Source organism: Herbaspirillum sp. NPDC087042, assembly GCF_044745245.1.
Taxonomy (GTDB): Bacteria; Pseudomonadota; Gammaproteobacteria; order Burkholderiales; family Burkholderiaceae_D; genus Herbaspirillum.
In genome coordinates, this window is record NZ_JBIUZW010000005.1 from 80,380 (window position 1) to 301,193 (window position 220,814).

The 220,814-nt window shown below is 62.9% G+C and carries 184 protein-coding genes, 1 tRNA gene and 3 pseudogenes (1 of these 188 running past the window's edge); 109 read left to right on the forward strand and 79 right to left on the reverse strand.

Annotation, left to right across the window (positions count from 1 at the left end):
- The 3 genes from ACIPHN_RS08990 to aroQ form a co-directional block, all read right to left on the reverse strand.
- Positions 1-224 carry the start of a Dps family protein gene (locus ACIPHN_RS08990; protein ID WP_400435368.1) on the reverse strand. The gene continues 271 nt to the left of window position 1, outside the view, so only the first 224 of its 495 coding nucleotides appear in the window; it begins with the start codon at positions 222-224; the stop codon falls past the left edge of the window.
- Between the two features lie 209 nt (positions 225-433).
- On the reverse strand, positions 434-1,657 hold the full coding sequence (locus ACIPHN_RS08995; protein ID WP_400435369.1) for an MFS transporter: 1,224 nt from the start codon (positions 1,655-1,657) through the stop codon (positions 434-436).
- A gap of 190 nt (positions 1,658-1,847) precedes the next feature.
- Positions 1,848-2,399: a gamma subclass chorismate mutase AroQ gene (gene aroQ, locus ACIPHN_RS09000; protein WP_400435371.1), complete on the reverse strand. Its 552-nt coding sequence runs from the start codon at positions 2,397-2,399 to the stop codon at positions 1,848-1,850.
- A gap of 119 nt (positions 2,400-2,518) precedes the next feature.
- On the opposite strand from aroQ, the gene ACIPHN_RS09005 reads away from it, so the two are divergent.
- Positions 2,519-4,798 carry a UvrD-helicase domain-containing protein gene (locus tag ACIPHN_RS09005; RefSeq protein WP_400435373.1) on the forward strand — a complete coding sequence of 760 codons (2,280 nt, stop codon included), beginning with the start codon at positions 2,519-2,521 and terminating at the stop codon, positions 4,796-4,798.
- Between the two features lie 9 nt (positions 4,799-4,807).
- Here the strand turns inward: ACIPHN_RS09005 and ACIPHN_RS09010 are convergent, their stop codons facing one another.
- A complete protein-coding gene (locus ACIPHN_RS09010; RefSeq protein WP_400435375.1) occupies positions 4,808-5,941 on the reverse strand; it encodes a J domain-containing protein in 1,134 nt (377 codons plus the stop codon).
- 57 nt (positions 5,942-5,998) lie between these two features.
- Positions 5,999-6,874 (reverse strand): LysR family transcriptional regulator, encoded by an 876-nt coding sequence (locus ACIPHN_RS09015; protein ID WP_400435377.1) that lies wholly within the window; start codon positions 6,872-6,874, stop codon positions 5,999-6,001.
- A gap of 103 nt (positions 6,875-6,977) precedes the next feature.
- On the opposite strand from ACIPHN_RS09015, the gene ACIPHN_RS09020 reads away from it, so the two are divergent.
- The 4 genes from ACIPHN_RS09020 to ACIPHN_RS09035 all read left to right on the forward strand — a co-directional run bounded on the left by ACIPHN_RS09020 (position 6,978) and on the right by ACIPHN_RS09035 (position 9,474).
- Positions 6,978-7,910 carry an NADP-dependent oxidoreductase gene (locus ACIPHN_RS09020; protein ID WP_400435379.1) on the forward strand — a complete coding sequence of 311 codons (933 nt, stop codon included), beginning with the start codon at positions 6,978-6,980 and terminating at the stop codon, positions 7,908-7,910.
- Between the two features lie 113 nt (positions 7,911-8,023).
- Positions 8,024-8,617: a TetR/AcrR family transcriptional regulator gene (locus tag ACIPHN_RS09025; protein WP_400435381.1), complete on the forward strand. Its 594-nt coding sequence runs from the start codon at positions 8,024-8,026 to the stop codon at positions 8,615-8,617.
- 142 nt (positions 8,618-8,759) lie between these two features.
- Entirely contained in the window at positions 8,760-9,260 is a 501-nt protein-coding gene (locus tag ACIPHN_RS09030; protein ID WP_400435383.1) for a hypothetical protein, read from the forward strand.
- Positions 9,261-9,270: 10 nt separating this feature from the next.
- Entirely contained in the window at positions 9,271-9,474 is a 204-nt protein-coding gene (locus ACIPHN_RS09035) for a hypothetical protein (RefSeq protein WP_400435385.1), read from the forward strand.
- A gap of 14 nt (positions 9,475-9,488) precedes the next feature.
- On the opposite strand, the gene ACIPHN_RS09040 is transcribed toward ACIPHN_RS09035, so the two are convergent.
- On the reverse strand, positions 9,489-10,394 hold the full coding sequence (locus tag ACIPHN_RS09040) for a carbohydrate kinase (protein ID WP_400435387.1): 906 nt from the start codon (positions 10,392-10,394) through the stop codon (positions 9,489-9,491).
- 51 nt (positions 10,395-10,445) lie between these two features.
- Complete coding sequence (locus ACIPHN_RS09045; protein ID WP_400435389.1) at positions 10,446-11,408, reverse strand: sugar-binding transcriptional regulator; 963 nt, start codon at positions 11,406-11,408, stop codon at positions 10,446-10,448.
- A gap of 314 nt (positions 11,409-11,722) precedes the next feature.
- On the opposite strand from ACIPHN_RS09045, the gene ACIPHN_RS09050 reads away from it, so the two are divergent.
- The 7 genes and pseudogenes from ACIPHN_RS09050 to xylB all read left to right on the forward strand — a co-directional run bounded on the left by ACIPHN_RS09050 (position 11,723) and on the right by xylB (position 19,955).
- Positions 11,723-13,078, forward strand: coding sequence for an ABC transporter substrate-binding protein (locus ACIPHN_RS09050; RefSeq protein ID WP_400435391.1), 1,356 nt, complete (start codon positions 11,723-11,725; stop codon positions 13,076-13,078).
- A gap of 178 nt (positions 13,079-13,256) precedes the next feature.
- Positions 13,257-14,195 (forward strand): carbohydrate ABC transporter permease, encoded by a 939-nt coding sequence (locus ACIPHN_RS09055; protein WP_400435697.1) that lies wholly within the window; start codon positions 13,257-13,259, stop codon positions 14,193-14,195.
- Between the two features lie 50 nt (positions 14,196-14,245).
- Positions 14,246-15,007 (forward strand): annotated as a pseudogene (locus ACIPHN_RS09060) (carbohydrate ABC transporter permease); the annotation flags it as partial.
- Complete coding sequence (locus ACIPHN_RS09065) at positions 15,007-15,735, forward strand: HAD family hydrolase (RefSeq protein WP_400435393.1); 729 nt, start codon at positions 15,007-15,009, stop codon at positions 15,733-15,735. The pseudogene ACIPHN_RS09060 and the gene ACIPHN_RS09065, both read left to right, overlap by 1 nt.
- A 72-nt stretch (positions 15,736-15,807) precedes the next feature.
- Positions 15,808-16,932, forward strand: a complete 1,125-nt coding sequence (locus ACIPHN_RS09070) for an ABC transporter ATP-binding protein (RefSeq protein ID WP_400435395.1) — start codon at positions 15,808-15,810, stop codon at positions 16,930-16,932.
- Between the two features lie 43 nt (positions 16,933-16,975).
- Complete coding sequence (gene dalD, locus ACIPHN_RS09075) at positions 16,976-18,409, forward strand: D-arabinitol 4-dehydrogenase (protein WP_400435397.1); 1,434 nt, start codon at positions 16,976-16,978, stop codon at positions 18,407-18,409.
- A 64-nt stretch (positions 18,410-18,473) separates the two neighbouring features.
- The gene (gene xylB, locus ACIPHN_RS09080) at positions 18,474-19,955 is read left to right on the forward strand and encodes a xylulokinase (RefSeq protein WP_400435399.1); all 1,482 of its coding nucleotides are present in this window, start codon (positions 18,474-18,476) and stop codon (positions 19,953-19,955) included.
- Between the two features lie 19 nt (positions 19,956-19,974).
- Here the strand turns inward: xylB and ACIPHN_RS09085 are convergent, their stop codons facing one another.
- From ACIPHN_RS09085 to ACIPHN_RS09105, 5 genes are all read right to left on the reverse strand, one after another.
- Entirely contained in the window at positions 19,975-21,537 is a 1,563-nt protein-coding gene (locus ACIPHN_RS09085; RefSeq protein WP_400435401.1) for a methyl-accepting chemotaxis protein, read from the reverse strand.
- A 138-nt stretch (positions 21,538-21,675) separates the two neighbouring features.
- On the reverse strand, positions 21,676-22,479 hold the full coding sequence (locus ACIPHN_RS09090; RefSeq protein WP_400435403.1) for a BPSS1780 family membrane protein: 804 nt from the start codon (positions 22,477-22,479) through the stop codon (positions 21,676-21,678).
- A gap of 11 nt (positions 22,480-22,490) precedes the next feature.
- Positions 22,491-23,444, reverse strand: coding sequence for a homoserine kinase (locus ACIPHN_RS09095; RefSeq protein ID WP_400435405.1), 954 nt, complete (start codon positions 23,442-23,444; stop codon positions 22,491-22,493).
- 165 nt (positions 23,445-23,609) lie between these two features.
- Positions 23,610-24,041: a hypothetical protein gene (locus ACIPHN_RS09100; RefSeq protein WP_400435407.1), complete on the reverse strand. Its 432-nt coding sequence runs from the start codon at positions 24,039-24,041 to the stop codon at positions 23,610-23,612.
- 165 nt (positions 24,042-24,206) lie between these two features.
- Positions 24,207-24,956, reverse strand: a complete 750-nt coding sequence (locus ACIPHN_RS09105) for a TIGR00730 family Rossman fold protein (RefSeq protein WP_400435409.1) — start codon at positions 24,954-24,956, stop codon at positions 24,207-24,209.
- On the opposite strand from ACIPHN_RS09105, the gene polA reads away from it, so the two are divergent.
- The 16 genes from polA to ACIPHN_RS09185 all read left to right on the forward strand — a co-directional run bounded on the left by polA (position 24,957) and on the right by ACIPHN_RS09185 (position 42,886).
- On the forward strand, positions 24,957-27,728 hold the full coding sequence (gene polA, locus ACIPHN_RS09110; RefSeq protein WP_400435411.1) for a DNA polymerase I: 2,772 nt from the start codon (positions 24,957-24,959) through the stop codon (positions 27,726-27,728).
- 372 nt (positions 27,729-28,100) lie between these two features.
- On the forward strand, positions 28,101-29,780 hold the full coding sequence (locus tag ACIPHN_RS09115) for a methyl-accepting chemotaxis protein (protein WP_400435413.1): 1,680 nt from the start codon (positions 28,101-28,103) through the stop codon (positions 29,778-29,780).
- Between the two features lie 185 nt (positions 29,781-29,965).
- Positions 29,966-30,850, forward strand: a complete 885-nt coding sequence (locus ACIPHN_RS09120; RefSeq protein WP_400435415.1) for a dienelactone hydrolase family protein — start codon at positions 29,966-29,968, stop codon at positions 30,848-30,850.
- Positions 30,851-31,237: 387 nt separating this feature from the next.
- Entirely contained in the window at positions 31,238-32,251 is a 1,014-nt protein-coding gene (locus tag ACIPHN_RS09125) for a PDR/VanB family oxidoreductase (RefSeq protein WP_400435417.1), read from the forward strand.
- Positions 32,252-32,304: 53 nt separating this feature from the next.
- The gene (locus ACIPHN_RS09130) at positions 32,305-33,306 is read left to right on the forward strand and encodes an ABC transporter substrate-binding protein (RefSeq protein WP_400435419.1); all 1,002 of its coding nucleotides are present in this window, start codon (positions 32,305-32,307) and stop codon (positions 33,304-33,306) included.
- A gap of 96 nt (positions 33,307-33,402) precedes the next feature.
- Positions 33,403-34,434: a Rieske 2Fe-2S domain-containing protein gene (locus ACIPHN_RS09135; protein ID WP_400435421.1), complete on the forward strand. Its 1,032-nt coding sequence runs from the start codon at positions 33,403-33,405 to the stop codon at positions 34,432-34,434.
- 17 nt (positions 34,435-34,451) lie between these two features.
- The gene (locus tag ACIPHN_RS09140; protein WP_400435423.1) at positions 34,452-35,315 is read left to right on the forward strand and encodes an ABC transporter ATP-binding protein; all 864 of its coding nucleotides are present in this window, start codon (positions 34,452-34,454) and stop codon (positions 35,313-35,315) included.
- The gene (locus ACIPHN_RS09145) at positions 35,299-36,102 is read left to right on the forward strand and encodes an ABC transporter permease (protein ID WP_400435425.1); all 804 of its coding nucleotides are present in this window, start codon (positions 35,299-35,301) and stop codon (positions 36,100-36,102) included. Before ACIPHN_RS09140 ends, ACIPHN_RS09145 begins: the two co-directional genes overlap by 17 nt.
- A gap of 28 nt (positions 36,103-36,130) precedes the next feature.
- Positions 36,131-37,546, forward strand: a complete 1,416-nt coding sequence (locus tag ACIPHN_RS09150; protein WP_400435427.1) for an amidohydrolase family protein — start codon at positions 36,131-36,133, stop codon at positions 37,544-37,546.
- Between the two features lie 96 nt (positions 37,547-37,642).
- The gene (locus tag ACIPHN_RS09155; RefSeq protein ID WP_400435429.1) at positions 37,643-38,404 is read left to right on the forward strand and encodes a YqgE/AlgH family protein; all 762 of its coding nucleotides are present in this window, start codon (positions 37,643-37,645) and stop codon (positions 38,402-38,404) included.
- 8 nt (positions 38,405-38,412) lie between these two features.
- Positions 38,413-38,799, forward strand: a complete 387-nt coding sequence (gene ruvX, locus ACIPHN_RS09160; protein WP_400435431.1) for a Holliday junction resolvase RuvX — start codon at positions 38,413-38,415, stop codon at positions 38,797-38,799.
- A complete protein-coding gene (gene pyrR / locus ACIPHN_RS09165; protein ID WP_400435433.1) occupies positions 38,796-39,308 on the forward strand; it encodes a bifunctional pyr operon transcriptional regulator/uracil phosphoribosyltransferase PyrR in 513 nt (170 codons plus the stop codon). Before ruvX ends, pyrR begins: the two co-directional genes overlap by 4 nt.
- A complete protein-coding gene (locus ACIPHN_RS09170; protein WP_400435435.1) occupies positions 39,301-40,260 on the forward strand; it encodes an aspartate carbamoyltransferase catalytic subunit in 960 nt (319 codons plus the stop codon). Before pyrR ends, ACIPHN_RS09170 begins: the two co-directional genes overlap by 8 nt.
- 174 nt (positions 40,261-40,434) lie before the next feature.
- Positions 40,435-40,719, forward strand: coding sequence for a GIY-YIG nuclease family protein (locus ACIPHN_RS09175; protein WP_400435437.1), 285 nt, complete (start codon positions 40,435-40,437; stop codon positions 40,717-40,719).
- Complete coding sequence (locus ACIPHN_RS09180; RefSeq protein ID WP_400435439.1) at positions 40,719-42,005, forward strand: dihydroorotase; 1,287 nt, start codon at positions 40,719-40,721, stop codon at positions 42,003-42,005. The genes ACIPHN_RS09175 and ACIPHN_RS09180 overlap by 1 nt, the downstream gene beginning before the upstream one ends.
- A gap of 80 nt (positions 42,006-42,085) precedes the next feature.
- Positions 42,086-42,886: a lysophospholipid acyltransferase family protein gene (locus tag ACIPHN_RS09185; protein WP_400435441.1), complete on the forward strand. Its 801-nt coding sequence runs from the start codon at positions 42,086-42,088 to the stop codon at positions 42,884-42,886.
- Here ACIPHN_RS09185 and ACIPHN_RS09190 read toward each other — a convergent pair.
- From ACIPHN_RS09190 to ACIPHN_RS09205, 4 genes are read right to left on the reverse strand one after another with little or no spacing between them, the layout of a single operon-like run.
- Positions 42,816-43,649 carry a symmetrical bis(5'-nucleosyl)-tetraphosphatase gene (locus ACIPHN_RS09190; RefSeq protein WP_400435444.1) on the reverse strand — a complete coding sequence of 278 codons (834 nt, stop codon included), beginning with the start codon at positions 43,647-43,649 and terminating at the stop codon, positions 42,816-42,818. The two genes, ACIPHN_RS09185 and ACIPHN_RS09190, sit on opposite strands and share 71 nt — an antisense overlap.
- A 10-nt stretch (positions 43,650-43,659) precedes the next feature.
- A complete protein-coding gene (rfbA, locus tag ACIPHN_RS09195; protein ID WP_400435447.1) occupies positions 43,660-44,535 on the reverse strand; it encodes a glucose-1-phosphate thymidylyltransferase RfbA in 876 nt (291 codons plus the stop codon).
- A 2-nt stretch (positions 44,536-44,537) separates the two neighbouring features.
- Positions 44,538-45,596, reverse strand: coding sequence for a dTDP-glucose 4,6-dehydratase (rfbB, locus tag ACIPHN_RS09200; protein WP_400435450.1), 1,059 nt, complete (start codon positions 45,594-45,596; stop codon positions 44,538-44,540).
- A 55-nt stretch (positions 45,597-45,651) separates the two neighbouring features.
- On the reverse strand, positions 45,652-46,419 hold the full coding sequence (locus ACIPHN_RS09205; RefSeq protein WP_400435453.1) for a glycosyltransferase family 2 protein: 768 nt from the start codon (positions 46,417-46,419) through the stop codon (positions 45,652-45,654).
- A gap of 599 nt (positions 46,420-47,018) precedes the next feature.
- Here ACIPHN_RS09205 and ACIPHN_RS09210 point away from each other — a divergent pair.
- The 6 genes from ACIPHN_RS09210 to ACIPHN_RS09235 all read left to right on the forward strand — a co-directional run bounded on the left by ACIPHN_RS09210 (position 47,019) and on the right by ACIPHN_RS09235 (position 55,681).
- Positions 47,019-48,014 carry a glycosyltransferase gene (locus ACIPHN_RS09210; RefSeq protein WP_400435699.1) on the forward strand — a complete coding sequence of 332 codons (996 nt, stop codon included), beginning with the start codon at positions 47,019-47,021 and terminating at the stop codon, positions 48,012-48,014.
- Positions 48,015-48,036: 22 nt separating this feature from the next.
- On the forward strand, positions 48,037-49,413 hold the full coding sequence (locus tag ACIPHN_RS09215; RefSeq protein WP_400435456.1) for a phosphomannomutase/phosphoglucomutase: 1,377 nt from the start codon (positions 48,037-48,039) through the stop codon (positions 49,411-49,413).
- Between the two features lie 57 nt (positions 49,414-49,470).
- Complete coding sequence (gene waaC / locus ACIPHN_RS09220) at positions 49,471-50,448, forward strand: lipopolysaccharide heptosyltransferase I (protein ID WP_400435459.1); 978 nt, start codon at positions 49,471-49,473, stop codon at positions 50,446-50,448.
- 159 nt (positions 50,449-50,607) lie between these two features.
- A complete protein-coding gene (locus ACIPHN_RS09225) occupies positions 50,608-51,477 on the forward strand; it encodes a Kdo hydroxylase family protein (RefSeq protein ID WP_400435462.1) in 870 nt (289 codons plus the stop codon).
- 1 nt (position 51,478) lies between these two features.
- Positions 51,479-52,759, forward strand: coding sequence for a lipid IV(A) 3-deoxy-D-manno-octulosonic acid transferase (gene waaA, locus ACIPHN_RS09230; RefSeq protein WP_400435465.1), 1,281 nt, complete (start codon positions 51,479-51,481; stop codon positions 52,757-52,759).
- 81 nt (positions 52,760-52,840) lie between these two features.
- Positions 52,841-55,681, forward strand: a complete 2,841-nt coding sequence (locus ACIPHN_RS09235; RefSeq protein ID WP_400435468.1) for a DUF3857 domain-containing protein — start codon at positions 52,841-52,843, stop codon at positions 55,679-55,681.
- Between the two features lie 93 nt (positions 55,682-55,774).
- On the opposite strand, the gene ACIPHN_RS09240 is transcribed toward ACIPHN_RS09235, so the two are convergent.
- Genes ACIPHN_RS09240 through ACIPHN_RS09250 form a run of 3 tightly spaced genes read right to left on the reverse strand, consistent with a single transcriptional unit; the run spans position 55,775 to position 61,591 of the window.
- Complete coding sequence (locus ACIPHN_RS09240; protein ID WP_400435471.1) at positions 55,775-57,223, reverse strand: efflux transporter outer membrane subunit; 1,449 nt, start codon at positions 57,221-57,223, stop codon at positions 55,775-55,777.
- Positions 57,216-60,371, reverse strand: coding sequence for an efflux RND transporter permease subunit (locus ACIPHN_RS09245; protein WP_400435474.1), 3,156 nt, complete (start codon positions 60,369-60,371; stop codon positions 57,216-57,218). Before ACIPHN_RS09245 ends, ACIPHN_RS09240 begins: the two co-directional genes overlap by 8 nt.
- Positions 60,372-60,382: 11 nt before the next feature.
- Positions 60,383-61,591: an efflux RND transporter periplasmic adaptor subunit gene (locus ACIPHN_RS09250; protein ID WP_400435477.1), complete on the reverse strand. Its 1,209-nt coding sequence runs from the start codon at positions 61,589-61,591 to the stop codon at positions 60,383-60,385.
- Positions 61,592-62,200: 609 nt separating this feature from the next.
- Between ACIPHN_RS09250 and ACIPHN_RS09255 the strand changes: the two genes are divergently transcribed.
- Positions 62,201-62,848 carry a TetR family transcriptional regulator gene (locus ACIPHN_RS09255; protein WP_400435480.1) on the forward strand — a complete coding sequence of 216 codons (648 nt, stop codon included), beginning with the start codon at positions 62,201-62,203 and terminating at the stop codon, positions 62,846-62,848.
- 89 nt (positions 62,849-62,937) lie between these two features.
- Here the strand turns inward: ACIPHN_RS09255 and ACIPHN_RS09260 are convergent, their stop codons facing one another.
- The 3 genes from ACIPHN_RS09260 to ACIPHN_RS09270 all read right to left on the reverse strand — a co-directional run bounded on the left by ACIPHN_RS09260 (position 62,938) and on the right by ACIPHN_RS09270 (position 64,731).
- Positions 62,938-63,261, reverse strand: coding sequence for a rhodanese-like domain-containing protein (locus tag ACIPHN_RS09260; RefSeq protein WP_400435482.1), 324 nt, complete (start codon positions 63,259-63,261; stop codon positions 62,938-62,940).
- Between the two features lie 17 nt (positions 63,262-63,278).
- Positions 63,279-63,944 carry a protein-L-isoaspartate O-methyltransferase gene (locus ACIPHN_RS09265; protein ID WP_400435484.1) on the reverse strand — a complete coding sequence of 222 codons (666 nt, stop codon included), beginning with the start codon at positions 63,942-63,944 and terminating at the stop codon, positions 63,279-63,281.
- A gap of 157 nt (positions 63,945-64,101) precedes the next feature.
- A complete protein-coding gene (locus ACIPHN_RS09270) occupies positions 64,102-64,731 on the reverse strand; it encodes a TetR/AcrR family transcriptional regulator (protein ID WP_400435487.1) in 630 nt (209 codons plus the stop codon).
- 138 nt (positions 64,732-64,869) lie between these two features.
- Between ACIPHN_RS09270 and ACIPHN_RS09275 the strand changes: the two genes are divergently transcribed.
- Positions 64,870-65,133: a YkgJ family cysteine cluster protein gene (locus tag ACIPHN_RS09275; RefSeq protein ID WP_400435490.1), complete on the forward strand. Its 264-nt coding sequence runs from the start codon at positions 64,870-64,872 to the stop codon at positions 65,131-65,133.
- A gap of 15 nt (positions 65,134-65,148) precedes the next feature.
- On the opposite strand, the gene arsC is transcribed toward ACIPHN_RS09275, so the two are convergent.
- A complete protein-coding gene (gene arsC / locus ACIPHN_RS09280) occupies positions 65,149-65,502 on the reverse strand; it encodes an arsenate reductase (glutaredoxin) (RefSeq protein ID WP_400435493.1) in 354 nt (117 codons plus the stop codon).
- A gap of 194 nt (positions 65,503-65,696) precedes the next feature.
- On the opposite strand from arsC, the gene ACIPHN_RS09285 reads away from it, so the two are divergent.
- The 28 genes and pseudogenes from ACIPHN_RS09285 (at position 65,697) to ACIPHN_RS09420 (ending at position 94,795) form a co-directional block, all read left to right on the forward strand.
- Positions 65,697-66,551, forward strand: coding sequence for an undecaprenyl-diphosphate phosphatase (locus ACIPHN_RS09285; RefSeq protein ID WP_400435494.1), 855 nt, complete (start codon positions 65,697-65,699; stop codon positions 66,549-66,551).
- Positions 66,552-66,667: 116 nt separating this feature from the next.
- The gene (locus ACIPHN_RS09290; protein ID WP_400435495.1) at positions 66,668-67,540 is read left to right on the forward strand and encodes an undecaprenyl-diphosphate phosphatase; all 873 of its coding nucleotides are present in this window, start codon (positions 66,668-66,670) and stop codon (positions 67,538-67,540) included.
- Positions 67,541-67,583: 43 nt separating this feature from the next.
- Complete coding sequence (recQ, locus tag ACIPHN_RS09295) at positions 67,584-69,437, forward strand: DNA helicase RecQ (RefSeq protein ID WP_400435496.1); 1,854 nt, start codon at positions 67,584-67,586, stop codon at positions 69,435-69,437.
- 227 nt (positions 69,438-69,664) lie between these two features.
- Positions 69,665-71,233, forward strand: coding sequence for a methyl-accepting chemotaxis protein (locus ACIPHN_RS09300; protein WP_400435497.1), 1,569 nt, complete (start codon positions 69,665-69,667; stop codon positions 71,231-71,233).
- A 322-nt stretch (positions 71,234-71,555) separates the two neighbouring features.
- Positions 71,556-71,909, forward strand: a complete 354-nt coding sequence (locus ACIPHN_RS09305) for a MarR family EPS-associated transcriptional regulator (RefSeq protein WP_400435498.1) — start codon at positions 71,556-71,558, stop codon at positions 71,907-71,909.
- On the forward strand, positions 71,906-72,892 hold the full coding sequence (locus ACIPHN_RS09310) for a GDP-L-fucose synthase family protein (RefSeq protein WP_400435500.1): 987 nt from the start codon (positions 71,906-71,908) through the stop codon (positions 72,890-72,892). Before ACIPHN_RS09305 ends, ACIPHN_RS09310 begins: the two co-directional genes overlap by 4 nt.
- 29 nt (positions 72,893-72,921) lie before the next feature.
- Positions 72,922-74,016, forward strand: a complete 1,095-nt coding sequence (gmd, locus tag ACIPHN_RS09315; protein WP_400435502.1) for a GDP-mannose 4,6-dehydratase — start codon at positions 72,922-72,924, stop codon at positions 74,014-74,016.
- 3 nt (positions 74,017-74,019) lie between these two features.
- The gene (locus ACIPHN_RS09320; protein ID WP_400435504.1) at positions 74,020-74,403 is read left to right on the forward strand and encodes a sugar 3,4-ketoisomerase; all 384 of its coding nucleotides are present in this window, start codon (positions 74,020-74,022) and stop codon (positions 74,401-74,403) included.
- On the forward strand, positions 74,396-75,484 hold the full coding sequence (locus tag ACIPHN_RS09325; RefSeq protein WP_400435506.1) for a DegT/DnrJ/EryC1/StrS family aminotransferase: 1,089 nt from the start codon (positions 74,396-74,398) through the stop codon (positions 75,482-75,484). The genes ACIPHN_RS09320 and ACIPHN_RS09325 overlap by 8 nt, the downstream gene beginning before the upstream one ends.
- A gap of 4 nt (positions 75,485-75,488) precedes the next feature.
- Entirely contained in the window at positions 75,489-76,487 is a 999-nt protein-coding gene (gene pseB, locus ACIPHN_RS09330) for a UDP-N-acetylglucosamine 4,6-dehydratase (inverting) (protein ID WP_400435508.1), read from the forward strand.
- An 18-nt stretch (positions 76,488-76,505) separates the two neighbouring features.
- Entirely contained in the window at positions 76,506-77,672 is a 1,167-nt protein-coding gene (gene pseC, locus ACIPHN_RS09335) for a UDP-4-amino-4,6-dideoxy-N-acetyl-beta-L-altrosamine transaminase (protein ID WP_400435701.1), read from the forward strand.
- Entirely contained in the window at positions 77,669-78,367 is a 699-nt protein-coding gene (gene pseF, locus ACIPHN_RS09340) for a pseudaminic acid cytidylyltransferase (RefSeq protein ID WP_400435510.1), read from the forward strand. Before pseC ends, pseF begins: the two co-directional genes overlap by 4 nt.
- Positions 78,367-79,482, forward strand: a complete 1,116-nt coding sequence (pseG, locus tag ACIPHN_RS09345; protein ID WP_400435512.1) for a UDP-2,4-diacetamido-2,4,6-trideoxy-beta-L-altropyranose hydrolase — start codon at positions 78,367-78,369, stop codon at positions 79,480-79,482. Before pseF ends, pseG begins: the two co-directional genes overlap by 1 nt.
- The gene (gene pseH / locus ACIPHN_RS09350) at positions 79,479-80,009 is read left to right on the forward strand and encodes a UDP-4-amino-4,6-dideoxy-N-acetyl-beta-L-altrosamine N-acetyltransferase (RefSeq protein ID WP_400435514.1); all 531 of its coding nucleotides are present in this window, start codon (positions 79,479-79,481) and stop codon (positions 80,007-80,009) included. The genes pseG and pseH overlap by 4 nt, the downstream gene beginning before the upstream one ends.
- On the forward strand, positions 80,006-81,058 hold the full coding sequence (gene pseI, locus ACIPHN_RS09355) for a pseudaminic acid synthase (protein ID WP_400435516.1): 1,053 nt from the start codon (positions 80,006-80,008) through the stop codon (positions 81,056-81,058). The genes pseH and pseI overlap by 4 nt, the downstream gene beginning before the upstream one ends.
- A 48-nt stretch (positions 81,059-81,106) precedes the next feature.
- On the forward strand, positions 81,107-82,249 hold the full coding sequence (locus tag ACIPHN_RS09360; protein WP_400435518.1) for an N-acetyl sugar amidotransferase: 1,143 nt from the start codon (positions 81,107-81,109) through the stop codon (positions 82,247-82,249).
- Complete coding sequence (gene hisH / locus ACIPHN_RS09365; RefSeq protein WP_400435520.1) at positions 82,246-82,869, forward strand: imidazole glycerol phosphate synthase subunit HisH; 624 nt, start codon at positions 82,246-82,248, stop codon at positions 82,867-82,869. Before ACIPHN_RS09360 ends, hisH begins: the two co-directional genes overlap by 4 nt.
- The gene (gene hisF / locus ACIPHN_RS09370; protein WP_400435522.1) at positions 82,862-83,620 is read left to right on the forward strand and encodes an imidazole glycerol phosphate synthase subunit HisF; all 759 of its coding nucleotides are present in this window, start codon (positions 82,862-82,864) and stop codon (positions 83,618-83,620) included. The genes hisH and hisF overlap by 8 nt, the downstream gene beginning before the upstream one ends.
- Before the next feature lie 8 nt (positions 83,621-83,628).
- Positions 83,629-83,814 (forward strand): annotated as a pseudogene (locus tag ACIPHN_RS09375) (acyltransferase family protein); the annotation flags it as partial.
- A gap of 198 nt (positions 83,815-84,012) precedes the next feature.
- The gene (locus ACIPHN_RS09380) at positions 84,013-84,927 is read left to right on the forward strand and encodes a hypothetical protein (RefSeq protein WP_400435524.1); all 915 of its coding nucleotides are present in this window, start codon (positions 84,013-84,015) and stop codon (positions 84,925-84,927) included.
- Position 84,928: 1 nt separating this feature from the next.
- Positions 84,929-85,735, forward strand: a complete 807-nt coding sequence (locus ACIPHN_RS09385; RefSeq protein WP_400435525.1) for a hypothetical protein — start codon at positions 84,929-84,931, stop codon at positions 85,733-85,735.
- 134 nt (positions 85,736-85,869) lie between these two features.
- Positions 85,870-87,675, forward strand: coding sequence for a hypothetical protein (locus ACIPHN_RS09390; RefSeq protein WP_400435527.1), 1,806 nt, complete (start codon positions 85,870-85,872; stop codon positions 87,673-87,675).
- Positions 87,676-89,124, forward strand: coding sequence for a hypothetical protein (locus ACIPHN_RS09395; protein WP_400435529.1), 1,449 nt, complete (start codon positions 87,676-87,678; stop codon positions 89,122-89,124).
- Positions 89,121-90,935 (forward strand): ABC transporter ATP-binding protein, encoded by a 1,815-nt coding sequence (locus tag ACIPHN_RS09400; protein ID WP_400435531.1) that lies wholly within the window; start codon positions 89,121-89,123, stop codon positions 90,933-90,935. The genes ACIPHN_RS09395 and ACIPHN_RS09400 overlap by 4 nt, the downstream gene beginning before the upstream one ends.
- 106 nt (positions 90,936-91,041) lie before the next feature.
- The gene (locus ACIPHN_RS09405) at positions 91,042-91,890 is read left to right on the forward strand and encodes a glycosyltransferase family 2 protein (RefSeq protein WP_400435533.1); all 849 of its coding nucleotides are present in this window, start codon (positions 91,042-91,044) and stop codon (positions 91,888-91,890) included.
- Positions 91,887-93,020, forward strand: a complete 1,134-nt coding sequence (locus ACIPHN_RS09410; RefSeq protein ID WP_400435534.1) for a glycosyltransferase — start codon at positions 91,887-91,889, stop codon at positions 93,018-93,020. The genes ACIPHN_RS09405 and ACIPHN_RS09410 overlap by 4 nt, the downstream gene beginning before the upstream one ends.
- 2 nt (positions 93,021-93,022) lie before the next feature.
- A complete protein-coding gene (locus ACIPHN_RS09415; protein ID WP_400435535.1) occupies positions 93,023-93,817 on the forward strand; it encodes a class I SAM-dependent methyltransferase in 795 nt (264 codons plus the stop codon).
- Between the two features lie 3 nt (positions 93,818-93,820).
- Positions 93,821-94,795 carry a hypothetical protein gene (locus ACIPHN_RS09420; protein WP_400435537.1) on the forward strand — a complete coding sequence of 325 codons (975 nt, stop codon included), beginning with the start codon at positions 93,821-93,823 and terminating at the stop codon, positions 94,793-94,795.
- Positions 94,796-94,844: 49 nt separating this feature from the next.
- Here ACIPHN_RS09420 and trmB read toward each other — a convergent pair whose 3' ends face one another.
- The 5 genes from trmB to ACIPHN_RS09445 all read right to left on the reverse strand — a co-directional run bounded on the left by trmB (position 94,845) and on the right by ACIPHN_RS09445 (position 99,586).
- Complete coding sequence (gene trmB, locus ACIPHN_RS09425; protein ID WP_400435539.1) at positions 94,845-95,561, reverse strand: tRNA (guanosine(46)-N7)-methyltransferase TrmB; 717 nt, start codon at positions 95,559-95,561, stop codon at positions 94,845-94,847.
- A gap of 77 nt (positions 95,562-95,638) precedes the next feature.
- Positions 95,639-95,712, reverse strand: a tRNA-Gly gene (locus ACIPHN_RS09430).
- A gap of 136 nt (positions 95,713-95,848) precedes the next feature.
- Positions 95,849-96,016 (reverse strand): hypothetical protein, encoded by a 168-nt coding sequence (locus ACIPHN_RS09435; RefSeq protein ID WP_400435541.1) that lies wholly within the window; start codon positions 96,014-96,016, stop codon positions 95,849-95,851.
- Positions 96,017-96,227: 211 nt separating this feature from the next.
- On the reverse strand, positions 96,228-96,638 hold the full coding sequence (gene arfB, locus ACIPHN_RS09440) for an alternative ribosome rescue aminoacyl-tRNA hydrolase ArfB (protein WP_400435703.1): 411 nt from the start codon (positions 96,636-96,638) through the stop codon (positions 96,228-96,230).
- A gap of 32 nt (positions 96,639-96,670) precedes the next feature.
- Positions 96,671-99,586, reverse strand: a complete 2,916-nt coding sequence (locus ACIPHN_RS09445) for an HD domain-containing phosphohydrolase (protein WP_400435542.1) — start codon at positions 99,584-99,586, stop codon at positions 96,671-96,673.
- A gap of 470 nt (positions 99,587-100,056) precedes the next feature.
- On the opposite strand from ACIPHN_RS09445, the gene ACIPHN_RS09450 reads away from it, so the two are divergent.
- Positions 100,057-100,269: a cold-shock protein gene (locus ACIPHN_RS09450; RefSeq protein WP_400435544.1), complete on the forward strand. Its 213-nt coding sequence runs from the start codon at positions 100,057-100,059 to the stop codon at positions 100,267-100,269.
- A gap of 531 nt (positions 100,270-100,800) precedes the next feature.
- On the opposite strand, the gene tkt is transcribed toward ACIPHN_RS09450, so the two are convergent.
- Positions 100,801-102,819: a transketolase gene (gene tkt / locus ACIPHN_RS09455; RefSeq protein WP_400435546.1), complete on the reverse strand. Its 2,019-nt coding sequence runs from the start codon at positions 102,817-102,819 to the stop codon at positions 100,801-100,803.
- A 108-nt stretch (positions 102,820-102,927) separates the two neighbouring features.
- Positions 102,928-103,812, reverse strand: a complete 885-nt coding sequence (locus tag ACIPHN_RS09460; RefSeq protein WP_400435547.1) for a LysR substrate-binding domain-containing protein — start codon at positions 103,810-103,812, stop codon at positions 102,928-102,930.
- Positions 103,813-104,080: 268 nt separating this feature from the next.
- On the opposite strand from ACIPHN_RS09460, the gene ACIPHN_RS09465 reads away from it, so the two are divergent.
- Positions 104,081-104,830, forward strand: a complete 750-nt coding sequence (locus ACIPHN_RS09465; RefSeq protein WP_400435548.1) for an SDR family NAD(P)-dependent oxidoreductase — start codon at positions 104,081-104,083, stop codon at positions 104,828-104,830.
- Positions 104,831-104,902: 72 nt separating this feature from the next.
- A complete protein-coding gene (locus ACIPHN_RS09470) occupies positions 104,903-105,958 on the forward strand; it encodes a TRAP transporter substrate-binding protein (protein ID WP_400435550.1) in 1,056 nt (351 codons plus the stop codon).
- Between the two features lie 89 nt (positions 105,959-106,047).
- Here ACIPHN_RS09470 and ACIPHN_RS09475 read toward each other — a convergent pair whose 3' ends face one another.
- The 5 genes from ACIPHN_RS09475 to ACIPHN_RS09495 all read right to left on the reverse strand — a co-directional run bounded on the left by ACIPHN_RS09475 (position 106,048) and on the right by ACIPHN_RS09495 (position 109,963).
- Positions 106,048-106,200, reverse strand: a complete 153-nt coding sequence (locus ACIPHN_RS09475) for a hypothetical protein (RefSeq protein WP_400435551.1) — start codon at positions 106,198-106,200, stop codon at positions 106,048-106,050.
- 115 nt (positions 106,201-106,315) lie between these two features.
- Positions 106,316-106,942, reverse strand: a complete 627-nt coding sequence (locus tag ACIPHN_RS09480; protein ID WP_400435553.1) for a trimeric intracellular cation channel family protein — start codon at positions 106,940-106,942, stop codon at positions 106,316-106,318.
- Positions 106,943-107,070: 128 nt separating this feature from the next.
- Positions 107,071-107,280 (reverse strand): protamine P1 domain containing protein, encoded by a 210-nt coding sequence (locus ACIPHN_RS09485; RefSeq protein ID WP_198983876.1) that lies wholly within the window; start codon positions 107,278-107,280, stop codon positions 107,071-107,073.
- A gap of 164 nt (positions 107,281-107,444) precedes the next feature.
- On the reverse strand, positions 107,445-109,091 hold the full coding sequence (locus tag ACIPHN_RS09490) for a methyl-accepting chemotaxis protein (RefSeq protein ID WP_400435555.1): 1,647 nt from the start codon (positions 109,089-109,091) through the stop codon (positions 107,445-107,447).
- A 290-nt stretch (positions 109,092-109,381) separates the two neighbouring features.
- A complete protein-coding gene (locus ACIPHN_RS09495) occupies positions 109,382-109,963 on the reverse strand; it encodes an attG domain containing protein (protein WP_400435556.1) in 582 nt (193 codons plus the stop codon).
- Positions 109,964-110,136: 173 nt separating this feature from the next.
- Between ACIPHN_RS09495 and ACIPHN_RS09500 the strand changes: the two genes are divergently transcribed.
- From ACIPHN_RS09500 to ACIPHN_RS09510, 3 genes are all read left to right on the forward strand, one after another.
- Positions 110,137-110,541, forward strand: a complete 405-nt coding sequence (locus tag ACIPHN_RS09500; protein WP_400435558.1) for a nucleotide pyrophosphohydrolase — start codon at positions 110,137-110,139, stop codon at positions 110,539-110,541.
- A 39-nt stretch (positions 110,542-110,580) separates the two neighbouring features.
- Complete coding sequence (locus ACIPHN_RS09505) at positions 110,581-112,149, forward strand: class I SAM-dependent methyltransferase (RefSeq protein WP_400435559.1); 1,569 nt, start codon at positions 110,581-110,583, stop codon at positions 112,147-112,149.
- A 180-nt stretch (positions 112,150-112,329) separates the two neighbouring features.
- Positions 112,330-113,172 carry a diguanylate cyclase gene (locus tag ACIPHN_RS09510; protein ID WP_400435560.1) on the forward strand — a complete coding sequence of 281 codons (843 nt, stop codon included), beginning with the start codon at positions 112,330-112,332 and terminating at the stop codon, positions 113,170-113,172.
- A gap of 112 nt (positions 113,173-113,284) precedes the next feature.
- Here the strand turns inward: ACIPHN_RS09510 and ACIPHN_RS09515 are convergent, their stop codons facing one another.
- The 5 genes from ACIPHN_RS09515 to ACIPHN_RS09535 all read right to left on the reverse strand — a co-directional run bounded on the left by ACIPHN_RS09515 (position 113,285) and on the right by ACIPHN_RS09535 (position 116,792).
- Positions 113,285-113,797: a hypothetical protein gene (locus ACIPHN_RS09515; RefSeq protein WP_400435562.1), complete on the reverse strand. Its 513-nt coding sequence runs from the start codon at positions 113,795-113,797 to the stop codon at positions 113,285-113,287.
- A 135-nt stretch (positions 113,798-113,932) separates the two neighbouring features.
- The gene (locus tag ACIPHN_RS09520; RefSeq protein WP_400435564.1) at positions 113,933-114,355 is read right to left on the reverse strand and encodes a DUF2325 domain-containing protein; all 423 of its coding nucleotides are present in this window, start codon (positions 114,353-114,355) and stop codon (positions 113,933-113,935) included.
- Between the two features lie 101 nt (positions 114,356-114,456).
- Complete coding sequence (locus ACIPHN_RS09525) at positions 114,457-115,167, reverse strand: helix-turn-helix transcriptional regulator (protein WP_400435565.1); 711 nt, start codon at positions 115,165-115,167, stop codon at positions 114,457-114,459.
- Between the two features lie 113 nt (positions 115,168-115,280).
- Positions 115,281-115,652, reverse strand: a complete 372-nt coding sequence (locus tag ACIPHN_RS09530) for a VOC family protein (protein ID WP_400435567.1) — start codon at positions 115,650-115,652, stop codon at positions 115,281-115,283.
- Positions 115,653-115,781: 129 nt separating this feature from the next.
- Complete coding sequence (locus ACIPHN_RS09535) at positions 115,782-116,792, reverse strand: bile acid:sodium symporter family protein (protein WP_400435569.1); 1,011 nt, start codon at positions 116,790-116,792, stop codon at positions 115,782-115,784.
- A 124-nt stretch (positions 116,793-116,916) separates the two neighbouring features.
- Here ACIPHN_RS09535 and ACIPHN_RS09540 point away from each other — a divergent pair, with 124 nt between their 5' ends.
- Positions 116,917-117,765 (forward strand): LysR family transcriptional regulator, encoded by an 849-nt coding sequence (locus tag ACIPHN_RS09540; RefSeq protein WP_400435571.1) that lies wholly within the window; start codon positions 116,917-116,919, stop codon positions 117,763-117,765.
- A 10-nt stretch (positions 117,766-117,775) separates the two neighbouring features.
- On the opposite strand, the gene ACIPHN_RS09545 is transcribed toward ACIPHN_RS09540, so the two are convergent.
- A complete protein-coding gene (locus tag ACIPHN_RS09545; protein WP_400435573.1) occupies positions 117,776-118,174 on the reverse strand; it encodes a hypothetical protein in 399 nt (132 codons plus the stop codon).
- Positions 118,175-118,252: 78 nt separating this feature from the next.
- Positions 118,253-119,890, reverse strand: coding sequence for a DUF342 domain-containing protein (locus ACIPHN_RS09550; protein ID WP_400435575.1), 1,638 nt, complete (start codon positions 119,888-119,890; stop codon positions 118,253-118,255).
- A gap of 287 nt (positions 119,891-120,177) precedes the next feature.
- Here ACIPHN_RS09550 and ACIPHN_RS09555 point away from each other — a divergent pair, with 287 nt between their 5' ends.
- The 3 genes from ACIPHN_RS09555 to mntP all read left to right on the forward strand — a co-directional run bounded on the left by ACIPHN_RS09555 (position 120,178) and on the right by mntP (position 123,676).
- Complete coding sequence (locus ACIPHN_RS09555) at positions 120,178-121,089, forward strand: cation diffusion facilitator family transporter (protein WP_400435577.1); 912 nt, start codon at positions 120,178-120,180, stop codon at positions 121,087-121,089.
- 103 nt (positions 121,090-121,192) lie between these two features.
- Positions 121,193-122,803 carry a hypothetical protein gene (locus ACIPHN_RS09560; RefSeq protein WP_400435579.1) on the forward strand — a complete coding sequence of 537 codons (1,611 nt, stop codon included), beginning with the start codon at positions 121,193-121,195 and terminating at the stop codon, positions 122,801-122,803.
- 297 nt (positions 122,804-123,100) lie between these two features.
- On the forward strand, positions 123,101-123,676 hold the full coding sequence (mntP, locus tag ACIPHN_RS09565; protein WP_400435581.1) for a manganese efflux pump MntP: 576 nt from the start codon (positions 123,101-123,103) through the stop codon (positions 123,674-123,676).
- Between the two features lies 1 nt (position 123,677).
- Here mntP and ACIPHN_RS09570 read toward each other — a convergent pair whose 3' ends face one another.
- Both ACIPHN_RS09570 and ACIPHN_RS09575 read right to left on the reverse strand, forming a co-directional pair.
- A complete protein-coding gene (locus tag ACIPHN_RS09570) occupies positions 123,678-124,586 on the reverse strand; it encodes a LysR family transcriptional regulator (protein ID WP_400435582.1) in 909 nt (302 codons plus the stop codon).
- A 69-nt stretch (positions 124,587-124,655) separates the two neighbouring features.
- Entirely contained in the window at positions 124,656-125,609 is a 954-nt protein-coding gene (locus ACIPHN_RS09575; protein WP_400435584.1) for a 2-hydroxyacid dehydrogenase, read from the reverse strand.
- Between the two features lie 272 nt (positions 125,610-125,881).
- Between ACIPHN_RS09575 and ACIPHN_RS09580 the strand changes: the two genes are divergently transcribed.
- Together ACIPHN_RS09580 and ilvD are read left to right on the forward strand one after the other, a co-directional pair.
- Positions 125,882-127,324 carry an MFS transporter gene (locus ACIPHN_RS09580; RefSeq protein WP_400435586.1) on the forward strand — a complete coding sequence of 481 codons (1,443 nt, stop codon included), beginning with the start codon at positions 125,882-125,884 and terminating at the stop codon, positions 127,322-127,324.
- A gap of 196 nt (positions 127,325-127,520) precedes the next feature.
- Complete coding sequence (gene ilvD / locus ACIPHN_RS09585; RefSeq protein ID WP_400435587.1) at positions 127,521-129,383, forward strand: dihydroxy-acid dehydratase; 1,863 nt, start codon at positions 127,521-127,523, stop codon at positions 129,381-129,383.
- A 91-nt stretch (positions 129,384-129,474) separates the two neighbouring features.
- Here ilvD and ACIPHN_RS09590 read toward each other — a convergent pair whose 3' ends face one another.
- Entirely contained in the window at positions 129,475-130,377 is a 903-nt protein-coding gene (locus ACIPHN_RS09590; RefSeq protein ID WP_400435705.1) for a LysR substrate-binding domain-containing protein, read from the reverse strand.
- A gap of 124 nt (positions 130,378-130,501) precedes the next feature.
- On the opposite strand from ACIPHN_RS09590, the gene ACIPHN_RS09595 reads away from it, so the two are divergent.
- A complete protein-coding gene (locus ACIPHN_RS09595) occupies positions 130,502-131,134 on the forward strand; it encodes a LysE family translocator (RefSeq protein WP_400435589.1) in 633 nt (210 codons plus the stop codon).
- A 9-nt stretch (positions 131,135-131,143) separates the two neighbouring features.
- Here ACIPHN_RS09595 and ACIPHN_RS09600 read toward each other — a convergent pair whose 3' ends face one another.
- Positions 131,144-133,027: an AI-2E family transporter gene (locus ACIPHN_RS09600; RefSeq protein ID WP_400435591.1), complete on the reverse strand. Its 1,884-nt coding sequence runs from the start codon at positions 133,025-133,027 to the stop codon at positions 131,144-131,146.
- Positions 133,028-133,277: 250 nt separating this feature from the next.
- Between ACIPHN_RS09600 and ACIPHN_RS09605 the strand changes: the two genes are divergently transcribed.
- A complete protein-coding gene (locus tag ACIPHN_RS09605; protein ID WP_400435593.1) occupies positions 133,278-135,452 on the forward strand; it encodes a TonB-dependent receptor in 2,175 nt (724 codons plus the stop codon).
- A gap of 163 nt (positions 135,453-135,615) precedes the next feature.
- On the opposite strand, the gene ACIPHN_RS09610 is transcribed toward ACIPHN_RS09605, so the two are convergent.
- Both ACIPHN_RS09610 and ACIPHN_RS09615 read right to left on the reverse strand, forming a co-directional pair.
- Positions 135,616-136,035, reverse strand: coding sequence for a VOC family protein (locus ACIPHN_RS09610; RefSeq protein ID WP_400435594.1), 420 nt, complete (start codon positions 136,033-136,035; stop codon positions 135,616-135,618).
- A gap of 54 nt (positions 136,036-136,089) precedes the next feature.
- On the reverse strand, positions 136,090-137,013 hold the full coding sequence (locus tag ACIPHN_RS09615; RefSeq protein WP_400435596.1) for a LysR family transcriptional regulator: 924 nt from the start codon (positions 137,011-137,013) through the stop codon (positions 136,090-136,092).
- 164 nt (positions 137,014-137,177) lie between these two features.
- Between ACIPHN_RS09615 and ACIPHN_RS09620 the strand changes: the two genes are divergently transcribed.
- Both ACIPHN_RS09620 and ACIPHN_RS09625 read left to right on the forward strand, forming a co-directional pair.
- Positions 137,178-138,632, forward strand: coding sequence for an MFS transporter (locus tag ACIPHN_RS09620; RefSeq protein ID WP_400435598.1), 1,455 nt, complete (start codon positions 137,178-137,180; stop codon positions 138,630-138,632).
- A 178-nt stretch (positions 138,633-138,810) separates the two neighbouring features.
- Positions 138,811-140,361 (forward strand): methyl-accepting chemotaxis protein, encoded by a 1,551-nt coding sequence (locus ACIPHN_RS09625; RefSeq protein ID WP_400435600.1) that lies wholly within the window; start codon positions 138,811-138,813, stop codon positions 140,359-140,361.
- A 74-nt stretch (positions 140,362-140,435) separates the two neighbouring features.
- Here the strand turns inward: ACIPHN_RS09625 and ACIPHN_RS09630 are convergent, their stop codons facing one another.
- The 6 genes from ACIPHN_RS09630 to ACIPHN_RS09655 all read right to left on the reverse strand — a co-directional run bounded on the left by ACIPHN_RS09630 (position 140,436) and on the right by ACIPHN_RS09655 (position 148,245).
- A complete protein-coding gene (locus tag ACIPHN_RS09630; protein ID WP_400435602.1) occupies positions 140,436-141,779 on the reverse strand; it encodes a nitrate/sulfonate/bicarbonate ABC transporter ATP-binding protein in 1,344 nt (447 codons plus the stop codon).
- 30 nt (positions 141,780-141,809) lie between these two features.
- Positions 141,810-143,555 carry an ABC transporter permease gene (locus ACIPHN_RS09635; RefSeq protein ID WP_400435603.1) on the reverse strand — a complete coding sequence of 582 codons (1,746 nt, stop codon included), beginning with the start codon at positions 143,553-143,555 and terminating at the stop codon, positions 141,810-141,812.
- 258 nt (positions 143,556-143,813) lie between these two features.
- Complete coding sequence (locus ACIPHN_RS09640; protein WP_400435605.1) at positions 143,814-145,169, reverse strand: MFS transporter; 1,356 nt, start codon at positions 145,167-145,169, stop codon at positions 143,814-143,816.
- Positions 145,170-145,241: 72 nt separating this feature from the next.
- Positions 145,242-145,457, reverse strand: a complete 216-nt coding sequence (locus ACIPHN_RS09645; RefSeq protein ID WP_400435606.1) for a DUF2783 domain-containing protein — start codon at positions 145,455-145,457, stop codon at positions 145,242-145,244.
- Between the two features lie 44 nt (positions 145,458-145,501).
- A complete protein-coding gene (locus tag ACIPHN_RS09650; protein WP_400435607.1) occupies positions 145,502-147,250 on the reverse strand; it encodes an FAD-dependent oxidoreductase in 1,749 nt (582 codons plus the stop codon).
- A gap of 35 nt (positions 147,251-147,285) precedes the next feature.
- Positions 147,286-148,245 (reverse strand): MBL fold metallo-hydrolase, encoded by a 960-nt coding sequence (locus tag ACIPHN_RS09655; protein ID WP_400435609.1) that lies wholly within the window; start codon positions 148,243-148,245, stop codon positions 147,286-147,288.
- Between the two features lie 286 nt (positions 148,246-148,531).
- Here ACIPHN_RS09655 and ACIPHN_RS09660 point away from each other — a divergent pair, with 286 nt between their 5' ends.
- The 3 genes from ACIPHN_RS09660 to ACIPHN_RS09670 all read left to right on the forward strand — a co-directional run bounded on the left by ACIPHN_RS09660 (position 148,532) and on the right by ACIPHN_RS09670 (position 152,291).
- Positions 148,532-149,302 (forward strand): IclR family transcriptional regulator, encoded by a 771-nt coding sequence (locus tag ACIPHN_RS09660; protein WP_400435611.1) that lies wholly within the window; start codon positions 148,532-148,534, stop codon positions 149,300-149,302.
- The gene (locus ACIPHN_RS09665; protein WP_400435613.1) at positions 149,302-150,153 is read left to right on the forward strand and encodes an IclR family transcriptional regulator; all 852 of its coding nucleotides are present in this window, start codon (positions 149,302-149,304) and stop codon (positions 150,151-150,153) included. Before ACIPHN_RS09660 ends, ACIPHN_RS09665 begins: the two co-directional genes overlap by 1 nt.
- A 203-nt stretch (positions 150,154-150,356) precedes the next feature.
- Positions 150,357-152,291: a putative bifunctional diguanylate cyclase/phosphodiesterase gene (locus ACIPHN_RS09670; RefSeq protein WP_400435614.1), complete on the forward strand. Its 1,935-nt coding sequence runs from the start codon at positions 150,357-150,359 to the stop codon at positions 152,289-152,291.
- 132 nt (positions 152,292-152,423) lie between these two features.
- On the opposite strand, the gene ACIPHN_RS09675 is transcribed toward ACIPHN_RS09670, so the two are convergent.
- Together ACIPHN_RS09675 and ACIPHN_RS09680 are read right to left on the reverse strand one after the other, a co-directional pair.
- Entirely contained in the window at positions 152,424-152,624 is a 201-nt protein-coding gene (locus tag ACIPHN_RS09675) for a hypothetical protein (protein ID WP_400435615.1), read from the reverse strand.
- 24 nt (positions 152,625-152,648) lie between these two features.
- Positions 152,649-153,053, reverse strand: a complete 405-nt coding sequence (locus ACIPHN_RS09680) for a response regulator (RefSeq protein WP_400435616.1) — start codon at positions 153,051-153,053, stop codon at positions 152,649-152,651.
- 927 nt (positions 153,054-153,980) lie between these two features.
- Between ACIPHN_RS09680 and ACIPHN_RS09685 the strand changes: the two genes are divergently transcribed.
- Together ACIPHN_RS09685 and ACIPHN_RS09690 are read left to right on the forward strand one after the other, a co-directional pair.
- Complete coding sequence (locus ACIPHN_RS09685; RefSeq protein WP_400435618.1) at positions 153,981-161,570, forward strand: SdrD B-like domain-containing protein; 7,590 nt, start codon at positions 153,981-153,983, stop codon at positions 161,568-161,570.
- The gene (locus ACIPHN_RS09690) at positions 161,567-166,117 is read left to right on the forward strand and encodes an OmpA family protein (protein ID WP_400435619.1); all 4,551 of its coding nucleotides are present in this window, start codon (positions 161,567-161,569) and stop codon (positions 166,115-166,117) included. The genes ACIPHN_RS09685 and ACIPHN_RS09690 overlap by 4 nt, the downstream gene beginning before the upstream one ends.
- An 83-nt stretch (positions 166,118-166,200) precedes the next feature.
- Here ACIPHN_RS09690 and ACIPHN_RS09695 read toward each other — a convergent pair whose 3' ends face one another.
- A complete protein-coding gene (locus ACIPHN_RS09695) occupies positions 166,201-166,866 on the reverse strand; it encodes a response regulator transcription factor (RefSeq protein WP_400435621.1) in 666 nt (221 codons plus the stop codon).
- A 321-nt stretch (positions 166,867-167,187) separates the two neighbouring features.
- Between ACIPHN_RS09695 and ACIPHN_RS09700 the strand changes: the two genes are divergently transcribed.
- Complete coding sequence (locus tag ACIPHN_RS09700; RefSeq protein WP_400435622.1) at positions 167,188-167,898, forward strand: response regulator transcription factor; 711 nt, start codon at positions 167,188-167,190, stop codon at positions 167,896-167,898.
- A gap of 12 nt (positions 167,899-167,910) precedes the next feature.
- Here ACIPHN_RS09700 and ACIPHN_RS09705 read toward each other — a convergent pair whose 3' ends face one another.
- The gene (locus ACIPHN_RS09705) at positions 167,911-170,190 is read right to left on the reverse strand and encodes a CHASE2 domain-containing protein (RefSeq protein ID WP_400435624.1); all 2,280 of its coding nucleotides are present in this window, start codon (positions 170,188-170,190) and stop codon (positions 167,911-167,913) included.
- Entirely contained in the window at positions 170,180-171,871 is a 1,692-nt protein-coding gene (locus ACIPHN_RS09710) for a FecR domain-containing protein (RefSeq protein WP_400435626.1), read from the reverse strand. Before ACIPHN_RS09710 ends, ACIPHN_RS09705 begins: the two co-directional genes overlap by 11 nt.
- Positions 171,872-172,229: 358 nt before the next feature.
- Here ACIPHN_RS09710 and ACIPHN_RS09715 point away from each other — a divergent pair, with 358 nt between their 5' ends.
- A complete protein-coding gene (locus tag ACIPHN_RS09715; protein WP_400435627.1) occupies positions 172,230-172,976 on the forward strand; it encodes a DUF2076 domain-containing protein in 747 nt (248 codons plus the stop codon).
- A 35-nt stretch (positions 172,977-173,011) separates the two neighbouring features.
- Here the strand turns inward: ACIPHN_RS09715 and ACIPHN_RS09720 are convergent, their stop codons facing one another.
- On the reverse strand, positions 173,012-173,365 hold the full coding sequence (locus ACIPHN_RS09720) for a VOC family protein (protein WP_400435629.1): 354 nt from the start codon (positions 173,363-173,365) through the stop codon (positions 173,012-173,014).
- Positions 173,366-173,619: 254 nt separating this feature from the next.
- On the opposite strand from ACIPHN_RS09720, the gene ACIPHN_RS09725 reads away from it, so the two are divergent.
- The 7 genes from ACIPHN_RS09725 (at position 173,620) to ACIPHN_RS09755 (ending at position 182,075) form a co-directional block, all read left to right on the forward strand.
- Positions 173,620-174,333 (forward strand): GntR family transcriptional regulator, encoded by a 714-nt coding sequence (locus ACIPHN_RS09725; RefSeq protein ID WP_400435631.1) that lies wholly within the window; start codon positions 173,620-173,622, stop codon positions 174,331-174,333.
- Between the two features lie 316 nt (positions 174,334-174,649).
- The gene (locus tag ACIPHN_RS09730) at positions 174,650-175,969 is read left to right on the forward strand and encodes an NAD(P)/FAD-dependent oxidoreductase (protein ID WP_400435633.1); all 1,320 of its coding nucleotides are present in this window, start codon (positions 174,650-174,652) and stop codon (positions 175,967-175,969) included.
- A gap of 152 nt (positions 175,970-176,121) precedes the next feature.
- The gene (locus tag ACIPHN_RS09735) at positions 176,122-177,453 is read left to right on the forward strand and encodes an MFS transporter (RefSeq protein WP_400435635.1); all 1,332 of its coding nucleotides are present in this window, start codon (positions 176,122-176,124) and stop codon (positions 177,451-177,453) included.
- Positions 177,454-177,528: 75 nt separating this feature from the next.
- Positions 177,529-178,440: a dihydrodipicolinate synthase family protein gene (locus ACIPHN_RS09740; protein WP_400435637.1), complete on the forward strand. Its 912-nt coding sequence runs from the start codon at positions 177,529-177,531 to the stop codon at positions 178,438-178,440.
- Positions 178,440-179,942, forward strand: coding sequence for an aldehyde dehydrogenase (locus ACIPHN_RS09745; protein ID WP_400435638.1), 1,503 nt, complete (start codon positions 178,440-178,442; stop codon positions 179,940-179,942). Before ACIPHN_RS09740 ends, ACIPHN_RS09745 begins: the two co-directional genes overlap by 1 nt.
- Positions 179,943-180,067: 125 nt before the next feature.
- Positions 180,068-180,991, forward strand: a complete 924-nt coding sequence (gene yddG / locus ACIPHN_RS09750; protein WP_400435640.1) for an aromatic amino acid DMT transporter YddG — start codon at positions 180,068-180,070, stop codon at positions 180,989-180,991.
- A 97-nt stretch (positions 180,992-181,088) separates the two neighbouring features.
- Complete coding sequence (locus tag ACIPHN_RS09755) at positions 181,089-182,075, forward strand: porin (RefSeq protein ID WP_400435641.1); 987 nt, start codon at positions 181,089-181,091, stop codon at positions 182,073-182,075.
- A 30-nt stretch (positions 182,076-182,105) separates the two neighbouring features.
- On the opposite strand, the gene ACIPHN_RS09760 is transcribed toward ACIPHN_RS09755, so the two are convergent.
- The 10 genes and pseudogenes from ACIPHN_RS09760 to ACIPHN_RS09805 all read right to left on the reverse strand — a co-directional run bounded on the left by ACIPHN_RS09760 (position 182,106) and on the right by ACIPHN_RS09805 (position 195,377).
- Complete coding sequence (locus tag ACIPHN_RS09760; protein ID WP_400435643.1) at positions 182,106-182,750, reverse strand: LysE family translocator; 645 nt, start codon at positions 182,748-182,750, stop codon at positions 182,106-182,108.
- A 29-nt stretch (positions 182,751-182,779) separates the two neighbouring features.
- Positions 182,780-184,333: an FAD-dependent monooxygenase gene (locus ACIPHN_RS09765; protein WP_400435644.1), complete on the reverse strand. Its 1,554-nt coding sequence runs from the start codon at positions 184,331-184,333 to the stop codon at positions 182,780-182,782.
- Positions 184,334-184,586: 253 nt separating this feature from the next.
- Positions 184,587-185,174 carry a glycerol-3-phosphate responsive antiterminator gene (locus ACIPHN_RS09770; protein WP_400435646.1) on the reverse strand — a complete coding sequence of 196 codons (588 nt, stop codon included), beginning with the start codon at positions 185,172-185,174 and terminating at the stop codon, positions 184,587-184,589.
- 5 nt (positions 185,175-185,179) lie between these two features.
- Positions 185,180-186,730: an FAD-binding oxidoreductase gene (locus ACIPHN_RS09775; protein WP_400435647.1), complete on the reverse strand. Its 1,551-nt coding sequence runs from the start codon at positions 186,728-186,730 to the stop codon at positions 185,180-185,182.
- The gene (locus ACIPHN_RS09780) at positions 186,727-188,406 is read right to left on the reverse strand and encodes an FAD-dependent oxidoreductase (protein WP_400435648.1); all 1,680 of its coding nucleotides are present in this window, start codon (positions 188,404-188,406) and stop codon (positions 186,727-186,729) included. The genes ACIPHN_RS09775 and ACIPHN_RS09780 overlap by 4 nt, the downstream gene beginning before the upstream one ends.
- Positions 188,407-188,424: 18 nt before the next feature.
- Positions 188,425-189,945 (reverse strand): FGGY family carbohydrate kinase, encoded by a 1,521-nt coding sequence (locus ACIPHN_RS09785; RefSeq protein WP_400435650.1) that lies wholly within the window; start codon positions 189,943-189,945, stop codon positions 188,425-188,427.
- A pseudogene (locus tag ACIPHN_RS09790) lies at positions 189,942-191,405 on the reverse strand (nitrate/nitrite transporter). Before ACIPHN_RS09790 ends, ACIPHN_RS09785 begins: the two are co-directional and overlap by 4 nt.
- 167 nt (positions 191,406-191,572) lie before the next feature.
- Positions 191,573-192,682 (reverse strand): branched-chain amino acid aminotransferase, encoded by a 1,110-nt coding sequence (locus ACIPHN_RS09795; protein ID WP_400435652.1) that lies wholly within the window; start codon positions 192,680-192,682, stop codon positions 191,573-191,575.
- A gap of 154 nt (positions 192,683-192,836) precedes the next feature.
- Positions 192,837-194,000: an acetylornithine deacetylase gene (argE, locus tag ACIPHN_RS09800; protein ID WP_400435706.1), complete on the reverse strand. Its 1,164-nt coding sequence runs from the start codon at positions 193,998-194,000 to the stop codon at positions 192,837-192,839.
- Positions 194,001-194,066: 66 nt separating this feature from the next.
- Positions 194,067-195,377 (reverse strand): MFS transporter, encoded by a 1,311-nt coding sequence (locus ACIPHN_RS09805; RefSeq protein WP_400435654.1) that lies wholly within the window; start codon positions 195,375-195,377, stop codon positions 194,067-194,069.
- Between the two features lie 308 nt (positions 195,378-195,685).
- Here ACIPHN_RS09805 and ACIPHN_RS09810 point away from each other — a divergent pair, with 308 nt between their 5' ends.
- Both ACIPHN_RS09810 and ACIPHN_RS09815 read left to right on the forward strand, forming a co-directional pair.
- Positions 195,686-196,573, forward strand: a complete 888-nt coding sequence (locus ACIPHN_RS09810) for a LysR family transcriptional regulator (RefSeq protein WP_400435656.1) — start codon at positions 195,686-195,688, stop codon at positions 196,571-196,573.
- 247 nt (positions 196,574-196,820) lie between these two features.
- On the forward strand, positions 196,821-197,321 hold the full coding sequence (locus tag ACIPHN_RS09815; protein WP_400435658.1) for a spore coat U domain-containing protein: 501 nt from the start codon (positions 196,821-196,823) through the stop codon (positions 197,319-197,321).
- Positions 197,322-197,410: 89 nt separating this feature from the next.
- Here the strand turns inward: ACIPHN_RS09815 and ACIPHN_RS09820 are convergent, their stop codons facing one another.
- Positions 197,411-198,007, reverse strand: coding sequence for a TetR/AcrR family transcriptional regulator (locus tag ACIPHN_RS09820; protein ID WP_400435659.1), 597 nt, complete (start codon positions 198,005-198,007; stop codon positions 197,411-197,413).
- Between the two features lie 171 nt (positions 198,008-198,178).
- Between ACIPHN_RS09820 and ACIPHN_RS09825 the strand changes: the two genes are divergently transcribed.
- The 10 genes from ACIPHN_RS09825 (at position 198,179) to ACIPHN_RS09870 (ending at position 210,020) form a co-directional block, all read left to right on the forward strand.
- The gene (locus ACIPHN_RS09825; protein ID WP_400435660.1) at positions 198,179-199,249 is read left to right on the forward strand and encodes an amidohydrolase family protein; all 1,071 of its coding nucleotides are present in this window, start codon (positions 198,179-198,181) and stop codon (positions 199,247-199,249) included.
- 184 nt (positions 199,250-199,433) lie between these two features.
- On the forward strand, positions 199,434-200,855 hold the full coding sequence (locus tag ACIPHN_RS09830) for an OmpP1/FadL family transporter (RefSeq protein ID WP_400435662.1): 1,422 nt from the start codon (positions 199,434-199,436) through the stop codon (positions 200,853-200,855).
- 30 nt (positions 200,856-200,885) lie between these two features.
- Positions 200,886-201,773, forward strand: a complete 888-nt coding sequence (locus ACIPHN_RS09835) for an alpha/beta fold hydrolase (protein WP_400435664.1) — start codon at positions 200,886-200,888, stop codon at positions 201,771-201,773.
- Positions 201,763-202,803 (forward strand): VOC family protein, encoded by a 1,041-nt coding sequence (locus ACIPHN_RS09840; protein WP_400435666.1) that lies wholly within the window; start codon positions 201,763-201,765, stop codon positions 202,801-202,803. The genes ACIPHN_RS09835 and ACIPHN_RS09840 overlap by 11 nt, the downstream gene beginning before the upstream one ends.
- Entirely contained in the window at positions 202,790-204,535 is a 1,746-nt protein-coding gene (locus ACIPHN_RS09845; protein WP_400435667.1) for a bifunctional 3-(3-hydroxy-phenyl)propionate/3-hydroxycinnamic acid hydroxylase, read from the forward strand. Before ACIPHN_RS09840 ends, ACIPHN_RS09845 begins: the two co-directional genes overlap by 14 nt.
- Positions 204,532-205,329 carry a 2-keto-4-pentenoate hydratase gene (locus ACIPHN_RS09850; RefSeq protein ID WP_400435669.1) on the forward strand — a complete coding sequence of 266 codons (798 nt, stop codon included), beginning with the start codon at positions 204,532-204,534 and terminating at the stop codon, positions 205,327-205,329. The genes ACIPHN_RS09845 and ACIPHN_RS09850 overlap by 4 nt, the downstream gene beginning before the upstream one ends.
- Before the next feature lie 298 nt (positions 205,330-205,627).
- Positions 205,628-206,572, forward strand: a complete 945-nt coding sequence (locus ACIPHN_RS09855) for an acetaldehyde dehydrogenase (acetylating) (RefSeq protein WP_400435670.1) — start codon at positions 205,628-205,630, stop codon at positions 206,570-206,572.
- Positions 206,573-206,583: 11 nt separating this feature from the next.
- Positions 206,584-207,594 (forward strand): 4-hydroxy-2-oxovalerate aldolase, encoded by a 1,011-nt coding sequence (gene dmpG / locus ACIPHN_RS09860; RefSeq protein ID WP_400435672.1) that lies wholly within the window; start codon positions 206,584-206,586, stop codon positions 207,592-207,594.
- 96 nt (positions 207,595-207,690) lie between these two features.
- Positions 207,691-209,088 carry a GntP family permease gene (locus ACIPHN_RS09865; protein WP_400435674.1) on the forward strand — a complete coding sequence of 466 codons (1,398 nt, stop codon included), beginning with the start codon at positions 207,691-207,693 and terminating at the stop codon, positions 209,086-209,088.
- A gap of 113 nt (positions 209,089-209,201) precedes the next feature.
- A complete protein-coding gene (locus ACIPHN_RS09870) occupies positions 209,202-210,020 on the forward strand; it encodes an IclR family transcriptional regulator (RefSeq protein WP_400435676.1) in 819 nt (272 codons plus the stop codon).
- 50 nt (positions 210,021-210,070) lie between these two features.
- Here the strand turns inward: ACIPHN_RS09870 and ACIPHN_RS09875 are convergent, their stop codons facing one another.
- From ACIPHN_RS09875 to ACIPHN_RS09895, 5 genes are all read right to left on the reverse strand, one after another.
- A complete protein-coding gene (locus ACIPHN_RS09875; protein WP_400435678.1) occupies positions 210,071-210,934 on the reverse strand; it encodes an alpha/beta fold hydrolase in 864 nt (287 codons plus the stop codon).
- 13 nt (positions 210,935-210,947) lie between these two features.
- Positions 210,948-212,201, reverse strand: a complete 1,254-nt coding sequence (gene mhpT / locus ACIPHN_RS09880) for a 3-(3-hydroxy-phenyl)propionate transporter MhpT (RefSeq protein WP_400435680.1) — start codon at positions 212,199-212,201, stop codon at positions 210,948-210,950.
- Positions 212,202-212,433: 232 nt separating this feature from the next.
- A complete protein-coding gene (mhpD, locus tag ACIPHN_RS09885) occupies positions 212,434-213,222 on the reverse strand; it encodes a 2-keto-4-pentenoate hydratase (protein WP_400435681.1) in 789 nt (262 codons plus the stop codon).
- A 10-nt stretch (positions 213,223-213,232) separates the two neighbouring features.
- On the reverse strand, positions 213,233-214,177 hold the full coding sequence (locus ACIPHN_RS09890) for a 3-carboxyethylcatechol 2,3-dioxygenase (RefSeq protein ID WP_400435683.1): 945 nt from the start codon (positions 214,175-214,177) through the stop codon (positions 213,233-213,235).
- Positions 214,178-216,022 (reverse strand): bifunctional 3-(3-hydroxy-phenyl)propionate/3-hydroxycinnamic acid hydroxylase, encoded by a 1,845-nt coding sequence (locus ACIPHN_RS09895; protein ID WP_400435685.1) that lies wholly within the window; start codon positions 216,020-216,022, stop codon positions 214,178-214,180.
- A 136-nt stretch (positions 216,023-216,158) separates the two neighbouring features.
- On the opposite strand from ACIPHN_RS09895, the gene ACIPHN_RS09900 reads away from it, so the two are divergent.
- Positions 216,159-216,953: a DNA-binding transcriptional regulator gene (locus tag ACIPHN_RS09900; protein ID WP_400435687.1), complete on the forward strand. Its 795-nt coding sequence runs from the start codon at positions 216,159-216,161 to the stop codon at positions 216,951-216,953.
- Between the two features lie 63 nt (positions 216,954-217,016).
- Here ACIPHN_RS09900 and ACIPHN_RS09905 read toward each other — a convergent pair whose 3' ends face one another.
- From ACIPHN_RS09905 to ACIPHN_RS09915, 3 genes are read right to left on the reverse strand one after another with little or no spacing between them, the layout of a single operon-like run.
- Complete coding sequence (locus ACIPHN_RS09905) at positions 217,017-217,403, reverse strand: cupredoxin domain-containing protein (protein WP_400435689.1); 387 nt, start codon at positions 217,401-217,403, stop codon at positions 217,017-217,019.
- Positions 217,400-218,293, reverse strand: a complete 894-nt coding sequence (locus tag ACIPHN_RS09910) for a metallophosphoesterase (RefSeq protein ID WP_400435690.1) — start codon at positions 218,291-218,293, stop codon at positions 217,400-217,402. Before ACIPHN_RS09910 ends, ACIPHN_RS09905 begins: the two co-directional genes overlap by 4 nt.
- A 34-nt stretch (positions 218,294-218,327) precedes the next feature.
- Positions 218,328-218,756, reverse strand: coding sequence for a c-type cytochrome (locus tag ACIPHN_RS09915; protein WP_400435691.1), 429 nt, complete (start codon positions 218,754-218,756; stop codon positions 218,328-218,330).
- A gap of 176 nt (positions 218,757-218,932) precedes the next feature.
- Here ACIPHN_RS09915 and ACIPHN_RS09920 point away from each other — a divergent pair, with 176 nt between their 5' ends.
- Complete coding sequence (locus ACIPHN_RS09920; RefSeq protein ID WP_400435692.1) at positions 218,933-219,496, forward strand: sigma-70 family RNA polymerase sigma factor; 564 nt, start codon at positions 218,933-218,935, stop codon at positions 219,494-219,496.
- Complete coding sequence (locus ACIPHN_RS09925) at positions 219,486-220,298, forward strand: anti-sigma factor family protein (protein ID WP_400435693.1); 813 nt, start codon at positions 219,486-219,488, stop codon at positions 220,296-220,298. The genes ACIPHN_RS09920 and ACIPHN_RS09925 overlap by 11 nt, the downstream gene beginning before the upstream one ends.
- Positions 220,299-220,814 lie beyond the last annotated feature (516 nt).

The window sequence follows — 220,814 nt, forward strand, 5'->3', positions numbered from 1 at the left end:
GCGATCAGGTCCACCGCCAGCGAGAGCTCGGTGTACTGGCCTTCGAACATCAGGTGCAGGGTGTTGAACATCGGACCGGTCACGTTCCAGTGGAAGTTGTGGGTCTTCAGGTACAGCGTGTAGGTATCGGCCAGCAGTTTGGACAGGCCATCAGCGATCTTCTTGCGATCCTTGTCGTTGATGCCGATGTTGATCGAGGGGGCTGCAACGTTCTTCTTTGCCATCTTTCGCTCCTTTAGCTGTTCGGTTTTTCGTAAGCGGGTGAACACAACATGGCGATTCTATTGCAAATCACCAACGATGGTATGGATATGAGAGTGGGGCCGGTGTTCCGCAATTCAACCGGTTTTTTCGATAAAGGATATCCGCCAAAGCAAAGAGGCCGACAGGAAGATCCTGTCGGCCTCTTGCTCAGGCTAGCCCGCAGCGTCGTTCAATGCGAGCGGCGTTGCAGCGCGCTGCGATACAGTGACAGCGACAGGGCGACCGCGCCGATGGCCGCAATGGCCGCGAAGAGGAAGACCTGCGGATAACCCAGCTGGCCAGCAATCGCTCCCGCCACCGGACCGGTGATGCCCAGTGCCAGGTCGAGGAAGACGGAATACGCCGCCAGCGCCGCGCCGCGATTGGCGGGCGACACCAGGTTGACGGCTTCCACGCCCAGCGAAGGGAACACCAGCGCAAAACCGAAGCCGGCCAGGCCCGCACCCAGCAAGGCCAGTTCCGGCGTGGCAGCGCTCCACAGTAGCAGCAGGCCGACCGATTCGGTCAGGAAGCTCACCACCGCCACGCGATAGCCGCCGAAGCGGGTGATCGAATTGGCGAACAGCAGGCGCGCACCGACGAAGGCGCTGGAGAAGGCCGTCAGCGCGAAGGCTGCGCCGCTCCAATGCTGGTCGGCGTAGTACAGGGTGATGAAGGTGGCAATCGAGCCAAAGCCGATGGTGCCGAAGGCCAGGCCCATGCCATAGGCAAACACCTTGCGCAGCACCAGCTTGAAGGACAGTTGTTCACCCTGCACCACCGGGGTGACCGGGCCGCCGCGTGCCAGCACGTAGCCCAGCACCGTCAGCAGCATGCCGGCCAGGCCGATCACGGCAAAGCCCAGCGAGCGGTCCAGCACCACGCCCAACGGCGCGCCGATGGCCAGCGCCGCATAGGTGGCGATGCCATTCCAGGAAATCATCTTGGCCGTGTTCTCGGACCCCACGCGACCCACGCCCCACATGATGGCGCCAGTACCGACCAGGCTCTCGCCCAGGCCCAGCAAGGCGCGGCTGCAGAACAGCAGGACCAGCGAGAGGAACGGCAGCGGCTGCGCCAGTGCCGACAGCAGCAGCAGCGCGCCGCTGCCCGAGCACAGCAGCATGCCGCGCATGACGGTCTGCTTGGGACCGACGGTGTCGATCATGCGGCCGGCATTGGCGCGGCTGACGAAGGTGGCGAAATACTGGACGCTGATACCCAGGCCGGCGATCACCGAGCTATAGCCCAGGTCCAGGTGGATGTAACCCGGCAAGACCGCCATCGGGATGCCGATGGCCAGGTACACCAGGAAGGTAAAGAAAGCGGTGGCAATGATCTGCCGGGTGACCTTGACCGGCGCGAGCGGACGCGCCGGCGCGGAAGGACTGGGACTACATGAATCGTCGGACATGGCGGGGGAGTTCGGAATGAGGGACTGCACGCGCGGATGTGCGCGTGAACAGCAATCCGAATTCTACTCCTGACCTCAAAATGCTGCAGGACAGCAAAGAAATTTGCCTCCAGAATCAGAGAGTTAGTCGCATTTGCGCGACGTTATCTTTTTGGCAAACCAGGCTTGCCCGCCTGGTTTGCTCGCCTGTTCATTGCTGGCAGTGCAAGGCCTCGGTGGCTTGTTCGCGCACGCTGGGCGCATAGTCGGCACCCAGGATCTCGGGCTCCAGTTCGGCCAGTGCGCGTTGCACGCCCGGCTCACACCAGTGGCCCTGCAGGCGCACCAGCACGGTCAGCAGATCGGGGGTGAGGCGATCCAGTACCGGGCGTACCTGCCGCGCCAGATCGGGCGGATCGGCGAAGGGTGGTCGCTGCTTGGCGCGCCACTGGCGGTGCAGGTCGCGCTGGACGATCTTGCCGGCATCGAACTGGTCCTGGAAGAAACGGACTGTCCATTGGGGATCGAGCTTGAGCAACTGCGCGCGTGCCGCCACGTCATCGAGGATGAGCGCCTCGCGCGCCGGATCATCGATGGGCGCGTGCGAATTCCACTTGCTGCGGGCCACCGGCGCGGCCACATCCAGGCGCGTCTTCTGCAGGGTCAGCAATTGTTCGACATCGATGCGCGAGGCCGGCGGGGTGGGGCTGGCGCAGGCCGATAGCAGCAGGGCAACGACAAGGGCGGGGATCAGGCGAAGCATGGCGGGCAGGAGGGCAGATGTTGGTCGGGAGGCAAGGCACAACGCAAGGAGGTGGGCGGCAGTATAGCGCGCTCACCGCTGCCTGCCCCGCCCATGCCCGCGCCCTTTATAATCGCGGGATGCAAAATCTTCTCCACAACCTCAACGAGGAGCAGCTCGCCGCCGTGACGCTGCCGGCGCAATCGGCGCTGATCCTGGCCGGCGCCGGTTCCGGCAAGACCCGCGTGCTGACCACCCGCATCGCCTGGCTGATCCAGACCGGGCAGGTCTCGCCCAACGGCATCCTGGCCGTGACCTTTACCAACAAGGCCGCCAAGGAAATGACGGCGCGCCTGTCGGCCATGCTGCCCATCAATATCCGGGGCATGTGGATCGGTACCTTCCACGGGTTGTGCAACCGCCTGCTGCGCGCCCACCACAAGGATGCCGGCCTGCCGCAGACCTTCCAGATCCTCGATACGCAAGACCAGCTCTCGGCCATCAAGCGTCTCTTGAAGCAGATGAACGTGGACGACGAGAAGTATCCGCCGCGCAACCTGATGTACTTCATCAACAGCGCCAAGGACCAGGGCCTGCGCGCCAAGGACGTGGATGCCTACGACGACTACAACCGCAAGCTGGTCGAGCTCTACGAACTGTACGACCAGCAATGCCAGCGCGAGGGCGTGGTCGATTTCGCCGAACTGCTCTTGCGCACCTATGAATTGCTCTCGCGCAACCAGCCGCTGCGCGAGCACTACCAGGGCCGCTTCCGCCACATCCTGGTGGACGAGTTCCAGGACACCAACGACCTGCAATACAAGTGGCTCAAGCTCATGGCCGGTTCCCACAACGCGGTCTTCGCGGTGGGCGACGATGACCAGAGCATCTACGCCTTCCGCGGCGCCAACGTGGGCAATATGTCGGCCTTCGAGCAGGAATTCCGTGTGGAAAACCTGATCAAGCTGGAGCAGAACTACCGCTCCCACGGCCACATCCTGGATGCCGCCAACGAACTGATCGCCAACAACAGCAAGCGCCTGGGCAAGAACCTGCGCACCGACGCCGGCCATGGCGAGCAGGTGCGGGTCTATGAAGCCACCAGCGACCTGCAGGAAGCGCAGTGGATCATCGAGCAGGTCAAGGACCTGATCGCCGAAGGCTGGTCGCGCAGCGAGATCGCCATCCTCTACCGCTCCAATGCGCAATCGCGGGTGCTGGAGCATGCACTGTTCAGCTCGGCCATCCCCTATCGCGTCTATGGCGGCCAGCGCTTCTTCGAACGTGCCGAAATCAAGCACGCCATCGCCTACCTGCAGTTGATGGACAACCTGCACAACGATTCGGCCTTCCTGCGCGTGGTCAACTTCCCCACGCGCGGCATCGGCGCCAAGGCCATGGAGTCGTTGCAGGATGCGGCACGCCAGTATGGCTGTTCGCTCTACGCCGCCGTGCCCTATGTGGCCGGCAAGGCGGGGTCCTCGCTGAACGCCTTCGTCAAGCTCATCGAAGGCGCGCGCTTCGAGACCCAGCACCTGCCCCTGCCGGAGACGGTCAAGGTAGTGCTGGACCTCTCCGGCCTCATCACGCATTACCGCAACGAGAAGGAAGGCGCCGACCGCATCGAGAACCTGGAGCAGCTGGTCAGTGCGGCCACGCTGTTCGTCTCGGAAGAAGGCTATGGCCTGGATGCCCCGGCCTTCCTCGGCCCGCAGGCGCAAGCCACGGCCGGCACCGCCATCACCATCGCCGATGGTGTGGAAGTGATCGACGCCGATGCACCACTGGTGACCATCATGTCGCCGCTGTCGGCCTTCCTCTCGCATGCCTCGCTGGAAGCCGGCGACAACCAGGCGCAAGCCGGCCAGGATGCGCTGCAGCTGATGACGGTGCACTCGGCCAAGGGCCTGGAGTTCGACGCCGTCTTCATCACCGGCATGGAAGAGGGTTTGTTCCCGCACGAGAACAGCGCCAAGGAAGAAGGCGGCGTGGAAGAAGAGCGCCGCCTGATGTACGTGGCCATCACCCGTGCCCGCAAGCGTCTGTTCATGACTTTCTCGCAGACCCGCATGCTGCACGGCCAGACGCGCTACAACACGCGTTCACGCTTCTTCGATGAACTGCCCGAGCAGGCCATCAAGTGGCTTTCGCCCAAGATCGCCCAGCAGCACTGGTTCGCCAATCCCAAGTCGGCCTGGGACGATGTGCCGGAAGCGGGCAACAACAAGATTGCCCAGAGCTTCTCGCGCCAGACCGATTCCGGCTGGCGCATCGGCCAGAACGTCTCGCATGCCAAGTTCGGCGAAGGCGTCATCGTCAACATCGAAGGTGGTGGCGGCGCGGCGCGTGCACACATCAACTTCGGCAAGTTCGGCATGAAACTGCTGGACCTGTCGGTGGCCAAGCTGGAGAAGGTCTGAGGCCTGGCCTCAATCGGCTCCGTCCGCGTCCTCGCTCCATCCCTGCGCGCGCTGCCGTTTAGCGTGCTTTAGCCAGGCCTTGACCTGGTCGATATCGCCAAACGCCGCCAGCGCGACGCGCAGGTCCTGGCCTTCCTGGCGTAGTGCGCTCAGGGCCCGGTTGAGGTAGCGCATGACCTTGTCTGGCGCCAGCCGGGCATGGGGCGCCAGGCCGTAGGAATAGCGGAACTGGCGTTCCACGTGCAGGATTTCCTGGTCCAGTTCACCCAGCTGTTCCTGCAGGATCTGGTTGTAGTGCGCCAGGCGCGCTTCGCTCAGGTCGTTCAGGGAGTGCTGGTCGATGTGTTCCAGTTCCAGCTGCAACTCCAGCAGCTTGAGCAGGTCGTTCTTTTCATAGGCCTGGTTGACCTGCTGCATCAGCACGGTCTTGCGGGCGCGCTCTGTGTCGTCTGGCTCGCGGTCGGGATGCAGGGCGCTGGCCAGCCGGCGGTAGACCGCACGGATAGACTGGCTCAGCTCGGTGCGCTGCGCCTCCCGTTGCGCTTCGGCAGCGCGCTGCCTGGGCGGCTTCTTGCGGCTGGCGCGCTGTGCCTCGCGCGCGCGGGACGCTGCCATGCGCTCCTGTTCCTGCTTCTCCAGCATGGCTTCCATGCGCTGCATGATTTCTTCGGGCGTACCGCTGGTGAAGTCGTCCTCCGCCACGTCGTCGCTGGCAGCAGGCGCTGACGGCCGGCGGTCCTCATCGGTGGTGCCGGTATCCGGCTCCTCATCCTGTTCGCCGTGCTGGTTGTAGATCTGCGTCAGTTCCGCATCGTCGCCCCGCTGCAGCAGTGCCTGCGCCATGTCGGCGATGATGGCCGAGAGGGTGATGCGCTCGCCCTTGCCCAGTTCCTTGTGCGGCCAGGCGGCATGCAGGCGATGCACGGCCTGGCGTTTCAGGTCGAGCAGCTCGCGCTCCAGCGGCACATACTGCGCGACATATTTCTTCTGGAACTCGTCGCTGGCTGCCTCCCATTCCTGCAGGCGCGCGCGGCGCGTGCCGATCTCCTGGATCAGCGCGTTGAAGCTCTGCTGCGCGGGGGACAGACGGGTAGCGGACTGGCCATCGACGATGCTGACGGCTTGCTGGGATGACTTCTTCATGGACGGGATAGGCGTGATGGGTGCTGGATTCTACGTCAATCAGGCGGCTGCCCGGCGTTACACGATGAAACGTCCATCCGGATACTGCGCGCAGAGGAAGTCAACGAAGGCCCTGACCTTGGGGCTTTGCAGGCGCCGCGAGGTATGCAGCACCCACAGCTCCACCTCGTCGCCCAGCTTGCCCCAGCTCTTCAGTTGCCCGGATCCGACCAGCGCACCCGCCAGCGACCACGGCAGCAGGCCGGCGCCGGCACCGGCACAGAGGGCATCCCTGACCATCATCAACGAGGACAGGCGCAGCACCGGCTGTGGTGCGATGAGCAGGCGGCCCTCGCGCAGCGACCACAGGTCGCCGTCGCGGTAGGTCGGCATTACCACGGCCGGGACCGCATGCGTCTTGCCGGCGCGCGCGCGTGGCGGCGCCAAGGTGGGTGCCGCCACCAGCGCCAGGCTGTCGCGGGCGAAGCAGCGGCCGACCAGGTTGCTGTCGTCGTCGGGGTTGATACGGATACACAGGTCGAAATGCTCCTGCACCGGATCCACCATCCTGTCCTCGGCCACGACTTCCACCTCGACTTGCGGATACTGCAGCCGGAACAGCGCCACCAGCCGGCCCAGCGCCAGTTGCGAAAACACCAGCGGTGCGGCAATGCGCAGGCGGCCACGCGGGGCGGCGCTGCCTTCGCGGGCCTGGGTCATGGCTTCCTCGATCTCGCGCAGCGGTCCCTCGCTACGCTGCAGCAACAAGCGGCCCGCGTCGGTGAGCGCCAGCTTCTGCGCGCCGCGCTCGACCAGGCGTACGCCCAGCTCTTCTTCCAGGTCGGCCACGCGACGCGACAGGGTGGCCTTCGCACGTCCGCTCTCGCGGCTGGCGCGGCCGAAGCTGCCATGGGCGGCCACCAGGTGGAAATCCATCAGGGCATTGATATCCATGCTGTCTCAATAATGATCCGGTGTATCTCGATTTTATGGTCTGTGTTCCGAAGATGGAACCCATTATCGTTCGTTACATCAACCACCCGAAAGGAGTTTCATCATGAAGTCGATTCGTTCCCTGCAACTGATGCAATACGGCGGCCCGGAATCGGTCCGCATCGCGTCCATCGCAGCGCCCGAGGCCGGTCCAGGCCAGGTGCTGGTGCGCGTACATGCGGCCGGTATCAACGGCCTGGACTGGAAGTTGCGCGAAGGCTACGTCAGGGATGCCTTCCCCCTGGCCTTGCCCGCCGTGCTCGGCATCGAGCTGGCCGGCGTGGTGGAGGAGGTGGGGGCCGGTGTCACGCACCTGGTCAAGGGCGACCGCGTGATGGGAGCGCTGGGTGGCCTGGGTGCCTATGCCGATCTGGTGGCGGTCGATGCCGGCAAGCTGGCCACCGTACCGGCGGCCATGAGCATGGTGCAGGCGGCGGCCTTGCCGGTGGCAGCGGTGTCGGCATGGCAGAGCCTGCACCTGGCTGGACCGATTCGTCCCGGCCAGCGCATCCTGGTCCACGGCGCGGCCGGTGGCCTGGGGGGCTTTGCGGTGCAGTTCGCCCATCAGGCTGGCGCGCAGGTGTTCGCGACGGCCCGGCATGCACACTTCGATTACCTGCACGGACTGGGCGCCGACCATGTGATCGACTACGAGAACGGCCAGTTCGAGGCGGTGGTCAAGGAGATCGACCTGGTGCTGGACTATGTCGGCGGCGACACGCTGGCGCGCTCCTGGTCCGTCCTGGCGGCCGATGGTGCCATCGTCGGCACGTCCTCGCCGGCGATCCTGGAGGCCACCCCGCCGGGCCGGCGCGGCTTGTGGTTCATGAACCAGCCGGATGCCGAGCGCTTGCGCATCATCGCCGAGGCAGTAGCACAGGGGCGTCTGCAGTCGCAGGTCACTGCGGTGCTGCCCTTCGCGGAGCTGCCGGCGGCCATCGAGCGCAACCGGACGCAGTCGCAGGTGGGCAAGACGGTGGTGGATTTCAGCCGCTGATGGAGGACGGGCATGCCCGCCACCATGATTGCCTGCCGGCAAATGTCGTGCCATGAAACAACGGTGGCGGTAGGGGACTTGATTGGCTACCTACTAAAAGGTAGACTGCCGGCATGACGACCGCCACCACCGCCACCACCACCACCACCTCCGAGAAAATCCTCCAGTGCGCCCAGACGCTGATCGTCGCGGGCGGCTACAACGGGTTCAGCTATGCCGACATCGCCAAGGTCGTCGGTATCCGCAATGCCAGCATCCACCATCATTTCCCCAGCAAGGCGCAGCTGGTGCAGACGCTGGTGCAGCAGTATCGCGCGGCGGCGCAGAACGGGATCGCCGAGATGGAACGCAATATCGCCGACCCGGTCCGCAAGCTCCAGGCCTATGCCGGCTATTGGGAAGGCTGTCTGGTCAATCCGGATTCCTCGTTCTGCGTCTGTGCCATGCTGGCCGCGGAAATGCCGCTGTTGCCCGAGGAAATCGCGGTGGAGGTGCGGGCGCATTTCATGATGTTCGCCAACTGGTTGACGTCGGTGCTTGAAGACGGCAGCAAGCAGGGGCGCATCCGCCTCACCCAGGCGCCGCGTCGCGAGGCCGAGCTGATCCTGGCGACGGTACATGGCGCCATGCTATCGGCCCGCGCCTATGGCGATGCGAAGATGTTCGCTGTCATCATCAGGCCGGTACTGGATCGCCTGGCGGCGTAAGGGCCGGGAAGGAAAGGGCGTGCATCTTGCGCGCCCCTTTTTTTGATCGTGTTGACTACCTACTAGTAGGTATTTTTTGTGCCAGGCTCCCCGTCGGACCGATGGGGGCCCGATTTCGTTACTCTTGATAAAGGAAATGGTCATGTTCGGTATCTCTCCCCTGGGCTGGATTCACACGCTGGGCAGCCTGCCGGCGATTCCGCTGGCGCTCTACATGCTGGCCCGTCATGGGCGCATCCGTCCGCGTTCCCTGCCGGGGCGCTTCTATCTCGCCAGCATGCTGGTGGGGGCCTTTACGGTCTTCCTGGTGGCGCATCAGCCCATCAGCAAGGGCATTGCCGTGGTGACGCTGGCTTGCCTGGCGCTGGGCTATGCCGCCGGGCGCATTCCCGGCCTGGGGCGCGTGGCGGTTTACCTGGAGACGCTCTGCCTGTCCGTGTCGGTGTTCCTGCTGATGGTGCCGACCGTGTCGGAAACCCTGCGTCGTGTGCCGGACGGCAAGCCCTTCGTGACCGACCTGAAATCCCCGCTCCTGCTGGGCGCCCAGGGCTTCTTGCTGGCCCTGCTGGTGGTAGGCGTGGCGGCGCAGCTGATCTATCTGCGCAAGCGCGCCCGGGCCGGTGCGGGCGTATCGCCGGCGTAAGGAGACCGTCATGGCGACACGGGTGGTGACGCCGGTCAGGCCGGTCGATCCGGTGGGGGCGGTGCGGCGGGTGGAGCGCGGGTCGATCTACTTTCGCCATCTTGACTTGTGGCGGCTCCAGTCCAGTCTGCAGGCCGCCGAGCGACGCCGCCAGGCTGCCTCTGAGGGCACGGACACGAGTTTTGCGCGGCTGCTGCCGAAGCAGGGCCGCTAGCTTGTCCCGGGCAATCAGCCGCGCTTGATCATGGCCTGTACTTCGTCCCAGGTGGCGGCATAGGCGCCGGCCTTGGAGGCGGCAATCGCCGCACCGGCGGCGGCGCATTGCAGGTGTGTCTGGGGCGGTGCGTCCGGCTGGCGCAACTGGCTGGCGATCCAGCCCCCCATGGAGGCGTCGCCGCAGCCGACCGTATCGACCACTTCCACGCGGTAAGCGGCTTGTTCGATGACTTGCTCGCCCCTGATCCAGCGCATGCCCTGGGCGCCCAGCGTGTAGAGGATCTCGGCCTGCGGGGCCAGCGCCTGCAGGGTGGCCAGGGCATTGCCGTCGCCGGGGAAGAGGCGTTCCAGGTCTTCGTCCGACACCTTGACGTAGTGCGACAGCGCCAGCAACTGTTTCAACAGGATGCGGTAGGAGGGGCTGTCCATGAGCTTGCGCCAGTTCGGATCGAAGGCGATTTTCTTGTTGCGCAGGGCCGCTTCCTGCGCGACCTGCAGCAGCCGTGAGGCCAGCGGTTCGCGCGCCAGGCTGATGCAGCCGAAGTGCAGGATACGGGCTTCCTCCATCCAGCCGGCGGGCAGGCGCTGCACATCGAAATGCAGGTCGGCGCTGTCATCGCCGATGAAGAAGTAGTCGGGTGGCGTGGTCGACGTGACCATGGCCAGCAGCGGCGCCTTGGCGTGCTGCTGGGTGAAGCGCATGTCCAGTCCGGCCTCCTGTGCCAGCCGGTAGAGCTCGTCGCCGAAGAGGTCGGTGCTGACGCTGCCGGCATAGCCGGTGGCCACGCCCAGGCGGGCAGCGGCGCGCGCCACGTTCCAGCAGGCGCCGCCGGCGATGGCGCGCCATTGGCCATCGGGTTGGCGGATGAAGTCGGTCAGGGCTTCGCCAAAGACGACGAAGGCGGCGGGCTGGTTCATGCGGGTCTCCATGGGGGATGTCTTGTATTGGCGGATGCGGGAAGGGGCGGGCTAGTCTTGCAAGGCGTGGCGGGCGCAGACTTCGTCAGTCACCAGGCCGGTCAGCCAGCCGCCGCGCAAGGCGGCGCGCACCGCGTGGGCCTTCTTGCTGCCACCGGAGAAGGCAATCACCGGGCGCGCCGGCTGGGGCGTCAGGGGTGGCGTGGTCACGCGGGGCGACAGCGAGGACTGCAGCATCGCGCCACGGGCATCGAAGGCATGGCAGATCATCTCGCCCACCGCGCCCAGTCGCTGCAGTTCGGCCACTTCGGCATCGTCGATGAAACCGTCTTCGTGCATCGCTCCCTGCAGGGCGATGGTGCCGATGCCCAGGAAGGTGATGTCGGCGCGCTCGGCCAGGCCTGTCACGATCTTGTAGGCGCGGTGGTTACACCATTGGCGCCGGTCCTGTTCGTTCTCGGCCACGCGCGGCGCGGGCAGCAGGTAGAAGCGGGCACTCAGCTTCTCGGCAGCCTGCAGGGCCACGTCATAGCGGTTGGCCGAACCGTCCGAGGCGAAGGCGCCGATCATCGAGACGATCTGGTGCTGCGGCCTTTCCATTTCACTGATGCGCTCGATGGCGGCCTTGAGCGTACGGCCCGAGCCGACGTTGACCACCAGCGGCTGTTCGGAACTCAGATATTGCTCCATCAGCTCGGCACCGGCCACGGCCAGCATCTGCTGCACCTCCTGCGATTCATTGGGATTGGCCGCGCCGCCGGCGCCCGGCACCACGCGGCAGACCTCCAGGCCGTAACGTTCCTGCAGTCCCTGCGCCAGCTCCAGGCAAGACGAGACCGGGTGGGTGATCTGCACCTTCACCAGATTGGCGTCGGCGGCATAGGCCACCATGCGCTGCGCCATCTGGCGCGAGATGCCGAGCCGCTCGGCGATTTCATTCTGGGTATTGCCGGCCACGTAGTACATCCAGGCGGCGCGTGCCGCCAGGTCCAGTTTGGATGCGCTGCTAGACATGTTCTCCTCGCCAGCGGCCTGCGGAGCGCCTCCGCGAGCCGGCTTGTGTTGTATCTGTGATTGCTGTTGTGATGGATTGCGCTTCAGGGACGCCATTTTACGGCGTGTTGCTTCCTGCATTATTCATAAATCCGGGCATTTGCTCAATCGAATTGCAAATGCTTGACAAGAATTCGGCAATCGCTGATTATTTGCTCACAAAAACAATATTTGCTCAAAAAACCGGCCCAACCGGCACGTGCAAAAACGGCCTCGCCCAGGCGTGGTCGTCGAGGGGGAACGTGCATGGCGGCACATAACATTCGGAGACAAGCATGCCCACATTCGCGCCCACCAGTGCGTCCAGCTTCACGCGCGTCCGTATCACCCTGGCCGCTGCGGCCGTATCTGCCCTGTTCCTGTCCAGCCTGGCGCACGCCGAGCAGGTCACGCTCAATATCGCGTCCATCAACAATCCCGACATGATCGAACTGCAGAAGCTGGCACCGCAGTTCGAGAAGGCCAATCCCGACATCAAGCTGCGCTGGGTCACGATGGAAGAGAGCGTGCTGCGCCAGCGCCTGACCACCGATATCGCCACCAACAGCGGCCAGTTCGACCTGATGACCATCGGTGCGTATGAAGCGCCGATCTGGGCCAAGAAGGGCTGGCTGGCACCGATGAGCGGCCTGCCGGCCGACTACGACGAAGCCGACCTGATCAAGCCGGTGCGCGAAGGACTGACGGTGGAGGGCAAGCTCTATGCGCTGCCGTTCTACGCCGAAAGCTCGATGACCTATTACCGCAAGGACCTGTTCGAGCAGAAGAAGCTCACCATGCCCGAGCGCCCGACCTGGGACGAGATCGCCAAGCTGGCCGCGCAACTGCATGACCCGGCCAAGGGCGTCTATGGCATCTGCCTGCGCGGTCGCGCCGGCTGGGGCGAGAACATGGCCATCATCACCACCATGGCCAATGCCTGGGGTGGCCGCTGGTTCGACGAGCAATGGCAGCCGCAGCTGTCCTCGCCGGAGTGGAAGAAGTCGGTCGCCTTCTATGTCGACCTGATGCGCAAGTACGGCCCGCCGGGCGCCAGCTCCAATGGCTTCAATGAAAACCTGGTGCTGTTCTCCAGCGGCAAGTGCGGCATGTGGGTCGATGCCACGGTGGCCGCCGGCATGCTCTACCACGGCAAGGATTCCAAGGTCGCCGACAAGACCGCCTTCGCGCCGTCGCCGATGCAGGCCACTGACAAGGGTTCGCACTGGTTGTGGATCTGGTCGCTGGCGGTGCCGAAGTCCTCCAAGTCGCCGGAAGCGGCCAAGAAGTTCGCCGCCTGGGCCACCTCCAAGGAGTACATCAACCTGGTCGCCAAGGATTCCGGCTGGGCGCTGGTGCCGCCGGGTACCCGCAGCTCCACCTATGCCTCGGCCGACTACAAGAAGGTCTCGCCCTTCTCTGACTTCGTGCTCGATGCCATCCAGACGGCAGACGCCAACAAGCCCACTGTGAAGCCGGTGCCTTATACCGGTGTGCAGTTCGCCACCATTCCCGAGTTCCAGTCCATCGGCACCGTGACCGGCCAGGCCATCGCCGGTGCACTGGCCGGCAAGACCAGCTCGGACGCGGCCCTGGATGCGGCTCAGGCACAGGCGGTGCGCATGATGCGTCAAGGTCGCTACATCAAGTAAGACCGTCATTGCAGGACTGCGCGGCGAACGAGTTCCGGTTCGCCCGCGCAGCTTCACGTCATCCTGTTGTCGTGTTTTCCGACGACCTCGGCGCCTTGGCGCCCGAGGCCGTCACCCCTGAATTGCCGAGGCTGTCATGTCCACGACCCACTCCACCCATCCGCCTAGCCCGCCGACCATGATGCACAGTTCCTCTTCTTCCGGTGCGCGCCCGCAAGACGGTGCCCAGCCCCGGCCAGCGCCGCAGCGCTTCAATCCCATCCGGCTGATGCAGGCGCCGTCGGTGCTGATCCTGCTGGCCTGGATGATCGTGCCGCTGGCGATGACGATCTATTTCTCCGTCAACCGCTACAACCTGATGGCGCCCGACCAGACCGGTTTCGTCGGCCTGGAAAACTATGAATTCCTGCTGCAGGATCCGGCCTTCTGGCCCTCCATCGGCAATACAGCGCTGTTGATCGGCTCGGTGCTGGCCATCAGCGTCATCGGCGGCACCCTCCTGGCGGTGCTGTTCGACCAGCCCTTCCGTGGCCGCGGCATCGCGCGCCTGCTGGTCATCGGCCCCTTCTTCGTGATGCCCACGGTGGCCGCGCTGATCTGGAAGAACATGATCATGCATCCGGTCTACGGCATGCTGGCCTTCGTCATGCGTCACCTGGGGCTGGAACCGATCGACTGGCTGGCCGAGTATCCGATGCTGTCGGTGATCATCATCGTGGCCTGGCAGTGGATTCCCTTCGCCTTCCTGATCCTGTTGACCGCGCTGCAGTCGCTGGACAGCGACCAGAAGGAAGCCGCGCAGCTCGATGGCGCCGGCCCGGTACGCATCTTCTTCTACATCGTGCTGCCGCACCTGAAGCGTGCCATCACGGTGGTCATCATGATCGAGACCATTTTCCTGCTCTCGGTGTTTGCCGAGATCTTCACCACCACCGCCGGCGGCCCCGGTACGGCCACTACCAACCTGACCTTCCTAGTCTACGCCATCGGCCTGCAGCAGTTCGATATCGGCATCGCCTCGGCTGGCGGCATCTTCGCCGTGGTGCTGGCCAATATCGTGTCCTTCTTCCTGGTGCGTATGCTGGCCCGGAACCTCAAGGGAGCCAACGAAAAATGAACGACCACAAGAAAAGCCCCCTGTGGGTGGCGCTGCTGGGCTGGACCTGCGCCATCATCCTGTTCTTCCCCATCTTCTGGGTCGCGGTCACGGCCTTCAAGACCGAGCAGCAGGCCTATGTGCCTTCGCTGGTGTTCCTGCCCACGCTGGATACCTTCCGCGAGGTCTTCAGCCGCAGCAACTACCTGGCCTATGTGCAGAATTCGCTGATCGTCTCGCTCGGCTCAACCCTGCTGAGCCTGGTGCTGGCGGTGCCGGCGGCCTATTCGATGGCCTTCTTCCCCACCGGCCGTACGCAAAAGCTCCTGCTGTGGATGCTCTCCACCAAGATGATGCCGGCCGTGGGCGTGCTGGTGCCGATCTACCTGCTGGCCAAGAACACCGGCATGCTCGATACGGTCACGGGCCTGACCATCATCTACACATTGATCAACCTGCCCATCGCGGTGTGGATGGCCTTCACCTACTTCAATGACGTTCCCAAGGAAATCCTGGAAGCGGCCCGCATCGATGGTGCCAATGCCTGGCAGGAAATGATTTACCTGCTCCTGCCCACCGCCATGCCGGGGCTGGCCTCGACCGCCTTGCTGCTGGTCATCCTGTCCTGGAACGAGGCCTTCTGGAGCCTGAACCTGACCAGCGTCAACGCGGCGCCGCTGACGGTCTTCATCGCCTCCTATTCCAATCCGGAAGGGCTGTTCTGGGCCAAGCTGTCGGCCGCCTCGCTGCTGGCCATCGCACCCATCATGGCACTGGGCTGGCTGGCGCAGAAACAGCTGGTGCGCGGCCTGACCTTCGGCGCGGTGAAGTGATGATGACCCGTCAGGCGATCACCCACCTGGTCTGCGATTGCGACGGCGTGCTGCTCGACAGCGAGAGCATCGCGCTGGCGGTACTGCATCGCGAACTGCTGCCGCTGTTGCCGGCCTGGCCCGATGCCGACGAGGCGCCGCATGTGCTGGAACAGCGCAGCCAGGTGTTGCACGACGCCATCGCCAACCGCCTGGGCATGTACACCGACGTACTGCTCTCGGAGGTGGACATGGAGTTCGAACTGGGCATGGAAGCCACACAGATGGAGCGCATCCATGCCACGGTCGCGCTGGCCTGCAGCGAGCAGGCGCAACCGGTGCCGGGCATCGTTGATGCCTTGCAGGCTATCCGTCTGCCGCGCGCGGTGGCCAGCAACAGCGATGCCCCGCGCATCGAGGCTGGCCTGCGTCGCTGCGGCTTGTATCCACAGTTTGCCGGGCGCATTTACAGCGCCCATGCCGTGGCCAGGCCCAAGCCCGCCCCCGATGTCTACCTGGCGGCGGCGGCCGGTTTCGGCGTCGATCCGGCGCGCTGCGTGGCGGTCGATGACAGCGTCACCGGCGTGCGCGCGGCGGCAGCAGCAGGCATGCACGTGCTGGGATTTACCGGTGTGGCGCATGACCGCAAGGCGATGGCGCGGCGCCTGCGCGAAGCCGGCGCGCATCAGGTATTCGAGGACATGAAGCAGTTCCCGCAACTGATCAGCGAATTGATCTGGCTGCGCTAGCGAGGACTGCGCTGCACACCGGCGCAGTACCTACACCACGCCACACCACAACAAGACCCCTAGGAGACAGACATGGCAGCAGTGAGCATCAGGAACCTGGCCAAGCGCTACGACGACAACGAAGTCATGCGCAACATCAACCTGGAGATCGAGGACGGCGAGTTCGTCGTCTTCGTCGGCCCGTCGGGCTGCGGCAAGTCGACCCTGCTGCGCATGATCGCGGGCCTGGAAGAGATCAGCGATGGCGACCTCGACATCGGCACCCGTCGCATGAACGAGGTGCCTGCCTCCAAGCGTGGCGTGGCCATGGTGTTCCAGTCCTACGCGCTGTATCCACACATGAGCCTGTACGACAACATGGCCTTTGGCCTGAAGATCGCCGGCAAGTCCAAGGCCGAGATCGACGCCGCCGTGCAGCACGCCGCCAAGATCCTGCACATCGACCATCTGCTGGACCGCAAGCCGCGCGCGCTCTCCGGCGGCCAGCGCCAGCGCGTGGCCATCGGTCGCGCCATCACGCGGCAGCCCAGCGTGTTCCTCTTCGATGAACCGCTCTCCAACCTCGATGCCGCCCTGCGCGTGAAGATGCGCCTGGAGTTCGCCAAGCTGCATGACGACCTCAAGACCACCATGATCTACGTGACCCACGACCAGATCGAGGCCATGACCCTGGCCGACAAGATCGTGGTGCTCTCGGAAGGCCGCATCGAACAGGTCGGTTCGCCCCAGACCCTGTATCACCATCCGGCCAACCGCTTCGTGGCCGGCTTCATCGGTTCGCCCAAGATGAACTTCATCGATGGCAGCGTGGTGGCGGTACAGGCCGATGGCGTGCAGGTGCAATTGCACGGTGGCGGCACCCAATGGGCGGCGGTGGATGGCAGCACCCTGCAGCCCGGCCAGAAGGTGACGCTGGGCGTGCGCCCCGAGCACCTCAACATCGCCCAGGGCCAGGCGGCCTTGCAGGCGCGCTGCTCGGCGCTGGAGTTGCTGGGCGATTTCTCCTACCTCTATGCCGCCTACGAAGGTGCCGACGATGCCCTCATCCTGCGCGTGCCCGACAGCCTCGACGCGCCGCATGGAACGGTGATCGGCCTGGCCGCGGATCCGGCGCGCTGCCATCTGTTCGACCAGGAGGGACGGGCTTTGCCGCGCCTGGCATCGAGCGTGGCCGCACCCGGTGGCCGTCAGCATTGAGCCCTGGCTCCACAGAATTCAACGTCATCGACAAGGACACGGCATGACCCGCATTGCCTCCCCCCAAGACCAGGACGTCGCCGATAGCCTGACCTGGCTGCACATCGGCGCCGGCTCTTTCCACCGCGCCCACCAGGCGGTCTATCTGAATGCCCTGCGCGAGAGTGGCGCCGACCGCCGCTGGCAACTGGCGCTGGCCAACATCCGCGCCGACATGAGCCCGCTGCTCGATGCCCTGGCGCGCCAGCAGGGCCAGTACACGCTGGAGACCGTCACGCCCGAAGGCCAGCGCAGCTACCAGCGCATCGGCGCCATCGGCCGCATCCTGCCCTGGGACGAACAGCTCACGCAGCTGATCGCCGCCGGTGCCGAGGAGCGCACCCGCATCATCTCCTTCACGGTCACCGAGGGCGGCTACTACCTGGACCACCAGTACCAGCTCGATACCGCCAATGCCGACCTGGCCGGCGACCTGCGCTGCGCGCTCGATGGCAGCGGTGCGCCGCGCACCATCTACGGCGCCATCGCCGCCATCCTGCAGGCGCGCAGCCAGGCGCATTCGCAGGCGGCGCTGACGCTGCTGAACTGCGACAACCTGCGTCACAACGGCGAGCGCTTCCGCGATGGCCTGCGCCAGTTCCTGGTGCTGCGCGGCGAGACGGCGCTGGTGGCCTGGATGGAGGCCTATACCACCAGCCCCAATGCCATGGTCGACCGCATCACGCCGCGCCCCACGCCCGCTGTGGCCGAGCGCGTGAAGCAGGCCACCGGCGTCGACGATCCCTGCGCGCTGATGGGCGAGTCCTTCATCCAGTGGGTGATCGAGGATGACTTCAAGGCCGGTCGTCCGCGCCTGGAAGCCGCCGGCGTGGAAATGGTGGCCTCGGTGTTGCCCTACGAAGAGGCCAAGATCCGCATCCTCAATGCCAGCCATAGCTGCATCGCCTGGGCCGGTACGCTGGCCGGCCTGCAATACATCCACGAGGGCACGTTGCGCGCAGACATCCGCCAGATGGCGTACGACTACGTCACCCAGGATGTCATCGCCTGCCTCACGCCCAGTCCGATCGACCTGGCGGCCTATCGCGATACCACGCTGGCGCGCTTCTCCAACCCGGCCATCCAGGATACCAACCAGCGCGTGGCCGCCGATGGCTATTCCAAGATTCCAGGTTTCATCCGCCCGACCCTGCAGGAGAGTCTCGCGGCCGGGCGCATGCCACATGCGACGGCGATGCTGCCGGCGCTGTTCCTGGTGTTCCTGCAGCGCTGGAACGAAGGCCGCTTGCCCTACGAATACCAGGATGGCATCTTCGATCCTGCCGCGGTGCGCACCATGCTTGCAGCGGCCGATCCGGTGCAGGCCTACTGCGAGGACGCGGTGCTGTGGGGCGAGCTGGCCGGCGACCCGCGCCTGGTGGAGCTCATCCGTACGGCGCTGCAGAAGCTGCATCAATGGCTGGGCCAGGCCCGCTAAAGCCGCCCGTGGTGAGGCAAGGCGGCATAGAATGGCCGTTCAAAAACGATAAACGAGGAGCACCATGTATCTTGGGATAGACCTGGGTACGTCGGAAGTCAAGGCGGTGGTGATCGGCAGCGATGGCACGCTGCTGGCATTGGCTGGGACCACGCTCAATGTGTCGCGGCCGCATCCGCGCTGGTCGGAGCAGGCGCCGTCCGACTGGTGGCAGGCCGCCTGCGAGACGGTGGATAAATTGCGCGCCCAGCTGGGCGCCGAGCGTTTCCGGACCATCCGCGCCATCGGCCTGTCGGGCCAGATGCATGGTGCCGTGCTGCTCGATGCCGAGGACGCGGTGCTGCGCCCGGCCATCCTGTGGAGCGATTCGCGCAGCGCGCCGGAATGCGCCGAGCTCAGCCGTCGCGCCCCGCGCCTGCATGGCATCGCCGGCAACCTGGCCATGCCGGGCTTTACCGCGCCCAAGCTCCTGTGGGTGGCGCGGCATGAACCGCAACTGTTTGCACGCATCGCGACCGTCCTGCTGCCCAAGGACTGGTTGCGACTGAAGATGACCGGGCAGAAGGTCTCCGATCCCTCGGATGCTGCCGGTACCCTGTGGCTGGATGTGGAGGGCCGCAACTGGTCCGATGAATTGCTGGCGGCCAGCGGCATGCGGCGTGAGCAGATGCCGGCGCTGGTCGATGGCAGTGCCGTCTCGGGCCGGCTGTTGCCCGAGGTGGCGCAGGCCTGGGGCCTGGGTGCCGACGTGCTCGTGGCCGGTGGTGCCGGTGACGGCGCGGCCAGTGCCGTGGGCATCGGTGCGGTCAGGCCGGGCGATGGTTTCCTCTCGCTGGGCACCTCGGGGGTGCTGTTCGTGGTCAATGACCGCTTCCGCCCCAATCCGGGACGCGCCATCCACGCCTTCTGTCATACCCTGCCGCAGCGCTGGCACCAGATGAGCGTGATGCTGTCGGCCGCCAGTTGCCTGCGCTGGTTCTGTCGCCTGTGTTCGGTGGACGAGAAGAGCCTGCTGGCCGAGATCGAGCAGCTCGACGACGAGGCACGCGACAATGCACCGCTGTTCCTGCCCTACCTGTCGGGCGAGCGCACGCCGCATAACGATCCCTATGCCACCGGCGTCTTCCATGGATTGACACCGGAGCACCAGCGCGCCGCTTTGGGCTACGCGGTGCTCGAAGGCGTGGCCTTCGGCATGGTCGACGGGCTCGATGCCTTGCGAGCAGCCGGCACTGACGTGGCCGAGTTGTCGCTGGTCGGTGGTGGTGCGCGCAGTAGCTATTGGGCGCAGTTGATGGCCGATGCGCTGGATGTGCGTATTGTCACGCATGTGGGCAGCGAAGCCGGTGGCGCACTCGGTGCAGCGCGCCTGGCCTGGCTGGCCGACGGCGGCCACGAGGAGGAAGTCTGTCGCAAGCCGGCGCAACAGGCCCTGTACCTGCCGGATGCGGCACGCCATCGCGCGCTGCAACTGCGCCTGAAACGCTATCGCGATATCTATGCGCCGTTCCCGCCCCTGCAGGAGGACGGCGCAACGGCAAGCTAGGCCTGCCGTTGCTGCGGGCTTACCTGCGCTTGAACTTGAAGACCGAGATGGCCTGCAGCAATCGCATGGTCTGTTCTTCCAGGCTGGTGGCAGCGGCAGCTGCTTCTTCCACCAGCGAGGCATTCTGCTGGGTGCTGGCATCCATCTGCGTGATGGCTTCGTGAACCTGGTTGATGCCGGCGCTCTGTTGCAGCGTGGCTTCGCTGATCTCACCCATGATGCCCGAGACACGTTGCACCGAAGCCACGATGTCGCGCATGGTGCTGCTGGCCTGTTCCACCTGGCGATTGCCGACGTCGACCTTTTCCACCGAGTCATCGATGAGCTGCTTGATCTCCTTGGCCGCTGCGGCCGAGCGTTGCGCCAGCGAGCGCACCTCGGAGGCCACCACGGCAAAGCCGCGTCCCTGTTCGCCGGCACGGGCCGCTTCCACCGCGGCGTTGAGCGCCAGGATGTTGGTCTGGAAGGCGATGCTGTCGATCAGGCCGATGATGTCCACGATCTTCTTGGACGATTCGCTGATCTCGTTCATGGTGGTGCCGGTGCTGGCCACCGCGTCGCCGCCCTTCATGGCGATGGACGAGGCGGTACCCGCCAGTTCGTTGGCCTGCACGGCGTGATCGGCATTCTGGCGCACCGTCGAGGACAGTTGCTGCATGCTGGAGGCGGTCTCTTCCAGGTTGGCCGCCTGTGCCTCAGTGCGGCGCGACAGGTCGATGTTGCCGGTGGCGATCTCGCGCGTGGCCAGCGTGATGCTCTCCACATTGGAGCGCACGTCGCCGATGATGGCGGTGAGGTTGACCGTCATCTGCCGCAGCGATGCCAGGAGGCGTCCCAGTTCGTCGTGGCGGCCGGGTTCGATGCGTACCGAGAGGTCACCACCGGTGATGGCGTGGGTGATGTCCAGGGCCTGGTGCAGCGGCTTGATGAGGGCGTGGCGCAGGGCGATCCATTGCACGATCGAGAGTACCGCTGAGGCGGCTGCCAGCGCGCTGATCCACCACTGGTGCAGCGTGGCGATGCCGGCGAACACCACCGACAACTGGATGGCCAGCATGATGCCCATGGACAGGTTCAGACGGGTATTCAACTGCATGCGCGAGAGCTTGCCCAGCCAGCCCGCCAGGCCGGTACGCACCACTTCGCCGCGATGCAGGGCGATGCCCTTGGCCTGGCCGCGGCGGATGGTGGCATACAGTGTCTCGGCAGCCTTGACCGCATCGCGCTCGGGGCAGGTGCGCACCGACATGTAGCCGACTACCTGGCCATTCTCGCGGATCGGGGTGACATTGGCGCGTACCCAGTAGTGGTCGCCATTCTTGCTGCGGTTCTTGACCAGGCCGGTCCAGGGCGTGCCGCCCTTGATGGTGGCCCACATGTCGGCGAAGGCTTCGCCGGGCATGTCCGGATGGCGGATCAGGTTCTGCGGCGCGCCCAGCAATTCCTGTTCGTCGAAACCGCTGATCTCGATGAAGTAAGGATTGACGTAGGTGATGTTGCCCTTGAGATCGGTCTTGGAAACAATGGCCTTGCCATCGACCAGCGGGCGTTCCACGCCCGTGACCGGCATATTCATGCGCATCTTGTACCCCGTATAAAGTTGCCTTGGTGTGATGGAAAGCGGCCCAGGCTGGCGGGCGCAGATGCGCACTGTGCGGCGTGTCCCCCTCTCCCGTGGGGAACGCGCGCTACGACAGCCGGCTGGCAGGCGCCGTCGTTGTCAGACGAGTTTGTCTCCGCTCTGCGACGGGCTGGCTAAGCCTCTGGGGGGCTTTCCGAAGACCGTAGTGTAAGTCGGATAAAAGGAACAGTACATGACCACCGTCAAGAGGATGGAGATCGGCAGCAGCACGAAGAAGACGGCGCTGAGGCTGCCGGTGGCCAGGGTGATGGCCATGCTGATGATGGTGGGCACCACGATGGCGATCACGATCCAGGCCAGGCCGTAGACCAGGAAGGCGCCACCGGCGCGGCGCACGCTGAAGAAGCTGTAGAACAGTGCCTTGCCCAGCGACATCTGTTGCCACATGATCAGCGGTGCGGCATACCAGAAGGCCATGGCCGCCGGCACATAGAGGGCTGCGGCGACGAGCATGGCGATGCGCATGCTGCCGGCCGCGCTTTCGAGTTCCTTGGTGGAGAGGCCACCGCCCATCATGGCTTTCCAGAACACGCCGCCATCGGCCAGCGCCGAGGCCGCCACCACGATGGTAGCCACCAGCAGGTACAGCAGACCCAGCTTGAAGAGAGTGTTGCGCACCGGGCTGCGGAAGGCCAGCAGCAAGAGGTTGGGATAGACCCGTTCGCCCTTCTCGACCTGGGCGCAGGCCTGCATGAAGGACATCGAGAACAGCGGGATGAGGATCAGCGGCAGCATCTGGCCGAGCACCGGGATGATGCCCAGTATCAGCATCAGGAACATGTAGGCCAGGAATAGCGTGGACATCTCGGCCGGCTGCTTGCGGAACAGCGCAAAGCCTTGCTTGACCCAGGACCAGCCGGTATGTGCGGGGATCTTTTCCATAAGTCCAGTCGTTACAGCGCCGGCGGCGTTTCCTTGATGCGCAGGCGCAGGATGCGTTCGAAATGGGTGGGATCATGCGGCGTGAGCATCTCGGCCTCGCGCGGCAGGTAGAAATCATACAGGCGCGAGAGCCAGAAGCGCAGCGCGGCGGCGCGCAGCATCGGCTGCCAGGCAATGCGCTCGGCCTCCGAGAACGGACGCACGGCGCGGTAGGCCGCCAGCATGGCGTCGGCACGGGCGATATCGAGCACGCCCGTGTCCAGCTCCACGCACCAGTCGTTGACGGTCACGGCCAGGTCGAAGAGCCAGGTGTCGCAACCGGCGAAGTAGAAATCGAAGATGCCCGACAGCTTCTCGCCCACGAACATGGCGTTGTTGCGGAACAGGTCGGCATGCACCGGGCCGCGCGGCAGGGCGCGGTAGTCGGCGGTGGCGGCGAATTCCTTCTGGAATTGCACTTCGTCGGCCAGCAGGCTGCCCAGCTCGGCCGGCAGGAAGGGCAGCACCGCCGGCGTGGTTTCCAGCCACCAGGCCAGGCCGCGCAGGTTGGGCTGCATGATCTTGAAGTCCTTGGCCGCCAGGTGCATGCGCGCCAGCATGTCGCCCAGCGCGGCGCAATGGACCGGCTGCGGGTCGAGCTGGGATTCGCCTTCGAGCTTACTGACGATGGCCGCCGGCTTGTCGTTGAGCAGATTGACGATGGCGCCCTTGTCATTGGGTACCGGCGCCGGCACCGGGATGCCGCGTTGCGCCAGGTGGCGCATGAGCTCCAGGTAGAAGGGCAATTGTTCGATGTGCAGTTTCTCGAACAGGGTCAGCACGTATTCGCCGCTGTCGGTACCGATGAAGAAATTGCTGTTCTCGATGCCAGAGGAAATGCCCTTGATCGAGGTGGCGCGGCCCAGCGGGAATTGTTGGATCCAGTCGGAGAGTTGGTCCAGACTGACCGGTGTAAAGACTGCCATGACGAAATTGAAAGAGTGGTACGTGATGATGCGTGCACATGCCGACGGGATCGGCAGGCAAGCGGAAAGGCGGCTGCTGCGCGCGCTTTCCGGTCCCGGAACCGGCTGCACTGTGCAGCCGGGGTGATGCCCGCCGGCCTCAGCCAGGCGGGGCAACGGTAGCGCTTACTTCTTGCTGTCGGTGTCGCCGTCCTGTTGCGGCTTCTTGACGCCCCAGTCGAACTCGCCCACCTTCCATTGAGGATTGGTGCCCGGTGCGCTGGGCGCATCGCCCGGCGTGGCGGTACCCACGCTCTGCGGACGCAGGTAGTAGGTGCTGGGGCCGGACTTGACCTCGATTTCCTTGACCTGGCCGTGATCGCGGCGCTCGGTGATGGTATTGCCCTGGGTACGTGCATCCTCGCCCGGCTTACGGATGGTCACGGCCGGCGGTTCGCCTTCTTCCAGCTTTTCCAGCTCGGGCGGCGGCGGTGCGGGCTGGGCAGCCAGGCCTGGCGCGGCGGTTTGCGCTACCGCCAGCGGCGCGGCCAGGCCAGCCGATGCGCACAGCAGCACGGCTGCCAGGGACTCTTTGAACCAGACGTTGGATGGTTTCATGATGTTTGCAGGGAAATGGTGGGTGTTGTTTTGTTCATTGTAGCAAACCATTGTGATGGGGCTCCTGCGTTTCTTGGCGGAATGATCAGGAAGGCAACATCGTTGCGGGCAGGAAAAAGCCCGTGGCTTTCGCCACGGGCCCCGGTTTGCAATGCTTCGCAAGGATCAGAGGAACATCCCGCTCTGCCGTTCCGACTCGATCTGGGTTTCCTCGGCCGGGGTGGTCTTCTCGGCATGGAATTTCTGGATCGCCGCCAGCACCTCGGCCGGGTCGTCGATGACCTGCAGCAGGTCGACGTCCTTGGCCGAGATCATGCCGTCGTCCACCAGGCGGGTCTTGATCCAGTCCACCAGGCCGGCCCAGAACTCGCTGCCCACCAGGATCACCGGCATCATGCGCGACTTGCCGGTCTGCATCAGGGTCAGTGCCTCGGTGAGTTCGTCGAGCGTGCCGAAGCCGCCCGGCAGCACCACATAGGCATCGGCATACTTGACGAAGGCTACCTTGCGGGCGAAGAAATGGCGGAACGACAGCGAGATGTCCTGCCAGGGATTGCCATGCTGCTCGTGCGGCAGCTGGATGTTCAGGCCCACTGAGGGCGAGGCGCCGTCATAGGCGCCACGGTTGGCGGCCTCCATGATGCCCGGGCCGCCACCGGAGATGACGGCATAGCCAGCATCGGAGATGCGGCGGGCGATGTCCACGCACAGCGTGTAATAGGGATTGTCGGGCTTGATGCGGGCAGAGCCGAAGATGGAAACCGCGGGACGCAGCTCCGACAGACGTTCGGTCGATTCGATGAATTCTGCCATAATCGTGAGTACATGCCACGACTCGCGCGCTTTCTTTGCGGTAGCGCGTTCGATGTCTCCCACTTCCCGCAGGCGCGGGACATTCTTTCCTCTCTGTTCCATATGCAAAAAACCTTGTTGTTAGTTGATGGGTCCAGTTACCTGTATCGCGCATTCCATGCCCTGCCCGATATGCGTAACGCTGAGGGCGCGCCCACCGGTGCGCTGTACGGCATCATCAATATGCTGCGCCGCCTGCGCAACGATTATCCCGCAAGTTACGTTGCCTGTGTATTCGACGCCAAGGGCAAGACCTTCCGCGACGATCTCTATCCCGACTACAAGGCCACCCGCAAGTCCATGCCGGAAGACCTGGCCCTGCAGATCGAACCCATCCACGCCGCCGTGCGCGCGCTGGGCTGGCCCATCCTGATGGTCGAGGGCATCGAGGCCGATGACGTCATCGGCACCCTGTCGGTGCAGGCCACCGCGGCGGGCCTGGAGACCATCATCTCCACCGGCGACAAGGACATGGCCCAGCTGGTCGACGAACACGTTACCTTGGTCAACACCATGAGCAATGAAGTTCTCGACATTGCCGGCGTGACTGCAAAATTCGGCGTGCCGCCCACGCGCATCGTGGACTATCTCAGCCTCATCGGCGACACCGTCGACAACGTGCCGGGCGTGGAGAAGTGCGGTCCCAAGACCGCCGTCAAGTGGCTCACCGCCTATGATTCGCTCGATGGCGTCATGGCCAATGCCGACAAGATCAGCGGTGTGGTCGGCGAGAACCTGCGTCGCGCGCTGGACTGGCTGCCGCAAGGCCGCGTGCTGGTGACGGTGAAGACCGATTGCGACCTGTCGGCGCACATGGTCGGCATCCTCGAATCGCTGACCATGCAGCCGCAGGACAATGAGACCCTGAAGGATCTCTTCACGCGCAACAATTTCCGCACCTGGCTGCGCGAGGTCAGCGATGGCGCAGCATCGGCACCGGCGTCTGCGCCGGCAGCAGGAACGGCCAAGGGGGGAGCGTCTGCCGAAGCGGAGGCGCCGGCACAGGGCGGCCTGTTTGCCCCGGCCACGGCCGTCGAGTACGAGACCGTGCTGACCGATGCGCAGCTGGACCAGTGGATCGCGACCATCGATGCCGCCGAGCTGACGGCGGTGGACACCGAGACCACCTCGCTGGAAGCCATGCAGGCCGAGCTGGTCGGCATTTCGCTGTGCTGCACGCCAGGACGTGCGGCCTACATCCCGGTGGCGCACAACTACCAGGATGCGCCGCCGCAACTGGCGCGCGAGCACGTGCTGGCGCGCCTGAAACCCTGGCTGGAAGATGCCACCAAGGCCAAGCTGGGCCAGCACCTGAAGTACGACAGCCACATCTTTGCCAACTACGGCATCGCCCTGGCCGGCGTGAAGCACGACACGCTGCTGGAATCCTATGTCTTCGAGTCGCACCGCACCCACGACATGGACAGCCTGGCCGCGCGCCACCTGGAACGCAAGACCATTACCTATGCCGAGGTCTGCGGCAAGGGCGCCTCGCAGATCGGCTTCAATGAAGTCGCCATCGAGCGCGCCACCGAATACGCCGCCGAGGATGCCGAGGTCACGCTGGCCCTGCACCACGCCATGTGGCCGCAGATCGAGCACGACGACAAGCTGCGCTTCATCTATGAAAAGATCGAGGTCCCGACCTCGGTGGTGTTGCAGAAGATCGAGCGCAACGGCGTGCTGATCAATAGCGAGATCCTGGGCCAGCAATCGCACGACCTGGGCCGGCGCATGCTGGAGATCGAGCAGCAGGCCTATGAACTGGCGGGCCAGCCCTTCAACCTGAATTCGCCCAAGCAACTGGGCGAGATCCTGTTCGGCAAGCTGGAGCTGCCGGTGGTGAAGAAGACCGCCTCGGGCGCGCCCTCCACCGACGAAGAGGTGCTGCAGAAACTGGCCGAGGACTACCCGCTGCCCAAGGTGCTGCTGGACTATCGCGGCCTCTCCAAGCTCAAGTCCACCTATACCGACAAGCTGCCCAAGATGATCAATCCGGTCACCGGGCGCGTCCACACCAATTACGCGCAGGCGGTGGCCGTGACCGGTCGCCTGGCCTCCAACGATCCCAACCTGCAGAACATCCCCATCCGTACCGCCGAGGGACGCCGCATCCGCGAAGCCTTCGTCGCCCCCGAAGGCAGCGTGATCGTCTCGGCCGACTATTCGCAGATCGAGCTGCGCATCATGGCCCATATCTCCGAAGACGAGAACATGCTCAAGGCCTTTGCCAACAACGAGGATATCCACCGCGCCACCGCCGCCGAGATCTTCGGCATCGCGCCCGAGCAGGTCGAGTCCGAGCAGCGTCGCTACGCCAAGGTGATCAACTTCGGCCTGATCTATGGCATGAGCGCCTTCGGCCTGGCCGGCAACCTGGGCATCGAGCGCTCGGCCGCGCAGATGTACATCGACAAGTACTTCCAGCGCTTCGCCGGCGTGAAGCGCTATATGGACGAGACCCGCCTGCAAGCCAAGGCGCGCGGCTATGTGGAAACCGTGTTCGGTCGTCGCCTGTGGCTGCCCGAGATCAATTCGCCCAATGGTCCGCGCCGTCAGGGGGCCGAGCGTGCGGCGATCAACGCGCCCATGCAGGGCACCGCCGCCGACCTGATCAAGCTGGCCATGATCGCCGTGCAGGGCTGGCTGGAAACGGCTGGCCTGAAGACGCGCATGATCATGCAGGTCCACGATGAACTGGTGTTGGAAGTTCCACAACAGGAACTGGCGCTGGTGCGTGAAAAGCTGCCCGAACTGATGAAAAATGTTGCGGAGCTGAAAGTTCCCTTGCTTGCCGAGGTCGGAATCGGTAAGAATTGGGACGAGGCACACTAAATCGGCAAGCCGGCACAACTGTGCCGGCACGCTGGATGACATGTGGTCATCCAGGCAACATCACCGCCACACCTGAGGTGTGGCGGTGTCGCTTCGCTGATGTACCTTGCAAGTTAATTAACTATCAAGCTGGCAAACTAATAAGCCCGCGCATCGAGAATTAGAAAAACGGCAGGCTGGCGTCGCAACCGCAGGCATGACAAGACGGGACGACACACTGAGCCGGACCAGGCCTGGTCCGGCCCGACGCAGGCCAGGGCAGGGAAGCGAGCAGGGGACAAGAACATCACGGCATCGGCACGCGCCATGGGCGCGGCGCACGCCCCCTCGTCTTTCCGTCCGGTCTGCGATGACCAACGAGGAGGAGACGAGATGAAATCTGGGATCAAAATGGGGACGCGCCTGGGGCTCGGGTTTGCGTGGGTGGTGCTGTTGCTGGTGATCGTCACCGCGTTCGGCATCTTCAACATGCACCAGGTGCAGGGACGCTTCACCCATGTGGTCGAGGTCAAGAATCCCGAGAGCGCCCTGGTCAAGGACATGATGGAGACCGTGGGCGAGCGTTCCATCTCGCTGCGCAACCTGATGCTGCCGGCGGCGCCCGAGGACGTCGATATCGAGGCGCAGTACATCGAGGCCCAGACGCTCAAGTACAAGATGGCGGCGCAGAAACTGCAGCAGCTCTTTGCCGGATCGCCGGACACCACCGACGAGGAAAAGGCCGCCCTGCCCAAGATCCAGGCCCAGGCCACCAATGCCGAGAAGCTGATCAACGAGGCGGTGGAATTCGGCAAGCGCCGCGAAGCCTATGAACTGGCGCAATTCCTGAAGGAACAATACCTGCCCGTGCAGAAGTCCTGGCAGGTCGAGCTCAAGGCCCTGGCCGCCCTCGAAGACAAGGTCAACAAGGAGGCCGCCGAGGCCAGCGCCGCGGCCTATGCACGGGCGCGCCTGCTGATGCTCATCATCAGCGCCGTAGGCGTGATCACCGCCATCCTGGCCGCCGTGTGGCTGACCCGTCACCTGCTGCGCAAGCTGGGCGGTGAACCCGACTACGCGGTACAGATCGCCGGCCAGATCGCCGAGGGCGACCTGGCCGTGGTCATCCACACCCGCAGCGGCGACAACGACAGCCTGATGGCCGCCATGCGCGTGATGCGCGACAAGCTGGCCGCCATCGTGGCCGAGGTGCGCAAGGGTTCCGAGACCATCACCACCGCCTCCGCCGAGATCGCGCGCGGCAACCTCGACCTGTCCTCGCGCACCGAGCAGCAGGCCGGCGCCCTGGAAGAGACCGCCTCCTCGATGGAGCAATTGAATTCCACCGTCAAGCAGAACGCCGAGAACGCCCACCAGGCCAACGACCTGGCGCTGGCCGCCTCCGACGTGGCGGTGCAGGGCGGCAGCATCGTCTCGCAGGTGGTGCAGACCATGCAATCGATCAACGACTCGTCGCAGAAGGTGGCCGATATCGTCAGCGTCATCGATGGCATCGCCTTCCAGACCAATATCCTGGCCCTGAACGCCGCCGTCGAGGCAGCGCGCGCCGGCGAGCAGGGGCGCGGCTTCGCCGTGGTGGCGTCCGAGGTGCGCTCGCTGGCGCAGCGTTCGGCCTCGGCTGCCAAGGAAATCAAGGTGCTCATCGGCGACTCCGTGGGCAAGGTGGAAAACGGCAGCAAGCTGGTCGAGCAGGCCGGCAGCACCATGAATGACATCGTCACCAGCATCAAGCGCGTGACTGACGTGATGACCGAGATCACCCACGCCAACCGCGAGCAGAGCGGCGGCATCGAACAGGTCAATGAAGCGATCATCCAGATCGACGACATGACCCAGCAGAATGCGGCGCTGGTGGAGCAGGCCGCGGCGGCGGCGCGCTCCCTGCAGGAACAGGCCTCCGGCCTGCAGCAGCTGGTCAGCGTCTTCCGCCTGGATGCCGCGCAGGCCCATGCAGCGCCCTCCTATGCACAGCCGGTGGCCGAGCGCATCATCGATGTCACCCCCGGGGCACCGGAACTGCCGGGCGGCAGCACGTTGGCGGCGCATGCTTGAACGGGGCAGTCGATTTACGGTTAGTATCCGGCTAGGATGCGCCGGTCGTGCCAGAGAACAAGCGGGCGCGATCACGAGAAAGCGACCTGCGGCGGCCTGCATGCAGGCCGCTTTTTCATGGATCCTGAGTCACTTCCCCTCTCATAGATACGGCGCGGCCAAGCGCCACCACGACGGAGAACCTGATGAACGAGCTTCGCAACGATTTCGACAGCCTGGTGGGCCAGAGCAGCCTGCCCGCCACCGCTGACCGCCGCACCTTCCTCAAGACCGCGCTGGGCACCGGCTTTGCCGCGGCCGTCATGCCGGTCTGCGCGCAGACCATGATCAAGACCGATACCCAGGGCCTGACTGCCGGTGAGGTGGCCATCGACGTCGGCGGCCAGCGCGTGCCGGCCTATCGCGCCCAGCCCGAGGGCAAGACCGGCTTGCCGGTGATCATCGTGGTCTCGGAAATCTTTGGCGTGCATGAACACATCGCCGATATCGCCCGGCGCTTCGCCAAGCTGGGCTACCTGGCCATCGCACCGGACTTCTTCGTGCGCCAGGGCAATCCCATGGCCTATACCTCCATTGCCGAGCTGCAGAAGGACATCATTTCCAAGGTGTCCGATGCGCAGGTCATGGGCGATATCGACGCCTATGTGAAATGGGCCGGCGAGAACGGTGGCGACCTCAGTCGCCTGGGCATCAACGGTTTCTGCTGGGGTGGCCGCATCGTCTGGCTCTACAGCGCCCACAATCCCAAGGTCCGGGCCGGTGCGGCCTGGTATGGCCGCCTGGTGGGCGAGAACACGGCGCTGTTCCCGCAGCAGCCCATCGATATCGCTGCCTCGCTCAAGACCCCGGTCATCGGCCTGTACGGTGGCAAGGATCCCGGTATTTCGGTGGCCAGCGTGGAACAGATGAAGGAGGCCCTGCAGAAGGCCGGCAACAAGTCGGAATTCCACGTCTACGCCAATTCCGGCCATGCCTTCAATGCCGACTACCGGCCCAGCTATGTCGAGGCCGATGCCAAGGATGCCTGGGTCAAGGTGGTGGCCTGGTTCAAGAGTCACGGGGTGGCGTGAGTGCGGCATCCTGATGGTGCGCATTTGATGTGACGCAAGGCGGGATGCACCAATTTGTGCATCCGGCTTGCACCGAAGGACGGCACATGCCGTCCTTTTTTCATTGCAGCGGCGGCGATACGTGGACGGATGGGGGACGCTGGCGGGGCAGCGCATTGGCACGCGCCTTGCTATATCCCTCAGTGAGTAGAAGCGGCTAGCAGTCGGTTCCAAATCGGCTTGCGGGGCATTGCTCGTGACGCCATCGGATCTTTCCGATGGTCCTGGATATTCCATAGGACACGAGATCATGCCCATCGCCCACGCTCCGCCATTTTTCTTCCTGCCGCGTCCGTCGGCGTCTTTCCTTCTGCACTTTTACGTCACCCGCTCCCGCCGAGGTGGACGATGAACGCCCTCGTCGATGTCCTGGTCGATGCCCATGACGCCACCGTGCTGCCCTTGCGTGTCGCGGCGGTGTGCGAGCTGGCAGCCGATATCCGCCTGTTCGAACTGGTCCATGAGCATGGCCAGGCCTTGCCGCAGTGGAGCGCGGGCGCGCACCTGCGCCTGCACCTGGCGCCGGGACTGACGCGCGCCTATTCCCTGTGCAATACGCCGCAGCAGCGTGATCGCTACGTCATCGCCGTCAAGCGGGAACCCGCCTCGCGTGGCGGTTCGGCCTGGATGCATGAGCAGGTGGAGCCGGGCTGCCTGATGACGGCATCGGCGCCGTCCAATGCCTTCCCGCTGGTGGCTGACGCGCGCGCGCCCCTGCTGCTGGGGGCCGGCATCGGCATCACGCCACTCTATGCGATGGCGGCCGAGCTGGCGCAGGACGGCCGTCGGCATCGCTTGCATTACTTTGCCCGCAGCCTGGCGCATGCGGCCTTCTTCCATGAGCTCGCTGGCATCACCCACGGCCTGTCGCTGCATCTCGGCCTGGATGGTCCCGAGACCGAGGCCGCGATTGCCGCAGCGCTGGCGGCGTCGCCACGCTCTACGCCGCTCTATGTCTGCGGCCCCGCCCCCTTCATCGATGCAGCGCGTCGTCATGCGCGGCAGTCGGGCTGGCGCGAGGACGACATCCATATCGAATTGTTTTCGGCCCCCATTTCGCCAGTCGCGGCACCACCCGATGCAGCGGTTGTGGACACCGCCTTCGAGCTGGTGCTGCAACGTTCTGGCGTGCGCTGCATCGTGGCGCGCGGGCAGAGCATCGTGGCCGCTGCCGCACAGGCAGGGGTGGAGATCGGCACCTCCTGCGGCGAGGGTTTCTGTGGCAGTTGCGAGAGCACCGTGCTGGAGGGCCAGCCCCTGCATCGCGACAGCGTGCTCGGTGTCGCGGCACGCGCCAGCGGGCGCACGCTGATGCCGTGCGTGTCGCGCTGCGCAGGGGCGAGGCTGATACTGGATCGATGACAGGCATGACCGTAGGCAAGGCAAGTTCAACCCACCTGGAGAGGAAGGCGAAGATGAAGACGATGATGTGCAAGCGCGCGTTCATGCGCGGTATGGCAGGGCTGTTGCTGGGCGTGGCGGCATGGCCGATGGCGGGCGTGGCCCATGCCGAGGACAAGGTCACGCTGCTGTCGAACTGGTATGCACAGGCTGAACATGGCGGCTTCTACCAGGCCGTGGCCAAGGGCATCTACAAGAAGTACGGCATGGACGTGACCATCAAGATGGGCGGCCCGCAGGTCAACAACATGCAGTTGCTGGTGGCCGGGCAGGCCGACTTCAGCATGGGCTACGACTTCACCGTCATGAAGGGCATCGAGCAGGGCTTGCCGCTGGTGACAGTGGGGACCTCCTTCCAGTCCGACCTGCAGGGCATGATGACCCATGACGACGTCAGCGGCCTGGGCGGCCTGAAGAACAAGACCATCCTGGTGGCAGGTTCTGGCCAGGCGAGCTGGTGGCCCTGGCTCAAGTCCAAGTATGGCTATAACGATGCGCAGTCGAGGGCCTATACCTTCAACCTGCAGCCCTTCTTTGCCGACCCCGCTATCGCGCAGCAGGCCTATCCCTCGTCGGAGCTGTTCCAGGCCGACAAGGCGGGAGTGAAGAGCCGGTTCTTCCTCTTTGCCAGCGAAGGCTATCCGCCCTATGGCACCACCATCGTCACGCTGCAGAAGACGGTCGCCACCAAACCTGATCTGGTGCAGCGTTTCGTCAAGGCCACCGCCGAGGGCTGGAAGAGTTACCTGGAAGATCCCGCCCCGGCCAATGCCCTCATCAAGCAAGACAACAAGAACATGAGCGACGAGCAACTGGCCTATGCACTGGGCAAGCTCAAGGAACTCAAGGTGGTCACCGGCGGCGACGCGGCCAAGTCCGGCATCGGCGTCATGACCGACGAGCGCTGGAAGCAGACCTATGACGTGATGGTCGCCACCGGTCTGCTCAAGGCCGGCACCGACTACCACAAGGCCTATACCACCCAGTTCGTCAAGGACATGAAGGTCATGCCCTGACGAGCAGCATTGTTCCGGCGAAGGCGACCGTATTGGCGCGCCGGCCGGCGCTGTGGATAACACAAGTCCACAGCCCCAAGCAGAAGGAGTACCACCATGCTGGTCACCCAACAGAAAGTCTTGCGCAGGTTCTGGTATGCGCTCATGCCGATAGCGCAATTGAAGCAAGGTCCGCAGCCGTTCACGCTGCTGGGCGAGAAGCTGGTCGTGTGGCTCAAGGAAGACGGCAGCCCGGCGGCGCTGCAGGATCGCTGCTGTCATCGCACGGCCAGGCTCTCCAAGGGGTTTGTGGAGAATGGCAACATCGTCTGCGGCTATCACGGCTGGACCTTCAATGGCGAGGGGGCCTGCGTGCGCGTGCCGCAAAGCGTCGATGGCAGCGTGCCATCGGGGGCCTGCGTGAAGTCCTATCACTGCAAGGAGCGCTACGGCTACGTGTGGGTGGCGCTGGAAGATCCGCTGCGCGATATCCCGGAGTTTCCCGAGGATGGCGCACCGGGCTACCGGCGCATCTTCCAGTTCTATGAACGCTGGGAGACCAGCGCACTGCGCATGATGGAGAATTCCTTCGACAATTCCCACTTCAGCTACGTGCATCGGGCCACCTTCGGCCTGTACGACCAACCCAAGCCGGAGAAGTACGAGATCGAGGAAACCGACTACGGCTTCGAGGCCGAGACGCGGGTGCCGATCAAGAACGTGGCGGCCAGTCACCGCGTCACCGGCAGCACCGCCGATACCACGGTGCGTCACATGTTCAACCGCTGGTACCTGCCCTTCGTGCGACGCTTCGGTTGTACCTATCCCGAGAGTGGCCGGCATCACATCATCTACAACTGCGCCACGCCCATCGACGACGGTTCCATCATGCTGGCGCAATGGCTGTATCGCAACGATACCGAGGAGCAGTGTTCCGAGGCCGAGCTGATCGCCTGGGATGCGCCCATCCTGGTGGAAGACCGCGAGATCCTGGAAGCCACCGATCCCGATGCCTGCATCGATGTGCGGCGCCGCCAGGAATTCCATATGGCGTCCGACCGTCCGGGCCTGATCATGCGCCGCATGTTGCTGGAGCTGCTGGAAGCACACGGCGAGCGCGAAGTGTTCCGCATTCATCCCTCGGCATGAGCCGGCAAGGAGCCAAGATGGACAGAGACGATCACGCCATGTCGCAGGCCGCGGCATGGGAGCAGGAGGGGGCAGCCGTCGAGCCTGCAGCGGCCCCGGTGCTGTCGGCGCAGCGGGTGGAGAAGACCTACCGCAACGGCACCCGGGCACTGGACGAAGTCAGGCTCGATATCGGGCGGGGCGAGTTCGTCTCGCTGCTGGGCCCGTCCGGCTGCGGCAAGAGTACCCTGCTGAAGATGTTCGCCGGGCTGGAAGAACCCTCGCACGGCCATCTGCGCTGGTGGGGCGGCAACCTGGCCACCGTCGGTATGCCCGAGCGCACGCTGGCCATGGTGTTCCAGGAAGCCACGCTGATGCCCTGGGCCACGGTGGCGCAGAATGCGCGCCTGCCGCTGGACCTGCGTCATGTCCCGCGCGCGCAAGCCGAGGCGCGGGTGACGGCCGCCCTGAAGCTGGTGGGGCTGGAAAAATTCCACCACGTGCTGCCAAGGGAGTTGTCCGGCGGCATGCAGATGCGCGCCTCCATCGCCCGGGCATTGGCGACCTCGCCCAACCTGCTGCTCATGGATGAGCCCTTCGGCGCGCTCGATGAATTCACCCGCAACCGGCTCGATGCCGACCTGCGTGATATCTGGAGCCGGCAAGACCTGACGGTGGTGTTCGTGACCCACAGCATCTACGAGGCGGTGTTCCTGTCGTCGCGGGTGATCGTGATGGCCGCGCGCCCCGGGCGTGTCATCGCCGATGTGGCCATCGATGTACCAGGGCCGCGCGATGAGGCTTTCCGCATCTCGGCGCCGTTCCTGCAGTATTGCAAGACCCTGTCGGACTACCTGACGCTGGCCAACCAGCAGGGAGGTGATCATGAAGCCCAACACTGAACCGCTGGTCAACCGTCCCGGCTTCTGGCGCGTGGTCGCGCCCCTGTCCATCGGCACGGCCTTGCTGCTGCTGTGGCAGACCGTGTGTACGCTGCTGGAGGTGCCGCCCTACCTGGTGCCGTCGCCCGTGGTGATCGCTCGTACCCTGGTGGCGGATTGGGGCATGCTGCTGGACGCGTTGCTGGTGACGCTGAAGATCACCTTCCTCGCCTTCGCGCTGGCGGTGACGCTGGGCGTGGCGCTGGCCTTCGTGTTCGTGCAGAGCCGCTTCATCGAGATCAGCCTGTTTCCTTATGCGATCATCCTGCAGGTCACGCCCATTGCGGCGATCGCGCCGCTGATCATCATCTGGGTCAAGGACACCACGGCCGCGTTGACCGTCTGTGCGACCATCATGGCGCTGTTTCCGATCATCTCCAACACCACGCTGGGACTGCGCAGTGTCAATCCGGGCTTGTTGAACCTGTTCAGGCTCAACCGCGCCACGCGCTGGCAGACGCTCTGGCGCCTGCGTATTCCCAGTGCCTTGCCGTATTTCTTCGCCGGCCTGCGCATCTCCAGCGGGCTGGCGCTGATCGGTGCGGTGGTGGCCGAGTTCGTGGCCGGCACCGGTGGCACCGGCTCGGGACTGGCCTACCAGATCCTGCAGGCGGGCTTCCAGTTGAACATCCCGCGCCTGTTTGCGGCGCTGCTGTTGATTACCCTGACCGGCATCCTGCTGTTCTGGCTCATGAGTGCGCTCTCGCGCGCCATGCTGGCCGGCTGGCATGAAAGCGAGATGGGTTGAACATGTCACCTCACGGAGTCGATTGACCATGACCACTTTCCTGATCAGGAACCTGCAAGCCATCATGACCGGCCTGCCCGGCGCCGCCGCGCGTCATGCCGGGCCGGACATCCGGGTGCGCGATGGCGTCATCGCCGCCATCGGCAAGCTCGATGCGCTGCCCGGTGAAGAGGTGCTGGAGGCCGGCGATTGCGTGGCCTACCCGGCCTGGGTCAATACCCATCACCACCTGTTCCAGTCGCTGTTGAAGGGTGATCCGCTGGGCATCAATGCCACGCTCACGCCCTGGCTGGCGGCCACACCCTATCGTTACCGGGCGCGCTTCGATGCCGACCTGTTCCGGCTGGCCGCACGCATCGGCATGGTAGAGCTGCTGCGCTCGGGCTGCGGCACCATTGCCGACCACAACTACCTGTACTACCCGGGCATGCCCTTCGATACCTCGGAGATCCTCTTCGACGAAGCCGGGCGGCTGGGCCTGCGTTTCGTGCTATGCCGTGGCACCGCCACCCGCACCCGCCAGCTGGAGGCAGAATTGCCCAGCGCCTTGCGGCCGGAGACGCTGGAGGGCTTCCTCGCCGACATGGGCCGGCTGGCCAGGCGCTTCCATGATCCCTCGCCAGCGGCGATGCGACGGGTGGTGATGGCGCCGACCACGCCGCTGTACTCGGCCGCCCCCGAGGAGTTGCGCGAGATCGCCCTGGCCGCGCGCGCGATGGGCCTGCGCCTGCACAGCCATCTTTCGGAGACGGTCGGCTACCAGGACAGCGCGCATGCCATGCACGGCTGCACGCCGGTGGAGTTCTGCGAGCGCATCGGCTGGCTGGGGCCGGATGTGTGGTTCGCGCATCTGGTCAAGCTCGATGAGGCCGAGATCGCCCTGCTGGGCCGCACTGGCACCGGCATCGCCCATTGCCCGCAGAGCAATGGCCGGCTGGGCAGCGGCATTGCGCCCATCCGCGCCCTGGAGGCCGCGGGCGTGCCGGTGTCCATCGGCGTGGATGGGGCAGCCTCCAATGAAGCCGCCGACATGATCTCGGAAACCCATGCCGCCTGGCTGATGCAGCGCGCCCGCCGCGGCCAGGAAGCCACCCCCTCCTGGCGTGGCGGCCACTTCGAGGGCGGCGCCGACGAGGCCACGGTGGAAGATGTGGTGCGCTGGGGCAGTAGCGGCGGCGCCCGCGTGCTGGGGCTGGGGGCGCTGGATGGCCTGCAGGTGGGGCAGCAGGCGGACATCGCCCTGTATCGCCTGGATGATCCGCGCTACTTCGGCCTGCACGACCCGGCCATCGGCCCGGTGGCCTCGGGTGGACGGCCTTTCCTGAAGGCATTGTGGGTCGCTGGCCGGGCCGTGGTACGGGACGACGCCATCCCCGGTCTGGACCTGGCCGAGCTGGGCGCCCAGGCGCGCCAGGCCGTGGCGCAGATGCTGGCCGGAAACTGAGCATCGCCATTGCCGGCAGGCCTCTTTCTTGCTGGCAATGGCGGCGCTGCCCCTTTGTTCACATGGGGAGGCGGCCAAAACTGCTAAAATGTCGGGATGATCAAGAGACGTAATTCTCCCTTCAGTTTTTCAGCCGAGGATTTCGACGAATCCTCGGAATCCTTTGGTGCTTTCGATCCCTTCCTTTCCGACGCTCTCACCCACCAGGCTGGCGCGGCCGCATCCGGCCAGCACCCCGAGGGCGAGGACGATGCCGGCGAGGAAACCCGGCCCCCGCTGGAGCTGGACCTGACCAACCACTTCCTCATCGCCATGCCGTCCATGCTGGACCCGATCTTCGGCGGCACGGTGGTCTACCTGTGCGAGCACAACCATAACGGCGCCCTGGGCGTGGTCATCAACAAGCCCACCGACATGACCATGGATGTGCTGTTCGACCGCATCAACCTCAAGCTCGAGATCCAGCCCGATACGCCCGAGGCCCTGCCGGAGCTGTACCGCCGGCCGGTGATGTTCGGCGGCCCGGTGCAGGTGGAGCGCGGCTTCGTGCTGCATTCGAGCTCGGAAAAGTATTCCTCCACCCTGCAGGTGACCGATGATGTCGCCCTGACCACCTCCAAGGATGTGCTGGAGGCGGTGGCCCATGGCAATGGACCGGAGCGCGTGCTGGTGACCCTGGGTTGCTCGGGCTGGAGCCCGGGCCAGCTGGAGGGCGAGATCGGTCGCAACGGCTGGCTGACGGTCAAGGCCGATCCGGCCATCATCTTCGAGCTGCCGGTGGAAGAACGTTTCACGGCGGCGCTGGCCCTGCTGGGCATCGACCCGGTGATGCTCTCCGGCGACGCCGGACGGGCATAAGGACAAGCTTGGATACCGTACTGGCCTTCGACTTCGGCTTGAAGCGCATCGGCGTGGCCGTGGGCAATACCGGCCTGAAGCAGGCGCAGCCGCTGACGGTGATCAGCGAGCCGACCAATGACGGCAAGTTTGCCGCCATCGCGCGCCTGATCGCCGAATGGCAGCCGGCGCGCTGCGTGGTCGGCCTGCCGCTGCACCCCGACGGCGCCGAGCACGAGATGAGCGTGCGCTGCCGCCGTTTCGCCAACCAGCTGCACGGCCGCCATGGCGTGGCAGTGACGCTGGTGGACGAGCGCTACAGTTCGGCAGTGATCGAACACCAGCGCGGCGAGCAGATCGACGACCAGGCCGCCGCCATCATTTTGCAGCAATACTTTGACGACGCACATTCATGAGCACAACACCTTCCCAGCTTGATGCAGAAGCGCTGTACCAGGACCTGGTGCAGCAGATCAAGGCCGGCCTGCAAGGCGCAACCGAGCTTGCGCTGGTGGGCATCCATTCGGGCGGCGCCTGGCTGGCCGAGCGGCTGGCGGCTGAACTGGGCCTGGCCGCGCGGCTGGGCTTCGTGGACGTTTCCTTCTATCGCGACGACTTTTCCGAAAAGGGCTTGCGCGCCGATGTGAAACCCAGCCAGATCCCCTTCGATGTCGAGGGCGCCACCATCCTGCTCATCGACGACGTGCTCTATACCGGACGCACCACCCGTGCGGCCATCAACGAACTGTTCGACTACGGCCGCCCGGCACGCGTGCTGCTGGCGGCCCTGGTGGACCGCGGTGGTCGCGAGTTGCCGATCACGGCGGACTTCCTGGCGACCTCGGTTGCGCTGTCCAAACAAGAAAACCTGCAATTGCAACGCGCCGACGACGGCCGCTTCACTCTCACGGTGGTCCATGCTTAATCCACAACTGAACAAAAACGGCGAACTGCAACACCTGTTGACCATCGAGGGCCTGCCTCGCGCCATCCTGACCCACATCCTCGATACGGCCTCGTCCTTCGTCAGCATCGGCGATCGCGAAGTCAAGAAGGTGCCGCTGATGCGCGGCAAGAGCGTCTTCAACCTGTTCTTCGAAAACTCCACGCGCACCCGCACCACCTTCGAGATCGCCTCCAAGCGTCTCTCGGCGGACGTGATCAACCTGAACATCCAGGCCTCCAGCACCAGCAAGGGCGAGTCGCTGCTGGACACCATCGACAACCTGGCGGCCATGCACGCCGACATGTTCGTGGTGCGCCACGCGCAGTCGGGCGCACCCTTCCTGATCGCCAAGCACCTGATCGACACCAAGCAGTCGCATGTCCACGTGGTCAACGCCGGTGACGGCCGTCACGCGCACCCGACCCAGGGTCTGCTGGACATGTACACCATCCGTCACTACAAGAAGGACTTCAGCAACCTGCGCGTGGCCATCGTGGGTGACATCCTGCACAGCCGCGTGGCGCGTTCCGACATCCATGCACTGACCACGCTGGGCGTACCCGAAGTGCGCGCCATCGGCCCGCGTACGCTGTTGCCCAGCGGCCTGGAGCAGATGGGCGTGCGCGTCTTCCACAACATGGAAGAGGGCTTGAAGGACGTCGACGTGATCATCATGCTGCGCCTGCAGAACGAGCGTATGAGCGGCGCCCTGCTGCCCTCGGCGCAGGAGTTCTTCAAGAGCTACGGCCTGACCCCGGAGCGCCTGGCGCTGGCCAAGCCGGACGCCATCGTGATGCACCCGGGCCCGATGAACCGCGGCGTGGAGATCGACTCGGCCGTGGCCGATGGCGCCCAGGCCGTGATCCTGCCGCAGGTGACCTTCGGCATCGCGGTGCGCATGGCGGTCATGAGTATCGTGGCCGGTAATTGAATTGAGTAAGGTGTCCTGAATCTGCCCTTCGATACGCCGCTACGCGGCTACTCAGGGCGAACGGAGTCAATGTTTGAGCGTCCCCGCTCCACCTAAGCCCGTTCGGGCTGAGTAGGACCGCAGGGCCGTATCGAAGCCAGCGCACGGTGTGCGTGACCAGTGGCTGAGGTGAACATGGCGTTTTATGTTTATCTTTTACGCTGTTCGGATGGAAGCTACTACGTAGGCCATACGGACAATATCGAGACGCGGATGGCGCAGCATCAATCTGCTGCAATGACGTGCTACACGTCGACTCGTTTGCCGGTCGAGCTGTTGAAGTCGGAGAGCTTTGGAACAAGAGAAGAAGCACTGGCAGCTGAGCAGCAACTGAAGGGCTGGACGCGCAGGAAGAAAGAAGCCTGGCTTGCAGGAAATTTTGAAGAATTAAGACGACTCGCTAAAAAGACATTCAACTGATGAAACTGCATATCAAGAACGGCCGCCTGATCGACCCGGCCAACGGCATCGACGCCCAGCAGGATCTGTACGTGGCCGCCGGCAAGATCGTCGGTGTCGGCCAGGCACCGGCTGACTTCGTGGCCAACAAGACCATCGACGCCACCGGACTGGTGGTGGCCCCCGGCCTGGTGGACCTGTCGGCGCGCCTGCGCGAGCCCGGCTATGAATACAAGGCCACGCTGGAGTCCGAGATGCAGGCTGCCATCCAGGGTGGCGTGACCAGCCTGGTATGTCCGCCCGATACCGATCCGGTGCTGGACGAGCCGGGCCTGGTGGAAATGCTGAAGCACCGTGCCAAGTCGCTCAACCAGGCGCACGTCTACCCGCTGGGCGCGCTCACCGCCGGCCTGAAGGGCAAGGCCCTGACCGAAATGGCCGAGCTGACCGACGCCGGCTGTATCGGCTTTTCGCAGGCCGAAGAGCCGATCACCGATACCACCGTGCTGCTGTCGGCGCTGCAATACGCCAAGACCTTCAACTACACCGTCTGGCTGCGCCCGCAGGATCCGCACCTGGGCCGCACCGGCATCGCCCACAGCGGCCCGGCAGCCTCGCGCCTGGGTCTGTCGGGCGTGCCGGTGATGTCGGAGACGATTGCGCTCTACACCCTGTTCGAACTGATGCGCGCCACCGGCGCACGCGTACACCTGTGCCGCATGTCCTCGGCGGCCGGACTCGAACTGGTGCGCCAGGCCAAGAGCGAAGGCCTGCCGGTGACCTGCGACGTGGGCGTGCACCACATCCACCTGTGCGACCTGGATATCGGCTACTTCGATTCCAACGCCCGCCTGACCCCGCCGCTGCGTTCGCAGCGTGACCGCGAAGCGATCCGCGCGGCGCTGCTCGATGGCACCATCGACGCCGTCTGTTCCGACCACACCCCGGTCGATGACGACGAGAAGCTGCTGCCCTTCGGCGAAGCCTCACCTGGCGCGACCGGCCTGGAACTGCTGCTGTCGCTGTCCTTGAAGTGGGCACTGGAAACCGAAGGCGAGGGCAAGGAAGTGCTCTCCAAGGCAGTCTCCAAGATCACCCACCGTGCCGCCAAGGTGGCGGGCCTGAAGGCCGGCAACCTGGCCGTGGGCAGCGTGGCCGACCTGTGCCTGTTCGATCCCAATGCCATGTGGAAGGTGCAGGGCACGGCGCTGGCCAGCCAGGGCAAGCACACGCCTTTCCTGGGTTATGAGCTGCCGGGCGTGGTCAAGGCCACCATCGTGTCGGGACACATCGCCTTCGAACGTTGATTTCCGCTGACGCGGTTTTTGACTTTTCGTAATTTTTGGTCAATCAGTTTTCAGCCCATCGCCAGCGAGCCGGCCACGTCATGTTCGTTTTCCGTCTGTTGCGCCTGATTGCGCATTTGTTCAAGGGCATGGCGGTCTGTGCCTTCCTGTTCCCGTTCACCTCGGAGAAGGGCCGGGAGGCCCATATCCGGCGCTGGTCGCGCAAGTTGCTGCGTATCTGCGGCATTCAGGTGAAGGTCGACAGTCCCCTGCCGATCCCGCGTTCGCTGCTGGTGTCCAACCATGTCAGCTGGCTGGATATCTTCGTGGTCAACACCTTGCAGCCTTGCCGTTTCGTGGCCAAGTCGGAGATCCGGCACTGGCCGCTGATCGGCTGGCTGTGCGCCAAGACCGGCACCATCTTCATCTCGCGCGGCAAGGCCAGCGACGTGCGTCGCATCTTCAAGGGACTGGTGGAAAGCATCGAGAAGGGCGAGCACGTCGCCTTCTTCCCTGAAGGCACGACGGCCGCGCAAGGCACGCTGCTGCCTTTCCACGCCAACCTGTTCGAAGCCGCCATCGACGCCCGCGCGCCGGTGCAGCCCTATGCGCTGCGCTACGTGGATGGGGAGGGGAAACTGCATGGCGCGGCCGATTTCATCGGCGACATGTCCATTGCCGAGAGCATCATGACGATCCTCAAGGCACGCGGCATGACCGCCGAGCTGACGCAGCTACCGCTGATCAGCACCGATGGCGCGCATCGACGCGACCTGGCACGCAAGGCCAGGGAAGTCATTGCAGGGGGGCTGGGGTATACGGCCGAGCAGCTCAGCCAGGCCGGCGTGCCTGCGGACACTGCACCTGGAACAGCGCCCGATCCGATAAGCGCACCGCACTGAGCTTGCCGCCCCAGACACAGCCGGTGTCCAGGGCGATGAGGTTATCGCGCATCATCAATCCCAGCGTGGACCAGTGACCGAAGACCACGGTCACGTCCGTGCTGCGGCGACCTGGTACCTCGAACCAGGGCATCAATCCTTCCGGCGCCGCATCGGCGCCTTCCTTGACTGAAAAATCCATGGTGCCATCGGCCTGGCAGAAGCGCAGGCGCGTGAAGGCGTTGATGACGCAGCGCAGGCGATCATAGCCGGCCAGGTCATCGTGCCAGCGATCGGGCTGGTTGCCATACATGTGGCGCAGGAAGGCTATCCACTGGTCGCTCTGCAGCATGGCCTCGACTTCGCCCGCCAGCGCCAGCGCCTGCTGTACATCCCACTGAGGTAATACCCCCGCATGCACGATCAGGTGGCCCTGCTCGAAGATGGCCAGGGGGCGGTGCCGCAGCCAGTGGATCAGCGCCTCGCGATCGGGGGCGTTGAGGATCTCGTCGAGCGTGTCGTCGCGGTGTGCGGGACGGATGCCGCAGGCCACTGCCAGCAGGTGCAGGTCGTGGTTGCCCAGCACGGTGCGCGCCCGCTCGCCCATGGCCATGACGCTGCGCAGGGTTTGCAGGGATTGGGGGCCGCGGTTGATGAGGTCGCCGGCGAAGATCAGTGCATGGCCGTCATCGGCCGGCAGGCTTTGCCGAAGGCGTTGCAGGGGCGAATCGCATCCTTGCAGGTCGCCGATGACGTAACAGTCCTGGCTGGCAGATGAGGTCATGGTGAAGGGCTCACTTGATCAGGCGCAGCAGGTAGCGGCCATAGTCGGTCTTGGCCAGGGGCGCGGCGAGCTTCTGGATATGTTCCGGATCGATCCAGCGATTCATGAACGCAATCTCCTCCGGACAACAGACCATCAGGCCCTGGCGCTGCTGCACCGAGGCCACGAAGTTGGCCGCATCCAGCATGCTGCTGTGGGTGCCGGTATCGAGCCAGGCGTAGCCACGGCCGAGGATCTCGACGTCCAGCAGCTGGTGTTCGAGATAGAACTTGTTGACGTCGGTGATTTCCAGTTCGCCACGCGCCGAAGGGCGGATGGACGCGGCGACATCACACACCTGCTTGTCGTAGAAGTACAGCCCGGTCACGGCATAGTTGCTCTTGGGCTCAAGCGGCTTTTCCTCGATGCTCAGGGCGCGCTGCTGGTCGTCGAACTCCACCACGCCATAGCGTTGCGGGTCATGCACATGATAGGCGAAGACGCTGGCACGCTCGCTGCGGTCGCGTGCGCTCTTGAGCAGCTGGGTCAGCTCATTGCCAAAGAAGATGTTGTCACCCAGGATCAGGGTGCAGGGGTCACCGTTGATGAAGTCCTTGCCGATCAGGAAGGCCTGGGCCAGTCCGTCCGGTGAGGGTTGCACGGCGTACTGCAGGTTCATGCCCCATTGGCTGCCGTCGCCCAGCAGGTCCTCGAAGCGCGGCGTGTCCTGGGGCGTGGAGATGATCAGCACGTCGCGGATGCCGGCCAGCATCAGGGTGCTGAGCGGGTAGTAGATCATGGGCTTGTCGTACACCGGCATGAGCTGCTTGGAGACCGACTTGGTCATGGGATAGAGGCGCGTGCCGCTGCCACCGGCAAGAATGATGCCTTTTCGTACTCGTGTCATGTTCAGTCTCCGTAGTGTTGGCCGATCCAGTCGCGGTAGGCGCCACTGGTGACATTATCGACCCATGCCTGGTGTTGGAGGTACCAGCGCACCGTCTTGGCGATGCCGGTCTCGAACGTCTCGGCGGGGCGCCAGCCCAGTTCGCGTTCCAGCTTGCTGGCGTCGATGGCATAGCGGCGGTCATGGCCGGGACGGTCCGCCACGAAGGTGATCTGCTGCGCATAGGACTGGCCGTCCGCGCGCGGTTGCAGTTCGTCCAGCGCGGTGCACAGCGTGCGGACCACATCAAGGTTGGCCTTCTCGTTCCAGCCGCCCACGTTGTAGGTCTGGCCGACGGTGCCGGCTTCCAGCACGCGGCGGATCGCGCTGCAGTGATCACTCACATAAAGCCAGTCGCGGATCTGCTGGCCATCGCCGTAGATGGGCAGGGGCTTGCCCGTAAGCGCATTGTGGATGCACAACGGGATGAGCTTCTCGGGGAAATGGTAAGGGCCGTAGTTGTTGGAACAGTTCGTTGTCAGCGTCGGCAGGCCATAGGTGTGGTGGTAGGCACGCACCAGATGGTCGCTGGCAGCCTTGCTGGCCGAATAGGGGCTGTTGGGCTCGTAGGGATGGGTCTCGCTGAAGGCCGGCGCATCCTTTTCCAGCGAGCCGTAGACCTCATCGGTGGAGACATGCAGGAAGCGGAACGCAGCGGCAGCCTCCGCATTCATGCCCTTCCAGTATTTGCGGACCGCTTCCAGCAAGCGCAGGCTGCCCACCACATTGGTTTGCACGAAGGCTTCCGGGCCATGGATGCTGCGGTCCACGTGGGATTCGGCGGCGAAGTGGATGACCGCACGCGGCTGGTGCTGGGCCAGCAGCTTGTCCAGCAGGTCGGCATTGGCGATATCGCCATGCACGAAGGTATGCCGGGAATCGTCCTTGAGCGAGGCCAGGTTGGCCGGATTGCCGGCATAGGTGAGCAGGTCCAGGTTGACGACGGGCTCGTCGCCAGTGGCGAGCCAGTCCAGTACGAAATTGCTGCCGATGAAGCCGGCGCCGCCGGTGACTAGGATCATGGTGTTCTTGTATGGATGAAAAGGAATGGGGGAGAGGCAGATCTCTGCCGCCGGCTCAATGGCTGACCAGTTCGAGCAGCTTGAGTGGATACTTGGAGAGGATCTTCAGCATGTTGGTGCGCAATCCATTTTCGCGACAGGCGCGCAGGACTTCGCGGTTGAGCCGGATCTTGGACTTGAGGCCATCGGTGCTGGCGCCGCCGGTCTGCATGCGCACATACACCTTGGGCAGATGGCGATAGCGCAGGTTGGCGCCATGGAAGGCGCGCACGATGAATTCGAAGTCGCCGGCGATACGGTAACTGGTCTTGAACTGTCCGACGCGTTCGATGACGTTGCGTCGCAGGAACAGCGCCGGGTGGGCTGGTTGCCAGCCCCAGGCCAGTCGATCCGGATGGAAGCGGTTGGAACGATAGCGTCGCACGGTACGCGCAGGTTCGCCGGCGTGAAAAAAGGCCACGTCGCCCAGCAAGGCCTCAAGGCGATGCTCCTGCATCTGCTGTGCGACATCGGCCAGCGCGCCGTTCCAGGCGTAGTGGTCATCGGCATTGAGGAAGCAGATGATATCCCCGCTGGCCAGTGCCAGGCCCTTGTTCATCGCGTCGTAGATACCGTGGTCGCGTTCGCTGACGACCTTGGCCAGGTGAGGACGGAATTGCTCGATGATCTCCAGCGTACCATCGGTTGAGGCGCCATCAATGACGATGTGTTCGATGTGGGGCCAGCTTTGGTCGGCCACCGATTGCAGGGCGGCACCGAGGGTGGCCGCACTGTTGTAGCAGACGGTGATGACGGAAATCCTGAGGGGGGTAGGCTCGCTCATGTATCAATAGGGCATCAGTAGCGGATGAATTTGCGTGCAAGGTCTTCAGGCGGCAAAGACCTGCACATGGTCACAATGATTGGATATGTCGCGCAGAGCGGTCAGTGCCTAAGCCGCGCCCTGAGTTCTTGAGGCTCAGATGCCTGCGTCCGGATGCGGTAGCGGATTAAGACACTGACGTCGAGCCGTCGATCTCTCTATCTCGGTATTGGTGGTCATTGAGATCGTTTTCCGCGCCAATAGCCGCGCATTGTAAACCATCCACCTGAGGCCTTATTAAATCCCGTAAAATGAGAAATAGAGAATTTTAGAAATTTATCTCGATACTGATGTCGAACAGGACGTTGGGTGTTTGAGCATGCGACAATGCCGGCACCAGACTCTGCTGCACGAGAATCGGTGGGTGATATCGTTGCATGTTCGAGGTTTTCTGGCGCATTTATACCCAAAAAGGGCGGAAGCCCGTCCCGTAGGCAACTCAATACATGTCTTCTTTTTTAATTAGTTTTGTCATTTCAGCCGTTTTCACTTTGTTGGTCATTCGACATGCCCACGTCCATGAAGCGGGTCTGGATGTAGACCTGGATGGGGTGCAAAAGGTGCATGTCCATGCGGTTCCCCGTATCGGCGGTCTCTGCATTTTTGCCACCGTCGCCATCAATTGCTGTATTTCCTCCTTTCGTACCCGGGATCTGGCCATCCAGATCGGCATGTTGCTGCTATGTTCGTCGGTAGCCTTCGCTGGCGGCCTGGTCGAGGATTTCACCCGCAAGGTCAGTCCGACCCGCCGTCTGGGCCTGACTTTCGTGGCGGCCCTGATGGGCTTCGTGCTCATGGACGCGCGCATCAGCCATATCGATCTGGGCTTCATGACCTGGCAGATCACCTCGGTCTGGATCGCGTTGCCATTGACCATGCTCGCCGTGGCCGGGGTGGCGCACGCGGTCAACATCATCGATGGCTTCAACGGCCTGGCCGGCGTGGTGACGATCTGCATGCTGATGTCGCTGGGTTATGTGGCCTTCCAGGTCAATGACACCTTCGTCTTGGTGTCGGCGCTCATCGTGGCCGGTGCCATTGCCGGCTTCTTCATCTGGAACTTCCCGGCCGGGATGATCTTCCTAGGGGATGGCGGGGCCTATTTCCTAGGCTTCGTCCTGGGCGAGCTTTCCATCCTGCTGGTCATGCGCAATCCGGCAGTGTCGTCCTGGTATGCCTTGCTGCTGCTGATCTACCCGGTATTTGAAACACTGTTCTCGGCCTATCGTCGCGTATTCGTGCGCGGCATGCCTGCCGGCATGCCCGACGGCATCCATCTGCACAGCCTCATCTTCCGTCGTCTGGTGCGCTGGGCCGTAGGTCGCGAGGATGCGCGCTCGCTGATCCGGGGCAATTCCATGACATCGCCCTACCTGTGGCTGCTGTCGTCGCTGGCCGTGGTGCCGGCGACCTTGTTCTGGCGCAATACCTGGTTGCTGATGGCTTGTGCATTTGCCTTTATCGTGGCCTATCTTTGGTTATATTCTCGTATCGTCCGCTTCAGGTCTCCGCGCTGGATGATGTTGAGAAGAAAAAAAAGATGCGTCCCTCATTGATCGTCACCTTCTATTGCCTCTCATGAACGCACTCGCTCATTCCATCTTCAAGGCCTACGACATCCGCGGCATCATCGGCAAGACCCTGGACGGCCAGGTCGCCTACCAGATCGGCCAGGCCTTCGGCGCTGCCGCACTTGCCAAGGGGCAAACCACGGTCGTGATCGGTCGCGACGGCCGTCTGTCCGGCCCCGAGCTGGCGGCGCAGCTGGCCCGTGGCCTGCAGGCCGTCGGCGTGGATGTGATCGACCTGGGCATGGTCGCCACGCCCATGGTGTATTTCGGCACCCATGTGCTTGCTACCCAGTCGGGCATCATGGTCACCGGCAGCCACAATCCGCCGGACTACAACGGTTTCAAGATGGTGCTGGCCGGCGAGGCCATCCATGGCGAGACCATCCAGGCGCTGTACCACGCCATCGTCAAGGGCGACTTCCCGCAGGGCGCCGGTGGCTACAGCACCCATGACATCAAGGATGCCTATCTCCAGCGCATGATCTCGGACGTCAAGCTGGCCCGTCCGATGAAGATCGCCGTGGATTGCGGCAATGGTGTGGCAGGCGCCTTTGCGGCCGAGCTCTACCGCGCGCTGGGTTGCGAGGTGACCGAGCTGTTCTGTGAGGTCGATGGCAACTTCCCCAACCACCATCCCGATCCGGCCCACCCGGAAAATCTGCAGGACCTGATCCACTGCCTGCAGGAAACCGACAACGAGCTCGGCCTGGCCTTCGACGGCGATGGCGACCGCCTGGGCCTGGTGACCAAGGATGGCCAGATCATCTATCCGGACCGCCAGCTGATGCTCTTTGCCGAGGACGTGCTCACGCGCAATCCGGGCAAGCAGATCCTCTACGACGTCAAATGCACGCGCCATCTGGCGCCCTGGATCAGCGCGCGCGGCGGTCAGCCGCTGATGTGGAAGACCGGGCATTCGCTGGTCAAGGCCAAGCTGCGCGAGACCGGCGCCCCGCTGGGCGGTGAAATGAGCGGTCATATCTTCTTCAAGGACCGCTGGTTCGGCTTCGACGATGGCCTCTATGCCGGCGTGCGCATGCTGGAACTGATGGCGCGCCAGGACGACCCGTCGGCCGTGCTCAACGCGCTGCCGCAGTCGGTCAGCACCCCGGAACTGCAATTGCAGCTGCAGGAAGGCGAGAACGTGGCACTGATCGGCAAGCTGCAAAGCGACGCCCGCTTCGAGGGCGCCCGGGACATCATCACCATCGATGGCCTGCGGGTCGAATACGCCGACGGCTTCGGCCTGGCACGTTCCTCCAATACCACGCCGGTGGTGGTGCTGCGCTTCGAAGCCGAGACGCCGGAGGCCCTGGCGCGCATCCAGGCCGAGTTCCGCAAGGTGATCCTGGCCGCCCGTCCCGACGTGACTCTGCCGTTCTGAGGCGCCGATGAGGTAAGATGCTGGCCCACAGTTACGTTCAGCCAGAGTGGGCCAGCCTTGAAAATCCTTATTGTCCGCGTCTCGTCGCTAGGCGACGTCGTCCACAACATGCCGATGGTCGCGGACATCCATCGCCATTTCCCCGGCGCCCAGATCGACTGGGTGGTGGAAGAAGCCTATACCAGCCTGGTCCGCCTGAACCCGCTGGTGCGCAATATCATCCCCATTGCCCTGCGCCGCTGGCGCAAGTCCCTGTTCTCGGCGACCACCCGTGCCGAGATCGGCGCTTTCCGGCGGCAACTGCGCGCCGAGCGCTATGACGTCGTCTTCGATACCCAGGGCCTGCTCAAGACCAGCGTGGTCATGCGCATGGCGCGCCTGGCCGGCGACGGGCGCCGTATTGGCCTTGCCAATGCCACCGAAGGCTCGGGTTACGAGCCGGTCTCGCGCATCTTCCATCACCAGAGCATTCCGGTAGACCGCCACACCCACGCGGTGACGCGCGCACGCCTGGTGGCCGCTTGCGCGCTGGGCTATCAGCTGGAAGGCCCGCCCGACTTCGCCATGCAGGCGCCGCCGCAGCAACGCTGGCCGTGGATGCCCCAGCAGCCTTATGTGGTCTTCTTCCATGGCACCGCGCGCGCCGCCAAGCAATGGCCGCAGGCTCAGTGGATCAAGCTGGGGCAGGCCCTGGCCGCGCGCGGCTTGCCGGTATTGCTGCCCTGGGGCAGCAGCCGGGAGCAGCAGGCCGCCCAGGTGCTGGCCGCCGGCATTCCAGGCGCCACCGTGCTGCCGGCCCTGCCGCTGATGCAGGCGGTCGCGCTGGTGCAGCAGGCGCGTCTGGTGATCGGGCTCGATACCGGGCTGACCCATATCGCGGCCGCCTATGGCCAGCCGACCGTCGAGTTGTATTGCGATTCGCCGCGCTGGAAAACCGAAGGCAACTGGTCGCCCCGCATCATCAACCTGGGTGACCTGGGCAGCCCGCCGACCGAAGACCAGGTCTTGAAGGCCGCGCTGGATTTGCTGGAATGACAAGGCAGACGCCCGCCAGCGGCATGCGTTGAAGCAGATCAAACGAGGCGCGCAAACTCACCGGAAGCTGCTGGCAGGTGCTTGTGGCGGGCGTTCTGGCTGGCCTTTACACGTTCCGGCAGATACACGACCCCTGCGCTTGCGGGCATAATACGCGCCATGGAATCGCAAATCATCGAGATCGGCCTGACCGAATGGCAGGTCGACAATCCCAACCAGGACTGGATTGCCGCGCTGGAAGCCGGCAAGGTACTGTATTTCCCGCAGCTGGCCTTCCAGTTGCTGGAGTCCGAGCGCAAGCTGCTCGACCCGGCCGTGCGCGACCCCAAGGTCCGCAATATCAGCCTGGATGCCCGTGGGCACATCAAGGGCGCCGCCGGCGGTGCCGAACAGCAGCTGGCACTGGCCGCCATGGTCGGTCGCTTCCGCGAGCAGGCGCTGTCGCTGGTGCATACGCTCCTGCCCAAGTACCGTGATGCGCTGCGCGTGGCACCCACCAGCTACCGTCCGATGCAGGTCGAGACACGTGCGCAGTCCTGGCGCGCCGATGACCGTCGCATGCATGTGGATGCCTTCCCGTCCCGTCCCAACTATGGCGAGCGCATCCTGCGCGTGTTCACCAACGTCAATCCGGATGGCGTGCCGCGTGTCTGGCGCGTGGGCGAGCCCTTCGAAACCGTGGCGCGGCGCTTCCTGCCGCGCGCCAAGCCCTACGTGCGCTGGCAGGCCAGCGTGCTCAAGGCGCTGCACGTGACCAAGACCTTCCGCAGCGAATACGACCATCTGATGCTGCAATTGCATGACGGCATGAAGGGCGACATGCAATACCAGCAGGACGCCCAGCAGGTCACCATGCCTTTCGCTGCCGGCTCGGTCTGGATCTGCTTCTCCGACCAGGCATCGCACGCCGTCATGTCGGGGCAGTACATGATGGAGCAGACCCTGCACCTGGCACCGGAGCGCCAGTACGATCAGCAATCCAGCCCCTTGGCCATCCTCACGCGCCTGGCCGGCCATCCGCTGGTCTGAGATGCGGTGGTTGTATAGCGCATTGTGGTGGGTCGGCATGCCGCTGGTGCTGTTGCGCCTGTGGCGTCGTGGCCGCCAGGAGCCCGGTTACCGCGCCCATGTGGCCGAACGGCTGGGATTCTATCCGCGCCTGCCCGAACCGCAGGCTCCTTTGCTATGGGTCCACGCGGTGTCGGTGGGCGAGACGCGTGCGGCTGAGCCGCTCATTGATGCCCTCCTGCAGGCCTATCCCGGTCACCGGGTACTGCTGACCTGCATGACTGCCACCGGTCGTGAAACCGGCGCGCAGGTCTTTGCGCGGCATGGCGGGCGCGTGCTGCAGAGCTTCCTGCCTTATGACACCGGCTGGATGTGCGCGCGTTTCCTGCGCCATTTCCGTCCGGCGGTGTGCATCCTGATGGAAACCGAGGTCTGGCCCAATCTCATCGAGCAATGCCGTCGCCACAAGGTGCCGGTGATGCTGGCCAATGCGCGCCTGTCGGCGCGGTCATTGCGTCGCGGCCAGCGCTTTGGCGCATTGCTGCGGCCCGCGGCCGAGGCCATCAATGTCGTCGGTGCGCAGTCCGAGGCCGACGCGCAGCGCCTGTCGGCCTTCGGGGCCAGGCAGGTGGCTGTCACGGGCAGCCTCAAGTTCGACGTCCAGCCGCCGGCCGAGGTCGTCGAGCGCGGCCGGGCGTGGAAGCGCGCCATCGGAGCGCGCAAGGTCCTGCTCTGTGCCAGCACCCGCGAGGGCGAGGAGCCGCTGATCCTGGATGCGCTGGCCAAGCTGGGCCAGACCGACTGGTTGACCATCATCGTGCCGCGTCATCCGCAACGCTTCGATGAGGTGGCGCAGATGATCGCTGCGCGCGGCTTGCGCCTGCGCCGCCGTTCCGAACTGGAGCAGGATTTCCGCGTGGAGGAGGTGGATGTCGTACTGGGTGATTCGATGGGTGAGATGTTTGCCTACTATGCCGTGTGCGACGTCGCCTTCATCGGTGGCAGCCTCCTGCCCCTGGGCGGACAGAACCTGATCGAAGCCTTTGCGCTGGGCAAGCCGGTGCTGATCGGGCCGCATACCTTCAATTTCCAGGTCATCACCGAAGATGCCCTGCGCGATGGTGCGGCCATGCGGGTGGACGATGCCGTCACGCTGCTGCGCCAATGGTCGTCCCTGATCGCCGATGCCGACGCCACGGCCCGGATGGCGCAAGCCGCCACCCGCTTTGCACGCCAGCACCAGGGCGCGACCGGACGCACGCTGGCGCTGCTGCTGCCCTTGGTACAAGACAGCCGGCACTGATCGCAGCGTACAATCCATGTCCTTACACCTATAAACAGCGCCTGCGGGACGCGGGCGCAGTCTCTATCCAGGGGGATGTCAATGCGCTTAACGTCGGCAAGAACGGTACTGGCTGTCGTACTGAGCTGTTTCTCCATCGCGGTACTGGCCCAGTCGCAAGACGACAAGGCCGCCGCGCCCGAGATCCCGGTACGGGAAATCCAGGTCGCAGCGGAGTCCTTTACGCGCGGCGATCCGGTGCCAGCCTGGGTGGAACGCGCCGACATCCCCACCACCAGCCGCACCGATCCAGCTGTCTTGCGCCTGTGGGATAGCCAGTTCCGCGCCGGCAGCACACCTTCCTATTTCGTCAGCCGCGCCATCCAGGTCAACGACAGCAACCTGCTGGCGGCCGTCGGCCAGGTGAGCCTGGAGTTCGTGCCGCAGTACCAGAAGCTGCATCTGCATAGCCTGCGCGTGTTGCGCGGTCGCGAGGTACTGGACCAGACCGCTCGGGTACAGGTGCGCTTCCTGCAGCGCGAACTGGGCCTGGAGAATGGCGTCTACAGCGGCACCGTCGCCGCAGTCCTGCTGGTGGCCGATCTGCGTGTGGGCGACACGGTCCAGTATGCCTATTCCATCGATGGCGCCAATCCGGTGTTCGGCAGCACTTATGCGCAGGATGCCGGCTGGGACTGGAACATGCCGGTGGAACTGCGCCGCGTGATCCTGAACCATCCGCTTGCGGAACCCGTGCAGTGGAAGATGGTGGGCGACGTCAACGGCCCCGAGATCCGTCCCGAGATCAGCGAAGCCGCCGGCTGGCGCAAGCTGCGCTTCACGCAACGCGGCTACAAGCCGGAAGATGTCGACCGCTGGGTCCCCAAGGATTTCATGCCCTATCGCGGCCTGCAGTTCTCCACCTGGGATAACTGGAACAACGTGGCGCGCTGGGCCAATGACCTGTTCCCGCCGGCCGCGGTGCCTGGCGAACTGCAGGCACGCGTAGCGCAGTGGAAGAGCTTGCCCACCGCCGAGCAGCGGGCCGTGGCGGCGCTGCAGTGGGTGCAGGACGAGATCCGCTATTTCTCGGTCTCCATCGGCGAAAGCTCGCACCGTCCTCATCCCCCTGCCGACGTCGTACGCGACCGCTACGGCGATTGCAAGGACAAGACCTATCTGCTGGTCACGCTGTTGCGCGCCATGGACCTGGAGGCCACACCGGTGCTGACCTCGCTGTCCGGTCCCCGGATCGTGCCGCGCTACCTGCCCAGTCCGAGCGTCTTCGACCACATCCTGGTGCGCTTGCGCCTGGACGGCGTCGACTACTATCTTGACCCCACCATGAAGGGCCAGTCCGCCAGCCTCGCCAGGAGCGGAACCGGCATCGAGGGGGCGGCCATCCTGCCGGTGGCGCCGGAGACGCGCCAGCTGGACCGCATGCACTGGCCCGATGAACTGGCGCGCAATACGATGACGCTGGAAGAGGTACTGGAAGTCCCCGCCTTCGACAGCGATGCCACGCTCAGCGCCAACTGGACCTGGATGGGCGTGGATGCCGAGATCATGCGCGTGAACACGCGCAGCATTTCCGAAGAGCGACTGCGCAAGTTCGCCCTGTCCAGCTACGAGCGCCGCTACCCCGGCATCGACCTGGCCGGCAAGCCGGTGCTGGAGGATGATCCGGTCGCCAACCGCGTGACGATGACGGTGCGCTTCAAGTTGCCCAAGCCGGCCAAGGAGTATCCGGAGGGCTGGCTGGTCAAGTACGGCGCCAGCAACATGAACGGCGTGTATGACCTGCCCCAGAACATCAAGCGCAGCTTCCCCGCCGTGGTCACGCGCGCACCGTATCGCATGCGCTACAAGATGCGCATCGTCTGGCCCGCCAACGTGGCGGTGATGCGTGATCCTGTCATCCGCCATGTCAGGAATGCCTTCTTCGAGTATGGGATCAATCGCAGCTTCCGTGGCAACGTCCTGCAGACCGAGATGACGCTCGATACCCTGAAGGAATCGGTCACGCCGTCCGAACTGGAGATGCTGGCGGCCAGCCTGCAGCAGCTCAACGGCGTGACCCCGCAAGGGGAGCTTGTCGAGCGCGAGGCCATCAAGCGCAGCGGCTTCCTGGGGCTGGATCTGGGCGCACCATCGCTGTCGCAGACCCTGCGCCGCCGTCTGCAGCAGGAGCTGGAAGCCTATGACCGTGCCATCGCCGGTGGCCGTCTCAAGGGCAGCGACATGGTCGAGGCCTTGTGCCGGCGCGCCGAAGTGCGCGCCGAAGTGCGCGCCGAAATGGACCAGGCGCCACTGGGCCTGGCCGATGCCGAACAGGCCGTGCGCCTGGCGCCGGCCGTGCCGCGTGCCTGGGAATGCCGGGGGCATGTGTTGCGTGATTCTCGCGAATTCGCGCGCAGTATCCCCGATTACACCCGCGCGCTGGCGCTGGGCGGCGAGGAAGCGTCGTTGCTGCAGTCGCGTGGCATCTCGCGCTTCTTCCTGGGCAAGTATGACGAGGCCCTGGCCGATTTCGGCCAGTCGGTCGCGGCCGGCCAGACCGATTCCGAGGTGCGCCACTATCCGATGTTGTGGCAGGGACTGACGGCGCGGCGCCTGGGGCAACCCGTCAGCGCCGAGTTGCTGGCAGCGGCCAAGGGCGTGGGCATCAACAGCAACTGGCCCAGCCCCTTGCTCGGCCTGGTGGCCGGTACCTTGAACGAGGACGACGTCCTGCAGGCGGCACGGCGCAAGAAGGGCGACGACCAGGACATGGCGCTCACGGAGGCCTGGTTCTTCGTCGGCCAGGCGCGACTGGCCAAGGCCGATGCCAAGGGCGCGCAAGACGCCTTCGAGCAGGCGCGCAAGCTGGGTGTGACCGTCTATCTGGAGTACCAGGCCGCCGGCTGGGAGCTGGAACGCATGGGCAAGCCGGCCGCCCGCTAATGCCGAGGCGCGAAAAAAAAGAGCAGGCCAGCTGGCCTGCTCTTTTTCATTGTGCCCTCCCTTGCGGGATGGGGAGGGCGACTACCTGGCCTGTTATTTGGCCGCCACGCTCACCGAGTTCTCGTTGAGCCCGCCACCCAATGCCTTGTACAGATCGATGGCATTGTTTAGACGCAGTTGTCGCGCCTGGATCAGCGCCTGCTGCGCCGAGAACAGGTCACGCTGGGCATCGAGCTGGTCCAGCGAGGAGGCGATACCGTTCTTGAAGCGCAGGTCGGTCAGCTTCAGACGTTCCTGCTGGGCCAGCAGGAAGGCTTCCTGGGCCTTGACCTGGTCGTCCAGGCTGCCGCGTGCCACCAAGGCATCGGCGACTTCGCGGAAGGCGGTCTGGATGGTCTTCTCGTAGGTCACCACGGCCTTGTTCTTGCGGACTTCAGCCAGGTCCAGGTTGGCGCTGTTGCGGCCGAAATCGAAGATCGGCAGCGACAGCGAGGGGCCGAAGCTCCAGGCACCCGAACCGGATTCGAACAGCCCACCCAGCGTGCTGCTGGCGCTGCCGAAGCTGCCGGTCAGCGAGATGCGCGGGAAGAATGCCGCACGCGCCGCGCCGATGTTGGCGTTGGCCGCCAGCAGGCTCTGCTCGGCCGAGCGGATGTCCGGACGGTTGGTCAGCAGTTCCGAGGGCAGGCCGGCCGGGATGTCGGTGACGATCTTTTCATCCGACAGCAATTGCGCCGCCGGCAGGTCACCGACCCGCTTGCCCACCAGCAGCGTCAGGGCGTTCTCCGCCTGGGCGCGTTGGCGTTCCAGCTGGGCCTTGGCCACGCGGGCCGACTCCACCAGGGTTTGCGTCAGGCGGAAGTCCAGCGCCGTGCTGGCGCCCACATCCAGGCGCTTCTGCGCCAGCTGCAGGTTGGACTCACGCGACTTGAGCGTGTCGTCGGCCAGTTGCAACTGCTCGGCATAGGAACGCTCGGACAGGTAGGCCTGGGCGACCTGGGCCACCAGGCTGATCTGGGCCGACTTCTGCGCCTCTTCGGTGGACAGATAGGAAGCCAGTGCAGCGTCCTTGAGGTTGCGCACACGACCGAAGAAGTCCAGTTCGTAGGCCGGTACCGCCAGGCCCACCTGGTAGCTGTTGCTGATGTAGGGCTGGCCGGTCAGCGACTGGCTGGCCGCGGTGCGGCTACGCGCGGCGCTGCCGGTGGCGTTCAGGCTGGGCAGCAGGTCGGCACGGGCGATCTGGTACTGCGCACGGGCTTCCTCGATGTTCAGGACAGCGGTACGCAGGTCACGGTTGTTTTCCAGGGCGGCTGCAATCAGTTGCTGCAGGCGCTGGTCCGGGAAGAACTGGCGCCAGCCCAGATTGACCGCCTGCAGCTCCGCACGGCCGGCGGTATCGGCCGGGTAGGCCGTTTCCACCGGCGCCTGCGGGCGCTCATAGGTGGGGGCCAGCGAGCAGCCCCCCAGTACGCCGGCCACGGCCAGCGCTGCGCACAGTTGCAGCAGGCGGGGTGTGCGCGGCATCGACAGATTAGCCATTGTTATTCTCCACATTGATCTTGGGCGAGTGCTCGGCGTCAAACTTGCGCTGACGCTCGCTGCCCTTGAAAATCTTGCGCACGACCACGAAGAAGATCGGCACCAGGAACACCGCCAACACGGTGGCCGTGATCATGCCGCCCATCACGCCGGTACCGATGGCACGCTGGCTGGCCGAACCGGCGCCAGAGGCAATGGCCAGCGGCAGCACGCCGAGGATGAAGGCCAGCGAGGTCATGATGATCGGGCGGAAACGCAGGTGCACCGCTTCCAGCGTGGCCTCGATCAGGCCCTTGCCTTGTGCCTGCAGATCCTTGGCGAACTCGATGATCAGAATCGCGTTCTTGGCCGACAGACCCACCACCGCAATCATGCCCACCTTGAAGTACACGTCGTTGGGCATGGAGCGCAGCGTCACGCCCAGCAGCGCGCCGAGGATACCCAGGGGCACCACCAGCATCACCGCCAGCGGGATCGAGGTGCTTTCATACAGGGCCGCCAGCACCAGGAACACGGCGATCAGCGACAGAGCGTACAGGGCCGGGGCCTGGTTACCGGAGGTCTTTTCTTCCAGCGACTGGCCGGTCCATTCGAAGCCGAAGCCAGGCGGCAGCTTGGCCACGAAAGATTCCATCTCGGCCATGGCTTCACCGGTACTGCGGCCAGGTGCGGCGCCGCCGGCGATCTTCATGGCCGGATAGCCGTTGTAGCGGATCAGCTGCACCGGACCATTGATCCACTTGGCCGTCACGAAGGACGAGAAGGGAACCATGTTGCCGTCGCCGTTGCGAGCGTACAGGCCGGTCAGGTCTTCCGGTTGCAGGCGACGGTTGGCGTCGGCCTGCACGATCACGCGCTGCTGGCGGCCCTGGTTGGGGAAGTCGTTCACGTAGGACGAACCCAGCGCCGTGGAGAGCACGCTATTGATCGTCGAGAACGGCACGCCCAGCGCATTGGCCTTGTCGCGGTCGATATCCAGTTGCAGCTGCGGCGCATCTTCCAGGCCTTCCGGACGCACACCGGCCAGCACCTTGCTTTGCGAAGCCATGCCCAGGATCTGGTTACGGGCCTGCACCAGCGCGGCGTGACCCATGCCGGCACGGTCCTGCAGACGGAAGGTGAAGCCGGTCGCGTTACCCAGTTCCGGGATCGGCGGCGGGTTCAGCGGGAACACGATCGCGTCCTTGATGCGCATGAAGGTGCCGAAGGCCTTGCCAGCGATGGCGTCGGCCGACTGCGACTTGTCGCGTTGCGACCAGTCCTTCAGCGGCGTGAACACCAGGGCGGCATTCTGGCCGTTACCCGAGAACGAGAAGCCCAGCACGGCAATGGCGTGTTCCACGGCCGGGTCCTTCATGTAGTAGTCCTCGATCTGCTTGACCACCTCGGTCGTGCGCGCGGTACTTGCGCCCGGCGGCAGCTGCACGTTGGTAATGATGTAGCCCTGGTCTTCGTTGGGCAGGAAGGACGCCGGCAGGCGTGCGTACAGCAGCGCCACGCAACCCACGATGAGCACATAGACGATCATGTAGCGACCGGCCTTGCCCAGCATGCGGGCGATCAGGCCCTGGTAGCCGCTGGCCGTGGTGTTGAACTTGCGGTTGAACCAGCCGAAGAAGCCCTTCTTCTCATGGTGGTGACCCTTCTCGACAGGCTTGAGGATGGTCGCGCACAGTGCCGGGGTCAGCGTGAAGGCCATCAGCACCGAGAACACCATGGAGGCCACCATCGACAGCGAGAACTGGCGATAGATCGCGCCCACGGCGCCACCGAAGAAGGCCATCGGGATGAACACCGCGATCAGCACCAGGGTGATACCGATCAGCGCGCCGCTGATCTGGCCCATGGCCTTGCGGGTCGCCTCAGGCGGCGACAGGCCTTCCTCGCTCATGATGCGTTCGACGTTTTCCACCACCACGATCGCATCGTCCACCAGGATACCGATGGCCAGCACCATGCCGAACATGGTCAGCACGTTGATCGAGAAGCCGAACACCAGCAGCGTGGCGAAGGTACCCAGCAGGGCCACCGGCACCACCACCGTGGGGATGATGGTGTAGCGGATGTTCTGCAGGAACAGGAACATCACCAGGAACACCAGCACGATGGCTTCGATCAGGGTCTTGACCACTTCCTCGATCGAGATCTTGACGAACTTGGAGGTGTCGTAGGGGATGGTGTACTTCACGCCGGCCGGGAAGTACTTGGCCAGTTCTTCCATCTTCTTGTGCACGGCGGTGGCGGTACCCAGCGCGTTGGCGGTGGGCGAGAGCTGCACGCCGATGAAGGAGGAAGGCTTGCCATCCAGGCGACCGGAGGTGTCATAGCTCTGGCCGCCGACTTCGATGCGGGCCACGTCGCGCATGCGCACGCTGGAGCCATTGGCATTGGCGCGCAGGATGATGTCACCGAACTGCTCGGCCGTGGTCAGTTGGCCGTTGACCACCACGGTCGCGGCGATCTGCTGCGAACCGGGGCTGGGCAGGGCACCCAGCGTACCGCCAGCGACCAGCGCGTTCTGCGCGGTGATGGCGGCGGTCACGTCGGCCGGGCTCAGGTTCAGGCCGATCAGCTTGTTCGGATCGATCCAGATGCGCATGGCGCGTTCGGTACCGAACAGCTGTGCCTGGCCCACGCCGGGGACGCGCTTGATTTCGTTCAAGACGTTACGCGACAGATAGTCACCCAGCGCCACCGGATCGAGCTTGCCATCGGTGGAGGACAGACCGATGAAGAGCAGGAAGTTGGAGCGCGACTTGGTCACCTGCACGCCCTGTTGCGTGACGGCTGCCGGCAGGCGGGCCTCCACGCGCTTGAGGCGGTTCTGCACATCTACCGCGGCCAGGTCGGCATTGGTTTCAGGCGAGAAGGTGACGGTGATCTGCACCTGGCCGTTGGCCTGGCTTTGCGATTCCATGTACTGCAGGCCATCGGCGCCGTTCATTTCCTGTTCGATCAGGCTGGTCACCGAATCGTCCAGGGTCTGCGCGGTCGCACCCGGGTAGGTTGCCGTGACCACGATGGTCGGCGGCGCGATGCTGGGGTACTGGGCCACCGGCAAGCCGGTAATGGCCAGCGCACCGGCCAGCATGATGAAGATCGCTAGCACCCACGCAAATACGGGGCGATCAATAAAGAACTTTCCCATCTGGCAGCCTCTTAGTTAGCTTTCGGTTGGGCGCTCGCATCCTGCTTGGGCGCTTGGCCCGACGCTTGAGCGGGAGCGCCCGCGGGACTCCATTGCACCGGCTTCACAGGCGCACCCGGGCGGACTTTCTGCAGGCCTTCGACGATGACGCGGTCGCCTTCCTTGAGGCCATCCAGCACTTGCCAGTTGTTGCCACGGGCAGCGCCGGTCTTGACCGGACGTGCTTCGACCTTGCTGTCGGCATTGACCACGAACACCGACGAACCACCGGCGTCACGCATGACGGCCTGTTGCGGCACCAGCAGGGCCGCCTCGTCGACGGCCTGTTCGATCTTGGTACGCACATAGGTACCCGGCAGCAGCACGCGCTTGGGGTTGGGGAACTCGGCGCGCAGCGAGACCGAACCGGTGCTCTCGTCGACGCTGATGTCGGAGAACAGCAGCTTGCCCGGCAGCGGGTAGGCCTGGCCGTTTTCCAGCACCAGGGTCACGCCGGCCTTGTTGTCGCCGACGCTCTTCAACTGGCCGGCCGCCATCGCTTGCTGCAGCTTGAGCAGGTCGGCGCTGGACTGGGTCACGTTGACGTAGACCGGATCGAGCTGTTGCACCAGTGCCAGCTGGGTGGCATCACCCTGGCCCACCAGTGCGCCTTCGGTCACCAGCGCGCGGCCGATGCGGCCGGTGATGGGGGAAGTCACGGTGGCATAGCCCAGGTTCAGGCTGGCAGTCTGCACGGCGGCCTTGCCGGAAGCGACATCGGCCTCGGCCTGCTTCTGTGCGGCCACGGCATTGTCATATTCCTGCTTGGAGACGGCATTGACTTCCACCAGCGGCTTGTAGCGCTGAGCAGTCAGCGAAGTCTGGACCAGGTTGGCCTGGGCACGTGCCAGGGTGGCCTGGGCACTGTCCAGGCTGGCCTTGTACTGGGCCGGATCGATCTTGAAGAGGGTCTGGCCTTCCTTGACCTCGCTGCCTTCCTTGAAGACGCGCTTCTGGACGATGCCAGCCACGCGAGCGCGCACCTGCGCTACGCGGAAGGCTTCCACACGGCCCGGCAGTTCATTGGTAATGGCCACGCGCTGCGGGGCGATAGTCACCACCGACACCTCCGACGGCGGCATCTGGCCGCCCTGGGCGGCGGGTTTTTGTCCGCAGGCGACCAGGGCGGCGGCGATTGCGACGGTCATGGTGAGGCGCGTGAAACGACTGACTGAGCTCATAGATATCTCGCACGAAAGTAAAGTTGAAGCCGCCAGAGCGGCGATGAAACGAATTCGGTAGAACCGGTTACGACGTTGATGCGGTCTCGGCCAAGGGCACAGGGCGATGGCCAGGACACGTTGCTGCAATGCGCAAAATCACGCGCCCGCTTCCCGGCAAGGGCGATGAAAAAATTTGCACATGACGAACGGCAGGGACTTGAAGCGGATGCTATTATACATACATCCATGAATGTATGTATTTCTTCTCAACACCACGTTAATTTAGCAAACTTGTTCGAAACGGCGTAGGAAAATATGAGTGATCCCTTGCATTTTCGTTTTGAGGGCATTTAGATGCCGTTTTCGTACAAGTAAATCCGAGCTCTTCCTTCTCCGCCTGCATTCACCTGATGTGGCCGGGCCGATCAGGAAGACGATCCAGCCGACCTGATATTGTGCTTCATGAACTCTTTCAACAACATGACAGTTTCTGCCAATATGGCATCTGGGACAGACAATTCCTGTCGCCACGGCATGTGCACCTGCGGCATGAGCTGCCCAGCGCTGTCGTTCCCATGGGGCTTGCCATGATGCAAATGCCTTCACTTTCCTGCGTGGGTTGCTGACATGGCCCGCTCCACCAAGGAAGAAGCACTGGAAACGCGTTCGCGCATCCTCGATGCCGCCGAGCAGGTGTTCTATGAGCGCGGCGTCTCCCAGACTTCGCTGGCCGACGTGGCCAAGGCCGCCGACGTGACCCGCGGCGCCATCTACTGGCACTTCAAGAACAAGAGTGATCTCTTCGACGCCATGTGCGATCGCGTGCGCCTGCCCATGGAGGCGGTGCTGGAGGAAAACGCCAGCCCGCAGGTCGAGGATCCGCTTGGCCAGTTCCTGCGCAGCGGCGTCTACGTGCTGACCATGGCGGCCACTGACGAGCGCAGCCGGCGCGTCTTCGACATCATCTTCAATAAATGTGAATTTGCCGACGCCAACGACCCCATCCTGATCCGCCAGCGCGAATGCCATGTCGATGGCATGTTGCGGCTGGAGCAGATCCTGGGCAATGCGGTGGCGCGCGGCCAGTTGCCGGCCACGCTGGATATCCGCCTGGCCTGCCTGATGGCGCATTCGACCTTCAGCGGCCTGTTGACGGACTGGTTCTTTTCACCGGACAGCTTCGATTTGGTCAAGGACGGCGAGCGCATGCTGGCGGCATCGCTGCATGCGCTCAAGACCGCGCCGTCGCTGCAGCGACCGGTGCAAACCAGCTAGGTAGGAAAGTCAGGGACAAGCCAGCGCCGGAGGACCCGGCGCTCGTGCCACAGGCGGCCTGCCCCGTGTGGAGGCAGGCCGCCAGCGCATCAGTAGGTGGGCATGGACGGGTCGACCTGGCTGGCCCAGGCGTGGACGCCGCCACTGAGATTGATGACGCGGGTGAAACCCTGGCGCTCCAGGAAGGCCGCGACCTGCATGCTGCGGCCGCCGTGATGGCAGATGCACACTACCGGCTGGTCTTCTTCCAGTTCGGAGAAGCGGCCGGGGATGGTATTCATCGGCACCAGCTGCGAACCCGCGATATGACAGGTCTGGTGTTCCCAGGGCTCACGTACATCCAGCAGCAGAGGGGTAGGGCGCTCTGGATCGTTGATCCAGGCAGCCAGTTCGGTGGCGGAGATATGTTCCATGACGCCGTCCTGCTGTTTCAGAACGAGAAGTGGGACGGGATGATCGCGGCATGCAGCGGCTTGGCCACGGTTTCCACGATGTTGAGCGTCTCGAAGACATGTTCGGAGGTACGGGTGATCAGTTGCAGTTCCATCACCGGGGCCGAACCGACGATGGCCAGCAGGCGGCCACCGACCTTGAGCTGCTTGCCGAAGGCTTCCGGCAGCACCGGCAGCGAACCGGAAATGACGATCACGTCGTATTCAGCAGCCTTGCCATCGGCGCCCGCCCAGCCTTGCGCGCCATTGCCCAGTTGCACATCGACGTTGGCCACGCCGTAGTCCGACAGGTTCTGCTCGGCCAGGGACTTCAGTTCCGGCGAGATCTCAACCGTCGTCACGTGACGTGCCTTGTGGGCCAGCAGGGCCGCCATATAGCCCGAACCCGCGCCGATTTCCAGCACGTATTCATGCTTCTTGACGTTGGATTCCTGCAGGATGCGCGCTTCGATCTTCGGCGCCAGCATGCTCTCGCCACCCGGCAGCGGGATTTCGGTGTCGAAGAAGGCCAGGCTGCGATGGGCGGCGGGGACGAATTCTTCACGCTTGACGACCGTCAGCAGGTCCAGCACATCCTGCGCCAGCACGTTCCAGGGACGGATTTGCTGTTCGATCATGTTGAAGCGGGCTTGTTCGAGGTTCATGGCGGTGGCTCTAATCTAGTAGCGACGGAAAGGCAGCATTTTATCAAACACCGACGAGCTAATCAGCTCATCTCTGCGGGGAAGGGGCGCCTCGGGTAGCCGGTATCGTCTATTTGTTGCGGCTTTTCCTCAGTGCAACGCGGACGGAACGAGGAGATCAGGCCTTCAGGCCATGGACGCACAGGTCCATGAGGCTCTTCAGGTAGGCGTCGGTATCGATGGGCGCGATGGCGCAGGGGGCCAGGGACTGGTCCCACAGCATGAGCATGACCACGGGCGCGACGATGACCTTTTTCATCGCCTCGGCATCGATGCGACGGAATTCGCCGCGGGCCATGCCGCGTTCCAGCACGCGCACCACGGTGGCGTCGCTGCGGGCGATGATTTCTGCGTGATAAAAGCGGGCAAGTTCGGGGAAATTTCCCGATTCAGCCATCATCAGCTTGGAAATCCCTTTCAGCCCGGTGTGCGAGGCAGCCTCCCACCAGTTGCGGATCAGCTCGCATAGCAGCTCGGCACTGCTGCCCTCGTGGCGGTCGACACGGGCTTCGGCCTCGTCCAGCAGGGGCAGCATGTTGGCGCGCACCACGGACTTGAACAGGCTTTCCTTGCCATCGAAGTAGAGATAGAGGGTGCCCTTGGAGACGCCGGCCCGGGCCGCCACATCCTCCAGGCGGGTGGCGGCGAAACCGCGCTCGACGAACAATTGCAAGGCCGCCGCCAGCAATTCCTGCGGGCGGTCCTGCTTGCGTCGTTCCCAACGCGGTTCTTTGGCTGTTGCTGACATGAGAAACATGCTGACCGGGAGTGGGCAATGTAAGTGGCAATGGTCAACGCGTCAAGGCTTGCCCGCCCGGGTCGCCCCTCAGTGATGCAGATGTAAAGGCGATACAATGCGCCCCTGTTCCCCTTGCAAAGATGCGTCATGAATTGCCGAGATCAGTGTGGCGCTTGCTGCATCGCTCCTTCCATCACCAGCCCCATCCCCGGGATGCCGGCGGGCAAGCCGGCGGGCGTTCCCTGCGTACAACTGGATGAGCAACTGCGTTGCCGCCTGTTCGGCCGCCCCGAGCGCCCGGCCTTCTGTGGCGGCTTGCAGCCGTCGGCGGAGATGTGCGGGGACAGCCGCGAATCCGCCCTGTTCTGGCTGGGTGCGCTGGAGACGGCGACCGCGCCTGGCGCCCGCTGACGCCAGGCCCGACCTTCAGGGGAAGATTTCCGCCAGCCGCTCGCTGGGCCGCACCAGCAGTGTGCCCTTGGGTGTGACCACGATGGGGCGGTTGATCAGCACCGGATGGGCCAGCATGGCATCGATCAGCTGCTCGTCGCCCACGGCCGGGTCGTCCAGGCCGAGTTCCTTGTAGAGATCTTCCTTGGCGCGCACCACTTCGCGCACCGGTACGCCCATGTCGGCGATCAGCTTCTTCAGCGTGGCGCGGTCGGGCGGGTTCTTCAGGTATTCGATGATGGTCGGCTCGACGCCGCCATCGCGCAGGCCCTGCAAGGCATTGCGGGAGGTGCCGCACTTGGGGTTGTGATAGATGATGAATTCGCTCATGGCCAGCTCGGTCAGTGTGGAAGCAGTGAAAGCGGCATGGTAGCGCGAATTCACATGCGCAATGTAGGGAAGCCCGGGCCGGTACGGTAGAATTTCGCCGCGTTGCAGCACCTTTTGACAATGAGCACAGTCAAAAAGCCGTTTTTGCCCCTCATTTCCTTTCAACTCCACAAGAAACAGCTCCCAGCCACCTTATGGATACTCTCCTCGCGCTCAAGGCGCTCATCATGGGCGTCGTCGAAGGCCTGACCGAATTCCTGCCCATTTCCTCCACCGGCCACCTGATCCTGACCAACAGCCTGCTGCAGTTCACCGGTCCGGGTTTCTCCAAGGAAAAAGCCGACGTCTTCGAGATCGTCATCCAGGCCGGGGCCATCCTGGCAGTCTGCTGGGAATACCGGGTACGCATCGCCACCGTGCTGGGCGGCATGTTCACCGACCGCCGCGCGCAACGCCTGATCATCAACCTGATCATCGCCTTCCTGCCGGCAGCGATCCTGGGCTTCCTGTTCAGCCGCCGCATCAAGGAGGTGCTGTTCAACCCGGTTTCGGTGGCCATTGCCTTCATCGTCGGCGGCCTCATCATCCTGTGGGTGGAGCGTCGCAACAAGGACCGCTTGCGCATGGCCTCGGCCCGCGTGGAGTCGGTGGATGACATGACCCCGCTGGACGCCCTCAAGGTCGGCATCGCCCAGGCCTTTGCGCTGATCCCCGGCACCAGCCGCTCGGGTGCCACCATCATCGGCGGCATGATGTTCGGCCTGTCGCGCAAGGCGGCCACCGAATTCTCCTTCTTCCTGGCCATCCCGACCCTGTTCGCCGCCACCATCTACTCGCTCTACAAGGAGCGTGCACTGCTGTCGGCGGCCGATGTACCGTTGTTCAGCGTGGGCACGGTGGCGGCCTTCGTCTCGGCCTTCCTGTGCGTGCGCTGGCTGCTGCGCTACATCAGCTCGCACGATTTCACCCTGTTCGCCTGGTATCGCATCGTCTTCGGCATCGTCGTGCTGGCGACCGCCTATACCGGCGCGGTGGCCTGGGTCGAATAAACCGGGTGGCGGTCGCCACTGGCCGCCCCAGCCGCGTTACACTGCTGCACCCGTCGGCGAGCCCGCTCGCCGGCGAACCATAAAATCCATCGCCAACCCTTCCAGAGCACATTCCCATGGCCAATGTTTGCAGCGCCGGCCTCGATATCGGCTTCGCATCCCTGAATTACGCACAGATCGGCTTCCTGGGCATCGTCCAGGGCATTACCGAACTGCTGCCCATCTCCTCGACCGCCCACATGCGCGTGGTACCGGCCTTCCTCGGCTGGCACGATCCGGGCTCGGCCTTCTCGGCGGCCATGCAGCTGGCCGCGCTGGCTGCCGTGATCAGCTATTTCCGTCGCGACGTGGTGGCGGTGACCGGCGGCAGCCTGTCGGCCTGGCGTCGTCGCGATTTCAACGATCCCATGTTCAAGCTGGCCGTGGCCATCATCCTGGCGACCATCCCCATCGGCATTGCCGGCCTGGCCCTGTCGCATGTGCTCAATGCCTGCGGTTCGCCCCTGCGCAGCCTCAGCGTGATCGGCTGGTCCTGCATCGGCATGGCCATCCTGCTGGCGATCTCGGAGATGGTGTGCCGCCATCGCCGCAGCGTCGACCAGATGCGCCTGCGCGATGCCCTCATCGTCGGCCTGGCCCAGGTCGGGGCGCTGATCCCGGGTGTGTCGCGCTCAGGCTCGACGCTGACCGCAGCGCTGTTCCTGAACTTCCGTCGTGAGGAAGCGGCGCGCTTTTCCTTCCTGCTGGGTTTGCCGGCCATCGCGCTGGCCGGCCTGAAGGAACTGGCCGTGCTGCTGCATGCGCATATCCCGCTGGAAGCCTGGGGCGTGCTGCTGTTCGGCCTGGCCGTGGCGAGCCTGTCGGCGTTTGCGGCGATCTGGGGGCTGATGAAGTTCCTGGAGCGATTCTCGACATGGCCCTTCATCGTTTATCGAGCCCTGCTGGGCGCTTTCCTGCTGGTCGGGGTGGCGCAGGGCTGGCTGCAATAAAATAGCGCCTTCGCCTCATCTCCGCTTCACGGCTTTTCCTCCCATGGTCGATTTCGATTCCCTGCCCGCCGGGGCTCCTTTGCAAGAACGCGCCCTGCACGTCCTGGAAACGGTATTCGGCTATTCCTCCTTCCGCGGCCACCAGGGCGAGATCGTCCATCAGGTGGCCGAGGGCGGCGACGCCCTGGTCCTGATGCCCACCGGCGGCGGCAAATCGCTGTGCTACCAGGTGCCGGCGCTGTTGCGCGAAGGCACCGGCGTGGTGATCTCGCCGCTGATCGCGCTGATGCAGGACCAGGTCGACGCGCTGGCCGAAGTCGGCGTGCGCGCGGCCTTCCTCAATTCGACCCAGAGCTTCGACGAAGCCCTGCAGATCGAGCGCCGCCTGCGTCAGGGCGACCTGGACCTGCTCTACGTCGCTCCCGAGCGCCTGATGACGCCGCGCTGCCTGGATCTGCTGGAGGCCTCACGCATCGCCCTCTTCGCCATCGACGAGGCGCATTGCGTATCGCAGTGGGGCCATGATTTCCGCCCCGAGTACATCAAGCTGTCGGTGCTGCACGAGCGCTTTCCGCAGGTGCCGCGCATCGCGCTGACCGCTACGGCCGACCAGCAGACCCGCGAAGAGATCATCCATCGCCTGCAACTGGAGGATGCGCGCCAGTTCGTCTCCTCCTTCGACCGTCCCAACATCCGCTACCAGATCGTCGAAAAGGCCAACGGCCGCAAGCAGCTGCTGGATTTCATCAAGAGTGCGCACCCGGAGGATGCCGGCATCGTCTACTGCCTCTCGCGCAAGAAGGTCGAGGAAACCGCCGACTTCCTGCGCGGCGAAGGCATCAACGCACTGGCCTATCATGCCGGCATGGACTACGGGCAGCGTACCGCCAACCAGGCGCGCTTCCTGCGCGAGGACCGCATCGTGATGGTCGCCACGATCGCCTTCGGCATGGGGATCGACAAGCCCGACGTGCGTTTCGTCTGCCACCTCGACCTGCCCAAGAGCGTCGAAGGTTACTACCAGGAAACCGGCCGCGCCGGCCGCGATGGCCAGCCCGCCGACGCCTGGATGGCCTATGGCCTGCAGGACGTGGTGCAGCAGCGCCGCATGATCGACGAGTCCGAAGCCGACGAGGCCTTCAAGCGCGTGCAGGGCAGCAAGCTCGATGCCATGCTCTCGCTGTGCGAAACCCTGCATTGCCGCCGCATGCGCCTGCTCGACTACTTCGGCGAGCAGGCCGGCCCCTGCGGCAATTGCGATACCTGCCTCACGCCGCCGGTGTCCTTCGATGCCACGGTCGAGGTGCAGAAGCTGCTCTCCACGGTCTATCGGGTCGAGCAGCGCTTCGCGCCCGGCCACGTCATCGAGGTCTTGCGCGGCATCGATGGCGAACGCGTCAAGCAGTGGCGGCACGACCAGCTCTCGGTGTTCGGCGTGGGCAGCGATCGCGGCGAAGCCGAATGGCGCGCCATCCTGCGCCAGGTGATCGCCCTGGGCATGTTGACCGTGGATGCCGAGAACTACAGCGCCCTCAAGCTCACCGAAGCCGCACGCCCGGTGCTGCGTGGCGAGCAGGCGGTGCAGTTGCGGCGCTACCAGAAACCGGAAAAGGCCAAGCGCAGCTCGCAGCGTTCGGGCTTCGTCGAGACCGACCTGTCCAGCGAGGAACAGGCGCTCTTCGAGAAGCTGCGCTGGTGGCGCGTGGAAACCGCACGCGAGCACAACGTGCCGGCCTACGTCATCTTCCACGACGCCACCATGCGCGAGATCGCCAAGGCCCGGCCGCAATCGCTCGATGACCTGCGCCACGTCACCGGCGTGGGCGAAAAGAAGCTGGAAACCTATGGCGCCCAGATCATTGCATTGATCGCGGGCATCGAACCGGCTTCGGCCTGATCGGCGCGCGTCTCTGCGCGCTTCCTCATCAATTCTCGCCAGCCGACAGCCTTTTGATGCCCCGCCAACGGGCGCGAATGGAGCGGCCGTTGTCAGCGCAACACACCGGACCTGCTACTTGTCATAGCGTGCCAAGGTTTTGATTTTCTTCACAATTCTTCGGGCTATGATGAACTTGACTGTCCAGGCGAATCTCCGCCGCACAGTCATTTCGCGGGGGAGCGAAAATGAAGCTCAACGACCTGAAGATTGGTGTTCGCCTGGGCCTGCTGTCGGCCTTCCTGTTGGCGGCGACGGCGTTTGTGGGGATACGTGGCTGGATGGTGCTGGGCGAGATCTACGGCCAGGGCAGCGTCGCCATGGAGAAGGCGGCCCTGATCGAGCAATCGGTCGATGCCGCCCGCAGCGCCCAGGTGCAGTTCAAGATCCAGGTGCAGGAGTGGAAGAACACCCTGCTGCGTGGCAAGGATCCGGCATCCTTTGCCAAGTACCGGCAAGCCTTCGTCGATGAAAGCGCCGCCACCCAGGCCAAGCTCAAGACGCTGGAGTCGCTGATGCCACGCATCGGCATGGAGGCCGGCAGTGCCGTCAAGGCGCAGCAGGCCCACGCCGAGCTGCTGGAAAAATACCTGGCCGCCCTCAAGTCTTATGCGCCCGACGATCCCGGCTCGGTGGCGCGGGTGGACGAACAGGTCAAGGGCGTGGATCGCCTGCCTACCCAGATGATCGACGACGTCGTGGCCGCGGTGCTGGCGCACAGCCACACCATGCGCGAAGCGATGAACGCCGACAGCCTCTCCGACTACCGCCAGGCGCGCGCCTTGTTGCTGGCATCGATCACGATTGCCTTGCTGGCAGGCGTGGGCATCACCTGGTGGCTGGTGCGCAGCATCGTGCGCCCGCTGGGCGAGGCCGTGCAGATTGCGCAGACGGTGGCCGCCGGCGACCTGCGTTCGCAGGTGCAGATCATCGGCAAGGATGAGACGGCGCAACTGCTGCACTCGCTCAAGGAGATGAACGACAACCTGGCCGGCATCGTCTCCGAAGTGCGCACCGGCACGGGCGCCATCACCGTGGCCGCCACCGAGATTGCCTCAGGTAATCGCGACCTGTCCGAACGCACCGAGGAGCAGGCAGGATCGCTGGAAGAGACGGCTGCCTCCATGGAAGAAATCACTTCCACCGTGCAGAAAAACGCCCAGAACACCCATCATGCCCACCAGCTTGCAGACCAGGCCTCGGGCGTGGCACGCCGGGGCGGAGAGATGGTCGGCGCGGTGGTACAGACCATGCAAGCCATCGAAGAAAGTTCGCACCGTATCGTCGAGATCATCAGCGTGATCGACGGCATCGCTTTCCAGACCAACATCCTGGCGCTCAATGCAGCCGTGGAAGCGGCCCGCGCGGGCGAGCAGGGCCGCGGCTTTGCGGTGGTGGCATCTGAAGTGCGCAGCCTGGCCCAGCGCAGCGCCACGGCCGCGCGCGAGATCAAGGAACTCATCGATGATTCGGTAGGCAAGATCAATGCTGGCTCCAGCCTGGTCCATGGCGCCGGTGGCACCATGGAAGAGATCATCGGCGCGATCCAGAAGGTGGCCGCCATCATGGACGAGATCAACACGGCCAACCGCGAGCAGAGCAGCGGCATCGACGAAGTCAACAAGGCGGTGGTGCAGATGGACAGCGTCACGCAGCAGAATGCCGCGCTGGTGGAGCAGGCTGCGGCCGCCGCTGAGAGCCTGCAGTTCCAGGCCGAGGCCTTGTCGCAGGCGGTGGCGGTGTTCAAGCTCAAATAGTACTGACATCACTCAAGTGTGAAGAACACTTCTCCAGGTATTCTCCATTGGCGCTCGGATAGCAGGTTGCTCGCAAGAAAATCACTTATCAAACAGTATGTTGTTTTATGAGAATCGATTCGAGTCATGCGACGCTGTTGCAGGTGCCTAAACAAATTTTAGTGAGGATTGTGCGGTTGCCAGTGATGCTATGGCACAATACGTTCATTGTATGAACGGCCCTGAATTCATGTTCAGGGTCGTTTTTTTGGTGGTCACCATGTCTTGCGGGGCGATGGTCCCATTGAAAACTCGCATTTCTTCACCCTAACCGACGGTTAAAATGGCTGACTTTCAGGAAGAGATCCAATTTCAGGTGCTGCGTCGTTTGCATCAGACGCCTGAAGTAAGCCAGCGGGCGCTTGCCCGGGAGTTGGGTATCAGCCTTGGGAGCGTTAACTATTGCTTCCAGGCACTGGTGGAAAAGGGCTGGGTCAAGATGCAGAACTTCAGTCGTAGCGAGCACAAGCTTGGCTATATCTATCTGCTTACGCCCACTGGGATTAGTCAGAAATCGAGGATGACAGCAGAATTTCTCCGGCGAAAAGTTGTTGAATACGAAACTTTGCGTGAGGAAATAGAACAACTCAAGGCGGATCTGTCAGATCCGGCTAAAGGTGTGGAAATTAAGCAATGAACGCTATTGTTCCAAGGATCTTCATTGCCGGCCATGGGGGTATGGTCGGCTCTGCAATTCGACGCGCCCTGCTTGCAGCCGGGCATCATGAGCGTTCGCTCATCACCCGGAGTCGGGCGGAGCTTGATCTGACTGATCAGGCGGCAACACGTGCATTTTTCGAGCGGGAACGACCTGATCAGGTGTATCTGGCTGCAGCCAAGGTCGGGGGGATTCATGCCAACAACGTCTATCCAGCCGATTTTATTTACGCCAACCTGATGATTCAGGCCAATGTGATCGAGTCGGCGTTTCGTGCGGGTGTCAAGCGACTGCTTTTCCTTGGATCGAGTTGTATCTATCCAAAGTTGGCCGAGCAGCCGATGAGTGAGTCTGCCTTGCTGACGGGAACGCTGGAGGCGACCAATGAGCCATATGCGATTGCCAAGATCGCGGGGATCAAGTTATGTGAAAGCTACAATCGTCAGTTCGGTACGGAGCATGGCATCGACTACCGCAGCGTCATGCCAACCAATCTGTATGGTCCGGGGGATAACTATCACCCCGAAAATTCCCATGTGATTCCGGCGTTGATACGTCGTTTTCATGAGGCTATGGTCAACGAAGCCCCAGACGTGATGGTGTGGGGTAGCGGAACACCGCGCCGTGAGTTCCTTTATGTGGATGACATGGCGGCGGCTTGCCTGCATGTCATGGCGCTGGACAAGGGTGTCTATGACCAGCACACGCAACCCATGCTCAGCCATATCAATGTGGGTTACGGAGATGACGTGAGTATCCGTGAGTTGGCGGAATCTGTTGCTGCGGTGGTGGGCTATCGAGGGAAAATCGTTTTCGATGCCAGCAAGCCCGACGGAACTCCCCGCAAGCTCATGAACAGCGCCCGACTGAACGCACTTGGCTGGCAGGCACGCGTGGATCTGCGTCATGGCCTCGCACTTGCGTATCAGGATTTCTTGCGCTCAGCCACGCGTCTGGGTTGAATGACAGACACACGACAACTACTACAATCATGAGCCACTCCCAAAAAGTTGCATTAATTACCGGCGTTACCGGCCAGGACGGCGCCTATCTCGCTGAATTTCTGCTGGACAAGGGGTATATCGTCCATGGCATCAAGCGCCGCACCAGTCTGTTCAATACGGATCGGATCGACCATCTTTATCGTGATCGTCACGAAGATGGGGTGCGGTTCTTCCTGCATCATGGTGACTTGACCGATAGCTCCAGCCTGATTCGCATCATCCAGCAGACTCAGCCTGATGAGATTTACAACCTGGCAGCACAAAGTCACGTTGCGGTCAGTTTCGAAGAGCCGGAATATACGGCCAATTCCGATGCTCTTGGTGCATTGCGAATTCTCGAGGCTATTCGAATTCTCGGTTTCGAAAAAAAGACCCGGTTCTACCAGGCTAGCACCAGCGAGTTGTATGGTTTGGTCCAGGAAATGCCGCAAAAGGAGACCACGCCCTTCTATCCACGCAGTCCGTATGCTGTTGCCAAGCTCTATGCATACTGGATTACGGTCAACTATCGTGAAGCCTACGGTATCTATGCCTGCAATGGCATTCTGTTCAATCACGAAAGCCCGAATCGTGGTGAAACCTTTGTGACGCGCAAGATCACGCGAGCCCTTGCACGTATCAAGCTGGGATTGCAGGAGCGCCTGTATCTGGGCAATCTTGATGCCCGACGCGATTGGGGGCACGCACGTGACTACGTTGAGATGCAATGGTTGATGCTCCAGCAGGAACAGCCGGAAGACTTCGTCATTGCTACTGGCGTGCAATACAGCGTGCGGGATTTTGTCGACGCGGCAGCGCGTGAATTGCAGATCAAGATACGCTGGGAGGGCAGTGGCCTGGAGGAAAAGGGTTACGACGAGCAAGGTCGTTGCATCGTTGCCGTTGATCCCAAGTACTTCCGTCCTGCCGAGGTGGAAACCTTGCTCGGTGATGCGACCAAGGCCAAGCAGAAGCTTGGCTGGCAACCTCAGACTTCGTTTGCCGAGCTGGTCGCCGAGATGGCGCGTGAAGACCTGAAGGCCGCGCAGCGCGACGAACTCATCAAGAAACATGGATACAAGGCAATGGATTACAAGGAGTAAGCCATGTCGCATTTCACGATGCTCAGCCTGCCTACGTTTTCCGATGAGCGCGGTTCACTGACAGTACTTGAGGCTGCACTGCCCTTTCAGGTAGTGCGGACCTACTGGATCTACGGAGCCGATGACCAGACTCGTGGCGGACACCGGCATTCTCACACCCGTCAGGCGCTGGTTGCCTTGAACGGCAAGGTTTCCATCTACATGAATGACGGCATTACCGAAGAGACCGTGGAGTTGAGCAATCCCGGGCAGTGTCTGCTGGTCGAGCCGAAGGATTGGCACACCATGACATTTGGCGCGGGCGCCGTCCTGCTGGTGATGTCGTCTCATACCTATGACCGCAGCGAATATATCGACACACCTTACGAGCGGGGCGTCAATGATTGAATATGAAAGCCTGGCTAACTCGAATGCGACCTTTATGTCCGAACTCGAGCAGGCCGCGACGCGAGTCATTCGTAGTGGCTGGTACGTGCTTGGTAGCGAGGTAGAAGCCTTCGAGGCCGAATTCGCTGCCTACACCGGTTCGCGTCATTGCATCGGCGTTGCCAATGGCCTGGATGCACTGATTCTTTCGTTGGAAGCACTGGCTCTGCCTGCCGGTAGCGATGTGCTGGTAGCCTCCAATACCTATATCGCCACGATCCTGGCGATTTTGCGTGCTGGCCACAGACCGGTGTTGGTCGAGCCCGATCCTGCGACATTCAATATTGATCCGGCCCGCCTGGAAGCTGCGTTGACTGCTGCTACGCGCGCGATCTGTATTACTCACATGTTCGGCAAGTCTTGTCGCATGGATGACATCACCTCATTTGCCAGGGAGCATGGCCTCAAGCTGGTGGAGGATTGTGCGCAGTCCCATGGGGCCAGGTTTGCGGGAAAGACGACGGGCACGTTTGGCGATGCGGGCTGTTTCAGTTTCTATCCAACCAAGAACCTGGGAGCTATCGGTGACGCCGGAGCAGTGGTCACGGATGACGAGGAACTTGCTGAGCGCCTGCGCCATTTGCGCAACTACGGATCGCGCAAGAAGTATGTGAACCGCTATGTTGGCATCAATTCTCGCCTTGATGAACTTCAAGCGGCCATGCTTCGAGTCAAGTTACGCCATCTGGACGACATGACTGTCCACAAGCGCGCGCTGGCCGACATTTACTTCTCGGAATTACCCGACTTCATTACGCGTCCAGTACGTCGGGAGGATGAATTCGATGTGTTCCATATCTACGGAATTCGTCATCCACAGCGCGATGCCTTGCGCGATTTTTTGCTGGAACATGGGGTCAAGACCGAAATCCATTATCCGTTGTCGCCACATAGGCAGGAGGCGATGAAGGGAATCCTCTCCGGGGAGTACCCTATCTCCGACGAGTTGCACCGCACCGAGTTGAGTCTGCCCATCTCGGTTGGCCACACTGCGGATCAGATTCACCAAGTCTGCACGATCATCAACAGATTCACTAAGTAACGCTATGCTCAATAACTCGACTATTCTCGTTACCGGAGGTACCGGTTCCTTCGGACACACGTTCGTCCCCATGACCTTGGCCAAGTACAACCCCAAGAAGGTCATCATCTACTCGCGCGACGAAATGAAGCAATGGGAGATGGCAAAACTTTACAGCCATGATCCGCGCGTGCGGTTCTTCATTGGCGACGTCCGTGATCGCGAGCGCCTGTATCGAGCGCTCGATGGTGTGGATTATGTGGTGCATGCTGCAGCCACCAAGATCGTGCCCACGGCAGAATACAATCCCTTTGAGTGTGTCAAGACCAATATCAATGGCGCGATGAACCTGATCGATGCGTGTATCGATCGCGGCGTCAAGCGAGTGGTTGCGTTGTCCACAGACAAGGCCAGCAGCCCCGTCAACCTTTATGGTGCGACCAAGTTGGCGTCCGATAAGCTGTTCATCGCCGGTAACTCCTATTCCGGCTCGCATGGCTCGCGCTTTGCAGTGGTCCGGTATGGCAATGTGATGGGCTCGCGTGGTTCGGTGATCCCGTTCTTCATGTCCATTCGCGAATCTGGTTCGCTGCCGGTGACCGACACCCGCATGACACGGTTCATGATCTCCCTGGAGCAAGGTGTCGAACTTGTCTGGCACGCTTTCGAGGATATGGTCGGTGGTGAGATCTATGTCAAGAAGATCCCGTCAATGCGCATTGGCGATATCGCCACGGCAGTGGCGCCGGAGGCCGAGCAGAAGGTCGTTGGCATTCGTCCGGGTGAGAAGCTGCACGAGCAGATGATCAGCCCAGAAGATGCGCTCTACACCTACGAGTACGCTGAGCATTTCAAGATTCTGCCGGCCATTCACGACTGGAGCTCGGATGCTGCCCGTATCGCGGATGGCAAGCGCGTGCCAGAAGGCTTCGTCTATTCCAGCGATAACAATCAGGAGTGGATGAGCGTAGAACAGTTGCGTGCCTGGATTGATACCAACGCCGAAAAGATCGGCAAGATCTGAACAAGCAAGGAACCGATGATGATACCGTATGGCCGCCAGGAAATGCTGCAAGCTGACATCGACGCCGTTACGGAGGTGTTGCGGTCAGACTTTCTGACGCAGGGGCCTTGTGTGCCGCGCTTCGAACAGGCAGTAGCGAATTATTGCGGCGCCCGTTTCGGCGTTGCGGTCAATAGCGCCACCTCGGCCTTGCATGTTGCCTGCCTAGCGTTGGGCCTGGGTCCGGGAGACTGGCTCTGGACCTCTCCGATTACCTTCGTCGCGTCCGCGAATTGCGCCCTCTACTGTGGCGCACAGGTTGACTTTGTTGATGTGGATCCGGATACATTCAACATGAGCGTACAGGCTCTGGCTGCCAAGTTGGAGGCTGCCAAGGTTGCCGGTCGCCTGCCCAAGGTGCTGGTGCCGGTGCATATGACCGGACAGTCATGCGACATGGAGGCCATTGCTACCCTGGCGCGCAAATATGGTGTCCGTGTGATCGAGGATGCATCCCACGCCATCGGCGGGAAATATCAGGGCAAGGCCATTGGTGACTGTCGTTATAGCGACATTACTGTCTTCAGTTTCCATCCGGTGAAGATCATTACTACCGCCGAGGGTGGTATGGCCATGACCAACGACGAGCAGTTGGCGCGTCGCATGGGCATGTTCCGTAGCCACGGCATTACCCGTGACAGTAGCGAGATGAGCCATGCATCCGATGGTGCCTGGTACTACCAGCAGATCGACCTGGGCTACAACTATCGCCTTACGGAAATCCAGGCGGCTCTCGGGCTGAGCCAACTCGATCGTCTGGATGCTTATGTGGCACGTCGACATGAGCTGGCGCAGCGTTACGATCGTCTTTTGCAAGACCTGCCGTTGGATCTGCCTGGCCAGGCGTCGTATGGTTATTCCGCCTTCCATCTCTATGTCGTGCGTCTGCGCGATGGTGTCGCCGGCGGACGCGCTGCAGTGTTTGCCTCCCTGCGCGAGCAGGGTATCGGCGTCAACGTGCACTATATTCCCGTGCATACGCAGCCCCATTACGCCCGACTGGGGGCGAAGGTAGGCTACGGAGATGGCAGTTTCCCGCATTCCAACGACTACTACGCGCGTACCATCAGCCTGCCGATGTATGCCACCCTCACCGAGCAACAGCAAGATGCCGTGGTGGAGGCGTTGAGGAAAGCGCTGACATGAGAATTGCCGTCATTCCTGCCCGAGGAGGAAGCAAGAGAATTCCGCGCAAGAATATTCGCGATTTTTGCGGCAAACCCATGTTGGCATGGTCGATCGAGGCAGCCTTGCGATCTGGATGTATCGATAAGGTAGTGGTCTCCACAGACGATCCCGAGATCGCCAGTGTCGCTATTGCCCACGGTGCCGAAGTACCGTTCATGAGGCCGGCTGCATTGGCCGATGACCATGCAGGTACCACAGCGGTGGTGCAGCATGCTGTCAACAGCCTGATGGAGATGGGCGTAGTCGTCGACGAGGTCTGCTGCCTTTATGCAACGGCTCCCTTCGTCGAGGGTGTTGACTTGGCGCGTGGACTGAAACGCTTGCAGGATACCGGCGCCACCTATGCATTCTCGGTGACTACGTATTCTTTTCCAATTCAGCGAGCACTGAAGCTGACTGCGGCAGGCCGGATCGATATGTTTGACCATCGCTACGCAGAGACTCGCTCGCAGGATCTGGAGGAGGCCTATCACGATTGCGGACAGTTCTATTGGGGCACCCGTGATGCCTGGGTCGCGGCACAGGCAATTTATGCTGACCACTCGGTTCCGGTGATGATGCCGCGCCATCGCGTGCAGGATATCGACACTTCTGAAGACTGGGAGCGTGCGGTTCTGATGTTCGCCGCCTGGCGCCAGGGTGGGCATTCCTGATGAGCGTCAAGGCCGCCACGCGCGTCGCCTTCCGGGTGGATGCGTCGCTGGACATCGGATCGGGGCATGTGATGCGCTGTCTCACGCTGGCTCGTGTCTTGCGGGAGCGGGGAGCGCAATGCTATTTCGTGTCGCGGATGCACGCAGGTCATTTGTGCGACATGATCACTGCTGATGGGTTTCGGGTGATGCCGCTACCAGCAGTGGTCGCTGGGCCAGCAGTGGCGGAGCAGGACGAATATCGACGCTGGCTGGGTGTGAGCCAGGAGCAGGATGCTCGCGAAACTGCCACCAACCTGGCGACAGTGGCTCCTCTGGATTGGCTGGTGGTGGACCACTACGCTCTGGGTGCTCCCTGGGAGCTATCCTTGAAGGGGTATTACGGCAAGTTGCTGGCCATTGATGATTTGGTCAACCGGGAGCATGTCGCCGATTTGCTGCTGGATCAGACCTTCATGCGGGATGCGGGCGACTATCGACCATGGGTCAACGCAGAGTGTGTCTTGTTGTGTGGCGTCGAGCATGTTCTGCTGCGCCCCGAATTCGATCTCTGGCGTGCTCCTAGCCTTGCGCGGCGCAAGCAAGCAAGCTTGCAACGCATCCTGATCAGCCTGGGCGGCGTGGATCGGGACAACGTGACGCGCACGGTGCTGCTGGCTTTAGATGAAGTGGCCGCGCAAGGCGGTATCGATATTGATGTGGTGCTGGGCGGTAGTTCGCCATGGATAGATGATATCCGAGGTCTGATAGCCACTCTCGCTGCCAATGTGCAGTTGCATGTGAACGCCCACAACATGGCCGAACTGCTGGCTGGATGTGATCTTGCGATTGGCGCGGCTGGTACATCGGCCTGGGAGCGTTGCTGTCTTGGCGTGCCAACCCTGATGCTTGTATTGGCTGCGAACCAGGCCGAGATCGGCGCTAAACTGGGGCAAAGCGGCGTTGCGTGCATGCTGGTCAATGATGCAGCCCTGGCCGGGGAGTTGGCTAGCACGGTAGCTGCGTTCTCTGCAGAGCCTGCCATGCTGGCGAAAATGTCGGTGCGTGCCGCAGCATTGGTCGGTGGAAATGGTGCGGCACGCCTGGCTGACGCGATGATGCTGGGGCATGCATGATGACGGCGCCGCATGGTAGTTCGGTATTGCGCCCGATGAATCAGGCTGACCTTGAAATGGTGTTGTCTTGGCGCAATCATCCGGAGGTGCGCCGGCATATGTACAACCAGACCGAGATCAGCCTTGAAGAGCATTCACGCTGGTTTGCCGGCGCCGCGAAGGATACCCGGCGTCATCTGCTAGTTTTTGAACAGGCGGGGCGGGCGGCTGGTTTCGTCAACTTGCTGGAAGATGCTCCCGGGCAAGCCTACTGGGGGTTTTACCTGGCTCCGGATGCGGCGCGTGGGACCGGACGAGAACTGGGCGCCTGCGCCGTCGCTTACGCATTCGAGGAGCTTGCATTGCAACGGATTTGGGGCGAGGTCCTGGCCGAGAACAGTGTCTCGCAAAAATTTCACGAGCGCCTCGGATTTGTACTGGAAGAGGTGATTGCCGAGAAGATCGTCGCTGGCAGGACCCTGAACGGTGTACGCAAGTATGTGCTTGGCCGTGAGGCATGGAAAGAACGACAAGGAAGTCAGACATGAAACAGGACTACATCACTATTGACGGCCGCAAGATCGGCCCTGATCAGTCGCCGTATATCATTGCGGAGCTGTCGGCCAACCACAACGGCAGTCTCGAGACGGCGCTGCGTATCATCACCCAGGCCAAGCAGGCGGGAGCTGACGCGGTCAAGCTGCAGACCTATCGTGCCGACACCATCACGCTCGATGTCGATCGTCCGGAGTTCCACATCAAGGGTGGGCTATGGGACGGCCGTTCGCTCTACGAGCTCTATGAACAGGCGCACACACCCTGGGAGTGGCACAAGGAACTGTTCGACCATGCCCGCCAGTTGGGCATTACCATTTTCAGTTCCCCGTTCGACCATACCGCAGCCGACCTGCTTGAGTCGCTGGGCGCACCGGCCTATAAGATCGCCTCTTTCGAGGCGATTGACCTGCCGCTGATCCGCTACGTAGCCAGCAAGGGCAAGCCGATGATCATCTCGACAGGCATGGCTGACGAAACCGAGATCGCAGAAGCGGTCGATGCGGCTCGCAGTGGCGGTTGTCAGGAGCTGGTGTTGTTGCATTGTGTGAGCGGCTACCCGGCTCCCGCCGAGGACTATAACCTGCGGACCATCGCCGATATGCGCGAGCGATTCGGCACCCTGGTTGGCCTTTCCGATCATACGCTGGATAACACCACCGCCGTGACCAGTGTCGCCATGGGGAGTTGCATCATCGAGAAGCATTTCACTCTGGATCGCAATGGTGGTGGTCCGGACGACAGTTTCTCGCTGGAACCCGCCGACCTGGTCGCTTTGTGCCGTGACACAAAGACTGCATGGAAGGCCATGGGCGGCATCGACTATGGCCGTAAGGCCAGCGAGCGAGGCAATGTGCAGTTCAGGCGTTCACTGTATTTCGTACAGGACCTGGAAGCTGGGCAGGTTATTACGGCCGAGGCGATTCGCAGCGTGCGCCCCGGTTACGGTATGGCTCCCAAGCACCTGCCCGAGTTGATCGGGCGTCGCGTCAGGCAGGCTGTGCGCTACGGTGAGCCGGTGACCGCCGAGAACTTGCTTTGAAATTCTAGTTTCCCCACTTTCGACACTTAAAGAGAATCAAGTACTGATATGCGTTACTGCAAACGTTGTGTGATGCCGGATACCCGGCCCGAGATCGTGTTCAACGATGAAGGCGTTTGCGACGCCTGCCTGTCTTCGGACAAGAAACATGCGGAAATTGATTGGGACGCCCGAGATCGCCAGTTCCGGGAGATTCTCGACCGTTATCGCGGTGATGGCAGCAAGTGGGATTGCATCATTCCTGTTAGCGGCGGCAAGGACAGCTGCTACCAGGCCTACACGATGAAGCACAAGTACGGCATGACGCCGCTGTGCGTCAATTTCACGCCCTGCGAGATGACCGAGGTCGGCCACAAGAATCTGGAATTCTTGCGCGACCTGGGGTTCGACCTGATCCAGATCGGCGCAAATCGCGAGGTGTATCGCGAGATGTCCAAGATTGGGTTCCACAAGCTGGGCGATTGCTGCTGGCCTGAGCACATCGGTATCTTCACCACACCGGTCCAGATCGCTGTTCAGTTCAATATTCCTCTGATCATCTGGGGGGAGAATTCCCAGCTCGAATATGGCGGTCCTGCCCATGCTCGTGAAGCCCAGGTGCTCGATCGACGCTGGCTGGAGGAGTATCAGATGCTTGGCTATCGTATCTCCGATCTGGTCCATGACGGTTTTGACATGCGCGAACTCAAAGCCTGGCAGTATCCGAGCGATGAGGATCTGCATCGCGTGGGCGTGACCGGGCTGTTCCTTGGCTATTTCACCAAGTGGGATGGTCGCGCCAACATGGAATTGATGACCAAGTTGGGCTGGCACCACAATCCGGGAGGTCCGGTTGAAGGTACCTATACCGACTACGAAAACCTGGATTGCAAGTGGGTAGGTGGCCTGCACGACTACATGAAGTTCGTGAAATATGGTTATGGTCGCGCCACCGATAACGCTTGCATTGACATTCGCTTCGGCCGCATCACGCGCGATGAGGGACTGCGTTTGGCCAAGGAATGGGAAGGAAAGATTCCGCACAAGTATTTGCCCGACTACCTGAAGTTCATCGGTTGCACGATGGATGAGTTCATGGAAACGATGAATCGCTTCACCAATCCCTACATTTTCAAGCGCGACGAAGACGGCAATTTCATTCGTGATGAACAAGGTGACCTGATCAAGCTTGACTACGGATTCGAAGAGTGAGTCACGATATCACCGTCATCGATGTCGGCATCGGCAACCTGGCCAGCGTCCTCAAGGCGCTGAAGAAAGCCGGAGGTGTGCCGAAGCTGACAAGCAATGCGGCCGACATCCTGTCTGCGTCCAAGCTGATTTTTCCGGGCGTGGGTGCTTTTGGCGCAGGTTCGGCAGCGTTGCAAAGCCATGGCCTGACTGATCCGATTCGCGAAGCAGTGCTGCACAAGAAGATCCCTATTCTGGGGTTCTGCATGGGCATGCAGCTTTTCGCCGATCGCGGTTTTGAGAACGGCGATTTCCCAGGACTGGGTTTGCTGCCTGCTCAAGTGAGCCAGCTCGATATCTCCAAGTGCAAGGTACTGCCGCATATGGGGTGGAACAACCTGGAGAGCCTTGATGGAATGAAATTGTTCCAGGGATTGCCGTTGTCGCCGCATTTCTATTTTGTGCATAGCTTCCATATGACTGGCCTGCCTGCCGAGGTACAGGTCAGCCATTGCCTCTATGGCGACGAAAAAGTGACTGCTGCAGTCCAGTGGGAGAACGTCTACGGCACCCAGTTCCATCCGGAAAAGAGCCTGGCCAACGGTATTCATGTTCTGAAGAAATTTATCCAAGATGCTTAAACATCGAGTCCTGCCGCTAGTGCTGCTCACCGGCTATAACGTCGTCAAGAGCATCAACTTCAGTACCTATCGAACCTTGGGAAACCCCATCACCATCTGCCGCGTCTATGAGAGTCGCGGTGTCGATGAGCTGGTTCTGCTGGATATTCGCGCAACTGTCGAGAAGCGTGGGCCCAACCTCGATATCATCCGTGATATCTCGGGCGAGTGCTTTATGCCCCTGACCATCGGCGGTGGCATCACAGAGGTCGAGCAGGTTCGCAAGATCCTGCGTGCAGGGGCTGACAAGGTGGCTGTCAACAGTTCCGCCGTTGAGAACCCGAAACTGATTTCGGATATCGCACGCGAGTTTGGCGCCCAGTGCTGCGTGGTGTCCATCGATGCCAAGCAGGTTGGTCCGGGGAGCTATGAAGTCTATACCCATGGCGGCAAGCAGCCGACCGGCAAGACGCCGGCACAGTGGGCGCGCGAAGCCGAGGCTCTGGGTGCCGGAGAGATTCTTCTCAACAGCATCGACCGCGACGGCAGCATGCAGGGATATGACATCGAACTGATCAAGTCGGTCACTGACGTCGTTTCAATTCCCGTGGTGGCCGCCAGCGGTGCGGGCAAGCCCGAGCATTTTTCTGAAGTCTTCCGCGAAGCACATGTCTCTGCGGTGGCTGCCGCCAGCATTTTCCACTTCACCAGTGTGACGCCGATGGAAGTCAAGCGAGAGCTGGATGCCAATGGGATCGCTGTGCGGATGTAAGTGACTCTATGAAACTCTCCTATCGTCCGGAAATTGACGGACTGCGAGCGTTCGCAGTTTCCTATGTCTTGCTGTTCCATTTCTTTCCCTCTGCTTTCAAAGGAGGGTTTGTTGGCGTCGACGTTTTCTTCGTCATCTCGGGCTACCTGATCACGCGTATCCTGATTGTCGATATTGAACTGGCCCGTATTGCCGAGCAAACAGGGTGGGGAACCGTTTCTCCTTTGAAGTTTTTATGCAAGATGGCTCATGTGTCATACGCGTTTCGGAAACCATGCCCGACGGCTTGGTCGTGGTGGACTACGACCATTTCACAGCGTCGGCATCGATTGCTTTTGCCCGAAGCAACATGATGACATCGGTACTTCAAAAATAACCGCTGAGGATCAAGGATGAGTTCCATCGTAGAAAAATTCGCGCTCAAGGCGCTGCATGTCTTTCAGATAAGAACCTTGACTCAGCTTGGCTTGGGTACGCGCGTGACCCTCTCCAACAAATCTCATAGCAAGGGGCCGCTGGTCACTGAATATCGGATTGACCTGACAGTGTTCTCTCCCGATGGAACAACCAGTGTCTATCGCGAGGATATCGCACGTCTGCCTCCGGACAGTGCAGTGAGCCTGGACTGCGGCCAATGGCAAGATGCTGCGCAGGATCAGGTCATGATCTTCCATCTCATGCCCATGCGACTGCTCCCGCAGGCTGACGCTGACCAGTGTGTCGATATCGAGCGCAGCGAAATCTGGAGCCTGTTTACTGCCCAGGATCACTACGTCGAGTATTACTGGCCGGACGGCTTCTCCAGTGGGGTGCTCTACCAAAGTGGCGCATTCAACTACCGCAAGTTCTCACGAGAGGAAACGACGGTCATCCAGGCCCCCAAGGTATTCCTGACCGAGACTCTCGACACGCTGCTGAGTATCCTACATACCTCCTTTGAGCCAGGCTACGCACGACAGGCAATACTGAAGTGCAGTCTGCTCAATGCGCAGGGTGAGGCCCTGGTCAAGTCTGTGTTTATGCTCGCGCCAGGCATGGCGCAGTCCATCAGCATGAAATCCATGCTGAGTGAGGCAGGACAGTCCTTGCCGACGGGGCAGGAGATGCATCATTACACCCTCCTGGCCATGTGCGACAACGCAGCATTGCTGCCGCTGGTGCTCAATGTAGATCAGAGTACGCAGACTCTGGCCGTCGAGCACTCGCTGCCGCCGATGTACTATGGACAATCAGTCACGGGAGTCGTGCGTGCAAAGATGATTGATGAATTGAAGCACAGTGGAATTTTCCTTCAAGAGGAGCACTGACATGACAATCAAGAACCTTGTGCGCCAGGCTTGCCCCGAGGCAGCATTGCGCCTGTACCGGCAAGTCAAGGAGCATGTGGCGCCGGCACGGATGGCTGCGCCGGTGGTGCAGATGTATATCAATGATGGACACATCAGCACGGTCGCAGGTATCAACAACTACCTCTCGTTTCTCAATGCGGGCTTGACGACGGCCGGACGACTGGCAGTCGTCTTGCGTGACAAGGATGGGGTGGTGCTCCTGGAGCAGGAATTGCGCCTGGAACATTTCGGCAATTCCTTTCTCGACATTCATGCCATGCTGGCCAGGCAGTCCCTGTCCAGCGACCTCGGCCTGATCAGCATGCAGTTCACGCCTGATCGGGTGCGCCTTCCCGAATACAAGAAACTGGGCTTGCTGGCATCGCATTTCTTCATGTTCTACAAGGGCGCTGCCGGCGGTGTGGCAATGGTTCATCCTTCATCAACCCTCGATCCCGCCAGTCCGCCATCGGGACCTTTCATCACCAACCAGGTCATCGAGACTACCGGTCTGGAGGCGGTGACGCTTTATCAATGCAACCCCAGCGCCGTGATGCATGAGATGGTCATCGGTCTGCAGGACGCCCAGACAAAGGCCGTGGCCTGCAGCGAAGTATTGCGCCTGCCTCCCTTGAGCGTGCGTAAGGTCAGCTTCGTAGCCAATGCGGCTTTTGCCGGAGACGGTCGTCCCCTTCGGGTGTTTACGTCATCTCTGCCGACATCGAACAGCAAGCCGATGCTGTGCAGGCAGTATTCCGGACAACGCTTCAGCATGAGCCATTCCTGATCCAATACTCCTGCGTGGTCGCCCTCGCTATCGGGTTGCGGCAGGGGCGGTTTTCATGCCGGTATGGACTCCTGAGGGACCGATTCTGATCAAATGAAGATCAGGACCTCGTCGTCAAGAAAATTGGAATAATTTTGAGTAATCACGTTTTATTTTTCTCGCCGTCCGCAGAGATCTGGGAGCACAGTTTCCCAGAGGGACTAGTTGGGGAGATTCTCGCCAAGAAGGGAAGCTCGGTGACGATGGTGCGTTGCCGGGGAGCCTTGCGACCCTTATGTCCAGCCGGCCAGTCGGCCAAGTTCACCGCCGCTACGCCAGAGGAACAACAGCGCGAGTTGTGTGAGCGTTGTCATGCCAAGGGACGGCTGATGGATGACAAACTCGGTTTGCGTCACGTCGAGCTGGATGACTACATCGAGCCTGGTGACGAGGCACTCATCATCGCCTTGCTGGCGAAAGCTGTGCAGCTGCGTTCGCACTTGCTGGCCGCCGAGGACTTTGATCAGCTGACCGTGCAGGGCAAACCCGTCGGTCGTACCGCGTTGTACGAACTGATCTTGCGACACAAGAAGAACGACTTTGAGTTCTCTGACGTGATCTGGGAAGAGTATCTGGTATTCCTGAGGCTAGCGGCGCAGGTGACGCTGGCCAGTGATCGGCTGCTTGCGCAATCCAGACCTGACCGGGTTTCGGTCTACAACAGTCTCTACGTAGCACATCGGGCCTTCTGTCTGCGCGCCCGCGCGGCAGGAATCGAGCAGTATTTCATGCATGCGGGGACCAATCTGGCACGACAGCATGGCACCTTGATGATTGGCAAGGATTTCACTTGGGGTTATCTGGCGGACCTGGCGTCGCGGTTCGATTTCTATCGTGATCGACCAGTATCACCGGCGGTCATCGACGATGTTACGCACCACTTCCTGTGCCTGTTCGGATCGCTCAACTCATTCGTGTTCTCGGCAGCGCGCTCTGGCCAGTACCAGAATCTGCGCAAGCGTTTCGGAATCGGTGAGGAGCAGAAATTCATCGTGGCGAGCACCAGCAGTTATGACGAGCGCTTTGCCGTGGAGTCGGTCAATGCGTCGCGTCCATCGTCGCATCTGCTGTTCCCGCGCATTCTGGATTGGGTAAGGCATCTGGTTGAGTTGGCCAAGTCCCGGCCTGAGTGGTTTGTTCTCATTCGGGTCCATCCAAGGGAGTTTCCCAATCGTCGCGATCAGGTGCAGAGCGAACATTCGCGACGCATGAAGGAACTGCTGACGGATCTTCCTCCCAATGTCAGCGTGAACTGGCCCGACGACAATCTTTCGCTCTATGACCTGGCGCAGGAGGCCGATCTTTTCCTCAATGCCTGGTCCAGCGTGGGCAAGGAGATGACATTGCTTGGCTTGCCTGTGGTGATCTATTCGCCGGAGATTGTGCTCTATCCAACTTCGCTCAACTACGTTGGTACGACCCAGGACGGATACTTGCAGGCAATCGAACAAGCCCTCGCTGACGGTTGGCGTCTCGAGCGTTGCCACCAGGCCTACCGCTGGTATGGCTTGGAATTTTCCCGTTCCTGTGTCGACCTGCGAGCCAGCTTTGCTCCCGAACGACGCTATCGGCGCAGTCTTGTTGAACGTGTCCTGTTGCGACTTGTGCGCGTGGGCGTTTCATGGCCGCAGGAGCGATGGGATCTGGCTCGACGTAAAACCATGCCGGTCGCTGATGAAGTCGTCAACAGACTATACGGCCAGGCCTTGCAGACATCTGAGCGCGCCAATGACCAGAACCGTTTCGACGGTCAGGTGGCAGAGGAAATGCAGGCCATCAGAGCTAGCCTGCGGCGTCTTGGGAAAGAACTTTTCTCTGCGAACCCTCCAGACAAACCATCGCGCCTGCAGCGCCATTTCGCTCAAGCCAAGCTTATCAATTCACAAAATATTTCAAAATAAATGAGTCCATCCGTATTCATCCAGAAGGTCTTTCGCCGCTTCAAGTACGAATTCCTGTTGCGCGGTTTTTTCCGTGAACCTCGTCCGTTGCTCAAGTTCCTGTTCAAGCTGAAACTGGATATCGCCCTGTTCGCCGTGCCCTATTTCATCTCGCACAATCGGCCGGCATTGCGCCGTCTGAAGGAATTGCGAAAGCAGGGACTGAACCCAGCAGTCATCTATTTTTCAACGGAAAGTGATGGCCGCTTCGAGCGGCTCTATGAGATTTCCCAGCGCCGGGAAAACACGGAATGTGTCTGGTTTCAGTTCCCGATTGCTACGGCAGTGGCCGAGACCATTATTTTCCGAGAACATAGTGTACGTGGCTGCGGCTTCTATGAAGATGCGCGGATGAAATACATTGATCCCATCAACGATCAGGCACGCGCCGAGTATCGGCTGTATCTCGAGCGATTCCTTGATGCTCTTGAGAAGGTTACGGGAAAGATCGATTTCTTTTTCTCTGGCAGCAATCACGACCGGTATGTCGTTGAGATGATCAATGTGGCCCAGAAGCGAGGCGTCGAGTGGGTTGTTGCAGAACGTGAAGGTACGGGTACCGAGTATACCTACCAGAACGAAGCAGAGTGCTACCTGAACTCGGTCACTGTGACAGCTGACTATTTCGTCGTGGCCAACGAAGGTCATAAGCACATGTTCAATTTCAGTCGTATGCCCAGCGTCAAGGACATCTTTGTCATCGGTGAGCTCGATACGGACTGGTGGTTCCACTGGGATCGCAAGTTCCAGCGAAAGGAATATCGTGAATGGGACAAGTACGAAAAGCGGGTCTTGTTCCTGACTTTCGGCATTCGAAATTATGTTTCTCCGTACGCATTTCCGGATAATCCGGAGTTCAACTGGATCGAGTTGCTGGCGCAGGCGGAGGATGAGGTTTTCGAATTCGCGTGCAGGCATCGTGACGTACTGGTGTTCTACAAGATGGGCCACGTCGAGGACAATAATCCCCTCTTCCTGGAGCGTTGTGCCAAGGCCGGTTTGACCAATGTAGTTCCACTTGATCGCAGCTTCTCCTGCAACGAGCTTATCCTGTATAGCCAGCTGGTGATCGGCTTCCAGACGACGGCCATGTATGAGGCCATGTTCTCGAATAACCCGCTGTTCTATATCGAATGGGAAATCCATCCCGATATCGACCGCAAGACCATGCTGCTGCAGTTGGCGGATTCCGGGGCTTGTACAACGATTCGTTCAAAGGATGAGTTCAGGACCATGCTCGATCGTTGGGCCGAGAACGATCCGCAAGTCATCAACGTCAGTCAGCAAGAGCTGGATGCACGTGTGCGCACTCGTGAGACCATGTTCCTCAACGCAGATGGCCATGTTGCAGAACGCGTCTGGAGCAAGGTCATTGAACTCATCCGTGCGCGGAGAGCACGCAAGGCATGATACAGAATCTGAAAAAGGCGCTGGCACTGCATACGGACCGACAACGGCGTAGCCTGATCGTGCTGTTGCTCTTCATGCTGGTGATGGCGATCATGGAAACCCTGGGAATCGGCTTGCTGATGCCCTATATTGCCGTGGTCAATTCGCCAGACCTGATCGTCAACAGCCATTATTTGGGGGCAATCTATCGTGCCTTCGAGTTTGACTCGCCGCAACGTTTCATCATCGTTTCCAGCATTGCGCTCATTGCGCTGTTCATCGTCAAGAATATTATCTTCGTCATTCAGCAATATGTGCAGTCTCGTCAGCTGCTGCGATTGCAACTGGATGTAGAGTCGCGTCTCATGCGCAGCTACCTGGAACGGGAATACCTGTTCTTCACGGAGAAAAACCCAGCAGAGCTATATCAGAATGTGCGCAACGTGTCCGGGATCATCAGCCTTATCCTGACACCTGCAATGACCATTGCCACCGAGATGATCGTGCTGGTGCTCATCAGTGCTTTTCTGCTGTTTGTGCAGCCATGGGTGACGCTGGTGGTCGTGGTCGTCTCGGGAGTGCTGGGGTTTGTCATCTATCGTTATACGCGCAAGAAGGCGACACGTTACGGCGAAGAAGGGAACAAGTTTCTCATCGAGATGAACAAGTGGATGTATCAAGCCTTTGGTGGTATCAAGGAAGTCAAGATCCTCTCCAAGGAAGACTTCTTTCTTGATCGCAGCATGTCTTATAGCGAGAAGTCCGCCTGGGTTGGAATGAAAGCGACGATGCTTTCATCGGTGACCCGACCGGTGATTGAGTCGGTCTGGTTCAGCCTGACCGTCATGCTGGTGCTGGTCTCGATCCTGTTGGGTAACAGTGGTGCGGCCATGCTACCTATCATCGTTTTGCTGGCTGCAGCTGCAATTCGGATCATGCCGGCGCTCAACCGGATCCTGAATGCCACCATCTCCATCAGGCAGGCCACGTATCATATCAATGCTGTCTGTACTGAACTGGATCGCAAGTCTGAAGGTGTAGGTTTGGAGGCCAACGACGCGAGCCCGAACGAAATCAGTTTTACCACTGACATTCAGTTCGATCACCTGGCCTTTTCCTATCCGGGGCACGATACGCCGGTGCTGCATGACCTTTCCTTGCGCATTGAGCGTGGCAAGTCGATTGCCTTCGTCGGTTCTTCGGGCGCCGGCAAGACCACGGCCGTTGATCTGCTGCTCGGATTACTGGAGCCCGGACGTGGGCAGATCCTGGTGGATGGGACGCCTCTGTCCCATGGAGTGGCGAGATCCTGGCGGCGTAATTTCGGTTACGTGCCACAGACCATTTACTTGTCCGACGATTCAATTCGCAACAACATTGCGTTCGGTCAGTTGCCACATGAAATCGACGAGGCGCGTGTGAATGCCGTCATTGAGCAGGCCCAACTGTCCAGTCTGGTCGCACGTCTTCCCGACGGACTCGACACGATCGTCGGCGATCGCGGTGCCCGACTCTCCGGTGGGCAGCGTCAGCGGATCGGGATAGCGCGAGCACTGTATCGCAATCCCCCGATCCTGGTGCTTGACGAGGCAACATCAGCGCTGGACAACGAGACCGAACGAGAAATCACCGAAGCCATTCGGGCGCTCAGTGGCGACAAGACCGTTATCCTGATTGCCCATCGTCTCTCGACGATTGCGCATTGTGACAAGATTGTCTTCCTGGTTGACGGCGCTGTAAAAGCATCAGGTACATATCAAGAACTACTGCGTGATTGCGAACTTTTCTACCGGTTCGTCAATACCACGTCGTCCCAAGGGGAGCAGCAGTGACGGGCGAAGGAAAAGGACGTTATTTGCCAAGATTTGGAATCATGACTGGAGTCGATTGCAAGGAAGCAATCAGACCTGCCCGACTCGTGGTCGAGGAGGCCTGGCAATGAGTGTCTATGTAATCGTACCCGTCTTCAACCGGCTGGCGATGACACAAGGGCTGGTGACTTGTCTGCGCGCACAGGTCGTCGACGAAGACTTGCAGCTGATTGTGGTCGATGATGGCTCTACTGATGGCACAGGGAAATGGCTTGACGAGCAGAAAGATATCGACGTGTTACGTGGCGATGGAAGTTTGTTCTGGGGCGGTGCCGTCGACCTGGCGTTTCGCTCTTTGCAGAGCCGTGCCGGTAAGGATGACTGGGTGCTGCTCATGAACAACGATACGGCAGTTGCTCCGAATTTCGTCATGGCGCTGTTGCGTGCTGCGCGTAACAATGCACCGGCAGCCGTCGGTAGTATTGTGCGTGATGAAGTGGCGCCGCATCGCCTCTTGTCGCTGGGAGCCAAGGTCAATGCCTGGCGATTCCTGACGAGCGACCTGCAACCCGCCGCTAACGCGCTGGCGCAGGATCAACCATTGCCGGTCGATGTGCTTTCGGGGCGCGGTGTCCTGTTCCCATGGGCGGGTCTGGTTGCCGCTGGGGGAATGCGTCCGCGGCGCTTGCCGCATTACTTTGCGGACTATGAGGTATCACTGCGTGTGCGACGGAAAGGGTGGCGGCTCTTGGTTGCGCCCGACGCTGCGGTGCTTTCGGCCGATGAATACGGCAGTGCCCGTGTCTTCGGATCGTTGCGGGAGAAATTGTGCTCGATACGTTCTCCAGCCTACCTTCCGGCGTTGGCCACCTTCTGGTGGGAAGCGAGCAACTGGCCGCAACGTCTTACGATGCCATTGCGCATATGTGCATTTACACTTTTCCCAGGTTTGCGAAAGCGGACATCGAAAAAATGAAGATTGTCATTGTTGACACCTACTATCCGGCCTTCCTGGCGCGGATCTACGAGAAGCAGCCGGCCCTGGCGCAAGCTTCCTACGACCAGCAACTCAAGGCGTTGATCGATACCGGCTTCGGTACATCTGATTTCTACAGTCGACATCTCAACGAACTGGGCTGCGAAGCCAGCGATCTGGTGGTCAATTGCGTACCGTTGCAGCAAGGCTGGGCACAGGAACATCAGGTGCCATTCTCCTCCTGGACCCTTCGCATTCCACACCGGCTGGCGCGTTTGCCGCTGCTCGGACATGCGCTGCGTCGCTTGCCCGGGCTGCGAGACGTCGCTGTTGCCCAGATTGAAGCGATACGTCCTGATGTGGTCTATTGCCAGGATCTGTCTTTCTTCTCCCCCGAAGCCTTGGCCCATCTGCGGCGCTATACGCGACTTGTGGTGGGACAGATCGCCTGCCCGCTGCCACCAGATTCCTTTGTCAAAGGCTATGATCTGATCTTGACTTCGTTCCCGCATTTCGTGCCGCGCTTCCACGATATGGGGATCGCCAGCGAGTACTTCCGGATCGGCTTTGATACTCGCATCCTGGAGATGCTGGGTAACCAGCCCAAGGATGTGGATGCGAGCTTCGTGGGCGGAATCAGTCGCCATCATGGCAAGGCCATTCCAGTGCTCGAATATCTGGCACGCAATACACCGATCGAGTTTTTTGGGTATGGCGCTGCAAGCCTGGATGCGTCTTCGCCGATCAAGGCAAGGCACCATGGGGAGGTATGGGGGATGGATATGTATCGTGCCCTGGCACGTAGTCGTATCACGCTCAATCGCCATATCAACGTCGCTGAAAACAATGCCAACAACATGCGCTTGTACGAGGCGACGGGTGTTGGATCTCTGCTGCTGACGGATCGCAAGGACAACCTTGGCGAAATTTTCGAGGTCGGCCGCGAGGTGGTGGCCTATTCGAGCGCTGAAGAGGCGGCCGAGCTGATTCGCTATTACCTCGCCCATCCGGAAGAAGCGCAGGAAATCGCGCGTGCCGGACAGGCCAGGACCTTGAAGGAGCATACCTATCGCCACCGCATGGAGGAGCTTGTCCCAATCCTGCATAAGTACCTGGACGCGAAGGTTTGATCGTGGACATTCCATTGTCTTTGCTTAAGCACTGTCGCCAGATAAAAAGCGCAGCACACAGGCTGCTTTCAAGGCTTGGACTCGTTCGTGATGTGTCTGCGCACTACGTTCGCATCGATGGGGGCGCCGCGCTCAGCGAATCCGCACGGCTTCGTGGGGCCTGGCAGTCAGAACTGCTGCCTGCGAGGCAGCGTGAACTGGTTGATCGGCAACTGCTTTCTTACCGGGATGGTGTAGCGGTTGAGGTATTCGATGTACTTGTTGACGCCTTGCGCGCGCTTCCTGAAAACCCGGCCGGCAAGACACTGCTGGAGATTGGTTGTTCGAGTGGATTTTATTCCGAGGTGCTGGAAATTGCGGGGATCGGCGTTCGTTATAGCGGCTGCGATTATTCCACCCCCTTCATTGAACTAGCGCAGAAGATCTACCCCGCGATGCGCTTCTCCGTGGAAGATGCAACGTCCCTGCGTCAAGCGGACGGTGAATTTGATATCGTGTTGTCGGGTTGCTGCCTACTGCACATTCCCGAGTATGGCAAAGCAGTGCTGGAAACAGCGCGAGTCTGCACGGGTTACGCGATCTTCCATCGTACGCCCGTGGTGCTGGACCAGCCGGATGTCTACTATCGCAAGCAGGCCTATGGCGTCGAGACAGTCGAGATCCATTTCAACGAACAACAATTCCTTGGCTTGCTGGAAGACAGTGGTCTGCGGCTTATCGCTACATACACCTTGAGCGAGTCAATTCGGGAGGGCAAACGCGAAGCTACCCGAACATATGTTTGCCAAAAAAAGTAATCTATGGACAAGAAATATTTTTGCACGTTATTTGATAGCGGCTATCTGTACAAGGGCGTAGCGATGCTGCGCTCGCTCAAGGCGCATTGCCCGCAAGCCCATGTCCACGTCCTGTGCATGGACGAGAAGGCTCGAAGCATCCTGACAGCGTTGGCGTTGCCGGATGTATCCCTGTTATCGCTATCAGAAATCGAAGACGAAGAACTGCTCAAGGCCAAGGCTGATCGTGGTGTGGCAGAGTACTGCTGGACCCTCTCGCCTTGCCTGCCATCGTACGTAATGGCGCAACATCCGCAGATCGATTTCATGACCTATCTGGATGCGGATCTGTTGTTCTATTCGCCTGTTCAGCCATTGTTCGATGAAATTGGCGATGCCTCGGTTGCCATCATTGAGCACAGGTTTACACCACGCTTGATGGACCGTATCGTCAATGGTCGATTCTGCGTCGAGTGGGTCAGCTTCCGTCGGGACGAGCAAGGCATGGCGTGCCTCAAGCGTTGGCGTGAGCAATGTATTGAATGGTGCTATTACCGAGTCGAGGAAGGTCGGATGGGTGACCAGAAGTATCTGGACGAATGGCCAGAGAGGTACTCCCAATGCCACATTCTGATGCATCCTGGGGCAGGCATTGCCCCGTGGAACTACGCACAGTATCGTTTTGGTCGAGATAAGGATGGCATTCTGACGGTCCAGGATAGTCCGCTGATCTTCTATCACTTCCACCAGTTCCAGTTGCTGGACAATGGTCGGTTCGACCGCCTCTCACATTTTTACACCTCGGAGTGTCGCGAACCGGGGGCGCTCTATGCCGTCTACGAGCAGCAGCTACGAGGAATCGTGCAGGAAGTCGCCGCCATCGATTCGGCTTTCAAGGCCGGCATGAAGCCTGCTTCCAAGGTCCTCGGCCGTCGTCTCATCCAGCGTTTCGTGCCGATGTGGATCAAGGATATTGCGCGGAAATTTATTCGCTACTGAGCAAGCCGGGCGGCAGATTCTTGATCGTGCCGTTCCCGTCGAGTGCCGTTCAGATCTTCTCGAACACCAGGTCCCACACCCCATGCCCCAGGCGCAAGCCGCGGTTCTCGAACTTGGTGGTATTGCGGTACTCGGGGCGCGGCACGTAGCCGGACGGATCGGTGGCGGTGTTCTTCAGCGTCGGCTCGGCCGAGAGCACTTCCAGCATCTGGATCGCATATTCCTCCCAGTCGGTGGCGCAGTGGATGTAGCCACCCGGCGCCAGGCGCGAGCTGATCAGTTGCACCAGCGGTCCCTGGATCAGGCGACGCTTGTTGTGGCGCGCCTTGTGCCACGGATCGGGGAAGAACACATGCACGCCGGCCAGCGTATCGGGGGCGATCATGTTGGTCAGCACTTCGACGGCGTCGTGCTGGATGATGCGCACGTTCTCGAGATTGCCCTCACCGATCAGTTTCAGGTAGCTGCCCACGCCGGGAGTGTGGACTTCCACGCCGATGAAGTTCTTCTCCGGCATCAGCGCGGAGATCCTGGCACTGGTCTCGCCCATGCCGAAGCCGATTTCCAGCACGGTGGGCGCATGGCGACCGAAGGTGGCATCCAGGTCCAGCGGCGACTTGTCGTAGGGCACCTGGAAGCGCGGGCCCAGTTCGTCCAGGGCACGACCTTGCGCCACCGACACGCGCCCGGCGCGGGTAACGAAACTGCGGATGCGACGCTCGCTGGGATCATAGAACAGCGGCTTGCCGGATTTGTTTTCAGACATGGATGACTCGTGAAACGGTGAGATGCAGACCGGGAAGTCGCACCAGGCAAGGCGCGAAGGGCTGCAGATAGGGAAACTGGAGCGGGTGAAGGGGATCGAACCCTCGTCTTAAGCTTGGGAAGCTCCTGCTCTACCATTGAGCTACACCCGCGAAGCCCGCATTTTACGCGGGATTGTACTGCTGGGGCAAACCGGGGGCGGGCCGGAAGGGATGGGTTTAACGTCGTACGTCGCAGCGGGCCTGTCGAATGGGCCAATGGCTCTTTGGCCCATTCCGGTTTCCTGGCTCACTTATCCTTCTCCTCGGCCTCCCGCGCCTTCCTCTGCTTGGCATATTTCTCGGACATCTTGCGCCACTGATTCAATTGCCGGAAATAAGTCCTTTTGATGCTCACTTCCGATAGTGGCTTGATGGCATGGATAGGACTGACAGGGTTGACGCGACGTTCGCTCATGATGCCTGGCTCCTGCTGGAGATATGTTTGTTCGCGGTGATTATCTTACCCTCAGGACTGCCCGGTGTGTCTGTCCTCCAGCCCTCTAGCCCCGGAGGATGAAGAACGCCTTGCTGCATCAATCCGATAATTCTTGCCCGGCATCAACAGGGCCACAGTGGCCGCCAGAATACATCCACGTAAATGGCTCTGAAATGAAGCGCCACCTGGTTCAAGCAGATACCTTCCCGCGCATCGACTTGGTTTCACCACGCTGTTTCTTGCTTTGCAGTCGTCTGCGCTGCGATCCCCGGGTAGGCCGGGTCGGCTTGCGCACGACCGCGATCTGCGCCGCCAGCATCAGCATTTCCTGCAGGCGCTGCATGGCGTCTGCCTTGTTCTTTTCCTGGCTGCGGTGTGCCTGGGCCTTGATGATGACCACCCCCTCCTTGCTGATGCGCTGGTCCCGCAAGGCCAGCAGACGCTCTTTCACGTCATCCGGCAGGGACGAGGCGCGGATATCGAAGCGCAGGTGGACTGCGCTCGATACCTTGTTGACGTTCTGCCCACCGGCGCCTTGCGCGCGGATGGCGGTCAACTCGACCTCGTCGTCGGTGATGATCAGGGGAGAAATGGTGGCGATCCAGTTGGGTAAAGCGCTATTTTAACGGCTGCTCACGCCGTCACGAGCAAGGCCTCGATCGCGGGGATATCGATATCGTCCCGCTGCTCAGGACGCAGCAATTCATCGGCATAGACCTGCCACAAGCGACTACGCAGGAAGTAACGGAACAACTCGGTATCGAGGTGTTGTTCGCCGCACATGCGGGCCATGATGCGCAGCGATTCGGAGAGTGTCTTGGCCGGCTTGTAGGGACGGTCCGCTGCGGTCAGCGCTTCGAACACATCGGCCAATGCCATCACACGGTCCTGCAACGGCAGGGTGCTGGCCTTGAGGCGGCGTGGGTAACCGCTGCCATCCATCTTCTCGTGATGGTTGGCGGCCGTGTCGGGCACGCTTTGCAGCGACTCGGGCCAGGGCAGGCTCTTCAACATCACCAGCGTCTGCACGATGTGGTTGTTGATGGCAAAGCGGTCTTCGGGTGTCAGGGTGCCGCGCCGTATCGTCAGGTTGTGCAATTCGCCCATGTTCTGCCGATAGCGCGGCAATACCATGTCGAAGCCCAGGGTGTTGCGCGGATTGTCGCGTTCTACCGGTGGGCGATGCTCGTCGTCCCAGTCGACGACGTGTTCGGGGCGGTCGGCCAGCAGCGCTTCGGTGGCCGGCAGCGCCGAAGCGGGTTGGCCAGCGCGTGCGACCGACAGGCGCCGCGCCTCTTCCACGGCCAGGCCCAGGCTGTCGTCGAAGTGGCGTTGCCAGGTCTGCGTGGCGATCTGGCGCAGCCTTGCGATGGCTTCCTCCGACATGGTCTCGCCGCCGACATTGCATTGCGCGACAAAGGCGAAGTCTTCGCGCAGGCGCTCGCGTTGCGCATCGAGGCGGTCGCGTAACTGACGCTCCTGCTCCGGCGGCAAGCCGGCCGGGAATTGTCGCAGCAGCTCCAGCTCGGCGTCACGCCAGAGGACTTCGAAGCGCATCCGCACTTCGTGGATGCGATTGTGGATCACCTCCAGCTTGGTCGCCTTGTCGACGATGTGTTCGGGGCTGGTGACCTTGCCGCAGTCATGCAGCAGGGCGGCCAGCTGGAACGCGTAACGCTCGTCCTCGGTCAGGCGGAAGCTGGCATAGGGGCCTTCCTGCTCTTCGGCCAGGCGCTCGACCAGCAGGGTGGCCAGTCGCGGCACCCGTTCGCAGTGGCCACCGGTATAGGGACTCTTGGCATCGATGGCGTCGGCCATGAGGCGGATCAGCGATTCCAGCAGGTTTTTTTGTGCGGCGATCAGCTGGCGCGTTTCGATGGCCACGGCCAGCATGCCGGAGAGGCGCCGCGCAAAGGCCAGGAAGCGAGGGTCGTGATGGGCGCTGTCGTCGGCGGGCAGCAGCACCAGCAATCCCTCCAGCGAGCCGTTGCGCCCGCGCAGATCCAGTGCCACGCGCCGCTGCTCATCGGCGGCTACAGGTGCATCGGGCGGTGTCACCCGCTGCAGGTCGTAGGGCATGGTGTCGCCCAGGGCATCCTGCAAGCCATAGCGCGCGGCACGCTGCATCTGCTGCGATTCGCGTTGCCACAGGTAGACGGCGCCGCCTTCGCAGTGGGTGGCCTGAACGAACTTTTCCAGAACCTGTTGCAGCATCCGCTCGACGTGAGTCTCGGTACTGAGGATGGCGCTGATATCGAGGAAGGCTTCGACCGTCAGGCTGACACTGCCCACCATCTCGGTGAGCATGTTGACCTCGCGCAGCGCGCTGCGCGACGTTCCCATATTGCGGAAGTCGAAGCGCGACATGCGCCGGGCCTGCAGCGCCAGGCCTTCCATGCTGCGACCGATGGCGTGGCCGGCCCACCAGCCCAGCGGCAGAAAGGCAATCACCAGGATGATGGCGATGAGTACCATGGTCTTGCGATTGCGTTCCAGCTGACCCAGCAATTCGTCACCGGGCGCGGCGATCAGCAGGTGCAAGGCATGGCCGCTGATGACGTCGAAGGGCAACGACAATCCCAGCCACTCCTGCCCACTGGCCCGATACAGCGCGCTGGGGGCGCCTTCGCGGGCGCGTGCCGCCAGCAGCGTCAGGGCGGGAACATCCAGTTCGCGCAAACTGCGGAAATCGAAATTGTCACCGTCCTGCACCAGCACCCGGCTCATGTCGCTATAGGCGATCACCTTGCCTGTATCGTCGACCAGGGCCAGCTCGCTGTGCGGGGTCAGGCGCAGGTTGCCCAGGTTGGTGGCCAGGTCGTCGAGCGTCATGTCGATGGCCACGACCGCGTCGCTGGCGCGCGCCCGTTGCGACAGGCTGATGCCGATCTGTCGCGTGGTGAAGAAGACATAGGGCGCGGAGATGCTGGGATCGATCGAGCGATTCGCCGAGGCATACCAGGGGCGCAGGCGGGCATCGAAGTGATAGTCGGGCTGTTCGCGCAATTCCAGCAGCTTCAGGTCGGTGCTGTAGAAGCGGTATTGCCCCTCTTGTTGTCCACCGGGTGTGCCTGTGATGGTTTGCACCAGGAAGGCACTGCCTTCCGGTGCGGCAAAGAAGCGGCGCTGTTGCGGTCCGCGCAGTGAGCGTACCAGCAGGAAGTCGCCATTGGCATATCCCACGTAGACGGCCGAGACCAGCGGATTGGCGACCAGGTCGGCCGAGAAGGCGCCGAAGCGGGCCAGCCGTTCATCCAGGTGCGTGGCCTGGGTGATCGGATCGAAGGCCAGCTGGCGCAGCGTCGCCACGGCAGGATCGATGATGCGGCGCGAGCGCTCGGTCATGATGCGGCCCGAATCCTGTGCCGAACGTTCGGCCATGTCGAGCAGGATCTGTCGCGCGCCCCACCAGCCTACCGAGACCAGCACCGCGGCCAGCAGGACCATCCCCGCCACGACCAGTCCCGAGATGCCAAGACGTACCGGCAGGCCAGGTACATGAGAGTCCTCTGTCGAGCGCGCGGAGCGCAAGCGTCTGAAGAAGGGCATTGAATACGCAGGGGCAGGGTGGCATGCAGCAGGAATCCGGGAGCCGGTTTGCAGTGGAACCGATAGGCGCAAGCGGGGCACGGCGTTTTTTTTCTTGCGTTCAATATACCGGAATTACGTGGGGCTGGCCCAAACCGGTTAAGCCGGTTGGCTCGACAGCATCACCCGCAACGGGCGCATGCCCGATCCTGTGGCGCCAGGCCTGGCATGCCGGCAAGGGGAAGGGGGAGGCTGATTTGTCGAAAAACCACACAAATAACAACAGCTGAGAACAATTTGTCAAATCCTGTGTATAATCCGTTCAGTACTTGCATCAAGTTGCATTCTTGTTGGTTCCAATTCCGCCTGACTGTTGTTCCCTCCTCGGTCGTTCTGTTTTCTTTCCTTCGGTTTCAGTTCTTGGTTTCAAGTGCCTTCAGGCATATCGCCTCAACACGTTTCAACGTTTTAATGTTTCAAAGGAAAAAGACATGAGCACCCAAACCGGCGTAGTCAAGTGGTTCAACGATGCCAAGGGCTTCGGCTTCATCAAGCCTGATGCAGGTGGCGACGATCTGTTCGCCCACTTCCAGGATATCCAGTCCACTGGTTTCCGCAGCCTGGCCGAAAACCAGCGCGTGTCCTTCGAGATCGGTACCGGTCCCAAGGGCGCCAAGGCGACCAACATCAAGGTCATCGCCTAAGCAGGTCGAGGACTTTCGTCCAGAACATCCCCGCTGCCGAGCTTCTGTGCCAACGGATTTCCATACGTTCCGCAGGCCAGACCGGCAGCCCTCGCGGCATCACCGTCGTTGATGAAACACGTTCTCGTCAGGCCGTCATCTTGCAGATAGCAAGGGCCGGCCACTGGTCGGGATCGTGGTGATGCCAGCCCCTCGCGCCGCTTTGGCGGCGCAGGGCGCGGAAGGCGGGCAAGCGTCACGTGTGGCCGTGCAGATAGCGCGGGCATGTGACAAGGTTTCGCCGCCGCTCACGGGTACGTCCCGTGGGGCAAATAGTTAATTAATCGTTCGTGAGCAAGGGCGTCCGCGCGACTGTCCTCTCCATGCAAGAACGAACAACTGAATATCGATGGCACCGGCCAGATAGGCCGGGCACGTCAACGCCGTGGCACCCTGCAGATAGCCGGGGCCGAGGCTAATCCAGCATTAATCAATGAACGGCTCACCTGGTTCCAGGTGGGCCTTTTGCTTTTGTGGCACGCGATTTTTATATCATTTGGCCGGATCGCCGGAGAGCAGTCGCTGCGCCTCGGCCACCACGGCATCTGCCGTGATATTGAAATGGCGATACAGCACATCGGCCGGCCCAGGTGCGCCAAAGCCCTGCATACCGACGAAGCCGCCACGGTGACCCAGGTAGCGGTCCCAGCCGAAGCGTACGGCCGCTTCCACACCCACGCGTACCGTCCCCACACCGAGCACTGCATCCCGATAACCGGCGTCCTGCTGGTCGAACAGTTCCCAGCACGGTAGCGACACCACGGCCGTACCGATGCCCAGGGCTTCCAGTTGCGTACGCGCCGCGCAGGCGATGGCGACTTCCGAGCCGGTAGCCAGCAGCGTCACCGAACGCGTCGCGCATTGCGCTTCCTGCAGCACATAGGCACCGCGCGCACTGCGGTTGTCTGCCTCGAAGCCCTGGCGCAGCGATGGCAGCGCTTGCCGCGCAAACACCATCGAGACCGGTCCACGGCGATGTTGCATGGCGACCTCCCAGCATTCCACCGCCTCGCTGGCATCAGCCGGGCGCATCACCAGCATGTTGGGCATGGCGCGCAGCGAGGCCAGGATTTCCACCGGCTGGTGCGTCGGCCCATTCTTGCCGATGCCGATGGAGTCGTGGCTGAAGACATATTTCACCGGCAAGCCCATCAGCGCCGCCATGCGCATGGCCGGGCGTTCGTAGTCCGAGAAGGCGAGATAGGTCACGCTCAGCGGAATGACGCCGCCATGCGCGGCCATACCATTGGCCATGGCGCCCATGAGGTGCTCGCGCACGCCGCAATGGACGTAGGAACCGCCGCGATGCGTGGCCGTGAAGGCCGCCAGCGGCCCCTTGTGCGCGGTCGGCGCTTCCAGGTCGGCGCAGCCGACCATGCGCTCCGGGATCACCTCCGAGAGCAGCTTGTTGATCGCCGCCGAGATCAGGATGCCACCCTGCGCCTGTTCGGGCGTGTGGGCCTGGCGCTTGAATTCAAGCAGGGTCTGTTGCCAGTCCTGCGGCAGCTCGCCGCGCAGGATGCGCTCGAACTCGGCGCGCTGCGCTGCCGGCAGGGCCTGCACACGCGCCTGCCAGTCCTGGTAGGGAGTATCGTTGCGATGGCCGAAGGCACGCCATTGCGAGAGGATCTCGGCAGGTACCTCGAAATGTCCGTGCGGCCATTGCAGCAGGTCGCGCGCGGCCTGTGCATCTTCCTCGTAGAGGCGGGCGCTGTGACCGCCACGCTGGCCCTGCACGCGCGGGATGCCACGGCCGATGATGGTGCGGCAGGCAATCATGGACGGACGGTCTGACTGGCGCGTGGCCTCCAGCGCACGCGAGACCGCATCGATGTCATGGCCATCGACTTCGACCACATGCCAGCCCGCCACACGGAAGCGCTCGGCCACGTTTTCGCTGATGGAGATGTCGGTACTGCCGTCATCGGTGATCTGGTTGTCGTCCCACAGCAGGGTCAGCTTGTCCAGGCGCAGGTGGCCGGCCAGGGAAATCATTTCCTGGCCGATGCCTTCCTGCAGGCAACCGTCGCCCACGAAGGCATAGGTGCGATGGTTGACGATGCCATCGCCGAAGCGGGCATTGAGGTAGGCCTCGGCCACGGCCATGCCGAAGGCATTGGCAATGCCCTGGCCCAGCGGGCCGGTGGTGACTTCGATGCCCAGTTTGGGGTCGAACTCGGGATGGCCGGCGCAGTGCGAGCCGAACTCGCGGAAGCTGCGCACCTGCTCCAGCGTGATGTGTTCGTAGCCGCTCAGGTAGAGCAGGGAGTACAGCAGCATCGAGCCATGGCCATTGGAGAGCACCACGCGATCGCGGTCGAACCAGGTCGGCTCGGCCGGATTGAAGCGCAGGTGGCGGGCATAGAGTGCCGTGGCGATCTCGGCCATGCCCAGCGGCACGCCCTGATGGCCTTCGGTGGCACGCACGATGGCATCGATGGAGAGGAAGCGGATGGCGTGCGCCAGCGGCTGCATGGGATGTTGGTTCATGACAGGAAAGCGCTTGGGCATCCTGCCCGCACGCCGGTCTCCGTTTTCTTATGGTGGAGACTTATTCTTTGCGACAGTCCTGTCATCGGGCAAGCGATGAAAATTCAGCAATGACTGAATCCCCGTCATCTACGCCTGTGGTCCAACACTTTCCTCACGCAACCACTGCAGGAAGCAGATCACCTCCGGGCGCGATTTGTTGCGCGCCGGACAGACCGCGAAGTGTTGCGTGATCTCCAGGTCCATGCCTTCCGCAAACACCGGCTGCAGGCGGCCGCTGGCCAGGTGCTCGGCACCGAAGGCATTGCTTTCGAAGACCACGCCCAGGCCCTGCACGGCGGCTTCGATGCTCATCATGGCGCGGTCGAAGCGTAGCGCGATGCGTTCCGGGCGCAGGTCCGGGGCGTAGCGGGCGAACCACTCCGGCCACTGCAGCAGGCTGCCGCGCGACTGGATCAGCGGCGCCAGCACCAGGTCGTCGGGTGTCTCGATGCGGTGGCGGGCCAGGAAATCCGGACTGGCCATGGGCAGCACCCGCTCCGACAGGACCGGTTCGATCTCCAGGTCGGGCCAGTGCGGCACGCCACAGCGCAGGTCCAGGTCGACCTGGCCGATCTCGAAATCGGAAAACTCCGGCGAGGCCGACAGACCCAGCGCGATGTCGGGATAGCGCTGGGCAAAGCGGCCGATGCGCGGCATCAGCCACAGGCTGGCGAAACTGGGACTGGAGTGGATCTGCAGGGAATTCTCCACGCCGTGGCGCAGATCGTCGGTGGCCGAGTTGATCGCGCCCAGCGCGCCGGCCACGCGGTTCAGGTAGGACTGCCCGGCCGGGGTCAGCTCCACGCCCTTGGTGGAACGCTCGAACAGGCGCAGGCCCAGCAGCTTTTCCAGGCGTGCCACCTGATGGCTGATGGCCGAGGGCGTCAGGTGCAGTTCGGCCGCGGCCAGGTTGAAACTCTTCCTGCGGGCAATCGCTTCAAACGCCATCAGGGAGGTCAGGGGTGGAATCATCGCGTCTCGGTGGTGTCATGTTGTTCTGCTGCGTCACAGCATGCGCTGGCGCGGACTTGCGACCAATTTTATCGCATCGTCACGGCAGATGATGGTTCGTCACATCTCCATGACAAAGCATCACTTGTCGCGCTACAGCGAAAGATCCAAGATCAGCGCCAGAACAACAAGGAGACCATGCCGGCAGCCGCAGCGCTGTCCGGATTTCGCGCGGCCTGCAGGGTCTCCCGTGTTGCTCATTCGAACGCAACTATTTGGAGATGACACAATGCTGCTCAAGGATAAAGTCGCCATCATTACCGGCGGTGCAGGCATCAACGGCCTGGGCTTTTCAACCGCGCGCCTGATGGCCGCACAAGGCGCCCGCGTGGTGATCCTGGATCTGGCACAGGCCGAGCCTGCCGCCGCTGCCGCCCGCCTGGGCGAGGGCCATCTGGGCCTGGTGGCCGATGTCACCGACAAGGCTTCCTGCGAAGCCGCTGCGGCGGCCGTGACCCAGCAGTTCGGTCGCATCGACATCCTGGTCAACAATGCCGGCATCACCCAGCCCGCCAAGTTCCTGGACATCACCGGCCGTGACTACGACCGCATCCTGGATGTGAGCCTGCGCGGCACGCTCTACATGTCGCAGGCGGCATTGCCGGCCATGCGCGCGCAAAAGAGCGGTTCCATCGTCTGCATCTCGTCGGTGTCGGCGCAGCGCGGCGGCGGTATCCTGGGCGGTCCGCACTATTCGGCAGCCAAGGCCGGCGTGCTGGGCCTGGCGCGGGCCATGGCGCGCGAGTTCGGACCGGAAGGCATCCGCGTCAACTGCGTCACGCCGGGCCTGATCTCCACCGACATCAACAAGAACATCCTCAGCGCCGAGAAGAAGGCCGAGATCGCCGAGACCATCCCGCTGGCGCGCCTGGGCGGCCCTGACGACGTGGGTGGCGTGTGCGTCTTCCTGGCCAGCGACCTGTCGCAGTATTGCACCGGCATCACACTGGACGTCAATGGCGGTATGCTGATCCATTAAACTTCAAGCGCCGGCCAACGAAGCCGGCGTTGCCTTATCCGATTCCTATCAGAAGATCACAGGAGACAAGAGATGAAAGACGAGAGCACGAAGAAGGAGATCAAGGGGAGCAAGGGGATCAGCCGTCGCCAGGTCTTGAAGGTGGGCGCTGCCGCGGCGGCACTGCCGCTGTTCTCGATCATGACGCGTCCGGCCAATGCGGCCGAATTCACCTACAAGTTCGCCACCGGCCAGGATCCGTCGCACCCGGTCAACAAGCGCGCGCAGGAAGCCATCGACCGCATCCGCAACGCCACCAACGGACGCATGGAGATCAAGCTGTTCCCGGCCAACCAGCTGGGTTCGGATACCGACCTGATGTCGCAGGTGCGCAATGGCGGCGTGGAATTCTTCAACCAGGCCAATACCGTGCTCTCGACCCTGGTGCCGGCGGCCGGCATCGTCAATACCGGTTTTGCCTTCCACGATTACACGGCGGTATGGAAGGCCATGGACGGACAACTGGGTGCCTATGTGCGCGCGCAGATCGAGAAGGTCGGCCTGCTGACCATGTCCAAGCCCTGGGACAACGGCTTCCGCCAGATCACCACGTCCACCAAGCCGATCAAGAATGCGGCCGATATCAAGGGCCTCAAGCTGCGGGTGCCGGCTGCGCCGATGCTGACCTCGCTGTTCTCGGCCCTGGGTGCCAGCCCCACACCGATCAACTTCAACGAAGTCTATTCCTCGCTGCAGACCAAGCTGGTCGAAGGCCAGGAAAACCCGCTGGCCATCATCAGCACCGCACGCCTGTACGAAGTGCAGAAGTTCTGCACCATGTCCAACCACGTCTGGGATGCCTATTGGATCCTGGGCAACCGTCGTGCCTTCGACAAGCTGCCCAAGGATATCCAGGAAATCGTGCGCCGCGAACTGGACAAGGCCGCCAGCGATGAACGTGCCGATATCGCCTCGTTCTCCGGCTTTGCCCGCAGCGACCTGGCCGGCAAGGGCTTGCAGATCGTCGAACCCGACAAGGACTCTTTCAAGGAAGCGCTGGCCCGCGCCAACTTCTACAAGGACATGCGCGCCAAGTTTGGCGAGGAAGCGTGGAAGCTGCTGGAGGGAAGTGTCGGTGCGCTTGGCTGAGGCCGTGCATCAGCAAGGGTAGGGGAAGCAGGCAGGTACGGGCTGACGGTGCAGGAAACCTCAGCCCGTTTTTTTATGGTATCGGGCGATCAGCGCGGTCCACCGCCGGGACCGCCACCACCCCAGCCACCGCGTTCGCCACCGCCGCCGGGCCCGGGCCCGCAGAACCAGGGGGCGCAGACACAGCCACCCAGCGTGGCCAGCAACATCGCCGTAGCGATGATCGTCATCAGTCGTTTCATGAATGCCTCGTGCAAATAAAAAATAACAAGTCGCAGTGAGGCAGCATTGAACACCGCAGGTTTGCTAAGCGCGGTCAGGCAATTGCAACAAAAGATGTCATGGGCTGAAGCGGCGCTAGTCGAAGCCGCGCACGTGTTCCTTGTCCATGCGCGGCAATTCCCAATGGAAGCGGATGGCCAGCAGGCGTACCGCAAAGCCCGCCAGCAATGCACTGAGGGTGGCGATGCGCGGATCGATCTGCAGATGCAGCATCACCACATACAGGGTGCCGGTGAGCAGCGATACGCTGGCATAGATTTCACGGCGCAGCACCAGCGGGATCTCGTTGCAGAGCACATCGCGCAGCAGGCCACCGAAGACTCCGGTGACCATGCCCAGCATCACCACGATGGCCGGATGGAAGTTGCCGAAGCCGCGCGCGATATCGCAGCCGATGACGGTAAAGGCTACCAGGCCCAGGGCATCGACCACCAGGAAGGCCGACTTGAAGTGATGCAGGGCGCGCGCCGCCACTGCCGCGACGATGGCCGCGCAGATGGTGAAGGCCAGGTATTCGGGATGGGCCACCCAGCCCAGCGGATAGTGGCCGATGAGCAGGTCGCGCACGGTGCCGCCGCCGAGCGCGGCGACAGTGCCGATGAGGCAGATGCCAAAGATATCCATGTCCTTGCGGATGCCCATGAGGGCGCCGGAGATGGCTTCGGCACAGATGGCGATGAGGTAGATGGTATGCAGCAGCATGGAGAAATCCGGGCCAGGCGAAACAAGATCGGAGCAATTCGGGTTGCCCGGATTATGGCACGGCTGCTGCAGGCAAGGCATGACCGGGAGCGCGCTCCCGGCCGGTCACGACGATGCGATGCGGGGCATCAGGCCTTGGTGTCGATCAGGTTGCCGATGGCTTTCACGCCCGAGCTGACGCTGTCGGCCACCGAGTGCGCTGCCGAGGAAACGGCATCGGCGGTGGCATCGTAGGCGCTTTCGATTTCGTCGCCGACTTCGCTGGCGACGTTCTTGATCGGCTGCACGATGGTGTTGTAGAAGCTGCTGTTGCTGGACGAGACGGATGACACGCTCATGATGGACTCCCGGATGTTGAAGTGGATGGCATGCCCTGCTCGTCTGGGCGAGACTGGCATGCGCTCATCATAAGCAAGGGAAGTGTCAGTGCAAAGGTGGCGCGCCGCTATAGACGGGTAAAGTTGTGCAAGTGAATGTAAAGCGGCGCGCGGGGTGCATCAGTTCATTGTGCCAGCATCAGGGTACGTCCCTTGCTGATGCCAGGCGCAGTGGGGGCCGGGGTGGCGCGCGGGCTGCCGTGACCGATCTTGAAGACCGACATGGCCTGGCTCAGTTTCTGTGCCTGGTCGCGCAGGTTTTCTGCGGCAGCGGCTGCCTGCTCCACCAGTGCCGCATTCTGCTGCGTGGTTTCGTCAATGGCGTTGATGGCCTGGTTCAACTGGTCGATGCCGCCACTCTGCTCGTTGCTGGCGACCGTGATCTCGGCCATCGTCACAGCCATGTTTTCCACCGCGCCACCCAGTTCACCCATGGCCTGTGCGGTTTCCTGCACCAGCTGGTTGCCGCTTTCGACCTTGGTGCGGGAGTCATCGATGAGGCTCTTGATATCCTTGGCCGCCGACGCCGAACGCTGCGCCAGCGTGCGCACCTCCGAGGCCACCACGGCAAAGCCGCGCCCCTGTTCGCCCGCGCGCGCGGCTTCGACGGCGGCGTTCAGCGCCAGGATGTTGGTCTGGAAGGAAATGCCATCGATGAGGCCGATGATATCGACGATCTTGTGCGAAGCGGAGTCGATTTCTTCCATGGTCTTGCCCATGCGCTGGACCGCCTGGCTGCCACGCTGGGCGATGGAGGATGCCGATTGCGCCTGGCGGTCGGCATTGGCCGAGGAGTCCGCATTCTGGCGCACGGTGGCGGCGAATTCCTCGATGCTGGAGGCAGTCTCTTCCAGTGCCGAGGCCTGCGATTCGGTGCGTCCGGAGAGGTCCATGTTGCCGCTGGCGATCTCGCCGGTGGAGATGGTCATGGATTCGACGTTGCGCCGCACGTCACCGATGATGGCACGCAGGTTGACATTGAGCTGCTGCAGCGCCTGCAGCAGCAGGCCCATGTCGCCGCGCGCATCGGTGGCGATATGCAGATCCAGGTCGCCGCCGGCCAGGCCGTGCACGGCCTTGATGGCATTCTGCAGGGGCGCCACGATGCTGGCGTGGAGCAGGGCCCAGGAACCCAGCAGGAGCAGCGCGCCGCAGGCTGTACCCAGCCAGACTGCATAGGGGCTGCCACCGGCCTTTTGCACGGCGTTGCCGGCGATGGCGCCACCGAGGATGAACATCAGGGTCAGCAGGCTCATCAGCCAGCCCAGCCGGCGCGCTACCGATAGGTCACGCAGGCCCTGCAGCCAGCCGGTGATTCCGGTGGCGGCCACGGCACCACGATGGATACGCATGCCGCGTGCCTGGCCTGCGACAAAGCGCCGATAGGCGGTGTCTGCGGCCTGCACCTGTTCGCGCGAGGGACGGGTGCGTACCGACATGTAGCCGACGGCGCGACCGTTTTCGCGCACCGGGGTGACGTTGGCTTGCACCCAGTAGTAGTCGCCGTTCTTGCAGCGGTTCTTGACCAGTCCATTCCAGGGCAGGCCGGTCTTGAGCGTGGCCCACATGTCGCCAAAGGCTTCGCGCGGCATCTCGGGATGGCGCACGATGTTCTGTGGCGCGCCCAGCAGTTCGTCCTCGGTGAAGCCGCTGATCTCGATGAAGTAGGGATTGACGTAAGTGATGTTGCCCTGCAGGTCGGTCTTGGAGACGATGGACTTGCCATCCTCCAGCAGGCGTTCATTGGTAGTGATTGGCAGATTCTTGCGCATGCGAGCCCCCGTATATGTTGGGACCGGTGATGCCGGCCCCGCCCCCGTGATCAGGCGATGGCGTTGTTTCCCGAGTTGCCACAACCTGTGTGAATGGCAAGTCATCCTGCGGCTTGCCGTGGATGTCTACATCGGTGAAGAAAAGGCGAAAGGTGCGTGCTCTGGCCAGCGGTCGGGCCAGTCATCCTGGCTGGTAGTGCATACGTCGATCGGAAGCGGGTTGCAAACCACGCCTGCTGGGTCGCGCGGGGTGACGCGCGGAAAATATTGCCGCTGGTTATTGCTGCCGGTTATTGCCGCGGCTGTACCTGGAACAGCACGCCTTGCGGCACCAGCTCCACCGACAGCAACTGGTCGGCCACGACTTCGGTCATGCGTTGTCCGGGATTGTCCAGGGCCACCGAGGTGAGCCGCGTGATCAGCGGCAAGAGCTTGTCTTCGCCGCTGGAGATGAAACTGCGCGCCGCGCTGACGGCACAGACCAGGAATTCCTCGCGCGCGCCAGGCGTCTTGTTGGTCAGCATCACGCCGACGTTGCGCAGCTCTCCCTTCTTGTTGAGGGTGCCGATGAGCGTGGTCTGGGCCGGGCCGACCTTGGTGTCGAGCACGTACTCGTATTGACCGGGATGCAGGCGCTCGGGATCGAGCATGTAAAGACGGGCCATGTGCTCAGGCTCGTCGACATTCATCTCGGTGAGTACCACGCGCAGCCGCTCGTTGAAGCGTGCCGCGAATTGCTTGGGCGTCACACCCAGGGTGGTCTGTGCCGCGTCGTAGTCGGACAGCTGCTTGTCGACCGTGCGATCGCAGGCCCCCAGCAGCACCGGCAGCGTGAGCGCCAGCAGGAGGGGAAGCTTCGCGAGAGAACGCAACGGAGAGCGCAGGAGTGTCATCATGGTCGGCAACATGTCGCAGTTGGTCATCACATTGTGCATCAATCCTCGCATTTGTAACCTGTCCCAGATCAAGCTTGTCGCCAGCCCCCGTGTGGGTTGGTGATAAAGTGGGAACCCGACCACAGATCTGAACCCACTGCTCCATCGCCATGACTGCTTCTCATCCCGCCTCTGATCTCCATGAACTGCGTGAGCTGATTCGCGTTTTTTCCAGCGAGCGTGACTGGCTGCGCTTCCACACGCCCAAGAACCTGGCGATGGCGCTGTCGGTGGAGGTGGCGGAACTGGTGGAGCATTTCCAGTGGCTGCCCACCGGCGCCGATGCCGAACTCGACGACGCCGCCCGCGAGGGCATCCGGCATGAGATGGCCGATGTGCTGGTCTACCTGATCCAGCTGGCCGATCATACCGGCGTGGACCTGCGCAGCGCCGTGCTGGAGAAGATGGAGTTGAATCGCCGCAAGTATCCGGTCGAACTGGCGCGCGGCAATTCTCACAAATACACCGCACTAGCCACTGCACAAGCGCAAAGCGGCAGTGATGGCAAGAACTGACATTTCAACCAACGCCCATCCTTGTCGCGGGAGTCCGACTTGAACAACTGGAATGACGGTTACGTCGTCGATATCGCCTATACCTATGGCTACTACCCGGGCATGAATCCGGCGCGCCTGCCGCTGGCCTTTGCTTTCCACGGCCTGCAGGCGCCGGCGGTGCAGACGGCCTGCGAGCTGGGCTTCGGCCAGGGCCTGTCGACCAACTTCCATGCGGCCGCCTCGGCCGTGCGCTGGTGGGGCAACGACTTCAATCCGCACCAGGCCGCCTTCGCCCAGGAGCTGGCCGCTGCCAGCGGCAGCGGTGCGCAGATGGAGGACTCCAGTTTCTCGCGCTTCTGTCGCCGCGACGACCTGCCCGATTTCGATTTCATCGCCCTGCATGGCATCTGGAGCTGGGTGTCGCAGGAGAACCGCGCCGTCATCTTCGATTTCATCGACCGCAAGCTCAAGCCGGGTGGCGTGCTCTACATCAGTTACAACACCCAGCCGGGCTGGTCGGCCTTCATGCCCCTGCGTGACCTGCTGGTCCAGCACACCCAGCAGGCCGGCAACGAGGAACAGGGCCTGCCCACGGCCGCGCGCATCGATGCCGCGCTGGCTTTTGCCGCGCGCATGTTCGAGGCTGACCCGGTCTATGCCCAGGCCAACCCGTTCATGCGCGACCGCCTCAAGCTCCTGCAGCAGCAAAGCCACAGCTACCTGGCCCACGAGTACTTCAATCGCGACTGGCATGCCGAGTCCTTTGCCGACATGCATCGCCAGCTGGCGCGGGCGGGCTTGCAGTTCGCCTGTTCCTCGCACTATGCCGATCACCTGGACATGGCCAACCTGACGCCGGCGCAACGCCAGCTGATACAGGAGATCGATGACCCGGTGCTGCTGCAGAGCGTGCGCGACTTCATGGTCAACCAGCAGTTCCGGCGTGATTATTGGGTACGCGGCGCGCAAGTCCTGGATGAGCGCCAGCGGGTCCAGGCACTGGCGCTGCAAAGCGTGGTGCTGCTGACCGAGCCTGACAAGGTACCGCTGACGATCCAGAACGTGGCCTCCGAGATCACCCTCAACCGCCTGATCTACGATCCCATCCTGCAGGCACTCTCGGACTACCAGCCCCATACCCTGGTGGACCTGGCCGCCTCGCTGGCGCATCGCAACCTGAACCTGGGGCAGGTACTCGATTCGGTGCTCATGCTGATCGGCACCGGGCATGCCGCGCCCTTGCCGGCCGAGGCCGATGCCGCCACGCGCGCGCAGGTGGCGCGACGTACCGACGCGCTCAACGCCTACCTGCTGCAGCGCGCCGCGCTGCCATTGCCGGTGGCCGACGCTGGGGATATCGGCCACCTGGTCAGTCCGGTCACAGGCGGAGGGGTACGGGTCGATCGCATCGAGCAACTGTTCCTGCTGGCCCGCCAGGACTGCGGCGACGATATCGATGCCTGGCCAGCCCAGGTCTGGCGCCATATCGCCGCCCAGGGCAAGCGCCTGGTGCGCGAGGGCGTGCGGCTCGAAGGCGAGGCCGAGAACCTGGCCGAGCTGGCCACCCAGGCCCGTCTGTTTGCCCGCACCCGCCTGCCTCTGCTGCGTGCCTTGCAGGTGGCCTGAGCACCCGGCACGGGCCTTGCGGCGCCCGGCGGCGCAAGTGTGCATTGCATCACCGGGCCTGAGCCTGTAGGATTTCGCGTGTCCGGTATTGCCGGGCGTCATTGTCACGCCCGGCGTTTGCCCAGCTTCTTCCTGCCCTCGCCCGAAATATCTAGCCAAAGGAAAGTCGGTTTCCAGCCTATGTCACTGTCACAGAAACTCCATACCCGCCTGACGCTGGCCACTGCGGCCGTCGTGCTTCTGACTGCCGTGGTGCTGACTGCGGAGGCGGAGCTGTCTTCCTCGGGGGGCGCGCCGCAAGGTCTGGTCATCACTGCCGTGGTCCTGGTGTTGCTGTCGGCGGTGCTGTCCTGGGGGCTGTTGCGCACCCTGCTGCACCCCTTGTCGGCGCTGGAGTCCAGCCTGGCCAGCCTGCAGCAGGAGCGCATACAACTGGTCGATGAGCGTGACGATGCCCGCCAGCACCTGGAAGAAATGGAAAAGACCCTGTCGCGCGTGGGCCTGGAAGACGCCCTGACCGGCCTGGCCAATCGCCGCCAGTTCGAGCGTGGCCTGCAGGAAGAATTCAACCGCGCGGCCCGTACCAACCTGTCGCTGGCGATCATCATGATCGACATCGATCGTTTCGACCAATACAACGAGCTGTATGGCCGCATGGCCGGCGACAAGGTGCTGCGCCGCGTGGGCAGCGCCATCCGCGATACCAACGTGCGTCCGGAAGACCTGCTCTCACGCTTCGGTACCCAGGAAATCGCGGTCCTGCTGCCTGGCTCCAAGCTGGAAGGCGCCCTGATCGTGGCCGAGCGTATCCGCAAGTCCATCGAGCTGCTCGACATCGCCCACAGCGCCAGCCCGACCGGTCGCGTGACCATCAGCATCGGTATCTCCTCGATCACGCCGCAGCGTCAGGTCGATGAACCCGATACCGTGCTGCGCGAGTCGGAGCAGGCACTGGAGCTGGCCAGGGCGGGTGGGCGTGATTGCATCCGTACCGTGGACGACGTCAGGAAATCCGCGGCATAGGCCCGAGCCTGCCCCCTGCGCCAGCCTGTGCGCAGGCAGAAACGACAATGCCGTCCGGTGCAAGCCGGACGGCATTTTTCATGGGGCAGGGCGTGGCTCAGTTCAGATCAGATCAGGGCTGATCCGGCCCCGGCACCAGGTACTTGGATTTGGCGCAATACATCTTGGCATTGGTATCGTTGTAGACGACCTTGCTGCCCGCCTGCGATTGCCGCATCGGATAGGCCGAATCGTCTTCGGGTGTGAAGCGGATGCCCAGCGCGTCCTTGATGGCATCGGTGAGCTTGACCGGCGTGGTCTTGAAATAGGCACCGATGAAATCGGCCTGGCTGCTGCTGTCGTTGACCAGGAAGTCGGTCGCCTGCATGCCCCACAGCGTGATGTTGGTGGCCTTGAACCAGTAGGCCCCGCCCTCGGTCTTGTAGGGCGGGCCGAAGGCGGCCGAGAGGTAGTCGAAGAAATACTTGCTGTTGAGCTGGTTCAGGCACAGCAAGGCATTGCCGACCTCAATGCCGAAGCCGGGCTGGGGTTGCGGAGGGGCCGCTTGCGCGGTCGGTGCGACGCTGGCCGAAACGGCCAGTACTAGCGCCGGCAGGCTCGTGGCCAGGCGACGTACGATGTTCAAGCGGACTCCCAGGAGATTGCCCGGCGGGCAAGTTGTCGGTGCGGCCAGCTGTTGCAGGCAATAGAGGCCAGGGAGTCGATTGTAGGGGGCTTTTGCTTATTTTTCCAATCAGCATGTTTTTTTGCAGCCGGATTCTCACCGGTTGCGCCGGATCACGCGGTCGCCGCGCGCCGACGGACCGCTGTGTACGTTGTCCTGCTGCGCCAGGTGGCCCAGCCCATCGAGGAAGGATGCAATCCCCGTGCCCTTGACCAGCACGCAGGGCTTGCCCAGCTTCTTGCAGGTGCTCTTGACCAGGTGGTAGGCGTTGTGGCTGATGTTGCCGGAGGCGCAGATGACGATGTCAGCCGCCGCCAGCATCGGTGTGAGACGGTGCAGATTGTCTTCCCGCCCGCCATCGTGATGAAGGAAACGGCCGTCACGGGTCTCGATCTCGGCGCGATAGTGATTGCGCGCGCCAGTCAGGCCGCCCACGCACAGCACACAGCGGTCGGCCAGCGAAACGGCAGCGGGAGCAGGGGGCGTGGCAGCGGCACGCGCGGAGGTGGCAGGTCGCATGGGCAGGGGGCTTGAGTAGATGACGAACCTAGCCTAAACCCTTCGCCTGCCGGCGCGAACGAATCAATCCGCAGCTTGATATGCGCTTTTCGCGTGTGCGTTCAGCCGCCGTTGCGGGCCTCGCTCCGCTTGCCGGACTGGCGCCGCATGGCGCGCACGAAGTCAGGCAGGCGGCGACCGTTGCGGTCGGGATAATGCCCCTCTTCGCTCATCTGCTGGACCCGGTCCAGCCGGAAGGAGCGGAAATCCTCGCGCGTCTCGCACCAGGCAGCCACCATCCAGGTGCCACCGAAGAAGGCCAGCGCCAGCGGCCAGACCACGCGCCGGGTGCTGCGCTGCTGGGCATCGCAGTAGTCCAGCCGCAGCTTGTGGCGGCTGCCGATGGCCTGGCGGATGGCTTCCAGTCGTTCGCCCTGCCCGCAGTCATCCTCGACGGCAGGCGCAAACAGCGGCGTGGCCTCGACGAAATCGCGCTTTTCCTTGGGCAGTGCCAGCACCACCTTGGCCAGCGCCGAGGCCGCCGAGGCGCCCAGCTGCGGGCCGCCCCAGGCCTGCACCATGCGCATGCCGATCACCAGGGCGTCGATTTCATCGGCATTGAACATCAGCGGCGGCAGGTCGAAACCTGGCTTGATGCGATAGCCCACGCCGGCCTCGCCATCGACCGGCACGCCCGACAGCGACAGGTCGCGGATATCGCGGTAGACCGTGCGCTCGGACACCGCCAGCCACTGGGCCAGCTGGCGTGCAGTGGTGAGGCGGCGTCCGCGCAGGTACTGGGTGATCTGGAACAGGCGGTCGGCTCGACGCATGGCAGCTGGGCAGGGAAAAGATGCGCGCCATTCTGGCATGCATGCGGCGGGGTCGCCACAGACTTTGATGCTGCTGTGCAATGCATGGCCGCCGCCGCTGGGTGGGGATCGTGTCAGTTCATCGCATGCAGCGCCACGCGATTGCCTTCGGTATCGATGAACTGGGCGATGTAGCCGATATCCTTGGGCAGCTGGGTGCGTTCCATGGCGATCTTGCCACCGGCGGCCTCGACCCGGTCCAACAGGACCTGGATGGAGGGGCCGGCATCGAGATAGACCAGGGTGCCCTGCGTCGAGGGCTCGATCCAGTTGCCACCGGTCAGGCAGCCGGAGGACTGGCCGTTGTCACGCATGAAGATGGCCAGCGGCATGCCTTCGGAGACGGTCTCCTGGCGCAGCGTGGTGGCGAAGACGTTTTCGTAGAAGCGGGTGGCGCGTTGCAGGTCCTTGGTGGCGATCTCGAACCAGTTGACTTGGGTTTGCATGGTGTTCTTCCTTTTCTCTCGGGTTGATGGAGGGTGCATGCCCTGTGGCATGGACGGCATCATGCGCGAGGGCTACTGACAACGTGGTGTCAGTAGCCCTCGCGCCGGGAGAAAAAGAAGGAGCTAGCCTCAGCGTCCCGAGGCCAGGGCCCCAGCCTGCTGCTGCTGAGGCTGGGCGTCGGTATGGTCCTGGCGGGCGGCGTAACGGCGTGCCAGCACCGCGCACAGCATGAGCTGCATCTGGTGGAACAGCATGATGGGCAGCAGCACCACGGCCGCGCCACTGCCGGCAAACAGCACCGAGGCGATGGGAATGCCCGAGGCCAGCGATTTCTTGGAGCCGCAGAACACCAGCACGATCTCGTCGCCCAGCGGCATCTTCAGCGCCCTGGCGCCATAGGTGGTGATGAGCAGCACCGCACCCAGCAACACCGCATTGACCAGCACCAGCACGGCCAGCTGGGCAGGCGGGAACAGGTGCCAGATGCCCTGTGCGACGGCAGCGCTGAAGGCGGCATAGACCGAGAGCAGGATACCGCCGCGATCGACCACGTTGACGATCACCTTGTGGCGATTGATCCAGGCGCCGATCCAGGGACGCAGCACGTTGCCCAGCACGAAGGGCAGCAGCAGTTGCAGCAGGATGCTCAGCACCTGCGAGAGGCCATTGCCCTCGTGATGACGGTGCAGCAGCAGCGTCACCAGGAGCGGCGTGATCAGGATGCCCAGCAGGTTGGAGGCGGTGGCGCCACAGATGGCGGCTGGCACGTTGCCGCGCGCAATCGAAGTGAAGCCGATGGAGGATTGCACGGTGGAGGAGAGCGTACAGACGAACAGCACGCCCATCCACAATTGCGGCGTCAGCAGGCCGGGGGCGACACTCTTCAGGGCCAGGCCCAGCAGCGGGAACAGGACGAAGGTCGAGGCCAGCGTCAGCAGGTGCAGCCGGGGTTGCTTGAGACCCGACAGCGCCGCCTCGCGCGAGAGCTTGGCACCGTGCAGGAAGAACAGCAGCGAGATGGCCACGTTGCTGGCCACGTGCATGAATTGCTCGAAAGCCCCGGTGGCCGGGAACAGGGTGGCCAGCAGCACGGTGCCGATGAGCAACTGGGTGAAACGGTCGGGAAGGAAGCGGTTCATGATCTGCAGTGGAGACGATGGAGGATGGAGGATGGCTTTGTCCAGATGATAGGAAAAGCCACGGCCATCGGGAACCCCTTTGATCACGTTGACTGCCATCGGAAAAGCCGATGATAATGCCCGCATGCTCAATCCTGTCTGGTTGCAGACCTTCACCACCGCCGCCGCCTCGGCCAGTTTCACCGAGGCCGGGCGCCAGCTCGGCCTGACGCAATCCAGCGTCAGCGACCACATCCGCCGGCTTGAAGAGAGCCTGGGGCGGCGCCTGTTCGTGCGCGATACCCACTCGCTGGCACTGACCGCCGATGGCGAGAGCCTGCTGGTGCATGCCCGTCTGATCCTGCAGGCGCATGCCCGTGCCGAGGCCCAGTTCAGCGCGCCGCGCCTGCGCGGGCGGGTGCGTTTCGGCACCTCCGACGACCTCGCCATGGGGCCGCTGCCAGACATGCTGGCAGCCTTTCGCAGCCAGCACCCGGAAGTGGAGCTGGAGATCACCATCGGCCTCACCAATGAGCTCTATGCCTCGCTGGACCAGGGCAAGCTGGACCTGCTGGTCGGCAAGCGACGCGCCGGCGAGGCGCGCGGTCACAGCATGTTTTCCACCCCGATGCAGTGGCTCACGCGTCCCGATACCCTGGTCGACCTGTCCGAGCCCTTGCCGCTGATCCTCCTGCCCGAACCCAGCATCACCCGCGCAGCCACCCTGCAGGCGCTGGGCAAGTCCGGCCATCACTGGCGCATCGTCTGCACCAGCGGCAGTCATGCCGGCTGCATGGCGGCGGCGCGCGGCGGCCTGGGCCTGGCGGCCCTGCCGCAGCACCTGGGCTCGCGTGACCTGGTGCCGCCGGTCAATCTTGCGGCGCTGCCGCGCCTGCCTGATGTGGAATATGTGGCGCTGACGGCGCGACGACTGTCACGCCCGGCCGATACGCTGTATCAGATCCTGATGGCCAGCCGCCTCAGTCGCGGCTGATCCGCTGCGCTCAGGCGGCGTCCACCACCAGCTCCGGCCGGTCCAGCGCGCGGATGCGGCGGTCGACGAAATAGCCGCCGGCTTCCATGTAGCGCAGCAGATGGCGTCCGCATTGCTGGCAGCGGGCGATGTTGCAGCGATTGTAGGGATACCAGGCCGGCGCGATGGGTGCCTCCGGCGAGGCATAGCGGGTGCCGTCGGGATGGTATTCGGTGAAGGTCGGTTCGTCGTAGGGATCGACGATGAGCGTGGCGATATCGGCCAGCTGGGTTTCCGGCAGCGACAGCGGCAGGCTGATCCAGCCGCTGCTGTCGACGCTGCGGCAATTGCAGTCCTGCGTGATGGCGGCGCTTTGCCGGGCCAGTGCGCGCAACTGGTCCAGATCGGGGCGGGGGAGGGTATCTTGCATGGGAGCTTGTCGGGGTGGGGTGTGGATAAGTCCATCCCCTGGGGCGCAGGATGACTTATCCACAGCGAAGCCGCAGCCTCACTTCTTCGGGTTGTAGCGGATATCGCCTTCGAACAGTTGCGCCGTTCCGCCGGCCAGGTCGGACTGCACCGGCCAGGCTTCATGACCGATACGCAATTCCGTGCCTTCGTAGACGGCCTTGGCGACGATGATGCGGGCATCCTCGGCGGCGACCATGCCTTCCTTCATCTGGCTGACTTCTTCCAGCAGCACCTTGACCTCGTAGGCCAGCGCCTTGCGCTTGTCGCTGGTCTCGAAGAGGATTTCCGGCGTGGCCTTCTCGGGATTGAGCTTGTAGTAGCTTTGCTGCTTGATGGTGCGGTCCAGCTCGGCCACCTTGCGGGTGTACTCCTGTTCCTTGATGGCGATCTTCTCTTCCAGGTAGGGATCCAGGCCGACCTGCACGCGGGTATGGGTGGTGGTCGCGGCGCCGATGACATTGGCGCGGATGATGTTGGTGGCTTCGACGCGTCCGCCGATGATGTGGCCGGTGCGCGGGTTGCCCTTGCCGACCGTGATCTCGTCACCGGCCAGCAGTTCACAGTGGCGCGCATTGCCCAGCACGAGGATATTCTCGGCGGCCTCGATATGGGCGCTCTCGGCGAACATCACCTGCACCGATTTCTGCGAGCTGATGCGCGAGGCGATGGCCGTGGTACCGGCCTGCGCGGTCACGCCTTCGCTATGGCCGATCACCCCGCCCTTGACCACCACATTGCCGCCGGCCACGATCTCGGCGGCTTCGACGGTGCCGTTGACGACCACGTCGCCGCCCACATGCATCTTCATGCCGGTGAGCACGTCGCCGGAGACACGCACGGTGCCTTCGAAGGTGAGGTTGCCGGTGGAGAGATCGACGTTTTCCACATCGATGACCGGATTGACCTTCACGCCATTCTTGATCAGGGTAGGCTGGCCCGGCACCATCGCGATCAGCAGGTCCGGATCGTCGGGACTGGGTTCGGCGCCGATGCTTTCCTTGGCGAAGGTGACATCGGCGACGGGACGTGCCGGTACCTTGCCTCCACGGATATCGATGCCATCCTTGCCCGGCACCGGCGGCACGCGACGCATCAGCGGATCACCCACCGAGACCAGCAGGATGTGCGCCATGTCGGCATAGGAGACCACGGCATCCTCGTCGATATCGGAGAGCTCTTCTTCCTTTTCTTCCAGCAGGCTGTCGAAACGGGCCGGCTCGGCAGGCGTGGGCATGAGGCCCTGGGCCACCACCAGCTTGTTGCAGAAACCGGCCGACAGCGCCGCGCGCAATTGCTCATGCAGGATGCCGTAGGTAATGCCAGCGGCACGGATCGCATTGACCACCTCCACGCTCTTGGCGCGGCCCGCGTAAGGCGGTACCAGGGTCAGCGATGCGGTCATGAGGTCGTCGGCCACCTCCAGGGAAAACTCGCCATCGCGGCGTTCGGCGATGACCTGGGTCACGCTCTCCTTGGCATCTTCGGCCTTGCGCACGAAGCCATTGAGAATGGAATCCTGGAAAAACAGTTTGGTCAGTCCATGATCGGCCATGGCCTGCTTCAGGAAGGCCAGCGTCAGCGGCGGGAATCCGGCCGTCGGCGTAAAGGTTGCGCTCAGTTCGCCGCTGGCCCTGTCGAACGCAAACGACAACGGTTGCGGGGTTGCTTGGTTCATGCTGATCCTCGACCTCGATGAATTGCTGCACCGGAGACACCGGTTTCATCCCGCGCGCTGCTGCAGGCGGTGATGTTCATGCGCGGGGGAGAGTTGCGGTGCTGGCGTGGTCAACCCGCCACGCCGTACAGGGTTGAAAGTTTGCACACACGGACGAAATCATCGACCATAGCCCCCCCTGGCGACATACGGCTGACATTGTGATGTGGCAGGATGATCCAGCAATTTCTTCTATTGCACAAGGTTTGCCGTCAAATGCTCTAGATTAGGCTCTTAAAGTTATTTTTATGTTAAGTACCCAAATAGACGATTTCAAGGATGACGATGCACGTCATCGGGCTGGCCGCATCAGCACCCTGGTCAGCATCGTGGTCAACATCGTGCTGGTGTTGTTGCAGATCACCGCGGGCCTGTTCACGGGCTCGCAGGCATTGATTGCCGATGGCATCCATTCGCTCACCGATCTGGTGTCGGATTTCGTCGTGCTGCTGGCCGGCCACCATAGTCGCAAGCAGGCCGACGAAGACCACCAGTACGGCCACCAGCGTTACGAGACAGCGGCCTCGCTGGCGCTGGGCGCACTGCTGCTGGCAGTTGGCATCGGCATGCTGGTCACGGCCGCCCACAAGATCCAGGACTATGGTCATACGCCGCCGGTCCATGTGGCGGCGCTGTGGGTGGCCCTGGTGGCCCTGCTGTCCAAGGAACTGCTGTTCCGCTACATGCTGCGCATTGCCCAGCGCGTGCGTTCCAGCCTGCTGGTGGCCAATGCCTGGCATGCCCGTTCCGACGCGGCCTCCTCACTGGTGGTGGCGCTGGGCATCGTGGGCAACCTGGCCGGCTTCACGCTGCTCGATCCGGTGGCCGCCGCCGTGGTGGGCCTGATGGTGTCGCGCACCGGCTGGGGATTTTTCTGGAGCGCGCTCAACGACCTGATGGACCGCGCCGTCTCGACCGAGGAAACCCTGGCCATCCGCACCACCCTGATGACCACGCCCGGCGTGCAGGGCCTGCACGACCTGCGCACGCGTCGCATGGGCGACATGACACTGGTGGACGTGCACCTGGAAATCGACGGCGAGATCACCGTCACCGAAGGACACGCCATCGCCACCGCCGCGCGCCAGCGGGTGCTGGATGCGCACCCCGTGCTGGACGTGATGACCCACGTCGATCCGGTCGGGCATCCGCCGCACTAGTTGGCGGTGAGACGCAGCGTGTCGACACGGGGCGTGCGTTGAGCTAAAGCTTTGCCGGGACCAGCCGTTAGAGGCGCTATCCCTGCTTTGTTGTCTTGCGCCCATGACCACTCTTGCACCGCTGCTGTCGGTACCGACCTATGTGACGCCGGCGTCCTCATCTTCTGCGGCCTCGTCGCCGGCGGCTGTCACGGCTACGCCCACAGCCAGCACCACCACGTCGCTGGGGCAGGCCGCGTCGCCCTCCCTTGCCCTGTATTCGTCCTCGGGCCTGCTGGATGGCACGTCCTCGCTGCCACGCGCCATCTGGGAAGCCCCGCAGACCGATGCCATTTCCACCCGCATGGCCGCCGACGCCAGTGCCGGCGACCTGGGCTCGCGCTGGAAGGGCCTGGGCCGGGCCATGATGGACCAGGCCACCCTGCTGGGTCCGGACAATGCCGCCTATTCACAATCGGTACTGGTGTCGGACCAAGCCCGTCAGGGCAGCAGCGGCGTCCAGGCGATCCTGCGCGACCAGTTGCATCACTTCGGCAGCAATGCTGTGAGCCTTTCGGTCAAGACGGCCTCGGGCGCGCAGGTCGAGTTGAGCCTGTCGTCCAATAGCGATGGCGTGGCGGTCGACGTCAAGCTGACGGCAGGCAAGCTCACCGATGACGAGCGCGCGGCCCTGGGCCAGCTGGGCGATGCCTTCGAGGCCGCCGTGCAGGGCCTGGCCGGGCAACCGCCCACGCTGTCGCTGTCCGGCCTGACCCAGTTCGACAGCAGCAAGCTGGCCTCCATCGATCTCAAGGCCAGTCTGTCCGGTGGCACCAGCGTGCAGTTCCACGCCGATGCCAGCCAGCGCAGCGTGGCACTGAGCAATACGGCCGGCAGCATGAAGGTGCAAGTCGATGCCGGCAAGGATGCCATCACCGGCAGCGCCGACCAGCGCCAGCGTGCCATCGCCAGCTACCTGCAGCAGTTCGACAGCGCTGCCAGCCGGGGGCATGCCGATGGCGGACTCACCTCGCTGTTCAAGGATGCCTTCTCGCAACTCAATGGCAGTGCCACGCCTGCCGGTGTTGCCAGTGCGGCCAGCGCCAGCCCGGCGCCGCTGCTCTCGGCCAGCAGCGATGACCGCAGCATGCTCTCGGGACTGGCCGACTTCACGGCCTCGATCACCGGGGCGACGTCCGCGCCCAATCCCCTGCACCATGACGAGGTCGACGGTTTCGACTACCAGGTCTCGCAGCACACCAGCCTTTCCGGCGCCAGCCAGGCCAATCGCGCCATCTCGCAGCAGAGCAGTTCCACGCTCAAGGCCTCCTACCACGAGTCCCTGCAGCCGGACCTGCCGCTGAAGCTGGATACCACGCGCCAGTCCCAGAACTACACCTATCACCAGATCAATGACCAGGCCAGCAGCCAGGTCGATATCGGCTACCACCTGGGCTATCTGGTGCAGGCGCAGGTGAGGCAGTCGGCCAGCCAGGATGCCAAGGTCAGCAAGTATGTGATGGGTGACCTGGTCAGCACGACCGACACGCCGTTGCAGGCGCAGATCGTGCGCGACTTCTCGGCCCAGTTGCAGGATGGCCGGGACGCGCGCGCTGGCGATGGTGATGGTGGCTCCCGCCAACGCCAGCTGATGGCGCAGATCGGGACCATGGGCCTGCTGCAGGGCGATCCGACGGCCGTGCGTGCGCATGGCACGCAGATAGTCGGCAGCTAGCAGCGGCGGGCCGGGACGACATGGCGGTAAATCGATACGTATCGTATCGCTGCGTCGTCGACTTGCCACATTCCTTCCTGCAACTTGTACAGCCCGCCCGCTATCGTTTAAAATCCGGGCTTCTCTTTGGGGAGTAGCCAGCTTCCGGGTCCACCGGAAGAGCCCGTGTCAACATTCTCGGCAACGTATTGCCGTGGCGCGGGTAGCCAATAGGTAGGCGAGACCATAGACGTTCCTGCGGCCAGGCTGGGCGCGCAGTTGCGTCCATGGACTTCGCCCGGCCAAGGAACCCCGTTCATGAATTTCCCCGCTCTCGTTCTCCTCGCGCTTGCGATGTCCACTGACGCCTTTGCGGCAGCCATCGGCAAGGGCGCCGCCATGCAGAAACCGCGCTTCCTGCAAGCCCTGCGCATCGGCCTGCTGTTCGGCGTGATCGAAGCCATCACCCCCCTGATCGGCTGGTTCGCCGGTTCCGTGGCGACCAAGTGGGTGGCGCAATGGGATCACTGGATCGCCTTCGTGCTCCTGCTGGTCCTGGGCCTGCGCATGATCCGCGAAGGCTGCAGCGAGGAGGAGGAAGAGGCCGAGGCCGGCCCGCAGAAGCAATCGGTGCTGATGCTGGCCCTGACCGCCGTGGCCACCAGCATCGACGCCATGGCCGTGGGTGTGGGCCTGGCCTTCATCGACGTCAATATCCTCGAAGCGGCCTTGCTGATCGGCCTGGCCACCACCACCATGGTCACCATCGGCGTGATGGTCGGTCGCGTGCTGGGCGGCATCATCGGCAAGCGCGCCGAGATCCTGGGCGGTGTGGTGCTGATCGGCGTGGGCGCGGCCATCCTCTACGAACACATGAGCCGCGTCGGCGGTTGATTCAGTCGCGCGGTGTGCTGGCGCGCGCCGCGCAATAGTCGGCCGCCATCAGGCGAAAGGCCGTCACGGCCGGATTGTCCTGGTCGCCGCGCCAGGCCATGCCCATCTCGGCACGCGGTGCATCGCCGGCCAGCGGGCGGAATTCCACCCGGTCGTAATGGAAGCGCTGCGCCGAGGCCGGCAGGATACCCACGCCCAGCCCGGCGCGCACCAGCGAGAGGATGGTGGGACTCTGGTCGATGTACTGGGTGAAGTCGGGTTTGACATCGGCCGCACCCAGCATGGCCATGATGCGGTCATAGAAATACTTGCCGTGGGTGGGAGAGTGCATGATGAAGGCCTGGCCATCGAGCTGCTGCGTGGCGATCTGCGCATGCTGGGCCAGGGCATGTCCCAGGGGCAGGGCCAGCACCAGCGGCTCGTCGTCCACCATCGTCATCTCCAGCGGCTGGCGCGAGGCCAGCGGGCGCAGGAAACCGATATCGATGGTATTGGCGCTGAAGGCTTCCAGCTGCGCCACCGAGATCAGCTCGAAGAGCACCACATCGATCTCCGGCAATTGCCGGCGCGCCTGCATCAGCAATTCGGGAATCAGTTCATAGCCGGCCGCGCCGGTGAAGCCCACGCGCACCCGTCCGGTCTTGCCCTGGCTGGCACGGCGCACCGTGCTCTCGGCCTGCTCGGACAATTGCAGCAGGCGCGAGGCATCGGCCAGGAACACCCGGCCCTCGGTGGTGAGCCGCACCGTGCGGCCCACGCGTTCGAACAATTGCACGCCCAGTTTGTGTTCCAGCAGGTGGATCTGCCGCGACAGCGGCGGCTGGGTCATGTTGAGCAGGGCGGCTGCGCGACGGAAATTGAGTTCGGTCGCGGCAACCACGAAACAGCGGACTTGGGCCAGGTCGAGCATGAGGAGATCGCAAGTAAGGGGGCGCCTGCATTATAGGCATGTGCGGCCCCCGTGCCGCAGTGGCTGGCGTCAGGTGGTGAGACTGCCGTCCGGACGTTGGCCGGCCAGGCCTTGCGCCAGGCTGGCCAGCACCATCTCGCCCATGGCCGTGCGCGACTCCACAGTGGCGCTGGCGCGGTGTGCCTGCAGGACCACCTGGTCCATCGTCAGCAGCGCGGCCGGCACATGGGGTTCATCGACGAAGACATCCAGGCCGGCGCCGGCGATGACGCCGCGTGTGAGCGCATCGACCAGGTCGCTTTCCACTACCAGCTTGCCGCGGGCGATATTGATGAGTACGCCTTCGCTGCCCAGGGCATCGAGCACGGCGGCGTTGACGATGCCCTGCGCGCGATCGGCAGCGGCGGCCAGCACCAGCACGTCGCTCTCGCGTGCCAGTTGCAGCAGTTCCGGCACGAAGCGGTGCGGCAGGTCGTCCATGGCGCGCAGGTCGGTATAGGCGATCGGGCAGCCGAAGGCGGCAGCGCGCTGGGCGATGGCGCGTCCCACCTTGCCCATGCCAACGATGCCCACGCGGCGGCCGCTCAGGCGGCGCGACAGGGGAATGGCGCCCGGATTGGGATGGCGCACCCAGTCGCCGCGCTGCACGAAGGCATGGCCCGGGCAGATCTGGCGCAACACGGTGAGCATCAGGCCGATGGCCAGGTCGGCCACGTCCTCGGTAAGCGCACCAAAGGTGCCGGTGACCGGCAAGCCCTTGCTGCGGGCGTGGTTCAGGTCCACCGCATCGGTGCCCACGCCATTGACGGCGACGACTTTGAGCGCCGGCAGGCTATCCATGAGCACATTGCTGATGCCGGTATGGCCGCCGGTGATGACGCCTTCGATGACCGCACCATGGCGGGCGATATAGGCATCCTTGTCCTCCTGCTCGAACAGCCGGTGCATGTGGTACAGGCTTTCCAGCTTGTCGTTGATGGCCGGGACCAGGATGGGATTGAGCTGCAACACGTGGCGTTTCATGGAAGGACTCCTTGTCTGTCGATGGCAATGCCGGCGGATGATGCGGTCAATCGGGCAGCACGTCCAATCCCAAAAGACTATCAATTGATACAGGAAATCGATTCACGAATTGAAGCAACATGGGCTCCCCATCGATTCAATCCGCACATCATCTGATAGCCATAAAGGATTGGACGCGGCCAGTGGGCGCGGCCATGATGCCCGGCATCGGCTGCCCAATATCCCCTTGAGGGAAACACAACAAAGCCAGCCCCATACCATGGAGACAAACGATGAGCCAAGTCGACGCCGCCGGCCCGCCCGGCAGCCGCCACGCCCCCGCAAGTGCCCCCGCCAGTGCCGCTGTCCGCCCGGCCAACGCCGCCGCCCTGCAGCAGAAACCGACCCGCTATCGCTGGGTCGTGATGGGGCTGATCTTCCTGATCTGGGCGGTGGCCTGCGCCGACCGTGCCAATTTCGGTATCGCCTTGCCCTACATGAAGAAGGAATATGGCATCAGCAATACCGAGGCCGGCCTGATCGTGAGCCTGTTTTCCTTTGCCTACGGCTTCGTGCAGATCCCGGTGGGCCTGATGTACAAGCGCCTGGGTGAAAAGACCACCGGCCTGCTGTTCTCGGTATTCATGCTGCTGACCTCGCTCTTCACCGGCCTGATGGGGACGACCTCCTCGGTACTGCTGCTGCAGCTGTACCGGGTCGGCCTGGGGCTGTCGGAAGGCCCGCTGGGCATCGGCTGCACCAATGTCATCAACCGCTGGTTCCCGCCCGAGGAAAAGGGCACCGCCACCGGCCTGTGGATCGCCGCCTCCAAGCTGGGGCCGCTGATCGTGCCGACGGTGTGCATCGTGGTCATCCAGCTGTGGGGCTGGCGCGAGATCTTCTATGTCTTTGCCGTGCCGGGCGTATTGCTGGCGATCCTGTGGATGTTCCTGGTGACCAATTCGCCGGCCGGTAACCGTTTCTGCAACGATGCCGAGCGCGCCTACATCAACCAGGAGCCGGTCGCGCCGGTCGCCACGGCCGGCAGCAAGCCCGCCACCGGCGCCCAGGTCACGGCCATGCCCTGGCTGGACGGCATCAACCGCACCCGCCGCGTGCCGCGCCTGGAAACCCTGCGCCAGGTCTTCACCTCCTGGAACGTGATCGGCGTGGCCCTGGGCTATGGCTGCATGATCGGCATCGCCAACATCTTCATGTCGTGGATGCCGACCTATCTGGTCACGGTCAAGGGCTTTGCCTCGGTCAAGATGGGCTTCCTGGCCTCGGCCCCCTTCATCGGCGCGGTGGCCGGCAACATGCTGGGCGGGGTGATTTCCGACCGGCTGCTGGGCGGTCGTCGCAAGCCCATGATGCTGCTGGGCGCGCTGGGTACGGCGGCGATGACGCTGCTGCTGGTGGAGGCCCCGGACAACGTCGCCTACCTGGGCGCGCTGCTGATGCTCTCGGGCCTGGCACTGGGCATCGGCTTTGCCGGCTACTCCGCCTATCCGATGGGGCTGGCCACCAAGTCCACCTACCCGACCGCCTTCGGCATCGTCAATTCGCTGGGCCAGATCGGCGGCGCCTGCGCCCCGCTGGCGGTGGGCATGCTGCTGGACCGTTATGACTGGACCAGTGTCTTCCTCTACATGGTCGGCACCTCGCTGCTGTGCCTGGTGCTGCTCCTGAGCGTGGTGGAACCGATCACGGTGAGGAAGGCGGGGGAGGCCGACTAGGCCGGCGCTGCCACGCTGGCTTGCGCCAGGAGAGATCGGCCCGCCATCGCGCGGGCCTTTCTTTTTATGGCGATTAATATCTTAAAGATATTAATTCGCATTGAATTATATATTGGACAAATGGTAGAGCCAGGGGCACTCTTATCGTCCGATTTTGTTCCCATTTCCCAAAGCAGCCCCTGAGGAGACACCCACCATGCCGACCTACCGTTCCCATACCACCACTCAAGGCCGCAACATGGCCGGCGCACGTGCCCTGTGGCGCGCCACCGGCATGAAGGATGGTGACTTCGACAAGCCCATCATTGCCGTGGTGAACTCCTTCACCCAGTTCGTGCCCGGCCACGTCCACCTGAAGGACCTGGGCCAGCTGGTGGCGCGCGAGATCGAGGCCGCCGGTGGCGTGGCCAAGGAATTCAACACCATCGCCGTCGATGACGGCATCGCCATGGGCCACGACGGCATGCTGTACTCGCTGCCCTCGCGCGACCTGATCGCCGACTCGGTCGAATACATGGTCAACGCCCACTGTGCCGACGCCATGGTGTGCATCTCCAACTGCGACAAGATCACCCCGGGCATGCTGATGGCCGCCATGCGCCTGAACATCCCCGTGGTCTTCGTCTCCGGTGGCCCGATGGAAGCCGGCAAGGTCATCAAGACCGTCAACGCCGACAAGAAGGTCATCAAGCTGGACCTGGTCGACGCCATGATCCAGGCCGGCGACAAGAACATCTCGGATGCCGACGTGGCCGAAGTGGAACGCTCGGCCTGTCCGACCTGCGGTTCCTGCTCGGGCATGTTCACCGCCAACTCGATGAACTGCCTGACCGAAGTGCTGGGCCTGTCGCTGCCGGGCAATGGCACCATCCTGGCGACGCACGCCGACCGCAAGGAACTGTTCCTGCGTGCCGGTCGCGTGATCGTCGAATTGGCCCGGCGCCACTACGAGCAGGACGACTACTCCATCCTGCCGCGCAACATCGCCACCAAGGCCACCTGGGAAAACGCCATGACCCTGGACGTCTCCATGGGCGGCTCCACCAACACCGTGCTGCACCTGCTGGCCGCAGCGCACGAAGCCAAGGTGGAATTCACCATGGCCGACATCGACCGCATCTCGCGCAAGGTGCCCTGCCTGTGCAAGGTCGCGCCGATGACCAACAAGTACCACATCGAAGACGTGCACCGCGCCGGCGGCATCATCTCCATCCTGGGCGAGCTGGCGCGCGCCGGCCTGCTGGACACCTCGCGTCCGACCGTGCACAGCAAGACCCTGGCTGAAGCCATCGAGAAATACGACATCCGCGTCTCCAGCGATCCGGCCGTGCACAAGCTGTTCCGCGCTGCACCCGGCGGCGTGCCGACCCAGACCGCGTTCTCGCAGGAAGAGCGCTTCGAGACCAGCGACCTGGATCGCACCAACGGCTGCATCCGCGACATCGAGCACGCCTACTCGCAAGACGGCGGCCTGGCGGTCCTGTACGGCAACATCGCCGAGAAGGGTTGCATCGTCAAGACTGCAGGCGTGGATGAAAGCATCCTCAAGTTCTCCGGCACCGCACGTGTGTTCGAGAGCCAGGACGCCGCCGTCGAAGGCATCCTGGGTGACAAGGTCAAGGCTGGTGACGTGGTCATCGTGCGTTACGAAGGCCCCAAGGGCGGCCCCGGCATGCAGGAGATGCTGTACCCGACCTCGTACATCAAGTCCAAGGGCCTGGGCAAGGCTTGCGCCCTGTTCACCGATGGCCGCTTCTCGGGCGGCTCCTCGGGTCTGGTGATCGGCCATGCCTCGCCGGAAGCGGCCGAAGGCGGCGCCATCGGCCTGGTCGAAGAAGGTGACCTGATCGACATCGACATCCCCAACCGCACCATCAACCTGCGCATCTCCGGTGACGACCTGGCCCAGCGCCGTGCCGCCATGGACGCGCGTGGCGAGGCAGCCTGGCAGCCGGGCAACCGCCAGCGCGTGGTGTCGCAGGCACTGCAAGCCTACGCGGCGCTGACCACCTCGGCCGATCGTGGCGCGGTGCGCGACCTGTCGCAACTGAAGCGCTGATCGGGGCGTTGACCAGGTAAGAAAAAAACCCGCGCAAGCGGGTTTTTTTTCGTCCGCGCTGGTCGTTTGCGCTGGTCGTTCGCGCTGACCTTCAGCGTGGGCCGTGATGTGCGCTGATGGCGTCCAGTGCTGCCTGCAGCATGGGATGCACGCGCTCGCCATGCCAGGCCGCGGTGGCCGTGGTGACCATCAGTTTTTCGCGCAAGGGACGCAATACCACGCTGGCCGGCGCCATCCTGCGCATGCTGGCCGGCACCAGGGCCACGCCCTGGCCGCAGCCGACGAAGGCCAACTGGGCGGCGATCGAGCGTACCTCGTGCAGCACGCGTGGCTCGAAACCCTGGGCGCGGCAGGTCGCCATGAGGTGGTCGAAGTACTGCGGGCTGTAGCGTCGTTCGAACATGACGAAGGGCTCCGCCCCGAGGGACTTCAGGCCGATGCTGCGCTTGCCGGCCATGGGGTGGTGCAGGGGCAGGGCCACCACCAGTGCGCTCTCGGCCAGCGGCAGGCGGGCGATGCGTGCGTCGGGCGGACCTTCCAGGCGGGCGAAGGCCAGGTCGATATCGCCGGCCAGCAGCGCCGGGACCGCTTCCACGCTATCGATCTCGCGCACGCTCACCGTCAGGCCCGGGGCACTCTTGCCGAGTGCGGCGATGATGGGCGGCACCACATCCATCATGGCCGAGTTGACCGCGCCGATGGTGAGCACACCGGCGCTGCCGCGCACGGCTTCTTCCACGCTGCGTTCGAGCTGGGCCATCTGACCGACGAACTTCTGCACCGCCGGCAGGATGGCCGCGCCGATGGGCGTCAGGCGCGTGCCCTGGCGCGAGCGCTCGAAGAGCTGCACCTTCAGGGCTTGTTCCAGTATCTGGATCTGCTCGGTCAGGGGCGGTTGCGACATCCCGAGGCGGCGGGCGGCGCGGCCAAAGTGCTGCTCTTCGGCCACGGCAACGAATAGCCAGAGCTGTTTCAGCAAGCGGAAATTGATCATGGTCATTGCATGGTCGTTGATAGTTAATCCGTATCACGCTGTGATTCTAATCGGAATTTACTTATCAGCGGCACTGCGTGACAGTAGCGCTCCCGCTTCCAATCTCTTTCAATCGCCTCTCTTCATGAACGCAGCTCCCCTCCTGGACTGGACCGCCATCGCGGCCGTGCTCTCGGCCAGCGCCATCGGCGTGGCCATCCCCGGCGCCAACTTCGTCGCCATCACCAACAAGGCGCTGGGCGCGTCGCGGCGCGAAGCCGTCGGCATGTCATGCGGCTTTGCGCTGGTCAACTGTCTCTGGGCGGTGGTCGGGATTGTCGGGGCCGGTGCGCTGATGGCGCGTCATCCGTGGCTGGGTGTCTGGCTGCGCTTGCTGGGCAGTGTCTACCTGTTGTGGTTCGGCAGCCGCCTGCTGATGCGGGCGGCGGTGCTGCCGCCGGCAGCACCATCCGATGCCGGGGGCAACCAGGCCGGGGCCTTCCGGCAAGGCGTGGCATTGAACATCGTCAATCCCAAGTCGCTGATGTACTACTGCGCCTTCCTGTCCAATGTGGCGCCGGCCAGTGCCAGTGGCGCGACGGTGACGGTCATGGTCTTTACCGTCGGTGCCTGCGCCGTGGTGTGGTATAGCAGCCTGGGCTGGCTGCTGTCCTTTCCACAGGTGTGCAGCCGGTTCCGGCGCAGCCTGCCGCTGGTCAACCGGATCTGTGGTGTCTTGCTGATCGCGCTGGCGCTGTTCGAGATGCTGGCGCGCTGAAGGCCATGCCTAGCGTGCCGGACGGGCATGGGTGGCAGCAAAGGCCAGCCCTTCCTCGAAGGACGACAGCAGCATGTCGACCTGGTTCTTGACGCCCGCGGCCGGGACTTCCTCGTCGCCCAGCGGCGGGCGGATGCTCACCAGCAACGCCTGCGGCAGGTTCTCGCGCAGCAGCGTGACGGTGTCTTGCCAGGCTGGCAGGCGTTCTCGTGTCGGATAGACCAGGAAGACGATGGAGACCAGCTCGGCCTTGCTGGTGTCGGGCCGTTCCTCCTGCTGGTCCAGGCTGATGCTGCGGGCGTCGATGCCGTTCACGCGCAGGGCATGTACCAGCAATTCGCTGAGCAGGTCATCGCGCTCCTGGCTCAGGCCGCAGCACAGCACCACCGAGCCTTGCGGCACATCCAGCGAACCCTGCCAGCGACCCAGCCGCTCCATGCGCAAGGCACGCAGGTGAGCACCCACGCCACTGTTGAGCAGCGGCACGTCGCGGCGGCGACGCAGGCTCCTGGGCGCACCGGGGCTTTGCATCAGGGTCTCGGTGAGTTGCGAGATGGTGTTCAAGAGCCGCGTCTGCTGCGCCCCTTCGATACGGCCATGACGCAGGTCGACTGCCGCCAGCGCGAGTCCCGGCAAGAGGATCTGGTCGCAGTATTTGGCAAAGCTCTGCTTTTGCAGATGGGTGCGGGCGGCGCGGATGATGGCTTCGGATTCGCCGGCCAGCGCACGCTGGTAGAAGCGCTCGGCATGGCTCATGTCTGGCGCCTCGCCCAGCAGGATGCTGATCGGTTCCAGCGCGGCCACGTGGCGGCCGGCCACCACCAGGCACAGTGTCAGCGGCGTCGAGAGCAGCAGCCCGATCGGCCCCCACAGGCTGCCCCAGAACAGCGCCGAGACGATCACCGCCAGGGGCGACAGGCCCGAGCTGTGACCATAGACGCGCGGCTCGATGAAGTTGGCCACCACCACTTCCAGGCAGAGGTAGAAGGCCAGGAAGGACAGCGCCAGCCACCAGCCCGGATCGATGGCGGCGATGAAGATGGAGACCATCAGTCCCGACGCCAGCGCGCCCAGGTAAGGCACGAAGCGCAGCACGCCGCACAGCGTGCCCCACAGCACCGCGTGGGGAATGCCGGCCAGGCCCAGCACGCTGCCCATGATCAGGCCGAACACCACATTGACCAGGAACTGCGAGAAGAAGAAGCGCGACACCCCCTCGGCCGCATCACCCAGCGCCTGCATGGTGCGGCTCATCTCGGTGAGGCCGGCCAGGCGGATGACGCGCTCGCGCAATGACTCCTGCTCCAGCAGGATGAACACCAGCAGCACCAGCACGATGCCGGCCTGGCCGATCGGTCCCCAGGCCAGCGAGAACAGGCGCCGGATCGCGCCACGCACGGTCATGCCGGCATCGGCGGGGGCCGCCGTGACGGCGGGCTGGACGGCGCTGGCCGCGTGGGTGACTTTCTTGCCATTGCGTGTCGCACTCGTCTCGGCGGGCGCGGCCTGCGGGATCACGGCGCTCAGCTCGGCCTCCAGCCGGGCAAAGGGACGTTCGGTCATGGCCCGTACCGCTTCCACCTTGTCCTGGATGGCGTCGCGATACTGCGGCAGGTCACGGGTGACGCTGACCAGCTGGAAGGCCAGCACCACCGCCAGCGCCACCATGCAGGAACCCACCAGCAGCACCGAGACCAGTGCCGCGGCGGCGCGGTTCAGGCCCAGGGCATCGAGCTTCCTGACCAGGGGCAGCAGGATCAGGCTGGCAATGCCGGCCACCGCCAGCGGCGCCAGGATTTCGCGGCCGAAGTACAGCATGCCCAGCACGACGGCGGCACCCAGCAGGGTGCCGGAATGGAAACGGGATAGCGTGGATTTCTTGATGGTCTGCATGACGTGAGGGAAAGGGCGTGGGCGTGGGCAGGGCGAGTATAGCAATTGCTGCGCGGCAGCAGGCGGCCCGGAAGCCGCCGTGGTCGCGCCAGCAGATCATTTTTTTTGGAGCGGGATGATCCGTTTGGGCGTTTGGGGTGTCAAGGAAGATGAGAACGCTTCTTTTTTGCATTCGTGGCAGAGGGAAGCGTGTTTCGCATTCTTGTCATTCCATCAAGCATCAACCATCCCGATCCGAAAGGTAAGCATCATGCGGCAGGCCCCGTCCTCCAGGCAGTATCCCCGTCTTTCCACCGAACCGACCGCCATCGCGCACGCCGTGCGCTGCCTGGCGCTGGGCGCCCTGCTGGTGGCGCCGGCAGCATTCGCGCAGAGCACCGAGGAGAGCGGTAGCAGCAAGGACGGCACCCTGCCGGCCATCACCGTCACCGGCAATAGTGACACCGGCCTCAAGCCGGCCTATGCCGGCGGCCAGGTGGCACGCGGCGGCGGCCTGGGCGTACTGGGCACGCAGGACGTGCTGGATACGCCTTTCTCAACACTGAACTACACCGCCGAAGGCATGCGCAACCTGCAGGCGCGCACGGTGGGCGACGTCATCGCCAGCGAATCCTCGGTGCGCAATACCAATGGCGACGGCGGTTTCGGTGACAGCTACCAGATCCGTGGCTTGCCGGTCTCGGTCAACGATACCGGCTTCAATGGCCTGTACGGCCTGGTCTCGCTGGGTCGCATGTCCACCGCCATGCTGGAGCGGGTAGAAGTGCTCAAGGGGCCTGGCACCCTGATGTATGGCATGGGCCCGGCCGGCGGCGTGGGCGGCGCCATCAACCTGGTGACCAAGCGCGCTACCGACGAACCGGTCTCCAGCATCACCGCAACCTATGTCGGTAGCGCCCAGTTCGGCCTGCAGACCGACATCGGCCGGCGCTTCGGCCAGGACAAGGAGTGGGGCATCCGCGTCAACGCCCTCTACGCCGATGGCAAGACCAGCGTACGCGACAACAACCAGCAGCAGACCATGGGCTCGGTGGCGCTGGATTACACCGGCCGCCGCCTGCGCTGGACCCTGGATGCCTATACCCAGCACGAGGACACGCGCAACTTCCGTCCGCAGTTCAGCATCGGCACCACCAGCATGCCGACGGCCCCCGATGGCGACAGCAACCTCTATCCGGGCAACACCCTGCAGCTGGACGACAAGGTCGTGGCGACCCGCCTGGAGTACGACCTGAGCGACCAGCTGACCGCCTACGGTGCCATCGGCTATCACGAGGGCAGCTCGGCACAGAGCTTCCCCAGCGCCACCATCACCAGCCTGCAGGGGGATACCACGGTCCGCAACGGCTACTACGACCAGAAGGTCAGCAGCACCTCGGCCGATGTCGGCTTGCGTGCGCGCTTCAATACGGCCGGCATCAAGCACACGCTGACGCTGGGCGCCAATACCCTGGACCAGCAGACCGATTACTTCTACTTCGTCAACGCCAGCGGCGTGGCCTCCAATCTCTACAATCCGGTGGCGCTGTCGGCGGTGACCGCGGCGCGTGGCCAGCCCACCCCGCAGAGCCAGACCCGCCTGACCGGGGTGGCGCTGACCGACACCCTGTCGCTGCTCGATGGCCGCCTGCTGCTCACCGGCGGGCTGCGTCGCCAGCAGGTCTACAGCCATAGCCTCACCGGCGGTTCCAGCAGCAACAAGACCGGTTATTCGCCGGTGCTGGGGGTGGTGGTCAAGCCGCTGGAGAATCTCTCTCTGTATGCCAACTACACCGCCGGCCTGTCCGCGGGCGGCTTTGCCGGTGCGCAGTACGCCAATGCCGGCCAGGCCTTTGCCCCCTACAAGACCAAGCAATACGAGACCGGCGTGAAGCTCGACTGGGGCCGCGTCACCACGACGGCGGCGGTGTTCCAGATCGAGCGCGCCAACAGTTCCACCGCCGTGGTCGGTTCGCAGACCTTCGCCACCCAGGATGGCCGTGCGCGCGTGCGCGGCCTGGAACTGTCGGCCTATGGCGAGGCGCAACGCGGCCTGCGCCTGATGGCCAGCGGCACCCTGTTCGATACCCGCCAGTCGCACACCGCCGGCGGCACCAACGACGGCAAGGAAATCGGCGCGGTACCGACCCACAACTTCAACCTGGGCGCGGACTGGGATACGCCGTGGCTGACCGGCCTGGCCCTGAACACCCGCATCATCAACACCGGCTCGACCTGGTACAGCGATGCCAATACCCTCAAGGTACCGGGCTGGACCCGTGTCGACCTGGGCGCGCGTTATGTCAGCCGCCTGGGCGAGAAGACCGTCACCTATCGCGCCAACCTGGAAAACCTGTTCGACAAGAACTACTGGGTGATGCAGAACGGCTATGCTGGCACTGGGGCGGGACGTACTCTGGTGGTGTCTGCGCAGCTTGATTTCTGATGTTGTCTGCCCCACTACCTGCCGTTCGTCCTGAGTAGCGGTGCAGCCGCGTATCGAAGGCCCACCGTCTGTGCGCCTTCGATACGGCCCTGTCGGGCCTACTCAGTCCGAACGGTATCGGATTGGAATAGAGCGATAAGGACCTGTTTGGTCCAAACGGTGGTCAGCAGGGTTTGACTTCTTCTGCACCGTGGATCTCCAGCTCATACAACTCCAGCGGCAATCCATCCGGATCGGCAAAGAAGGTGAAGCGCTTCTGCGTATATTCATCGATGCGGATGTCTTCCACGGCCACGCCGTGTTCTTCGAGATGGCGCTTGGCCGCCGCCACGTCGGCCACCGCAAAGGACAGGTGACGCAGGCCGCAGGCTTCGGGCCGCGAGGGCCGCGCCGGTGGCGCGGGGAAGGAGAACAGCTCGATCTGCGTGCCATCCGGCAAGGCCAGGTCGAGTTTCCAGGACTGGCGGGCTTCGCGGTAGTGCTCGGCCACCACGCGCAAGCCCAGCAGGTCGACATAGAAGGCCTTCGATACCGCATAGTCGGAGCAGATCAGGGCGACGTGATGGAGGCGGTGCAGACGCATGGCGATGGATTCCGGTAGCAGGGAGTCGGTTGGAGGCCAGGTGAGCCGCTTGGTTCAGCGCAGCGGCGCACAGACAGCGCGGATCTTGTCACGCAGCCAGCGATGGGCCGGGTCCAGTTCCACACGCGGATGCCACATCAGCGAGACGATGATGGCTTCGGTCGCCAGCGGCAATTCGAAGACGTGGATGCCGTTGGCACTGCGCCCCTGCGGCTGTTCGCCACGCCCGTAGAGGAAGGAGCGCGGCACCATGGCCACCAGGTCGGAGGCGCGCGCTACCGCCAGCGCCGCCGGGAAGCTGGGGACCACCGCCACCACCTTGCGTTGCAGGCCGCGCTCGGCCAGGGCCGCATCGAGCGGGCTGCTGATGCTGCCACGCGGCGAGGCACTGACATGCTCGAAGGCCGCATAGCGCTCCGCGCTGACCCGGCGCAAGGCCGCCAGCGGATGTCCTTCACGCACCGCCCCCACGAAGCGATCACGAAACAGGGTTTGCAAGCGGACTTCCGGTCCCATCTCGATGGCGATGCCGATCTCGAGATCCACGCTGCCCTCGCGCAAGGGCAGCGGGCTGCGCTCCACCTTGGGGGAAAAGCGCAGTCGTACCAGCGGTGCCTCGGCAGTGACGGCGCCAATCAGCGCGGCGCCGAAGGCTTCCACGAAACCGTCATTGGCGCGCACGATGAAGTCGCGTTCCAGGCTGGCTAGGGCCAGTGCCGGCGCCGACGGACGCAACACCGACCGGGCTTCGTGCACCACATTGCGGGCGCGTTCGCGCAAGCCTTCGGCGCAGGGTGTCAGGACCATCTGGCGTCCGGCGCGCACCAGCAACTGGTCGCCGGTGGCCTGGCGCAGCCGGGTCAGGGTACGGCTCATGGCCGAGGCACTCAGGCCCAGGCGGCGTGCCGCGCCGGCCACGCTGGCCTCGGTGATGAGGGCGTCGAGTGCAATGAGCAGGTTCAGGTCGGAGTCGGGCATGCAGGCATGCTAGCACGCCGGGTGCCATGGCATGGCGTTGCATGCAGTTATCCAATGCAAGCCGTGCGTCTTCCGCCTTGTCTCGCGGATCGCTATAGTGACTCCTTGAGTATTTCACTCCCTGACTCTCCGAATCCCTCTCTGCCCCACAGGACGCCTGCCCCATGGAACTGTTCTCCGACCTCCCCGACGACGAGGGCTTGCCCGGCGCGCAACGGCGCCGCGCCATGATCGCCGTGATGACTGCCACCACCATGGCAGTGTTCGACGGCACCATCGTCAATGTGGCCCTGCCGCAGATCAGCGTGGCCCTGGGCGCGTCGGCGGCCGCCTCGATCTGGGTGGCCAACGCCTACCTGCTGGCCGTGGCGATGACGCTGGCAACCTTTGCCGCCTTGTCGGCGCGGGTGGGGTTCCGCAACCAGTTCACCATCGGGCTGGCAGTCTTCACGCTGGCCTCGCTGGGCTGTGCGCTGGCCAATTCGGTGAGCCTGCTGATCCTCATGCGCGTGCTGCAGGGACTGGGTGGCGCGGCCATGCTCAGCATTGCGCCAGCGATCCACCGCACGGTCTTCCCGAACCGCCTGCTGGGTCGCATCCTCGGCCTCAATGCCGTGCTGGTGGCAGCCAGCACGGCCATTGGGCCGGTCCTGGGCGGCACGCTCCTGGCCACGCTGGGCTGGGAGTGGGTATTCGCCATCAATGTGCCGCTGGGCGTGGTGGCAGTGTGGCTGGCCTGGGTGGCCATTCCCGACAACCGCCGGCCGGCGCGGGCCCGCTTCGACATCGCCGGTGCGTTGCTATCGGCCCTGTCCATGGGCGCGCTCATCATGGCGGCCGACACCTGTGCCCGCCTGGCCGAACCCGGCCAGGGGGCCAGCGCCGCCCTGACCGCCTCGGCGTACGCATTGGTGGCGGTGCTGGCGGCAGTGGCCTTCGTCTGGGACCAGCGTCGCGCTCCCGAACCCCTGCTGCCGCTGGATATCTTCGTCAATGCGCGTTTCTCGCTGGCAGCGCTGACCTCGCTGGCTTCCTTCGTCGGTCAGGGCATTGCCTTCGTGGCATTGCCCTTCCTGTTCCAGAACGCCTACGGCTACAGCGCCTTCGAATCGGCCGCCCTGTTCACGCCCTGGCCGCTGGGCATCGTGCTGGTGGCACCGACGGCGGGCCGCCTGGCCGACCGTCATTCGCCGGCCCTGCTGTCCAGCCTGGGGCTGGCTCTCTTCACCGTGGGCCTGGTGTTGCTGGCGCTGCTGCCTGACCATGCCCAGGCCTGGGATATCGGCTGGCGCGCCCTGGTCTGTGGCATGGGATTCGGTTTCTTCCAGAGTCCCAACAACCGCGAAATGCTATCCAATGTCGTGCGTGAACGCAGCGGCAATGCCTCGGGCGTGCTGGCCATCATGCGTACCTTCGGTCAATGCCTGGGGGCGGCGCTGCTGGGCATGATCCTGGCGGTCTATACCGCCGCGGCTGTCGCGCAGGGGCAACTGCAGATGAGTGCGACCCAGGATGGCGATGCGATCCGTCTCTCCCTGTGGGTGGCCGCCGCCGCCACCGCGCTGGCGACGGCAGTGAGTGCCAGCCGCTTGCGCCGCCGCGCCACGTCGCCGGCCTGAGATGTTCCGGGGGCTGCTGCCGTCAGGTTTACCCTGATTGTGGACAGGTGCCCCAGCCCTTACCGTATGAGACTTGAGAGTCCGCCAGTGAGGCGGCCGCGCCACAGTTGGCTGACATAAGGCTGAATGGCGCGGGTCTCTGTCATCATGGCCCAAGCAGGCCTATCGGGGAGGGTGTATGAAATGGTTCGCTGACATGAAGATCGCCAGAAAACTGATCTCGGTGTTTTCACTGGTCGTTGTCCTGGTCCTGGGCTTGGGCATGTTTGCCCTGCATCAACTGGGGCGTGTCAACGACACGGCCGAGGATATCGCCACCAACTGGTTGCCCAGCATCCGGGAAACCAGCGCCATCGAAACCCACCTGGCGCGCATGCGCTCCTATGATCTGCAGCACCTGGTCGCCACCGACGATGCCGCGCGCAAGGCCGCCGAGACGGGCGCCGCCGAGCAGCTGGAGGCAACGCGTCGCGCCCTGGCCAGCTATGGCACCATGCTGACCGAGCCGGAGGAGAAGGAGTTCTTCCCGCAGATCGCCAAGGATATCGACGCCATTGCCGCCGAGCATGTGAAACTGCAGCAACTGTCCGAGGCCAACAAGAAGGACGAGGCCATGACGCTGTTCTGGGGACCCTTCACTACCGGCTACCTGGATGCCCTGAAGAAACTCGATGTCCTCATCGCCGTCAATGACAAGGGTTCCGATACGTCCCATGCCACGGCCGTCCAGACCTATCAGTTCTCGCTCTATTCGATCAGCGCCATGCTGCTGGCCTGTGCGGCTCTGTCCATGTTGCTGGCGGTGTGGGTCGCCCGCCTGGTCTCCCGTCCGCTGGCCGCCGCCGTGACCGTGGCGCGCCAGGTGGCCGCTGGCGACCTGACCGCGACCATCGTCGTGCAGAGTCGTGACGAGACCGGCGAGCTGATGGATTCACTCAAGACCATGAACAGCAATCTGCACAGCATCGTCAGCCAGGTTCGTACCAGCACCGAGACCATTTCCACGGCCTCCGGCGAGATCGCCGCTGGCAACCTGGACCTGTCCAACCGCACCGAGCAACAAGCCAGTTCGCTGGAGGAAACCGCTTCCTCGATGGAAGAGCTGACCTCCACCGTCAAGCAGAACGCCGACAATGCCCGCCAGGCCAACCAGCTGGCGTCGACGGCGGCGACCGTGGCCGCCGATGGTGGGCAGGTGGTCAGCGAGGTGGTGCAGACCATGAGCGGCATCGAGCAATCCTCGCGCAAGGTGTCGGAAATCATTGGCCTGATCGATGGCATCGCCTTCCAGACCAATATCCTGGCCCTGAACGCCGCCGTGGAAGCGGCGCGTGCCGGCGAGCAGGGGCGCGGCTTTGCCGTGGTCGCCTCGGAAGTGCGCACCCTGGCGCAACGCTCGGCCTCGGCGGCCAAGGACATCAAGGCCCTCATCGATGAATCGATGAGCCAGGTCGGCCTGGGCAGCCAGCTGGTCGAGCGCGCCGGCGCCACCATGGCCGAGGTGGTCAATAGCGTGCAACGCGTCACCGACGTGGTCAGCGAGATCAGCAGTGCCAGCCACGAGCAGAGCGCCGGCATCGACCAGATCGGCCAGGCCATCACGCATATCGACGAAGTCACGCAACAGAATGCCGCGCTGGTGGAACAGGCTGCGGCCGCCGCCAAGTCGCTGCAGGAGCAGGCCGGCCAGCTCAACGAACTGGTGAGTGCCTTCCGCCTGACGGCCTAGGGCCGGCGGGATCCGGACAAGACAATGGCCGCCCATGGGCGGCCATTGTCATTGGTCGTGCAACATCGACGGCCTCAGGCGTTGTCGATATCGTCCTCGTCCTTGGGCACGAACACCATGCCGGTCTTGGCGTTGTAATCCATCAGGCCGGCGTAGCGGCCCCAGGCGATCATGGTCTCGAAGGTCTTTTCGGGATTGTCGTAGGGCAGGGCGCTGCCGATGTCGCGGATGACGCGCTCGGCCTCGATCTCCTCGGCCTCGCCCAGCACCGCCAGGATGATGTGGAAGATGCGCAGCTTGAACACCTGCTCGGCGAAGATGGCGCGCTGGCCCAGACGGTCGGCGGCCACGAAGCGGCGGCCCAGGTCGGTGAGGAAGACATCCTGCTTGGGCGTGTCCACCAGTTCCAGGATCTCGGCGGCCTTGACGGTGGCGATGGTCTCGCCGAACTCCTTGCCGATCTCGTCGGAGATGTCGTAGATGTTGTTCAGTTCCGGCTCGTCGTGCAACAGGCTCATCAGACCCAGGATCTGGCCCACTGGGATCAGCGGGATCGACTCCATGCGCTTGCGGCCACGCGAGATCGCCTCGCCCGCCACATGCACCTCGGGCGGCAGGTCGGGCAGGGACAGGGTGGTGATGGCATCGTGGATGATGTTGACCAGGCGCTGGAATTCCGGGCTCTTGCTGTCGCGCGGGTAGGGCAGCGGATTGTCCAGCACCAGGCCCAGGCGGCCCGGACGCGGGAACACCACCACGATGCGGGTAGCCATCTCGACGGCTTCCTCGATGTTGTGGGTGACCATGAAGATCGAGGTCAGGCCGCTCTCGGGGGCACGCCACAGGCTGATCAGTTCCTGGCGCAGGTTTTCGGCGGTCAGCACGTCCAGGGCGCTGAAGGCTTCGTCCAGGCACAGCAGCTTGGGCTTGGACACCAGCGCACGCGCAATGCCCACGCGCTGACGCATGCCGCCGGAAAGCTCGCGCGGGTAGGCGCTGTGATAGTTGCCCAGGCCGATCAGGTCGATGGCGCGGTCGACGGCGGCATCGCGTTCCTCGCGGGTCGGGTTGTGCGACATCAGGCCCACGGCCACGTTCTGCTCCACCGTCAGCCAGGGGTAGAGCGCAAAGGTCTGGAACACCACCGAGGCATCGCGGTTGACGCCATACAGCGGCTTGCCGCCGGCCAGGGTGCGGCCCGAGCTGGGCTCGACCAGGCCGGTCAGGCAGCGCAGGATGGTGGACTTGCCCGAACCGGACTGGCCCAGCAGCGCCAGCAGCTCGCCCTCGTGGACGGCCAGGTCGATGTTGTCCAGCACCTTGAGCTCGTGGCCGCCGGCGGTGTTATAGGATTTGCTGACGGCGTTGAGTTCGGCGACGGCGGGGCGGAGATGCGGATGGCTCATGGATTGGCTCATGGTCTGTCGATGCGGGTCAGTCGATACGGGTCAGTCGAGGCGGAAGCGGCGTTCGGCGAAGGCATACAGGCGGCGCCAGACGAACTTGTTCATCAGTACCACAAACATCGACATCACGCCGATGCTGGCGATGATCAGGGGCGTGTCACCGGACTTGGTGACGGCCGAGATATAGGCGCCCAGGCCATCGGCCTTGAGGGTGACATCGCCCCAGCTGGCCAGCTCGGCCACGATGGAGGCGTTCCAGGCACCACCGGCGGCGGTGCAGGCGCCGGTCACCCAGAACGGGAAGATGGCCGGCAGGATCAGGGTCTTCCACAGGTTCCAGCGCGACAGGCCATACATGCGGGCGGCTTCCTTGAGGTCGTTGGGGATGGCCATGGCGCCGGCGATGACGTTGAAGAGGATGTACCACTGCGTGCCCATGGCGATGAGGAGGATGCTGCCCCAGTTCATGCCGATGTTGGCCGCCACGAACCAGCCCACCACCAGCGGGAAGGTCATGTTGACCGGGAAGGAGGCACCGATCTGGGCCAGCGGCTGGGCGAAGCGGGCGATCTCGGGCTTGGAGCCGATCCACACGCCCACCGGGGTCCAGATCAGCGTGGCGATGACGGTCATGGCCAGCACCCGCAGCATGGTCAGGAAGCCCAGCCAGACGATATGGCCGAACAGGCTCCAGCTCATGGCGCCGTGCAGGGCGTCGATGGCGGCCACCAGGCCGCGCAGGGCCTCGAAGGCCAGCAGGGCGCAGATCAGGCCGGTGAGGATGCGATGGGTCCAGCGTCGGCGGGCAATGCGCGCCGGCGTGGGTTCGCCGCTGGTGCGCGGGCGCTGGCGTGCCAGCCACTCGCCCAGCGGGTCCCAGAGCTTCTCCTGCAGCCAGGTAAAGACATAGGACCCCTTGAGCAGGTCGTACACCCAGGAGGTCGGCGGCGAGGTCGACTCGGTCAGCTCGATCTTGAACTTGTCGGCCCAGGCCAGCAGCGGGCGCCAGACCAGCTGGTCACTCACCAGGATCAGGGCCAGCATGGCGATGACGGCCCACAGTGCCGCATTGTGGTCGCCCTGTTCGATGGCTTGCGCCATGTAGGAACCCAGGCCGGGCAGTTTCAGGTCCTTGTTCATGACGCTGATGGCCTCGCTCTGGGCGACGAAGAACCAGCCGCCGCCGAAGGACATCATGGAGTTCCAGATCAGGCTGTGCGCCGAGGCCGGCAGCTCGACCGTGCGAAAGCGCTGCCAGGCGGTGAGACGGTAGGTGCTGGCGGCTTCCTGCATGTCGGTGGGGATGGTGACCATGGAGTGGTAGAAGCCGAAGGCCATGTTCCACACCTGGCCGGTGAAGATGGCGAAGATGGCCGCACATTCCACGCCCATCAGGCTACCCGGGAACAGCGCCATGAAGCCGGTCACGGTGGCCGACAGGAAACCCAGCACCGGCACCGATTGCAGGATGTCCAGCGCCGGCAGGATCAGGGCGCGCGCGCGGCGGCTCTTGGCGGCCAGGTAGCCGGTACCGATGGCGAAGGCCAGCGAGAAGGCGAAGGCGATCCACATGCGCAGCAGGGTGCGGCCGGCGTAGTAGGGGATCAGGGCCGGAGAGGAATCGACCTCCAGCTGGTCGCTGGGGTCGAAATGCACCAGCATTCCCTTGCCGAAGTGCATGGCGCTCCACAGCAGGCCGAACAGCACGGCCAGCACCAGGGCGTCGATCCAGCCGAAGCCTGGCTTGACCGCGTCATAGGCCGTCAGTTGCGGGGAGGTCGTCTTCATCGTCATAGCGGGTGGCCGGGTCGGGATGCAGGGAAAGGGGCATTGTCGCAGAGTGGTCGCCGGGGCGGAAAAATCGCCCCAAGGACCGGCGGCGCCACTGTATCAAAAAAATCTGACAGTTTCTTGACCTGATGAAACGGCGTCGCACAAATGACAAAGACCAATCGACAAAGACCAATCGACAAATAACAACCGGCGCCGGGGCAGGAGCCCGGGCGCCGGTGCGGGGACCGGCCTGGCGGCCGGTGTCAGGGGGGACTAGCGGCTGGCGCTGCCGTCCAGGGGTTTGCGGGGGATCAGCGCCCACATGGTCAGGCCGCTGAGCAAGAGCAGGCCCGCCAGGATATAGAGGGCGATGTCCATGTTGCCGGTACGGGTCTTGACCAGGCCGATCAGCCAGGGACTGACGATGCCACTGGTAATGCCCACGCTGGAGATGAAGGCGATGCCGGTGGCGGCGGTCTGGGTCGGCAGCAGGCCCGGCGGCAGCGACCAGAAGATCGGCAGCGCCGCGAAGATCAGTACCGCGGCCACCGACAGCAGGCCCAGCGAGACGGCGAAGCTGGACGGATGCAGGGTCAGCGCCGCCAGTGCCAGTGCGCCCCCGGTGGTGCAGGCCAGGAAGTGGCCGTGGCGCTCGCCGCGACGGTCCGAATGGCGGGCAATGAGGATGAGGCCGACCGCGCCGATGGCGTTGGGGATCACCGAATACAGCGAGATCGACACCACATCCTGGATGCCGAAGTCGCGGATCATCAGCGGCATCCAGAAGTTCAGCGTCAGCGAGCCGCAGGTCAGGGCGAAGTAGATGAAGGCGAACAGGTAGGTCTGGCGGTGGCACAGCGCCTGCTTCAACGCGGCCAGCGAATGGGCGCTGGCATGGTGGGTGCGGGTCGATTCCTGGGCCTGGCGCGCCATCAGGAAGCTGCGTTCCTCGGCGCTGAGCCAGTGCGCCTGCGTCGGGCTGTCGGCCAGCCAGAAGATGGCCAGCAGTCCCAGCACCACCGCCGGTGCGCCCTCGATGGCAAACATCCATTGCCAGCCATACATGCCCATGACGCCGCCCATGTCACGCATGATCCAGCCCGAAATCAGGCCGCCGAGCACGCCGGCCACGGCCACGCCCGCGAAAAAGATCGCCATCACCGCGGCGCGGCGGCGTGCCGGGAACCAGTAGCTGAGGTAAAGCACGATGCCGGGGAAGAAGCCCGCCTCGAATACGCCCAGCAGGAAGCGCAGCGTATAGAAATGGGCGGCATCGGTCACCAGCATCATGCCCACCGAGGCCAGTCCCCACAGCACCATGATGCGGCTGAAGGTGCGGCGCGCACCGAAGCGCGCCAGCGCCATGTTGCTGGGTATCTCGCACAGCACATAGCCAACATAGAACACGGCCGCACCGAGGCCATACATGGCATCGCTGAAGCCGAGGTCGTGCTTCATCTGCAATTGCGCAAAGCCGATGTTGATGCGGTCCAGGAACGAGACCACGTAACAGACGAAGAGGAAGGGAATGATACGCAGCCAGACCTTGCGGTAGACGGCGTCTTCGGCCTCCAGTGCGAGGGCCGGGGGCGCGGCCAGGGTGCCGGCGCCCGGGGATGGGGTCATCATGAGAGTCTCCTTGGTTCAGGCGCCCTCGATGGGCGCTCTTGTATCAGGTCGGAAAAGAGGATTGCGTATCGCTCAGGCGGCTTCGGCCAGTGCCCCGGCCGTGCTGGCACGGGCCAGGCGCATGGCTTCCAGCAAGACCTCATGGCCGCCGATGTGATTGCACAGCAGCAGGATCAGCTTGGCATTGACGGCCTGGCTGGCCTCGTCGTCCAGGCCGCGATGCATGTTGATGAGCGCTTCGTAGAAGTCATCGGGACGCGCCAGGTTGGGGGCGGTGTTGAGTGTCATTCGGGTCTCCGGTGTCGTTGGATGGATGGTCTCGGGTTCGTTATTCAGGCGGCATTGCGTTGCGGCTGCAGCACCGGCTCCTGGCCGTGGGCGCGCCGCAGGGCGTCGGCGATCAGGCCGGCATCGACGCTGCGCCAGCGTGCGCTGACATGCTGGTCGGGCCGGATCAGGTAGCAGCTGCCGGGGCGGGCATCGTGACGTTGCTCGGCCAGGCCTGCGCTGTCCTGCACTTGCGTGGCGAGGCCGCCACCGATGCTGGCCAGGCGCTCCGTGTCCTGTGCCGTTGCGGGGGCGTCGCTGATGAAAAGCAGATGCAATGGCCGTGGCAGCATGCGCTGGCCCAGTTCCAGCAATGCACTGAACTGTTGTTGCGGCAGGGCGGCGGCGGCGCCGAAGACCATCACCACGAAACGGTCGCCCAGCTGACGCAGCAGCCAGGTCGCGCCAGCGGCGTCGGCCACCGGGGCATCGACGCAGGGCGCGCCGGGACACATCTGGCCGGCGAACGATTCCCGGTCCTCGGTGTTGAGCGCCGAGCCATGCAAGGTTGCCGGAAGGGATAGCCGGCCGCTGTTGACCAGCCGGCGCGCAAAGCCATGCTCGCGTGCCAGTTCAAGGACGGCGTCGCGGAACTGCCGGCTGACCCGGCTCTTGGGCGTGATGAAATCGGTGGAGCGGGTGGAATTGAGCAGGTTCTCGTCGGCCGCGTATTCGCGCTCGCTGGCATAGGTGTCGAGCAGGCCCTCGGGAGCCTTGCCCTGCAGGACGCTGGCCAGTTTCCAGGCCAGGTTCTCGGCGTCCTGGATGCCGCTGTTGGCGCCGCGTGCGCCGAAGGGCGAGACGCAATGCGCGGCATCGCCCACGAAGAACACGCGACCATGGCGGAAGCGCTCCATGCGCACGCAGGAAAAGGTATAGACGCTGACCCATTCCAGGGAGAACTGCGCCTCTTTGCCCAGCAGTGCCTGCACGCGCGGGATCACCCGTTCCGGGGTCTTCTCCAGCACCGGGTCGGCATCCCAGCCGAGCTGGAAGTCGATGCGCCAGACATTGTCGGGCTGGCGATGCAGCAGCACCGACTGGTTGGGATGGAAGGGCGGGTCGAACCAGAACCAGCGCTCGGCCGGGAAGGGCGCGTCCATCTTGACGTCGGCGATGAGGAAGCGGTCGCGGAAGGTATGGCCCTGGCTTTCCAGTCCCATCATCCGGCGCAAGGGACTGCGCGAGCCATCGGCGGCCACCACGTAGCGGGCCTTGAGGGTGTAGGGGCCGTCGGGCGTGTCCACCAGCAGGGCGTCGTGATCGGCGTGGTGGGTGATGACGCTGACCTTGTTCTTCCAGCGGATCTCGATATTGGGCAGGCTCTGCGCCTGCTCCAGCAGATAGCCTTCGACGTAGTACTGCTGCAGGTTGATGAAGGCCGGGCGTGCATGGCCTTCCTCGGGCAGCAGGTCGAACTCGTAGACGGCCTGGTCGCGCAGGAAGACCTTGCCGCGATTCCAGCCCACGCCCTTGTCCACCATGCGATCGGCGCAGCCGAGGCGGTCGAAGATATCCAGGGTGCGCTTGGCGAAGCAGATCGCGCGCGAACCGGTGGACAGGGTGTCGTCATCATCGACCAGCACCACCGCGATGCCCTGGCGTGCCAGGTCGATGGCGGTAGTCAGGCCCACCGGGCCGGCGCCTACCACGACCACCGGATGCAGCGGCGCGGCCATGCCCGGGGTCTGTTCCGGGCAGGGGCGATAGGTGAAGCGCAGTTGCTGGTAGTCGATGTTCTGGCTGGATGTCATGTTCTTGTCTCCTCGCTATCCTGGCAGGCCTGGACTCAGGCCTGCAGCGCCGTCCACATTTCCTGGTCGCGCTGGGCGGTCCAGATGCGCGGATGGACGATGCCGGAGGCCTCGTCATAGGCACGGGTGACATCGAAGGGCAGGCAATGCTCGTAGATGAAGACCTGGCCGAACTTGGGGTCCATGAGGCTGCGCGCATGGACCATGGCTTCCTTCAGGCCCATCTTGGCGGCCACGGCTTCACGGCCGGCGCGCAGCAGGGTGGAGACGAAATCCTTGGTATAGGCCAGGCCGTGCTCGACCTGTTCGCGTCCCAGCAGCGCCGGGCCACGACCCGGAACCAGGGCCTCGGCCTGCAGCGCGGTCAGCGCATCCAGCGTGGCCGGCCATTGCTCCAGCTGGGCGTCGCCGCAGTAGCAGGCGGCATCGTATTCGACCAGGTCACCCGAGAAGAGCACCTTCTGGCCGGGGATCCACACCACCGTATCGCCCTTGGTGTGACCGGCACCCAGGTGGGCGATCTTCACTTCCAGCTTGCCCATGAAGATGGTCATCTCGCGCTCGAAGACCATGGTCGGCCAGGTCAGGCCGGGCACCGTCTCGACACCGGCGAACAGGCGCGGGAAGCGTTCGATCTCGGACTTCATGTCGGCCTCGCCGCGCTCGACGATCATCTCGTAGGTGCCACGGCTGGCGATGACCTGTTCGGCACCTTCCTTGAAATAGGCCGAGGCACCCAGCACGCGCACGGCGTGGTAGTGCGACAGCACCACGTACTTGATGGGTAGGTCGGTGATGCTGCGGATGCGGGCAATCAGGTCCTGTGCCATGGCCGGCGTGGCGGTGGTGTCGATCACCATCACGCCGTCGTCGCCGATGATGACGCCGGAATTGGGATCGCCTTCGGCGGTGTACGCGTAGGCGTTTTCGGAAATACGTTCGAAGGTGATCTTCTTCGCTTCAAGATCCGCCTGGGATGCAAATGCCTTGGCCATGTCTGCCTCGTTCAATGTAAGTGGGGTGGGACGTGCGAAGACATGGCGGGGGCCATCGTGCGGTGTCTCCGTCCACGTCGTCGTGGTTCTGATCGGTTCTTGTATCGCCTGGAAGGTTCAGGTTGAGAGCATCTTAGTCAGCGCTTTTTGATTAGTCAATATCAAATATGCTTGTCATGGATTAATTGATGTTTTTTGCACCGAGGCCCTGGAACGTGGTCGGCGGACCCCGATGCATTAGAATCCAGGCTTGATCCAATCGCCTGTTACCTGGAAGAACCACCGGATGAGTGCAACACCTGCCAAGACACAACGAGGAATCCAGAGCGTGGAAGTGGCCGGGCGCCTGTTGCAGGCGCTGGCGGCAGCGCGCCAGCCCATGCCGCTGGTGGAGCTGGCAGGGGCGGCCGAACTGTCCTCGGCACAGGCGCATACCTATCTGGTGAGCCTGTTGCGACTGGGCCTGATCAAGCGCACCCCGGGCGAGGGCCACTACGAGGCCGGGCCGCTGGCGCTGCGGCTGGGCATGTCGCGCCTGACGCAGGCACCGGCCTATCGCCACGCCATGCCGCAGGTGCAGCAGTTGAGCGCCGAGACCGGCTACAGCGTGGCCGTGTCGCTGCCCACGCCGGAAGGCCCGACCATCGTGCATTACGCCCATGCCGGCAATCCCCTACATGTGAACCTGCACGTGGGCACCGTCATGGCGCTGGGCGAGACGGCCACCGGCCGCGCCTATTGCGCCTTCCAGCCGCAGGCGCTGTGGCAGCCCTTGTGGGAGGTACAGCATCAGGGTGCGGGTCGCGCGCGCTGGAAGGCTTTCCTGGAAGAACTCGATGCCATCCGCAAGCGCGGCATCGAACGCGCCATCGATGCTCCCAGTCCCGGCGTGAGCAGCCTGTGCATGCCGTTGCTGGATGCGGCCGGACAAGTGCTGCTGCTGGTGACGGTGATCGGCCCGACCGGTTCCATCGATGCTGGCTGGCGCGGCAGCGCGGCGCGCCAGTTGCGTCAGACCATCGAGGCCATGGCCGCCACGCTCAAGGAGAACCCGTAATGAATCCGTCCCCCGACCTGCTCGCCCAGGAAGCCGAGAGCGCCCGTGGCCAGCGCGGCATCCAGTCGCTGGACAGCACTGGCCAATTGCTGGACGCCTTGCTGCTGGCCGCCCGCCCGCTGCCGCTGGGCGACCTGGCGCGGCTGGCCGGCATGCCGGCGGCCAAGGCCTTTCCCCATCTGGTGAGTCTGCAGAAGATCGGCATGCTGGCGCGCGACGAGGCCGGCAATTTCTTCCCCGGCCCCCTGAGCCTGGAGCTGGGCCTGGCAGCCCTGCAGCGCCTGTCACCCTTGCGCGAGGCCGAGGCGGAGGTGGCGCCGCTGGCGCAGGCCACGGGCTTGTCGGTGGCGCTGGCCGTGGTCGGGCCGCTGGGACCTACCGTGGTCAGGCTGGAAGAATCCTCGCGACCGCAGCACGTGAGCCTGCGCATCGGCACCGTGCTGTCGATGGTCAATACGGCCATCGGCCGCGTGTGCGCCGCCCATCTCCCGGCCGACATGCTGGCCGGTGCCCTGGCCATGGATGCGATCCGCATGGAAGGCGCGCAGCCGGGCACGGTCAGCAATGCCGATGGCAGTCTGCGGCATGACTACGCCGAACGCCTGCTGCAGATCCGCACGCAGGGCATGGACCAGGCACTGGGGCGTCCGGTACCGGGCATCAACACCCTGGCCGCGCCGGTGTTCAACCATGCCGGGCAACTGGCGCTGGTGATGGCGGTCATGGGCAGTGGCGGCAGCTACGACACCGACCTCGATGGCCAGATCGCGCGCCTGTTGCGGGCGTCGGCCCAGGCCGTGTCATGGCGTCTGGGCGCGATCATCGGGAGCGGTGACGGAGCGGCATCGTGATGCGTGGAAATAGTGCTGAAAAGCAATGCTGGCGGATTTTTCTGTACGCCTGTAAAGGCGCATGAAATCAGGCTTTTCCTGAGTTTGGCCGGGATGGCCGGGCGCTATAATGCCTCACTTCTTGATAGATAGCCGGTGCCTCTGCAACCGGTAACAACGTCCAGATGAAATGGCATAGGATGGGACTCTCCGCGTTGACGAACATGCTGCGTGCCTATTGGCGTGTCGATGACCAGCCCGAGTTGCTGGTGGCGCAGTACAAGGCATTCTCGGCCAAGATGCCGATGATGTATCTCATCCTCCTCGTCAACAGCTGGGCGCTGGCGCACACCTACCTGGATCTCGCACCGCACTGGCTGGGCCTGTATTTCCCGGCCATCCTGACGGTAATGTGCGTGCTGCGCCTGAGCTTCTGGTGGCGTGGCCGCCATGTCGATCCCACGCCGCAGGTGGCGGCGCACGCCTTGAGGCGCACCAATTTCCTGGTGGCGCCGATCGCCCTGAGCTTCTCGATCTGGTCGGTGCTGCTGTTTCCCTATGGCGATGCCTACGCCCAGGCGCACGTGGCCTTCTACATGGGCATCACCGTGGTCTGCTGCATCTTCTGCCTGATGTACATGCGCTCGGCGGCCCTGACCACGGCATTCATCGTCAATGGCATCTTTACGGTGTTCTTCCTGTCGACCCATACGCCGGTCTTCGTGGCGGCGGCCCTCAATGTGGTGCTGGTGACCATTGGCATGCTGGTCATCGTCAACAGTCACTATCGCGATTTCACCGGCCTGATCAACGCCCAGCTCAAGACGACGCAACTGAGCAACGAGAACCTGCAGCTGGCCAATGTGGATTCGCTCACGCAGATCCCCAACCGGCGCAAGTTCTTCACCCAGCTCAATGACATCTGCACGCGCGCCTCGGTGCGGCAGGAGCGCTTCGCGGTCGCCATCCTCGATCTCGACGGCTTCAAGGCCGTCAACGATCTCTATGGGCATGCCCATGGCGACCATCTGCTGGAAGTGGTCGGGCAACGCCTGCTGGCGACCTGCCGCGAAGAGGATCTGCACCTGGCCCGCCTCGGCGGCGACGAGTTTGCCATCATCATCGATCGCGACCTTAGCGACGACGCCCTGCGCGAGATCGGCCGGCTGGTCTGCGAGAAGCTGCGTCAGCCGTTCCGCCTGGCCAATGCCACGGTGCAGATTGCCGCCTCGGTGGGGGTGGCGACCTTCCCCGACATGGCCAGCGATGCCGCCGCACTCTACGAGCATGCCGACTATGCGCTCTACCAGGGCAAGCGCGAACGGCGCGGGGCGGTGACGCTGTTTTCCGAACAGGACAAGGAGCAGATCCAGCGCAAGGCCAACATCGAGCAAGCCTTGCGTCAGGCCGATTTCGAGCGCGAGCTGTCGGTCTTCTTCCAGCCCATCGTCAGGCTGGCCGATCGCACCCCCATCGCCTTCGAAGCACTGGCGCGCTGGCAGCACAGCAGCCGTGGCGTGATCTCGCCGGTGGAGTTCATTCCTGCGGCCGAACGCATGGGCATCATCAACCAGCTGAGCGTGACCCTGCTGAAGAAGGCGCTGTCCGCCGCCGCGCAATGGCCCGAGGAGATGCGCCTGTCCTTCAATCTCTCGGCCAACGACATCAATACCAGCGAGGGCATGGCGGAGATCGTCAGGGTCATCACGCAGTCGGGCTTCTCTCCCGCGCGCCTGGACCTGGAAATCACCGAGACGGCCGTATTGCAGGACCTGGAGAAGACCCGCCAGATGATCACCTCGCTGCGCCAGCTGGGATGCGGCATCACGCTCGACGATTTCGGCACCGGCTATGCCAGCCTGAGCCACCTGCATGCGCTGCCGCTGACGCGCATCAAGATCGACAAGAGCTTCGTGGCCGATATCGAGCGCAATGCGGTGAGCCACAAGATCGTCAAGTCGCTGCTGGCGCTCACCCACGACATGGCGCTGGCCTGCGTGGTGGAAGGGCTGGAGACCGAGCAGCATCTGGCCATCCTCTCCGAGCTGGGCGCGCTCTACGGTCAGGGCTACCTGTTTGCCCGGCCCTTGCCGCAGGAGCAGGTGGCGGGATGGCTGGCACAGCATCGCGAGCTGCAACGCCAGGCGGCCAACGGATAGGCAACATGAAAACGCCATCGGCCATCCGTTAAGGGATGGCCGATGGCGTTCCTGCCTGCTGCTGTTTTTCTTTTTTGCTCCCGTCTCCCTCTTTCCTCTTCCCTCTTTGCTCCTCGTGTTTCCTCCTGGTGCTCAGATCATGCGCATCTTCCCCGCGGCAAAGCAGGGATCGATCTCGCCCTCGGTCCAGTTGCGGATGATGGATGATCCCAGCAGGATGCGGTACTCGCACATCCTGCCCTTGTCCGGATGCTGGACGATGCGGCTCTGGATCTCGTATTCGGTGCCATTGATGGTCGTGCTCACGGCAATTTCATCGATGATTTCGGTCATGGGAGAGGTCCGGGCAAATGGGTTCTATTGGGCTTGCTGGGCGCGACGCGCCAGGATCTTCTGGATCTTGTCGCCCAACGTGGCGGCATTGAAGGGTTTGACGATGTAGCCATCGGCCCCGGCTTCGGCCGCGGCGACGATGTTTTCCTTCTTGGCCTCGGCGGTGATCATCAGTACCGGCAGATGCGCGAACTTGCTGCTCTCACGGATCTTCTTGAGCAACTGCAGGCCATCCAGGTTGGGCATGTTCCAGTCGGTGATGACGAAGCTGATGGGGGCGGTACCGCCTTCGAGCATCTTCCAGGCACTGGCGCCATCGTCGGCATCGGTGCTCTTGCTGAATTCGAGCTCCTTGAGCAGGGCATTGACGATGCGGCGCATCGTGGAAAAGTCATCGACGACGAGGAAATGCTGGTCATTCTGGGGCATGAGAACTCCTGAAGGATGTAAATTCATCATAAGTGATGAATTCAATTTTTTGTATCCGGCAATTTTCCGGGTCTTCATCCCGCTCTTCTATCAGGGTTTTCCTTATTGTTACTATGTATAGTGTATTTGCTCACTATTTCATCGTTAAATCGGGAATGTCTGATTTCTACTTGTCAATGCGAGCTGTAGCGATTCGCACAAATATTCCTTGATTAAAAATCGAAATAATCAAAAACAGTATTTTTATCTTGCCTGTTTATTCATGAAAATCACATGTCATCATCAATAAGTTGTCTTTGTGAGTAGACAAATAGATAAGTAATGTTAGAATAAATAAAACCATGTGAAAGACATGGTTATTGTTGGTCAAAAGCTGTTGAGGCGGTCACCGCTGTCATGTCCGGATTTCCTCGGGGGGAGGAAGCGGCGCTGGCAAGTCGGGTGGCCGCCCAATCTCGTCGCTGCTGGGAATGAACCCCACCCTCCGTTGAGGGTGGCGCCGCTGGCGTCACCGATGCCGTGCGCGTAGCGGGTGTCGGGCGTTGCCGCCTGGCTTCCCATCCCGAGCTGAATTGATCCATCCACCTGTGCGGGGATGCTGCGTCGCCTGTGTCGACCAGCCGTCCGGGGCAGGTGCGTCCGCTGTCGGTCATCCATGCGAAGCAGGTCTTCGCGAGGAGGGGTATGCACGCCCGAAAGCCGCGCCGGCACTGGATGTCAGGCTTGGTCACAGCATGTCAGATCGGGTCGTGATTTGTCAGCACTGGCGAGCCAAAAAAAATCACAATGCGCCGTCCAAGGAAAACCAGGATGCGCGGGCGACCGTCGGAGGCCAGGGTATGCACCTGGCCAGATGGTCGGTTCGATCACCATTGACTCTGTACCCTTATGTTCCACTCCAGACTGTTGGGCCGCCTTGCTGGCCTGTTGCCTTCCCGCTCTTCGCTGGCCGCGCCGCTGGTGGCATTGGCCGCACTGGCCTATGCTGCCCCGGCGCTGGCGGCGCTCGATGTCTCCATGAGCGTGGCGCCCGGCTACAACAATCCCATCAATCCGGGTGATGTCACGGCGTTCCGCATCACGCTCACCAACAGCGATCCCTCCGGTCCGGTGACCGGCGTGAACTTCACCGATACCATGCCCGGCAGCCTGACGGTGGCGGGTGTGGGCGTGAAGAATTTCTCGTGTACCGATGGCAGCGGCAACGTCAACCCGGCGCCCGCCGGTACGCTCAGCGCCGCCCTGGGCAGCAGCCAGATTTCCCTGGTGGGGGGCAGTGTGCCCGACGCGCTCCTGAACGGCGCCAATGGACGCTGCGATATCGAAGTCGAAGTCACCTCCCTGGCCGTGGGGACGGCGCCGGTCAATACCATCGCGGCGCATACCGTGACCGGTACCGACAATGGCGGCAATGCGGTCAACAACGCCAACCAGGCGCAGCAATCGATCAACGTCAACAACGTCGCCCTGCCGACCATCAGCAAGAGCTTCTCGGCGGCCACCGTACTGAGCAATGAAGGCAAGGTGCGCCTGTCCATCGTCATCAGCAATCCGGCCGGGGTGGTCCTGCCGCTCAATGGTGCCGGCGATTCGCCGGCCTTCGCCATTCGCGACAACCTGCCGACCGGCCTGCAGGTGGCGGCCACGCCCAATGCCTCGGCCACATGTACCGGTGGCGGCAGCGCGCCCGGCTTCAGCCCGGCCGCAGGCGCCACCAGTCTGCTGGGAATCGGCGGCTCGGTGGCCGCTGGCGGCAGTTGTACCCTGGCCGTGGATGTGATCGGCACCAGTACCGCCGGCCACTACAGCAACACGGTCAGCAATGTCATCAGCCGCACGGCCGACTTCGGCAACCAGCGTGGCCTGGTGCCGGCCAACGATGCCACTGCATCGCTGTCGGTGGTGTCGCTGCTGCAGGTGTCCAAGCAGTTTTCGCCCGGCACCATCAGTGCCAACCAGAACGCGACGCTGACCATCACGCTGCGCAACGCCAGCACGGTCTCCAGCATTCCCCTGGTGAGCCTGAGCGACTCGCCCATTGATGGCGTGGGCAACATCGCCAGTGGCGGTCTGCAGGTCGGCACGCCGACCACCACCTGTCCGGCCGCCAGCGTCGTGCCGACCGCCGGCAACTATGGCGTGAGCCTGACCGGGAGCGGCTCGCTGGCGCCCGGCGCCAGCTGCACCATCACCGTCCCCTTCAGCGGTACGGTGGGGACACCCGGCACGCCCCAGACCTATACCAATACCATCGCCGAAGGCGCGGTCAATACCGGTGGCTCCGGCGTGGTCAGCCAGATGGCCACCCACAGCGTGACCGTGGTGGACCAGCTGCTGGTGGGCAAGAGCGCCACGCCGCAGTACGTGGCGCCGGGCAACCCGATCCGCTATACGGTGACGGTCAACAATTATTCGTCGGGCGCCAAGAGCAATGTGGTGGTGCATGACACGCTGCCGGCCGGCATGGTTGGCCTGTCCTCGCCGGCGCCTTCGATTGCCGGCACCGCATGTACGCTGACCGGTAACGATATCTCGCCGACCAACAACGACCTGCACTTCACCATCGGCAACCTGCCGGCCGGTTCGGGTGCGTCACCTGGCGTGTGCGTGCTGACCTTCTGGGCCATGCTGCCCAAGAATGCCAGCAGCGCCACCAGCGTCACCAACTGGCTCCCCGCCGGCTCGGTCGGCAACGGCGGCACCAGCAACTCCAACACCGCCAACGCCGGCATCACGGTGGTCGATGCCCTGACCATCGGCAAGATCTTCAATCCCTCCAATGCCTTCGAGGGGACCGTGTCGGTACTGACGCTGACCGTCACCAATACCACTGCCAATACCATCAGCAACCTGCAGTTCACCGATCTCCTGCCCGTGGGCACGGGTCACAACCAGCTGGTGGTGGCCAATCCGGCCGATGCCTCGACCAGCTGCAATGGCGGTACCGTCACCGCCACGCCGGGCTCGAACAGCATTTCGCTGGCCGGCGGGTCGCTGGCCGGTCGCAGCAGCAACGGCACCGGGGCCTATACCACCTGCCAGGTGCAGGTGAAGGTGATCGGTCCGGCCGATACCTATGTCAATACGCTGGCCGCGGGTGCCTTGACCGGTTCGTCCACCTTTGCCGATGGCAGCGTAGCCAACCTGTCCAGCCCCGGCCCGGTGTCGGCGTCGCTGGTCTACGGCGCGGCCCTGCAGGCATCCAAGAGTTTCAATCCGGCCACCATCAGCGCCGGTGGCCGCTCCACCGTGCGCATCTCGCTGGCCAACATCGGCACCGGCACCCTGAACAATGTCAGCGCCATCGACCCGCTGCCGGCCAACATGACGCTGGCCTCGCCCACCAATGCCTATAGCACCTGCGCTGGCACACCCGGCATCACGGCCGTGGCCGGCGCTGCCAGTGCATCGATTGCCGGCGTGGTGCTGCCCCCGAGCGGGCGTTGCGACTTCCTCTTCGACGTCACCGGCACCGGTGCGGCGGCCTGGGTCAATACCATCCCGGTGGGTAACGTGACGGCCACCGGTGGCGTGCGCAATACCACCGCCGTCACCGCTACGCTGAACAACAGCACCAGCGGTGCCGTGTCGGTCACCAACAATACCAATCCCAACAACCTGTCGGCACCGGGCCAGTCCAGCGTGCTGACGGTGAGTATCCAGAACGGCGGCTCGCTGAACCTGACCGGCCTGAAGCTGGCCAACTACTTCACCGTCGGCGGTATCGCCAACGGCACGCCGACCGGCATGCAACTGTCGTCGCAGCCGGCATTGGCGACGACCTGCCAGGGCGGCATCGTCAGCGCTGGCAGTGATGGCACCAGCATCGTGCTCGCCAATGCCAACCTGGCCGCCGGCCAGAGCTGCACCATCACGGCCAATGTGACCATGATCACCACCGGCACCGTGCAGGACACCATTCCCGCCGGGGCCATCGTCAACGATCAGGCCATCACCAATGCCACCGCGACCGTGACCAGCCTGTCGGCCAGCGGCAATATCGGCGTGACCAAGTCCTTCACGCCCCAGGTGGTGACACCCGGCAGCATCTCGCGTCTGCGCCTGACCCTGCTCAACGCCGTGGCCCTGCCGCTGACCAACCTGGCGGCCATCGACAACCTGCCCGCGGGCGTGACCGTGGCCGCCAACCCGAATGCCAGCACCACTTGTAGCGGTGCGACTATCTCGACCACCAGTGCGCAGGTGCAGGTCAGCGCTGCCTCGCTGCCCGCGGCGTCCAGCGGTGTGTCGCAGAGCTGCATCGCCGAAGTGGATGTCCTGGTGGCGGCGGCCGGCAGCTATGTCAACGTGATTGCCGCCGGCCAGGTCACCGGCACCATCGGTACCGGCACCGCCAGCAACCCGGTCCCGGCCAGCGCCACCGTGCAGGCACGCGTGCCGGCCGTGATTGCCAAGTCCTTCTCGCCGACCCAGGTGTCGCCGGGTACGCCCTCCACGGCCACCATTACCATCAGCAACCCCAACGCCATCGCGCTGACGGCGTCGGCCCTCACCGATAACCTGCCTGCCAATCTGGTGGTGGCGCAGACGCCCAATGCCTCGACCACCTGCGCGGGCGGCTTTGTGAGCGCGCCGGTGTCGGCGACCTCGGTGGCCCTGACTGGCGCCACCATTCCCGCCAATGGTTCCTGCGTGGTCAAGTTCGATGTGGTGAGCAATATCGCCGGCATCTATACCAATACCATTGCGGCCGGCGGCCTCACCAGCAAGGAAGGCGTGACCAACCAGAACCCGGCCAGCGCCACGCTGACCCTGCTGGATCCGCCGTCGGTGAACAAGCAGTTCAATCCCGTCTCGATCACCTCCGGCGGTGTCTCGACGCTGACCATCGTGCTGGGCAATACCAATGCGGTCGCGGCCACGCTGAGCGCAGACCTGGTCGATACCCTGCCGACCTCGCCCGGCCCCATCGTGGTGGCCGCCACGCCCAACCTGGGCGGCAGCTGCACCACCGCACGCGTGACGGCCATGGCCGGCGCGGGCAGCATCAGCTACAGCAGCGGCTCGACCATTCCGGCCGGTGGTTGCACCATCACCGTCGATGTGACCGGCACCACGGCGGGCAGCTACAACAACTTCATCGCCTCGGCCGCGCTCAAGACCAACGCCGGCAACAACATCCAGCCGGCCAGTGCCAACCTGACCATCAGCCCGCTGGGCTATGTCTCGGGCAAGGTCTTCCGCGACAACAATGTGGTTCCCAATGGCAGCTTCGAACAGGGCATCGATACCGGCCTGGCCAACGTCGTGGTGCAGCTCACCGGCACCAGCTATGGCCCGGACGGCATTCCCAATACCGCTGACGACACCACGGTCAGCCGCCAGGCCTTGACCGATGCGCTGGGCAACTATGCCTTCACCGGCCTGTACGCCGGCAACTACATGCTCACCGAGCCCAACCAGCCGGCCGGCACCAACAATGGCATCACCACCGCCGGCACCATTACCGGTGGCAGCGGTACGCCTGGTACCGCCACGGCGGTGGCGGTCACGCCCAGCCGTATCTCGGGCATCGTCCTGCAACGCGATGGCAGTGGCCAGGTGTCGTCCTCGCCGAACAACAACTTCGCCGAAGTCGCGCCTTCGTCGATCTCGGGCATCGTCTTCCTCGACCAGAACAACAACGGCGTCAAGGACCTGGCCGATACGCCCCTGGCTGGCGTGACCATCCAGTTGCTCAATGCCGGCGGCACCGTCGTGGCCAGTACCACTACCGATGCCAATGGCGCCTATTCCTTTACCAATCTGACCGCTGGCACCTATTCGGTGCTGCAGCCGACCCAGCCGGCCGATACCGCCAACGGCCTGACCATCGCCGGTACGGTCGGCAATGGCGGCAGCGCGGGCAGCGTGACCGGACCGGCCACCGTACCGAGCCGCATCTCCGGCATCGTGCTGCCGCCGGGTACCGACACCAGCGGCAACAACTTCGCCGAAGTCCCCAGTGGGCGCCAGATCATGGGTCGTGTCTTCGCCGACGGCAACAATGATGGCCTGTTCAATAACAGCGATAGCGGCCTGTCGGGCGTGACCATCAACCTGAGCGGCACCGATGTGAACGGCAACCCGGTGAGCAAGACCACCACCACCGGCGCCGATGGTCGCTACAGCTTCGCCGGCCTGCCCGAAGGCAGCTACACGGTGACCGAACCGACCCAGCCGCCGCGCACCAGCAACGGCATCACCACGGCCGGCAGCACGGGTGGAACGGCCACGCCGGTGGCCACCGTGCCATCGGCCATTGCCGGCATCAACCTGACCGGTCTCAATACCACCTCGGTGGACAACAACTTCGCCGAAGTGCCTATCCTGGTGGGCGTGGTCGCGGGCAAGGTGTATGTGGATACCAACGGCAATGGCGTGGTCGATGCCGGTGAATCCGGTATCGCCGGCGTCACCGTCAAGCTGGGTGGCACCGATGCCAACGGCAATGCCGTGAATCTGGTCACCACCACCGCCGCCGATGGCAGCTACAGCTTCAGCAACCTGCAGCCCAGCAATGCCAGCGGCTACACCATCACCGAAGTCCAGCCGGCCCTGTATGCCGATGGTCGCACCACCATTGCCGCCGGCAATCCGGGTGTGCTGGCCTCGACCAAGCCGGTGCTGTCCAACAACACCGACATCATCCGCAGCGTGGTCGTGCTGGCCGGTGACAACCTGCAGAACTACAACTTCGGCGAGGGGGGCGCATTGACCCTGCGTCCGCCCATCGTCAACGGTTACGTCTATCTGGACAGCAGCCATACCCGCGTGCGCGCCAACGATGGCAGTTCCGCCGGTGTGGCCGGATGGACCGTCACGCTGACCCGGGCCGGTACCCTGATCTGCACGGTCACCACCGATGCCAATGGCTTCTACCAGTTCGACAATCTGCATTGCCCCGGCTACGAAGTCTCGGGCCTGCCGACCGGCAGCAACTTCATGATCAGCTTCTCGCGCAACGGCAATGTGTTACCGCAGACGCCGACCTCGGGTGACAACCGTGGCACCACCAATACCGGTGGCACCATCACCGGCATCACGCTGGCGGCGGCCGACCAGGTGGTGGAACAGAACCTGCCGCTGGATCCCTCCGGCGTGGTGTATGACTCGCAGAGCCGCAAGCCTGTGGCGGGCGCCACCGTGACCATCTCCGGCCCGGCTGGTTTCAATCCGGCGGTCAACCTGGTGGGCGGCAGTGCCAGCCAGGTGACCGGCAGCGACGGCTTCTACCAGTTCCTGCTGCAGAACGCCTTCCCGGCCGGCATCTATACGCTGACCGTGACCAGTCCCGCCGGTTACCTGCCGGGCGTCTCCGGCAGCATGCCGGCCTGCAATGGCACGGTCACCGTGGGTGCCGTCCCCAATCCGGCATTGGTCCAGGCCAGCAATACCGCCCCGGCGACCTCGGTGGCGCTGGCCAACCCGGCCGCCTGCGTGGGCATCGTCGCCGGTGGCGCCGCCACCACGCAGTACTACCTGAGCTTCTTCATCAGCGCGGCCTCGTCGGACATCCTCAACAACCATATCCCGCTGGATCCGGGCAACAGCGACGTGATCACCGTCATCAAGAGCACGCCGATGATCAACGTCTCGCGTGGCGACCTGGTGCCGTACACCATCACGGCCATCAACAACAAGGCCTATGCCATCGCGGGGGTGACCGTGCGTGACCAGATCCCGGCCGGCTTCAAGTACCGCAGCGGCAGCGCCACCTACAACGGTACGCGCGCCGAGCCTGCCGTCAGCGGTCGCACACTGAGCTGGACCGGCCAGAACTTCGCCGCCAACGAGAAGAAGGTCTATCGCCTGATCCTGGTGGTCGGCACCGGCGTGGGCGACGGCACCTACACCAACCAGGCCTGGGCCGCCAACAGCAGCAATACGCTGCTCTCCCGTATCGCCGAGGCCCAGGTGCGCATCGTGCCTGATCCGACCTTCGACTGCCCGGACATCATCGGCAAGGTCTTCGATGACCGCAACGCCAACGGTTACCAGGACCAGGACGAGCCCGGCATTCCGGCGGTGCGCGTGGTGACTCCGCGTGGCCTGCTGGTGATGACCGATTCGGAAGGACGCTTCCACGTGCCTTGCCCGGACATCCCCAACCAGGATCGTGGCTCCAACTTCGTGATGAAGCTCGACGAACGCACGCTGCCCAGCGGCTATCGCCTCACTACCGAGAACCCGCGCGATGTACGGATCACCCGCGGCAAGGTCACCAAGCTCAATTTCGGCGCAACGATCCATCGCGTGGTGCGCCTGGAACTGTCGGATGCCGCCTTCGTCGATGGCCAGACCGCACTGCAGCCGCAATGGCAGCAGCAGATGGCGGCCCTGCCCGAACAACTCAAGCAGCGTCCCTCCGTGGTGCGCCTGGCCTACCAGCGCGGCGGCGTCGCCGGCGACCTGGTGCGAGCGCGCATGGAAGCGATACGCCAGCGCATCCAGGATGACTGGCACGCACAGAAGGGGGCTTATACGCTGAACATCGAAATCGAGGATGCACAATGAAAACAGGACGCCGCCCAACCCAGGTTGCCGCGCTGCGCGCCAAGAAGCTGGCCGTCACATTGAGCGCGGCAGGCCTGGTCTGCCTGCCGGTCGCCGCACAGGAAACCAAGCAGGGGACTGCCCCGGACAATGGCGCCGCACTGCGCGGCAAGATGCTCGACCGCAGCCGCACGCTGATCGAGGCCGTGGCACCCAATACCGAGACCCAGTCGTCGCAGTTCGATGCCCTCTCGCCCTCGGCGCTGACCGATGGCCAGCAGCGCATCATGCTGGAAACCGTCGCGCCACAAGGGCAGGCGCAAGGCGAAATGAAGATGAAGGACGATGCCGGTGGCAGCTACTTCGCCTCCGGCCGTGCCGAACTGACACCGCGCTCGGTGGCGATGCTGTCCACCCTGGCCGCGTCGCTGCAGGGCAAGCGCGATCTCCATATCGAAGTCATCGGCCATACCGATAGCCAGCGCATCGTACGCTCGCCCTATACGACCAACCAGGCACTCTCGCAGGGGCGGGCGCTGGCGGTGGCGGCTTTCCTGCGGCAGCGCCTGCAATTGCCGGCCGAGGCCTTCACGGTGGCCGGCCGGGGCGAGTCGCAGCCAGTAGCCGGCAACGACAGCGCCGAGGGCATGGCCCGCAACCGCCGTGTCGAGCTGCGCGTGTGGTATCGCGAAGAGCCGGTAGCGGTCAGCCGCGAAAAGCGTGTCGACAACGATGCCTGCGCCGTCAATCCGGTCGCCAGCGACATGCCGTTCTCGGTGACCATCGACGGCCAGCCGGTGGACCTGACGCATCGCGTCCAGGAGGCCGACCGCCAGCGCTGCGTCGACGTGGCGCTGGAAAAGGCCGATATCCAGATCAAGTTCGATCCGCTCAATACCGTGCCGGCCCTCAATGTGTGGGTGGCGCCCAGCACTGTTGCGCGCAATCGCGAACTCTATTTCGGTACCTGGAGCAACTACCTGTGGTGGCAGAAGAAGGCCGAGCTGCGCATCTTCGCCAAGGGCCAGAATGCCCAGCAGACACCGCTGGCCGTGGTGCCGTTCGCGCCCGGCAATGCCGTGCAGTGGCAGGCGCCGGCCAATGCCCCCGATGAGCTGAGCTATCTGGTGCGCGTGATCGACCAGGACGGCAACTTCGACGAAACCCTGATGAAGCCGCTGCGCCTGGCCGAGCGTGCCGGGCCCGCCCCGGATGCGCAACACCTGCGGCGCGAGCAACTGGCCGGCTATGGCGAATCCAGCCTGTCCCTGCGCAATATCCCGGCGCGCGGCGGCTCGGTCACCATCAGCGGCGAGCACGTACAGAACGGCGACAGCATCGCCGCCATGGGCATGCCCATCCCGGTGGATGAGCAGGGCAAGTTCGTCATGCGCCAGATCCTGCCGCCGGGTCCGCACCAGGTCGAGGTAGCGCTGCGCCATGCCGATGGCAAGACCGCCATCTTCCGGCGCAACCTGTCGGTGGCCGATACGGACTGGTTCTATTTCGCCGTGGGCGACCTGACCGTGGGCCAGGATCGCACCACCGGTCCGGCGCAACTGGTCACCACCGATACCAGCCACTACGACAATTCGACCTGGGTCGATGGCCGTGGCGCCTTCTACCTCAAGGGCAAGATCAAGGGCGAATACCTGCTGACGGCCAGCGCCGATACCGGCGAGCAGCCGCTGCGCGACCTGTTCTCGAATTTCCAGACCAAGGATCCGAACTACCTGCTGCGCCGTATCGATCCCAATCGCTACTATCCGGTCTACGGTGACGACAGCACCATTACCGATGATGCACCGACCCAGGGCCGCTTCTTCGTCAAGCTGGAGAAGGATAGCTCCTACGTCATGTGGGGTAACTTCCAGACCGCCTGGACCGGCACCGAGCTGACCCAGTTCAGTCGCGGCCTGTACGGTGCCAACCTGGTGTGGAATTCGAAGGACACCACCCGCTACGGCGAGAAGCGCACCAGCGTCAACGCCTTCGTGGCCGACCCCGGTACGCTGCAATCGCGCGAGGAATTCCGTGGCACCGGTGGTTCGCTGTATTACCTGCATCACCTGAACCTGACCGAAGGTTCGGAACGCCTGTGGGTGGAAGTGCGCGACAAGGATTCCGGCCTGGTGCTGCAGCGTACGCCGCTGACACCCGCGCAGGACTACGAGGTCAACTACCTGCAGGGCCGGGTCACCCTGCGCGCCGCGCTGCCGTCGACCACCGATGGCAGTACGCTGGTGCAGACCGCCAGCGTGAATGGCAATCCGGTCTACCTGATCACCACTTACGAATACGTGCCGGGCCTGACCGAGGTCAGCTCCAGCGCCATCGGCCTGCGCGCCAGCCACTGGCTGGACGACCACCTGCGCGTGGGGACCACCCTGTATCGCCAGGGCGAGGAGAGCAACCAGCAGAACCTCAAGGGCGTGGATGCCACCTATCGCTATACCCCGGCTACCTGGATCAAGGGCGAACTGGCCCGCTCCTCGGGCATCGGCAGCGAAAGCCTGAGCTCGATGACCGGTGGTTATGATTTCGTGGCCAACCAGGCCACCGGCGATGGCGCCACGGCGCGCCGTATCGATACCGCCATCGACCTGGGCGATGTCAGCAGTTTCAAGGGCCGTCTGACCGGCTACTGGCAGGAGCGCGATCCCAATTTCTCCGGCCCCGGCGCGACCCTGCCCAGCGGCGACGGCTTGTCGCAGAAGGGCATGACGGCGGTGGTGCCGGTGGATGATCGCACCGAGCTGGCGGCCAAGGTGGACCGGCGCGAGCAGGTCAACAGTACCGCCAGCCAGAGCGCCAATTCCAGCGAAGCGGCGCTGCGCCACAAGATCGATGCGCAGTGGGGTGTGTCGGTGGGAGTACGGCAGGACAATCGCAACGGCATCAATCCGACCGGCGTGGTCAACAATGCCAGTTCCCTGCTGTCGCAGAATGGTTCGCGCATGGACGTGATCGCGCGCGTCGACTATCGTCCGCTGGAGGACGGCGAGGCCGAGAAGGCAGCCGCCATGGAAGCGGCACGCCAGCAGGGGGCAGAACCGGGCAAGGACGCCGGCAAGGCGCTGGTGGAGACGGTGCCGGCCACTGCCATCGGCGACGGCAGCGCGCCCTCGGCCAGTGGCCAGGCCCTGCTCACGCCGGGCGGCAATGGCCCGGCGTCGTCCATCGTCCCCACCACCGGTGTCTCGGCCAACGGCAATGCGCAGATGCGCAGCCCCAGCGATGCCACCGCCGCCGCCGGCGTGGCCGCTGCGCGCGTGCCCGGCCTGCAGTACAAGCCCTGGGATAGCTATGCCTTCGTGCAGGGCACGGCCAGCCGCAGCGGCAACCGTAGCGACAACGATCGCGCCGGTATCGGCGGCAGCTGGCGCGTCACCGACAAGCTGCGCCTGGGCGCGGAAGCCTCGGGTGGCGATGGCGGCATGGGCGGGCGCCTGTCGGGCGACTACCAGGTCGACGAGCGCAGCACGGTCTACCTGACCTATACGATGGAAACCGAAAGCGCCGACAGCAACTACGCCGGCCGCCAGGGCACGCTGACCTCCGGGACCCACTATCGCCTCAACGACCAGGTCGGCACCTTCGCCGAGTCGCGCTGGTCCGAGGGAGCCGGTCCCAAGAGCCTGACCCATGCCTTCGGCGTCGACTATGCGCCGGATACGCGCTGGACCTTCGGTAGCAAGTACGAGACCGGTACCTTGTCCGATCCGCTCTCGGGCGACATCAAGCGGGATGCCGTGGGCCTGTCGGCCGCCTTCAAGAAGGATGGCCTGAAATACACCAGCGCCATCGAGTACCGCATGGACCGCAGCACCACGCTGGGCACGGTCAGCGGTACCTGCGTGACCAACGACGCCTCGGGCAACTGCAGCGGCACGGCCACCAACATCAATCGCCGTACCTGGCTGTGGAAGAACCAGGCGCAGTACCAGCTGAATCCGTCCTGGCGCCTGCTGGGCAAGTTCAACCTCTCGCGCAGCAGCAATTCGCAGGGGGCGTTCTACGATGGCGACTATAGCGAAACCGTGGTGGGCGCAGCCTATCGTCCGGTCGACAATGACCGCTGGAATACCCTGGTCAAGTACACCTACTTCTACAACGTGCCCTCGGCCGGCCAGGTCGATGGCAGTGCCTACAGCACGTCCACCACCGGTGGCGCGCTCGACTATGCGCAGAAGAGCCAGGTCTTCAATATCGACACCACCTACGATGTCCTGCCCTGGCTGTCGCTGGGGGTGAAGTACGGCATGCGCCTGGGCCAGCTGAGCCTGACCAAGACCTCGGGTGACTGGTTCTCCAGTCGCGCCGACCTGTGGGTGCTGCGGGCCGACCTGCACATCGTCAAGGAGTGGGATGCGCTGGTGGAAGCGCGCAGGCTGGCCGCCAAGGAAGCCGGCGATGCACGTTCAGGCTTCCTGGTGGGCGTGTATCGCCACGTCAACGAGAACGTCAAGATGGGGGTGGGCTACAACTTCACCGACTTCTCCGACAACCTGACCGACATGTCGTATCGCAGCCGTGGCTGGTTCCTCAATGCGCTGGCGACCTTCTGAGCAGGCGCACGCACAAGGAAAATCGCGCGTTCCGGGTGAGCGGAACGCGCGACGTGGAGAAGTGCCGGCAGATGCGCAAGCGCTCAGGCATGCCCTAGTGACACCGAGATGCGATAGCCGGTGCCGCGTTCGGTATGCAGCGGCAGCTCGGCGCCGGTGTGATTGAACCAGCGACGGCGCAGGCGGCTCACCATCTGGTCCAGGCGACGCTCGTCGTAGTCCATCCAGTCGTAGCCCAAGGCGGTGACGACATCGCGGCGCGACACGGTGGCCGCACGCGGGCGGGTCGCGAAGAGTCCCATGAGGCACATCTCCTGGTGATTCAGGGTGGTGCGGTGGCCGCCGGGGGATTGCAGTTCGCGCTTGAGCGGGTCCAGTCGCCAGCCGGCGTCACCGAGGCGACGCACCATCGGTGCGATGTAGGCGCCCAGCAGTTCGGGCGTGATAGGTTTGGTCAGGAACTGGTCGGCAAACTGGCGCAGACCGTGGATGAGTTCGGCACCGCCGGCCTGCTCGCCCAGCAGGATTACCCCGGCCTGGGGATGCTGGGCATGCAGGTGGCGCGCGGCCAGGTAGCCTTCGTGGTCCGGCAGGTCGACGTCGATGACGGCGATGTCTGCCACGTTGGCATGCACCATGAAGTTCTGCAGGCAGGAGGCCTCCATCACGCAATGCCCTTCGCTGGTCAGTGCCAGGTTGAAACTTCGTCGTATTGCCGGATTGCCTTCCAGTATCAAAATGTTCGCCATACCCTGATCCTCGTTTTTTCGTTGTTCGATGTCACGCTGGGCGCGCTTGCAAGAGGGAGGCGCCGTGACCATGGCCGAATTATGGTCAGTGGGATTGTGTGAGGATAGACGGCGCTAGGAATGGTTAACACAAATTAACAGATTCATTGCGCCATGGAAATGCAATGGCTGGTATGCGATGGCGCACTGCGCGTGCATGGCGATCCCGGTATCATCTGCGGTTTTGCGAAGCGGGCGTACAAGCCACGCGCGCCTTGCTGAACAGAATTTCTGCATGGAAATTTTCGCCTTGCGCGATAGGGAAGACAAGAAAGCATTTCAATGAACATTGCCATCCTGGAAGACGATCCGCTGGGAGCCGAACTGGTACGCACGACGCTGACGCAGGCCGGCCACGACTGCCAGCATTTTTCCACCGGCACGGCCTTGCTGGCGGCCTTGCAGCGCACTTCCTTCGACCTGCTGGTGCTGGACTGGATGTTGCCCGACATGACCGGCCATCAGGTGCTGGACTGGGTGCGTGCGCACCTGGGGCGGCGCATGCTGGTGCTGATCCTCTCCAGCCGCTCGCTGGAAGAACATGTGGTGCTGGGTCTCATGGCCGGTGGTGACGACTACATGATCAAGCCGGCGCGTCGCGCCGAACTGCTGGCGCGCGTGCATGTGCTGTCGCGTCGCCTGCCCTCGCAGGAGATCGTGCTGCCGCCACCGTCCGAAGTCATCGAGGTCGGTCCCTATCGCCTGCACAAGATCAAGCGGGTCGCGCATCTGGCGGGCGTGCCGGTGGAATTGCGGCCCAAGGAATTCGACATTGCCTGCCTGCTGTTTTCACAGCCGGGTGCGGTGGTATCACGCGAGGCGCTGGTGGAGCAGGTCTGGGGTCGCGACCTGGTGGCCTCGCGCACGCTCGATACCCACATGTCGCTGGTGCGCAGCAAGCTGGCGCTGCGTCCCGAAAATGGCGTCAAGCTCATCACCATCTACACGCTCGGCTATCGCCTCGATCTGGTCGATCCGGAAGACGATTTCTGAGTCAGCTCGCCGTCATGGCATCTCATCGAGGGCCGGCAGTCGCAGCGTGAAGCGGGCGCCGCCGCCGTCGCGGTTGTGCGCGCTGACCTGGCCACCGTGCAATTGCGTCACCGTCTGCACGAAGCTCAGGCCCAAGCCGATGCCCGGCTGGGCGTCCTGGCCGGCGCGGTAGAAGGGCTCGAACAACTGCGCGCCATCGGCCGGCAGGCCGGCACCCTTGTCGTCGATATGGCAGGCCAGCCAGGGCGCGAGCGCCTGGCTTTCGTGTTGCACCGTGCACAGGATGCGTCCGCCCGGCGGGCCGAACTTGATGGCATTGCTCAACAGGTTGGCCAGCGCCCGTACCAGCATCTGGCGTTCGCCCGCCACCCAGTGCGGCAAGCCATCACCATCGATATCGATACGCACGTTGCGTTCGCGCGCCAGTGGCCACAGGCTGTCGGCGGCATCGGCCAGCAGCGCGTCCAGGTTGAGCTCCTCGCGCAGGGGCTTGCCTGCCTTGGCGCGCGCCAGCAGCACGAAGTCATCGGCGAGCGAGAGTGTGCTGCGCACCGATTTTTCGATGCGCGCAAACATGGCCTCCTGCTCCAGCACCAGCTGGCCCTGGCGATGCAGCGCCAGCATGGCGAGGATGGACGACTGCGGTGCACGCATGTCATGCGAAATGAAGTTCAGGCTGAGATCGCGCTGGCGCTCGGCGTTGCGCAGCGCCGTGATGTCGGCCAGCGAGACGATCGCGCCGATGGTCTGTCCGCGTGCATTGCGCGCGGGCGTGCTGCGCAGCGCGAAGATGCGATCGCGGCTGTCGCTCACTTCCTGGCGCGCGTAGCCATCCTCGCCGGCCACGTGCAAGCCGCGCCAGTCGTGGCTGGCGTTGAGGCTGCGCAACAGGACGTCGATGGCAAGTCCCGGTACGGGCGGGCTGCCCAGGTCTGCGAAGAGTTCCTGGGCCTTGCGGTTGAAGAGCACCAGGCGGCCTTCGCCGTTGATCACCAGCTCGGCGTCGGGCAGGCTCTCCATGGTGTCGTTGACGAACTGGTGCAGGTCGAGCAGGCGCAGGGTGGCGGTGCGGGCGGCTTCGATGCGACGCTCCAGGAAATCCCAGCGGCGCGAGACCGCACGCGCCTGTACCTCGAACGGCGCGCTGGCGGCCAGGCGGGTGGTTTCCTGGTCCAGGTAGCGCAGCGCCGATTGCAGACGCAACCAGCTCCAGACCGGATAGACCAGCCACAACAGCAACAGCGCCGCCGCCGGTGGCAACCAGAGGTCGTGGCCGAACAGCAGGATGCTGGTGGCGGCGATGGCCAGGGTGAGGGCGCCGGTGAGCAGCAGCGCCGCGCGCGGTGCCAGGAGGGTGAAGGCCAGCAGCACCAGCAATGCCGGCAGCGCATTGAAGGCGATGGCCATGGCCGCGCTGGCGTTGTCGATGGCACGCCCTTCGCGCAAGGCGCCGATCATGTTGGCGTGGATTTCCACCCCCGCCATCAGGCTGCCGCCGACACCGGCGGGGACCGGATAGAGGTCACCCAGGCCGGCGGCGGTCACGCCGACCAGCACGGTCTTGTCGTGGAACAGGGACGCCGGCGTCGCGCCATGCAGCACGTCCACATAGGACACCTGGGTGAAATGCCCCGCCGGTCCGAAGAAGGGCAGTTGCAGGGGTGTGGCTGCCGGCTGGGGCAGGGCGGTCGGCGCGGCCAGCTCCTGCAGGGCCAGGCCGAAGGCCTTCCAGCGGTAACGTCCGATTTGCAGGAAGGGCTCGATCGCGCGTACCCGGCCATCTTCGTCCAGCCTGACCTGGATATGGGCCAGACCGGCAGCGGCCGAGGCCAGTGCCGGCAGCGGCAGGCGCGGAGCGATACCGCTATCGCCCTGCATGCTGAGGATGGGCAGGATGGTGTTGCGGTTACGGTTCATCGCGGCAGCCAGGGCGCGGTCGGCCGTGGCGCTGGCGGGATCGGTCTCGGTCAGGATCAGGTCCAGGCCGATGGCGCGCGGGTTGGCGTTGTCGAGCAGGTTGATCAGTTGCGCGTGCAGGCCGCGTTTCCATGGCCAGCGCCCCAGTTCGGCGATGCTCTTGTCATCGATGGCGATGATGACGATATCGCTGGGCGCCGGTCTTGCCAGCAGGCCGATGAGGCGGTCGTAGACGATACGGTCCACAGGGGCCAGCACGCCATCGTGCAGGACCACGGCCAGGGTCAGCGTGGCCGCGACCAGCAGCAGCCATTCCAGGCGCAGCCACAGGCGCCGCACCGCCGGCCGCGCGCGGGTATCGGACCTAGTCGGCACGCACCGGTCCCTGGCTGGAATTCAGGCTGCCACCGGAGCCGGTCCCCCAGCGGCGTTCGACCACGTATTTCTGTGGCGTCGAGAAGGCGCCGCGATAGCCGTCGGCCTCGATGGTCTGCACCCGCGCAAAGTAAGTGCCGGGCGCCGGCGTGGCGAAGGAGACGTGGGCCTGGTCGGTTTCGATATGTTGTTGCGGCCGGGCGAAGCCGGGGTCATTGGCATTGCTGCTTTCGAAGACATAGTGCTGGCCCGCCTCGCCCCGCCAGGCGAAGCGCATGCCCTGTTCATCCTGGCTGGCCGATGGGCCTTGCTGTGGCGCCAGGATCTCCAGCGCCGTGGCATCGCTCCATGGCCCCTGGTCGGGCTGGCCGTTGTGCTCGGTGATGCTGGCCACGCGCCAGTAGTAATGGCCGTCGGCCAGGCCGGGATGCTGGTAGCGATGGGTGCGCAGGGCCGGCTGCTCATCGACCAGCTGGGTGAAGGCAGCATCGCGGGCAAGCTGCAGATGATAGGACGCCACCTGTGCAACCTCGGCCCATTCGAAGCCCACCGGCGTGCTCTGGTCGGTGCCGCGCACCTTGGGCCCCGGTCCCAGCAGCAGGGGCGCGAAGGGCCTTGCCTTGAGATGCAGGGGCAGCACGCTTTCTCGTCCTTCCAGACCGAGCGCATCGATGGCCGAGGCACGAATGAGGTAGTCGCCATCCTCCAGATCGGGCAGGCGTGCCAACGCCTGGCCATCGACGGCTGCTACGGTCAGTTCGGCCACGCGTCGCATGCCGCTGGCATCGGTGGCCAGCGTGACGCGGAAGGCCCGGGCGGCCGGCAGCGCCAGCTGCACGCGCAAGGGCAGGCGCTCCTGCGTGGTGGCGGTGCCGGTCAGCGAAGGCGGGGCCAGCAGGGCCAGCGGCACCGATTGCCGGTGGTCGGCACCGGTCACGCTGCCATAGTCGGCCGGCAGGCGCTGCTCGCGTCGTTCGGCCTGGACCGCCACCACGCCCTTCAATACTTCGCTGTAGGACGCACCGTCGTCGAAGCGCACCCGGAAACGCGTACCGCGCACCCCGGCAATGGCCAGCGGCGTCTGCACCTGGTATTGGCTGCGCGGCACCGTGAAGGGCGTGACTTCGGAGGTGATGCGACCTTGCCGCAGCGTCAGTTCGGTGCGCGGACGGTGGGTGAAGTCCTGCACTTTCAGAAGGGTCAGCTGCAGGTTGCTGGCCGGTGGCAGCGCAAAGCTGGTGCCATCCTTGAGCTGGAAGGTGACAAAGCCATCGGTACCGGTCACCACCACGGCCCCCTCGCCAGCCTGTGCGCCGATGCGGCTGTCGATCACCTCGCCGGCCTTGTCCACGATATTGACTGCGCCACGCAGGGCCACCACGGTGGCGAAGGCATTCTGGTCCGGCAGCAGGCGCGCCGGGATGACGATGGCATTGCCCACCGGGATGGTACGGTCGTTGGCGATGCCATTGGCCTTGGCCAGCGCGCGCCAGTTGCTGGCCGCGCCGGTGAAGCGGCGCGCGATGGAGGACAGGGTTTCTTCCTGGGCGATGCCGTAGACGATGTCGCTGTTCTTGCGGGTGAGCTCGCCAGGCGCTGGCAGATTGCCGGCCTGGAGCTGGCTGGCGGCCAGCAGCAAGACGCCGGCCGCGCCGATGTCGACGAAACGATGGAACTGCATAAGAATGGATCCCCCAAAAGGCGCCATGGGCTCATGAAGAGCGGGCTACCCGTCGTTGATGTACTTGCCGCGGTATGTGTCGCGTCGCGGCGGGCGCATTCGGGTTGCACCGGCGCGCCGACCGCGATATTACACTGCTGGATATTGTCTGGCTGACATCTTCTGACTGAATGTTCACAAAATGTCATTTCGGGGCAACATCCCGCGCGGCAGGGCTGTTACATGTTGTTTCCAACTTTGTGCTTGGCAACACTTGTGCAGGAGGATTCGCGCGCATACTTCACTGCAAGGCGGCCCGATGTTGGCTGCAGTGATCAGATCATCGTAGTGTCATTACCAGGCAGGGAGCCACGGCATCATGAGTCCTCAAGAATCGCAAGCCCTTCAAGATTTTCTCAACCAATTGGTGCAGGTACGCGGCATCGCCAAGGATGCGCAGGCCGACGCGCTCATCGCCGCGGCGGTGGCCCGCCAGCCCGACGCGGCCTATCTGCTGGTACAGCGTGCGTTGCTGATGGAGCAGGCCCTCAATGCCTCCAAGGCCCAGGTGGCCTCGTTGCAGGCGCAGGTGCAATCCTTGCAGGCGGGGGGCGGCAGCAGCCCCGGCTTCCTCGATGGCAATGCCTGGGGCAATGCGCCCAGCGCCAGTGCACGTCCTGGCCCGGCGCCAGCGCCGGCTTACATGCCGGGCTATGCTGCAGCCCCCGCACCGCTGCAGACACCGCAGCCTTACCAGCCGGCCCCGGCGCCGGCAGCGTCTTCCGGTTTCTTCGGAGGCGGCATGGGTAGCATGCTGGGGACGGTGGCGGCTACTGCCGCTGGCGTGGCCGGTGGCGCCTTCCTGTTCCAGGGGATCGAACACATGATGAACGGCAATGGCGGCTCGGGCTTCCTGCATCAGAATGCCATGAGTGCGCCGGTCGAAAACATCGAGAACACCACCGTCAACAACTACTACGGCAGCGATGAGCGCAATGGTGACCGTGGCAGTGAGCGCAACAGCGACCAGGCCAGCGACAGCAGTGTTGGTTCCAGCAATGACCTGGCCGATCTGGGCAACATCGACTTCGATGACAGCGCCGGTTACGACGACTCGGTCGTCTGATCCCTGAGCTCAGCCGCGCAGCTACGACGGCCGCATCAGCGGTCGCACCAGACGGCCAGTTCATAGCCGTCCGGATCGATGAAGTGGAAGCGCTTCCCGCCCGGGAAGGAAAAGGTGGCGCGGCTGATCGTCGCGCCCGCCTGCAACAGCTTGCGCTGGGTTTCGTCGAGGTCCTCCGAGTAGAGGATCACCAGCGGGCCGCCGGGTCTGACCGGCTCCCCGGTGGTGAAGCCGCCCGCCAGGCGGCCATCCTGGAACTCGGTATAGCCGGGTCCGTAGTCCACGAAGCGCCAACCGAACACCTCCCCATAGAAGGCCTTGCTGCGTGCGATGTCGGCGACGTTGAATTCGATGTTGTCGATGCGGTGGTGACGTTGCTGCTGGTCCATGTGTCTGTCTTCCCGAGTGGTCATAGTTTTGTCCATGCTAGCGCAAATGGACATCGTTCAGACTGCCTTCTTTTTATCCCCTTTCACGTCAGTTCCGGGCAGCGCCATGCCGCACGGAGATGCGATGTTGCCTCCCTGCAATCGCGCGTTTGCCACGCCGGTCATGTCGTTACAAGTTGGTGGTTGACCTTGGTATATTCACGCACTACACTTGAAATACAATTTGTAGACAATAAAAATGAGCAGGAGAAGACATGGCTGAATTGCCAGATACCGATCCCCTACCATCGGGGGACAAGAAGGCCTTGCTGCTGGAAACGCTGCAGCGACGCATCGTCTCGATGGAACTTGCCCCCGGCGCTTCGCTGGACGAAGTCGCCCTGAGCGAAGAGTTTGGGCTGTCACGTCCACCGGTGCGCGAGCTGATGCGCCAGATGGCGGCGGAAGGCTACCTGGAACTGGAGCCCAATCGGCCGGCGCGCGTTGCCCCGATGAGCTACGACTCCCTGAGAAGCTTCTTCCTGGCTGCGCCACTGGTGTACGTGGCCACGACCCAATTGGCGGCCCATCATGGCAGCGCCGAGGAGGTCGAGCGGCTCAAGCAGATCCAGACCCGTTTTCGTATCGCCATCGAAGAAGGCGACCTGCAAGGACGCATCGTGCACAACGAACGCTTCCATTACGAGATCGGGCGTATGGCGCGCAATTCCTACCTGATGCCCAGCCTGCGTCGCGTGCTGATCGACCACGCTCGCCTGGGCAAGGTGTTCTATCGCAACCCAAGTACGCCGGACATGGAAAAGGACCTCCTGACGGCGGTGAACCAGCATGACCAGATCATCAGTGCCATCGAGAAGCGGGATGCCAATGCGGCAGGCGAACTGGTGCGCGCGCATATGGAGTTGTCGCGCCGCCGCCTGTCCGAATACGTCGTGCCGGAGGGCTTGAACATCCCCCTGCAATTCTGACGATCCGCTAGACCAAAGCTGAAACATCCACTGTACGAAGACGCCCTGCTGGCGTCTTCGCGGGGGAGCTCACGCCTGAAGTTCGTAGGCTGCCGGATCATCCGGGCAGTTGCAGCAACGCAGAGTAGAAATGTAAGGACGGAGACGCCACCAGCGTCGCCGCGGGCGAACTCACGCCTGCAAACCGGCGAGGGATGACAGGCCCACGCCAGCATCGACACAGCGAGTGATAGATAACCCAGGACGGCAGCGCCCCGCAGCGCTGCCGAGGGCGGACTCACGCCTAAAAAACGTAAAGCAAAGGCAGGAAACAGCGATGCAACAGATTACCTCTCTCCCGGCCGACGACGCGCAATGCGGCTGGTATCACCTCAGCCCGAAGCGCCAGCCCAGGCAGGCGCCAGTGGGCGACATCAGTGCGCCCTGGGTCATCATCGGCGCCGGTTATACCGGTCTGGCAGCAGCGCGCCAGCTGGCGCTGAATTTCCCTGATCAGGAAATCGTGCTGGTCGATGCCCAGGAGGTCGGCTTCGGCACGGCCGGTCGCAACGCCGGCTTCGCCATCGACTTGCCGCATGACATCGGCGCGGATGACTATATCGGCGACCTCGATACCGCCAACACCAATCTGAAGCTGAACCTGATGGGCCAGAATGTCCTGCGCCGCATCGTCGAAGAGCAGCAGATCGAATGCCAGCTGCGCGCCTGCGGGAAATACCAGGCCGCCGTCGAAGACAAGGGAGTGGCCGTACTGGATGCCTATCGCCGTGGCCTCGACAAGCTGGGCCAGCCCTACGAGGTGATCGAGGCACAGGACTTGCCCGCGCACATCGGTACTTCGTTCTATCGCAAGGCGCTCTTCACGCCGGGCACCATCCTGGTCCAGCCGTCGGCGCTGGTGAAGGGGTTGGCGGATACGCTGCCAGCCAACGTCACCCTGTACGAGAACACGGCGATCACCGAAGTCGACTACGGCAGCAAGGTGACCCTGACGCACCGCTACGGGCAGATCATCGCCAACAAGCTGATCCTGGCCAACAACGCCTTTGGTATGCGGTTCGGCTTCCTTGAACGCACCATGCTGCCGATCTTCCTCTATGCCAGCCTGTCGCGCCAACTGACCGAGGAAGAACAGGAACGCCTGGGCGGCAAGCCCTTCTGGGGCGTGATCCCCGCTGACCCCTATGGCAGCACCGTGCGGCGCACGGTCGACAACCGCATCCTCATGCGTAACAGCTTCAGCTTCAATCCCGACGGCCGCCCCAAGTCGGAATGCATCCCGACCGCGAAGAAGCGCCATCGCGAATCCTTCGACCGTCGTTTCCCGATGCTGCCCGACGTCGGATTCGAATATACCTGGAGCGGTTCGCTGGCCATCTCGAAGAACCATGAAGGCTTCTTCGGCCAGCTCGGTCCCAACGTCTACGGCGCATTGTGCTGCAACGGCCTGGGTATCACGCGCGGCACCGTCACCGGCACGCTGCTGGCCGACTGGGTCGCCGGCAAGTCGGGCGAGCTGACCGAGCACCTGCTGGCCTCGCCCGGACCGAACAAGCTGCCACCCCAACCCTTCCTCTCGATGGGGGTGAACGCCACCCTCTGGTGGGGACAACGCTGTGCCGGCATGGAGAGCTGAGGCCATCGGGCCATCGCTCCTCCACGCCAGTCATGACGTCGCCGGGGCATCCACGGCATCACTGCCAGGGCGACGTCTTCCGATTCACCAAACCGATCCACACACCACCTTTATTTAGCAAGAAGACTTACATCCCAACAGGAGACAAGAAAATGAAAAGAGAAGTGCTGTCCGTTGAAGACGTACCCATCAATGGTTTCCATCAACTGCTGACGCTGCGTTCCGGCGGTGGCTGGGTGATGGATGGTTATGTACTGAGCATCATCGGCGTGGCCCTGGTGCATTTTTCGGCTGCCCTGCAGTTGAGCAGTTTCTGGGAAGGACTGATTGCGGCTTCCGCGCTCATCGGCATCTTCTTCGGTGGCTTCGTCGGCGGCTGGATCACCGACCGTTTCGGCCGCCAGAAACCTTACTTCCTGGCACCCGCCATTTTCCTGGTGTGCTCGCTGGCGCAATACTGGAGCCAATCGGCCGAGGCATTGTTCTTCTTCCGCTTCCTGATCGGCATCGGCGTGGGTATCGAATACCCGGTGGCCGGTTCGCTGCTAGTTGAATTCCTGCCTTCGAAGAACCGTGGCCCGCGTCTGGCGGCGCTGACCATCCTGTGGTTCATCGGTGCTGCACTGGCCTATATCGTCGGCAACCTGATCATCAGCCAGGGCGGTCCCGATGCATGGCGTCTCGTGCTGGCCAGCCCTGCCGCCATCGGCCTGTTCCTCATCATCGTTCGCCTGGGGACGCCGGAGTCGCCGCGCTGGCTGATCAGCAAGGGGCGTCTGAATGAGGCGGACGCCATCATCAAGAAGGTCTACGGCCAGGGCTTCTCCCTGCAGAACCTGCCCGAAGGCGAGAAGGAACATGACGTGTCCCTGGGCAGCCTGTTGAAATCGGGCTACGGCACGCGCCTGTTCTTCGTCTCGGTGTTCTGGAGCTGCGCAGTGATTCCGCTGTTCGCGGTCTACTCGTTCGCCCCCAAGGTCTTGCAGGCGCTGCATCTGACCGGCGAATGGGAGGCCTACGGCTCGGTGGCCATCACCCTGCTGTTCGTGGTCGGCTGCGTGATTGCCACCCGCCTGATCAACGTCATCGGCCGTCGTCCCACGGTGATCCATAGCTTCCTGTGGTCGGGCCTGGCGCTGCTGGCGCTGGGCTACATGTCGGACGGCAGCGAGATGGCGGTGCTGGCTCTCTTCGGCGCCTACGCCGTCTTCATCGGCGGGGCCCAGGTGCTGCAACTGGTCTATCCCAACGAGCTGTTCCCCACCGAAGTGCGTTCCTACGCAGTCGGCATGAGTGCCTCGTTCTCGCGCGTCGGCGCGGCCGCCGGCACCTGGCTGGTCCCGATGTGCCTCAATGCCTACGGCATCGGCAACACCATGTATGCCGCGGCGGCGGTATCGGCTGTCGGTCTGCTGGTATCCATCGCACTGGCACCGGAAACGCGCGCCATGAGCCTGCAGGAAGCTGCATCCCTGAAGCGCTGATCGCGATCGGCGTCCGGGTCGTCCGGGCGCCGACGCGGCCGGCGCCCCACCCACTGTACTGTTTGGAGAAACAACATGAAATTCGAAGGCATCTACACCCCGGCGATCACCCCGCTGGATAGCCAGGGCCAGATCGACAAGACTGCCTATGCCGAGGTGCTGGAGCACCTGGTCGCGGCCAAGGTGCATGGCATCATCGTCGGCGGTTCGACCGGTGAATACTATGCCCACAGCGAGCAGGAACGCCTGGACCTGGCGGCCTATGCCAAGCAGGTGCTGGGCAATCGCGTGCCATTGATCGTCAGCACCGGCGCCATCCGCACCGAGGACGCGGTGGTCTATGCCAAGCATGCCAAGGAAATCAAGGCCGATGCGCTGCTGGTGACCTCGCCGCCGTACGCCGTGCCGACCGAGGAAGAGAACGCCATCCATGCGCTGACCGTCGACCGCGCCGCCGGCCTGCCGATCATGCTGTACAACTACCCGGGCCGCGCCAGCGTGACCATGTCGCGTACCTTCTTCAGCACGGTCACCGCGCAGTCGAAGAACTTCGTCGCCATCAAGGAAAGCACTGGCTCCACCGGTCAGCTGCACATGCTGGCACGCGAGTTTCCGCAGATCTCGCTGTCCTGCGGCTGGGATGACCAGGCGCTGGAATTCTTCGCCTGGGGCGCGCCGAGCTGGGTGTGCGCGGGTTCCAACTTCCTGCCGGCCGAACACATCGCACTCTATGAAGCCTGCGTGCTGGAGAAGAACTTCGACAAGGGTCGCAAGATCATGTCGGCGATGATGCCGCTGATGGACTTCCTGGAAGAATCCGGCAAGTTCGTGCAATCGATCAAGTACGGTTGCGAGCTGGTCGGTCTGAAGCACGGCAAGGTACGCGCGCCGCTGCAGTGGCTGTCGGAACAACGGCAACAACAGTTCAAGGTGATCTATACCGCATTGAAGGCCGAAGTGGCGGGCGTCGTGGCGGGGAAGGCGTAATGGCTGCACTGCTCTCTGCTGCCGAGTATGCCGACCTGGCCGGCAAGCTCGTCTATCGCACGCAGGCGTTCATCGATGGTGCGTTTCGTCCATCGGTCTCGGGGGCCAGTTTCAAGACCACCAATCCGGCCACCGGCGAACTGCTGGCGGAGATTTCCGCCTGCGACAGCCGCGACGTGGACATCGCCGTGGCCAAAGCCAATGCCGCGTTCAACGATGGCCGCTGGTGGAAGCTCGCACCGGCCGAGCGCAAGGCCACGCTGTTGCGCTTTGCCGACCTGCTCGACGCCAACGCCCATGAGCTGGCCGTGCTGGAAAGCCTGGACAGTGGCAAGCCGATCCGCGAATGCCAATTGGTCGATGTGCCCGAAACCATCAATACCATCCGCTGGCATGCCGAGCTGATCGACAAGATCTACGACCACACCGCACCGGTCGCCCAGTCCGCGCTGGCGTTGGTGGTACGTGAGCCTATCGGTGTGGTCGGCCTGGTGCTGCCGTGGAATTTCCCGCTGCTGATGCTGGCGTGGAAGATCGGCCCGTCGCTGGCGGCCGGTTGCTCCATCGTCGTCAAGCCGGCTGCGGAGACCACCTTGTTCGCCTTGCGTGTAGCCGAACTGGCCTTTGAAGCCGGCGTACCTGCCGGGGTGTTCAACATCGTGCCGGGGGGCGGCAAGGAAGTAGGGGAGCCGCTGGGTCGCCACAACGACGTGGCCATGGTCAGCTTCACGGGCTCCACCGCCACCGGCCGCCGCTTCCTGCACTACGCGGCCGAATCCAACCTGAAACGCATCGTGCTCGAATGCGGCGGCAAGAACCCGGCCGTGGTGATGGACGACATCGAGGACATCGATGCCGTCGCCCAACACCTGGTCAACGGCGCGTTCTGGAACATGGGTGAGAACTGCTCGGCGACATCGCGCCTGATCGTGCAAGCCGGCATCAAGGAGCGGTTGCTGGAGCGCGTTGCCCACTTTGCCCAGGAATGGAAGGTCGGCAATCCGCTGGATCCGCAATTCCGCCTGGGTAGTCTGGTGAGCAAGGCGCACTTCGATAAAGTCAGTTCTTATCTCCATCAGGCCGAGGCCGAGAAACTGACCGTGCGTATCGGAGGCCACACCAACAGCGATGGCCTGTTCATGGAGCCGACCGTGCTGGATGGCGTGAGCACTGACAGCCGCCTGTTCCAGGAAGAGGTTTTCGGTCCGCTGCTGACGGTGACCACCTTCACCACCGCCGATGAAGCCGTCGGCCTGGCCAACGACACCGTCTATGGCCTGGCTGCATCGGTCTATACCGGCAAGCTGAACACGGCCATCCGCCTGGCGCGGCAGATACGTGCCGGCATTGTCACCGTCAACTGCTTTGGGGAGGGTGACATCAGCGTGCCTTTCGGCGGTTACAAGCAGTCGGGCTTCGGCGGGCGTGACAAGTCCGTGTGGGCACATGACCAGTACACCGAGATCAAGACCATCTGGATCGACGTACCCGAGGCCGGCTGACGGCGTCAATGGCCTGCCTGTCGGAAGCAGTCGGCGGGCCGCTGTGGCGGTCCGTCGCTGCGTCTCCAGGCGCTACCCTGGTGCGGTCTTGGTCGCATCGCAACCTGTCTTGAATTGATAAAGCAATGAATAGCAAAAAGGCGACGCTCATCGGACTGGCCGCCGTGGTCCTCTGGAGTTCCATCGTCGGTCTCATCCGTGGTGTGAGCGAAAACCTGGGCGCCACCGGTGGTGCCGCCGCCATTTATACCGTGGCATCGGTGTTCCTGTTGTTATCCGTGGGGATGCCCAGGCTGGGCAGCTTCCCGCGCAAATACCTGTTCTGGGGTAGCGTGCTGTTCGTGGCCTATGAACTGTGCCTGTCCTTGTCCATCGGCTACGCCAGCAGCGGCCGTCAGGCCATCGAGGTCGGCATGGTCAACTACCTATGGCCGACCTTTACGCTGGTGTCGGCGATCCTGTTCAGCCGGCAGCGGGCCAACCTCCTGGTGGTGCCGGGGTTTGTCCTGTCCATGCTGGGCATCTGCTGGGTGCTGGGCGGGGATCAGGGGTTGGACCTGGCCGGCATGCTGGCCAATGTGCGGGACAATCCGCTGAGCTACGGCCTGGCATTTGCCGGCGCCATCATCTGGGCTGCCTATTGCACGGTGACCACCAACATGGCCCGTGGCAAGAACGGCGTCACTGCATTTTTCATGATGGTGTCGGCGACCCTGTGGCTGAAGTTCTTCCTTGGCGGGCATGCCGATGAACTGAGCTTCAGCGTCCCGGCGCTGGTCTACCTGCTGCTGGCCGCCGCCGCCATGGGTTTTGGCTATGCCGCCTGGAACGTGGGCATCCTGCACGGCAATGTCACCGTGCTCGCGGGCGCCTCGTATTTCATCCCTGTGTTTTCCTCTGCACTGTCGGCCACACTGCTGCATGCGCCGCTGTCCAGGTCTTTCTGGGTCGGTTCCTGCATGGTCTGCGCCGGCTCCATCCTGTGCTGGCTGGCAACCCGCGCCAGGAAGACCGCGCCATCCGAGGCGGCGGCCGTGACCGAGCGCTGAGCCGGCATCCCGCGTTCAACCCGACGGGCGTGACCAGAGCGGCAAGCGGGACCGCACCTGCGCGCGTGTCAATAACAACATCACATCGGAGACAAGCATGACCTATCACCATCGCCGCCCGGCGAAGAATTCCTTACGCCTGTACGTCCTGGCCGCACTGGGTGTGCCACTGGCGCTTCCGGCCGCAGCCCAGTCCGATGTCACGCTTTATGGCTACATTGACGTGGCCATGAACAAGGAGAGCGGAGCGGCGCTCAAGATGGACCGCGGGCTCAACAACTGGCTGGGCGTCAAAGGACGCGAAGACCTGGGCGGCGGCATGGCGGCCGTGTTCAACCTGCAGACCCGCTTCAAGATCGACACCGGCGCGCTGGAACGCGACCAGACCTTCTTCCAGGGCGAGAGCACGGTGGGCCTGTCCGATGCCACGCTGGGTACGGTGAACGTGGGACGCAAGCTCTCGCCGCTGTGGGCCACCATCTGGCCATACGAACCCTGGTTCAACAGCGGCTTCAATGCCTCGCTGGCGTCCTACCAGGCGGGCAAGTACAGCACCGACGGTGTCACCGATGCGGCAATCGGCTATGCAGACTATTCGCGCATCAGCAATGGCCTCTACTATGATTCACCGGTCATGCGTGGCTGGCAGGTATCGGTCGCCGGGCAGGTTGAACGCAACCCCGATCCGGGCACGCGGGCGCGCACCGCTGGTACGTCGGTGACCTATGCAACGGCACCATTGCGGGCCACCTTGTCCTATGAGCACAACATGCGCAACGAGGCCATCTGGTTCCTGGGCGGTGCCTATGACCTGGGCGCCATCAAGCTCATGGGATCCTATGCGCGCACCAGCCTGGTGGACTACGGTGTGGAGCGGATGAGCGTCGTCGCGGCGACCTATGACATCGGCGCCAATACCTGGAAGGCCGGCTATGGCCGCAATGTCACGACAGGCGCGCACAAGCTCAGTATGGGAGTGAGCCACGCCCTGTCCAAGCGAACCAATGTCTATGCCGATCTCTACAGGGAACATGTCAACACTGTCCTGACAGGCTACGCGATCGGCATGAACCACGCCTTCTAGGTGCAGGGATGCCACCTGGCGGCGGTGGTCTCACCCCCGCCCGGCGGGCGTCCGGTTGAAGAAGATATACCCCGCGATCCCCAGCATGGCGACCCCGAGGATGCTGTCCTGCAGCCGCAGGAACCAGGGATTGCGGCCTAGCCAGTGTCGGATGCGCGAGGCGCCGTAGGCGAAGCAGGTGCCATTGAGCAGTCCCAGTACCTTGGAGCTGACCGCCAGCACCAGCATCTGCTGCCAGACCGGTCCCACTGCCGGATCGGCAAACTGCGGCAGGAAGGCCACCAGGAACAGGAATACCTTGGGATTGAGCAGGTTGGTGAACAGGCCTTGCCAGAACACGCCCTGTTCGCCGCGGGTGGCGACGGTGGCGATACTTTCCTTGCCCTGCAGGGAGCGCCGCAAGGCACGCACGCCCAGGTAGACCAGGTAGAGCGCGCCGGCGATCTTGACGGACTCGAACAGCATCGGCGACTCGCGGAACACACCGGCCAGGCCGAACACCACCAGCGGTATCTGCACGGCACCGGCGGCGAAGGTCCCCAGCACACTCAGCCAGGCCACCTTGAAGCCCTGCGTCATGCCGCGCGTGAGCGTGAGGGCCATGTCGGGACCGGGTGTGAGGTTCAGCGCCAGGCTGGCGGTCAGGAACAGCAGGAACAGGTGCAGGGAAGGCATGGTGGCGGGCTCTGGAGACGATCTGGGGATTATAGGCAATCGTGCCTGCCGCCGCTCGCGGAGGGTGCGCCAAACCAGCGCAATGCCGCCGCCTCCAGGGCAGGCATGTCCATGTTGCCCTTGGCGACCCAGGCCACCACGCCGTCAGGTCGCAGCAGCAGGGCGGTCAATCCCAGGGGATCGCCTGCGCTTATCGCCAGATAGTCGATGCATCCACGCCATCCCTCGATGAGGACAGGCAGTCTGGCATCGCCACTGAAGTCCAGCAGCAAGCCACGGCCCGAATACAGGTGTTCGCCCAATCGTATGCCATCGTCGAGCGCGAAGTCGGGTGCGCTGCAGCCGACCAGCGGATGGGTGTCACCCAGTTCGTAGCGCAGCGTCTTGCCCCAGAGGCGACCCGCCAGATAGGTTGCGCCATCGGTGGTGCCGATCAGGTCACGGAGGATGCCGGCCAATGCCCGCGAACCGGGACCGGGACGCATCAGCGCCACTTGCGCTCGCGACCACTCCAGCAGTTGCGCACCGACCGGACGGCGCTCAAGGTCATAGCTGTCGAGCAGCCCGGGCGGCGCATCGCCGCGGATGGTGGCGGCCAGTTTCCAGCCCAGGTTCATGGCATCGCCCAGGCCCAGATTGAGTCCCTGTCCGCCCAGCGGCGAATGCACATGGGCCGCATCACCGGCCAGTAGCACGCGCCCGCGCCGATAACGATCGGCCTGGAAGGCGCGGTCGGTCCAGGTGCTGGCCAGTTCGACCTCGTTCACCCTGACGTCCACGCCCGACACGCGTCGCAGGACCTCTTCCAGGTGCTGCGCCGTGATCACTTCGCGGCGATGGCAGGCACCACCGTCGAAGTCCGCCATGGCGAGGATGCCGGGGGCCTGGTAGGTGTACATGCCACCATCGGTGTAGTGCCGCCCCTCGGGCAGGCGGGTGGGCGCATCCAGCCGGACCAGCGCGGAGTAGCCGGTGAACTCGGGCTCGCTACCGTCAAAGCCGAAGCCGCTGGTCTTGCGCACCCGGCTGCGCCCACCGTCGCAGCCGACCAGCCAGCGCGCCCGCAAGGGGCCATCCGAGCTTTGCAGGCGGACCATCTCGTCGTCCTGCGTGACGGCTTGCACTTCCACGCCGCGCCGGATGCTCACACCCAGTGCCAGGGCACGGGTGGCAAGGACCGATTCCAGATGCGCCATCTCGCTGAGCAGGGTGGTCTCGCAGGGACCGTCGAGGTGATAGGGCCACTGGCGTGGATCGACCTGGTCGCGATAGAAGGGCAGACCGGCGAAATGACCGCCCGCTTGGCGCGGCTGGCGAGTCCAGTGGGCGGTGGCGGCGGCGGGATCCCTGGCGGTGTGCTGCGCGCGCACCGCATCGAGCAGTCCACGGCGATAGAGCGCCTCGATGGAGGGCGAGGACAGTCCGCGCATGCCGAAGGGCAGGCGCTTCAAGGGCGCATCGGGATGGCGGGCCTGTTCCAGTACCAGTACCGGCAAGCCGGCCAGGGCCAGTTCGCAGGCCAGCAGCAGACCTACCGGACCGGCGCCGGCAATGATGATGTCATGGGGAGAGGTGTCGTGCATGAAGACTCCGAGATCAGTGGTCGTTCGACCAGGACGGTTCGTTGTCTTGAGAACCGCACGGACGAACGGAGGGCGCCTGGAAGGGCGCGGCGTTCGTCGTGGGACTCATGCACGGGCAGGGCATGGACAGAGCTTCCGTTTGCGGAAGGACCTGGGCTGGACCACACCAGATCTGCCTTTTTCGACAGGGCGCACTATAGCGCGTCGCTCCGGTCGCGGCAAGCCGATGTGTCTGGCCGACCTCAGGGCTTGATCAGGCTTTTTTCAGGGCCGCGGCGGCCAGCTGCCACATCGTGCTGTCGCTGGTGGAGATGGCCAGCGCTCCATGGGCGATGGCGCTGCGGGCATCGGCCACGTCGCAGACGAAGCCCGAGGCGACGATGGGCGGCAGCAGCTGCCGGTCGCTCTCCTGTAGATGCGCGAGCATGGGCGCGGGCATCAACTGGACCAGGTTGGGGTCGCTCTGTTCCAATGCCTTGACGCTGCGGGGCCAGGTCGAGCGGTCGGTCACGAAGACCTTCTGCATGCTCACCATGCCAGCGCGATTGGCACGCTGGATGGTGGCCACGCGTGTGGAGACCAGGGCGGCCACCCCGATGTCGACCAGGTATTCCACGCCGCCCTTGTCCTGCGAGAGGCCTTCGCAACTGTCGATGTTGACGATGGCGTATTTGCCCGCCTTGGACAGGATCTCGATGACCGGTTGCAGCTTGCGCAGGTCGACGTTGGCCACGATCGTGACCTCCGCCGGGCTGGCGATGAAAGCCTGCAACTGGTCGGTGCCGTAGAGCGTGGCGATGACCGGATGGCGGGTAAGTCTGGCACCGAGGGACCTGTCCATGTCGCTTATTTCGTCTCGTGCGGGAGGACGTCGGTTAGGCCGAGTTTCCCTGGATTGAGGATGTTCTTGGGGTCGAGCGCCTGCTTCACCGTCACCAGCAGCGGGAAGGCCGAGGCCAGTGATGGTTCCATGTAAGGCGCGCGCAGCAGGCCGATGCCATGGTGGTGGCTCAGGGCGGCATTGTATCGGATCAGCACCGCGTTGGCGGCATCCCAGGCCTGGCGATACCAGCGCTGGCGGTCTTCCACTGCGACCTCGCCGCGCAGCGAGAAGTACAGGCAAGCCCCATCGACATAGGCGTGCGACTGGTGGGCCGAGCCGGCGAGGGTGCCGGGCACCGCGTTGATGGCCTTGACCACGTCGTCGTAGATGCCGGGCAGGTCACGCCAGGGGCCGGCCATCTCCAGCGTGTCGGCCACGAAGCCGGGGCTGCGCTTGAAGCCCTCGGCGCTCTTGCCGGTCAGGTAGCGGGTGTCCAGCCAGCGCTCGAAGATGGCATCGCCGTCGAGCTTGTCGCCCAGCGCGGCGCAGACGCGTTCGCTGATGGACATGACGGCATCGACCATCTCGCGCGGTCCTTCGTCGGCCACCAGCAGCACGTTGCGCTGGGGCAGGTTGAACTGCACGCCACTCTCCAGGGCATCATAGAGTCGCAGCGCGGCCGGATTGGCGCCGTTCTGCATGATCTGGCGGCAGGCTTCCAGGCCAATGGCGAAACTGTCGAAGCCATAGGCGATGGCGCGGCCATAGTCGGGCAGGCGGTGCAGCTTGAGACGGGCGCGCACGATCACGCCCAGCGTGCCTTCGGAGCCAATGAACAGCTGTTGCAGATCCGGCCCCAGCGCCGCGCGCGAATAGCCGCCCACGCTCACCAGGCTGCCATCGGCCAGCACCACATCTATGCCGAAGACCATGTCCTCGATCTTGCCGTAGCGGGTCGAGAGCTGGCCGGCACCGCGACAGGCGATCCAGCCGCCCACCGTGCTGATGGCATAGGACGATGGCCAGTGGCCCATGGTCATGCCGTACTCCTTCTGGATGGTTTCCTCGAAGATGTCGCCGAACATGCCGGCCTCCACTTCCACGATCTGGCTGTCGCGGTCGAAACCAAGCAGGCGGTTCAGGCCGCAGACATCGAGCACGATGCCGCCGCGTACCGGCAGTGCCGCGCCGGTGACGTTGCTGCGTCCGGCCGATACCGTCAGCGCGATCGCATGCCGGTGCGCAATGCGCATGACCGCCTGCACCTGCTCCACGGTGGAGACGCACACGATCACCGCGCGCGGCGTGGCGGGTTTGCCGGCGGTCTCGCTCATCATCGAGCCGGCCCACCAGTCGCGTGTCCAGGCCACCACGTCGGCGGTGGCGGTCATGACCTGGTCGGCGGCGGCACGCAGTTCATCGATCACGGTGGCGGACGGCAGCCGGGCATCGCGCTGCAGGCCGGGGACGTCGGGGCTATCCTGGATGGCGCTGGCGTAAGCCGGCGGGGTATGGGCGCCGACGATGTAGTTGCCGCGGTTGTAGCCGCGTTTGATGGCTTCCTTGCTGATCATGCTGAGTCTCCCATGAGAACGGATTTTTCAAGAGCGATCGCGCGCCGGTAGGCGTCGACCTGGACGGTGGTGTCTTGTTGCGACAGGCCCAGTTCGGCCTGCAGTATCTGCGCCACGCGCGCGGCGGCCACGCCCGAGGCGTCGCGCGCCATCAGGCGTATGCGGGTGCGGCGCGAGAGCAGGTCGTCGACGGTGCAAGCCAGTTCATGGCGCACCGCGTAGACCATCTCGGCCTCGGTGTAGGGCAGGCCCTCCACCAGCGGACGCGCCAGTGCCGGGTCGGCCTGCATGATGTCGCTGACGAAGCGGGCTTCGGTGCCATAGCGTTCGCCGAGATGGGCCGACATGCCGCCGGAGGCGACGATGGCTTCCGGGTCGTAGCCGGCAGCGCCGAGCAGGTAGGCGCTGCGGGTCTGGCAGCGCGCCTTGCGGCCCAGCACTTTCTGTACCGCATCCACGGTCTGTTCGGCCATGTGGCGCGAGGTGGTGAGCTTGCCGCCGACAACGGTCACCAGGCCATCGGGGGCGACATGGATCTCGTGGTTGCGCCGGATCTCCAGCGTCTTGCCGCCGGGGGGCGCCACCAGCGGACGACAGCCTGCGATGCTGCCGACCACGTCGTGCGGCTGCAGGTCGGTTCTGAGCGCCGAGCGTGCGCCTTCGAGCAGGAAGTCGAGCTCCTGCCGGGTACACATGACGTTGTCGAGATCGCCCTCGTAGTCTTCGTCGGTGGTGCCCAGGTAGGAGACATTGCCCCAGCGCGTGATGGTGGCGCGCCGGCTGCGACCGGGCACCGGGATGGTGATGGTGCAATCGTTGCGGATCTTCATCCACGGAATGGCCACGTGCACGCCCTTGGCCGGACGCACATGCAGGGTTTCGTGCTCGCCCTTGCGGCGTCCGGTCCAGTCGCGCAGCCAGACGCCGGTGGCCATCACGACCGCACGGGCGCGCAGGCGGATCTCGCGACCATCGGCGTGGACGATGGCGCCGTCGACCTTGCCATGGGCGTCGCGGGTGAGATCCTGCACGCGTGCATGGTTGGTCACGGCGGCACCGTGGAAGGCCGCCGTGCGTGCCACCGACAGGGTCAGGCGGGCATCATCGACACGGGCGTCGAAGTACATGAAGCCCCCCTTGAGGTACTGGTCGTTGAAGGTCGGGCAGTGCGACAGCACCTCGGCCTTGGTGAGCTTCTGGTGCAGGATGCCCTCGCGCCATCCGCCGGCCAGGTCGTAGGTCCAGAGCAGACTGTTGAAGGCCTTGGCCAATCGCTGGTCGAACACGCCATCGCGCTCCAGCACCGGAAACAGGAACGGCAGGCGCTGCACCAGGTGGCGCGCATTGCGGCGCAGGCGCTGCCGCTCCAGCAGGGAATGGCGCACCAGTGCGAGGTTGCCCTGCTCGATGTAGCGCAGCCCGCCGTGGACCATCTTGGAGGATTTGGAGGAGGTGCCGGAGGCGAAATCGTCCTTCTCCACCAGTGCCACGCGATAGCCGCGCAGGCTGGCATCGAGGGCCGTGTAGGCACCGGTGATGCCGCCGCCCACGATGAGGAGGTCGAAGTGCTCTGTCGCCAGGCGATCCAGTTGTTCCTTGCGCGACAGTCGCAGAGGGTCGGTGCCGGTCATGGCGGCACGCTGGCGACTGGCGCTTCGGAAGGGTAAGGCAATCATCTCTCGTCTTGCTCCTGTTCAGTGCGTTGCAAATTGCTGGACATGCCGCAGCTCGGCCTCGATGCGCGCATGCCACTGCTGGCGGCGCTGCAGCCGTTCGTCGCTGCCGATGCGGGGTTCAAAGACGGCTTCTACCGTGGTGGTGGCGCGCGCCTGTTCCATGCTGTCCCACAGCAGGCCGGAGGCGCCGGCCAGGTAGGCGACGCCGCGCAGGCTGGCGCGATCGGTCTCGTGCATGCGCTGGATGGGAATGCCGGTGAGGTCGGCCTGCATCTGCAGCAGCACGTCGCTGCCGGAGAGGCCGCCGCCGACGGTCAGGGTGGTGACCGGTATGCCGGCGATGTCGCTGTTGGCGTCCACGCATGCGCTCACCGAATGGGCGATGCCTTCCAGGATGGCGTGGGCGATCTCGGCCTGGGTGGTCGACATCGATACCCCGCTGAGCGAGGCGCGCGCATCCGGTTGCATCTGCGGCACCCGCAGACCGGTCAGCGCGGGAATGAAGCTCACGCCCCGCGAGGATGGCACGCTGGCGGCCAGCGCACTGATCTGGCGGGCGTCGTCGAACCAGTGCAGCTTGTCGCAGACCCAGTTCAGCAGCGAGCCGGTGGTGGCCACGAAGGTCTCCACCGAGAAGTGCGAGACCCCGGCGTGGCGCCGTGCCGTCATCGTCAGGGTGCTGTCGGACTGACCGCTGCGCGCGGGCAGGGAAGACCCCACCAGCAGGTCGACGAAGCTGCCGGTGCCATGCAGGCACATGGCCTGGCCGGCATCCAGGCAGCCCAGTCCGATGGCGCCGGCCAGCTGGTCGCCAGCGCAGGCCAGGATGGGAACGTCGATGCCCAGCTGCGCCATGCGGGTACGGCCGAAGTCGTCGGCGTCCTGGCGCAGGCCGGGCAGCAGTGTGCGTGGGAAGTCCAGCGCATCGATCCAGTCAAGTGCGTAGCGATGCTCGGCCAGCACGTAGGCATTGCAGGAGGTGGCGATGGTGGGCGTGGTCATCGCCTCGCGACGATCCGACAGGTGCCAGAGCAGCCAGGTGTCGATGGTGCCGAAGAGCAGCCGTCCGCGCTCCCAGGCCTGGGCAACGGCGGGGGTCTCGCGCAGGTGGTGTGCGGCCCAGAGATAGGGCGAGCGCACGCCGCAGGGGCGTCCCACGCTGGCACGCAGGTGGGGATTCCATTGTGCGCAGAGCTGCTCCAGTTCGGCGGCGTAGCGATTGTCCTGCCAGACCATCGCCGGCGCCAGTGCACGGCCGGTGACGCTATCCCAGAGCACGGCGGTGGCGCGCTGGGTCGCGACGGCCAGCGCCGCCACCCGCAGTCCGGCCTGGGCGGCCTCCTGCAAGGTGGCGCGGCAGACGACGAGGGTCTTCTCCAGCAGGAGGTCGGCGTCCTGCTCCACTACGCCGGGACGCGGTGAGTCCGTCTGCAGGGCCAGGTAGTGCTGGCAGCTGACATGGCCGTCGGCCGATACCACGGCCGCGCGCGTGCCGGAGGTGCCTTCGTCGATGGCGAGGATGACGTCCTGTCTTTTCATGGATGGCTCTTGTCGATGGCGGGCGTCATGTAGCTGCCCTGGCCGGCGCGCTCGTCCTTGAACTGGGGCGCGTCGCTTTCATTGTCGGGATTGATGTGGGTGCGGGTCGGGTCCCAGCGGATGGAGAAGCAGATGATGCTGGCCACGCAAGGCACCACCGAGAGGATCAGGAAGGTGGTCTCCAGGCCATAGCGGGCGCGGAACAGCGGGAACACCAGGAGCCCCAGCGCGGCACCGACCGAGCCCAGCGCACCGATGATGCCATTGGCACCGGCGCGCAGTTCGCTGCGGAACGACAGCGAGGACAGGCTCTTGCCATTGGCACCCGGGCCACCCGAATGGAACAGGATGAACAGGGAGGGCAGGATCACGGCAAGCCACAGCGGCATCTTGCCGTTGAACAGGCCCAGTACCAGCAGCATGAGGAACACGGCCGCGAAGCCGAAGGCGGAGGCGCGGCGCAGGCCCAGCCGGCGACCGATCACCGGCGAGAGGAAGCCACCGACGATGCCGAAGACATTGAACACCAGCGCGCCGATGGTGGAGTAGATGAAGTCGCGGCCAAAGAGCGCCGCGCTGATCAGCGGCAGGTACCAGCCGATGGCGAAATACTGGATGGACTGGCCGATCTGCACGGTGGCGGCGAGGATGGTGCGCGGCAGGTAGACGCCACGGAAGATCAGCAACACATTGGCCAGGCCACGGCGTGCCATGTTGGTCACGGGGATGCGCTCGGACGCAGGAGCGGCGGCGAAGGCGCGGCCATAGATGCGGCTCATGGCCGCCGCCGCATCTTCCAGTCTTTCCTTGCGCGCCAGCCAGGTGGGGCTCTCCACCAGGAACATCATCTGCAGCACCAGGATGGCGAGACCGAAGACGGCGATGGCACCCACCGAATAGCGCCAGATGGTGTCGCCCACGCCCCAGGAGTAGAACAGCATCGCCAGCAGCAGGTTGGTGCACACGGCGGTGTACCACATGCCTTGCCAGGTGTTGAGACGGCTCTTGAGGCGGGCCGGCGTGAACTAGGCCAGCACCGCCATGGCAATGGCGAAGTCGATGCCATAGGCGGCGCCTGCAAAGAAGCGGCCGGCCAGGATGACCTGGAAGTCGGGAGCGAACACCACCAGCAGCGCGCCGGCCACCGCCAGCACCTTGGCGATGATGAGCGGACGCACCCGGCCCCAGCGGTCGGCCATCCAGCCGCCGATGGGATTGAAGGCGATCGCCACCCACGAGGCGAAGGACGTCAGCAGTGCGACCTCGGCCGGCGTCAGCTGCAGGTTGCGGGTCATCGGCGCCAGGCCTGCGCTCAGTGCCGAATTGGAAAATGCGTCGAGGAACAGGCCGCCCAGGGCGAGCCACCAGATGAGGCCGGCGCGGCCGGCAATACCGGGACAGGAATCGATGAAGGCGATGACATCGTCGATGCCACGAAGCCTGATGGCAGCAGTTTGCACAGCGGTCTCCTTGTGTTGTTCTGCAAGAGGCCGCAGCAAGCTGCACGCGTGAAGAGACCATCTTGCAGATGGTCTCTTATCTGAATCTGCCCGGCGATTCTAGGAGGGGGCCAAGTCGACTGTCAACATTTAACGATGTTGCGCTGCACTCCGAATGGCGCCGTCGATCAGCACACTGGCAGCCGCCATCCATGCCTGTCCGCGGCACGACCGAACTGGATATCGGTCAGTGCCTGCCGGAGTGCCAGCGTGACCGGACCGGGCTTGCCATCCCCGATGGTGAAGTCGTGACGCTGGCCCTTGACGCGACCGACCGGCGTGATGACGGCAGCGGTACCGCAGGCAAAGGCTTCCCGCAGCCGTCCGCTGCGCGCGTCGTCCTGCCACTGGTCGATGCTGTAGGGCATCTCGTGGACCGTGTAACCCAGTTCGCGGGCCAGCGTGATCAGGGAGTCGCGCGTGATGCCGGGCAGGATCGTGCCTGACAGCGGTGGCGTGACCAGTGTGTTGTGGTCCAGGACGAAGAAGGCATTCATGGCGCCGAATTCCTCGATCCACTTGCGCTCGATGGCATCCAGGAACACCACCTGCTCGCAACCCTGTTCACGTGCCTGCGCCTGTGCTATCAGTCCGCTGGCATAGTTGCCGCCACACTTGACGGCACCCGTACCACCGGGGGCGGCGCGGATGTAATCCTCCGACACCCACACCGTGACGGCCGCCGTTGTCGCGCTTGCGGCGAAGTAGCCGCTTACCGGCGAGGCCAGCACGACATACTGGAAATGCCGTGACGGCCGCACTCCCAGGGCGACTTCAGTGCTGATCATGAAGGGACGCAGATACAGCGACGCGCCCTCGGCACGCGGTATCCAGTCGCGCTCGTGGCGTACCAGGGTGCTGGTGGAAGCGACCAGCAATCCCTCCGGCAGGGACGGCATGCCCAGACGTTGTGCGGAGCGATCGAAGCGACGCGCATTGGCATCCGGACGAAACAGCGCGGCACCGCCATCGGGGAGACGATAGGCTTTCATGCCTTCGAAGATCTCCAGTCCGTAATGCAGCACCATGGCGGCCGGATGCATGGCCATGGGCTGGCAGGGCAGGATCTTGCCGTCGTGCCAGCCACGTTCGGTGGTGTACTGCATGCTGAACATGTGGTCGGTAAACACCTGGCCCCACGCAGGGTTGTCCAGCAGGCGTTCGCGTTGCGCGGGAGGGGTCGGGTCCTGGTGTGCCTGCAATGAAAACGCAGGACAGGCTTGGTCGAATGAAGACATGCTTGCTCCGGTTGAGCGTCAATGAACACGCCGTCACGACGGGTGGTCGTGCGGCCATGGATCGTCCCCGTGATCACAGGGACGTGTGCAAGGGCGCCACGCCGGATCGGTGCGCGCCCCTTGTCTGGGATGCCAGGCCTGAGCCGGCACGGGCTCATCGGGGAGATTGCAAGGACCTCGCCAGCTTGCGCAGGAAGACCTCACAGGCATCCAGTTGGACGATCTCGATGAATTCATCAGGCTTGTGCGCCTGGGCGATATGCCCCGGGCCGCACACGATGGAGGCAATGCCGGCCCGCTGGAACTGGCCTGCCTCGGTGCCATAGGACACCTTGCTGATGGTGGTATCGCCGGTCAGCTCGCGGGCCAGGCGCGTGAGTGCCGCCCGCTCCGATGCTTCCAGTCCGGGGACCGCCGGTCCGGTCTCGATGTCGATGCCGGCGTCCCGGTACTCTGCCTGCATGCGGGGCAGCAGATCGTCACGGATGAATTGTTCGATCTGCTGCTGGAGATGCTCAGGGGATAGCCCCGGCAGATTCCTGAATTCATAATTGAACTCACAGAGTGCGGGAATGGTGTTGACCGCAATGCCGCCCGCAATCTGGTTGGTGGTCAGGGTGCTGAACGGGACGTCGTAGCACTGGTCGTAGGGGCCTTGTGCCTTGAGCTGGTCGGCCAGGTCGCGAATGCGGCAGATCAGTCGCGCCGCATGTTCGATGGCATTGCAACCCTGCGGCGTCAGCGAAGAGTGCGCCGCCTTGCCATGGACGCGGCAGCGAAACAGGTTGGTCCCCTTGTGCGCCACGATCACGCGCATCCCCGTGGGTTCACCGACGATGCAGCCGTCGGCCCGCAGGCCACGTTGTTTGAGGGCGTCCAGCATGACGGCCGCGCCCAGGCATCCCAGTTCCTCATCGTAGGAAAAGGCCAGGTGCAGCGGCTTGCTGCGCTTCATCTGGAGGAACTCGGGGACCATCGCCATGGACGCGGCGATGAAGCCCTTCATGTCGGCGGTGCCGCGCCCGTAGAGCCGGCCCTCCCGCTCGGTGAGCGTGAAGGGATCGGTCGTCCACACCTGGTCATCCACCGGCACCACGTCACTATGTCCGGAGAGGATGATGCCGCCCTGCGTGCTGCCATCCTCGGCCGGCAAGGTGGCAAACAGATTGGCCTTGTCGCCGTCCGGAGAATAGATCAGCTCGGGCTGGAGTCCCTGTGCATGCAATGCATCCCGCATGGCGGCCATCATCGCGAGATTGGAGTGGCGGCTGGTGGTGTCGAAAGACACCAGGGTGTCAAGCCACTGGCGTGTGTTCATGTTCTTCATGGATATCTTGTGCAAAGGGAGGCCGCCGTCATGGACGGCGGCGCAGGATGACGAGGTTCAGGAGGCGGTATGTCCGTTGGGCGCAGGTGAGATCAGTGCTTGAGTCTCCGGGCTGGCGGTCAGGATGCAACCGATGATGCCCATGACGCCGGCGGCCATGGAGTACAGGATCGGTGCCAGCGTGACACCGGTGGACTGGATCAGCCAGGTGACGATGAGCTGGGCAAAGCCGCCAAAGATCATGACGGCGAGGTTGTAGCAGATGGCCAGGCCGGAGGAGCGTACCGCCGTGGGGAACTGCTCGCCCATGGCAGTGGAGAAGGGGCCGAAGTAGCCGCCCAGCAGCAGGCTCAGGACAGTGTAGATCAACAGCAGGTTGGAGAGCGAGGGCGCCGCAGCCACCCAGGAAAACAGCGGATAGATCAACGCCACGAACGGCGTCAGGAACAGGATCATGATGTTGCGTCGGCCGTAGCGGTCTGACAGGGCGCCGGCAATCGGCGCGCTGACGATCAGGCCGAGGATGCCGATGGCCAGGGCCTTGAAGGCATCATGCAGCGGGAAATGGAACTGGCGTGCCAGGAAGGTCGGCATGTAGAAATAGAAGATGTACACCGACGCCGTGACGCAGGTCGTCATGCAGACACTGGCGACCAGGGCGCGGCGATGCCGGGTCAGGGTGCTGCCCAGTGTCGCGTCGGCGGCAGCGGCGCGTGCCTGGACGGATTCCACGGGCTCTTCCAGATAATGACGGATCCACCAGCCCACCGGGACGATCAACAGCCCGACGATGAAGGGCAGGCGCCACATGCCATCGAGCAGTTCACGCTCGCTGAAGAGTTCGGTCAGCAGCAAGCCGGTACCGGCGCCACCCAGGATGGACAGGCCTTGTCCCACCATCTGCCAGGAACCGAAGAAGCCCTTGCGGTGCCGGGGCGCGGACTCGACCAGGAAGGCCGTGGCCGAGGCAAATTCGCCGCCCGTTGCCAGCCCCTGGATGAGGCGCGCGATGACGATCATGATGGGAGCCGCGACACCGATCGTCGCGTAGGATGGCGTGAAGACCATGATCAGCAAGGACAGCCCCATCAGCGCGACGATCAGTTGCAGGGCAGCCTTGCGACCGCGCCTGTCGGCATAGATGCCGATGGCGATCCCGCCCAGCGGACGGGTGACGAAGCCGACACCGAAGGTGGCCAGCGTCAACAGCAAGCCGACATACTCCCCGGCCGATGGAAAGAAGACCTTCGAGATGTAGATGGCCAAGGTGGCGAAGACGGCGAAGTCATACCATTCGAGGGCATTGCCGACGATGGCGGCAGTCAACTGCAACCAGCGCGCCGCTGGCTTCTTTTTCTGGTGTTGCATCACAAAGCTCCCTTTTTATTTCACTGAATTGATTGGATGCTGCTGTCTCGGGCGGCCCCTGGATTGGCCACTTGAGGCGGATGTTATGAATTCAGTTAGTGAATAAAAAGAGATTTATTTTCGCCTTTAGATGCAGAAATGTATTTCATTGCACTGGAATCTGGCGCGCCCGCACCGTGTGATATCGCCCTGCTGGATTGCACTATGAAGGGGGTATTCCGAAATGGTGCGGATACTTGATGGACGGCATCTTTCTGTGTAATTATTGAATCAACATGATTTATAAATGCAAATATTGCATCTGATCTATGTCACTCAACGCCTACCAGATCTTCGTGGCCATTGCCGAAAGAGGGAGTTTCGCGGCGGCCGCGCATCAGCTCAATCTGTCGCCCTCGGCGGTCAGCCATGCGCTGGCTGTCTATGAGGAGGAGCTTGGTTTTACGCTCTTCATGAGGAACCGCAATGGTGTGCGCCTGACCGCCGGTGGCGAGGCATTGTTGCCGACGGTGCGCGAGGTATTGCAGGCCAACGAGAAGCTGGCGCAACTGTCCTCGAAGATGTTTGGCCTGGAAACCGGCAAGGTCCGCATCGGTGCCTTCAGCAGCGTGAGCGTAGCGTGGATTCCGAGCATCGTCCGTTCGTTTTCCGCGCTCTATCCCAACATCGAAGTGGCGATAGAGCAGGGGGGCTATGACGATATCGCTGAATGGATCCTGAAGAACAAGGTCGATCTCGGCTTCGTCACGTTGCCGGCGTCTCCGGGGCTGGACATCACACCGCTCTATGCGGACCCGCTGATGTGCATCGCCCCGCCCGGGTTCGAGCCGAAGAACAAGGCCTACATGACGGTGGAAGAACTCTCGGCGCACAACGTCGTGCTGCAGGGCGAGAGCTATGGCAAGGACACGCAACGCCTGCTGGCCGCCCACAAGGTGTCGGTGAAGTCCAACGTGCGGGCCATCGATGCCGCTACCATTCTTGCGGCAGTCGAGAGCGGGCTGGGGGTGGCCGTGGTCTCGCAACTGGCCTTGCAGAACTATCAGAGTTCGGTGCAGGTGTTCCCCTTCTATCCGGCAGAGAGCCGCGCGATCATCCTGGCCTCGCTCAGCTATGAGGGATTGGCACCGGCGGCCAAGGCCATGCAGAAGCATATCGTCGAGACGGTGGCGGCCTGGGCCAAGCGCAAGCGCTGAGGCGGGGCAGGTGTCACCTCACCGAGCCTGTGACGCATTACGGGCTTGTGCAGCGTAGCCCGGTTCGGCCGGTGGTGGATTCCTGTTTTCATTCGAACAATAGTAAATCGCCTGAGCCTATGGCAGAGGTTCTCGGGAACCACCCGATGTCGTCGGGGCCGGCAAGAAAATAAAGTCTCTTCATACCCGCTGGATATCAACGTTCTCGCACGGGGCGAGGATAGAACAGGGGCACTGGAGAATGAACATGTTTCTTGCCAAGAAAAATCGTTTCGTTTACGCCACCATCACCGCCGTCGTCCTGGCTTCCGCTACCCCGGCGTCCTATGCATCAACGTCGACCAGCTCGCTGACGATTTCCGCTTCTGTGGTGGCGGCCTGCACAGTGCTCGGCTCGGCCATCGCCTTCGGCAGCTACACCCAGACCCTGTCCAACCAGAGCGGCAGCATCACCGTGCTGTGCACCAATGGCACCACCTACAACGTCGGTCTGGATGCCGGCACGGGCAGCGGTTCCACCGTCACCAGCCGCAAGATGACGGCTGTCGGTGGTGGCACCCTGAACTATGCCCTGTACCGTGACTCCGGCTACACCAACAACTGGGGGACGACCATCGGTACCGACACCATGGCCGGCACGGGTAGCGGCTTGACCCAGACCCTGACGGTCTACGGACAGATTCCAGCAGCGCAGACGCCACTGGCCGGTGCTTACTCGGATACGGTGACCGTGACGTTGACCTATTGATGGTGCTGTTCTCCGGTGCAGACGCCATGAAACCAGCGGCGCCGCTCATCGGTTTCAGGCTTCCGAAGGCTACGTCTGCGCACGCGATGCTATTCGTTTAATGACAGTAGCGGAGGAAGCTCCCGATGCGAAAGCGTATTCGCTTCTGTCGGATCCAGTCCCAGGGCTTTGAGAACCAGTTCGCTGGCGTCAGAGCCCGCCTCGCGCCAGGTCTTGTGACCTTCCAGTACGAGCAGCATCGCTCCCAGTACGCTACCGGCTATCATGGATGCAGCCGTCATCACTTGCCCTTCCTGGAAAGTGTAGCGTTCCCTCATCAGTCCGATGCGCAGGTCAATGACTGCGGGGCCAGTCAAGACCTCCCGGAGTGACGCGTCCGTAAATGCAAACCGGATAACGAAACGTCCCCAATTGCTTTCTTCGTAGGCCCGTCGGATAAAGAAACGCATACCGAAGGAAAGCCTCAACGCGGGGTCTTCGATTTCTCCAAAGCTGGTCACGACGCGGCCGTGCATCTCGGCTACCAATTGCGTGGCGACGTCCGCGAACAAGTTCTCTGGCGCCGGAACATTGTTGTACACGGTGCCCCGAGCGACGCCGGCCGCTTGAGCCAGATCACTGATGCTGACTTGATGAGCGCCCTTTTCGGCGAACAGCCGCAACGCTGCCGCATAGATGCGTTTCAATGCGGGATTTCCAGATTCCATTCATCACCTTTTTGACATTGCGGGAAATTATTGGACATGAGTGTTCATAAATCAAGGTCACCGCTGGTGCATCGCACCATCATCTTCTGTTGAAATAATTGAACACTTAAGTATTATATTGATCACTAGTGTTCAATTTGTGGGGTAAAAATGTCCATTCTGCAGGGCAGAATAGATGTACATCATCATTTGATTCCGCCAGCGCTTTCTCAGACGTTCACGCGACTGGGGATCGAAAAGGTCGCGGGCGCTCCGCTGCCGGCCTGGAGCCCGCGCAAGTCCATTGACGTGATGGATGGCAACGGCATTCAAGTTGCGCTGCTGTCGGTCTCATCTCCAGGTACCTACTTCGGTGACATTGCAGCGGCTCGCACGCTCTCGCGGTCATGCAATGAATACGTGGCCGACGTAAAAAGTGCCAATCCTGGTCGCTTCGGGCATTTTGCGGTGCTGCCCATGCCCTTTACACAATGGGCATGTGAGGAAGCCATTTTTGCGCTCGACGTGCTGAAGGCCGAAGGCATTGTCTTGATGGGTAGCTCCGATGGCCGCTTCCTGGGGGATCCCAGCTTTGACGAGTTGATGGCGGAACTCGACCGACGGCAGGCAACTGTCTTTCTGCATCCGAATCTGCATGCAAGCAGTGAGCAACTGGGATTGGTGGCGCCAGGCTTTTTCATGGAATTTCTATGCGACACAACGCGCGCTGCACTCAATCTGATCTTCACCGGCACGATGGAACGCTATCCCGGTATCAAATGGATCCTGGCGCATGCGGGCGGCTTCTTGCCCTATATCGCCTGGCGGGCGTCGCTGGCCAACATGATTGCGGAACTCAGCGGAAAAATGCCACAGGGCGTGTTGACCTATTTGCGTCGCTTCTATTTCGATACTGCCTTGTCGCCGGCGGACTACTCCATGGCAGCACTGAAGCAACTGGTCGACCCTACCCACATACTCTTCGGTAGCGACTTCCCATTTGCGCCGGCCCCGGTGACGACGATGCAGAGCCAGACGCTTCAGCAATCGAGCATGTGGTCCGACGAAGTCAAATATGGAATCAATCGTGGTCATGCATTGAGTCTCTTCCCGCAATTCAGGCAGGCGGACGAAACGGTCGTGGCCTCACCGGTCTATCGACGCGAGTCCCTGGGGCACTACGTGCGACGTACGGCGGCACTTCCGCTTGGAATGCTGGCGAACCATCTACGCAACCGCTGAGGCATCGACGGTCGCGCCCAGGAGCAACGTGACCGGGCTGATCTGGATTCATCCAGGATCCTTGAATTAAAGCTTTTTGTACGAAAAGAGAGGTACGGGCCTCAGGCATCCGTAGGGATGCGGCTTGCCTGAATAAATGTCTGCCGGAGACACGGCGACAAACATAAATAAAGAGGAGACAAGCATGTTGAGAAATTCTTGTGTAGTGCGAATCGGACTGGTTGCTGCAGCGGTCCTGGAGTCCCACCTTGCCTTTGCATCAGGCTATCAGTTCGCCACCCAGAGTGCCCTGGACCAGGGCACATCCGGTGCTGGCGCCGCTGAAGCGGCGACCGCCTCGACTCTCTATTCCAATCCGGCAGGTCTGAGCAATGTTGACGGCACGAGTGCAACCATCAATTTCACCCGTGTCGCACCGCAGTCCGGCTTCAGTTTCGACACGGCACGTACAGGCAATCCCGCCACACCCACGAACGTTCCCTCCGCGAGCAATGGTGGCGATTTCGCCAAGAGCGTTCTCATCCCCACGGGTTACATCTCCAGGAGGCTCGATGAACGATACACGATCGGTCTTGGGGTGTTCGTACCGTATGGCGCCAAGGCCGCGTTCGACAATGATTTTGCGGGGAGATACTACACCCGCGCGACCGATATGAAATCCGTCAACATCAACCCGAGCATCGCCATCAAGCTCAATGACAGCAATAGCATCGGGTTCGGGATTTCCGCGCAGTACATGGATGCCTCCTTCGACAAGAACTTCAACATGCAGAGCATGGCGGTTGGGGCCTGCCTCTCCTCGTTGGGAGCAGCGTGCTCGGGGGCGACACTTGCAGCGGTCTCCAGTGCCTATGGCCCAATCAGCGATGCCACGGTGCATGTGACAGGCAGCGACTGGGGGATGGGCTATAACCTCGGCTACATGTACCAGCCTGACCGGGATACGCGCATTGGTCTGGCCTACCGTTCCAGGATCACGCAAAAACTCACCGGGACTGCCGCATTCAGCGTACCGAATTTGCCAACGGCAGGCGCTCTGGCGAGCTTGAGCGCCGGCATGCAAGCCGCACTGGTATCCGCGGGGGCGACCGTGGCCGTGACTACCCCGGCGACCCTGTCGCTGCATGGATATAAGCACTTCAAGGGCCCCTGGGCCATCATGGGCGATATTACCTGGACGAGTCACAGCGACCTGCAGACGCTCAGCATCAAGAGCCCCACCTCGACCGATCCAAATCGCAACATCACCTACTCCACCAAATGGGGCAATGCCTACAAGTTCTCCGTAGGCGCGAGCTACGACGTCAGTGACCGGTTCACCGTCCGCGGCGGCTACATGTATGACAAATCTCCCGTCCCAGGTGCTGACTACGCCCTGACGACCATGCCGGACGCTGATCGTCAGTGGTTTTCGATCGGTGCCACCTACAAGCTGAGTGAAAACAATAGCGTGGATGTCGCCTACAGCTATATCAAATTGAAACCCGCTTCGATCAATCGTACTGACGATGACTACATTGCCTCAAATGGCACGCCAGGTGTTCTTGTTGGCCAGTATTCGAGCAGGGCGCAGGTGTTCGGAATTCAATACAACCATAAATTTTGACTCCATATGAAATCAGAGCAAGCAGGCCTCATGAACAGCGCCTCAGGCGATTGTGTTGCGCGATCACGCTACGTGCAGGTAGCGCACCGCTCCATCCATGTGAGCGAATGCGGCCAGGGGCATCCCCTGCTGCTGTTGCACGGAGGTGGCCCCGGAGCATCCGGCTTGTCCAACTACGGGCGCAATTACCAGGCACTGGCCAGGAACTTTCGGGTCATCGTGGCAGATATGCCGGGTTACGGAAAATCAAGCAAGGGAATCAGTCGCAGCGATCCGTTCGGCGATCTCGCCACCAGCATGCTGGCGTTGCTTGAGGCACTGGATTGTCCGCAGGCGCACGTGGTAGGCAACTCACTGGGTGGGGCGTGTGGTCTGCGCATGGCGCTGGAGGCACCGGAGAGAATAAGTGCCCTGGTGCTGATGGGGCCGGGGGGAATCAATACCACCCGCAGCCTGCCCACAAAAGGCTTGAATCTCCTGTTGAACTACTACGCCGGAAAAGGCCCCAGCCGTGAAAAGATCACGCGATTTCTACGTGAATACCTGGTCTACGATGGCAGCACAGTCAGTGACGCAGCCATCGAGGAACGCTACCAGGCAAGTATCGATGCCCAGGTCATGGCAGCGCCTCCCTTGCGCCGGCCCAATGGCCTGCGGTCGGCGCTGCGCATGGATTTGACGCGCGACCGGCGTCTACGGCACCTGGATACTCCCACGCTGGTACTTTGGGGGGCAGATGACAAGGTCAATCGTCCCAGCGGCGGCATGACACTGAAATGCGCAATGCCCAACTGCGACCTATACCTGTTTTCCCGTACCGGGCACTGGGTTCAATGGGAACGCGCCGAAATGTTCAATGCCGTCGTGAGCAGTTACCTGCTGCAACATAGCCCGTCCAAGGCCGGCCATGAGAATTGACGCGGCTGCTGTTGATCGCATGGATCTGTTCGGTGCCAGCAGCATGGGTTACGTGATGATCGAGTCTGAACACCTTGAGCGGTGGCGTGAGCTGATGCAGAAGGGATTGGGCATGCATCTGTCCGATGACGGGTCGGACATGCTGGCATTGCGCGTTGATGCTCATCGCCGGCGCATCGTGATACGACGTGGTCCGGCCGAGGATGTCGTTGCCATCGGTTGGCAATTGCGCGACACGAAGGCGCTCGAAGAAGTACGGGCACGGCTCTGTCGATGCGCCATCGCATTGGAGCGTGGCAGTCATCAGGAGGCGATGCAACGTTCCGTCGGTGCATTCTGGCGCCTGGTGGGTCCCAAGGAAATGGCCATTGAATTGTTCATCGAAGCCGATCTCTCCACGCAGCCATTGGCGATGCTCAATCCGGGCTTTGTCACCGGGGCATCGGGACTCGGCCACGTTGCCATCACCAGCCGTCGCCCGGTGCAAATGCGCTCGTTCTGGGAGGAATTCTTCGATGCGCGCTATAGCGACACGATCGATGAGCGAATTGCCGGCGTGGACCTGCGTGTCGAATTCCTGAGAGTGAACGAACGGCACCATTCCATTGCCATCGCCAATGTGAGGACCTTGCCGATTGATCCGATCCGGACTTGCATACAGCACGTGAGCTTCCTGACGACCACGTTGGACGGTCTGACGGAGGCCTTGCAGAGGTGCCGGTCACTGGGCTTCGACATCGCTCATGAGATTGGCCAACATCCGAATGACAGGGAAATCTCGTTCTACGTCATGACGCCATCGGGTTTCGAAATAGAGCTGGGCTACAACGCCCTGACTGTCGATGAAGCCACATGGAAACCCGCGCAGCATCAGGGCATAAGTCTGTGGGGACATCGCCCCGAGAAATCCGGATGGAAGGCCATCTTGTGGGGAAATGCTCTTAACTTCCTGCGAGGGCTGCAGTCACTTCGCAAGCGTGAATACTGTCCAATCGAAGAAGCCGGAAAGGCAGAAAATGAAAAAAACTGATTTCGATGTCGCCATCGTCGGCCTTGGGCCGACCGGATCTGTTTTGGCGCACCTGCTGGGAATGCGGGGAATCTCTGTACTGGTCCTGGAGAAAGAGCCCACGTTCTATGGGAATGCCCGTGCAGTCTATACCGATGATGAGTGCATGCGCATCTTCCAGTCCATGCATGTTGCCGACCAGCTCGGAGAAGACATGCAGCGAGATACGATGGTGCAACTGGTATTGGCCAACGGCCGCAAGCTGATGCAATACTGGTCGCCAGATCGGTCCAATGGCTGGCCGGTGTCCAATTTCCTTTACCAGCCTGCATTGGAAACAAAGCTCGCCGAGCTTCTCTCTCGTTACCCGCACGTCAAGGTCATGCGCGCAAGAGAAGTGACTGACTTTGATCAAGATGAACTCGGCGTGAGCGTGACGCACAAGGAAAGTTCCGGCGTCGCGATGGATGGCAGTGATCATCTGCGCACCGGGAACGAGGGGCAGGAAGACCTGCAGACGATACGCGTGAGCTATCTGGTCGGTGCCGATGGCGGGCGCAGTACCGTACGCGAAAAACTCGGTATTGGCATGGCGGGAAAGAAATTTCCCCAGCCATGGCTGGTGGTCGATCTGGAGGTCAAGGAGGGAACGAACGCCCTGCGTCATCAGCCTTATTTTCAGTTCGTGTGCGATCCCCATTGCCCCACGGTGAACTGCACGCAACCTTATCCCTATCATCGCTTTGAATTCATGATGATGCGAGGGCAGACCAAGACGGAAATGGAAGATGACGAAACAATCCGTCGATTGATCTCCCGCTATGTCGATCCGGATTCTTTCGACATCAGGCGAAAACTGGTCTACACCTTCAATGCATTGGTTGCACACGAATGGAGGAAAGGACGAGTCCTGCTGGCTGGCGACGCCGCCCATATGACGCCGCAATTCATTGGGCAAGGGATGAGTGCCGGTATCCGCGATGCAGCCAATCTGGCCTGGAAACTGGCTGCGGTGTTGCAAGGTAACGCCGGGGAGCAGTTGCTGGAGAGCTATCGCAGCGAACGCAGTCCCCATGTCAGATCGATGATACGGCTTGCGGTCATGATCAAGGACGCCGTTTCCATCTCGAATCCCGTCTTGGGTTTTCTTCGCAATCTATCCCTGTATGTCGGAACACGCATGCCGGGGTTCTCACGCTATATGCGTCAAGGTGGCCCCAAGCCAAAGCCGCGCTACAAGCGCGGTAGCTATCTTGGCCTGGACCGGGGCTGGCGCAGAGCGGGCGCGGGAACCCTTGTTCCACAGCCGCTGGTCCGCAATTTTGACGGGAAGGAATTCCGGCTGGATGACGTCATCGGAAATGGCTTTTCGATCATCGCACTGAATGGAAATCCCTATGCACAGATCTCATCCGAATCGATCGAATTTCTCGACAGGAATACGACGACATACGTTTCGCTGTATCCGCTGGGTGGACGCCCGCAAGGCCAGTTGGTCAATGAACATGTCGGTGACGTACTGGAATTGGAAGACATCAATGGCCTGATGATTCAATGGTTTAGACGATCCGGCTTTGTTGGCAAGGCCGTTGCAATAGTACGTCCAGATCGGTTTGCCTTCGCCGTCGTGAGGCCGGACGAGATCGAGATGGCCGTCAATGCCCTGCGCAAACAGATGCTTGGTGAGGGTGGGAGACTTCGTGGCACGCAAGGTGCCCACGATAGCCAATATCATGGAAGGAGGCAGCCATGACGCTGCAAGCGACCATTGATGATCGTATTCGCGGCGCCGCCCTCGCCCTGCGCAATGCCAGGGAGTCCCGACGCCCATGTCCACGCATCTCTGATGCATTCGGCATCCGATCCGCGCAAGAAGCCTATCTGGTTCAGGAATTGAATACCCAACGCGCCCTGCAGCAGGGGAGGCGATTGTCCGGGCGGAAAATCGGTCTGACATCACTGGCGGTGCAGCAACAGCTGGGCGTGGACCAGCCGGACTTTGGCATGTTGTTCGTGGACATGGAAATCAAGGAGGGGGGAGGGATTTCCATGTCCCGGCTGATTCAACCAAAGGTGGAGGGTGAAATCGCATTCGTCCTTGGTCGGGATATCTTGTCCGAGGACGTCTCGATGACCGAGTTGGTGCATTCCATCGACTACCTGCTGCCGGCAATGGAGATTGTCGACTCTGCCATCGAGGGTTGGAATATTTCCCTCATCGATACGGTGGCAGACAACGCCTCCTCGGCCCTCTATGTCCTGGGCAAGCGCCCGATGACTCTTCGGGATATCGATCTCCAGACGGAAGGGATGATGCTCAGGAAGAATCAGCAAATCGTTTCCACGGGAACGGGCGCAGCCTGTCTTGGTAATCCCCTAAATGCCTGCCTTTGGCTGGCAAGAACAATGGTTGCAGTGGGCAAGCCCTTGCTTGCTGGTGAGGTGCTGTTGTCAGGGGCCCTCGGACCGATGACGCCTGTTGCGTCCGGAGACGCATTGCATCTCAAGCTAAGCCGCTTGGGGGATGTCTCATGCCGGTTCACTTGAGTCACTGACGATCCCCTGCCAAGTCCAGTCGAGTGCGCGGGATGTGGCATTGACCTGATCGCAGTACCGACGCTGATCCGTGATGGAGTATTTTCGCAAAAAATATATATCTCAATATGTGAGATTTATATTCATATTTTGAGGTTGTAGTGGTGCTTTGCTAGCATGTGGCCATGCAATCGGATGTCCCGAGACACACGTTTTATCTGCATATGAAAAAAGGCATTGCCGGCCTGCATCCCCGCTTTCACCGCGCAAGAATGCCTCGCGATTCACTACCACCCAGGAGATAAGCATCGTGCAAGACAGCGAGAAAATTGGCGTAGCCATCATCGGATCCGGCAATATCGGAACCGACCTGATGATCAAGATCCTCCGGCATGGAAAGGCCCTGAAAATGGTCGCCATGGTCGGCATCGATCCAAAGTCCGAGGGACTTGAGCGCGCAAGGCGCATGGGCGTGGAGACGACGTCGGACGGCCTTGAAGGTCTGTTGCGGCTGCCTGCATTCAACGATATCCGTATCGTCTTCGATGCCACTTCAGCAGGGGCGCATCAGCATCACAATGAAGTTCTTCAGGCGCATGGCGTGCGCGTCATCGATCTCACGCCCGCCGCCATTGGCCCGTACGTCATCCCCTCCATCAACCTGGATGCCGAGTTGGCAGCACCCAATATCAACATGGTGACTTGCGGTGGTCAGGCCACGATTCCCATCGTGGCCGCCGTCAATCGCATCACCAAAGTGCATTACGCCGAAATCATCGCTTCCATCTCCAGCAAATCGGCCGGCCCCGGGACGAGGGCCAATATCGATGAATTCACCGAGACCACCTCGCGCGCCATTGAAGTCCTTGGCGGAGCTGAAAAAGGGAAAGCCATCATCATCCTGAATCCGGCCGAACCGCCACTGATCATGCGCGACACCGTATTCACGCTCACCGATCTGTCGCACAAGGAGTCGATCGAGGACAGCATCATGCTGATGATCGAGAAGGTTCGAAGCTATGTACCCGGCTATCGGCTCAAACAGCGGGTCCAGTTCGATGAAATCGATGCGTCGACGCCGATGAACGTACCAGGACTGGGATTGCGTTCCGGGCTGAAGACCTCGGTGTATCTGGAGGTGGAAGGTGCAGCCCATTACTTGCCGGCCTATGCCGGCAATCTGGACATCATGACGTCGGCAGCGATGGCCTGTGCAGAACGAGTGGCAGGCGCGCTGGCAGCAGTGGCCGCATAAGGGAGAGAGAAATGAACGAATCCAGGAAACTTTACATTTCGGACGTGACGCTGCGAGACGGCAGCCACGCTGTGCGCCACCAATACAGTATCGAGAATGTTCGGAAGATCGCGGCGGCGCTTGATCAGGCCGGTGTCGATTCCATCGAGGTGGCGCACGGCGACGGCTTGTCCGGCAGCAGCTTCAACTACGGATTTGGCGCACATGGCGACGTGTCATGGATCGCAGCCGCGGCCGAGTCGGTGCAGACGGCAAAGATTGCGACCTTGTTGATTCCCGGCATCGGGACAGTACATGATCTGCGCAACGCCTATGACGCGGGAGCGCGCGTGGTACGCGTGGCGACACATTGCACCGAAGCGGATGTGTCGCGCCAGCACATCGCCGCTGCCCGTGAACTGGGGATGGACAGCGTCGGCTTCCTGATGATGAGCCACCTGACCACGCCGCAGGAGCTGGGCAAGCAAGCCAAGCTGATGGAGCAATACGGTGCAAGCTGCGTGTATGTGGTCGACTCCGGCGGCGCCCTGACCATGGACGGTGTGCGCGACCGCTTCCGGGCACTGCGGGACGTGCTCAAGCCCGAGACGGAGCTGGGGATGCATGCACACCACAATCTCAGCCTGGGGGTGGCCAATTCCGTCGTGGCAGTGGAAGAAGGCTGCTATCGCGTCGATGCCAGTCTTGCGGGGATGGGGGCAGGTGCAGGCAACGCCCCCCTGGAAGTGTTCATCGCGGTTGCCGAGCGGATGGGCTGGAACCATGGCTGCGACCTGTTCGCTCTGATGAATGCGGCCGATGACATTGTGCGCCCTCTGCAGGACCGGCCAGTACGTGTGGACCGCGAAACACTGGCGCTTGGTTATGCCGGTGTCTATTCGAGCTTCCTGCGTCATGCCGAGGCGGCCAGCCGGAAATATGGCGTCAATGCCGTCGACATCCTGGTTGAGCTTGGCCGCCGGAGAATGGTGGGCGGGCAGGAAGACATGATCGTTGACGTGGCGCTCGACCTGGCCCGCTGATCGGTCAGGACAATAAAAAAACGCGGGCGGCCCTGGCCGAACCGCGTCCCGCGCATGCACCTGCGCCTCAAATGAAAAATACAAGACTAGGGACATATGGAGACTCTCATCGTATTGGCCGCGCTGGCCTTTCTCGTGCTGATGGCCTATCGCGGCTTCAGCGTCATCATCTTCGCACCGCTGGCGGCACTGGCCGCAGTCCTGCTGACGGAGCCGGCGGCGATCGCCCCGGTGTACTCGGCCATCTTCATGGAAAAGATGGTGGTGTTCATCAAATCGTTCTTCCCGGTCTTCCTGTTGGGGGCCTTGTTCGGCAAGGTCATTGAAATGTCCGGCAACGCCAGGGCGATCAGTGCCTCGGTGATTCGCCTGGTCGGAGAAAAACGCGCAATGCTTGTGATCGTCATCGTGTGTGCATTGCTCACCTATGGTGGCGTGTCGCTTAACGTGGTGGTCTTCGCGGTCTATCCGTTTGCGGCGGAGATGTTTCGCCAGGGCCATATTCCCAAGCGCCTGATCCCGGGCACCATTGCACTGGGTGCATTCACCTTCACGATGGATTCCTTCCCGGGTAGCCCGCAGGTACAGAACATCATCCCTACCACGTTCTTCAAGACCGATACCTGGGCGGCACCGTGGCTGGGCTTCATCGGTGGCATCGCCATCTTCATCGCCGGCATGCTGTACCTGGAGAGCCGTCGGCGCGCCGCGATAGCAAGGCAGGAAGGGTATGGTAGCGGCCATATCAATGAGCCGGCAGAGTTCGGTCTGGCCGGTGCGCTGCCGCATCCGCTGGTGGCCTTGCTGCCGCTGGTGCTGGTGTGCGTTCTGAACTACGTGTTCGGTAAATGGATCCCCATCTGGTACGGCGCTGGCCAATATCAGATCGGACTGGCCGGCCTGAAAGCGCCGATGGTGGTCGACGTGGCGCAGGCCGCACCGGTTTGGGGTGTCGAAGCCGCATTGCTGGTGGGGATCGCTACGGTCATGATCAGCAGCTGGCGCACGGTCATCGGCAAGTTTGCCGAAGGCAGCAAGCAGGCAGTCAGCGGGGCGATGCTGGCTGCCGTGAATAGCGCATCCGAGTTCGGATTCGGTGCAGTAGTGGCGGCATTGCCGGGTTTTGTCATCGCGGCCAAGGCATTGCAGGCGATTCCCAATCCATTGATCAATGAAGCGGTGTCGATCACGACACTCGCAGCATTGACGGGATCGGCAATCGGTGGCCTCAGCATTGCCCTGGGCGCCATGGCGGACAACTTCATTGCGGCCGCTCATGCGGCGAATATTCCGCTGGAAGTTTTCCACCGTATCGCTTCCATGGCCAGCGGTGGCATGGATACCTTGCCGCACAATGGCGCCGTGATTACCTTGCTCACGGTAACCGGTCTGAGTCATCGGCAATCCTACAAGGATATCTTTGCGATCACCATCATCAAGACCATCGCTTGTGCCTTCGTCATTGCCCTGTTCTTCATGACCGGAATAGTCTGACGCCCTGCATCCCGGGCTTCTGGCGCCCCTTCTGTCGTCGAGCGATCGGCGTTAAGGTTGGGGCGCTGGCATGACTCTGGCAAAATGTCGGAAATTCACCCGACGACTTCCTCATGGCAGCCCCTGAAAAACCATCCCGTACCCTTGCCAGCCAGACTCTCTTCAGGGGGCTGGATATCATTGACGCCGTTGCAGAGGGGGTCGTCACCGTCGCCACCATCAGTGCGCGCACTGGTATCAGCCCCAGCACGACACATCGTCTGGCCTCTGCGCTGGTACAGATCCGCTACCTCAAGTTCGAGCCCCGCAAGGGCTACAGCCTGGGCAGCAAGCTGATCGAACTGGGCTTCCAGGCACATGAGGAGAGTGATCTTCTGGGCGTGGCACGTCCGATTCTCGAGACGCTGTCGGCGCAGACCCTGGATACGGTTCATCTCGCCGCACTGGAAGATGGCGCCGTGATCTACCTCGACAAGCTGCCTGGTCAACGTACCGTGCGTGTCAGCTCTCGCGTTGGTGGGCGCAAACCGGTAGCAACGACTGGCGTGGGAAAGGCATTGCTGCTGGATAGATCGGAAGAGCAATGGAAAGAGCAGTTCCAGCTCGATCGGGAGTATCTGGGCAAACTGTCCTGGACCGCCTGGCTGAAGTTGATGCGTGCCTACGCCAAATCGGGATATGCATTCGATCTCGGAGAAGATGAACCGGTAGTGCGGTGTGTCGCAGCCCCAATTCGTGATGTCAGTGGCGACATCATTGCCGCCATCAGCGTCTCCAGTGCCGTCGAGTACATGGATCCGGCACGCATGCAGACACTGATTCCCATCGTGGTCAAGGCAGCGCAGAAGATCAGCGCTGAAATTGGCGGTGGACGGACCAGCCCTCCTGCTCAAACAGGCTTTCTCCGTGAGCTGAAAAAACGGAGAGGCTAGGCACCTCTCCGCTTTCTGGGATGCCGGATCGGGTATCCCTCACCTGCTCGTCAGTGTGCAAGGAAGTCCAGGACCATGCGATTGAACTTATCCGCATGTTCCCACTGCGCCCAGTGACCACAACGGCCGAAGATGTGCATCTCGGCATGTTGCAGGCCTGCCACCAGTCGAAGCCCCGAATCCAGGGGGACGAAGCGATCATCCCTGCCCCAGATGACCAGGGTGGGTGAGGCAATCTCACTCAGGCGATGTCCATAGTCGGGGAACTGCCGGGGATTGGCCGAGAGGCTCTTGACGAAGTTCTCCAGATGGTCCGGGCGCGAGAGGAGATTGTTCAGGCGAGTCTGGATGAGATCATCGGTGAGGCTGCTGGCGTCATAGACGAAGACGTTGAGCATCTTCTTCAGGTTCTCCATCGTAGGCTCACGATAGACGGCCTGCAACAGCTTGATCCCCTCGGTTGGCATCGGAACGAAGGGGCTATGTCCGCCCGTTCCTCCTCCCATCAACACCAGTTTCCCGGTGCGATCAGGATTGGCGAGGGTAAAGGCGACTGCCGTGTGTCCTCCCATGGAATTGCCGATCAGATCGGCCTTCTGGATATCCAGTGTATCCAGCAGCCCCTTGAGAGCACGCGCATTGAGGTCGGAACGCGAACCGGTACAGACCACGGAATCACTTGCTCCCCAGCCGGGAAGGTCGGGGAGCAGCACGCGGTAGCCTGCTTCGACAAACGCCTGTACGTTGGCGTTGAAGTTGGACCATCCGCTGGCCCCTGCGCCAGAACCGTGCAGCATCACGACGGCGCCATTGCCTTGACCGGCTTGGTGGTAGTGGAGACGGAGCTCCTTGCCGCCCTCGATATATGTGAAAAAATGGCTGCTCATAGCAGGGCTATTCTGAATCGTGCTCATAGGAATCCTTCATTCAAATGGATTTGCTGTTGAAAGCGCGGGAAGGCTGCATGGACCCGCGCGAAAAATTGCTCAGCAACATCAGTGCGCTGATCGCTGCAATGGCAATGACAGGGATGCTGGCCATGACCAGCATCGTCGGGCTCTGTCCCAGAGCGAGAAGCTGACCTGCGATCAAGGGGCCCACGATGGAACCGACGCGGCCGACTGCGATTGCTGCGCCCACACCGGTGCCACGGATGTGAGTGGGATAGGCTGCGCCAGCCAGCGCGTACAGGGCGGACTGTGTCCCGACCAGGAACATTCCGGCCAGTAGTCCTCCCACCGCGGTCGAGCTGCTGCCAGTGGCCGCTGCAAGGACGCAAAGGGAAGCCGCCAGGCCGACGTACATGCCGATGACCGTAGGCTTGCGCCCAATGCGGTCCAGGAGACTGGCGATTCCCACGGCGCCGAGCGAGCCGCCGATGTTGAACAACATCTGCACCTGCCCAGCCTGCATCGGCGACAAGCCGCGATTCATCACCATCGAGGGCAGCCAGTTCATCAGGAAATAGAGAACGATCAGCGTTCCCAGATAGCTGATCCAAAGCGCGATTGTCGTGGCTGCACGTCCGCCCCGCCAGAGCGCGGTGCTTACGCTGGTCGCGGAAACATCGTCCTTCATCCTGGCCTGGGCGCGAAAGTCGACGGTCTCCTGCAGGAACACGGCCAGCAAAGGCAGTATCAGTAGGGGGCCCAGACCGCCGACATAGAAGATATGGCGCCACTCGCTTGCCCCGGGGCTGAGGATGCCGATGGCGGCAGCAAAAGCCGCGCCGAGCGGAACGCCGCAGTACATGGCGCCAACGGCAGCGCTTCTGCGTTTAGGTGTCGCTGCTTCCGCGCAAAGGGCAATCAGGTTGGGCATGGCGGCGCCCAGGCCAAGGCCGGTCAGGAAGCGCGCGGCCAACAGGCTGTGTAAATCCCAGGCCAGGGTGGTCACCATGGAGAAAATGCCGAAGACCGCGACGGACAGGACCAGCACGCGCTTCCGGCCGATGCGGTCCGCCAGCCTTCCGCCGATGGCTGCACCGGGTAGCAGACCGAATGCGCCGATGCTGAAGGCCCATCCCAACTGGGCGACCGCCAATTGCAGCTCCTTGCTCATGCGAGGGGCCGCAACACCGGTAGATTGCAGATCGAGGCCTTCCAGTAGTGCTACCAAAAAACATAGGCCGATGGTGATAGGCCCGACCTTCTGTGGTTCGTGACCAGTGTCTGTATTCATTTTCCGTCTCCGTTGTCGTTATTCAATGTGTCTTCCAACAAATTGATGGATACGCTCTTGTCGGCGTGTCCTTTTGATTGCTACTTGTTCGTGTTGCCTGTGCCGGGTGTGCTTGACGGCAAGCGTCCTTGGGAGCGGCTGCCGCAGGCAATGTCACCCATGCGTCGTGCGTCGCACTGGTGGGGCCTCCGTTTCTGTTCGATGGAATCGAGATGGATTGCAGGCGCGCGAGCTAGTCACTGAAGACGGCACGTACGCTACCCAGGCCATCGATGTGTGCCACATAGGTTCCTGGTTCAGTGACCGCCACCATGGGGCCGAGCGCTCCGGTCAGGACGATGTCGCCAGCACGCAGAGGCGTGCCGAGCTGTACCATGCGATCGGCCAGCCAGACTGCAGCATTCAGGGGATTTCCAAGGCAAGCCGAGCCGGTACCGCGCGAGACTACTTCGTCTTCTTTCTTCATTTGCATGGTGCATGCGGAAAGATCGAGTTCGCTGAGCGGAACGGGGCGACTTCCCAGTACGAACATGGCGCTGGATGCGTTGTCCGCGACCGTATCGGTAAATCTGATATCCCAGTCGCGCACGCGACTGTCCACTACCTCTATGGCTGCCACGGCATAGGCGGTGGCCTCCATGATGTCGGCAAAGGTATGTCTGCTGGCACTCAAGTCTTGCTTGAGCACGAGCGCAATTTCGGCTTCCACCTTCGGCTGGATCAGCGAGGACAGGCGCAACGGCTGATTGTCGCCATAGGCCATCGTCGCAAACAATGTGCCGAAATCGGGTTGATCCACGCCCAGTTGCCTCTGCACCGCCATCGAGGTCAGACCGATCTTGCGGCCGACGATACGTTCTCCTGCCGCGCGGCGCAGATCCACATTCGCCTGCTGTACTGCATAAGCAATGGCTGCATCGGTCTGTCCGATGTCATTACGCAAGGGTGCCACGGGAACGCGCTCGCGCTCGGCCTCACGCAGGAGGACCGCGAGCTTTTTGATCAGGTCTTGATTGGACATGTGTGCTTCCTTATCGCTGTGTATGGCCATACATCTGGCCGAATCCGGCAATCCACTCGGGAATGGGGCGGTAATAGGTGATTTCCGATTGGTAGGGACCGCTGGCGGCAAGCGCTCCAAAGGCCGCGATCCAGGTACGGATCTCATGCGCGGACTTGCCGCCATCGCGCTCGATCGCGGCGTTTGTGAAGCCATCCAGCGCGCTTATTTCTCCGCTCTGAAGCAAGGCGAGGAAATGCTGGTCCCAGGCGGGATTGAGTGGGTGCAGCTGGCTATCTCCTGCCGCAAAGGCTTTTGCCGCAGCGATCGTGCGTGACTGGCGGGCGTCGCGTGATGCCGGTGTCGGATTGCGCCCGGCAATCAGGCGCTCCGCCACGATCTCGTCAGCACCAGCAATCTGCGGTACGGGGGGCTCGTGCGAGATTCCACCGGAGCCAATCAATAGGACACGCTTGTCGATACGTGCGAGATAGCGCCCGATAGCATCCCCCAGCAAGCGGGAGCGGCGGCATGTGGCCATGGGCGGTGCGACCGAATTGATGAATACCGGTACTACGGGATAGCGGGAGATTGCCCCCGTCAGGACGTCGAGAGCCTGTGCACATCCATGGTCGACCAGCATGCGATAGGAAACCGCCACATCGATATCTGCCGCCAGCGAGGCATCGGCCAGGGCCAGTGCGGCATCACTATCGACCGGCAATGGGCCGGCGGGGCTATTGAAGTCGCCCACTGACGTCGCGTGCACGCCGATGCAGAATTGCGGCATGAGGTCATAGAAGAACCCGTTGTAGTGGTCGGGCGCAAAGATGATCACCAGCTCCGGATCAAATGCCTGTATGCGAGAGCGTGCGGCATGCTGTATCGCTTCAATCTCGCGTAACACGCTGGGAGCGGGATCAACGTAGCCGTGCAGTGGCGTGTGCGAGATGCATTCAAGATGTACGGTCGCCATTCACACCTCCGCCGCGATCGTCATGTCGACTGGATCTTTGCTGCGATCCCGTTGCGCAACCAGCTCGGGATCCGGCATCGACAGCTTCTGGCTCAGACGCTGGATCGTTTCCGAAATGCGTTGTGGACTGCACAAGGCTGCGACGAATCGGTCGGGGCGCAGAACGATGACTGATTCGGGTACCGCGGCAAACCAGTCCTTGAGCCGGCCGTCGACATCCCCAAGGGCCATGGCCTCATCGGGGACATCGTCATGGAACTGCAACTGGCAATCGGGTTTGACGATGACAAAGCAGCCGCCGAGTTTCTTCCAGAGGGCACGCGCGCTGTCGGACATGCCGAAGGTCGGGTTCGCGCCCCAGGCGACGATGGCAAACCGGTTGCCAATCGCATCGTCCAGACGAACGACCTTGCCGTCTTGCAGCCTGACCTTGGGTTGAATGAACATGCGCCCCACTGGCGTCGATGCCGATGGGTCACGACCGTATGCCAGGCGTCCGATCCACGATGCACGGTTCTCGCTCATCAGGCCGAGCAGTCGACCTGGTGCGCTGTGCCCGGATCGTGCCAGCAAGCGTGCGATCATGCCGTTTTTCCTGGGGGTGGCAGAGGAGAGAACGCCGCCTTGCTCATATCGGGGCATGGGCTTGAAACGCATTTCGACCACGTAGCGTTTGAGGGAAGGTATTACCTTGAATGCACTCACCAGGCGATCACGGGCCCACGACCCGAGGCGGCTGGTCGGCGCAAAGATGTCGCCCGCCACTTCCGACAAGTGGATCATCGAACGCGCATGCGCACGCCGCTCCATCGTGTAGGTATCCAGCAAGCCGTCTGCTGCCTGGCCTTTCATGACTGCAACCAGCTTCCAGCCAAGATTGCTGGCGTCGCGGATGCCGCTGTTGTATCCCTGGCCCTGCCAGACGGGCATGATGTGGGCAGCATCACCGGCCAGGAAGACACGCTTGACCCGAAAGGTCTGGGCCAGGCGTGCATTGTGCGTATAGACGCGCTTGCGGATGTAATCGACTTTTTCCGGATCGGCCACGACGTGGCGCATCAGGGCAGCCATATTGTCCGGCCTGGACAACTCTTCCTCCGTTTCGCCGGGCATGACCATGAATTCGAAACGCCTGATGCCGTGCGGGAGTGCGGCCGATACATACGGACGTTTGGCATCGCAATGCAAGTAAAGATGCGGCGAGCCGATCGGATCATTGCGTACATCCACGACGATCCACTGGTTGGGCTTGGTTCTTCCTTCGAAGGGCACGTTCAGTGCACGGCGAACCGCACTGTTGCCACCGTCGGCACCGACCATGTAGCTGGCGTGGACGGTTTTCCTGATGCCATCCGGTCCGCTCACTTCAAGACGTACACCCGCATCGTCCTGCGTGAATGTCGAGACCTCATGCCCCAGCAAGCTGGTCACATGCGAAAAGCGCTCCAGGCCCTGGTACAGGATCTTGTCGGCCAGTGGCTGGATAAATGCGTTGCGGCGCGGCCAGCCGAACTCGTCCGTCCTCGGTTCGATGGAGGCGAAACACTCGCCGCGCAAGGTAAAGCGCATCCAGTGATTCAGCGTTGTATGGGGAAGAAGCTTCTCGGCCAGGCCCACCGACTGGAAGACGCGGAAGGCCTCGTCGTCGAGTCCGATGGCGCGCGGATAATCGATGATCTCGGGCAGTTTCTCGATCAGCGTGACACGCACGCCCTGCAAACCGAGGATGTTGGCAAGCATCAAGCCGACCGGACCAGCACCGACAATGGCGATGTCCGTATGAAGTGATTGTGTGCGGTGTGAGGCGCAATCGTTGTCGATTGCGGGTTGGCTGCTAGGGCCCATGGACTGTCTCCGGAATGATTTGCGCGTTCTTTGTGATTGCGTTCTGCAGACAAGTTTAGGTGCGGTATATTTCTCGCTCAACAAAACACGAAGACTGTGCACTTGATGCACGTGATTGATTTATAAGGAGATTTTCTTGGCCATTTATACGAATGTGCGCGGTCTGGCCCGAGGGCTTCAGGTCTTGAAGGCGCTCAATTCCATGGAAGGCGGGCGAGCCACGAGCCAGGAAATCTCGGATCTCACCGGGCTTCACAGGACCACTGTGCGGCGATTGCTGGAAACGCTGATGGAAGAGGGATTCGTACGGAGAAGCAATTCCGATGACAGTTTTCGTCTCACGCTGGCGGTACGCTCACTCAGTGAAGGATTCACGGATGCAGAGCGCATTGCGACGGTGGCGCCGCCCATCATGGGGCGCTTGCTGCAGGCGGTGACCTGGCCATCTGATCTCACCACGCCGGATGGCGACGCAATGATCATTCGCGAAACGACCCACCGGTTTAGCCCGCTGTCCTTTCACCGCGCCATGGTAGGACGCCGCCTCCCGATGCTGCTGACCGCCGCCGGCCGGGCCTATTTCGCCAATTGTCCGGAGATGGAGCAGCATGAAATCCTCGAGTTGCTACGCTCTGGTTCTGGTGGAGAGGAACAGCAGGCGTTCGCGAGGAATGATTCCCTGGTGCGGGCGCTGATCAGGCGTGTGCGTGACGAGGGATTCGGTTCCAACAATGGAGACTGGGCGGCACAGGCAAAGATCGGATCGATTGCCGTTCCCGTATTTGCCGCGGGAAATCTGCGCGGCTGCCTGAATGTGGTGTATCTCACCCGCGCTGTCAGCCCCGCCGAGGCCAGGCGAAAATTCTTTCCTGAACTGCAACGTGCCGCTGCTGACATCGTTGTCGCGTTGCAGGATGATGCCGATTCATGAGTTGGCCAGCGCCTCAGTGTTGTACAGATCAGGCCCGTAGTCACTGGCTGATCCGCACAGCCCTCAGCCGATGACGTTGAAACTCCCTCCCATCTCTTCGTGCCCGCTGCCGCAGAAATTGTCGCAGAGAAAACCGAGATTGCCCGCACGGGGAAATGTCAGTGGTAGCCGGGTGATTTTCCCCGGCACGATATCGGTGCGGACATGCAAGTCAGGGACATTGAATCCATGGACGAAGTCCAGCGCCGTCAGCTCCAGAATGACCGACTCGCCCGGCTGGATGGAAATTTCATCCGGGGTGTACTGGAATTTTCTGGCCTCGATACGGATGATGCGGGGCGCGGCCTGTTCCTTGCCATCGTCGGCGGCATCCGCCAGCAGGCTGATGCCACATAGAACGGCGGCACCGCCGCCGCAGGCAGTGCGCAGGAACTGTCTTCTGCTGCTCATGATTGCCCCTGGGGCAGCGGAAATTCTTGCTGCAGATATTGGTGCTGGCGCGCATCCGCCTGCACCTCACGAAACCCCAGGCCCTTGCCGGGTGCCGCCGGATCCCAGGGCAATGGCGTGCGCCGCTCTTGTGATCCGGGCACCGGCAGCGGGAAGATCAAAGAGCGTGCAGCATGGTGTGAAATATGCGCAGTGCTGTGATGATGCTCCTGGTGGATATGTCCATAAAATACCGTGACATTGGCATAGGGCATCAACAGGGAAATCGCCTGATCGCCGTCACGGGTTGCCCAATCCCATTTCGGTTCGAGGTCAAACAGGGGGCGGTGCGTCAATACGACAATGCGTGCATCCCGATCCAGCTTGTCCAGCTCGCTCTTGAACCAGGCCAGCTGCTCGGTGCCAATCCTGGCACCGGGATCGGAGACGTTGTCGAGCACCAGGAAATGCACGCCCTTGTGCGTAAAACTATAGTGGGTCTTGCCGAAGAATTCCTTGAATGCGGCACCACGATCCAGCGCCGCATCGTGTTCACCGGGCATGAAGTAGACGGGGCCGGCTTTCAAGTCTGCGACGATGTCACGAAACTGCGCCATGCGCTCGCGTCGCTCCTTGGGGTCATCCGTGGTTTGTGTGAGATCACCCGTGAAGACAATAAACTCGGGCGCAATCGGCAAGGCGTTGACCGCGGCCACGGCCTTCTTCAGCGTGTTGGCAGCATCCGGATTGGCCGGGCCACTATAGCCCCAGTGTGAGTCCGACAACTGCACGAAATAGAAGTCCTCGGCACCTGCACTATCGGCTGCCAGTGCCGATCCGTAGAGGCCGGACATGAAGACAGCGCCGCCACCGGCAGCCGTCAGTTTCAGGAAATGTCGACGATTGATCATGTCATGCTCCTTGATAAGGGAATCGTTGCGGGGCTTACTTGTTCGCGGCGTTCGTGGCGCTGCCGGCGTGTTTCAGGTAGGCGATCAGATCGGCGCGATCCTGGGGGGACGCCACCAGAAAGCCCATCTTGTTACCCGGGATGAATTGCTCGGGATTGCGCAGCCATTGATCCAGGGTCTTCTCATTCCAGATCACCCTGGATGCCTTGAGTGCGTCCGAATACTCATAATCGGGAGCGCTCCCTGCCTTGCGGTTGAATACGCCCTGATGGGCCGGGCCGACTCCGTTGTAGGCAATCGAGTGGCAGCTGGCGCAGAGTTGTTGGTAAAGAACCTGGCCATGTACCTCAGGCGGCGCAGCCAATGCAGACACCGGCACCAGCACCAGCAGGGACGGGCACAAGAATGAAACCAGGCGTAGGGATAGGGAGAAAACACCACGCGGGAATAGAATGCCGTTCATGAAAATCACCTTTGCTTCCAGATTGAATGCAGCGCTACACCTTGCATAACTGGTCAAAGGTCCGGAATATTCCCGCAGCAGCCTTTTTTATTTAGATTTTTTTTTCCGCCGGCGGGAATAAACATCGCAGCAATCGCGTCTGTTAGAACAGTGCTGAATCAGCTAGAGGTGAGCATTTGACTCCTGACAAGAAAAACGACCGCTTTGAGCAATTGGCCCTGCCTCATCTGGATGCGGCGTATAGCCTGGCGCGCTGGCTGACGCGCGATGACTTTGCTGCGGAAGACCTGGTGCAGACCGCCTACATCAGGGCTTTCCGGTTTTTCGATCAATTCAGGGGAGACAATCCCCGTGCCTGGATCCTGACGATCGTGCGGCGCACGTTCTACACCTCGCTGCGCGAGCAACGTCAGGAACATGAGCACATCGATTTTGATGAGGCGATACACAGTGGCGGGGAGCAACAGAGCGGGGTTTCCGCTTTTGCCGCCGGCAATCATCCGGAAAACATCGTCACCGGCCGCGACATGCAGCGCATCATCAATGCCGGCCTGGACACGCTGCCCTGTATTTTCCGGGAGGTGGTGGTACTCAAGGACCTCGAAGACCTGTCCTACAAGGAAATCGCGGAAGTGGTCGAGGTACCTGTCGGGACGGTCATGTCGCGTCTGGCCCGTGGCCGAAAATTATTGGGCGAGTTTCTGCAAAAAAATGGTATTGGAGCTGGCGATGAACTGTGAAGAATGTCAACAACACCTGCAGGCCGCCCTGGATGGAGAACTCGACGCGGCGGCCAGCCGCATTCACGAGCAGCATCTTGCCTCCTGCGCCGTGTGCCAGACTGCGCAGGCCGAATTGCTAGGGGTACGGCGCCTGGTGCGCGCCCATGCCAGTCGCCACACCGCTTCGGCGGCGTTGCGTTTTCGCGTGGTGAGCGACATCGAGCAGGCCGCGCCGGCGGCGCCGGTTTCACCCGCCACCTCACCCCGGTCAGCGCTGGAACGGCTATTCGGATATCTGCGGCGCTGGCCGTGGGCGGGTATCAATTTGGGCTTTGCGACGACAGCCTCGGTGGCGTTCGCGGTGGTCTTCTCGTTGTACCTCCAGATGCCATCCGAACAGGACAGGAGCGATCAGGAAATTGTCGCCACGCATTTCCGTTCGTTACAGGTCGATCATCTGGCCGATGTGATCTCCACCGACAAGCATACGGTCAAGCCCTGGTTCAGCGGCAAGCTGGATTTTTCGCCGCCGGTAGTTGACCTGGCAAGCCAGGGCTTTGCGTTGATCGGTGGCCGGCTCGATTATTTCGATCAGCATGCGGCGGCCGCGATGGTGTACCGGCATGACAAACATCTGATCAATCTGTTTGTCTGGCCGGACCAGGTAGTCCGTGGTGGCAAGCTCAGGTCGATCCACGGCTTTCAACTGTTGCGCTGGTCAGATGGTGAAATGGCTTACGCCGTCATCTCGGACCTGAATGGCGCGGAGCTGCAGCAATTCCAGCAGCTGCTGGTAGCGCGCGTCAGTAGCGGCAACTAGGAATAACGGGCCGGAGATTTCGTGCACCGCCGTTAGCGGCAGCAAGGCCCGGTTTCGCAAGACAAAGGCCACCTCTCCGGGTGGCCTTTGCTTTTTCGATTGCATACCGTCGGTATGTTCGATGTTGATATTTAACAATAAAGTCTGTACAGATTTTGGCACAGCAACCCTTGCTAGAGCTAATTTAAGAAATTAGAAAAAATAGGCCAAAGTCTGTACAGAAAATAACTTATAAAACTTCATCAAGCAGTATTTTGAAGCGGCTCCATTTCGGTTATGAAATTCCAGTCGGCTAACGATCTCGGGTGAGATTCGGAATAAAAAGTGAGTCTTAATTCAATTTTTCATTCGGGCAAATCGATGCGAGATGAAGTGGCTGACTTATCTTGGGAACTGCTATTGCTGTGTCAGCAGTGAAATGGCTGTTGATTTGCTCGCAGATTTGACCCTCTCCATTTGACCCACCTTCCATTGCCTGCTGAAGGCAGCCACCCGGTCATACGACCCCTCATATCC

Excerpts from the sequence above, each read along its gene's own strand:
- ACIPHN_RS08995 (WP_400435369.1), bottom strand. The coding sequence starts at position 1,657 with ATGTCCGACGATTCATGTAGTCCCAGTCCTTCCGCGCCGGCGCGTCCG.
- aroQ (WP_400435371.1), bottom strand. The coding sequence starts at position 2,399 with ATGCTTCGCCTGATCCCCGCCCTTGTCGTTGCCCTGCTGCTATCGGCC.
- ACIPHN_RS09005 (WP_400435373.1), top strand. The coding sequence starts at position 2,519 with ATGCAAAATCTTCTCCACAACCTCAACGAGGAGCAGCTCGCCGCCGTG.
- ACIPHN_RS09010 (WP_400435375.1), bottom strand. The coding sequence starts at position 5,941 with ATGAAGAAGTCATCCCAGCAAGCCGTCAGCATCGTCGATGGCCAGTCC.
- ACIPHN_RS09015 (WP_400435377.1), bottom strand. The coding sequence starts at position 6,874 with ATGGATATCAATGCCCTGATGGATTTCCACCTGGTGGCCGCCCATGGC.
- ACIPHN_RS09020 (WP_400435379.1), top strand. The coding sequence starts at position 6,978 with ATGAAGTCGATTCGTTCCCTGCAACTGATGCAATACGGCGGCCCGGAA.
- ACIPHN_RS09025 (WP_400435381.1), top strand. The coding sequence starts at position 8,024 with ATGACGACCGCCACCACCGCCACCACCACCACCACCTCCGAGAAAATC.
- ACIPHN_RS09030 (WP_400435383.1), top strand. The coding sequence starts at position 8,760 with ATGTTCGGTATCTCTCCCCTGGGCTGGATTCACACGCTGGGCAGCCTG.
- ACIPHN_RS09035 (WP_400435385.1), top strand. The coding sequence starts at position 9,271 with ATGGCGACACGGGTGGTGACGCCGGTCAGGCCGGTCGATCCGGTGGGG.
- ACIPHN_RS09040 (WP_400435387.1), bottom strand. The coding sequence starts at position 10,394 with ATGAACCAGCCCGCCGCCTTCGTCGTCTTTGGCGAAGCCCTGACCGAC.
- ACIPHN_RS09045 (WP_400435389.1), bottom strand. The coding sequence starts at position 11,408 with ATGTCTAGCAGCGCATCCAAACTGGACCTGGCGGCACGCGCCGCCTGG.
- ACIPHN_RS09050 (WP_400435391.1), top strand. The coding sequence starts at position 11,723 with ATGCCCACATTCGCGCCCACCAGTGCGTCCAGCTTCACGCGCGTCCGT.
- ACIPHN_RS09055 (WP_400435697.1), top strand. The coding sequence starts at position 13,257 with ATGATGCACAGTTCCTCTTCTTCCGGTGCGCGCCCGCAAGACGGTGCC.
- ACIPHN_RS09065 (WP_400435393.1), top strand. The coding sequence starts at position 15,007 with ATGATGACCCGTCAGGCGATCACCCACCTGGTCTGCGATTGCGACGGC.
- ACIPHN_RS09070 (WP_400435395.1), top strand. The coding sequence starts at position 15,808 with ATGGCAGCAGTGAGCATCAGGAACCTGGCCAAGCGCTACGACGACAAC.
- dalD (WP_400435397.1), top strand. The coding sequence starts at position 16,976 with ATGACCCGCATTGCCTCCCCCCAAGACCAGGACGTCGCCGATAGCCTG.
- xylB (WP_400435399.1), top strand. The coding sequence starts at position 18,474 with ATGTATCTTGGGATAGACCTGGGTACGTCGGAAGTCAAGGCGGTGGTG.
- ACIPHN_RS09085 (WP_400435401.1), bottom strand. The coding sequence starts at position 21,537 with ATGCGCATGAATATGCCGGTCACGGGCGTGGAACGCCCGCTGGTCGAT.
- ACIPHN_RS09090 (WP_400435403.1), bottom strand. The coding sequence starts at position 22,479 with ATGGAAAAGATCCCCGCACATACCGGCTGGTCCTGGGTCAAGCAAGGC.
- ACIPHN_RS09095 (WP_400435405.1), bottom strand. The coding sequence starts at position 23,444 with ATGGCAGTCTTTACACCGGTCAGTCTGGACCAACTCTCCGACTGGATC.
- ACIPHN_RS09100 (WP_400435407.1), bottom strand. The coding sequence starts at position 24,041 with ATGAAACCATCCAACGTCTGGTTCAAAGAGTCCCTGGCAGCCGTGCTG.
- ACIPHN_RS09105 (WP_400435409.1), bottom strand. The coding sequence starts at position 24,956 with ATGGAACAGAGAGGAAAGAATGTCCCGCGCCTGCGGGAAGTGGGAGAC.
- polA (WP_400435411.1), top strand. The coding sequence starts at position 24,957 with ATGCAAAAAACCTTGTTGTTAGTTGATGGGTCCAGTTACCTGTATCGC.
- ACIPHN_RS09115 (WP_400435413.1), top strand. The coding sequence starts at position 28,101 with ATGAAATCTGGGATCAAAATGGGGACGCGCCTGGGGCTCGGGTTTGCG.
- ACIPHN_RS09120 (WP_400435415.1), top strand. The coding sequence starts at position 29,966 with ATGAACGAGCTTCGCAACGATTTCGACAGCCTGGTGGGCCAGAGCAGC.
- ACIPHN_RS09125 (WP_400435417.1), top strand. The coding sequence starts at position 31,238 with ATGAACGCCCTCGTCGATGTCCTGGTCGATGCCCATGACGCCACCGTG.
- ACIPHN_RS09130 (WP_400435419.1), top strand. The coding sequence starts at position 32,305 with ATGAAGACGATGATGTGCAAGCGCGCGTTCATGCGCGGTATGGCAGGG.
- ACIPHN_RS09135 (WP_400435421.1), top strand. The coding sequence starts at position 33,403 with ATGCTGGTCACCCAACAGAAAGTCTTGCGCAGGTTCTGGTATGCGCTC.
- ACIPHN_RS09140 (WP_400435423.1), top strand. The coding sequence starts at position 34,452 with ATGGACAGAGACGATCACGCCATGTCGCAGGCCGCGGCATGGGAGCAG.
- ACIPHN_RS09145 (WP_400435425.1), top strand. The coding sequence starts at position 35,299 with ATGAAGCCCAACACTGAACCGCTGGTCAACCGTCCCGGCTTCTGGCGC.
- ACIPHN_RS09150 (WP_400435427.1), top strand. The coding sequence starts at position 36,131 with ATGACCACTTTCCTGATCAGGAACCTGCAAGCCATCATGACCGGCCTG.
- ACIPHN_RS09155 (WP_400435429.1), top strand. The coding sequence starts at position 37,643 with ATGATCAAGAGACGTAATTCTCCCTTCAGTTTTTCAGCCGAGGATTTC.
- pyrR (WP_400435433.1), top strand. The coding sequence starts at position 38,796 with ATGAGCACAACACCTTCCCAGCTTGATGCAGAAGCGCTGTACCAGGAC.
- ACIPHN_RS09170 (WP_400435435.1), top strand. The coding sequence starts at position 39,301 with ATGCTTAATCCACAACTGAACAAAAACGGCGAACTGCAACACCTGTTG.
- ACIPHN_RS09175 (WP_400435437.1), top strand. The coding sequence starts at position 40,435 with ATGGCGTTTTATGTTTATCTTTTACGCTGTTCGGATGGAAGCTACTAC.
- ACIPHN_RS09180 (WP_400435439.1), top strand. The coding sequence starts at position 40,719 with ATGAAACTGCATATCAAGAACGGCCGCCTGATCGACCCGGCCAACGGC.
- ACIPHN_RS09185 (WP_400435441.1), top strand. The coding sequence starts at position 42,086 with ATGTTCGTTTTCCGTCTGTTGCGCCTGATTGCGCATTTGTTCAAGGGC.
- ACIPHN_RS09190 (WP_400435444.1), bottom strand. The coding sequence starts at position 43,649 with ATGACCTCATCTGCCAGCCAGGACTGTTACGTCATCGGCGACCTGCAA.
- rfbA (WP_400435447.1), bottom strand. The coding sequence starts at position 44,535 with ATGACACGAGTACGAAAAGGCATCATTCTTGCCGGTGGCAGCGGCACG.
- rfbB (WP_400435450.1), bottom strand. The coding sequence starts at position 45,596 with ATGATCCTAGTCACCGGCGGCGCCGGCTTCATCGGCAGCAATTTCGTA.
- ACIPHN_RS09205 (WP_400435453.1), bottom strand. The coding sequence starts at position 46,419 with ATGAGCGAGCCTACCCCCCTCAGGATTTCCGTCATCACCGTCTGCTAC.
- ACIPHN_RS09215 (WP_400435456.1), top strand. The coding sequence starts at position 48,037 with ATGAACGCACTCGCTCATTCCATCTTCAAGGCCTACGACATCCGCGGC.
- ACIPHN_RS09225 (WP_400435462.1), top strand. The coding sequence starts at position 50,608 with ATGGAATCGCAAATCATCGAGATCGGCCTGACCGAATGGCAGGTCGAC.
- waaA (WP_400435465.1), top strand. The coding sequence starts at position 51,479 with ATGCGGTGGTTGTATAGCGCATTGTGGTGGGTCGGCATGCCGCTGGTG.
- ACIPHN_RS09235 (WP_400435468.1), top strand. The coding sequence starts at position 52,841 with ATGCGCTTAACGTCGGCAAGAACGGTACTGGCTGTCGTACTGAGCTGT.
- ACIPHN_RS09240 (WP_400435471.1), bottom strand. The coding sequence starts at position 57,223 with ATGGCTAATCTGTCGATGCCGCGCACACCCCGCCTGCTGCAACTGTGC.
- ACIPHN_RS09245 (WP_400435474.1), bottom strand. The coding sequence starts at position 60,371 with ATGGGAAAGTTCTTTATTGATCGCCCCGTATTTGCGTGGGTGCTAGCG.
- ACIPHN_RS09250 (WP_400435477.1), bottom strand. The coding sequence starts at position 61,591 with ATGAGCTCAGTCAGTCGTTTCACGCGCCTCACCATGACCGTCGCAATC.
- ACIPHN_RS09255 (WP_400435480.1), top strand. The coding sequence starts at position 62,201 with ATGGCCCGCTCCACCAAGGAAGAAGCACTGGAAACGCGTTCGCGCATC.
- ACIPHN_RS09260 (WP_400435482.1), bottom strand. The coding sequence starts at position 63,261 with ATGGAACATATCTCCGCCACCGAACTGGCTGCCTGGATCAACGATCCA.
- ACIPHN_RS09265 (WP_400435484.1), bottom strand. The coding sequence starts at position 63,944 with ATGAACCTCGAACAAGCCCGCTTCAACATGATCGAACAGCAAATCCGT.
- ACIPHN_RS09270 (WP_400435487.1), bottom strand. The coding sequence starts at position 64,731 with ATGTCAGCAACAGCCAAAGAACCGCGTTGGGAACGACGCAAGCAGGAC.
- ACIPHN_RS09275 (WP_400435490.1), top strand. The coding sequence starts at position 64,870 with ATGAATTGCCGAGATCAGTGTGGCGCTTGCTGCATCGCTCCTTCCATC.
- arsC (WP_400435493.1), bottom strand. The coding sequence starts at position 65,502 with ATGAGCGAATTCATCATCTATCACAACCCCAAGTGCGGCACCTCCCGC.
- ACIPHN_RS09285 (WP_400435494.1), top strand. The coding sequence starts at position 65,697 with ATGGATACTCTCCTCGCGCTCAAGGCGCTCATCATGGGCGTCGTCGAA.
- ACIPHN_RS09290 (WP_400435495.1), top strand. The coding sequence starts at position 66,668 with ATGGCCAATGTTTGCAGCGCCGGCCTCGATATCGGCTTCGCATCCCTG.
- recQ (WP_400435496.1), top strand. The coding sequence starts at position 67,584 with ATGGTCGATTTCGATTCCCTGCCCGCCGGGGCTCCTTTGCAAGAACGC.
- ACIPHN_RS09300 (WP_400435497.1), top strand. The coding sequence starts at position 69,665 with ATGAAGCTCAACGACCTGAAGATTGGTGTTCGCCTGGGCCTGCTGTCG.
- ACIPHN_RS09305 (WP_400435498.1), top strand. The coding sequence starts at position 71,556 with ATGGCTGACTTTCAGGAAGAGATCCAATTTCAGGTGCTGCGTCGTTTG.
- ACIPHN_RS09310 (WP_400435500.1), top strand. The coding sequence starts at position 71,906 with ATGAACGCTATTGTTCCAAGGATCTTCATTGCCGGCCATGGGGGTATG.
- gmd (WP_400435502.1), top strand. The coding sequence starts at position 72,922 with ATGAGCCACTCCCAAAAAGTTGCATTAATTACCGGCGTTACCGGCCAG.
- ACIPHN_RS09320 (WP_400435504.1), top strand. The coding sequence starts at position 74,020 with ATGTCGCATTTCACGATGCTCAGCCTGCCTACGTTTTCCGATGAGCGC.
- ACIPHN_RS09325 (WP_400435506.1), top strand. The coding sequence starts at position 74,396 with ATGATTGAATATGAAAGCCTGGCTAACTCGAATGCGACCTTTATGTCC.
- pseB (WP_400435508.1), top strand. The coding sequence starts at position 75,489 with ATGCTCAATAACTCGACTATTCTCGTTACCGGAGGTACCGGTTCCTTC.
- pseC (WP_400435701.1), top strand. The coding sequence starts at position 76,506 with ATGATACCGTATGGCCGCCAGGAAATGCTGCAAGCTGACATCGACGCC.
- pseF (WP_400435510.1), top strand. The coding sequence starts at position 77,669 with ATGAGAATTGCCGTCATTCCTGCCCGAGGAGGAAGCAAGAGAATTCCG.
- pseG (WP_400435512.1), top strand. The coding sequence starts at position 78,367 with ATGAGCGTCAAGGCCGCCACGCGCGTCGCCTTCCGGGTGGATGCGTCG.
- pseH (WP_400435514.1), top strand. The coding sequence starts at position 79,479 with ATGATGACGGCGCCGCATGGTAGTTCGGTATTGCGCCCGATGAATCAG.
- pseI (WP_400435516.1), top strand. The coding sequence starts at position 80,006 with ATGAAACAGGACTACATCACTATTGACGGCCGCAAGATCGGCCCTGAT.
- ACIPHN_RS09360 (WP_400435518.1), top strand. The coding sequence starts at position 81,107 with ATGCGTTACTGCAAACGTTGTGTGATGCCGGATACCCGGCCCGAGATC.
- hisF (WP_400435522.1), top strand. The coding sequence starts at position 82,862 with ATGCTTAAACATCGAGTCCTGCCGCTAGTGCTGCTCACCGGCTATAAC.
- ACIPHN_RS09380 (WP_400435524.1), top strand. The coding sequence starts at position 84,013 with ATGAGTTCCATCGTAGAAAAATTCGCGCTCAAGGCGCTGCATGTCTTT.
- ACIPHN_RS09385 (WP_400435525.1), top strand. The coding sequence starts at position 84,929 with ATGACAATCAAGAACCTTGTGCGCCAGGCTTGCCCCGAGGCAGCATTG.
- ACIPHN_RS09395 (WP_400435529.1), top strand. The coding sequence starts at position 87,676 with ATGAGTCCATCCGTATTCATCCAGAAGGTCTTTCGCCGCTTCAAGTAC.
- ACIPHN_RS09400 (WP_400435531.1), top strand. The coding sequence starts at position 89,121 with ATGATACAGAATCTGAAAAAGGCGCTGGCACTGCATACGGACCGACAA.
- ACIPHN_RS09405 (WP_400435533.1), top strand. The coding sequence starts at position 91,042 with ATGAGTGTCTATGTAATCGTACCCGTCTTCAACCGGCTGGCGATGACA.
- ACIPHN_RS09410 (WP_400435534.1), top strand. The coding sequence starts at position 91,887 with ATGAAGATTGTCATTGTTGACACCTACTATCCGGCCTTCCTGGCGCGG.
- ACIPHN_RS09420 (WP_400435537.1), top strand. The coding sequence starts at position 93,821 with ATGGACAAGAAATATTTTTGCACGTTATTTGATAGCGGCTATCTGTAC.
- trmB (WP_400435539.1), bottom strand. The coding sequence starts at position 95,561 with ATGTCTGAAAACAAATCCGGCAAGCCGCTGTTCTATGATCCCAGCGAG.
- ACIPHN_RS09435 (WP_400435541.1), bottom strand. The coding sequence starts at position 96,016 with ATGAGCGAACGTCGCGTCAACCCTGTCAGTCCTATCCATGCCATCAAG.
- ACIPHN_RS09445 (WP_400435542.1), bottom strand. The coding sequence starts at position 99,586 with ATGCCCTTCTTCAGACGCTTGCGCTCCGCGCGCTCGACAGAGGACTCT.
- ACIPHN_RS09450 (WP_400435544.1), top strand. The coding sequence starts at position 100,057 with ATGAGCACCCAAACCGGCGTAGTCAAGTGGTTCAACGATGCCAAGGGC.
- tkt (WP_400435546.1), bottom strand. The coding sequence starts at position 102,819 with ATGCCCAAGCGCTTTCCTGTCATGAACCAACATCCCATGCAGCCGCTG.
- ACIPHN_RS09460 (WP_400435547.1), bottom strand. The coding sequence starts at position 103,812 with ATGATTCCACCCCTGACCTCCCTGATGGCGTTTGAAGCGATTGCCCGC.
- ACIPHN_RS09465 (WP_400435548.1), top strand. The coding sequence starts at position 104,081 with ATGCTGCTCAAGGATAAAGTCGCCATCATTACCGGCGGTGCAGGCATC.
- ACIPHN_RS09470 (WP_400435550.1), top strand. The coding sequence starts at position 104,903 with ATGAAAGACGAGAGCACGAAGAAGGAGATCAAGGGGAGCAAGGGGATC.
- ACIPHN_RS09475 (WP_400435551.1), bottom strand. The coding sequence starts at position 106,200 with ATGAAACGACTGATGACGATCATCGCTACGGCGATGTTGCTGGCCACG.
- ACIPHN_RS09480 (WP_400435553.1), bottom strand. The coding sequence starts at position 106,942 with ATGCTGCTGCATACCATCTACCTCATCGCCATCTGTGCCGAAGCCATC.
- ACIPHN_RS09485 (WP_198983876.1), bottom strand. The coding sequence starts at position 107,280 with ATGAGCGTGTCATCCGTCTCGTCCAGCAACAGCAGCTTCTACAACACC.
- ACIPHN_RS09490 (WP_400435555.1), bottom strand. The coding sequence starts at position 109,091 with ATGCGCAAGAATCTGCCAATCACTACCAATGAACGCCTGCTGGAGGAT.
- ACIPHN_RS09500 (WP_400435558.1), top strand. The coding sequence starts at position 110,137 with ATGACTGCTTCTCATCCCGCCTCTGATCTCCATGAACTGCGTGAGCTG.
- ACIPHN_RS09510 (WP_400435560.1), top strand. The coding sequence starts at position 112,330 with ATGTCACTGTCACAGAAACTCCATACCCGCCTGACGCTGGCCACTGCG.
- ACIPHN_RS09520 (WP_400435564.1), bottom strand. The coding sequence starts at position 114,355 with ATGCGACCTGCCACCTCCGCGCGTGCCGCTGCCACGCCCCCTGCTCCC.
- ACIPHN_RS09525 (WP_400435565.1), bottom strand. The coding sequence starts at position 115,167 with ATGCGTCGAGCCGACCGCCTGTTCCAGATCACCCAGTACCTGCGCGGA.
- ACIPHN_RS09530 (WP_400435567.1), bottom strand. The coding sequence starts at position 115,652 with ATGCAAACCCAAGTCAACTGGTTCGAGATCGCCACCAAGGACCTGCAA.
- ACIPHN_RS09535 (WP_400435569.1), bottom strand. The coding sequence starts at position 116,792 with ATGAACCGCTTCCTTCCCGACCGTTTCACCCAGTTGCTCATCGGCACC.
- ACIPHN_RS09540 (WP_400435571.1), top strand. The coding sequence starts at position 116,917 with ATGCTCAATCCTGTCTGGTTGCAGACCTTCACCACCGCCGCCGCCTCG.
- ACIPHN_RS09545 (WP_400435573.1), bottom strand. The coding sequence starts at position 118,174 with ATGCAAGATACCCTCCCCCGCCCCGATCTGGACCAGTTGCGCGCACTG.
- ACIPHN_RS09550 (WP_400435575.1), bottom strand. The coding sequence starts at position 119,890 with ATGAACCAAGCAACCCCGCAACCGTTGTCGTTTGCGTTCGACAGGGCC.
- ACIPHN_RS09555 (WP_400435577.1), top strand. The coding sequence starts at position 120,178 with ATGTTAAGTACCCAAATAGACGATTTCAAGGATGACGATGCACGTCAT.
- ACIPHN_RS09560 (WP_400435579.1), top strand. The coding sequence starts at position 121,193 with ATGACCACTCTTGCACCGCTGCTGTCGGTACCGACCTATGTGACGCCG.
- mntP (WP_400435581.1), top strand. The coding sequence starts at position 123,101 with ATGAATTTCCCCGCTCTCGTTCTCCTCGCGCTTGCGATGTCCACTGAC.
- ACIPHN_RS09570 (WP_400435582.1), bottom strand. The coding sequence starts at position 124,586 with ATGCTCGACCTGGCCCAAGTCCGCTGTTTCGTGGTTGCCGCGACCGAA.
- ACIPHN_RS09575 (WP_400435584.1), bottom strand. The coding sequence starts at position 125,609 with ATGAAACGCCACGTGTTGCAGCTCAATCCCATCCTGGTCCCGGCCATC.
- ACIPHN_RS09580 (WP_400435586.1), top strand. The coding sequence starts at position 125,882 with ATGAGCCAAGTCGACGCCGCCGGCCCGCCCGGCAGCCGCCACGCCCCC.
- ilvD (WP_400435587.1), top strand. The coding sequence starts at position 127,521 with ATGCCGACCTACCGTTCCCATACCACCACTCAAGGCCGCAACATGGCC.
- ACIPHN_RS09590 (WP_400435705.1), bottom strand. The coding sequence starts at position 130,377 with ATGATCAATTTCCGCTTGCTGAAACAGCTCTGGCTATTCGTTGCCGTG.
- ACIPHN_RS09595 (WP_400435589.1), top strand. The coding sequence starts at position 130,502 with ATGAACGCAGCTCCCCTCCTGGACTGGACCGCCATCGCGGCCGTGCTC.
- ACIPHN_RS09600 (WP_400435591.1), bottom strand. The coding sequence starts at position 133,027 with ATGCAGACCATCAAGAAATCCACGCTATCCCGTTTCCATTCCGGCACC.
- ACIPHN_RS09605 (WP_400435593.1), top strand. The coding sequence starts at position 133,278 with ATGCGGCAGGCCCCGTCCTCCAGGCAGTATCCCCGTCTTTCCACCGAA.
- ACIPHN_RS09610 (WP_400435594.1), bottom strand. The coding sequence starts at position 136,035 with ATGCGTCTGCACCGCCTCCATCACGTCGCCCTGATCTGCTCCGACTAT.
- ACIPHN_RS09615 (WP_400435596.1), bottom strand. The coding sequence starts at position 137,013 with ATGCCCGACTCCGACCTGAACCTGCTCATTGCACTCGACGCCCTCATC.
- ACIPHN_RS09620 (WP_400435598.1), top strand. The coding sequence starts at position 137,178 with ATGGAACTGTTCTCCGACCTCCCCGACGACGAGGGCTTGCCCGGCGCG.
- ACIPHN_RS09625 (WP_400435600.1), top strand. The coding sequence starts at position 138,811 with ATGAAATGGTTCGCTGACATGAAGATCGCCAGAAAACTGATCTCGGTG.
- ACIPHN_RS09630 (WP_400435602.1), bottom strand. The coding sequence starts at position 141,779 with ATGAGCCAATCCATGAGCCATCCGCATCTCCGCCCCGCCGTCGCCGAA.
- ACIPHN_RS09635 (WP_400435603.1), bottom strand. The coding sequence starts at position 143,555 with ATGAAGACGACCTCCCCGCAACTGACGGCCTATGACGCGGTCAAGCCA.
- ACIPHN_RS09640 (WP_400435605.1), bottom strand. The coding sequence starts at position 145,169 with ATGATGACCCCATCCCCGGGCGCCGGCACCCTGGCCGCGCCCCCGGCC.
- ACIPHN_RS09645 (WP_400435606.1), bottom strand. The coding sequence starts at position 145,457 with ATGACACTCAACACCGCCCCCAACCTGGCGCGTCCCGATGACTTCTAC.
- ACIPHN_RS09650 (WP_400435607.1), bottom strand. The coding sequence starts at position 147,250 with ATGACATCCAGCCAGAACATCGACTACCAGCAACTGCGCTTCACCTAT.
- ACIPHN_RS09655 (WP_400435609.1), bottom strand. The coding sequence starts at position 148,245 with ATGGCCAAGGCATTTGCATCCCAGGCGGATCTTGAAGCGAAGAAGATC.
- ACIPHN_RS09660 (WP_400435611.1), top strand. The coding sequence starts at position 148,532 with ATGAGTGCAACACCTGCCAAGACACAACGAGGAATCCAGAGCGTGGAA.
- ACIPHN_RS09665 (WP_400435613.1), top strand. The coding sequence starts at position 149,302 with ATGAATCCGTCCCCCGACCTGCTCGCCCAGGAAGCCGAGAGCGCCCGT.
- ACIPHN_RS09670 (WP_400435614.1), top strand. The coding sequence starts at position 150,357 with ATGCTGCGTGCCTATTGGCGTGTCGATGACCAGCCCGAGTTGCTGGTG.
- ACIPHN_RS09675 (WP_400435615.1), bottom strand. The coding sequence starts at position 152,624 with ATGACCGAAATCATCGATGAAATTGCCGTGAGCACGACCATCAATGGC.
- ACIPHN_RS09680 (WP_400435616.1), bottom strand. The coding sequence starts at position 153,053 with ATGCCCCAGAATGACCAGCATTTCCTCGTCGTCGATGACTTTTCCACG.
- ACIPHN_RS09690 (WP_400435619.1), top strand. The coding sequence starts at position 161,567 with ATGAAAACAGGACGCCGCCCAACCCAGGTTGCCGCGCTGCGCGCCAAG.
- ACIPHN_RS09695 (WP_400435621.1), bottom strand. The coding sequence starts at position 166,866 with ATGGCGAACATTTTGATACTGGAAGGCAATCCGGCAATACGACGAAGT.
- ACIPHN_RS09700 (WP_400435622.1), top strand. The coding sequence starts at position 167,188 with ATGAACATTGCCATCCTGGAAGACGATCCGCTGGGAGCCGAACTGGTA.
- ACIPHN_RS09710 (WP_400435626.1), bottom strand. The coding sequence starts at position 171,871 with ATGCAGTTCCATCGTTTCGTCGACATCGGCGCGGCCGGCGTCTTGCTG.
- ACIPHN_RS09715 (WP_400435627.1), top strand. The coding sequence starts at position 172,230 with ATGAGTCCTCAAGAATCGCAAGCCCTTCAAGATTTTCTCAACCAATTG.
- ACIPHN_RS09720 (WP_400435629.1), bottom strand. The coding sequence starts at position 173,365 with ATGGACCAGCAGCAACGTCACCACCGCATCGACAACATCGAATTCAAC.
- ACIPHN_RS09725 (WP_400435631.1), top strand. The coding sequence starts at position 173,620 with ATGGCTGAATTGCCAGATACCGATCCCCTACCATCGGGGGACAAGAAG.
- ACIPHN_RS09730 (WP_400435633.1), top strand. The coding sequence starts at position 174,650 with ATGCAACAGATTACCTCTCTCCCGGCCGACGACGCGCAATGCGGCTGG.
- ACIPHN_RS09735 (WP_400435635.1), top strand. The coding sequence starts at position 176,122 with ATGAAAAGAGAAGTGCTGTCCGTTGAAGACGTACCCATCAATGGTTTC.
- ACIPHN_RS09740 (WP_400435637.1), top strand. The coding sequence starts at position 177,529 with ATGAAATTCGAAGGCATCTACACCCCGGCGATCACCCCGCTGGATAGC.
- ACIPHN_RS09745 (WP_400435638.1), top strand. The coding sequence starts at position 178,440 with ATGGCTGCACTGCTCTCTGCTGCCGAGTATGCCGACCTGGCCGGCAAG.
- yddG (WP_400435640.1), top strand. The coding sequence starts at position 180,068 with ATGAATAGCAAAAAGGCGACGCTCATCGGACTGGCCGCCGTGGTCCTC.
- ACIPHN_RS09755 (WP_400435641.1), top strand. The coding sequence starts at position 181,089 with ATGACCTATCACCATCGCCGCCCGGCGAAGAATTCCTTACGCCTGTAC.
- ACIPHN_RS09760 (WP_400435643.1), bottom strand. The coding sequence starts at position 182,750 with ATGCCTTCCCTGCACCTGTTCCTGCTGTTCCTGACCGCCAGCCTGGCG.
- ACIPHN_RS09765 (WP_400435644.1), bottom strand. The coding sequence starts at position 184,333 with ATGCACGACACCTCTCCCCATGACATCATCATTGCCGGCGCCGGTCCG.
- ACIPHN_RS09770 (WP_400435646.1), bottom strand. The coding sequence starts at position 185,174 with ATGGACAGGTCCCTCGGTGCCAGACTTACCCGCCATCCGGTCATCGCC.
- ACIPHN_RS09775 (WP_400435647.1), bottom strand. The coding sequence starts at position 186,730 with ATGATCAGCAAGGAAGCCATCAAACGCGGCTACAACCGCGGCAACTAC.
- ACIPHN_RS09780 (WP_400435648.1), bottom strand. The coding sequence starts at position 188,406 with ATGATTGCCTTACCCTTCCGAAGCGCCAGTCGCCAGCGTGCCGCCATG.
- ACIPHN_RS09785 (WP_400435650.1), bottom strand. The coding sequence starts at position 189,945 with ATGAAAAGACAGGACGTCATCCTCGCCATCGACGAAGGCACCTCCGGC.
- ACIPHN_RS09795 (WP_400435652.1), bottom strand. The coding sequence starts at position 192,682 with ATGTCTTCATTCGACCAAGCCTGTCCTGCGTTTTCATTGCAGGCACAC.
- argE (WP_400435706.1), bottom strand. The coding sequence starts at position 194,000 with ATGAACACACGCCAGTGGCTTGACACCCTGGTGTCTTTCGACACCACC.
- ACIPHN_RS09805 (WP_400435654.1), bottom strand. The coding sequence starts at position 195,377 with ATGCAACACCAGAAAAAGAAGCCAGCGGCGCGCTGGTTGCAGTTGACT.
- ACIPHN_RS09810 (WP_400435656.1), top strand. The coding sequence starts at position 195,686 with ATGTCACTCAACGCCTACCAGATCTTCGTGGCCATTGCCGAAAGAGGG.
- ACIPHN_RS09815 (WP_400435658.1), top strand. The coding sequence starts at position 196,821 with ATGTTTCTTGCCAAGAAAAATCGTTTCGTTTACGCCACCATCACCGCC.
- ACIPHN_RS09825 (WP_400435660.1), top strand. The coding sequence starts at position 198,179 with ATGTCCATTCTGCAGGGCAGAATAGATGTACATCATCATTTGATTCCG.
- ACIPHN_RS09830 (WP_400435662.1), top strand. The coding sequence starts at position 199,434 with ATGTTGAGAAATTCTTGTGTAGTGCGAATCGGACTGGTTGCTGCAGCG.
- ACIPHN_RS09835 (WP_400435664.1), top strand. The coding sequence starts at position 200,886 with ATGAACAGCGCCTCAGGCGATTGTGTTGCGCGATCACGCTACGTGCAG.
- ACIPHN_RS09840 (WP_400435666.1), top strand. The coding sequence starts at position 201,763 with ATGAGAATTGACGCGGCTGCTGTTGATCGCATGGATCTGTTCGGTGCC.
- ACIPHN_RS09845 (WP_400435667.1), top strand. The coding sequence starts at position 202,790 with ATGAAAAAAACTGATTTCGATGTCGCCATCGTCGGCCTTGGGCCGACC.
- ACIPHN_RS09850 (WP_400435669.1), top strand. The coding sequence starts at position 204,532 with ATGACGCTGCAAGCGACCATTGATGATCGTATTCGCGGCGCCGCCCTC.
- dmpG (WP_400435672.1), top strand. The coding sequence starts at position 206,584 with ATGAACGAATCCAGGAAACTTTACATTTCGGACGTGACGCTGCGAGAC.
- ACIPHN_RS09865 (WP_400435674.1), top strand. The coding sequence starts at position 207,691 with ATGGAGACTCTCATCGTATTGGCCGCGCTGGCCTTTCTCGTGCTGATG.
- ACIPHN_RS09870 (WP_400435676.1), top strand. The coding sequence starts at position 209,202 with ATGGCAGCCCCTGAAAAACCATCCCGTACCCTTGCCAGCCAGACTCTC.
- ACIPHN_RS09875 (WP_400435678.1), bottom strand. The coding sequence starts at position 210,934 with ATGAGCACGATTCAGAATAGCCCTGCTATGAGCAGCCATTTTTTCACA.
- mhpT (WP_400435680.1), bottom strand. The coding sequence starts at position 212,201 with ATGAATACAGACACTGGTCACGAACCACAGAAGGTCGGGCCTATCACC.
- mhpD (WP_400435681.1), bottom strand. The coding sequence starts at position 213,222 with ATGTCCAATCAAGACCTGATCAAAAAGCTCGCGGTCCTCCTGCGTGAG.
- ACIPHN_RS09890 (WP_400435683.1), bottom strand. The coding sequence starts at position 214,177 with ATGGCGACCGTACATCTTGAATGCATCTCGCACACGCCACTGCACGGC.
- ACIPHN_RS09895 (WP_400435685.1), bottom strand. The coding sequence starts at position 216,022 with ATGGGCCCTAGCAGCCAACCCGCAATCGACAACGATTGCGCCTCACAC.
- ACIPHN_RS09905 (WP_400435689.1), bottom strand. The coding sequence starts at position 217,403 with ATGAGCAGCAGAAGACAGTTCCTGCGCACTGCCTGCGGCGGCGGTGCC.
- ACIPHN_RS09910 (WP_400435690.1), bottom strand. The coding sequence starts at position 218,293 with ATGATCAATCGTCGACATTTCCTGAAACTGACGGCTGCCGGTGGCGGC.
- ACIPHN_RS09915 (WP_400435691.1), bottom strand. The coding sequence starts at position 218,756 with ATGAACGGCATTCTATTCCCGCGTGGTGTTTTCTCCCTATCCCTACGC.
- ACIPHN_RS09925 (WP_400435693.1), top strand. The coding sequence starts at position 219,486 with ATGAACTGTGAAGAATGTCAACAACACCTGCAGGCCGCCCTGGATGGA.